Genomic DNA, 223,234 nt, shown 5'->3' with positions numbered 1-223,234 from the left:
GGACCTGGCGCCGGACGAGCTGCTGACCCACCTCGACGACCTCGTCTCGCACCTGGACCCCGAGGACGGCCACGGCCGGGAGGTGTCGCCCGCCGAGACCAGCGGCGAGCTGGGCGCGACCTGCCTGGTCGCCGTGTACGACCCGATCGCGCGCCGCTGCTCCCTCGCCAGCGCCGGGCACCCGCCGCCCGCCGTGCGCTTCCCCGACGGCAAGGTCGAGATGGTCCCGATGTCCGCGGGCCCGCCGCTGGGCGTCGGGGGACTGCCGTTCGAGGCGGTCGAGCTGGAGCTGCCGGCGGGCAGCATGCTCGCGCTCTACACCGACGGCCTGGTCAAGAGCCGGGACTTCGACCTGGACGCCGGCCTGGCGCGGCTGCGCGCCGCGCTGGCCGCCCCGGCCCCGACGATGGAGGCGGCCTGCGACACCGTCCTGAAGACCCTCCCGTCGGACCGTCCGGTCGACGACGTCGCGCTGCTGCTCGTCCGTACCCGGGCGCTCGACGACGGCCAGGTCGCGGTGTGGGACCTGCCCGGCGACCCCGCGCACGTCGCGGACGCCCGGCAGGCGGTGGCGGAGCGGCTGGTCGCCTGGGGCCTGGAGGACGCGGTGTTCGTCACCGAGCTGGTGGTGAGCGAGCTGGTCACCAACGCCATCCGGTACGGCGCGCCGCCGATCCAGCTGCGGCTCATCCGCGACCGCACCCTGATCTGCGAGGTGTCCGACGGCAGCAGCACCGCCCCGCATCTGCGGCGTGCCCTGTCCGACGACGAGGGCGGCCGCGGGCTGCTGCTGGTGGCGCAGTTGAGCCAGGCCTGGGGCACCCGGCAGACCTCCGCCGGCAAGACCATCTGGGCCGAACAGGCGTTTCCCCCGGCCGGGCGATGAGCGGCGGCACGTCCGGGCTCCCCGCGTCGCGCCGACCCTGACGAGCTGTCAGTCTCGGAGGCATGACCGCTCGCTTCCCCGTGTCCGCCCTGCACTGGACGGTCCTCGTCCCGGTGCTCTCGGTGGTCCTGCTGGCCCTGACGTGGGGACGGGCGCTGCCGGTGGCCGTGGTCGTGGTCGTCGCGGTCTTCCTGGCCGTCGCGGTACTCGCCGCCGTCCACCACGCGGAGGTGGTGGCGCACCGGGTGGGGGAACCCTACGGCGCGCTCGTGCTGGCGGTGGCGGTGACCGTCATCGAGGTGGCGCTGATCCTCACCCTGACGGCGGACGGCGGCCCGAAGAGCGCGGGCCTGGCCCGTGACACCGTCTTCGCCGCGGTCATGATCACCTGCAACGGCATCATGGGGCTCTGCCTGCTGGTGGGGGCGCTGCGCCGGCGGGTGGCGGTCTTCAATCCGGAGGGCACGGGCGCCTCCCTGGCGACGGTGGCGACGCTCGCCACCCTCAGCCTCGTGCTGCCGACGTTCACCACCAGCACCCCGGGCCCGCGCTTCTCCACCGCCCAGCTCACCTTCGCCGCGCTGGCGTCGCTGGTGCTGTACGGCCTGTTCGTCGCGACGCAGACGGTACGGCACCGCGCGTACTTCCTGCCGGTGAAGCCGGGCGGCGAGGTGATCGACGTCTCGGAGGACGACTCCGTCCCGCCCACCGTCCGCGCCGCGATGTTCAGCCTGGCGCTGCTGGTGGTGGCGCTGGTCGCGGTCGTGGGGCTGGCCAAGGTGGAGTCGCCGACGATCGAGCAGGGCGTGCAGTACGCCGGCCTGCCGTCCTCCTTCGTCGGCGTCGTCATCGCCCTGCTGGTGCTGCTGCCCGAGACCATCGCCGCGGTGCGCGCGGCCGCCCGCGACCGTGTGCAGACCAGCCTCAACCTGGCGCTCGGCTCGGCGATGGCGAGCATCGGGCTCACCATCCCCGCGGTCGCGGTGGCCTCGGTGTGGATGTCCGGCCCGCTGCTGCTCGGGCTCGGCGCCACGCACATGGTGCTGCTGGCGATCACCGTCGCCGTGGGCACCCTGACGGTGATACCGGGACGCGCCACGCCGCTGCAGGGCGCGGTGCACCTGGCCCTGCTGGCGGCGTACATGGTGCTCGCGATCAGTCCCTGAGCCGGGCGGGGCCTACCGGCAGCCGGCGACGACGCGGCCGGCCAGGACGGCCTCGACGAAGGGCTCGGGCGGGGCGTAGCGGTGGGCCAGGACGTAGTGGACGACCAGGTCGGGTGCGATCAGCCAGGTGCCGCCGCCACCCTCCACCCGTACCTCGCCGTGGCCCACGAGGATCCGCTCGCCGCCGCGGGAGACGCTCACCGGGTGGAAGCGACCGCCCCCGATCAGCCTGCGGCGGCACAGGGTGCAGCCGTACCAGCCGTGGGTGATGGCGCACAGGTGGTCGCGGCACAGGGCGAAGAGGCGGTCGGCGAACTCCTCGGAGGGCTCCGCCTGCGTATAGGGGCGGGCGGGGTCCAGCCAGCCGACGGCCCGGGCGGAGACGTCCGGCGGAATCGTTTCTGTGAAGTAGGCGTACGGGCTCAGGTCCTCGTAGTACGGCATCGCAGCCTCTCCCACCCGCGGACCCCCGCCCGCGCGCACCGTCCGATCGATCGATCGCGGGCAAGCGTCCAGCAGCGGCGCCCGTAGGTCAATCACCCGTACGTGGCGGGCCTGCGCCGGTGCGCCCCCGGCGGCCGTGCGGTCCACCCGAAGGAGACCCGCGCCGGACACCAGTCCCGTGCGCGGCGCGCGTCAGCCGACGACCGGTTGCTCGTCCTTGCCGTCCTCGACCGGGGGCGCCTGCGCCAGGGGCTTGCGGCCGAGCCAGCCGCCCAGCAGCTCGTGCACGGCCCCGGCGCCCACCAGGCGTTCCTGCGGATCGGGACCGTCCAGGTCGAACGGGTGCAGCAGGAAGGCGCGGCTCTGGTCGCCCCCCAGGCCGCCGTGCGAGCCCACCTGCTCTTCGAAGGCGTGCACGGTCCGGGTGACCGGGTCGTACGCCGAGTTGACCATGAGGTCGGCGGCGTGCGGGAAGCGGGCGGTGCGCAGCACGGCGGCCGCCGCGCCCGGCCCGAACGGCGCCAGCGGGTCGCGGCCGGTGACCCGGCCCGTCTCCAGCTCGTGCTCGCCGCCGTCCCCGCCCAGCACCAGCGGCCCGCGCTCCCGGTCCAGGACCAGCACGAAGCCGACCCCCGGGTGCTCTGCCAGCGTCCGCAGCAGGGCCGGGTGGCGGGCCTCGACGCCCTGCCGGTCCGCCCGCCCCGGGAGGTCGGGGAAGGAGATCAGCGCCAGGTTCCCCGAGGCCAGCACCACCGGGTCCGAGGACGGCCCGGCCGTCTCCTGCTCCTCGCCCGCGCGGCCCCCGTGCTCCGGGCGGTGCAGTGCCGCACGGGCCGCCGCGCGCGCCTCGGCACCGCTGGCCGTGCCCCGCACGCGGCGGCGCACCGGCAGCCCGCACCCCGCCCGGACCAGGTCCCGCAGGGTCAGCCCGTACGCGGACTCGAAGGTCTCGCCCTCGCTCTGGCCGTGGTCGGACAGCAGCACGATCCGGTAGGGGCGCGGCGCGTACCGGGAGGCGTCGGCGATCAGGCGGATGGCGCGGTCCAGACGGCGCAGCACCCGCATCGCGTCCCGGCTGCGCGGCCCGGAGTGGTGCGCGACCTCGTCGTACGCGACGAGGTCGGCGTAGACGGCGCCCCGCCCGGCGAGCATGTCGCCGACGACGGCCGCCACCGCCACGTCCCGCTCGACGACGGTGGCGAAGGCCCGGAGGAAGGGGTAGAGGCCGCCGCGCCGCACCCGGGGACGCTCGTGACGCAGCCGCGCCGACGTGGACTCGGTGATCTCGCGGACGACCTCCGCGAAGAAGGACGCGGCGGTGCGCACGGCGTTGGCCGGGTCGGAGAAGTACGCGAAGTAGCCGGTCCGGGAGCGGGTGGCGCCGACCCGGGCGAGGACGGCCGCGGGATCGCCGCCTTCCGGGGCGCCGACCGCCCGGGACCGCAGCCGTGCCATCGCGAGCCGGTCGGCGGAGAAGCGCCGGCGGCGGGTCGACACCGACATCACCAGCGCCAGCTGCTCGGCGCCGCCGCTGAACAGGTTGCCCCGGCTCGCGCCGTCCGGCGCCAGCAGCCCCGGCCGCCCGGTGCGGGCGACCGCGCGGCGCTCCAGCTCGGCCGCGCAGGAGGGCCGGTTGCAGACCATGACCTGCCCGGTCTCCTTCTCGTACCAGCGGAAGGCGGGCACGTCCTCGTTGCTGCCGTGCAGGATGGCCAGCTGGCTTGCGCCGGTCTGGCTGCTCCAGTCGGTGGTCCACGGCACCAGGCGGTGGCTGCCGTCGAGCCAGTCGGCGACGGTCTCCATCGCCGGGGGGCGCAGCCGCCCCTTGCGCGTCACCGGGCGCACGGCCTCGCGCAGCACGTCGTGCCCGACGCCGTCCAGCTGGACGAAGACGAAACCCGGCTCCCTCGTGCCGTCCGCGCCGGCGGTGTCGTGGCCCCCGCCACCGCGACGCCGGCCGGCCAGGCGCGCCAGGCGCCGGCCGTACGCCGCGTCGTCGCGCATGGCGAGCGTCGTGCTCGTCGCGGACGACGCCGCCGACATCACGGCGGCGATCACCACGGCTGTGGCCGGGGCGATGTCGCCCTGCCAGTCGGGGGTGAAGCGGAAGGCGAGCAGCAGCAGCGAGCCGTTGAGGAAGAACACCAGCAGGCCCAGCACCAGCGCGGGCACCAGCAGCACGGCCCGGACCAGCACCGGCCAGACCAGCGCGCTCAGCAGACCGAAGGCACCGGCGGCGGCCGCCGCCGTCACCGCGATGCGGGTGGGGCTGTCACCGCCGGGCGACTGGATGCGGAAGTCGGGCAGGATCCCGGCGAGCACGGCCATCGTCGCCGTCACCACCGCCCACACGACCAGCACGCGGACGATCGCGCCCCCGGCGGCCCGCCACCGACGCAGCACGCCCACCCTCTCCTCGTCCCCTCACGTCTGCGCACGACCCCGCGCGTCCCCGAACACGAATACCCCCAGACTGTCACAGTCCCCCCTGGGCCCCGCGGCGCACCGGGGGCACACGGCGGGCGCGCCGGAGCATAGGCTCGGGGCGAGACGAGGAGGCGCGAGTGGCGGTCGAGATCACCTGGTGGGGACACGCGACGGTGACCGTGCGGGACTCGGGGGTGCGCGTGCTCACCGATCCGCTCTTCGCCCCGCGCCTGGCCCACCTGCGCAGGCGGCGCGGCGCGGTCCCGCCGCCGGGCGCGGCCCTGGCGGACGTCGCCGTCATCTCCCACCTGCACGCCGACCACCTGCACACCGGCTCGCTGGCCCGGCTCTCCCGGGGTACCCGGGTACTGGTGCCGCGCGGGGCCCCCGCCGCGGTGCCCCGGCTGCGGCGGCTCGCCGCGGACCGGCGGCTGGAGCTGACCGAGGTCGCCCCCGGTGACGAGGTGAAGGTGGACGCGCTGACGGTACGCGTGGTGAGCGCCGCGCACGACGGACGGCGCCTGCCGTACGGGCCGCGCCGCTCCCCCGCGCTCGGCTACGTGCTGGTGGGCGAGGAACGGACCTACTTCGCCGGGGACACCGGGCTGTTCGACGGGATGGCGGACGAGGTCGGCCCCTGCGACGCCGCCCTGCTGCCCGTCGGCGGCTGGGGACCGTTCCTCGGTACCGGCCACCTCGACGCCGGGCGCGCCGCCCGGGCCCTGGCGCGGCTCGCCCCGCGCGCCGCCGTCCCCATCCACTACGGGACGTACTGGCCGATCGGCATGGACGCCGTCCGCCCGCACGAATTCCACTCCCCCGGCGAGGAGTTCGTCCGGCTCGCCGGGCAGCTGGCACCGGCGGTGGCGGTGCACCGGCTGGAGCACGGCGAGAGCATGCTGCTGGAGGCCGCCAGGTGAGCGGACTCACCCTGCTCGCGGAGCAGACCACCTCGCAGTCCACCGGCCAGGTGGTCGGCTACCCCTCGCTCTTCCTGCTGGTCGTGCTCGGCTCGCTCGTGCCGGTCGTGCCCACCGGCGCGCTCGTCAGCAGCGCCGCCGTCGTCGCCTTCCACCAGACCGCCCCCTTCTCCCTCGCGCTGGTCTTCGTCGTCGCCGCGGGCGCCGCCTTCCTCGGCGACATGGGCCTCTACCTGCTCGGCCACCGCGGCATACGCTCCCGCAACGGCTCGCGCTGGCTGCGGCAGCTCCAGCAACGCGCCGACCCCGCACGCCTCGCCGACGCGCAACGCCGGCTCGACGACCACGGCGTCGCCGTCCTCGTCCTGTCCCGCCTGATACCCGCCGGGCGCATTCCGGTGATGGTCGCCTGCCTGCTCGCCGAGATGCCCGTCCGCCGCTTCGCCCGCGGCGACGTCCCCGCCTGCCTGGCCTGGGCGGCGGCCTACCAGCTCATCGGCATCCTCGGCGGCACCCTCTTCCCCGAGCCGTGGCAGGGCGTCCTGCTCGCCGTCGCGCTCACCCTCCTCATCGCCTCCGCCCCCCAGCTCTGGCGCCGCCTGCGCGGCCTCACGACCACCTCCGCCACCCCCGACGACACCCCGGCCGAACACCCCGGCCACTGACCGCCTCCCGGCGGGGGTACCCCCGGACCCGCGGCCGCCCCGTCGGCAGGCGGGGTACACGGTGCTCGCGGATCCCCGAACGATCCGGCCCGAACGCCGCTCGTCGTCAGGTCGGACGACACCGCCCCGGCAGCCACGCGCGCCCGCGCCGGCTCCGTGCCGAAGGCGCTCGCGCCACCCCCGACGACACCCGGCCACCGACCGCCTCGCGGCGTCCGCGGATGGAGCCCGCCGTCCAGGCCCGACTTCAGGGCGCTGCTCGCGGCCTACCGGCCGGAGAGCCCGGCAGGGGCCCAGGTACGCGCCGTCGTCAGGGCACCGGGACTGTGGCGGTTGCGCGGGTGCGCAACCGGGGCGCCTGCGAAGGCGGATGGCGCCGACCCGCAGCCGGCGCCTCCACGGCCGCGGGCACGCGGTGTGCCGGGCCCGCCCCGGGAAGCACCGTCGCACCGACGGTCGACGCCCACGGGCCGCATCAGCCCCACATCGGCCTCACCCCGGCCACCCGAGGCCCGCAGCCCGCGCGGGCGCACGGCGCTGCGGGCCCCTGCCGCAGCGGCCACGCGCGCCCTGCGCCGGCGCCTCACCGCGCCCGCAGCGGCTCCGTGCCGAACCCGCCCGCACGCACACCGCGCCCCCCGGGGGACAGCAGCTTCGCGGAACCCGTCCCGGACGGCCCCGCGTTCGTACCCGGCCAGACGACCTCGGCCGTGGCATCGGCGCCGCCACGCCCGGGCATCGGCGCGGAGTGGTCTCCACGCCGTCACCGTCATCAGCGGGGCTCAGCCGGCGCCCCTGGCCAGGCCGGTGATCGCGGACTCGAGGTCGGACAACGCGGCGGCGACGTGGGGGAGTTCGAGGGGGAACGGGGAGGTGAGGGCGGCGTGGCGCTGGGGGTCGTCGGTGCCGTGGAGGGGGCCGGTGTCGATGCGGACGTGGAGGGCGGACGGGTCGTCGCCGAAGCGGTGGCCGCCGGGGACGGGGCGGCCGAGGCGGGCGGACAGGGCGGTCTCCAGGGTGGGCGCGTCCGTGACGCCGGCGGCCGCCAGGGCGTGCCGCAGGGGGCCGAGGTCGGCGTAGAGGTGGAAGCCCGCTTCGGGCGGACGGCACAGGGCGCCCGCGCGGGTGACCGCCACGTACGAGGCGGCGCCGAGGGCGGCGTGCAGGCGGGTGGCGGCGGCGAGATGGGCCCGGACGTCGGCGCCCTCGGCGAGCGCGTGGGCGGCCGTGGCGGCCACCGGCTCCGCAAGCACCGCTCGCAGCCCGGCGCAGCGGTCCGCCACGGCGGCGCGCAGGCGCGCGCCCTCGGCGGTGGCCGGGAAGCGGGCGATCGCCACGGGCCAGGACGGCGGGGCCAGGGCGGCGCACAGGTCCACGACGACGATCGTCCGGCCGGGCAGCATCTCGGCGGGGGTGAGCAGCACGGTCTCGTGCGGATGGTGCACCGTGTCGGCGTACGTCTCGTCGGAGACCAGCAGGAGCCCGCACTGCTCGGCCGCCTCGCACACCTCGTGCAGCAGTTCGGGGGGCGTCACCGTCCCGCTGGGGTCGTCGGCGGCCGACATGAGCAGCACCCGCGGGTCGCTGCCCTCCGCGCGGGCCCGGCGTACCGCTTCCAGCAGGGCGAAGGGGTCGGGTGCGCCGCCGCCCACCGCGGGGGTCTGCACGGTCGTGGCGCGTCGGCCCAGGGTCCGCACCAGCGGCGCCTGCCAGGCGGCGGCGGGCCTGGCGAGCACGACGTCGCCGTCCACCGCGGCGAGCAGCGCCAGCAGCAGGGGCTCCGCGCCCGGCGCGGCGACGGTGTCGGCCGCGGTCGTGGCGAGCCCACGGCGCTCCCAGTGCCCCGCGGCGGCCGCGCGCACCGCCTCACCGCCCCCGGGCGGCTCCGGCACGGCACCGCCCGGCATGCCCGCGGACAGCCGCTCCGCCCAGTACCGCGGCACCGGCAACCCCGGGTCGGGGCGCAGACCGGCCCGCGCGAGGCGCCCGGCAGGGGCCGGCGGTGAGGTCCGCTGCATCCGTACCTCCGGTGGGATCGGGTGACCGGCGGGATCCGGCGACCGGGCCCACAGCCCGGCCCCCGCCGCCACCCTCGCACGCGCTCCGCGCTCCCGCCGCCGGGGCGCGCGAATCCCGCTGCGTGCCACCGGGAATCCAGGGCAACCGGAATCCAGGAGGTGTTCCCATGGTCCCGCTGCTCGTCGTCCTGCTGCTGGCCCTCGTCCTGTTCGGCGCGGCTTTCGCGGTCGACGTCCTGTGGTGGGCCGCCCTGGTCGTCCTGGTGCTGTGGCTGCTCGGATTCGTGGCACGGAGCGGTTCCGGCGGCTCGCGCCGGCACCGGTGGTAGTGGACGCGACCGCGAGCGGCAGGAGAGGCGTGCGGCGGCCGTCGGGGGGCCGCGCGCCCCGGATCCGCGAGGGCTCCTCCCCCGGTCCGCTATTGCTGCGCCTGGACCGGCATGCGCAGGCTCCGGGCCCTCGCCCCGGCCCGCGTACGGCCGGCGGAGACCATCCGCTGGGGATGACGGCGCAGGTACTCGCCCTCCAGGGCCGCCATCCGCGAGTTGTGGGCGTCGAGGGCCGCCCCGGAGCCGTACAGCAGCGTCTCGTGGCGGGTCCGGTGGACCGACTCCAGTTCCTGCACCAGTTGTCGTTCATCCAGGTCTGCGGGGTCGACCCCGCCGGGGTAGCGGCTCATGGGTCGCGCACCTTCCTTTCGCCTCCTGTCACCTCGCCCGTTTGGTACCCCCGGTGCGGGGATTCATCCGCTTCTGTGGGCATTCAACAGGCATCGGATCCCTGGTCCGGGTAGACGATGGAGAGACCTGACCCCTGAGGAAAGGAGCCACCGTGCAACGAGGAAGCGACCGTCTGAGCGTCCACCGTGACGACGAGATGAAGCACGAGCTGCGCGAGCTGCTGCGCTCCGGGCACTCCACCCGCGTCGAGGAGTGGCACGACCCCGAACCCGCCGCCGACGACGACCCCGAGGTCGGCACCGGGCCGGCCTGGGCGGGTGCCCCCGAGGGCACGGCGGTGCGGTTCGAGCTCGGCCGGCATCTGACCCGGGAGCCGTTCCCCGCCCGGCGCGGCGACCTGCTGCGGGCCCTGCGCGACCGGCACGCGCCGGACCCCCTGACCGACCTGGTGGACGGACTCCCCGGCGACAACCGGCGGTACGCCAACGTCCAGGAAGTCGTACGGACGCTGGGCATGCGCCCGGAGGCCTGACGGGCCGCACGACCGCGACGCGGGCCGCGGGGCCGGTCCACCGGCCCCGCGCGCCCCGCGCCCACCGACCGCACCGCCCGGGAATCGATCGATCGTGGAGGTAGCCGTTGTGCGCCGGATCCTGAGCGCATGGGACAAGGAGCTGTTCCTGAACGTGGCGACCCGTTCGTGGCCCGCCGCCGAGCCGGTGCTGCCGCGGCTCAGCAGGGCCGCCAACCACGGGCTGCTGTGGTTCGGGGTCGCGGCCGGCATCGCGGCCGTCGGCGGCCGCACCGGCCGGCGCGCCGCCCTCCGCGGCGCCGCCTCGCTGGCGGTGGCGTCGGCGGTGGTCAACACCGTCGGCAAGGGCGCGGTGCGCCGCAACCGCCCGGTCCTCGACGCCGTGCCGGTGATCCGCCGGCTGTCGCGGCAGCCCGGCACCACGTCCTTCCCGTCCGGCCACGCCGCGTCGGCCGCCGCGTTCGCCGCGGGCGTCGCCCTGGAATCGCCCCGCTGGGGCGCCGTGGTGCTGCCGGTCGCCTGGTCGGTGGCGTTCTCCCGGATCTACACCGGCGTGCACTACCCCAGCGACGTCGCCGCCGGGATGGCCCTCGGCGCGGGCGCGGCCCTGGCCGTACGCGGCCTGGTCCCCACCGGGCGGCAGCTGGCGGTGCCCCCGACCCCCCGGGCCGACGCCCCGGCCCTGCCCGACGGCCGCGGGCTGTACGCGGTGGTCAACGAGGTCTCCGGTCCTCCGCCGCTGCTCGGCCCGCCGGCCGAGCGGCTGCGTGGCGCACTGCCCGAGGCCGTGGTCGAGGAGTGCTCCGAGGACGACGATCTCGCCGAGATGCTGGAGAAGGCCGCCCAGCAGGCCGCGGAGGCCGGCGGCGCGCTCGGCATCCACGGCGGGGACGGCAGCGTCAGCCTCGCCGCGTCGGTCGCGCTGCGGCACGGTGTGCCGTTGCTCGTCTCCCCCGGCGGCACGTACAACCACTTCGCGCTGGACCTGTCGATCGAGAGCATCGAGGACGCCGCACGGGCGGCCCGGGAGGGCACCGCGATCGCCGTCGACGTCGCGCGGGTCTCCCCGACCGGCGACGCCGCGGGCGGGGAGGACGGGTCCGCGCGGTCCACGGTCTTCCTCAACACCTTCAGCATCGGCGTCTACCCCGACCTGGTCCGCTACCGCGAACGCTGGTCGCGGCGCGTGGGCAGCTGGCCCGCGGGGGTGCTGGCCGCGGTGCACGTGCTGCGCACCTCCGCCCCGATCGACCTGGAGATCAACGGACGGCGGCACTCGGTGTGGATGCTCTTCGCCGGCAACGGCGCCTACCGCAGCATCGGCCCGGCGCCGCTGCGCCGCCGTGCCCTGTCCGACGGGCAGCTCGACGTCCGCATCGTCCCCGGCAGCCCCTACGCCCGCACCCGTCTGCTCGCGGCCGCCCTCACCGGCTCCACCACGGCCCTGCTGCGGCGGCTGCGGATCGGCGGCGTGGACCCCGGCGTCCGCCTGGCCTTCGACGGCGAGGTGGCGCCCGCACCGCGCGACCTGGTCATCGACAAGGCCAACGAGGCCCTGACCGTCTACCGGCCGCTCTGACCCGGGCAGCACGACGCGGGCCGCGCTCCCCGGGGGCGCGGCCCGCGTGGCACGCGCGGGTGGCCGGACGGCCGTCGGTCAGCCCGACAGGCCCGCCAGCGCACGGACGCCCTCGCCCTTGATGGTGAGCGTGTCCGGCGACCCCGCGTCTATCGCGAGTGTGAGCTCGTCCGACGGCCAGCCGCTGCTCAGCGCCGCGAGGGGCAGGATGCGGTACCCCCGCGCGTTCGGCAGGGCGTGCGCCAGGCGCACCTCCGAGGTGAAGACCGGGACCAGCTTCGTCCCGTCCTCCTGCTCGAAGACCGGCAGGCTGATCGTCTCCTGCTCCGCCCCGTCCCCCGCGGACTCCTCCGGCGCCCCCGGCACCGGCAGCAGGATGTCGCTGGCGGCCAGGGTGCTGAGCGCGGCCGCGTTGTCACCGCCGGTGGCGATCTCGTGCAGGGCACGCTGTGCCGGGGGCTGCGCACCGTTAGGAGTGGTGAAATCGGTCATGGCCGTTCCCTTTCCGTTGCTTGCGTACGGGGTGGCTCGGGGGCTGCGCGTACCCAGCGGGGGAACGGTCATGCGTGCTCCGCGGGTGTCACTCGTACTCGGTGCCGCCCTTGCGGGTGAGGTAGGCGTCGCTGACCGTCTTGAGGACGGCGCGTCCGCCGAGCTCGGGGCTGTGCCGGTCGGGGGCCGCCCGGACCACGACGCCCTCGCGCAGGTGCAGGGCGCGGCCGGAGACGGTCTCGGCGCCCCGCGCGAGCTCCAGGACGACGTCGAGGTCGTACGGGCCCCGGTAGAGCGTGGGCACCAGCGGCACGCTCCCGGCCGGGAGTACCTCGGCGGGGTCGAACCAGCGGACCGCCCCGTCGATCTCGGCGGCGACGTCGAAGGCCGCGTAGCCGGGCGTGTCGCGGCCCGCGTCGGCGCCGTAGCCGAGGTCCTGGACACCGGCGCCGTAGACCTCGCCGAAGATCGCCACGCGGGTGGCGCCGAGCCGGCCGGCGAGGGCCGCGGCGACCTCGGGCAGGCCGTGTCCGCGGACGGCGCGCCAGTAGAGGTTGCCGTCGGCCTCCTTCAGGGCGAGGCGCTGGGCGCCCAGCCCCTTGGAGGTGACCAGCACGCGTCCCGGGTCGGCGAGGTAGGTCAGGCAGCAGGCCGTTCCGTGGAGCTTCTCGGTGATCGCGACCGGCTCGCCCGCGCCGAACACCCCGGGGTGGCGCTTGACGTTCTCGATGTCGATCCACGGCAGCAGGTCCGGCGCGGACTCCACGTCGCCGCTCATCGACACCGGGACCGGCGGCACCCACTTGGTGATGCCGAGCAGCTCCGCGAAGTCGGTGGCGTCGCCGGCGGCCCGCGCCAGGTCCGTGCCCTCGAGCGCGGCCGGGCGGCAGACGATGCCCTGGGACAGCTCGCCGCGCAGCCGCACCGCCTTGACGCGGTCGGCCGCGGGGCCGGCGAGCCGTCCGGTCAGGCCGAGCTCGTCGATGAGCGCGGAAGGCAGCACGGACTGCTCGGGGATGTACAGCGCGAAGTCGCCGGTCCGGTAGGCGCCCTTGGCCACGACCGCCCGGTAGAGGCCGACCTGGGCGAGTTCCAGGGCGTCCGCGTTCGGGTGGTCGTGGACGGTGAGCCGTTCGGCCGTGACGCGCAGCGTCGACATCGGGTTCCCCCTCGTGGTGGTGCGTGGATCGCACCACTGTGCGGGGTGCCGCGCGTCGCGGGCGAACGGTTTTTCAGGGTGCCGGTGCCATGCGGAAGTCGTACGCCCGGGGCAGCGGTTCGTCGGTGAGGGCCTGCCAGGTGGTGTGCAGCGACTCCTCCCCCTCCCTGAGGTCGTCGACGGTGAAGCCCTCGTCGAAGACGGCCCGCGCGGCCGCGATGTCGCCCGCGGCGAGCAGGACTTGGGCGTGCAGCAGCCGGAAACGGCCCCGGGCGCGGAGGGCGCCGGGCAGGGCTTCCAGCACGGCGGCGGCGTCGCCGGGGCGGCGGGCGGCCAGGAGGGCCGGTACCGCCTCGCGGGCCAGGGCGCCCGCGGCGGCGGCCCAGGCGTCACCCCCGGGGACGGCCCGGAAGGCGTCGAGGTGGCGCTGGGCGGCGCGCTCCGGATTGCCGTCGGTCTGGTCGGCGACGGCCAGGCAGTGCAGCGGCAGGCACGAACCCGACCCCGCGGCGGCCCGCTCCCAGCTGAGCACGGCCTGGGCGCGGTCACCGGCGTGCCACTGGGCGAGGCCCAAGTGGTAGTCCAGGGCCCAGCCGTTGCCCTCGTAGGTGGCCGCGGTCTCCAGCAGTTCCCGCCACTCCGGGGAGACGAGCGCGGGGCCGGGGACCAAGTCCTCGCCGAGCCGTGGAAAGACCCCGGCGAGCAGGAGTTCCAGCCAGGGCTTCTGCCGCGCGCCCATGGTGTCGGCGGCGAAGGGCGTGCCGGGCAGGTCGAAGCGGCCGCGGGTGACCTCCAGCGCACCCCAGCCGGAGCCGGTGGCGAGGACGTCCTTGGGCTCGGTGTCCGCGGCGGGCAGCCACGCCTCGTGGGCGGCGCGCAGGTGTTCGCGCGGCAGGACCGCCTCCAGCCGTTCCGCCACGGCGCGGGAGCCGGCGCCGGGAGCGGTCTCCAGCGGGCCGTAGGCCTCCAGCCAGCTCACGGCGGCACCCGGGGCCAGGGGGAGGTGTTCCAGCTGGGTGGGGGCGAGTCCGGCCTGGATCTCCAGGTAGCCCGGGGCGTCGCCCTCGTCCCCGGCGAGCCAGCGTTGCCAGCGGCGTCCGCCGGGGCCCCGGCCCCAGACGAAGAGCTTGCGGCCGCCGAGGGCGTCGGTGGAGGTCTGCACGAGGCCGCGGCCGTCGGTGTCGAGGGCGGCGATCCAGGGGCGGGTGCCGTCGGGCAGGTCGTAGAACCAGTCCGCGGGGTGCTCGGAGGCGGTGGGCGCCTCGGGGGCGGGCACCCGCTGGAGGGTGCGGGAGGCGCCGAAGTGCCAGGCGTGGGTGGCGGGTGCGACGACGCGGGTGCCAGGTGTCTGGGGTACGGCGGTGTTGGACCACCAGTAGAGGGGAACGGTCCGGTGGTGAGGATTGCGGACGCGTACCCCCGCGTAGAGGAAGTCGGAGCCCTCGGGGAGCCACAGGTCGATCTGGAACGGCAGGTCGCGCAGCCGCTCCCACTCCCAGAGGCGGAGCATCTCGCCGCCGTCGGGGGCGGGGACGCGGGCGGCGTGGAGCGGGGCACAGCTGAGCGTGGTGTGCCCGGTGGCGCCGGGGTTCCATTCGACGCCGCCGGAGAACCAGGCGCCGGCGAGGCCGAAGTCGGCGTACTGCAGGACGGGGTCGGCGTGCAGCAGTTCACGGCCCGTGGGCTTGTGGTGCAGCGCGTACAGGCGGCCGCCGAGACCGGGCAGGACGGTGGCGCGCAGCCGGTCGTTCTCCAGGACGACCGCGTCCAGCGCGGTGGGCACGCGTTCGCGGGTGTAGCCGTCGAGACGCGGTACGGGGAGCAGGGTGCGCAGTTGCCCGTAGGCGATGCGCCGGGCCATGCCGGTCGGGAGCGCGGCGCTCTCGGCGGGGTCGAGGACGTGCGGGTCCCCGGACGCGCGGAGCGCGGGCAGGGGGTTCTCCGGGCCGAGCGGGCTGGCCGGGAGGGTGAGGGTGGTGCGTCGCACGGTGGTGGCCAAGAGGTCCCTCTCTCTGTCACCGGTGGTCGGGTGAGGACATGGAACCCCCTTTCGGCCTGCGCCGTCAGGGGTTTGGACCTCACGGAACGGGCCGCGTGCGGACTTCAATATATGGTGAACGTCATTTTGGCCTTCTTTTGCCGTCGGACAGGTCCGGGAGGGTTTGCCGATCATGCTGTCCACGCTGTGGAGCCCGCCGAACGGCACGCCCTCGCGTGCGCCCCGCGTTCCGCGTCCCGCCCCGGTCGAACGCGCGCACAGTCCGCGGCTGGCGGCGCTCGCCGCCCGCCCCGAGCGCGAGGCCGAGTTCTGGCGGGCCGTGGAGGCCGAGGGGACACCGCTGGTGGAGCGCCTGGACGGCGACCCCGGGCACGCCGCGGTCACCTTCCTGTGGCGCGGCACGGCCGCGACGCGCGCCGTACTGGCCCTGCCCAACCAGGTGCTCGACCCTGACGACCTGGCCGGCAACCTGATGTCGCGCGTGCCGGGCACGGACGTGTGGCACTGGACGATAAGGATGCGGGCCGACTGGCGCGCCACGTACGCGCTCTGCGTGGACGAGGGCGACGGCGCGGGCGTGGCCCCGTCGGGGCCCAAGGGCCAGGCGTACCTGCGCGGGCTGCGGCGGAGCCCGCGGCGCGACCCGCTCAACCGGGCGGACTTCCCCACCCGCTGGGGCACCGAGCCGCTGTCGGTGGTCGCCCTCCCCGCGGCACCGGCACCGCTCGGCGTGGGGCGGAACCGGCCCGGGACGCCGGTGGGCGAGGTCTCCGTCCACACCATGCGCAGCGCGCACCTGCGCAACTGGCGCCGTGTGTGGGCCTACGCCCCGTCCGGCTACGAGGACCTCGCCGGGCTGCCGGTGGTGGTGCTGCTCGACGGGGACGTGTGGCAGCAGCACCTCGACGTCTCGGCGCTGCTCGACGGGCTCGTGGCGGCCGGCGCGCTTCCCCCGCTCGTCGCGCTGATGCCGGACGCGCTGGACAGCGACACCCGGCGCCGCGAACTCACCTGCGACGACCGCTTCGTGGCCTTCCTGACGCGTGAACTGCTGCCCTGGGCCGCGCGTCGGTGGCCGGTCAGCGGCGACCCGGCGCGCACGGTCGTGGCCGGCCAGGGCCTCGGCGGGCTGGCCGCCGCGTACGCGGCGTTGCGCCGGCCCGAGCGGTTCGGGAACGTGCTCGCCCAGTCCGGCGCCTTCTGGTGGCCGGCCGGGCGCCGCGCGGGAGCCCTGCCCGAGGAGTGGCTGACCGGGCGCGTGGCGTCGCTGGCGCGAAGACCGGTGCGGTTCCACCTGTCGGCGGGCCTGCAGGAATGGGGCCTGACGGCCGTGGTCCGGCGGCTGCGGGACACCCTGCTGGCCCAGGGCTACGAGGTGGCACACCACGAGTACAACGGCGGCCACGACTACCTGTGCTGGCGCGAGGAACTCGCCCACGGCCTGGCCTCCTTGCTGCGCGGCCCCTTCCCTGGCACCCTCCCCGGCCCCCGCGTATCGGCCCCGGCCGACACGGAGCCGGTCTGACGCGACGGCGCGGCACGCTCGTGGCGGGGGGCGGTGACGACCCGGGCGCGGCCCGGGCCCGGGAAGTGCCCCATGTCCAGGCCCCGTTGCCGCGCGGCCCCTCCCCCGCACCCGCGTATCCGCCCGGGCCGTCACGGAGCCGGTCGCACGCGGCGGCGCGGCACGGCCGCGCCGGCGGCGGTGACGACCCGGGCGCGGCCCGGCCACTGCGGGACACGTACCGGGCCGGGACGGCAAGGGAAGTGCCACATGGCCACGCCTCGTTGCCGCGCGGCCCCTCCCCCGCAACCGCATATCCGCCCAAGCCGACACGGAGCCGGTCGCACGCGGCGGCGCGGTACGCTCGTGCCGGCGGCGGTGACGATCCGGGCACGGCCCGGCCACTGCGGGACACGTACAGCGGGGCGCGCCCCTGGCCCCATCCGTCGACCGCGGCTGCGCGCCGCCGGGCGCACGTGAGGGCGGCGCGGGCGCGGGGTCCGCCATGACCACGGCGTGAGCCGGACCTCCCACCCGGCGCGGCGGATGCCTGCGCACAGCCGAACCGGCACGACGCCCCGTCCGTTCGCGGCGTCACCGGAGCCGTCGACCACCCAAACCCCTTCGCCACCGCGACACGGTGCACAAGGCCGTCCGCCCCGCGGCCGGGGCATCCCTACCCGAACCGGCGGGCGTCGGCGCGCACATGCGTCAACCCGCCGAGCGGGCGGGCGCGTCGCGTGGCCCGGTCGACGACGACCGCCGCGGCACCCCCCTGACCACGCGGTATGCGCGGCCGCCCGCGCGCCGGGCCGCCGCGAACCGCCCTGGGCACCCCGGAAGGACGGCCAACGGAGTGGCCGCGCTCGAAATGCGCTTGCCGGGCGGGGGCGGGGCGTCCAGACTGCCCGGGTGCTGATTCGACGTGAGACCCCCGACGACGTCCCGGCCGTGCAGGCACTCACCGCGGAGGCGTTCGCCTCGGCGGAGCATCCCGTCCCCGTCGAGGTCACGCTGCTGGCCGAGTTGCGGAAGTGCGACGCCTGGCTGCCGGAGCTGTCCCTGGTCGCCGTGGACGCCGACGGCGAGAGCGTCGTCGGCCATGTCGTCTGCACGCGGGCGCACGCCGGCCGCACGCCCGTGCTCGGTCTGGGCCCGTTGAGCGTCGCGCCGGAGTACCAGCGCAAGGGCGTCGGCCTGGCGCTGGTGCACACCGTGCTGGGCGCGGCGGACGCCCTCGGGGAACCGCTCGTGGCCCTGCTGGGCAGCCCGGACTACTACGGCCGGTACGGCTTCCGGGCGAGCACGGACTACCGGATCACGCCGCCCGAACCGGCCTGGGGACCGTACTTCCAGGTGCGCCCGCTGTCCGCCTACACCCCTTCGGTCAGCGGGGAGTTCCGCTACGCGGAGCCCTTCGACCGGGTCTGAGAGAACCGCGGCAGCCACGCGGGCACGGCCCGCCGGTACGCCTCGTACGCCTCGCCGTGGGCCGCGCGCAGCGTCGGCTCCTCGTACCAGCGGACGAACGCGGCGACCGTCAGCCACACGGCGGCGGCGTAGAGGAACAGGACGGGCCGCAGGAGCAGTAGTCCCTGCCCGGCGACGAGCGCCACGACGGCGAGGTACATGGGGTTGCGGACCCGGGCGTACGCGCCGCCGGTGACGAGGCGTTCGGTGGGGGCCACGGGCGCGGGCGTGCCGAGCCCCTCGCGGACGAAGCGGGCGAAGCCGTGCAGGAGGACCGCCGCGCCGGCGAGGGCGAGCAGGCCGCCGGCGGCCCGTACCGGCCAGGGGCCGTCGCCGGACGCGTACCCGGTCAGCCACCAGGGGACGAGCCCCGCCACGACGCCGGGCGCGGCGAGGAGGAAGACCGCGCTGCCGAGCGCGGCCGTGGACCGTCTCATGTCTTCATGGTGCCCGCGGGCGGCCGACCCGGACCCGTCTTGGCGGCACGGATGTGCCCGTAGACGTGGGCGCGCAGTTCGGCGAAGCGGGGGTCGGAGCGGGTGATGATCTGGTCGCGGTCGTGGGGGAGGTCGACGTGCAGGTCCTCCTGGACGACGGTGGGCGCGGCGGAGAGGACGACGACACGGCGGGCGAGGTAGACGGCCTCGTCGATGTCGTGGGTGACGAGCATCGTGGTGATGCCGAGGCGGTGCCAGAGCCCGAGGAGGAGGTCCTCGAGGTCGGCGCGGGTCTGGGCGTCCACGGCGGCGAAGGGCTCGTCCATGAGCAGGACCTGGGGCTCGTAGGCGACGGCGCGGGCGATGGCGACGCGTTGCTGCATGCCTCCGGACAACTGCCAGGGGTGGGCGGCGCCCGCGTCGGCCAGGCCGACGGCGGCGAGCGCCTGCTGGACGAGGGCGGTGCGGCGCGGGCGGGGCACGCGCTTCTCGCGGAGCGGGAGTTCGACGTTCTGACAGACGGTCAGCCAGGGGAAGAGGCTGCGGCCGTACTCCTGGAAGACCACCGCCATGCCGGGTGGCGGCCCGTCGACGACGCGCCCGGCGAGCCGGACCTGGCCCGCGGTGGGCGTCAGGAGTCCGGCGACGCATTTGAGCAGGGTGGTCTTGCCGCAGCCGGACGGGCCCACGACGCAGACGAGTTCGCCGCGCTCGACGGTGAGGTCGATGCCGCGCAGCGCCTCGACGACGCGGCCGCGGCCGCGGCCCTCGTACACCTTGCGCAGTCCGGTGATCTCAAGCATGTGTCTCCCGTTGGTGCCAGTGCAGGACCCGGCGCTCGAGGGCGCGGAAGGCGAGCGAGAGCAGGAAGCCGACCAGGCCGAGCAGCACGATGCCGCTCCACATCTCGGGGATCTGGAACTGCCGCTGGAACAGCACGACCGAGTGGCCGATGCCCGAGGTGCTGGCGAACATCTCCGCGATGACCATGAGGATGATGGCCAGCGACAGCGCCTGCCGCAGTCCCGCCATGATCTGCGGGCTCGCGGCGGGCAGGACGAGGCGCCGCAGCCGGGCGGGGCCGCGCAGACCGTAGACGCGGGCGGTGTCGGCGAGCACCTCGTCCACGGCGCGGACGCCCTCGATGGTGTTGAGCAGGACGGGCCAGATCGCGCCGGAGACGATGACGAGGACCTTCATGGTGGTGTCGAGCCCGGCGACGAGCATGATCAGGGGCACGAGCACAGGTGGCGGGATCGCCCGGAAGAACTCCAGCGCGGGTTCGGTGGCGGCGCGCAGCCGGGCCGAGAGGCCGACGGCGGTGCCGAGGGCGACGCCGAGCAGCGCGGCGAGCGCGTACCCGGCGAGGAGCCGGGCAAGGCTGGGCAGGACGTCGTCGGTCAGGCGCGCGGTGAGCCACACGTCGCCGAAGACGGCGGCGATGCGCTGCGGCGAGGGCACGTAGAAGCTGGGCCGCCACACGCTCCACGCCCACCAGCCGAGGACGAGGAGGGCGGGCAGTCCCAGCACCCGCAGGGCCCCGAGCAGGAGGCGTGCGAGGCGGCTCATGCGGCGGCCTCCCCGCGCACGGAGGGGTGCCAGGCCAGCAGCCACCGCTCCAGGCGGCGTACGGCGAGGTTGACGACGACACCGATGATCCCGGCGAGGGTGATCAGGGCGTACACGGTGGCGACGGCGCCGCCGGACTGGGCGAGCTGGATGCGCAGTCCGAGCCCGGGGCTGCCGATGACCAGTTCGGCGGTGACGGCGAGGATGAAGGCGACCGAGGCGGCGAGCCGCAACCCGGTCATGACGTACGGGAGCGCGGTGGGCCAGACGAGGCGGCGCAGCGTCGTCCAGTGGCCGAGGCGGTAGGAGCGGGCGGTCTCGCGGGCGACCGGGTCGACGTCGGCGACGCCGTACAGCACTTGGATGAGCGCCTGCCAGAAGGCGGCGTACACGACCAGCAGGAGACTGGAGCCGAGGTCGGCGCCGAAGAGCAGGGTGGCGAGCGGGATGAGCGCCACGGAGGGGATGGGGCGGAGGAACTCGACGGTGGAGGCGGTGGCGGCGCGGGCGCCCGGGACGGCGTCGATGAGGGTGCCGAGCGCGACGGCGAGGACGAACGCGATGGCCAGACCCAGGGCCCAGGCGCTCATGGTGTCGCCGAGCGCCGACCAGAGTTGGCGGGTGGTCAGTTCGTGGCCGAGGGTGCGCAGGATCTCGCTCGCCGGGGGCAGGAAGTCCCGGGAGACCAAGCCGAGCCGCGGTACGGCCTCGGCGGTGCCGAACAGCACCGCGAGGCCGGCCGCTCCGTACGCGGCGTCGCGTCCCCTCATGGCAGGAGGGCCGCCAGGTCGGCGTCCTTGGTGAGCGTGCCGTCCTGGCGGGCGTCGTCGGCGACGGTCTGCACGGACTCCCGGTTGATCTCCGTCGGCCACTGGGGGAGCTTGATCTTCGCGATCGCCTCGGCGGGGATCGAGGTGTACGACTTGAGGATCTCGCGCACGGCGTCGGGGTGGGCGTCGGCGTAGGCGAGGGCCTCGTTCATGGCGGCGGTGAAGTCCTTCGCCAGCTCGGGGTCCTTCTGGAGCGTCTGCTGGGTGGTGAAGTACATGGCCACGGTGAGGTCCGGCGCGGCGTCGGCGTAGGGCCAGGCGACGGCGCGGGCCCCCTGCCCGGTGGCCTGGGTGACGAAGGGCTCGACCTCCCAGACCGCGTCGACCCGGCCCTTGGACAGGGCGGCCGGCATGTCGGGGAAGGGGATCTCGACGAACTCCACCTTGGAGGCGTCACCGCCGTCCTTGCGCACGGCGGCGCGCACGGTCGTGTCGCCGATGTTCTTCAACTGGTTGACGGCGACGGTCTTGCCCGCGAGGTCCTTGGCGGACTTGACCGGGCTGCCGGCCGGGACGAGGACGGCGCTGTAGTCGGTGTCCCGCTCCCCGGTGGAGGCGACGCCGTTGGCGACGACCTTGAGCGGCAGGCCCTGCTGCTGGGCCGTGAGCAGGGAGGTGGTGTTGGCGAAGCCGAAGGCGAACTGGCCGCCCATCACGCCGGTGATGCTGGCGGCGCCGCCCTGCACCGAGGTGATCTTCGCGTCGATGCCGTGCTTCTTGAAGAAGCCCTGGCTCTGGGCGAGGTACACCGGTGCGGTGTCGACGATGGCGATGGCGCCGACCGTGACGCTCCGTGCGCCTCCGCCGGAACCGGAGGGACCGCCCTTGCCGGCGGAGTCGTCGGAGTCGCCGCAGGCGGTGAGTCCGGCGGCGAGGAGCGCTGCCGCCGACAGGAGCAGGGGAAAGGTGCGACGCATGGGCACTCCCTGATCTGATCAGTTCCGTTCGCACAGTGAACTGTCGTTCATTGGGTGGTGCGCCAAGTGACGGTAGGGGCGCCGCGCGGCCGCGTCAACGGATCGCACAACGGCTCCTCGATGACAGTCGTGTCGCGGACGGGAGAGCAGGGGCACAGGAGGCGCGAGAGGCGGAATTACATGGAGAAAATCATGAATTGGAGGTATTTGCCCCTGGTGGTCCGCTTTCGCTCTGAGTACAGTGGAAGTGGCCTACGGGGCGAGCGAGGGAGTCCGGTAGCACCGGAGCCGGAGCAGGAAGCAGCGGCTTCCACCGGAACCGGGTACAACGGCCGGGCTGAGAGGCTCGAAGGTCCGGGAAGAGGTTTTGAGACCGGAGAGCGACCCCTAGCACCTGATCCGGACCATGCCGGCGAAGGGAGTCCCACCTCGTAGGTCGTGGAACTGTAGCCGACGAGCCCGCGCGGTGAGCGCGGGCTCACTTGTGCGCGCCGCATCGTGTCGCGCGGGGTCACGCCGGTTACTTGGCCGCCCCACCGTTCGCTGGGATGATCGCCTGACGCGGACGAGGCCGACGGGGTGGGGGACATGGACGACCGGATGCTGGTGGGCGCGGTCAACGCACTGACCGCGCGATGGGCCCGGGAGACCCTGGGCGCCGGCCCGGCCGGGGCGACGGTCCTTTCCGCAGCGGGAGTCTGGCCGCTGCTGGCCCTGCTCGCCGCGGGTGCCGCGGGCCCCGCCCGCACCGAACTGGAACAGGCCGTCGGCACGGACGCCACGACGGCGGCCGCCGCCTCGGGACGGCTGCTCGCGCGGCTGGACGCGATGGACGGCGTCGACACCGCCGTGGGCCTGTGGACCCGCTCCTCCCTGCCGCTCGCGCCCGGCTGGCTCCCGCTGCTCCCGGCCGGCGCCCACGGGCACTTCAGCGGCGACACCGAGACCGACCGCAAGACCCTGGACACCTGGGCGGCGGAGCGCACCCACGGCATGGTCCCCAGGATGCCGGTCTCCGTCGACCGGAACACCCTCCTGCTGCTCGCGAACGCCCTGGCCCTGCGCACCGACTGGGCCGAGCCCTTCCAGGACCACCACACGGGGACGCTCTTCCGCAGCTCGCCGCACCTGGACATGGCCGGCGTCGCGACCACCCCCTTCGGTCCGCTGACCATGGCGAAGGTGAACGGCACCAACGGGATCGAGGTCCACCTCCTGCTCGGCCCCGACCACGTCGCCCCCGGCGAGGTGATCGCCGCCGGCGTGGCCGCCCTCGGCGGGACGTACCCGGTGCTGCCCGGCAACCTGCTGCCGTACGGGCACCCCGGGCCGGGGGTCGTGGTCGAGGACGTCACGAGCTTCGACCCGGCGCCCGCACTCGACCTGACCACGGTGCCGTTCACCGTCGCCGCCGAGCACGACCTCCTCGACCGCGCCGCGCTGTTCGGGCTCGCCACGGCCCGGGACAGCGGCACCGGGCACTTCCCCGGCATCAGCGCGCAGCCCCTGGCCGTCGGCGCGGCGAAGCAGGCGGCCACGGCGACCTTCAGCGCCAAGGGCTTCCGCGCCGCCGCCGTCACGGCCGTCTCCCTGATCGCCGGCAGCGCTCCCGGGCAGGCCCAGCAGGCCAGGCGCGTACGCGTCGGCTTCCTGCGCCCGTTCGGCTTCCTCGCCGTCCACCGGCTCTTCCCGGCGGTCCTCGTGGCGGGGTGGGTGACGCCCTGACCTCAGCGGGCGGCGGTCACAGGGCGCTCCCCGCCCGCCAGTCCGCCCAGTTCGCGTTCCAGGCGCCGTAGCCGTTGTTGACCTGGACGGTGTCGGTGGAGTGGACGACGGTCACCGGATCGCCCGGTGACACGTGCTCGTAGAACCACTTGGCGTCGGTCGTGCTCAGCCCTATGCAGCCGTGACTGCCGTTGACGCGGCCGAACTTGCCCTCGTTCCAGGGCGCGGCGTGCGCGAAGGTGCCCGACGTGGTGAGCCGGACGTCCCACTTCACGTCCTTCAGGTTGTACGCCTCGGGACCGAAGATGCGCACGGTACGGGAGTTCATGGTGATGCTCGGCGTCTTCTCCAGGACGACCATGGTGCCGTTCCACGTCTCGAAGCCTGACTTGCCGGTGGAGACGGGGAGGGTGCGCAGGACCGCGCCGTCGCGTCGCAGGGTGAGGGTCTTGCGGGCGGTGTCGACCGTGGTGACGACCGAGTGCCCTATCCGGAAGCGGACGACCCGGTTCTGCGTGCCGTAGAGGCCGCCGCCCGCGTCGACTCCGTCGAGGTCCATGCGGAGCGTGACCTCGGTGCCGGGCTTCCAGTAGGTGCGCGGGCGGTAGTCGACGCGGTCGCGGCCGCTCCAGTCCTTCATCCAGCTCCAGGCCCCGTCCACGGCCGGGCTCGCGGTGACGCCGAGCTTGCGCTCGACGGCCGCGCGGTCGCGTATCGGCTTGTTGAACACGATCGACACGGGCATGGCGACGCCGACCGTGGTGCCCTTGTCCGGGTGGTACTCCCCCACGAAGGTGCGCGCGGGCTCGGCGGTGGTGAAGGTGGTGTGCTCCGTCAGCCGCTTGCCGTCGGAGGCGGTGGCACGGACGAGCACGTCGTACGTCACGCCGGGCGCCAGCCGGCCTGCCGAGGTCCAGCTCTCCTTGGAGGACGCGAGCGTGCCGCGCAGCGGCCCGGGGCCGGCGGCGGTGACGCGTACGGAGTCGATCCGCGCGGCGGTGGTCCGCACGGTGACCCTGCGGTCGACGGGCACGGCACGCCCGCCGGAGGCGGGGGCGACGGCGATCGCCGGCCGCGGCTCCGCGGCGTGGGGCCCACCGCCGGAGCCGCTGCACGCCGACAGCGACGCGGCAACGGCCAGGGCGAGCGTCGCGGCTCGCGCGCGCAGGGTCGTCCTCCGGTTCCGGGTCCGGTCGTTGGTCATCTGACGGCTCTCCTCCCCTGTCGAGTCGTACCTCTGCTCCTGCCCGGACTCGGGGCGGTCCACCGCATTCCGGCGACCGGAACTCCGCGGCCCGGACGACTCCGTGGCGTCACCGTTCCGTACCAGGCGTGTACGCACGGAACCCGGGCGCGGCACGGCCTCGTGTTCCGCGGCGAACGCCGGTCGTGGGCCGGGGTGCAACAACGGGACGGCCGAACAGCGGGACAGCGGAACGACCAGGGGGACGTCATGGAGCGCAGGAACACGAGGCGGGCCACGATCGCGGTGGCTCTGGCAGCAACGGCGGCGGTGCTGCTGACGGGGTGCCGGGGAGATGACGACGTCGCGGGCGGCGCGCCCTCGCCGACCGCTCCGTCGACCGCCCGGTCGACCGCCCGGTCGACCGCCGCACCGTCAGGGACCGCGGGCGACACCCTCCCGGTCTCCAGCACGTCCCCGGAGCCCGGGGGCACCGGATCCTCCGCCCCCTCGTCAGGTTCCACGGTGGGCCCCGCGGACCGCTGCGGCGCGGAGGACCTGGAGGCGACCGCGGCGCACCAGGCCGCCGTACGCCCCCAGGGCACGGGCACCGGGGCGGCGGTGGTCGGCTTCACCAACACCTCCGGCGCGCCCTGCGTCGTCGAGGGCTTCCCGACGGTGGCCGGGGCGGCCAACGGCTCCCCGGAGATGAACGTGCCGCTGACGGTGCGGCACACCGGTGCGGCCGCACCCGTCAGGCTGGCGCCGGGCGGCCGCGCGTGGGTGAAGCTGATGTTCCACCAGGTCCAGGGCGAGGGCGACGGCTCCTGCGTCTCGGGGGAGGCGCCGGTGCAGTACCCGACGATGGTGCTGGGGCTGCCCGGCGGGGCGGGCAGGCACCAGGTCGCCCTGGACGACGGGGTGTTCGCCGAGTGCGACGGTGTCGTAGCCGTCACCGCGCTGTCGGCAGACCAGCCGTCCTGAGGACGTAGGCCCCCAGGTCAGCTCGCCGGTGCGGGCCCCTCCACCGTGAGGGTGCCCGCGTCCGCGTCCAGGACGGCGGGGACGCCGAGCGGCACGGCCAGGCTGGTCTCGCAGTGGCCGAAGCCCAGTTCCTCGACGACCGGGACGCCGAGTCCGCCCAGCCGGTCCAGCAGCACCGCCCGCACCTCCTCGTAGGGGCCGCAGTCCCGCCAGGAGCCGAGGGCGATGCCCGCCACGCCGTCCAGCCAGCCGGCCCGCAGCAACTGGGTCAGCATCCGGTCGATCCGGTACGGCTCCTCCCCGATGTCCTCCAGCAGGAGGATGCCGCCGGGCACCCCGGGCCGCCCGTCAGGCGTGCCGAGGCCGGAGGCGAGCAGGGCCAGGCAGCCGCCGACGGTGACACCGCTTGCCGTGCCGGGGACGAGAGGGCGGGCGGTCGGTGCGCCGAGCACCCGCGTCCGCTCGGGCGCGAAAAGGGTGTCCTTCAACTGTGCGCGCGTGGGCTCGTCCTTGAGGAAGCCCTCCGCCGCGATCATGGTGCCGTGCAGGGTGGCCAGGCCCAGCCGGACCGCGAAGGCCTCGTGCAGCGCGGTGATGTCGCTGAAGCCGAGGAGGGTCTTGGGCCCGGCCGTCCGCAGCGCCTCCCAGTCCAGGAGGTCGGTCATGCGCTGGGCGCCGTAGCCGCCGCGCGCGCAGAGCACGGCGGCCACCGACGGGTCGCACCACGCCTCCTGGAAGTCGCGGGCGCGCGCCGCGTCCTGTCCGGCCAGGTAGTCGAACGTGGGGTGCCGGTCCAGGACGTGCGGCGCCACCACCGGGTCGAGGTCCCAGCCGCGGAGGATGTCGAGCCCCGCGTCGAGCCGCTCCCGGGGGACGGGTCCGCTGGGGGCGACGACGGAGACCCGGTCCCCGGGGACGAGACGACGGGGGCGGGTGAGCGGGACGAGCGGTGTCACTTGGTGAGCTCCAGAGGGGGTACGGAGGGCGGGGTGAAGCCGAAGACCTGGCCGTAGAGGGCGAGTTCGGACTCGAGGCAGGTGATCATCGTGTCGTCGCGGCGGAAGCCGTGCCCCTCGCCCTCGAAGGTGAGGTAGGCGTGGGGGACACCGCGTCCCGTGATCCGCTCCAGGAACCGCTCGCACTGCACAGGCCGGCAGATCACGTCCTCCAGCCCCTGCAGCAGCAGGAACGGGACGGTGAGCCGGTCGGCCCGGGTGACCGGCGAACGGTCGCGGTAGCGCTCGGGGACGTCGGCGTAGGGCCCGATGAGCGAGTCGAGGTAGCGGGACTCGAAGTCATGGGTCTCACCGCCCTCGGCCCAGCCGGTGAGGTCGAGGAGCGGGTACTTGATCACGCCGCAGGCGTAGACGTCGGTGCCGGTGAGGGAGGCCGCGCTCGTCCAGCCGCCGGCGCTGCCGCCGCGGATCGCGAGCCGCTGCCCGTCCGCGGTGCCCTCCTCCGCCAGCGCCCTCGCTACGGCGGCGCAGTCCTCGACGTCGACGACGCCCCATTGCTCGCGCAGGCGCTCGCGGTAGGCGCGCCCGTAGCCGGTGGAGCCGCCGTGGTTGACCTCGACGACACCGATCCCCCGTGAGGTGAAGTAGGCGATCTCCAGGTCGAGCACGAGCGGGGCCCGGCTGGTGGGGCCGCCGTGCACCCAGACGACGTAGGGCGGCAGCTCTCCCTCAGGCGCGGCGAAGTAGGGGTTCGCCGGCGGGTAGAGCTGGGCGTGGATCTCCCGTCCGCCGGGCCCGGTGAAGGTGCGTTCCACGGGCTCGGGCAGGAACTCCGCTGGCACGGTGTCGTGGTGGGCGGCACCGATGACGCGGGTACGGCCGGTGCAGGTGTCGAGTTCGAGGACCTCGAACGAGCTGCGGGCCGAGGCGGCCACGGCGACCACCCGGGTGCCCTGGTTGGACAGCGCGGCGGTCCACTCGGTCCACGGCCCCGGCGCGTCGACCAGCTCGCCGGTCGCCGGGTCGAATATCCCCAGGCGCTGCGCCCCCTTGCCGTGCAGCACCGCCAGCGTCCCGGCGGCGAGCGGGGCGAACCAGCGGGCGCCCATCTGCCAGCCGGGCCCGGCGAACTCCTCCCGCGCCGGCCGCAGGTTGACCGCGTCCCCGGTGGCCGGGTCGACACGGTGCAGGTTCCACCAGCCGTCGCGGTCGGTGGCCGCGATCAGGGTGCCGTCCGGTGTCCACTCCGCCTGGGCCACCGACTCGGTGGGGCCGCCGAGGATCGTCCGGGCGGCGCCGAAGGTGCCGTCCGCGCCGACGGCGGCGTGCTTGAGCTCCGTGCCGTCCCACGGCATCCGGGGGTGGTCCCAGGCGGTCCACACGGCCTGCCGGCCGTCCGGGGAGATCCGGGGCGCGGTCACGAAGTGGTGTGCGTCGTCGGAGAGTTCACGCACGGCGGAGCGGTCCTCGGCGGCCGAGCCGTCGAGCGGAACGGCGGCGAGGACCCGTCGTACGTCGCTCGGGCCCGCCCCGGTGAACTCCTCCAGTACGCACCACACCTCACCGCGGTCCGGATGGATCTGCGGATCTGCCCAGCGCAGCCCGTCGCCGATGGGGGAGAGCGGGGTCAGCGGCCGCGGCACGGCGCCCGGCGCGTCGGGCTCGTACGCGTAGAGCCGCTGGTCCGGGAAGTGGGAGAAGACGATCAGCGGTCCTCCCCCGGGCCGTGCCGTACCCGTCCAGGCCCGGCCGCCGTACTCGATGACGCGGGTGCGGACGTTCCACGGCGCGGGCAGCGGGCCGTCGACCGTGCCGTCGGCGCGGCGGCGGACGAGGGCGCGGCGGCCGCCCTCCGCCGGCCGTGGTTCGGTCCACCACACCTCGTCACCGACGAACCCGGGGAACTCGGGACGCCCGTCGTGGGAGGCGGCGGTGCGGGCGTCGACCGGCGACTCCCAGGCACCGTAGGGGGCGATGATCGGGGCACGCGTCATCGGGCAACTCCGTCGGTCGTGTCCTGCCGGCCCAGCATGAACCGGTCGAGTACGCGGACGCCGAAGTGCAGCCCCTCCACCGGGACCCGCTCGTCGACGCCGTGGTACATCCCCGCGTAGTCGTAACCCTCGGGGAGCTTCAGCGGGGAGAAGCCGTACCCCGTGATGCCGAGCCGCGAGAACTGCTTGGCGTCGGTGCCGCCGCCCATCACGTAGGGCACGACGTGGGCATCCGGGTCGAAGTGGATCAGGGCCTCCCGCATCGCGGCGTAGACCGGCGCGTCCAGGGGGGCCTCCAGCGGGATCTCTCGGTGGTGGAACTCCCACTCGACGTCCGGGCCGGTGAGCTCGTCCATGGTGGTCGTGAACTCCTCGTCGCCGCCCGGCAGGACCCGGCCGTCGACGTAGGCGACCGCGCTGCCCGGGATGACGTTGACCTTGTAGCCGGCCTCGAGCACGGTCGGGTTGGCGCTGTTGCGGATCACCGGTTCCACCAGGGCGGCGGCGGTGCCCAGCTTGGTGAGCAGGGTGTCCACGTCGTCGAAGTCGGGCTCGACCTCGTGCAGCGCGGCCAGTTCGGTCAGCGCCGCCCGCACCGTGGGGACGATCCGCACCGGCCAGCGGTGCTCGCCGATGCGGGAGACGGCCGCGGCGAGCCGGGTCACCGCGTTGGCCGGGTTGACCTTGGAGCCGTGCCCCGCCCTGCCGTGCGCCGTGAGCTTCAGCCATGCGGTGCCGCGTTCCCCGGCCGCCACGGGGTACAGCCGCAGTCCGGGCCCGGCGTGGAAGGTGAAGCCCCCGGACTCGCTGATGCCCTCGGTGCAGTCGCGGAACAGTTCGGCGTACTGCTCGACGAGGTAGGTCGCCCCGTAGGTGGCGCTGTCCTCCTCGTCGGCCGTCAGCGCGAGCACGATGTCCCGCTCGGGGCGCAGACCCCTGCGGGCCCAGGAGCGCACGGTGGCGAGCACCATCGCCACCGTGCCCTTCATGTCGACCGCGCCGCGGCCCCAGACCACTCCGTCCCGTACCTCGCCGGAGAAGGGGTGCACGCTCCAGTCCTCCGCCTGGGCGGGCACGACGTCCAGGTGGCCGTGGACCAGCAGCGCGCCCTGTCCGTTCCCGGCGCGTGGGGCACCCTCGATCCGCGCCACGACGTTGGCCCGTCCCGGTGCGGACTCCAGGACGCGGGCCTCGATCCCGGCCTCGTCGAGCAGCCGCGCGGCGTGCTCCGCCGCCGGACGCTCGTTGCCGTCACCGCCGCCGCGGTTGGTGGTGTCGATCCGGATCAGCTCCGAGGTGAAGCGGACCGCCTCGTCCAGTGCCAGGGTGTCAGCCATACTGCTCCTCCACAGCTGCCGAGACGAGGGTGGTCACAGCCTTGTAGCAGCGGATCCCCTCGTACATGGTCGGTGACGTGTACGTGACGCGACGCTCGCCCGTGCGCTCCACACCGGGCACGATCGCGGCGGCCCCCGCCAGATGCTCCGCGTCGAACTCGACCTCGACCGTGAACGGCCCGCCCCGCGCCGGCTCGTGGCGCACGGCGAGCGAGGTCGCGTCCTTCGCGGCGGAGCGGATGTCCGCCGCCGTGCGGGCCGGCGGCCGGCACACGGCCGCGTACCGCGACACGTAGTCCTTGACGGCGACCGTCCGCGCCGCCGGCGCGTAGTCGCGGGCGTCGAGGCCGGTCCGGTCGTCCCCCGTGACCAGCACGACGGGCACCCCGTACTCGGCGGCCACCAGCGCGTTCAGCCGGCCCTCACTCGCCGGCGGACCGCCGTTGACCCACACGCCGGTGATCGAGTTGGGGAGGTAGGTGTGGGCGAGCACCCCTTCCGTCCCCGCACCCGTGTGGAAGCCGACGAAGGCGATGCCGTCCACGTCGCCGTGCTGCACGCCCTCGACCATGGACAGGTCCTTGTGCCGCCCGGTGACCATCCGGGCCCGCTCGTCCAACTGCTCCAGCAGCAGGTTCCGCATGGACCAGTGGGCCTCGTTGACCAGGACCTCGTCGGCGCCGCCGTCGAAGAAGCCGGCGATCGCGGCGTTCACGTCCGAGGTGAACAGATGCCGGAACCGCTGCCAGCCCTCCGTGCCGGGCAGGACGTCACCGGGCCAGGTCACCCCGGTGGCGCCCTCCATGTCCGCGCTGATCAGGATCTTCATGGCATGGAACGTTACGCAAAGTCACCGCGGCACACCAGGCCCCCGCCCCGCCTGTGGAAAACTTCAGTGGCCCAGACCGATGGCGGTCAGCCTGCACCCCCTGCCACCAGCCAGTTCGTCGGTACCTCGAGCCGCGTGCCGTCCGCCCGCCGCTCCGTCGTCACGAGAGCGGCCTCACCGCGTGCGAGCACCTCCATCCCCGCCGCGCGGAAGAGCTCCGGGACGGTCTCGTCGGGCATCGCGGCCGGCGCGATCCCGTGCGAGAAGACCGCCGCGAGCTTGGCGGGCGGCCCGCCCGGCCCCTGGGCGAAACCCGCCAGCACGTCCTTCGCCGACGCCGCGAGTTCGTCCGCGAACGCCCGGCCGCGCCCGCCGGTCAGCACGGCGATGCCCTGCACCAGCGGTGCGCGCTCCTCCGGCAGGCACTGGTGGAGCACTCCGCGCATGTACACGTTCGCCTCGCCCAGCTCCTCGCTCAACCGCCGGACCGCCTTGGGGTCGGCCGCGTCGAGCTGCCGGTACTCGGCGACACCGCCCGGGTCCTGGTGCCGCGCGTGGCCGATCGCGGCCGCCGCGAGGTCCACCCCGACGGCCCGGCCGTAGTGCTTGGCGAGGAAGCGGGTCTGGGTGCCGTTGCCGCAGCCGAGGTCGACGACCGGCAGCGACGGGTCGAAGTACGCCTCGAAGAACGGCAGATGGGCCGCCGCGGTGACCTCCGCCTCCGCGTCCCAGAACACCGCCCCCGGCTCTCCGGGGGCGTCGCGCCAGAAGCCCTCCCACGCCTGCAGGTTCGTGCCGGTGACGTCCATGCGATCTCCCCAGGTCCACGTGTCCGTCGCCGCGGACCGTGCCCGGCCGCGCGGCCGAAGCCCCGTCAGCGTCCGTGCTACCGGCGGCCGTCGGCGAGGGCAAGTGTCCGGGGGAAGTCGTGACCTCGTGTTCGCTACGTCCGAGGCCCGGCCGGGGCCCCGCCGCCGCGTCCGCCGGTCCGCCGCCACGGCAGCGCCTGCTCGAACCAGACCGTCTTGCCCTGCGCCGTACGGCTCGCGCCCCACTCCCGCGCCAGCCGGCTCACGATCCGCAGCCCCCGCCCCGACTCGTCCTCGGGTCCGGCGCCGAGCAGGACGGGCACGGCGTGGTCGTCGTCCGAGACCTCGCACAGCAGCGCGTCCGTACGCACCAGGCGCAGCTCCACGTGCCGGGAGTGCGCGTGCCGGACGGCGTTGGTGACCACCTCGCCGACCATCAGCTCGGCCGCCTCCGCCGCCTCCTCCAGCCCCCAGCCCTCCAGGGCGCCCCGGGTCAGGATCCGGGCCCTGCCCACTTCGCGGGGGTCGAGGGCGAGCTGCCAGGTGACGACGTCCTCTCGGGCGATGCCGTTGAGCCGGGCCATCAGCAGGGCGACGTCGTCCTTGCGGCCGCCCGGCGGGTTGAGGGCGCGGATGATCGTGTCGCAGGCGTCGTCCATCGAGGCCGCGGGATGCGCGGCGCTCTCGCACAGCGCGGCGAGACCGGCCCCGATGTCCTGGCCGCGTACCTCGACCAGCCCGTCCGTGCACAGCACGAGCCGGTCGCCCGGGCCGACGGCGACCTTGACCGTCTCGAAGGGCACCCCTCCGATGCCGATCGGGGCACCCGTCGGGACGTCGAGCAGCACGCTGCGGCCGTCCTCGGCGCGCACCAGCACGGGCGGGATGTGTCCCGCGTTGGCGATGAGCAGCTCGGACCGGATCGGGTCGTACACGGCGTACAGGCAGGTGGCGAGGTAGTGCTCGCCGAGGCGCTGCGCCAGGTCGTCGAGGTTGCGCAGCAGTTGCGCCGGCGGCATGTCCAGCGCGGCCATGGTCTGCACGGCGGTGCGCAACTGGCCCATCATCGCGGCGGCGTTGAGCCCGTGCCCCATGACGTCGCCCACGACGAGGGCGAGCCGGGAGCCGGGCAGCTTGATGGTGTCGAACCAGTCGCCGCCGACCCGGCCCCGCCGGGTGCCGGGCAGGTAGCGGGTCGCCACGTCGCACCCCGGCATGCGCGGGGTGATCTGCGGCAGCATGCTGTCCTGCAGCGTGTCGGCGACGTTCTCCTGGTACGTGTACATGCGGGCGTTGTCCAGGACGAGCCCGGCGCGGGCGGCCAGTTCGGCGCCCGTCACACGGTCCATGTCGTTGAACGGCGGACGCTCGCCGTGCCGCAGCAGGATCATGAACCCGAGGACGACGTTGCGCGCCTTCAGCGGCACGACCAGCATCGACCGCCCGGTGATCAACGGCCGGATGTCGCGCTTCTCGAACTGCGAGGCGATCGCCTCGCCCATGGGTTCGGTGATCCTGGGCACCAGCACCGGCTGACCGCTCGTCATGCACTGGAAGAACGGGGTGTGCTCGGGGAACGGCATGGACTCGCCGACCGGTACGACGTCGTCCCAGCGGCCTGGCTCGTCGGTGTGCTCCAGGGCGACCCGGTACCACATGGTGGTGACGTCGGGCGGGCCGTCGGGGAAGCCCTCGCCCGCCGGCACCTGTTCGCGCAGGTAGGTACCCGCGACATCGGTGAAGCGCGGTACGACGGCGGCGCTGACCTCCCTGATCGTGCGGGTCAGGTCCAGGGAGCTGCCGATGCGCCCGCTGACCTCGTTGAGGAACTCCAGGCGCTCGCGGACGGCGGCGTACTCCAGGTCGGGTTCGGGCTCCTCGGACACGATGGCGCGAGGGTCGGCGGCGGACTCACCGACGGCACGCCGCCTGCGGGCCCTGCGCTCGTCCCGTCGGGGCACGCCCCAGTCGGGGGTGACGGGCACCCGGTCGTGCCGGCTGATCTCCAGGACGGGGTAGCCGAGTTCCAGCACCTGGGAGACGATGCGGCCGCTCTCGGCGACGCTCATGCTGGGCAGGATCTCGGGGAGCCGCTTGGCGAGCCCGTCCGCGCCGGGGAACTCGGTGTGCAGGGCGAAGCCGGGCGCGACCCGCTCGGACTCCCCGGGAGGGGAGTCGTCCTCGCCGTGCACCAGGGCGGTGTCGGCGGCCAGCACGAGCAGGCGCTCGGGACCCGGGCCGACCAGCGGGTAGGCCCACCACAGGACGTCGCCGGGGAGGCCGAGGGGGTCGGGGTCGGGCCCCTGGTTGAGCCGCGCGAGGCCGGCGGTCGGGTACGAGGTCCCGCCGCTGAGCGTGGCGTCGAGGTCGGCCCCGGGCGGCGCCTCGGGTCCGTCCGGGCCGGGCTCCTCGCCGAGCGCGCCGGAGACCGGCAGCAGGTCGACGGCCGGGCGGCCGACGGCCTCCTCCCGGGTGGGCCCGAAGAGCTTGCGGGCGCCCGTGCTCCAGTGCGAGACGAGCCCGTCGCCGTCGACCACGACCACGGCGAGCGGGACGCGTCCGGAGAGTCCGGTCCGCTGCTCCGGCAGCGCGGCGCGGCTCCCCTCCCCCGGCGGAGTGCGACGTTGCATGACGCGGGCGGCTCCTTCCCCTGCGGCGCCCGGATCCCGACCGAGGCGCGGAGGTGGTCGGCCCCCGGCGCAAGATCTGCGGCTCCGCAACCACGGTACGACCGACACCGGGTGCCGCGTAGGGCATTGGACGAATCCGGTGTGCGCCCCGCGGAGGGCCGTGGATGCGCCGGGACATGCGCGGGCGCACGCCCCGGCACTGAGGGGCCGTCAGGGGCAGGTCAGTCCTCGTGGCCCAGGTGCACGTCGCGCTCGGTGCGCTCACCGCCGCTGAGCCGCAGCACGGTGGCCACCGGCGGATACCCCGAGGCCACGACGGTGTACTCGCCCGCGGCCAGGTCGACGAAGCGGAAGACGCCGTCGGGGCCGGTCGTCACGGTGTCCAGGACGTTGCCCGCCGCGTCCAGCAGGGTGACCCGCGCGTCCTCGACGGGGCTGCCGCCCGGGCCGCGCACGGTGCCGCGCAGCATCGCGCCGCCCGCGAGTTCGACGTCCTGCCGGGTCTCCCGGGCCGCGTGCACCGACACGGGGAGCGCCGCGGGCCGGTAGGCGGGGGCGTTCGCGGCGAGCGTGTACTCCCCCGCGACGAGGTCACTCAAGACGTAGTCGCCCTCCCTGCCGGTACGGGTGGTCGCCACCACGTCGCCGCGGGAGTCGGTGAGGGTGACGGTGGCCTCCCGTACGGCCGTGCCGTCGGCGGTGCGCACCGTGCCGGCGAGCCGCCCGGCGCCGCCGAGCACCACGTCGAGCTCGACGGGGCGTTCCCCGACGGTCACGCTGACGGCCTGCGGCTGGTGCCCCCCGGCGGCGGCGATCAGGACGTAACTGCCGCTGCCCGGGGTGCTCAGCGCGTAACGTCCGTCCTCACCTGTGGCGCCACGCCCGATCTGGCGGCCGGTCACATCGATGAGGGTGAGGGCCGCCCGGCCTACGGTGCTGCCGTCGGCGTGCTGGACGGTGCCGCACACCGGGACGCCGACGCCGACGGTGTCGGCCTTGCGGGCGGTGGGGACGTGCTGGGTCACCAGGGGTTTCTCCTTGAGCAGGAAGGCGAGCAGGAAGCCGAGGGCGAGTACCGGCACCAGGTAGAGGAAGATGCGCGGCATGGCCTCGGCGTACGCCCGCACATAGGCCTCGCGCAGCGGTGCCGGCATCGCGTGCACCATCTGCGGCGTGATCGACTGGGGGTCCGGCAGGTCGACGCCGCGCGGCAGCCGGTCGGCGAGCCCGTCGGCGAGCCGGTTGGCGAACAGGGTGCCGAAGACGGCCGCCCCCACCGAGCCGCCGATCTGCCGGAAGTAGTTGTTGGCGCTGGTGGCGGCGCCGAGGTCGGCGGGCCGCACGGAGTTCTGCACGGCGAGGATCAGCACCGGCAGGACGAGGCCGATGCCCAGCCCCAGCACACCCATGTAGACGCTGTACTCCACGCGCGGGGTGTCGGTCTCCAGCAGCGACAGCAGCCACATGCCGGCCACCGAGAGCGCCCCGCCGGCGAGCGGGAACACCCTGTAGCGTCCGGTACGGCTGATCAACTGGCCGGAGACCACGGAGGCCAGGACGACGCCCAGCATCATGGGCAGCATCAGCAGCCCGGACTCGGTGGCGCTGACGCCGTTCACCATCTGCAGGAACGTGGGCAGGTAGCTGGCGGCGCCGAAGAGGCCGACGCCGACGACGGCCCCGATGAGGGCCGAGACGGTGAAGATGCCGTCCCGGAAGAGGCGCAGCGGGATGATGGGTTCGACGGCGAACCGTTCCACCACGACGAACAGCACGGCGCAGCCGAGCGATGCCGCGCCCAGCCCGATGATCACCTCCGAGCGCCAGGCGTACGTCGTGCCGCCCCAACTGGTCAGCAGCACCAGGCAGGTGGAGCCGGCTGCCAGCAGCAGTGCGCCCAGCACGTCCAGCCGGGGGCGAACGGCCGGCCGCGGCAGCTTCAGGACGACGGCGATGACGGCCAGGGTCAGCAGCCCGAAGGGCACGTTGATGTAGAAGCACCAGCGCCAGGAGGCGTGGTCGGTGAAGAATCCGCCGAGCAGCGGCCCCGCAACGGAGGCCAGGCCGAAGGATGCGCCGATCAGTCCCATGTACCGGCCGCGTTCCCGGGGCGGGACGATGTCCGCGATGATCGCCTGGACGCCGATCATCAGCCCCCCGCCGCCGACACCCTGGATGGTGCGGAAGGCGATCAGCTCGTTCATGGAGCGCGACCAGCCGGCGAGCGCCGAGCCGATGACGAAGACGACGATGGCGAACTGGAAGACGCTCTTGCGCCCGAAGAGGTCGCCGAGCTTGCCGTAGATGGGCAGCCCGACGGTGGAGGCGAGCAGGTAGGCGGTGACGGCCCAGGACATCTTGTCCAGGCCGTGCAGCTCGCCGACGATCTTGGGGAGCGCGGTCGCCACGATCATCTGGTCGAGCGCGGCCAGCAGCAGGGTCAGCATGAGCCCGAGGAAGACCAGACGCACCCGGCGCGGGCTCAGTCCGCCGACGGGCGCACCCTGCTCCTGCGGCACGGCTGCGGGTCGGTCCTCGGGGCCCGTGCCGGCGCCGGTCACGTCCGTGAGGGTGCCGGTCTCCTCGGACAGGGTCGTCCCGGTGGTGCCGCCCATCTGCGTACCGCTCCCCTCGTCGCGCCTGCCCTGCGACAACGATCTGGGGCGCCGGGGATGCGCCGGAGTGCGGCAGATCCACCCTTTCAAGTGACGTGCCCACCGGCGTGCGCCCGCCGGGCGCCGGCCCGGCGCATGGGGCGCGTACCCGTGCGGCGCGTCAAGGGAGGTGACCGGGCGTCACCCGGTGCCGGCCGCCTCCCTTGTGCCGCCTGCTACTTCTCGGTCTCCGCGGCGAGGCGCGCGAGCACCGCGTCGTGGATGCGGTTCAGGCCCTTGGGGGCGAAGGTGCGCTCGAAGAAGCCGCCGATGCCGCCGGCGCCGGTCCACGTGCTGGTGACGACCGCCTTGGCGCGGCCCTCGCCGGCCGGGGTGACCGTCCAGGTGGTGACCATGGTGGAGTTGCGGTCGCTCTCGACCAGCTGCCCCGGGGTCGGCTCGGTCACCGCGAGGAGGCAGTCCCGCACGCGCTTCTCGGTCGCCTGCAGCTTCCAGTGCACCAGGGTGCCCGCGCCGCTGCCCCCCTCGCGCACCTCGTACTCGCTGTACTGCTCGGGAAGCAGTCGCTGCCGGGTGCCCGCGTAGTCGGCGAGCGCCGCGAAGACGCTCTCCGGGCTCGCCGCGATCTCGCGCTGAGTGGTGGCCTCGACCTGTGCCATGCGCCGTCCTCCGTCGATCCGTGTGCCGTCGCCGACAAGCCAATCACCATGGCCGCGTGCCCGCGAAATCGGGCCGCCCTCCCGGAGGGGCACCTCCGTACGACGGCCCCACGGGGCCCTGCCGCCGCCCGGCGGGAAATCACGTGCCCCGCCGGTCGTGGCGCGTTATCGTCGGCTCCATGAACGTCACCGGCCACAGCATCACCGCGACCGCGCGAGCGACCAGCTCGCCGGTTGCCGCCGCCTGACGTACCCCCTTCCTCACCACCGGCGACCGGGAACGGCCCGCCGGTGGTCTCGTGGCGCACCGCCGCGATTCCGGTGATCGAGCGGACCCGTTCTCCGGTGCCTCCCCGCCCTCCACGCGAAGGAGCCACCCACCATGAACACCGAAGAGATCGTCCGCACGTTCGTCGAGTACTACGAGGACCGCGGCCACCGCAGGATCACCGGATCGACGCTGCTGCCGCCGCCCGGTGACCCGGTGCTGTTCACGACCTCGGGCATGCATCCGCTGACCCCGTACCTGGAGGGGCGCCCGCACCCGCTCGGCAGCCGGCTGGTCAACGTGCAGCGCTGTCTGCGCACCACCGACCTGGAAGAGGTCGGCGATCCCACCCATCTGACGGTCTTCGAGATGCTCGGCACCTGGTCGCTCGGCGGCTACGAGGGCCCGCAGAGCCTCGACTGGGGCTACGGACTGCTCACCGAGGGCTTCGGCATCGACCCGGGGCGGCTGCACGTCACGGTGTTCGGCGGCGACGACCGCACGGGTCCGGACACCGACTCCCTGGAGCTGTGGGAGAAGCACGGGGTCCCGGTGGAGCTCACCGTCGAGGACAACTGGTGGTCCAACGGGCCGACCGGCCCGTGCGGCCCCGACTCGGAGATCTTCCTGTGGACCGGCGACACCCCTCCGCGGTCCACGCCCACCCGCGACGACCGCTGGGTCGAGGTCTGGAACCACGTGATGATGCGCCACCGCCGGCTCGAGGACGGCTCGCTCGTGCCGCTCCCCCAGCGCAACGTCGACACCGGACTCGGCCTGGAACGCCTGGCCTCGCTGCTGCAGGGCCGCACGTCGGTGTTCGAGTGCGACGTCTTCACCCCCTGGCGCCGTCTCGTACCGTCCCTGTGGCCACTGGACGAACCATCGCTGCGCCTGGTCTGCGACCACCTGCGCTCGGCCGTGGTGGTGATCGGGGACGGGGTGCGCCCGTCCAACACCGGCCGCGGGTACGTGCTGCGCCGGCTGGTGCGGCGGGTCCTCACCGCCTTGTGGCGGGACGACCCGTCCCGTGGCCTCGGCGATCTGCCGCAGGAACTGGTCCTGCACACCCTGGACCACTTCCGGCAGGACGTGGACCCGGACGAGCCGCGCCGGGTGCTGCTGGAGGAGGAGCGCCGGTTCGGGCGGCTCCTGGAGCGCGGCCGTCAGGTGCTGGCCCGTCCCCGCTTCCGGGGCCCGCTGGACGAGGAGGACTTCCACTACCTCCACGACACCCACGGCCTGCCGCGCGACCTCGTCCTGAGCCTGCGGCCGCAATGACGGTGGACGGCCCCGTCAGGGCCCCGGGCGGTGCCTACGGCACGCCCGGGGCCCTGCGTCACACACGGTCACGCACAGTGGTCCCGGGAATCCCATGGATCCCCCTCGACGCTATTCGCTCAGATGTTCTATTCTCGGGAGGAGAGCAACGAAGGAGGCGGCATGAGGTGGGACAACCTGAGCCGCGACACGGCGGCGACCACACCCGCGCTCTTCGGCGTGGACGCCGTGACCCGTACGTTCGACACCCCCGAGTTCCGCGGGATCACCTTCCACGAGGTGCGCGCCCGCACGATCGTCAACCGCGTGCCCGGCGCGTCCCGGATGCCGTTCGAGTGGACGATCAACCCCTACCGCGGCTGCAGTCACGCCTGTGTGTACTGCTTCGCACGCAAGACGCACACCTACCTGGACCTCGACAGCGGCCTGGACTTCGACTCGCAGATCATCGTGAAGGTCAACGCGCCCGAGCTGCTGCGCCGCGAGCTCGCCTCGCCCCGCTGGCAGGGCGAGCACATCGCGATGGGCACCAACGTCGACTGCTACCAGCGCGCGGAGGGCCGCTACCGGCTCATGCCCGGCATCCTGGCCGCGCTGCGCGACCACGCCAATCCCTTCTCGATCCTCACCAAGGGGTCGCTGATCCTGCGCGACCTGGACCTCCTGGTGCAGGCCTCCCAGGTCACCGACGTCTCGACCGCGGTCTCCGTCGGCTTCACCGACCGGGACCTGTGGCGCACCGTGGAACCGGGCACGCCGTCGCCGGCGAAGCGTCTGGAGGTCTGCCGCACGCTCAATGAGCACGGCATCCCCTCGGGCGTCCTGATGGCGCCGGTGCTGCCGTACCTCAGCGACTCCCCGGAACAGTTGCGCGAGACCGTCCGTGCGATCGCCGGGACCGGCGCCACGTCCGTCACCCCGCTGGTGCTGCACCTGCGTCCCGGGGCGAGGGAGTGGTTCATGGCCTGGCTCTCGGTGCACCACCCGCGGCTGATCTCCCGCTACAAGGCGCTCTACGCGGACGGCGCCTACGCGCCCACCTGGTACCAGCGGCGCATCACCCGCCAAGTGCACGAGTTCGCCGCCGAGTTCGGGATCGGGCCCAGCCGTTCCGGGACCGCGCGCCGGATGACCGCACCCGAGGAGGACACCCCCGGGCCGCCCGCCGCACCCGAGCCCGCCACGCCCGCCCAGCCCGCCCCGCCGACGCAACTGACCCTGATCTGAGCTCACGAAAAGCGGGTGCCCAGCGGGCTCCGCCCCCCTTAACGTCGCGGCATGACGGTTGTGAGGGTGATGACCCGCGACGACATCGACGCCGTGGCGGCGATCCGCGTAAGGGGATGGCAGGCGGCCTACGCGGGGATCGTGCCGCAGGCGTACCTCAAAGCGATGGACGTCGGGGCGGACGCGGAGCGTCGCAGGGAGTGGTTCGACGCGGGCGGCAGCCGGGTGGACAACCTGGTCGCCGCGGACGGCGGCGAGGTGACGGGCTGGGCCGCGCTCGGCCCCTACCGGGGTGAGCCCGACGACGCGGAGGTCGGCGAGCTGTACGCGATCTACGTACGGCCCGACCGGATCGGCCGCGGCGCCGGCCGAGCACTCATGGACGCCGTACGGGCCCGCGCCGATGAACGCGGCTTCCGGAGCCTGCGCCTGTGGGTGCTCGCGGACAACGCGCGGGCGCTGCGCTTCTACGAACGGTCCGGTCTCGCACCGGACGGCACCGACCAGATCGAGATGTACGACGGCGTCCCGCTCAAGGAGCTGCGGTACGCGACGGATCTGGTCTGAAGCGCCCGGCGAGTCGGCGCGTCGTGGCACTCGGTGCCTCCTCCCGCGCCGCGGCCAGCACCGCCACGGCCGCCGGGTCGCCCGACCGCACCAGGGCGCGCACGATCCGCCTGGGGTACGGCGGCGCGCACAGCCCGACGAGGGCGGCGGTCGCGCGGGGCTCGTCCTCGTAGCGGGCCAGTCCGCGCGCCGCGGCCGCCCGCACCTCCGCGTCCTCGTCGGTGGCGACGCCGAGCAGCGTCTCCAGCGCATGAGGGCCGCCGATCCGGCCGAGGGAGTCCACCGCCGCGACGCGCAGGCGGGAATCCGCGACGGCCCGGTTCAGGACGGGCACCGCCCGCGCGTCCCCGAGCCGTCCCAGTTCCTCGACGCAGCCGGCGGCCGCCTGATAGACCGTCCGCCCCTCGTCCATGAGCCATGTGAGGGTGGACATCAGCGCGGGCAGCGACTCCGGCGCCCGCAAGCGCCCGAGCAAATGCACGGCGGCCAGGGCGTAGCCGATCCGCAGCCGATTGGTGGCGAGCGCGGCGGCGGCACGCGCGGTCCGCGGGTCGCCGAGCCGGATCAGGGCCTCGGCCGCCGCAAGGGTGTTCCAGGCGTCGCGGTGGTTGAGGAACAGCACGAGGGTCTCGAAGGCCCGCCGGTCACCGGCCCGCCCCAGCAGGACGGAGGCGACGAGACGCTCCTGCACGGAGCGCGACGGCTCGGTCAGCACGGTGGCGAGGCGGTCCCGGGCCTCGGGGACGTCCCGCCGCCAAAGGGCGACGAGCGCCTCCTCGGCCACCGACTCGTCCGGGTCGCCGGCGGCCGCGAGGAACAGGTCCAGATGCGCCGGGTCGCGGTCGCAGCCGAGCAGAGTCAGGGCGAGCCGCCGGGACCGGGGCGCCTGCTGGCAGGCCTGACGCAGCAGCAGGGGCACGCAGACGGCGGGCGGCACGGGGCCGTTCCTGGCTGCCCAGCGCCAGAAGGGCAGGTGACGACCGATGACGATGCGGCTGATGGTGTCCTCGATCAACCCGGGGTACCAGGAGGGCTCCTCCTGCCCGGATGCGCCGAGCAGGTCGAAGAGCGATGCCGTCGCCTCCATGGGCCGCTTCACCGCCAACGCCTCCAGGGCATAGCGGCGCTCCTCCTCCGTGCCACGGGGAAGCATCGCCAGCAGCGCCGGGACGGCGGGGGCCCGCCCGCCGGCGACGTCGAGGCGCGCGCGTTCGGCGGGCCCCAGCCAGGGCCGCACCATGGCGGCGGCGTCCGGTGAGGCGGCGAGCCGCCGCAGATAGGCACCGCGCTCCTCGCACCGCCCCTGACCGGCGAACGCCAGCAGCCCCAGGACGCGGCGTGGTTCCCCGCGCCCGCGCAGCCACGCGACGTCCGTCTCCCCCGCCCGCACGGCCCCGTACAGCTCGGCCGCGCGCCGCGCCGAGTGACCGGCGCCCCCGTGCTCCCGTTCCACGGTCCCCCCTCTCCCCCGTGCGCTCACCCTAGTGGCGCGCTCATCTGTAGGAGGTGTAAATCACATGGGCGGGAGGGCTGGCGCCGAGGTTACTCACCGGTTACCCTCTAACCAACGCACGCATCGGCCTGGTGACGCAGCCACCGCGTGCAGCCGTTGTCGGTTCGGCACCATCGCGGCGCAGCCCCGGGACAGGGCTCGCCGGTTCTCACGCGGGTACGCCCACACACGCGTACGCACCCCGCGGCTCCTCGACTCTCCCGCCCCCGCGCCTGCGCAGCAGAGACGCACGGCGCGGACCCTCAGCATTCGGAGTTCCGCGATGGACCGTCCACGACCCTTCCCCACCGTCGCCGTCATCGGTCTCGGCACCATGGGCACCGGCATCGCCGAGGTCGTCGCCCGGGCCGGCCACGAAGTGATCGGCATCGAGATCGACGACGCGGCCGCCCACCGCGCCGTCGCCGCCCTGGAGGCCTCCACCGCCCGCGCCGTGCAGCGCGAGCGGATCACGGAGGCCGAGCGCGGCGACGTCCTGGCCCGTTTCCGCACCTTCTCCGACCTCCAGGCGGCGTCCGACGCCGACCTGGTCATCGAGGTCGTCACCGAGCACTTCGAGATCAAGCGCGAGGTCCTCACCGCCCTGGACGCCCTCCTGAAGCCGGGCGCCGTCCTGGCGACCGGCACCAACGCGCTGTCGGTGACCCAGCTGGCCTCGCACACCTCGCGCCCCGACCGCGTCCTCGGTCTGCACTTCTTCGCCCCCGCACCGGCCATGAAGCTGGTCGAGGTGGTCTCCACCGTGCTCACCTCCCCCGAGACCACGGACTCCGTGACCGAGCTGGTCCGCTCGCTCGGCAAGGAGCCGGTGGCGGTCGGCGACCGCCCGGGCTTCATCGCCGACGGGCTGCTCTTCGGCTACCTCAACCAGGCCGCGGCCATGTACGAGGCCCGGTACGCCACCCGCGAGGACATCGACGCCGCCATGCGGCTCGGCTGCGGCCTGCCCATGGGCCCGCTCGCCCTGCTGGACCTGATCGGCATCGACACCGCGCAGACCGTCCTGGAGGCGATGTACGAGGCCTCGCGCGACCGGCTGCACGCCCCCGCGCCCATCCTGAAGCAGCTCTCCGCCGCCGGCCTCAAGGGCCGCAAGGCCGGACGCGGCTTCTACACCTACGAGGCCCCCGGCAGCGCGAGCGTCGTCCCGGACGCCGAGACGCCGGCCGAGGCCGCCGGAGCCACCGGCGGGCGCCCCGTGCGCAGCGTGGGGGTCGCGGGCTCGGGCACCATGGCCACCGGCATCGCGGAGGTCTTCGCCAAGGCCGGGTACGAGGTCGTGCTGGCCGCCCGCGGCCAGGAGAAGGCCGACAAGGCGGTCGCGGCGCTGGCCAAGTCGCTGGACCGGTCGGTGGCCAAGGGCCGGCTCAGCCAGGAGCAGCGCGACGCCGCCGTGGCGCGGGTGACCGCGGCCGGATCGCTGGACGCCTTCGCGGACGTGGACCTGGCCGTCGAGGCGGTCGCCGAGGACCTGCCGGTCAAGCAGCAGCTCTTCGCGACCCTGGACAAGATCTGCAAGCCGGGCGCGGTGCTGGCCACGACGACGTCCTCGCTGCCCGTGGTGGCCGTCGCCACCGCGACGTCGCGTCCGCGGGACGTGATCGGCATGCACTTCTTCAACCCGGCCCCCGCCATGAAGCTGGTCGAGGTGGTCCGCACCGTGCTGACCGCCGAGGACGTGCACGCCACCGTCCACGAGGTCTGCGGCCGGATCAGGAAGCACGCCGTGGACTGCGGCGACCGTGCCGGCTTCATCGTCAACGCGCTGCTGTTCCCCTACCTCAACAACGCCGTGAAGATGGTCCAGGAGCACTACGCGACGGTCGAGGACATCGACTCGGCGATGAAGCTCGGCGGGGGCTACCCGATGGGGCCCTTCGAACTGCTCGACGTCGTCGGGCTGGACGTCTCGCTCGCGATCGAGCAGGTGCTGCACAAGGAGTTCCGCGACCCGGGCCTGGCGCCGGCGCCGCTGCTCGAGCACCTGGTGTCCGCGGGCTGCCTCGGCCGCAAGACCGGCCGCGGCTTCCGCGAGTATGCCCGCCGCTGATTACGCGGGCAGCGGCTGGGACGGCCGGGACGATCCCGGTGGCTGGGGCGGTCTCCTGGGGCCGCCCCACCGCCTCCGGAAACCGGGCCCGGCCCACGGTGCAGCGGGAATGCAGTACGTTCGCGGTATGCCCCAGCCCGTTAAGCCCGCCCGTGCGTCCTCCACCACCGCCCAGCGCCATCGTGTCCGCCAGGAACTGGCCGCCGCGGCGATGCACCTGTTCGCGAGCCAGGGCTACGAGGCGACCACGGTCGACGAGATCGCCGCGGCCGCGGGGGTCGCGCGCAGGACGTTCTTCCGGCACTTCCGCTCCAAGGAAGAGGCGATCTTCCCCGACCACGACGACACCCTCGTGCGCGTCGGGCAGGTGCTGGACTCCGCCGAACCGCACGAGCACCCGCTCGACACGGTGTGCCGTGGCATCACCGAGGTGCTGCGCATGTACGCCGAGGCCCCCGAGGTCTCGGTGGAGCGCTACCGCCTGACCCGTGAGATCCCGATCCTGCGGGAGCGCGAGATCGCCTCGGTGGCCCGCTACGAGCGGCTGTTCACCCGCTACCTGCTGGGCCACTTCGACGAGGGCGCCCACCACGACGGGGACGACGACCCGCTGCTGGCGGAGGTCGCCGCGTCCGCCGTCGTCGCCGCCCACAACCACGTGCTGCGGCGCTGGCTGCGCGCCGGCGGCAAGGGCGACGTCGAGGCCCAGCTCGACCACGCCTTCGAGGTGATCAAGCAGACCTTCGGCACCGGCATCGGCCGGCGCCCCACCCCCGCCCCCGCCCCGGTCCTCACCTCCGAGCAGGGCGAGGTCATCGTCGCGGTGGCCCGTACGGACGCGTCGCCCGCCGAGGTCATGCGGACGATCGAAAAAGCCCTGAAGGGCGCGTAGCCGCCCGTTCGCGCCCCCGGCGTCCTCCCGCGCCTCCGGCATCCCACCAGCGCCCCCAGGCCCTCGCGCCGGGGGCGCCTTCGTGTGTTGCTCAAACGTGAAGCCGTGGTGCCATCTGAGAAAAATTGTTGGCACGCAGTGTCTTGCAGGGTGGCACGCGGTGCCATAACGTGAGAACTGTCCGGGCGGGCGGCGTGCTGGGATCCGTCGCACGCCGTCTGTCCCCAAAGGCCCGGACGCCTGCGTCACAGGCATTCACCGCGCCACCACGCGCCCCCGCTCCATCCGTGCGACCGCCACGGACAGCAGCACCACCGCCGAACCGACGGCACCACCCACAGCAACCCCCGACGTTCCCTCAAGCGTCCCTACGTCGCGCTTCGCCGGAGGCATCACCGTGAAGGACATCCTCGACGCAATCATGGCGTCCGAAAGCACGGCCGCGGACTTCGCCGCGCTGCCGCTGCCCGAGTCGTACCGCGCCATCACCGTCCACAAGGACGAGGCCGGCATGTTCGAGGGCGTGGACAGCCGCGCGAAGGACCCGCGCAAGTCGCTGCACCTGGACGAGGTGCCGGTGCCCGAGCTCGGCCCGGGCGAGGCCCTGGTGGCCGTCATGGCCAGCTCGGTCAACTACAACTCGGTGTGGACGTCGATCTTCGAGCCGGTGTCGACGTTCGGTTTCCTCGAGCGGTACGGCAGGCTCTCCCCGCTCACCAAGCGCCACGACCTGCCCTACCACGTCATCGGCTCCGACCTGGCGGGCGTCGTGCTGCGCACCGGCCCCGGCGTGAACCTCTGGAAGCCGGGCGACGAGGTCGTCGCGCACTGCCTGTCCGTCGAACTGGAGTCCGCGGACGGCCACAACGACACGATGCTCGACCCCGAGCAGCGCATCTGGGGCTTCGAGACCAACTTCGGCGGCCTCGCCGAGATCGCGCTGGTCAAGTCCAACCAGCTGATGCCCAAGCCCAGGCACCTCAGCTGGGAGGAGGCCGCGGCCCCCGGCCTGGTGAACTCCACCGCCTACCGCCAGCTGGTCTCGCGCAACGGCGCCGGCATGAAGCAGGGCGACAACGTCCTGATCTGGGGCGCCAGCGGCGGCCTGGGCAGCTACGCCACCCAGTTCGCGCTGGCCGGCGGCGCCAACCCGATCTGCGTGGTCTCCTCGCCGCAGAAGGCGGAGATCTGCCGCCGCATGGGCGCCGAGGCCATCATCGACCGCACCGCCGAGGACTACCGGTTCTGGAAGGACGAGCACACCCAGGACCCGAAGGAGTGGAAGCGCCTCGGCAAGCGCATCCGTGAGCTGACCGACGGCGAGGACGTCGACATCGTCTTCGAGCACCCGGGCCGCGAGACCTTCGGCGCCTCGGTCTACGTCACCCGCAAGGGCGGCACGATCGTCACCTGCGCGTCGACCTCGGGCTACAACCACGAGTACGACAACCGCTACCTGTGGATGTCGCTCAAGCGCATCGTCGGCTCCCACTTCGCGAACTACCGCGAGGCGTGGGAGGCCAACCGCCTCATCGCCAAGGGCAAGATCCACCCCACCCTGTCGAAGACGTACCGCCTGGAGGAGACCGGCCAGGCAGCGCACGACGTGCACCGCAACGTGCACCAGGGCAAGGTCGGCGTGCTCGCGCTCGCCCCCGAGGAGGGCCTCGGCGTCCGCGACGCGGAACTGCGCGCCGAGCACCTCGACGCCATCAACCGCTTCCGGAACGTCTGAGAACGGGAACGAGCATGAGCGAGCGTCAGAAGGATCGTCCGTGGCTGATGCGGACGTACGCGGGGCACTCCACCGCCGAGGCGTCCAACGCCCTGTACCGGGGCAACCTCGCCAAGGGCCAGACCGGGCTGTCGGTCGCGTTCGACCTCCCGACGCAGACCGGGTACGACCCCGACCACATCCTGGCCCGCGGCGAGGTGGGCCGGGTCGGGGTCCCGGTCGCCCACCTCGGCGACATGCGCCGGCTCTTCCAGGACATCCCCCTGGAGGAGATGAACACCTCGATGACCATCAACGCCAGCGCCATGTGGCTGCTCGCGCTCTACCAGGTGGTCGCCGAGGAGCAGGGCGCCGACGTCACCAGGCTCCAGGGGACGACGCAGAACGACATCGTCAAGGAGTACCTGTCGCGCGGTACGTACGTCTTCCCGCCCGGCCCGTCGCTCCGGCTGACGACGGACATGATCGCGTACACGGTCAACCACCTCCCCAAGTGGAACCCCATCAACATCTGCAGCTACCACCTGCAGGAGGCCGGGGCCACGCCGGTGCAGGAGATCGCGTACTCCATGTCCACCGCGATCGCCGTCCTCGACGCGGTCCGCGACTCGGGCCAGGTGCCGCAGGAGCGGATGGGCGACGTCGTCGCGCGCATCTCCTTCTTCGTGAACGCGGGCGTGCGCTTCGTCGAGGAGATGTGCAAGATGCGGGCCTTCACCCGCATCTGGGACAAGATCACCCGCGAGCGCTACGGCATCGAGGAGCCCAAGCAGCGCCGCTTCCGGTACGGGGTCCAGGTCAACTCGCTCGGCCTGACCGAGGCCCAGCCGGAGAACAACGTCCAGCGCATCGTGCTGGAGATGCTGGCGGTGACGCTCTCCAAGGACGCCCGTGCCCGAGCCGTGCAGCTGCCGGCCTGGAACGAGGCGCTCGGCCTGCCGCGCCCCTGGGACCAGCAGTGGTCCCTGCGCATCCAGCAGGTGCTCGCCCACGAGAGCGACCTGCTGGAGTACGGCGACATCTTCGACGGCAGCCACGTCGTCGAGGCGAAGGTCGCCGAGCTCGTCGACCGGTCCCTGGCCGAGATCGAGCACATCCAGGAGATGGGCGGTGCCATGGCGGCCGTGGAGTCCGGCTACCTGAAGTCGCAGCTGGTCTCCTCGCACGCCGAGCGCCGGGCGCGGATCGAGTCCGGCCAGGAGAAGATCATCGGCGTCAACTGCTACGAGGGCACCGAGCCCAGCCCCCTCACCTCCGACCTGGACGGCGCCATCATGACCGTCGACCCGGAGAACGAGGCACGGGTCGTCACCGCCCTCCACGACTGGCGCGACAACCGCGACGAAGTACGGGCGCAACGGTCGCTGGAGGCCCTCAAGGCCGCGGCCGCCGGGACCGGCAACCTGATGGATGCCACCTTGGAGTGCGCCCGGGCGGGTGTCACCACCGGCGAGTGGTCCTGGGCGCTGCGCGACGTATTCGGCGAGTTCCGCGCGCCGACGGGCGTGAGCAGCGCCCCCGTCGCGGTCACCGCCGAGCCGGGCACGCCGCTGGCCGCGGTGCGCCGCAAGGTGGCGCTGACCGCCGAGGAGCTGGGCACCGGCAAGCTGCGGCTGCTGGTGGGCAAGCCGGGCCTGGACGGTCACTCCAACGGCGCCGAGCAGATAGCCGTACGGGCGCGCGACGCCGGCTTCGAGGTGGTCTACCAGGGCATCCGGCTGACGCCCGAGCAGATCGTGTCGGCGGCGGTCGCCGAGGACGTCCACTGCGTGGGCCTGTCGATCCTCTCCGGCTCGCACGCCGAGCTGGTCCCGGACGTGCTGGACCGGCTCCGCAGGGCCGGGGTGGACGACGTGCCGGTCATCGCCGGTGGCATCATCCCGCCGGCGGACGCGGCCAAGCTGGTCGAGTCCGGCGTCGCGGCCGTGTTCACGCCGAAGGACTTCGGGATCACCGAGATCATCGGCAGGATCGTGGACGAGATCCGCAGGGCCAACAAGCTGGAGCCGCTGGAGGTCGCCGCGTGACCCCGGCAGCGAACACCCGTACGAACACGTTCGACACCCCGGAGGCGTAGGAGAGATGCAGTTCGGCCGTACGTATGAAGAGTTCGAGGTCGGTGCCGTCTACAAGCACTGGCCCGGGAAGACGGTCACCGAGTACGACGACCACCTCTTCTGCCTCCTGACCATGAACCACCACCCGCTCCACATGGACGCGAACTACGCCGAGAGGACCACCGACTTCGGGAAGAACGTGGTCGTGGGGAACTACGTCTACTCCCTGCTGCTCGGCATGTCGGTGCCGGACGTCTCCGGCAAGGCGATCGCCAACCTGGAGGTCGAGTCGCTCAAGCACGTGGCGCCGACCTTCCACGGCGACACCATCTACGGCGAGACGACGGTGCTGGACAAGTGGCCGTCGAAGTCGAAGGACGACCGCGGGATCGTCCACGTGGAGACCAAGGGCTACAAGCAGGACGGCACCCTGGTGTGCGTCTTCCGCCGCAAGGTGATGGTCCCCACCGCCACGTACATCAAGGAACGCGGGGGCGAGCAGCCCGGCCGCCCCGAGCTGAACGCCTAGGAGACAGCAGACATGAGCCGCCTCGCGCAGACCGACGGGCTGACCGACGTCCAGCAGGAGATCCTCTCCACCGTCCGCAGCTTCGTCGACAAGGAGATCATCCCGGTCGCCAACGAGCTGGAGCACAAGGACGAGTACCCCACCGACATCGTTGAGGGCCTCAAGGAACTCGGCATCTTCGGTCTGATGATCCCCGAGGAGTACGGCGGCCTGGGCGAGTCCCTGCTCACCTACGCCCTGACGGTCGAGGAGATCGCCCGCGGCTGGATGAGCGTGTCGGGCATCATCAACACGCACTTCATCGTCGCCTACATGCTCAAGCAGCACGGCACCCAGGAGCAGAAGGACCACTTCCTGCCCCGCATGGCCGCCGGCGACGTGCGCGGCGCCTTCTCGATGTCCGAGCCGGGCCTCGGCTCCGACGTCTCGGCGATCCGCACCAAGGCGGTCCGGGACGGCGACGACTACGTCATCAACGGCCAGAAGATGTGGCTGACCAACGGCGGCACCTCCAACCTCGTCGCGGTGCTGTGCCGGACCGACGAGGGCCAGCCGGAGGACGCGGCCCCGCACAAGTCGATGACGACCTTCCTCATCGAGAAGGAGCCGGGCTTCGGGCCGAACCCGACGGTGAAGGGCCTCACCGTGCCCGGCAAGATCGAGAAGATGGGGTACAAGGGCGTCGACACGACCGAGCTCATCCTCGAGGACGTGAAGATTCCGTCAAATCGCGTCCTGGGCGGTCGGAGCGGCCGCGGTTTTTACCAAATGATGGACGGGGTCGAGGTCGGCCGGGTCAACGTGGCCGCCCGCGGCTGCGGCGTCGCACAGCGCGCCTTCGAACTGGGGATCGCGTACGCCCAGCAGCGGCAGACCTTCGGCAAGCCGATCGCGCAGCACCAGGCGATCCAGTTCAAGCTCTCCGAGATGGCCACCAAGGTCGAGGCGGCCCACGCGCTGATGGTGAACGCGGCCCGCAAGAAGGACTCCGGCCAGCGCAACGACCTCGAGGCCGGCATGGCGAAGTACCTGGCCGCGGAGTACTGCAAGGAGGTCGTGGAGGACGCCTTCCGCATCCACGGCGGCTACGGCTTCTCCAAGGAGTACGAGATCGAGCGCCTCTACCGCGAGGCCCCGATGCTGCTCATCGGTGAGGGCACCGCCGAGATCCAGAAAATGATCATCGGGCGCCGGCTGCTCGAGGAGTACCGAATCCAGGGGTGAATGTCTGGGTTGTGACACTTTGTGCGAGCCAAAGGTCACACCCAGTCATCAAATACCGGCCACTGACTCGACTGCTGGCTTGCCCAGTTGCCGGTCACTCCCGATACCATTCACGGAAAGCCGCCGTCCCCTGCACCATCATTGCGGCACCCTCCGCTACGAAGGTCTTCCATGCCCCACAGCCATTCCTCTGCACAACGCGACAGCCGGGCCGGCGTACGCCTCGCGCGCGGAGCGTCGCCGTGGCTCCTCCCGACCGTGGCCACCGCCGCGATCAGCCTCGTCCGCGCCCGCCGCTCCGGGCGCTGGGCGGCCGTGGCCGTCCCCACCACCGCCCTCGCGGCGGGCATGCTGTGGTTCTTCCGCGACCCCGAGCGCGAGATCACCCAGGGCCGCGTCATCTCGCCGGCCGACGGCGTGGTGCAGAGCATCATGCCGTGGAAGGACGGGCGCACCCGCGTCGCGATCTTCATGAGCCCGCTGAACGTCCACGTGAACCGCGCGCCGCTCGCCGGCACCGTCACGTCCGTCGAGCACATCCCCGGCGGTTTCGTTCCGGCGTTCAACAAGGAGAGCGAGAACAACGAGCGGGTCGTCTGGCACTTCGACACCGAGCTCGGCGACATCGAGATGGTGCAGATCGCCGGAGCCGTGGCGCGCCGCATCGTCCCTTACGTGCCGCAGGGCACCAAGGTGGAGCAGGGCGAGCGCATCGGCCTGATCCGCTTCGGCTCCCGTGTGGACATCTACCTGCCGGAGGGCGTCGAGCCCGACGTCGAGGTCGGCCAGACCACCGTGGCTGGGGTGACGCGCCTTGACCGTGATTGATCCCGACACCCAGGCACCGTGGGTCGCCGCGGTGGACGAGGACGACGACGATGACATGCCGCTGTCGACGCGGCTGTCGATAGCGGACGGCCTCACCCTCGGCAACGCGATCTGCGGATTCATGGCGGTGTACTTCACCACCACCGGGGTGCTCGTCCCGCACCTGATGGGCAACACCGACGGCGGCATGACGCGGCACAGCGCCGCCACCGCCGTCCTGCTGATGCTCATGGCCTCGGTCTTCGACCTCTTCGACGGCCTCGTGGCGCGCAAGCTGCGCAGCTCGGCGATGGGCGCGGAGCTGGACAACCTGTCCGACCTGATCAGCTTCGGCCTGGCCCCCGCCTACTTCGTGGTCGTCTGGGGCCTGATCTCGGACGACGCCTACGGCAAGCTGTCGGCGGTGGCGGCGGTCGTGGTGCTGCTCGCGGTCGTCCTGCGCCTGGCCCGCTTCTCCTGCACGACGGTGCGGGAAGGGATCTTCCAGGGCATGCCGAGCCCCTTCGGGGCGATGACGGTCATCTCGGTCGTGCTGCTGGAGCTGCCCTTCATCCCGACGGTGCTGGCCATCGTCGGTGTGGCGTGGCTGATGGTCAGCCGGGTCGAGTACCCCAAGCCCCGCGGCCGGCTCGCCACGATCACGCTGGCCTGGATCGTGCTGAGCATGGGCTGCCTGGTCTGCTGGGCGTTCGCCGTCCCCGGCGGTGACGTGCTCCTCCAGACGGGCGCGGCCCTGCAGATCTGCGCGGCTGCGGTGATCCCGCTCTTCGCGACGACCCGCCGGGTCAACACGATGCGCAACAACCGCCGCGAGGCGCGTACGGCGCAGCTTCCGTAGCCGTACGACGTACGACGTGCGTGCCAGGGGCCCCGAGCCGGGAAGGCTCGGGGCCCCTGGCGTTCCCGGGTCAGGCCGGCAGGTCGCGCGCGATGTCCTCGGCGAGACGCTCCAGGAGCGGCCCGGCCTCGGCCATGCAGCGCGCCGGGTCCGGCTCGAGGTCGGTCAGGGCGTACGCCCGCCGGATGCCGGCCGCGCCCAGGGCGGCGCCGGACAGCGCGAGGCGGCCGCAGACGGCGACCACGTCCACGTCCCGGGCACGGGCGGCGGCCGCGACACCGGCCGGGGCCTTGCCGTGCAGGGTCTGTTCGTCCAGCGAGCCCTCGCCCGTGATCACCAGGTCCGCCCGCTCCAGGGCCGCCGCGAAGCCGAGCATGTCCAGGAGCACCTGGACGCCGGGCCGGAAGGAGGCGCGCAGGCCCACCAGCGCCCCGAACCCGACCCCGCCGGCCGCACCCGCCCCCGGGGCCTCGGCGGCCGCACCGGCCTCCAGCACCTCCGCGTAGTGGGCGAGCGCCGCGTCCAGCGTGGCGACGTCCTCCTGCGTGGCACCCTTCTGGGGGCCGTAGACGGCGGCGGCGCCCTTCGGGCCGAGCAGCGGGTTGTCGACGTCGCTGGCGAGGACGACCTCGGTCGCAGCGAGCCGCGGGTCGAGGCCGGACAGGTCCGCCGAGGCCAGCCCGGCGAGCGCCGCGCCGCCCGGGCCCACCGGCTCGCCCCGGCCGTCCAGCAGGCGGGCGCCGAGCGCGACGAGCATGCCCGCGCCCCCGTCGTTGGTCGCGCTGCCGCCGACGCCGAGCACGACGGACCGCGCGCCCGCGTCGAGTACGGCCAGCAGCAGCTCACCGGTGCCGCAGGTGGTCGCCGTAAGCGGCGCGAAGACGCCGGGCGGCAGGTGCCGCAGCCCCGAGGCCTCGGCCATCTCCACGACGGCGGTGCCGTCGCGCAGTGCGTACGCGGCGGTGACCGGCTCCCCCAGCGGCCCGGTGACCTCCACCAGGCGCCGCTCGAATCCGGCGGCGACGGCGGCGTCCACCGTTCCGTCCCCGCCGTCGGCCACCGGTACGGACTCGACGACGAGGTCGGGGGCGGCGCTCCGCAGCCCCGCCCCGAGCCGCTCCGCCACCTCGACGGCGGTGAGCGAGCCCTTGAACTTGTCCGCGGCGATGAGCACCCGCGCGGGCCGTGCGTCCGTCACATTGATCTCCCTTACGGCAGGTCGCGCCGCTTGGACCCTATCCCGGGGTGTCCTGGCGGTACACCGGAGGCATGGCCCTCTCTCTCCACGACCGCATCCTGGGCGGCTGGCTCGGCCGGATCGCCGGCAACATGCTCGGCAAGCCCGTCGAGCGCGGCGACCACTGGACCCGCGAGCGCATCGACCGCTACCTGCGCCGGGCCGGGGCGCTGCCGCTGACCGACTACATCCCCGCGCTGGACCCGCCTGCGGACCCGGCGGAGTTCGAGCTGCGCCCGGAGTGGCCGCAGTGCACCCGCGGCAACATCCACGGCAGCGCGCGGGACGACGACGTCGACTACGCGATCCTCGGGCTCGACCTGCTGGAGACGTACGGCCCGGACTTCACCACCGAGCAGGTCGGCGAGCTGTGGCTGCTGCGCCTTCCCTACCTGCAGACCTTCACCGCCGAGCGCGCGGCGTACCGCAACCTCGCGGGCGGGATGAAGCCGCCGCTGACGGCCACGGCCGACAACCCGTACCAGGAGTGGATCGGGGCGTTGATCCGCGCCGACGTCCACGGCTGGACCTCCCCCGGCGACCCCCGGCGGGCCGCGTCGCTCGCCCGCCGGGACGCGGTGCTGTCGCACACGGGCAACGGGGTGTACGGCGCGATGTGGGCCGCGGCGCTGATCGCGGCGGCGTTCACCGCGCCCGACGCCCGGGCCGCGCTGGAGTCGGCGCTGCAGCACGTCCCGCCGGGCTGCCGGCTGGCCCGCACGGTGCGCCGGACCATGGCGCTGCACGCGGCGGGGCTGGACTGGGCCGGGACGATGGCGGAGCTGGACGAGGAGAACCGTGGGCTGCACTGGATCCACACCGTCCCCAACGCCGCGCTCGTCACCGCCGGGCTGCTGTACGGCGCGGGCGACTTCACCGCCACGATCGCGCTGACCGTGCGCGGCGGCCTGGACACCGACTCCGGCGGTGCGACGGCGGGTTCGGTGGCCGGGGTGTTCTGCGGCGCGGCGGCGATCCCGCCGCAGTGGACCGAGCCGCTGGAGGACCGGGTGCGCAGCGCGGTGTTCGGCTTCGACGGCGTGGCGATCAGCGAACTCGCCCGTCGCACGGCGCTGCTCGTGCCGTAGGGTCCGCGTGTGCGATACATCGTTGTGGGAGCGGGCGCGGTCGGCGCGACGATCGGCGGCCGGCTGTACGAGAGCGGTCACGAGGTCGTCCTGGTCGCGCGGGGAGCGCACCTGGAGGCGCTGCGCGAGCGCGGGCTGACGCTGCGGACGCCGGACGGGACGCTGTCGCTGCCCGTCCCGGTGGCCGGCGGCCCGGAGGGGCTGAGGCTGCGCGAGGACGACGTGCTGGTGCTGGCCGTGAAGACGCAGGACACGGAGGCCGCGCTCGCCGCCTGGGCCCCGGTCGCGGACCACCTGCCGCTGGTCTGCGCCCAGAACGGCGTCGCCAACGAACGCATGGCACTGCGCCGCTTCCGCGACGTGTACGGCATGTGCGTGTGGCTGCCGTCGACCCACCTGGAGCCCGGCGAGGTGGTCGCCCCCTGCGGTCCGCTGACCGGCATCCTCCACCTGGGCCGCTACCCGCACGGAACGGACGAGCTCGCACGGGCCGTCTCCGCGGACCTGGAGAAGTCCTCCTTCGCCGCCCCGGTCGTGGCCGACGTGATGCGCTGGAAGTACGCCAAGCTGCTGTCGAACCTCGGCAACGCCGTCGAGGCGCTCTGCGGCGGCTGGGACGACACGGCCGCCGGCCTCGTCGAGCGGGCGCGCGCCGAGGGCGCCGCGGTGCTCGACGCCGCCGGCATCCCGTACGCGGGCGAGGAGGAGCAGGCGGCGGTCCGCGGCGACCGGGTGAGCCTGCGGCCGGTCGACGGCTTCGCCCGGGGCGGCGGCTCGTCCTGGCAGAGCCTGACCCGCGGCACCGGGAGCGTCGAGGCGGACTGGCTCAACGGCGAGATCGTGCTGCTGGGACGGCTCCACGGGATACCCGTCCCGGTCAACGAGACGCTGCGCCGGCTCGCGAACCGTGCGGCACGCGACCGCCGCGCCCCCGGAAGCCTGGACCCGGCGCAGGTGGCCGCCGCCGTCGAGGGTCGCGAACCCGTAGGTTGGGGCGCGTGACGACCACCGATTTCGACGCCTACATCGACAGCCTGCCGAAGATCCTCGCCGGGGCCAGCACGCTCTTCCGCGACGCCGACGGCCGGATCCTGATCGCCGAGACCACCTACCGCCAGGACGGCAAGTGGGTGCTGCCCGGCGGCACCATCGAGTCGGCCGACGGGGAGACCCCCCGCGAGGCGGCCCGCCGGGAGACCCTGGAGGAGGTCGGTCTGGACATCGAGCCGGGCGCCCTGCTCGCCGTCGACTGGGTGCAGTGGCCGGGCCGCCCGCCGCTGACCTCCTACCTGTACGACGGCGGCGTGCTCGACGAGGCCGCGCTCGGCGCGATCGTGCTGCAGGAGGAGGAGCTGTCCGCCTGGCGGATGGCGACGCCCGAGGAGGCCGAGGAGTACCTCTCCCCCGGCCTCTACCGCCGCGTCCGCGCCGCCCTGGCCGCACAGGCGGACGGCGCCTGCCCCGTCGAACTGGTCAACGGCCGCCCCCCGGTGGTCGGTCAGCGGCCCACCGCGTAACCCGGCATCCCGCGGGGGTTGGCCGCACCGGTCTCCGGTCGCGGGCCACGGGCTCTCCGCCCGGCGCATGGCAACGTCCCATGAGGGACCCCAGGTCCGCGCCGCGCCGCGCCGCCCTGCCGTGCCGACGGGCGGCGCCTGCCCGGGCGCCGGGTCAGCGGCCCACCGCGTAACCCTGCATGCCGCGGGGGTTGGCCGCGGAGGACAGGACGCCGGTCTCCGGGTCGCGGGCCACCGCGCACAGGCGGCCCTCGGACCAGGGGGCGGCAACGGTGACGTCGTGGCCGCGGCTGCGGAGTCCGGCGATGACGGACTCCTCGAAGCGGCTCTCCACGGTGAGGCTGCCGGGCCGCATCTCCCGGGGGTGGAAGGAGCTCGGGAAGCTGTCGTTGTGCCAGTTGGGCGCGTCGATGGCGCCCTGGAGGTCGAGGCCGCCGCGGACGGGGGCGCGCAGGGCGACGCCCAGGAAGAAGTGCAGCGACCACTGGTCCTGCTGGTCGCCGCCGGGGGTGCCGAAGGCCATCACCGGCACGCCGTCGCGCAGCGCGAGCGACGGGGTGAGCGTGGTGCGCGGACGGCGGCCCGGGGTGAGGGAGTTCGGCAGCCCGGGCTCCAGCCAGGTCATCTGCAGGCGGGTGCCGAGCGGGAAGCCGAGCCCGGGGACCACCGGGTTGGACTGGAGCCAGCCGCCGCTGGGGGTGGCGGCGACCATGTTGCCCCAGCGGTCGACGACGTCGAGGTGGCACGTGTCGCCGCGGGTCGCGCCGTTGTGGGCGACCGTCGGCTCGCCGACGCCCATGGCGTCGAATCCCGTTGCCGCGGCGGCGTCGTGGAGCGGGAAGTGCGGCAGCCGCGGCGTGCGGCCGCCCGGGCTGCCGGGGCGCAGCTCGTGGGAGGCCTTCGCCTGGTCGACCAGGGCGCGCCGTGCGTCGTTGTAGGCGGGTGACAGCAGTTCGGCGAGCGGGACGTCGTCCTGGGCGTCGCCGTACCAGGCCTCGCGGTCGGCCATGGCGAGCTTGGTGCCCTCGACCAGGGTGTGCACGTAGTCGGCGGAGCCGTACTCCAGGTCCGCGGGATCCGGCGGCAGCAGGGCCAGTTGCTGCAGGAAGGCCGGGCCCTGGCTCCACGGTCCGGCCTTGCAGACCGTCCAGCCGTTCCAGTCGAAGGACACCGGGTCCTCGTGGTGCGCCTCGTACGCGACGAGGTCGTCCCCGGTCAGGGTGGAGGCGTGGCGCTCGCCCGTGGTGTCCATCGCGGGACGGGCGGCGAAGGCGGCCAGCGCCTCGCCGATGAAGCCCTCGCGCCACACCCGCCGGGCCGCCTCGATCTGTGCCTCCCGGTCGCTGCCGGCGGCCTCCGCCTCCCGCAGCAACCGCCGCCAGGTGGCGGCGAGATCGGGGTTGCGCAGCAGGTCTCCCGGCCGGGGCGGGCGGCCGCCGGCCAGGTACAGCTCGGCCGAGGTCGTCCACTCCGACTCGAACAGCGCCTGGACGGAGCCGACCGTGGCGCCGACCGCCTCCACCGCGGGGTGGCCGTGCTCGGCGTAGCCGATGGCGTAGGAGAGCACGTCCGCGAGCGGCTTCGTGCCGTGGTCGCGCAACAGCACCATCCAGGCGTCGAAGGCACCGGGCACGGCGGCAGCGAGCGGACCGGTGCCGGGGACGAAGTCCAGGCCCAGCGCGCGGTAGTGGTCGACGCTCGCCCCGGCCGGGGCGGGGCCCTGGCCGCAGAGCACGCGCACGGGACCGCCCGCGGGCGCGACGATGATCGGCACCTCGCCCGCGGGTCCGTTGAGGTGCGGCTCCACCACGTGCAGGACGAACCCGGCGGCCACCGCCGCGTCATAGGCGTTGCCGCCGCTCTCCAGCACGGCCATCGCCGACTGCGAGGCGAGCCAGTGCGTGGAGGAGGCCATGCCGAAGGTGCCTTGGAGGGTGGGCCGGGTCGTGAACAATTCCGTACTCCTCGCGCCGGGGGTGCACCTACACTCGCACGGTGCCCCACGAGCCCGAACACGTACCCCCTGTCTCCTCCATGGCACGGTCGCTCGCCCGGGTCCCCGGTGTGGTCGCGGTGATGCTGGGCGGCAGCCGGGCGCGCGGAACGCACCGCCCCGACTCCGACTGGGACCTCGGCGTGTACTACCGCGGCGAACCGGACCTGGCGGCGCTCGCCGCGCTCGCCGCCGAGGCGACGGGCGCGCCGGTGGAGATCGCCGGCCCCGGCGGCTGGGGTCCCTGGGTGAACGGCGGGGCGTGGCTGCGCGTCGGCGGCGTCCAGGTCGACTGGATCCTGCGGGACCTGGATCGGGTGGGGCGGGTGTGGGACGACTGCCTCGTCGGCCGCTACGAGGTCGGTGTCCAGGCCGGCCATCCGCTGGGCTTCTGGTCCCCCGTGTACGCCGGCGAGGTCGCCCTCGGCCGCGTCCTGGCCGACCCGGCGGGTGAGCTGACCGCGCTGCGCGAGCGGACGCTGGTCTACCCGGAGCCGCTGCGCGAGGCCCTCGTCGGGGCCTCCTGGGAGGCGGACTTCCTGGTCGTGAACGCCCGCAAGTCCGCGGGCGGCGGGGACGTCCTGCACGCCGCCCTGTGCCTTTCACGGGCAGTCGGGGTGCTGACGCAGTCGCTCCACGCCCACCACCGCGTGTGGTGCCTCAACGAGAAGGGCGCCCTCGCCGCCGCGGGCGCCCTCCCCGACGCCCCGCCCGGCTTCCGGTCCCGCGCCGAAGCGGTGCTGTCCGGCCTCGGCGACCCGGTCACGGCGGTGGAGGACGCCGCCGCCCTCGTCGCGGACGTCCGCGCGGCGCTGGGCTGACCCCGGGCGGAAACGCGCGGGCCCCGGTGCCGGACGAGCGGATCAACCGATGTTGGTGTGCTGCGCCCAGTCGTTGTGGAAGGTGAATCCGCCGCTCGCCGGCGGCATCGGCGACTGCACCTCGATCCAGCACAGCGGCTCCGTGCCGAGGGCCGCGAATCCGTGCGACGCGCCGACCGGCGCGAAGACGAGGTCGCCGACACCGGCCAGGTCCTGCTCACCGTCGCAGAAGGACCGCGTCTGCCCGGAGATCAGGTAGTAGATCTCCTCGAACGGATGGAAGTGCTCCTTCGCGGTCTTGAGCGGGGCGTTGTCCACCACGCCCGGGGTGAACTGCACGATGAACATCGCGTGGTGGCGCGCCCCGAGGAGGTCGTCCACCATCATGCGGATCTGGACGTTCTGCACGTTCGCCCCGTGGTAGCCGGGCATGGAGATCGACCCGGGCGGCGCCATGTCCGTCTGGTCGAAGTGACCGACGTACGGCTTGGCCGGGTCGAGTTCGTCGACGGCCACGCCCTGCGTCGGCACCCGGGTCTCAGGCGCTTCGAACACCCCCCACGTCCCCCTGCCGTCGATGGGGCGCGGCTGGGGAGCGTGCACACGCAACATGCGCACGCGCTGGTCCGTGGGGTTGCTCCACGCGTGACCGACGGCGTAGGGCACGAGGCCGAAGTCATGGGGGCGCAGGGCGTACTGGTGGTCGGCCACCGCGAGCAGCGGGTTGCCCTCCAGGACGAAGAACGACTCCTCGAACGGGTGCCGGTGACCGATGACATGGCCGCCGGGCTCGAGTTCGACGATCGCGATCGACAAGTGGCTGGCGCCGCTGTCCGGGCCGAGGAAATGCGCCACCCTGGCGCCCTTGCCCGGCTCACTGGGATGCGACTCGACGAACTCAAGGGAGTCCCCCCGGCGGATGCTCAAGGATCGGGGGGCTCGCGAGACCTCTGCTGACTGCTTCATGGTCACCTTTCCCTGCTTGGTCCAGTGGTACGAGACTGTTCACAACCGCTGTTAGTCGAGACAAAATCGCAGGTGAACGGGGGTGTGTCCGGTGAGCGAGGGGCACCCCCCGATATCCGTTCGCGCCGGGCCGCCAGCCGCCCTACCCTCGGCGCATGGCCAGGCCTCTCGTAGCCGTCCTCAGTGGCGCAGGTATCTCCACCGACTCCGGCATCCCGGACTACCGCGGTCCGAACGGGCTGTGGCGGCGCGATCCGGAGGCCGAGAAGCTCGTGACATACGAGCACTACATGGCCGATCCCGATGTGCGCCGCAGGTCGTGGCGGATGCGCATGGAGAGCCCGACGCTGGAGGCGCGGCCCAACGCGGCGCATGACGCGATCGTCCGGCTGGAGCGGTCGGGCGTGGCGGTGCGCGTGATCACGCAGAACGTCGACGGGCTGCACCAGATGGCGGGGCTGCCCGAGCGCAAGGTGCTGGAGCTGCACGGCACGGCCCGCGCCGTCGTGTGCACGCGGTGCCACGACCGGGCGCCGATGGACGACGCGCTGGCGCGGGTCCGGGCGGGCGAGCCGGACCCGGCGTGCGGGAAGTGCGGCGGGATCCTGAAGTCGGCGACCGTCATGTTCGGGCAGCGGCTGGATCCGGTGGTGCTGGGCAACGCGATGGCCATCGCCAAGGGCTGCACGGTCTTCATCGCGGTCGGCACCAGCCTCCAGGTGCAGCCGGCGGCGTCGCTCGCCGGGATCGCGGCGGAGCACGGGGCGCGGCTGGTGATCGTCAACGCCGAGCCGACGCCGTACGACGAGATCGCGGACGAGCTGGTGCGCGAGCCGATCGGGAGCTCGCTGCCCGCGCTCCTGGACGGGATCGCCCGGGAGGCCGCCGCGGGCTGACGCGCGTGCCCCCGGACGGATCGTCCGGGGGCACGGCTCAGGGCAGGTTCGCCGCGGCGGTCACCAGCGGTGGTGGACCTGGGCGCGGATGCGCCGGTCGTACAGGTCCCGCACGGCGTCCAGCGTGCTCTGCGGCAGCGGCGGCAGGGCGGCGGCCTCGGCGTTGGCGCGGGCCTGCTCGACGGAGCGGGCGCCGGGGATCACGGTGGTGACGCCGGGCTGCTGGATGATCCAGCGGAGCGCCGTCTGGGCCGGGGTCGCGCCCTGCGGGGAGAGGGCGGTGAACTCGGCGGCGGCCTCCAGGCCGGTCGCGTAGTCGACGCCGGAGAAGGTCTCGCCCTGGTCGAAGGACTCGCCGTGCCGGTTGTAGGTGCGGTGGTCGTCGGCCGGGAAGACCGTGTCCTTGGTGTAGCGGCCGGACAGCAGGCCGGAGGCGAGGGGCACCCGGGCGATGATGCCCACCCCGGCCTCGGCGGCGGCCGGCAGGACCTGCTCCAGCGGCTTGAGGCGGAAGGCGTTGAGGATGATCTGCACGCTGGCGACGCCCGGCCGGGCGATCGCGGTCAGCGCCTCCTCGCAGGTCTCGACGCTGACGGCGTAGGCCGCGATGCGCTCCTCCGCGACGAGGGTGTCGAGGGCGTCGAAGACCGCGTCCGAGGAGTAGACGGCGGTCGGCGGGCAGTGCAGCTGCACCAGGTCGAGGGTGTCGACGCCGAGGTTGGCCCGGGACCGGTCGTTCCAGGCGCGGAAGTTGTCCAGGACGTAGTTCTCGGGGACCTGGGCGACCCGGCGGCCCATCTTCGTGGCGACGAAGATCCCGGCGTCCGGGCGCTCCCGGAGGTAGCGCCCGATCAGCTGCTCGCTGCGCCCGTCGCCGTAGACGTCCGCCGTGTCGAAGAGGGTCACGCCCTCCGCCACGGCCGCGTCCAGGACGGCGAGTGCGTCCTCCTCGCGGACCTCGCCCCAGTCGGCGCCCAGCTGCCAGGTGCCGAGACCCACGACGGACACCTTGCGGCCCGTCCTGCCCAATACGCGCTGCTCCATGCCTTCGATGCTAGTCGCTGCCCCGCCGGCCGCGGCCGACGGGGCGGGCGCTACCGGACTACCGGCGGGCGGTCCCCTCCAGGTGGCGGCGCACGGCGCGGGCCGCGTGGTGGCCGGACATGCCGTGCACACCTGGGCCGGGCGGGCTGGCGGAGGAGCAGAGGAAGACCCCGGGGCGCGAGGTGGTGTACGGGTTCCACTGCAGCTTGGGGCGGAAGGCCGTCTGCAGGCCGGCGAAGGCCCCGCTGGCGATGTCACCGCCGACGTAGTTCGCGTTGCGGGCGGCGAGTTCGGCCGGTCCGCTGACCGCCCGGGCGAGGACGAGGTCCCGGAAGCCGGGGGCGAAGCGCTCGATCTGCCGCTCGACGGCCTCGGTGGCGTCGCCGCGGAAGCCGTTGGGCACGTGCCCGTACACCCAGAAGACGTGCTTGCCCTCGGGGGCCCGCTCGGGGTCGACGACGGTGGGCTGGGCGGTGATGAGGAACGGGGTCCGGGGCGGGCGGCCGCGCACCGCCCGGTTCAGCGCGTCGCCGATCTCGCCGAAGGTCGGCCCGATGTGCACGGTGCCGGCCCGGCGGGCCTCGGCGGCGGTCCAGGGCACGGGGCCGTCCAGGGCGTAGTCGATCTTCCAGACCGCGGGTCCGTAGCGGTAGTTCCGGTACGCGTCGCCGAGCCCGGCGATGCGCGCCAGTGCGGTCGGCGAGGTGTCGAAGACGTACGCGCGCGCCGGCGGCAGTTCGTCGAGCTTGCGGACCATGACGCCGGTGTGGACGGTGCCGCCGAGCAGCCGCAGGTAGGAGGCGAGGGCGTCGGCGAGCGACTGCGAGCCGCCGCGCGGGACCGGCCAGCCGACCTCGTGGCCGGAGACGGCGAACATCAGCGCCGTCGCGCCGGTGAGCGGGCTGGTCAGCGGGGCGATCGCGTGGGCGGCGAGGCCGGCCAGCAGCCCGCGGGCCTTCTCCTCGCGAAACAGCCGGGCGAGCACGGCCACCGGCGGCAGCCCGGTCAGCCCGAAGCTCGCGAAGCGCAGCGGGTCGCGGGGCAGTCCCCGCCACTGGGGGCGCAGGAAGTCGTGGGCGAGGGTCTTCCAGCGGCCGGTGTACGGGGCCAGGAGCCTGCGGTAGGTGCCCGCGTCGCGCGGTCCGAGCGAGGCGGCGGTCGCGCCGACGGTGCGGTCCAGCACCGCCGCGGTGCCGTCGTCGAAGGGGTGCGCGAGCGGCAGCTCGGGGTGGAGCCACCGCAGGCCGTGGTCGGCGAGCGGCATCGCGTTGAACGCGGGCGAGCCGGCGCCGAGCGGGTGGACGGCCGAGCACGGGTCGTGGCGGAAGCCCGGCAGGGTCAGTTCCTCGGTGCGCGCGCCGCCGCCGACCTGGTCGCCGGCCTCGAAGAGCTCCACGGAGTGCCCGGCGCGGGCGAGTTCGACCGCGGCGGTCAGGCCGTTGGGCCCGGCTCCGACGACGATGACGTCCGTGACGTGTGCCCTGCTCATCGGTCACCTGCCATGAGGTCGACGACCCGTCGCGCGGTCGCCTCGTCGCGCGCCACGGAGAAGGGGAAGGCGTTGCCGCCGCCGATGCGGAAGGGCACGCCCGCCGCGGTGATGCTGGCACCGCCGGCCTCGGTGACCAGCAGCAGTCCGGCCGCGTGGTCCCAGGGCGACTCCCAGGTGAAGGCGACGGCGTCGATGGCGCCCCGGGCGACCTCCAGGTAGTCCAGCCCTGCGCAGGTGCACTGACGGGACTCGACGCCGTCGGTGCCGAGGCCCTCGAACCGGCGCCGCTCCTGTTCGTCGAGGAAGGCGAACTGCGAGGTGGCGACGGTGAGCGCGGACCCGCCGGAGTCGCGGGCGGTGCGGATCGGCTCGCCGTTGAGCAGGGCGCCCCCGCCGCGCCGGGCCGTGGCCATGAGGGCCAGCCTCGGCACGTACGTCCAGGAGGCGTGGACCTCGCCGCCGCGGGCGAGCGCGACGAGCGTGGCGAACTCGGGCCTGCCGGCGACGAAGTTGGCGGTGCCGTCGACGGGGTCGACGATCCACACCGGGTCGTCCCCGCCGATGCGGCGCAGGATGCCCGGGTCGGCGTGCACGGCCTCCTCCCCCACCACGACGGAACCGGGCAGCAACGCCGGCAGTTCCTCGGCGAGCCGCAGCTCCGCCTCGCGGTCGGCGACGGTGACCAGGTCCCCCGGTCCGGTCTTGTGGCTGATGTCGGTTGCGCTCAGCCGGCGCCAGCGCGGCACGACCTCCGCCTCGGCGGTCGCGCGCACCGTGTCCTCGACCGCCTTGAAGAGTGCGTCATCGATCACTCCTCCATCAGACCAGATCGTCCGCGGCGCCGCGCACCCGTGGTGGCTTTGGCGGGTTCACGCCGTCCGTGCGGCGGGGCCCGCCTTCCGCATCAGGGCGCTGTACAGCACGAACGAGCTGACCAGGCCGACCGCCCAGCCGTAGTCCGCGAGCGGCTTCAGCAGCGGGATCAGGCCGTCGACGGGGAACGGGCCCTGCTTGCGGCCCTCCGCGTCGACGGTGGAGTACGAACCGCCGACCGCCAGCAGGCCGCCCACGACGAGGGCGAGCACCGCCCGCCAGTTCCAGCCGCGGTGGTACCAGTAACGTCCGCCACCTGCCTCGTACAGCTCGGGCAGCGCCAAGTGGGTGCGCCGGACGACCCAGTAGTCGGCGATGAGGACGCCGGCCACGGTGCCGAGGACACCGCCGACCACGCCCAGCCAGGTGAAGATGTACAGCTCGGGGGTGGAGGTCAGTTTCCAGGGGAAGATCAGCACCCCGACGACGCCGGTGATCAGCGCGCCGGTGCGGAAGTCGACGTGCCGGGGCGCGAGGTTGGACAGGTCGTACGCCGGGGAGACCACGTTGGCCGCGATGTTGACGCTGATGGTGGCGACCAGCACCGTGACCAGGGCGTACAGCAGGCCGATGACGTTGTCGGTCTTGCCGGCCAGCTCGACCGGGTCCCAGATGGCCTCGCCGTAGACCGCCTGGGAGCCGGAGGTGACCAGCACCGACAGGACGGCGAAGAAGGTCATCGTGGTCGGCAACCCGAGCGACTGGCCCCAGACCTGGGCGCGCTGCCCGGCCCCGAAGCGGGTGAAGTCGGGGATGTTGAGGGAGAGGGTCGACCAGAAGCCGATCATGCCCATGAGGGCGGGGAAGAAGACCTTCCAGAAGTCCCCGCCCCAGCCGAGGGCGGAGGGCTGGTCCAGCAGGTGGCCCAGGCCGCCCGCCTTGTCGGTGATCCAGACCAGCAGGACGACGGCGCCGACGAGGACGAAGGGCGCGGCCCAGTTCTCGAAGCGGCGGAGCGTCTCCATGCCCCGGTAGATGATCGCGAGTTCCAGCGCCCAGAAGGCGAGGAAGCAGACCCACAGCGTCCACGGGTAGCCCGCCACGTGCGCGGCGCCCGCCCAGCCGCCCCAGATCTTGCCGAGGAGGACGAAGATGCCCTGGCCACCGATCCAGGTCTGGATGCCGAACCAGGCGCAGGCCACGGCGGCGCGCAGCATCGCCGGGAGGTTGGCCCCGCGCACCCCGAAGGAGGAACGGGCCAGCACCGGGAAGGGGATGCCGTACTTGGGGCCCGCGTGGCCGGTGAGCAGCATCGGCGCGAGCACGATGACGTTGGCCAGGGCGATGGTGAACACCGCCTGCTTCCAGTCCATGCCGAGGGCGACCAGGCCGGAGGCGAGCGTCCACGACGGGATGTTGTGCGCCATCCCGATCCACAGCGCGGTGAAGTTGTAGGTGGTCCAGTGCCGTTTGGCGATGGGGATCGGCAGCAGGTCCTCGTTGGCGTACGGACCGTGCGGCACGGCCGCGTCGAGCCGGAGCTCGACGCGGCCGTCGGGGTGCGTGATCTGGGCGGGCGGCGTGGGGGCCGGCATGGGTGCGGTGCTCCCCCTCAGCCGCGGAGCGCGGGGATGACGGTGGAGCCGTAGGCGTCGATGGTGGACTCCTTGGCGTCGTGCATGTCGTAGACCGCGAACTGGTCGACGCCGAGGGCCTTCAGGGCGCGCAGCTTCTCGATGTGCTGATCGGCGGTGCCCAGGAGGCAGAAGCGGTCGACGATCTCGTCGGGGACGAACGTGGTGTCGGGGTTCCCCGAACGGCCGTGGTGGGAGTAGTCGTACCCCTGACGGGCCTTGATGTAGTCGGTGAGTTCGTCCGGCACGGAGGCGGAGTGCTCGCCGTACCGGGCGACCAGGTCGGCGACGTGGTTGCCGACCATGCCGCCGAACCAGCGGCACTGCTCGCGGGCGTGGGCCAGCGCCTGCGGGGAGTCGTCCCCGGTGACGTACGCGGGGGCCGCCACGCAGACCTTGACCTGCGAGGGGTCCCGGCCGGCGGCGGCCGCGGCGTCCCTGACCGACTTGACCATCCACTCGGTCAGGTAGACGTCGGCGAGCTGCAGGATGAACCCGTCCGCCTTCGCCCCGGCGATCGCCAGCGCCTTCGGCCCGTACGCCGCCATCCACACCGGCAGTTGCGCCCCCTCCTTGATCCAGGGGATGCGGATGACGGTGCCGCCGAGGTCGGCCTCGCGGCCCTCGGCGAGCTCGCGGATGACGTGCATCGCCTCCTCGATGCGGGCGAGGGTGTTGGGCTTGCGGCCCGCCACACGCATCGCCGAGTCGCCCCGGCCGATGCCGCAGATCGTCCGGTTGCCGAACATCTCGTTCAGCGTGGCGAAGGTGGACGCGGTCACCTCCCAGGTACGGGTGCCCGGATTGGTGACCATGGAGCCGACGACCATCCGCTCCGTCCGCGCGAGGATCTGGCTGTAGATGACGAACGGTTCCTGCCACAGCACCGTGGAGTCGAAGGTCCAGCCGTGGGTGAAGCCGTTGCGCTCGGCGCGCCGCATCAGCTCCACGACCCCCGACGCGGGCGGGTCCGTCTGCAGGACGAGTCCGAAGTCCATGGGTCCACGCGCCTTTCTCAGATGAGGTACTGGCAGGTTCCGCGCGGGGTGTACTGGCCGTGGCCCGCCCTTCCGACGTACTCCCGGCCGTCGATGACGGGCTCGCCGCGGGAGAGCACGGTCTCGACCCGGCCGGTGGTCCGCCGGCCCTCGTAGGCCGAGTAGTCGACGTTCATGTGGTGGGTGGAGGCGGACATGACCTGCTCCGCGCCCGGGTCGTAGATGACGATGTCGGCGTCCGCGCCCGGAGCGATGGTGCCCTTGCGCGGGTACAGCCCGAACATCCGCGCCGGGGTCGCGCAGGCGATCTCGATCCACCGGCGCCGGCTGATGTGCCCGTCCACCACCGCCTGATGAAGCAGGTCCATCCGGTTCTCCACCCCCGGCAGACCGTTGGGGATCTTCGAGAAGTCACCCCGGCCCAGCTCCTTCTGCCCCACGAAGCAGAACGGGCAGTGGTCCGTGGACACCACCTGCAGGTCGTTGGTCCGCAGGGCCCGCCAGAGCACCGCCTGGTGCTCCTTCGGGCGCAATGGCGTCGAGCAGACGTACTTGGCGCCCTCGACGTCCGGCTCGGCCAGGTTGTCCGTGGACAGGAACAGGTACTGCGGGCAGGTCTCCCCGAACACGTTCAGCCCCTCGTCCCTGGCGAGTGCGATCTGTTCGACGGCCTGCTGCGCCGAGACGTGCACGACGTAGAGCGGGGAGCCCGCGACCTGGGCGAGCCGGATGGCGCGGTGCGTCGCCTCGGCCTCGAGGAGGGCGTGGCGCACCTCGCCGTGGTAGCGGGGGTCGGTCTTGCCCGCGGCCAGCGCCTGTTCGACGAGCACGTCGATGGCGATGCCGTTCTCCGCGTGCATCATGATCAGGCCGCCGTTGTCGGCACCGCGCTGCATGGCGCGCAGGATGCGGCCGTCGTCGCTGTAGAAGACGCCGGGGTAGGCCATGAACAGCTTGAAGCTGGTGACGCCCTCCTCGACGAGGATGTCCATCTCCTTGAGGGTGTCCTCGTTCACGTCGGAGAGGATCATGTGGAAGCCGTAGTCGACGGCGCACTGGGCGTCGGCCTTGGCGTGCCAGGTGTCGAGTCCGGCACGCAGCGACTCGCCCACCGACTGGACGGCGAAGTCCACGATCGTCGTCGTGCCGCCCCAGGCGGCGGCCCGGGTGCCGGTCTCGAAGGTGTCCGAGGCATGGGTGCCGCCGAAGGGCAGCTCCATGTGGGTGTGCGCGTCGACACCGCCCGGGATGACGTACTTCCCGGTCGCGTCGATGACGCGGTCGGCGGACGCGGTCCAGCCCTGCGCGGCGTCGGAGTCGTGCGACGCGAGGGCGGCGACCCTGCCCCCCTCGACGAGGACGTCGGCGTGGACCTCCTCCGCGGCGGTGACGACCAGTCCGCCCCGGATGACGATGCGGCTCATGCTCCCACTCCTTCCACTGGCTGAGGGCGGGGTCCCCGGAAACCTCGATGCCATGTCGGAAAGGCTCTACGCACGTAGACCCCGCCATGGTGGAAAACGTATGACCGGTCACCCACGGTGGCAATACCGCTGCTCCCCATCGGCGGGGCACTCGCTCCTCCTCCGCACCCCCGTACGGCGAACGCTCACAATATGCCATGAACCGGGCGTTCGGGTCTGTAGGTGACGAGGTGCGAAATCGCGTTGCCCCGGCCGCGGCGGCACGGCGACGATGGGCGGATGGAGGATCCCGCATGCGACTGATGCTGCGTCACTTCCGCCCGTGTACCGGCCCGGTGCAGCACCGCGTCGTGCAGCCCTGGCATCCCCCGCGCCACACGGCGCTCACCGACCCCGCCGCGTACGGCTTCCTGGTCGGCGACCACGCGGGGCTCTCGACGCTGGCCGGACTGTTCTCCTTCGCCGCCACGGCACTGGCGCGGGCGGCCGGCCAGCGGCCACGTCAGAAGGGCCTGGTGAAGGGGCACATGGCCCGGGTCGAGCAGCTCACCCCGCTGCTGGAGCCCGGAGACCGGCGGCGCGGGCAACTCGACGTCGCCTTCACGGCGTACCCGCCGTACACCCACTTCCGCGGACCGGGCCGTCCGCGACGCCGGGCCGACGCCCCGTCACCCCCGCCCGCCGCCGCACCGCGGGTGGCGCTCCCATGAGGCTCGCGACGTTCAACGTGCTGCACGGCCTGCCGATCAGGGACGGCGGACCGGCCCCCTTCCCCGGCGGCGCTGCCGCCGGGGAGCCGCTCGCCCGCGCCGTCGCGTCCCTGGACGCCGACGTCCTCGCGCTGCAGGAACTCGACCGCTTCCAGGAGCGGTCCGGCCGGGTCGACCAGGCCGCGGCCGCCGCCGCGGCGTCGGGCGCCCGGGACTGGCGCTACGCGTCGGCGGTCCACGGCCGCTCGGTGCCCGGCACCGGGTGGGTGCCCGATCCGGCCGTGCCCGGCATGCGGGTGTCCGGGCCCAAGGACGCGGACCGGGGCGAGGGCCCGCCGTCGCACGGGATCGCCCTGGTCACCCGGCTCCCCGTACGGGAATGGCGGGCCCGGCGGCTGTCCCCCTCGCCCGTGGGCATGCCCCTGCGGGTGCCCGGGCTCGCCGGGCTCCGGATGATGGCCGACCAGCCGCGCTGCGCGCTGGCCGCCGTCCTGGAGGGCGCGCGCGGCCCGTTCACGGTGGTCGCCGTGCACCTGTCGTTCGTCCCCGGCTGGAACGTGGGCCAGTTGACCGCGGTCCGCCGCTGGATCGCCGGCCTGCCCCGGCCCCATCTGCTGCTCGGCGACCTCAACCTGGTGGGCCCGGTACCGTCCCTGACGCTGGGCGGGGCCTGGCGGACGCTGGCCCGTACGCGCACCTACCCCTCGCACCGACCCGTGGTGCAGTTCGACCATGTGCTGGCGGCGGGGGTCGGGCGGGCCGCCGTGCGCTCCGCGTGGGCGCCGGCCGTGCCGGTCTCCGACCACCGGCCGCTCGTCGTCGACCTGTGGCTCTGACCGCGGCGGCGCGGGCCGGGGCCCGTGGCCCCGGCCCTGTGGCGTACCGTCAGGCCGGACCCTCGCCCAGCTCGCTCTGCGCCTGCTTGAGCGCGGACTCCAGGATCGAGGCGCCTTCCTCCGCCTCGGCGACGGTCAGCGAGAGCGGCGGCGCGATGCGCAGCGCGTCACCGGCCCGCCCGCCCTTGCCGATCAGCAGGCCCCCCTCGCGGGCCGCTTCGAGAACCACGCCCGCCGCGGCCGGCGAGGCCAGCTCGACGCCGAGCATCAGCCCGCGGCCGCGCACCTCCCGGACCACCGGGAGCCCGGCGGAGATGGCCTCCAGCCGCGACTTGAGCAGGCCGCCCACGCGCCGGGCGTTGCCCTGCAGGTCGTGGTCGAGGAGGTACTGGAGGTTGGCCAGCGCGCCGGCCGTGGTGATGGGGCTGCCGCCGAACGTCGAGATGGAGTTGGCGGTGAGGCAGTTCATCACCTCGGCGCGGGCGACGACGCCTCCCATGGACAGGCCGTTGCCGACGCCCTTGGCGAAGGTCAGGACGTCCGGCGGGCCGGAGCCCTCGTGCGCCTGCCAGCCCCAGAAGTGCTCACCAGTGCGGCCCCAGCCGGTCTGCACCTCGTCGGTGATCCAGAGGATGCCGTGCCGGTCGAGGACCTCCTTGAAGGCCGCCAGCAGCCCGTCCGGGCCCGAGGTGAAGCCCCCGACGCCCTGGATCGGCTCGGCGATCAGGGCGGCGACCTGGCCGTTGGCCTGGCCGAGCATGTCCTCCAGGTCCGCCACGCACGCGGCCGTGAACTCGGCGTCGGACAGGTGCGCGTACGGGCCGCGGTGCCGGACGCCGCCGTGCACGTACAGCGTCTGCAGCGGCGACAGGCTCGTCGGCGACCAGGAGGTGTTGCCGGTGATGCCGATCGCCGAGAAGGAGCGGCCGTGGTAGCTGTTGCGCAGCGCCAGGATCTGGTTGGACCTGCGGTACGTGGTGGCGAGCAGCAGCGCGGTGTCGTTCGCCTCCGTGCCGGAGGTGGTGAAGAAGACCCGGGCGTCCGGGATGCCCGACAGACGGGCGATGCGCTCGGCGAGGTCGACCGCCTGGGAGCTCAGGTAGAGCGTGGAGGAGTGCAGGATCCTCCCGGCCTGCTCGCGGATCGCGGCGGTGACCTCGGGCAGGGCGTGCGCGGTCATGGTGGTGAGGATGCCGCCGAAGAAGTCCAGGTACTGCCGGCCCTCGGCGTCCCAGACGTGGCGGCCCTCGCCGTGGGTGATCTCGATCGGCTCCCGGTAGTACGTCGCCAGCCACTGCGGCATCACGGCCTGGTGGCGGGAGTGGAGCGCGGCGTGCGGGTTCTCGGTGATGGTCATGGACGTGTTCACGCCTCCGTCAGGGTGCCGTAGGCGTCAGGGCGGCGGTCCCGGTAGAAGGCCCACTGCTGGCGCACCGCGGGGATCAGGTCGAGGTCCAGGTCGCGCACGATCAGTTGCTCCTCCTTGTCGGAGGCGACGTCGCCCACGAACTGGCCTCGCGGGTCGACGAAGTAGGACGTGCCGTAGAAGTCGTTGTCGCCGTAGTCCGGTTCCTGGCCGACCCGGTTGATGGCGGCGACGAAGTACTCGTTGGCGACGGCCGCGGCCGGCTGCTCCAGCTGCCACAGGTACGAGGAGAGCCCGCGGTGCGTCGCCGAGGGGTTGTAGACCAGTTGTGCGCCGGCGAGGCCGAGCGCCCGCCAGCCCTCGGGGAAGTGGCGGTCGTAGCAGATGTAGACGCCGACCTTGCCGACGGCCGTGTCGAAGACGGGCCAGCCCAGGTTCCCGGGCTTGAAGTAGTACTTCTCCCAGAAGCCCTTGACCTGCGGGATGTGGTGCTTTCGGTACTTGCCGAGGTAGCTGCCGTCGGCGTCGATCACGGCGGCGGTGTTGTAGTAGAAGCCGTCCTGCTCGATCTCGTAGACCGGCACCACCATCACCATGCCCGTCTCCCGGGCGAGCGCCTGCATGCGCTGCACGGTCGGGCCGTCCGGCACCCGCTCGGCCCACCGGTAGTTCTCGGCCTCCTGCACCTGGCAGAAGTACGGGGAGTTGAACACCTCCTGGAAGCCGATCACCTGGGCGCCCCGCGCGGCCGCCTCGCGGGCGTGCTCCTCGTGCTTCGCGATCATCGACTCGGTGTCACCGGTCCACGTCGCCTGGACGAGCGCGGCGCGTACGACATTGGGCATGACAGCTCCTTTGACGCGAGGTCACGCCGGAACGGCGGGCAGGTCTACGCACGTAGATCCGGCGCTGGGACGAACGTAAGAGCCCACAGCCCACTGTGGCAATACCGGCGCCGTTACTCAACGAAGCCGATCAGATTTCGCGGCCGGGCAGACCCGCTCGGCGCAGTGCGGCGGCCACGTCGCGGCGCTTGGACACCGACACCAGACCCGCCGCGTCCAGGAGCGGGCCGACGAGCCCGGCGCCCTCATGGGCGATGCCGGCCGCCGTCTCCGGGCTGCGGGCGCGCACGAGGGCGACCAGCAGGCTCAGCGCCGCGTCCCGGTGGCCGACGTCGAGGAGGGCCCCGGCGGTCGCGGCGATCTCGGCGGCGGGCCGGGCGGCCGCCTGGCGCAGCAGGGTCCTGCAGTCGTCACCGCGGCCGGCCGAGTCCAGGGCGGTCGCGGCGGCCGCCAGACGGTGCGGGGGCTGCGCGGCCAGCTCCCACAGCAGGGTGGCCACGTCGGCGGCCAGTCCCGAGCGCTCCAGCGCGGCCGCGAGCTCGGGGGCGTCCTCGGGCGGGCCCGCGACGGCCTCGCTCATCAGCACGTACGCCTCGCCGGTGCGGCCGGTGCGGCGCAGTTCCGCCATGCGCGCCGCGGTCGCCCGCGCGGCCTCCCTGCGGACGTGCGCCTCCCGGACGTCGGTGTGCCCGTGCGCGGCCTCGCGGGCGTGGGGGGTGTCATGGCCCGCCGCGCCGGCGAAGCGCGCCCCGCGGGGACCGGGGGCGGCATCGTCCTGCGGTGCCGCCCCGACGGGCGGCACGACGGTTGGCACGACCACCTCGGCCTCGGGCGCCCCGGCGAAGCGGGCCCCGCCGTACCGTGCTCCGCCGCGCGGGCGTTCCTTGCGCCCACGCCCGGAGGGCCGGTGGTCCGTCCGGGCCTGCGCGGGGGCCCCGTCGCCGGGTGCGGGTGCGGCGGCCGGGCCGGTGTCGGGCAGGGACGGGGGCGCGGCCGGGGTGCGGGGCGTCGGTACCCGGGGCGTCCGGTCCGCCTCCGGGCGGAACCACCCGTCGGGCGCGGCGGGGCGGGAGCGGAGCGCGTCGAGACGCGCCTGCACCTCCGCGCAGCGCGCGACGGCCCGTTCGCGGTCGTCGCGGGCCCAGGCGAGCTCGTTGCCCAGGCGTTCCGCCTCGGCGGGGGTGGGGGCGCCGCGCAGCGCGGCGGCGACGTCACGCTCGTGCAGCACCGCGTACTGGCGTTCCCGGAGTAAGACGTCCAGCCGTGAACTCAGCGCCGCCTCGCCGCCCGGTACGGCGTCGTGGGCGGCGACGGCGGCGGCATGCAGCCTGCGGGCGCGCTGGGCCGCCTCCTGCGCCGGGTGGGTGCCACGGGCGGTGGCGACGTCCTGGAGGAGGGCGAGGACGACGTCCCACGGCGGGACGTCGGTGCCGTCGAGCCAGGCCCGTACGCCGTCGGGATCACGTTCGGCGAAGACCGCGTACCAGCCGGGCGTGTCGCCCGCCGCGCCGACGAGCCCCCGGAGGTACCCGGCGAACTCGCCGACCTGCTCGATGACCTGGCTGTGCGCCCCGCGCTCCACTGTCGCTCCTCCCTGTCCGCCGCCCGGCGGCGGAAGCGTGTGGTCCGCACGGCATTCGACACCCGCTGTGTTACGGGGGTGCTACGGAGAGTTTTCACGGAAGGGGCAGAGGCTGCACGGGCGCCCGCGCCCCGCGCGGAGGCACGGCGGCGCGCCCCCGGCCGGGGCCGCCGCCAAGGCGTCCCCGGCCCTCAGGACCCGGCCGCCTCCGGGTGGTGACGGCGGTAATGCCGGGCGACGCGGGCCCGGTTGCCGCAGGACGGCTTGCACCACTCCTGACGGCCGTGGGACTTGACGAAGTACCGGACGCACCGGGGCGCGGTGCAGGCACGCAGCCGTTCCCGCTCGGGTCCGGCCAGGAAGTCGACGGCCGCGCGGGCCAGTTCGGCGACGATCCGGGCGGCGGGGTCGTCGCGCTCCGCCCCGGGCACGAGGCGGGCCACGGGAACCTGCTCCGCCTCCCACACGAGCCGGGGGACGACGGGGACCCGCGCCGCGGCGGCGTTGAGGTGCGCGAGGGCCTCCTCCGCGGGCATCGGACGCCGGGCGTCGGCGGAGCTGGACGGCCCGGGCGCCACGGCGCGGGCGAACAGGGCCCGGACGGCACGGCGGAGTGCGAGGACGTCGGCGAGGGCGGCGTCGTCCGCGGTGAAGCCGCCGGGCCCGGGAAGGTGTTCGCGGACCCACGCCGTCAGCGCGGACGGGTCGCCGAGGTCGTCGGCGACCCCTCCGTCGCCGTCGTGCCGGATGGTGCTCACCAGTTCCAGGGCCAGGTAGCGCTCCACTGCGCCTCTCCTCTTGATCGTCCGCCCGCCGTACCCTACCGTTCTAATGTTAGGACTCAGATTAAGCATTAAGCCTGGAGGGGAGCGGCCCATGCTGCTGCTGGCTCACATCAGCGACCTGCATCTCGACGGCACCGAACGCTCGACGGAGCGCGCCACCCGCGTCATGGCGTACCTGCGCGGGCTTCCCCGGCCGCCGGACGCGCTGCTGGTCACCGGGGACATCGCCGACCACGGCGCCCCCGGCGAGTACGAGGAGGCGGCCCGGATCCTGGAAGCGCCCTTCCCTGTGCTCCCCTGCCCGGGCAACCACGACCGGCGGGCCGCCTACCGCAAGGCGCTGCTGGGCGAGGCCGAGGCGGCGGGACCGGTGAACCGGGCGCACCTCGTCGCCGGGACCGCGGTGCTGATGTGCGACTCGACGATCCCGGAGGAGGACGACGGCCTCCTGGACGAGGAGACCCTGCGGTGGCTGTCCTCGACGCTGGACGGGCTGGTCCCCGGCACGCCCGCGCTGGTGGCCTTCCACCACCCGCCCGTCGCGCTCCACCATCCGCTGCCCGACGGCTACCGGCTGGGCGGGCCCGGGGCCCTGGAGGAACTGCTGGCCGCGCACCCCGAAGTGATCGCCGTCCTGACCGGGCACGCGCACACGCCCGCCGCCACCACCTTCGCCGGGCGGCCGCTGATCGCCGCGCCCGGGGTGACGTGGACGCTGCGCATGCCGTGGGAGGGCGAACGGGACGGCTCGGTCGCCGACCGCTCGGCGCCGCCCGGCGTCGCCTTCCACGTGCTGGACGACGAGCGGCGCCTGACGACCCACTACCGCGTGGTGCTCTGAACCACCATCGCCGAACCGCCGCCGCGGCGCACCGTCTCGGCGGCGGCGAGCCAGCGGCCGTCCGGCAGCCGCTGGACGCCCGTCGTCGCACCGATCTCACCCGCGTCGGCGAAGCTGTGCCCGATGTCCTTCAGCTCCGCGGCCACGTCGCTCGCGAGGAAGGCCGGCTCGACCTGCGTGGTCGCGGCGTTGCGCTGGCTGGCGCGCGGCGCGGCGATCGCGTCCACCAGCGGCATCCCGCGGTCGACGTGCTCGGTCAGCACCTGCAGCACGGTGGTGATGATCGTGGCGCCGCCGGGCGAGCCGAGCGCGAAGTCGACGCGGCCGTCCTTCAGCACGATCGTCGGCGACATCGAGGAGCGCGGCCGCTTCCCGGGGCCCGGCAGGTTGGGGTCGTGCACCGAGGCGCTCGCCGGGACGAACGAGAAGTCGGTCAGCTCGTTGTTGAGCAGGAAACCGCGCCCGGGGACGGTGATGGCGCTGCCACCGGTCTGCTCGATGGTCAGCGTGTACGCGACCACGTTGCCCCACTTGTCGGCGACCGTGAGGTGCGTGGTGCTGTCGCCCTCGTACGTCGTCGGTGCGGCCTTGCCGCCACTGCCGCAGCGCGCCGGGTGGTACGGGTCGCCCGGGGCGACCGGACTGGTCAGCACCGCGTCGTCCTTGATCAGGCAGGCCCGGGAGTCCGCGAACGACTGCGACAGCAGCCCCGCGGTCGGGACCTTCTCGAAGGCCGGGTCGCCGACCCAGCGGCCGCGGTCGGCGAAGGAGATCCGGCTCGCCTCGAGGAAGCGGTGCAGGTACTGGGCGTCGGAGAGCCGGGAGAGCCTGCCGGTCCGCTCCAGGATGTTCAGCGCCTCGCCGACGGTGGTGCCGCCGGAGGAGGAGGGCGCCATGCCGTAGACGTCCAGGCCGCGGTAGGAGACCCGGGTCGGGTCCTGCGGCTTGGCCTTGTAGGCCTTCAGGTCCGCCGTCGTGAGGTCGCCGGGGCGGACGACCCGCGTCGCGGCCGGGTCCACCGGCGGCTTGCGCACGGTGTTCACGATGTCGGCGCCTATGCCGCCGCCGTAGACGGCGGAGACGCCCTTGCGGCCCAGCTCGTCATAGGTACGGGCGAGGTCGGGGTTCTTGAGCGTGGAACCCACCACGGGCAGCTGCCCGCCGGGCAGGAAGAGCGCGGCGGTGGCCGGGAAGTCCTTGAAGCGCGCCTGGTTGGCTTCCGTCTGGCTGCGGAAGGTGGCGTCCACGGTGAACCCGTCGTGCGCGAGGCGCTCGGCGGGTCGCAGCACGTCACCCAGGCTGCGGCTGCCCCAGGATCGCAGGGCGGTGTCCCAGGTCGCGGGGGTCCCGGGGACGCCGACGCTCAGACCGCTGGTGACGGCGTCGTTGAAGGGCAGCGGCTGGCCGTTCTCGACGAAGAGCTTGTCGGTGGCGCTCTTGGGGGCCGTCTCGCGGCCGTCGATGGTGTGGACCTTGCGCTGCCTCGCGTCGTAGTAGACGAAGTAACCGCCGCCTCCGATGCCCGAGGAGTACGGCTCGGTGACGCCCAGGGCGGCCGCGGTGGCGACCGCGGCGTCCACGGCGTTCCCTCCGCGCCGCAGCACCTCGATGCCGGCGGCGGAGGCGTCGGCGTCGACGCTGGAGACCGCGCCCCCGTAGCCGACGGCGAGCGGGACCTTGGCGGGCGTGGCGTCCCGGGCCCGGGCGTCCGCCCCCGGCGGGGCCGCGGCCACCGACAGCGCGGCGGTGGCGGTTACGGCGAGCAGCGACAGACTCCGTACAGCGTGACGACGCATACGTGGACCTCCACTGGGGCGACCGTCCGGGCAGCCTAACCCCACCCTGCCTTCCTCGTCAGGAACGCCTCAACTACGATCCCGGCCCATGAGCGACGACGTGCGCAACTTCGTCCTGGGACTGGCCGCGAGCGGTATCAGCGCCGCGCTGGGCTGGTTCGTCCGCACGTACCTGTGGCGGCGCAAGCTGCGGCGCAAACAGCGCTTCTTCGGGCTGCCCACCGGCTCGGAGTGCCTGCTGGTGATCAACCGCGATCCGGGCTCGACACGGGGATGGAGCGTGGCGCGCCATGACGTCTTCGCGCTGATCGAACTGTCCGCGCTGATCAAGGAGTGCGGGGCGCACGCCGAGATCCTGCCCCACGACACCGCCTGGCAGGGCTTCGGCGCGCGCACCGAGTTCTGCGTCGGCGGTCCGATATCCAATCACCGCATGGCGGCGCACCTGCGCTCGATGCTGCCCGGTTTCCAGGTCAACGACTTCACCGGGCCCGTCGAGGACCAGGGCGCGCTGACCGTGGGCGGCGAGACCTACCGCATGGAGAAGGGCAAGGTGGAGTACGTCTTCCTGGCCCGGCTGGCCGCCAACGAGAACACCGGGAACAACCGCCCGGTCTTCCTCGCCTCCGGCCAGCGCGGAGTGACCAACCAGGCCGCCGTGCGCTACCTCGCCCGCCACTACCAGCGGCTGTCCCGCAAGTACGGGGTGGACGGCACCTTCTGCCTGCTCCTGAAGGTCGTCAACTCCGACGCCTACGGACCCGACGTGGTGGAGGTCGTCGCCGACGTCACCCGCGAGGCCAAGACCCCCGCCAGCCCGCCGGTGGCCGTCACCGCGGAGTGACGGCCCAGGACCGGGCGGACGGCCGCGGGGGCACGGGCCCCCGCGGCCCCGTCATATGCGGCCGCGCACGCAGAGCCGGTCCAGAACGGCAGCGGCCATGGCCTTCTCGCCCAGCGCGTTGGGGTGGGCGGGCGCGGCCGGAGCGGCGGGCGTGAGCGGCTCGATCCAGCGGACGTCGGGGGACATGCACATGTCGTGGCCGACGGTCGGGGTGTAGGTGTCGACGTAGGTCGCGTGGGCGGCCTTGGCACGACGGGCCAGCATGGCGTTGAGCCGCTTCTCGGTGTCCCGGAGGTAGGCGAAGTCCTTGTCGGCGAAGGGCACGGCCGGGCGGCAGCCGACCCCGCTGTCGGGGAGCAGCGCCGGGTAGCCGACGACCACGACGCGCGCCCGCGGCGCGCGGTGGTGGATGGCGTCCAGCACGGCGTCGATCTTCGGTGCCGTCTGCTCCACGGCGGTCCGCAACTGGTCCGTTCCGCCGGCCGTGTAGTACTTCTCGCAGGGATTGCCGGTCGGGTCGGAGACCGCGGCGCCGGCGCAGGTGCGGATGATGCTGCCGAAGCCGACGTCATTGCCGCCGATCTGCAGGGTGACCAGGGAGGTCCGCCGGCTCAGGGCGTCCAGCTGCGGCGGGTTGCCGCCCTGCGCCTTCCACATCTCGGCGGTGGTGGCCCCGCCGCAGCTCACGTCGGTCAGGGTGGTGCCTCTCAGCCGCCCGGCCACCAGCGAGGGGTAGTTCCGGTTCGACCGGGCGCAATTGGCGTCCACCTGGTCGGGGATGAGCGGTCCCGACGTGTACGAGTCCCCGAGCGCGACGTACGCGTCCCGGTGGCCGTTGCCTTGATGGTGGCCGTCCCGCGAGTGCGCGGTGGCCGGAACCGCGCTCACCGCGGTGAGCACGAGCGCGGCCGCCGCCGCGGCCGCTCCCAGGATCGATGCACGTCCGACACCCATCGGGCCCTCCCCCTGTCGACGCTGACGGGTTCAGATTCGGCGTCCCGCGTGGCCGAAGTCAATGGATGCGTCGCAAGTTCGCTCGATGGACTGACGTTCCCTCAGCTCAAGGCAATCGTTACTGGCGCGTAACATGCAGAGGTATTACCAACGGTAAGCGGCTCTGGTTACTCTCCAGTCACTTTGTCACGGGGACATCTGGAGCCGCCATGAGAGCGCCTCGTACCACCGCGGGAACGTTTTCCGCCGTCCTGCTCGCCACCGCGGCACTGGGCATCGCGACCCCCGCCGCGCACGCGACCCCGGTCGCAGGTCCAGGCCTCACGGCCGGCACGGTCCACGCGGCGGGCACCGCCGCCCCTTCCGTCCGCTTCGTCGACATCCCCGGAGCCGGCGGGATCACCCTCAAGGGGAACGTCTTCACCCCTTCGGGTAACGGCGGTCGCGACGCAAGTGCGCGCTATCCCGCCGTCGTCCTCCCCAGCAGCTGGGGCCTGAACGACCTGCAGTACCTGGCCCAGGCACAGAAGCTCGCCGACTCCGGCTACGTCGTGGTGAGTTACACCGCGCGCGGCTTCTACCTCTCCGGCGGGACGATCGACGTCGCCGGGCCGCTGGACGTCGCGGACATATCGAAGGTCATCGACTGGACGCTCGCCAACACCCGCGCAGACCCCGGCCGGATCGGCATGGCCGGCGTCTCCTACGGTGCCGGGCTGACCCTCATGGGCGCCGCGCACGACCCCCGCGTCAAGGCGGTGGCGGCACTCAGCGGCTGGGCGGACCTGACCGAGTCCATCTACGGCGGCCGCACCCAGCACCTGCAGTCCTCCCTGCTGCTCGGCGCCGCCGGATACCTCACGGGCCGGCCCAGCGCCGAGTTCCAGCGGGTGCTCACCGACTTCCTGGCCTCCGACTACGACCAGGAGGACGAGCTGATCGCCTGGAGCCGCCTGCGCTCCCCCGGCACCTACCTCGACCGGATCAACGCCAACGGCACCGCCGTGATGCTCGCCAACGCCTGGGGCGACACGATCTTCTCGCCCAACCAGCTCGCCTCGTTCTACGACCGGCTGACCGTCCCCAAGCGCCTGGAGTTCCGCCCCGGCGACCACGCGACACCGGAGATCACGGGGCTGTTCGGGCTGCCCAACGACGTCTGGTCCGACACGCGGCGCTGGCTGGACCACCACCTCAAGGGCGTGGACAACGGCATCGACAAGGAGCAGCCGGTCCGCCTGGCCTCCCGCAGCGGTGGCGGCTACGAGGGGTACGGCAGCTGGGCGGCCGTGCCGTCGGCCACCCGTGAGCTGCCGCTGGACGGCACCCGCCGCATCGCCGCGAACGTCGACTCGGGCGCGGACGGCGGCATCATCTTCCTCTCCTCGCTCGCCGACCAGCTCGCGCAGGCGCCGCCCGTCGTCTCCGTACCGCTGTTGCCGCGCGCCTTCGCGGCGGTCTGGCAGAGTCCCCGCGACCAGACCGTGCAGCAGGTCCGCGGCACCCCCGTGCTGCACACGACGGTGACGCCCTCGGCCTCCCGGGGCACCTTCGTGGCCTACCTGTACGACGTGAACCCCCTCGGCATCGGCAAGCTGATCACGCACGCCCCCTACACCTTCACCGACCGCACCCCGGGGACCCCCTTCGCGGTGGACCTGGAGCTGTACTCCACCGCCTACGACGTCCCGGCCGGCCACCGCCTGGCCGTGGTCGTGGACACCGTCGACCCCCTCTACATCGAGCACAACCCGGCCTTCTCCGCGCTGGCCCTCTCCTCCCCGGCGGCGGACCCGTCACGGCTCTCCCTGCCGCTTCGCCGGCCGTCACTCCCGTAGCGTGCGTACCTCGGTACGCAGCTGTGGCCTGCGTACCTAACGTCGTGCCAGGAACGGGAGAGAGGACAGCGGGGATGGCCGAGCCGGCGCCGGTGTACCAGTGGATCGCCGACGACCTCATGCGGCGGATCGACGAGGGACTCCTCAAGCCCGAGTCCCGCATCCCCTCCCGTTCCCGGCTCAAGGAGGCCTACCGGGCGAGCGACCAGACCGTCGACCGGGCGGTGCGCGTGCTGAAGGCCGCGGGCTACGTCGAAGGGCAGTTCGGGCGCGGGGTGTTCGTGATCGACCGTTCGGCCCGCGGGACGCTCGACCGCGGCACCGGCGCCGTCGACTCGCCCTTCGCCACACGGGTCGCCGGTGACGCGGCAGCGGTGGACTGGGAGTCCTCGACGGTCACCACGACCGCCCCGCCGGCCATCGCCGAGCGGCTCCGCATCGCCACCGGCGACCCGGTGGTGATGACCCGTTACGAGTACCTGGCGAACCGCCGGCCCGTGCAGCTCGCGACCAGTTGGGAACCGCTGGCCATCACCGACGGCACGGACGTCGCGCACCCCGAACGCGGCCCCTACGCCCGCCGCGGCGTGCGGGGACGGCTGGCCGCGATCGGGGTCCGCGTGGTGCGGGCCCGCGAGGTCCTGGAGTCGCGGCCCGCCACCGGCTGGGAGGCGCAGACCCTCGGCTGTGCGCACGGCCAGTGCGTGACGGCGGTCCAGCGGACGTACTTCGACGCCGACGACCGCGCCGTGGAGACCTCGGACACGGTGATCCGCGCCGACCGCTGGCGGGTGGCGTACAGCATCGACTTCTCGTCCTGACCGGCTGCCGGGCGGGCGCACGGCCGGGTCCGGCGGGGCCGCGCCCCTCGGCCCGGTGGTGGCGCGCGATCGCTAACGGCCTCCGGCTGCGGCGCCCGCGTGGCCCTCGCCGAGTACCCGGCCGACCAGCGCGTCGCGGTCGGCCTTGGGGATGGCGGTCCAGCGGGTACCGCGGATCGCGCCCTCGAGGGCGAGCAGGGTGTGGGTGCAGGCGTCCTCGGGAAGCCCTTCGCGGATCATCGCGAAGGCCCCTCCGGATCCGAGGCGGCGCAGCTCGTCGGCGTCCGGCACACCGGCGCTGCGGAGGCGCTCGGCCAGGACCGCGCCGATGTTGGGCATCTGCTGCAGGGAGTCCATGACCCCATCATGCACCTCCCGACGCCCCGTCAGACGGCGATCTCGGCCCAGACACGCTTGCCGCCCGGCAGGAGGTCTGTCCCCCAGCGGTAGGTGAGGGCGGAAACCACCTGAAGACCGCGGGCGCTCCCCGTCGTGTCGGGGACCCGCCCGGTCAGCACCAGGCAGGGCGGAGTGCGGGAGCCGTCGCGGACCGACATGTGCACCAGCGTCAGCCGCCGCGACAGCGTGACACCCACACGCCGGCCCCCGGCGTGCCGCACGGCGTTGGAGACGAGCTCGGCGAGGACGATGCTCGCGGGGTCCATCAGGTACCCGAGGTCCCACGCGTCCAGGGTCGCCGCCAGGATGCGGCGCGCCTGGGCGGGCGCCAGGTCGTCGGCGGGCAGGAAGACCTCGCCCAGCAGGACGGTGGCGGGTGGGGCCGGGACGGGTTCGGCCGCCGGACCCTGGGTATGGAGGGTATCCGGAGGGGACTCGTCTCCGGCACCTCGGTCGGCGCCGGGGGCGACGCGCCGGAACGGGGGCTGTGCGGCCAGGTTGTCCCCCATGTGACCACCTCACAGGTGTCGTAGGTGGCGCCGAGCATTCCGTGAAGCACACGTGCACGCGATACCCCCGCGCTATTCTCACCACGACATACCCGCTGGTAACGCCGGTGGAAGGAACCGGCGCCGGTACGGACGGGAGTCGTGGATGTCGGGACCGGTTTCTGGCGATGCCGTCGAGATCCCCGCGTGGGCCTGGGAGCGCGAGGAGATACGGGAGGCCCTGCGGGCCCGCGACGCCGGGGCGATCCTGCGGTTCGCGCAGCAGTACGGCGGCGCGAGCCAGTCACGCATCGCCGCCGCGACGGGGCTGCTGCAGGGCCGGGTCAACGAGATCGTGCGGGGGCGCCGCTCGGTGGTGCGGTTCGACGTGTTCGAGCGCATCGCGCAGGGCCTGCGCATGCCGGACCACGCACGGATGCTCATGGGGCTCGCGCCGCGCCGCCTGCGCTCGTACGGCGTCCGCGACCTGATGGACCATCCGCAGGTCGCGGCGGTCGCGCTGACCAAGCCCGAGGCGGCCGCGGAGATCCGCGAGGTGGCCGCGAGCGCCGACGCGGTGGACGTGGTGGGCGTGCGCGCCCTGGGCCTGGTGGCGCTCGGCGACTCGCTGCTGCGCGGGCCGCTGACCCGCGACGGCCGGACCGGGGCCCCCCGCATGCGGCTGCTGTTGCTGCACCCGGAGAGCCCCGCGGTCGCCCGGATCGCGGAGGAGGTCGGCGAGACACCGCGCTTCTTCGCGTCGAGCCTGCGCTTCGCGGAGGACATGCTCGCCGCCCTCGCCGATGAAGGAACGATTCAGCTGGAGGTCTACCGCTACCGCACCGCGCCGGTGTGGCGGTTGGTGCGCCTCGACGGTGCCGCCTTCGTCTCCGTCATCGGACCGCCGGCGGACCCGCGGGGCTCGCTGGTCTACCGGCTCTCCGCCACACCGCCCGGCTCGGTGCTCTACGGCTTCGACCGCTGGTTCGAGGCCATGCTCGGCGAGGCCGAGCGCGTCATCTAGGAACGCCGGGCGGCGCTCAGGCCTCGGACGCCTCGGCGTGGACCTGGGACAGCTCCGGTGTGCCGCTCTCCGCCCACTCGTGGCCGGCCTCGACGACGTCGAGTTCACGGCCGGAGGCCAGCAGGATGACGGGCCGGCCGTTGGGCCAGATCTGCCAGCTCGCGCCCGGCACGGTGCGCACGATGACCGTGCCGAGGTAGAGCCCGGCGTCGTTGCCGAGCCAGGACAGCTCGTCCGGGTCGTCGCGCCAGCGCGGCACCAGTTGGTCCAGGCGCTCCAAAGAGACGGCCGTGTCGTCGAGTTCCACGCCCTCGGCCTCGGCCCTGGCGCGCAGCAGTTCGCACTCGGAGAGCAGTTCCGCGACTCCTTCCGGGTCCTCGGCGAGGGACTCCGGTACGGCCGCGCCGCGGACCTCGCCGTACCGTTTGCGCCACCTGTCCAGGAAGGAGATGTCCATGGGCATCAGCCTATGGCGTAGGCCTTGCGGAGTGTCTCGTGGACGGTCCATGTCGTGCGGTCTCCTTCGCGGAGGACGCAGACGTCGCCCGGGCCGAGCTCCAGGGTCGGTCCGCCCTCCACCTCGACGGTGGCCCGCCCGCTGACGACCACGAACATTTCGTCCGCCTCGGTGTCGGTCACCACACCGGGGGTGATCTGCCAGATCCCCCTCGAACGGGTGCCGTCGGGCGACTGCCACAGCACCGTTCCGGTGACCTCCGGGGAGCCGGAGACGATCTGCTCCGGGTCCAGGGGGTCGGGTTCGAGCACGGCGGCGGCGATGTCGACGGAGAAGCTCTTCATGGCCGGGAGCGTACGCGCGGGCGTATGCCAACGGTAACGACACGTTGTATACGTTCCGTTGCCGCACAATACGTAACGTAAGGCTGCCCCGCGCGAGAAGGGCCATGCAATGCGGGATGAACGGGAAGCCGCGGCACGGGCGGCGGACCGCGCCTGGCGGCTGCTGGAGGAACTGGCGGCACGGGCACCGGGGACGGTACGGCTGGCACCCGGCGCGGACGACGCCGAGATCGCGGCGTGGGACGTGCCGCTGCCCGACGAGGTGCGGCACCTGGTCGCCAGGGTGCGGTCGATCCGCATCGGGGGCCTGGAGGAGTACCGGCTGGCCCCGGAGCGCGGGCTGCACCCCGGTGGCTGGGCGGTGGGGCCGCCCGGCTCCGCGCACCTGCTGCACGAGTCGGGCGGGGACACGCTCTTCGTCGACGTGGACGAGGGCACCGGCGCCTGGGGCCGGGTGTTCGCAGCGACCGGGGTCTTCCTCGACACCTGGGCGTACGTCGCGCCGTCACTGGTCGACTGGGTCACCCTGCTGGCCCGGGCCGGGCTCACGGCCCTGGAGCGCACGGCGCCGGAGCCGGATCCGGATCCCGAACGGGCGGACGGCACGGCTCCGGACCACACGGCCGTGCTGGAGCGGCTCGCCGAGACCTCACACGTCTTCTCCTACCGGCCCGACCTGCGGGGCACGCCCGTGGGGCAGGCCCGGCCGGACGCCGACCCGGAGCTGGCCGGCGCGCTGGCCGGGCTGCCGGACGACGCCCTGGTGGTGGACCTGCGCGAGGTGGCGCACCCGGCCACCTTGCACCTGCCCTGCCCGCCCGGCCTGCGCGGCTACGTCGAGTTCCAGCGCAGGGCCGGCGGGCGCTTCGCGGTGGGCCTGCCCCGGAGCGGTCAGACGTCGAGGTCGACCACGACGGGGGCGTGGTCGGAGGCGCCCTTGCCCTTGCGCTCCTCACGGTCGACGTAGGCGTCGGAGACCGCCTTGCCGAAGGCCTGGTTCGCGTAGACCAGGTCGATCCGCATGCCGCGGTTCTTGGGGAAGGCCAGCTGGCGGTAGTCCCAGTAGGTGTACGGACGGTCGTACTTCAGCGGGCGGGGCACCACGTCGCTGAGCCCGGCCTCGCGCAGGTGCGCCAGCGCCTCCCGCTCCGCGGGGGTGACGTGGGTCAGCCCCTCGAAGACCGAGGGGTCCCACACGTCCTCGTCGGTGGGCGCCACGTTGTAGTCGCCGAGGACGGCGAAGGGGCGCCCGCCCGCTGCGTCCTGCGCGACCGCCGCGCGCAGCGCCTCGAACCAGCGCAGCTTGTAGGCGTAGTGCTCGTGGCCGACCTCACGGCCGTTGGGCACGTACACCGACCAGACCCGGACCGGGCCGCAGGTCGCCGAGACCGCGCGGGGCTCGTCGACCTCCTCGTACAACGGGCCGCCGGGCAGGCCGACGACGACGTCCCCGAGACCCACCTTGGACAGCAGGGCGACGCCGTTCCACCGGCCGGTGGCGTTGACGGCGGTCTCGTAGCCGAGGGCGCGCAGCTCGTCGAACGGGAACTGCGCCTCGGCGCACTTGGTCTCCTGGATGCACAGCACGTCCGGGCTGTTCTTCTCCAGCCAGGGCAGCAGCCGCGGCAGGCGGGCGGTGATCGAGTTGACGTTCCAGGTGGCGATGCGCATGGACCCGAATCTACCGCCCGCCTCCGACAACCGGCCCCGCGGCGTTCCCCGGGGCCGTCCGCGGCGGGTCGTCAGCCCAGGTCGGCGCTGTCGCCGGGGGCCAGCCTGCCGTGCTCCGCGCCGCCGACACCGGGCCCGTCGGGGCCGAGCAGCCGGTCGTAGACCGTACGCGCGACGTCGCTGAGCAGCCCGTCGTGCACGTCGATGGCACGGGCCGGCTTCACCTCGCGGAGGTAGTCGATGACCTCGGAGACCTTGCTCCAGGGGGCGTGCACCGGCAGCAGCAGCGTCTCGACGGACCGGCCGGGCACGGTGAGCGCGTCGCCGGGGTGGAAGACGGAGCCGTCGAGGAGGAAGCCCACATTGGTGATGCTCGGGATGTCGGGGTGGATCACGGCGTGCATCTGGCCGTGCACCTCGATGTCGAAGCCGGCCGCGCTGAAGGTGTCGCCCTCGCCGACGGTGTGGACCCGGCCCGGGAAGGCGGCCGACACCTGGTCGGCGACGCTCTTCAACGTCCAGATCTCGGCGGCGGGGTCGGCCTCCAGGGCGGCGCGCAGCTGCTGCTCGCTGAAGTGGTCCGCGTGCTCGTGCGTGATGAGCACCGCCTCCGCCCCCGTCGCGGCCCCCGGCTCGGTGAAGGCTCCGGGGTCGATGACGAGCACGCGCCCGTCCTTCTCCAGGCGGACGCAGGCATGGCCCCTCTTCGTCAGCTTCATGGCTCTCCTCCGGAGCGGTGAATCTTTGCATGGCCATCATGGCCGGGCCCGTGCGCACCGCACACGCCGCATCCAGGTGGGGATGGCAATGGGCTGACGGGGCGACCGGGCCGCCGTGCGCGCGGGCTCACTCCCGTGGCCGAGTCTCCTCCCGGATGACACGCCGCGCCACCGCGAAGGCGGAGGTGGCAGCGGGCACCCCGCAGTAGACGGCGGTGTGCAGTAGCACCTCCTCGATCTCGGCCGGGGTGAGGCCGCCGCGCAGCGCGGCCCGGGTGTGCGCGGCCAGTTCCGTGTGGTGGCCGCCGGCGACGAGTGCGGTCAGGGTGACGACGCTGCGGGTGCGCCGGTCCAGCCCGGGCCGGTTCCAGACCTCGCCCCAGGCGTAGCGGGTGACGAACTCCTCGAAGTCCCCGGCGGACTCCTCGGCCTCCTCCGCCGCCCGGTCGACGTGGGCGTCGCCAAGGAGCTCGCGCCGGGTGCGGTCGCCCTCCGCGTACGCGTCCGGGCGTTCGCCCGCGGTGCCGCCCCGGTGCTGCGGCGCGGGCCGTACGGGGGCCGCCGCCGGAACGGGCTCGGGGGCCGCGGGTGCGGGCTGCGCCGGGAGGGCCGCGGCGACGGGCTGCTCGGTCCAGGTGGCCTCGAAGTGGCGCGCGAGGAGTTCGCCCACGGCGGCGGGCTGCTCGACCGGCACCAGGTGCGAGGCCCCGGGGACGACCGCGAGCCGCGCGTCCGGTATCCCGGCGACCAGGGCCCGGGCGTCGGCGGGCGGCGTCACCTGGTCCTCGGCGCCGCCCAGGACCAGCGTCGGCACGGTGATCAGGCCCAGCTCGGCGCGCACGTCATGGGCGGCCAGCGCCTCGCAGGCGGCGATGTAGCACTCGGGGTCGACGGCGCGGGCCATCTGCACGGACCAGTCCACGATGGCGGCCTGGGCGGCACGGAAGGCGGGGGCGAACCAGCGCTCGGGGGTGCTCAGGGCGATCTGCTCCAGGCCGTTCGCACGGACGACGACGCCGAGCTGCCGCCATGCGTCAGGTGTCCCGAAGCGGGCGGCCGAGGAGACCAGCGCGAGCGAGGCGACGCGCTGCGGGGCGCGCAGCGCGAGCTGGGTGCCGATGGCGCCGCCGAAGGCGCAGCCCGCGTAGCCGAAGCGCTCGACGCCGGCCTCGTCCAGGGTGCGCAGCAGGCGGTCGGCGAGGTCTGTGGTGGAGGCCGAGGGGTCGGCGGGGGCACCGCCGTGCCCCGGGAGGTCGTACCGAAGCACCCTCCACTGCCGGGTCAGCTCGGGTATCTGCCGGTCCCACATGTGCCACGTCGTGCCCAGTGAGGGGCCGAGGACCAGGACCGGGGCGTCCTGCGGGCCGTCGATGCGGTGCTGGAGGGTCTTGGGGGTCTGCTCGTCGGTCACTCGCTCCACGCTATCGAGGCGTTCGCGGGCACGGACGTCCGGGCCCCGTGACGGCGCGGGACCCTTGCGGCGCCTGGGCGCCGGTCAGCGGAAGTTTATCGTGGACACGACATAGACCACGGGGTGGTCCGTGTTGGAGAGGTCGACCGTGATGTTGTGGTCCGGCTTGTCGCCGTGCTGCTTGAGCTTGAGACCGGCCCACCGGCGGTCCGTGCCGAAGGTCCAGCGCACCATGCGGGCCTGCTTCGGGCTCACGGTCACGTCGCCGTCCTCGAGGGCGGAGCGGCTCGTGCCGACCTGGGCGAGGAAGGTGTCCAGGCCGCCCTGGTTGGTGCGGAACTGCACGTAGAAGGAGCTGGAGGCCCAGTTGTTGGTCTCCAGGTACGCCACCGGCGTCGACCCGGACGGGATCGGCACCTCGTAGATGCGCCGCTGCACCTTGGTGGGCCACAGGTAGGTGAGCGTGGTGGCGGCCGCCTGCTGCTGCTTCTCCTCGCCGCTGTCCCGGCTCTGCTCGGCGGAGATGATCACGTAGCCGATCGGCACCAGGATCAGCAGCGGGACGACCGTCCACTGCACCCAGCGCGGCGGCTTCCTCGGGGGCATGGCACTCACTTGCCGACGACCTTCGCGTAGCGCTCGTACCGCTCGACCCGCCGCCGGTTGGCCCGCCGGAAGCGGCGCGCGACCAGCCGCGCCAGGTCCGCGGCGCCGACCATCCCGGCCTCGGGGCCGAGTTGCGCCTTGACGATACGCGCCTCCGGCCGGTAGCCGCGGCCGGTCAGATGGCGCCGGAAGGCGTCGCGGGCCGGGGCGATCAGCAGGTCGTCGGCCGCGCTGACACCGCCGCCGATGACGAAGCAGGAAGGATCCAGGGCGGCGGCAAGGTTGGCGATGCCGACGCCCAGCCACTGGCCGATGTCCTGGAAGAGCTCGACGCACATCGGATCACCCTCACGGGCGAGCTCCGTGATGAGCGGTCCGGTGATCTCCCGGACCTGGCCGTCGACCCGGTCGATGATCCCGTACGCCACCGGGGACTCCGCCGCCGCGAGTTCGCGGGCCTCACGCACCAGGGCGTTGCCCGAGCTGTACTGCTCCCAGCAGCCGCGGTTGCCGCAGGCGCAGCGGTGGCCGCCGGGCACGACCTGCATGTGGCCGAACTCGCCCGCGACGCCGTAGCGGCCCCGCTTGACCTGGCCGTCCTCCAGGATGGCGCCGCCGATCCCGGTGCCCAGCGTGATCATGACGAGGTCGTTCTCACCGCGGCCGGCGCCGAAGCGCCACTCCGCCCACGCGGCGGTGTTCGCGTCGTTGTCCACCATGACGGGGACCCGCAGGCGCTCGGTGAGACGGGCCTTCAGCGGCTCGTCGCGCCAGGACAGGTGAGGGGCGAAGAGCACCCGGGAGCGGTCCGCGTCGACCCACCCGGCCGCGCCGATGCCCACGGCGTGCACGTCGTGCCGCTCGGACAGGTCGAGGACGAGCTCGGTGATGGTGTCCTCGACCACCTTCGGGCTCTTGCTCTTGTCCGGGGTCTCGGTGCGCAGCTTCTCCAGGATGGTGCCGTCCGCGTCGACGACGCCGGCCATCACCTTGGTGCCGCCGATGTCGATGCCGACGGTGGGGACCCGGGGCGCGGTGAGGTGCGAGCGTCGCTCGCGGCGGCCCACCGTGCTCAGGAGTGTGGAACTGCTGGAGGAGCGGGCGGCTCCTCGGTACATGCTCATCGGTTCACCCCCGTGGATCCGATCCCGGACTCGGTCCCGAACTGCTGCTCGGTCGTCGCTCGCAAGGCTCGTCTCTCCGGGGTCGGGGGCGTTTCTCCGAGTGATTCTAAGTGCCGGGGCCCGCGGGGGCGTGGCCCGCTGCCCCGGGCGTCGGCGGAGCGGGGGCGCGGGTGGACGGCCGTTGGCCGCCCACCCGCCCTCACGGCGCCGGGCGGCGCAGTTCGTGCGCGAGGGCCTCGAGGTCCGAGCCGCCCGCCATCTCCCGGGTGAGCTCGTCCACCGTGATCCCGTCCCTGGTGTAGGAGCCGGTCATCGTGCCGCGGCGCAGCAGGACGAAGCGGTCGCCGACGAGGTGGGCGTGGTGGGGGTTGTGCGTGATGAGGACCACACCCAGCCCGGCGTCCCGGGCCGCGGCGACGTACTTCAGGACGACGCCGGACTGCCGGACGCCGAGTGCCGCCGTGGGCTCGTCGAGGATGAGCACCTTGGCCCCGAAGTGCACGGCCCGGGCGATGGCGACGCTTTGCCGCTGCCCGCCCGACAAGGTGCCGATGGGCTGGTCCACGTCGCGCAGGTCGATCCCCATGTCGCGCAGTGCCGTGCGCGTGGTCTCCCGCATCATGGCGACGTCGAGGCGCTTGAGGGGGCCGCGGCCCTTCCTCGGCTCGGAGCCGAGGAAGAAGTTCCGCCACACCGGCATCAGCGGGACGACGGCCAGGTCCTGGTAGACCGTGGCGATGCCGCGGTCGAGGGCCTCGCGGGGGGAGGCGTGGCGTACGGGCACGCCCTCGATCTCGTAAGCGCCCCCGTCGTGCTGGTGCAGCCCGGCGATGATCTTGATCAGGGTGGACTTGCCGGCACCGTTGTCGCCGAGGACGCAGGTGATCTCCCCCGCGTGCACCTCCAGGGAGACGCCCTCCAGGGCGCGTACGTGCCCGTACGCCTTGCTGACGTCGGTCAGCTTCACCAGGACCGTCACTTCGCCGCCTCCGCCCGCTTGCGCACCCAGGCGTTGAGCAGCGTCGCCAGCAGCAGCATGGCGCCCAGGAAGAACTTGAACCAGTCCGGGTTCCACTCGGCGTAGACGATGCCCTTGCTGGTCATGCCGAAGATGAACGCGCCGACCGCCGAGCCGATGGCGGAGCCGTAGCCGCCGGTCATCAGACAGCCGCCGATCACGGCGGCGATGATGTACAGGAACTCGTTGCCGATGCCCTCTCCCGACTGCACGACGTCAAAGGAGAAGAGCAGGTGCTGCCCGGAGATCCACGCGCAGAAGGCGACGGCCATGTACAGGCCCGTCTTCGTACGGGTGACGGGGACGCCGACCGCGCGGGCCGCGTCGGGGCCGCCGCCGGAGGCGAAGATCCAGTTGCCGGCGCGGGTGCGCAGCAGGACCCACGTGGCGACGGCGACCAGCGCGATCCACCACAGGATGGTCACCTGGAGGTCGACGTCGCCGATCGTCAGGTGCGAGGCGAACAGCGCCCGCGCCGACGCGAAGCCCTCCATGTCGGAGATGGACTTGGTGCTGACCGTGCCGTCGATGAGCTTGGTGAAGCCCAGGTTGAGGCCGGTGAGCATCAGGAAGGTGCCCAGCGTGATGATGAAGCTCGGCAGCTTCGTGCGGGCCAGCATGATGCCGTTGAAGAAGCCGATGGCGAGGGTGACGAGCAGCGAGACGCCGACGCCCACCCAGACGTTCGCCGTCATCTGGTAGCTGAACATCGACGACACCAGGGCGGAGGACGTGACCAGCACGCCCGCCGACAGGTCGAACTCGCCGCCGATCATCAGCAGTGCCACCGGCACCGCCATGATCCCGATGGTGGACGCTGCGTAGAGGATGGTCCCCAGGCTCGCCGGCCGCAGGAAGGAGTCGGCCGCCACGGAGAAGAAGACGAAGACGGCCACGGCGCCGACGACCGCCCCGAGCTCGGGGCGGCTGAGCAGGCGGTGCCCGAGCCGTCTCGGGGGCGCGAGGCTGTCCGCGGTCATCGGGTGCCCCGCTTCGCGTAGTCCTTCAGCGCGGCCGCGTCGTCCTTGGTGACGATCTGCGGGCCGGTCAGCACGGGCCTGCCACCGCCGAGCACGTCGGCGTTGTACCGGTAGAGCCACAGCAGGTCGACGGCCTCGTAGCCCTGCAGGTACGGCTGCTGGTCGACGGCGAAGCCGATGGTGCCGTCCTCCAGCGCGCCCGCGACCTGGCCGTTGAGGTCGAAGGTGTCGACCTCGGCCTGGCTGCCCGCCTGGTCCTTCGCCTTGGCGGCGGTGGCGGCGTAGGGCGCGCCCAGGGTCACGACGGCGTCGATGGAACGGTCGGCCGCCAGCTTGGCCTGGAGGGCGGACTGGACGTCCGGCATGTTGGTGCCGTTGACGTAGAGGTTCTCCGTCGTGCCCGCGAAGGTGTTCTTCACGCCCGCGCAGCGCTGCTCGTGGCCGACGTTGCCCTGCTCGTGGAGCACGCACAGGACGTGCTTCCTGCCGCGCGCCGTGAGCTCGTCGCCGACGGCCTCGCCGGCGACGGTCTCGTCCTGGCCGATGTGCGCCAGGGCGCCGTACTCCTTGGACTGGGCGGACCCGGAGTTGATGGTGACGACCGGGATGCCGGCCTTCTCCGCCTTCAGGACGACGTCCTTCATGGCCTCGGGCTTGGCGAGCGTGACGACGAGGCCGTCGACCTTCTGGTCGATGGCGGTCTGCACCAGCTGCGCCTGGTCCTTGCCCTGGTCGCTGTTGGAGTACAGGAATTTGATGTTGTCCTTGGCCGCGGCCTGCCGGGCGCCCTTCTGGACGATGTCCCAGAAGCTGTCCCCGGCACCGGCGTGGGTGACCATGGCGACCGTCCACTTCGGTGTGTCGACGGCCGATCCGTTGGCCTGGGCCTCCTTGGCCCGCTGCTCCGCGCGCAGGCCCCCGGTGCTGCTGCAACCCGCCAGCGCCACACCGATGACCACTGTCAGTAGCGCACCGAGCGCACGCTTTCCCCTGTTCGCGCTCTCCACGTCGTGCCTTTCCCTGCAGGTCTTGGAACCGACCAAGTATCCGTCACAGGGTGCGATGCTTGCGGAAGGGGGGGTTCCGCGGTCGTTCAGGCCCGTACGAGGAGCTGGAACTCGAAGGCGTAGCGGGAGGCGCGGTAGATGTGCGTGCCGTACTCGACGGCCCGTCCCGTGTCGTCGTACGTCGTCCGGCTCATGGTGAGCAGCGCGGCCCCGGGGTCCTCGGCGAGCAGCTCGCCCTCCGCCTCGGTGGCGCACCGGGCGCCGACCGACTGACGGGCGCTGTGCAGGGTGATCCCGGCGGCGCGCATCATGCGGTACAGGCCGGTGGACTCCAGCCTGGCGTTGTCCAGGGACAGCAGTCCCGGCGGCAGGTAGTTGCACATGTGGGCCATCGGCTCACCGTGGGTGAAGCGCAGCCGTTGCAGGACGACGACGTCGCTGCCCTCGGCGAGGCCGAGCGCGGCGGCGACCTGGGCGGAGGCCGGTTCGGTCTCGTTGCGCAGCACCTGGGTCGCGGGGCTCTGCCCGGCCGCCTGGAGGTCGTCGAAGAGGCTGCTCAGCTCCAGGGGCCGCTTGACCTGGCTGTGCACGACCTGGGTGCCCACGCCGCGACGGCGCACCAGCAGTCCCTTGTCCACGAGCGACTGGATGGCCTGCCGGACGGTCGGCCGGGAGAGGCCGAGCCGTCCGGCGAGTTCGATCTCGTTGCCCAGGAGGCTGCCCGGGGCGAGCCTGCCGTGCTCGATGGCGCCCTCCAGCTGCTGGGCGAGCTGGTAGTACAGCGGCACCGGGCTGGAGCGGTCCACCTCGAACTCGAGCGGCGCGGACTCTGCTTTGGACACAGGGGGAGCGTATCCGCCGGTCTCGATCTCAGGAAACTCTGACATCACATTGTCCGAACATTTGGGTCCACCCCTTCTCGAAGGGCCCGCGGGCGGGCCGGTGCGGTCGGTGGCGCGGTCGGTGGTGCCGTGTTCCGGGAGCCGCCTCACAGGTGGCGGCGGCGGTCGCCCAGGTGCCGTTCGTAGGACTTGCGGGCCTCGACGGCCGCCTCCCGCGAGGCGGTCTCGGCGACCGGCACGTCCCACCAGGCCTGGGCGGCGGGGGCCGTCGGCGTGGGGTCGGTCTCGACGTACACGCAGGTCGGGCGGTCGGAGGCACGGGCGGCGGCCAGCGCCTCGCGCAGCTCGCGCACCGTCCGGGCGCGCAGCACGTCCATCCCGAGGCTGGCGGCGTTGGCGGCGAGGTCCACCGGGAGCGGGTCGCCGGTGAAGGAGCCGTCGGCGGCCCGGTAGCGGTAGGCGGTGCCGAAGCGCTCGCCGCCGACCTCGGAGGACAGTCCGCCGATGGAGGCGTAGCCGTGGTTCTGGATGAGGAGGAGGTTGACGTTCACGCCCTCCTGGACCGCGGTCACGATCTCCGTCGGCATCATCAGGTAGGTGCCGTCCCCGACGAGCGCCCACACCGGCCGGTCGGGCGCCGCCATGCGCACGCCGATGGAGGCGGGGATCTCGTAGCCCATGCAGGAGTAGCCGTACTCCAGGTGGTACTGCCGCGGTGAGCGGGCGCGCCACAGCTTGTGCAGGTCACCGGGGAGGGAGCCGGCGGCGTTGATGACCACGTCGTCGTCGCCGACCACCGAGTCGAGCGCGCCGAGCACCTGCGTCTGGGTGGGGCGGTCCGTGTCGTCCGCGGCGTACGCGGCGTCGACCACACGCTCCCAGCTCTCCTTGCCCGCGCGGTACTCGGCCTCGTACGCCGGGTCGACGCGGTGTCCCGCCACGGCCCCGGCGAGGGCTTCGAGGCTCGCGCGGGCGTCGCCGACCAGGGTGCGGGCACCGAGCTTGTGGGCGTCGAAGCCGGTGACGTTGAGGTTGAGGAAGCGCACCCCGGGGGCGGCGAAGAGCGTGGAGGAGGCGGTGGTGAAGTCGGTGTAGCGGGTGCCCACGCCGATGACCAGGTCGGCGGTGCGCGCGATGTCGTCGGCCACGGCGGTGCCGGTGTGCCCGACGCCGCCGAGGTCGGCCGGGTGGTCGTGGCGCAGCGAGCCCTTGCCGGCCTGGGTGGACGCCACCGGGATGCCGGTGGCCTCGGCCAGCGCCTGAAGGGCCGGCTCGGCCTCGCTGTGGTGGACGCCGCCGCCCGCGATGATCAGCGGGCGCCGCGCGGCGCGCACCGCCTCGGCGGCCGCCGCGAGTTCGGCGGCCTCGGGGGCCGGGCGGCGTACGTGCCAGACGCGCTCGGCGAAGAACTCCTCCGGCCAGTCGTACGCCTCGGCCTGGACATCCTGCGGGAGGGCGAGCGTGACGGCGCCGGTCTCGGCGGGGTCGGCGAGCACCCGCACCGCCTGGAGCGCGGACGGGATCAGGGCCTCGGGCCGGGTGACCCGGTCGAACCAGCGGGAGACCGGGCGCAGCGCGTCGTTGACGGAGACGTCGCCGTACTGGGTGTGCTCCAGCTGCTGCAGCACCGGGTCGGGGAGGCGGTTGGCGAAGGAGTCGCCGGGGAGCAGGAGCACCGGCAGCCGGTTGACGGTGGCGAGCGCGGCGCCGGTGACGAGGTTGGTGGCGCCGGGGCCGATGGAGGTGGTGACGGCCTGTGCGGACAGCCGGTTGAGCTGGCGGGCGTAGCCGACGGCGGCGTGCACCATGGCCTGCTCGTTGCGGCCCTGGTGGTAGGGCATCTCCTGGCGATACTCCACCAGGGCCTGGCCGATGCCGGCGACGTTGCCGTGGCCGAAGATGCCCCACGTGCCGGCGACGAGCCGGCGGCGGACCCCGTCGCGCTCGGTGTACTGCGCGGACAGGAACCGCACCAGCGCCTGGGCGACCGTGAGGCGTCGTACGGACTGGCTGCTCATCAGGACCTCTCGGGGGCTTCGCCGGTGGCGGCGGGGGCGGTGTACAGGGGCAGGCGCGGGTCGACGGGCTGGTCCGGCCAGGTGGCGCGGACCCAGGCGTGGTCGGGGTGGTCGCAGATCAGCCAGGCGCGCTCCTCCCCCGGGCCCGCCATGACGTTGAGGTAGTACATGTCGTGGCCGGGGACGGCCATCGAGGGGCCGTGCCAGCCGTCGGGGATGAGGACGACGTCGCCGTGCCGGACCTCGGCGAGGACGTCGGTGTTGCGGCCGTTGCCGGAGGGTGACACCCGCTGGTAGCCGATGCCCTCCTTGCCGTGCGCCGGGGCGATCTCGAAGTAGTAGATCTCCTCCAGGCGCGATTCGCCCTCGCGGTCCTCGTCGTGCTTGTGCGGCGGGAAGGACGACCAGTTGCCCGCCGGGGTGAGCACCTCGACCGCGATCAGCCGGTCGCACTCGAAGACCCCGGCGGCGCCGAAGTTGTTGACCTGGCGGCTGCAGCTGCCGCTGCCCCGCAGCTCGACGGGGACGGCGGAGGCCGGTCCGTAGCGGGCGGGCAGCCGCCGGTCGCAGCGGGCACCGGTCAGGGCGAAGCGGCCGCCGGAGGCGGTGGTGACGGTGACCGTCTCGTCGCGCGGCACGTACGCGAAGTCGCTGACGCCGGCGAAGACGCTCTCGCGCCCGGCGAGCCGGAACGTCCCTTCTGCGGTGGAGACCTCGCAGCCACCGGAGAGCGGCAGCACGATCCACTCGCTGTCACCCGTGGCGAACTCGTGCCGCCCGCCGGGCCCGAGTTCCAGGATCCGCAGCGAGGAGTGGTCCCAGCCGGCCCGTCCGGGGTCGACGTCGACGGCGTACGGGCCGGCGGCGGCCTTCCCTGCGGCCAGGTGGTTCTCGGTGCTGGTCATGGCGTGAGCCTCGCACTTCTCGCGGTTCGACCGGGACGTCACAGCAGGCCGACGGCGGTGTCGACGGCGGTCTCCACACCGCCCTCCGCCGGGTAGAGGAGGGTGCGGCCGACGACCAGGCCCTGGACGGTGGGCAGGCGCAGCGCCTTGCGCCACTTCTCGTAGACCGCGTCCTGTTCCCTGCCCACCTCTCCCCCGAGCAGGACGGCGGGGAGGGTGGAGGTCTCCATGACGGTGGCCATGTCGTCGACGTCATCGGTGACGGGCACCTTGAGCCAGGTGTAGGCGGAGGTCCCGGCGAGCCCGGAGGCGATGGCGATGGACTTGGTGACGGCCTCCGCGCTCAGGTCGTTGCGCACCCTGCCGTCGACGCGGCGGGATATGAAGGGCTCGACGAAGACCGGGAGCCGGTGCTCGGCCATGTCGTCGATGGCGCGGGCGGTGGCGACCATGGTGCTCAGCGAGCCGCTGTCCTCGTAGCTGATGCGCAGCAGCAGCTTGCCCGCGTCGAAGCCGAGCCGGGCTATGTCCTGGGCGCGGTGGCCGGTGAAGCGGTCGTCGAGCTCGAAGGATGCGCCGGCGAGGCCCCCGCGGTTCATCGACCCCATGACGACCTTGCCCTCGAGCGCGCCGAGCAGCAGCAGGTCCTCCAGGATGTCCGCGGTGCCGAGGACCCCGTCCACGCCGGGGCGGGAGAGCGCGGTGCACAGCCGCTCCAGCAGGTCGACGCGGTTGGCCATGGCGAACTCCCGGTCGCCCACGGCGAACGCGCCCCGCGCTGGGTGGTCCGCGGCCACGATCATCAGCCGGCCGCTGTCGCCGACGAGCGGGCGGCGGACGCGGCGGGCGGCGGCCTCGGCTATCGCCTCGGGGTGGTGGGTCCGCACCTTCACCAGGTCGGAGATGCTGATGCTCAAGAGGAGCTCACTTTCGGGCAGAGAACGGACCGTCAGCCGCGGTCGAGGAGGTCCTGGACCTCCGACGCGGTGGGCATCGCGGAGGAGCAGGCCAGGCGCGACGCCACGATCGCGCCGGCGGCGTTGGCGTGGCGCATGATCCGCTCCAGGTCCCAGCCGGCGAGCAGCCCGTGGCAGAGGGAGCCGCCGAAGGCGTCGCCCGCGCCGAGCCCGTTGACCACTTCGACGGGCACCGGCGGGACCTCTGCGGTACTGCCGTCGCGGTGGACGGCCAGGACGCCCTTGGGGCCCTGCTTGACGACGGCCAGTTCGACACCGGCGGCGAGCAGCGCCTCGGCCGCGGCGCGTGGTTCGCGCACCCCCGTGGCGATCTCGCACTCGTCGAGGTTGCCGACGGCGACGGTGGCCGAGGCCAGCGCCCGTGCGTAGTAAGGACGGGCCTCGTCCGGGTCCTTCCAGAACATGGGGCGCCAGTCGAGGTCGAAGACGGTGGTGCCGCGCCGCGCCCTGGCCTCGAGGGCGGCGAGGGTGGCGGTGCGGCTGGGCTCCGCGCACAGGCCGGTCCCGGTCATCCAGAAGATGCGGGCGGTCCGGACGGCGTCGAGGTCCAGTTCGGCGGCGTGGATCTCGAGGTCGGGGGCCTTGGGGAGCCGGTAGAAGTAGAGCGGGAAGTCGTCCGGCGGGAAGATCTCGCAGAAGGTGACCGGCGTCGGGTACGCGGCGACGGGGGTGACGTAGCGGTCGTCGACCCCGAACTCCTTGAGGGCCTGGTGGCAGTAGGCGCCGAAGGGGTCGTCGCCGGTGCGGGTGATGACGGCGGTGCTGCGGCCGAGGCGGGCCGCGGCGACCGCGACGTTGGTGGCGGAGCCGCCGAGGAACTTGCCGAACGTCTCGACCTGGGGCAGCGGCACACCGGTCTGCAGGGGGTAGAGGTCCACCCCGATCCGGCCCATCGTGATCAGGTCGTACGGCTCGGTCATGGGCGTGACTCCTCGTCGTGCGTCACCGGGGGGTCGCTCTGCGGCCCTGTCAGGTCTAGCCCGCCCGGTCGCGCGATGTCAACACTATGTCCTTACATACGAACGTACCGCCCGCCGGAAGTCCGGGTCGTTACCTTGTCGTTACGTCGAGATGAATTGATGTCTTGACAAAGTCTTGACAGGGGCCCCGGGGAGGGGTTTGCTCCCGTGCAGCACCCGGCCATGTGAACACGTCCGTCCCCTTCTCCCTCCCACCGCAGTGAGGTGCAGGAACATGGAACGCTCTCGCAGAAACCGTCGGATCTCCGCCGTCGCGGCCCTCTCCGCCGCGGCGGTCCTCCTCGCAGCGGGCTGTTCCAGCAGCTCGGGCGGGAAGAAGGCCGAGGAGTCGGCGGACGCCCCCGCCGCGGGCAAGGCCGGCACCCCGCGGATGAAGATCGCGATGGTCACCCACGCCGCCCCCGGTGACACCTTCTGGGACCTGATCCGCAAGGGCGCCCAGGCCGCCGCCGCCAAGGACAACGTGGAGCTCATCTACTCCAACGACCCCAACGCGGCGACCCAGGCCAACCTGATCCAGAACGCGATCGACCAGAAGGTCGACGGGATAGCCGTCACCCTGGCCAAGCCCGACGCGATGAAGGACGTCGTCGCCAAGGCCGAGGCCGCGGGCATCCCGGTGGTCGGCTTCAACGCGGGTCTGGACGACTGGAAGGACCAGGGACTGCTGGAGTACTTCGGGCAGGACGAGAGCGTCGCCGGCGAGGCGCTGGGCAACAAGCTCAACGACCTCGGCGCCCAGCACAACATCTGCGTGATCCACGAACAGGGCCACGTCGCCCTGGAGGCCCGCTGCGCCGGCGTGAAGAAGACCTTCAAGGGGAAGACCGAGAACCTCTACGTCAACGGCACGGACATGCCGTCGGTGAAGTCCACGATCACGGCGAAGCTCAAGCAGGACTCCGGCATCGACTACGTCGTCACCCTGGGCGCGCCCTTCGCCCTCACGGCCGTCCAGTCGGTCGCGGACGCCGGGAGCAAGGCCAAGGTCGGCACGTTCGACCTCAACAAGGACCTGGTCAAGGCCGTCCAGGACGGTGGTGTGCAGTTCGCCGTCGACCAGCAGCCCTACCTGCAGGGCTACCTCTCCGTCGACTCCCTGTGGCTGTACAAGACCAACGGCAACGTCAGCGGCGGAGGCGTCGCCCCGGTGCTGACCGGCCCGGCCTTCGTCGACAAGGACAACGTCGAGTCCGTGGCCTCGTTCGCCGCGAAGGGCACCCGGTGATCCCTGTGTCCCAGGCAGCCGCCCCAGCGGCGTCCCCCTCACCACCCGCGGCGCCCGCCTCCAAGACGGACGGCCGCACCTCCGAACGCTCGCTGCTGCGCAGGACGCTGGCCCGCCCGGAGATCGGCGCGCTGATCGCCGCCGTCGCGGTCTACCTCTTCTTCTTCGCGGTGGCGCCGTCCTTCCGCGAGGCGGGCTCGCTGGCGACCGTGCTCTACCAGGCGTCGGTGATGGGCATCATGGCGCTGCCCGTGGCCCTGCTGATGATCGGCGGCGAGTTCGACCTCTCGGCCGGCGTCGCGGTCACCGCGTCGGCGCTGACCGCGAGCATGTTCAGCTTCCAGTTGAGCATGAACGTGTGGACCGGGGTGGCCGTCGCCCTGGTGGTGTCCCTGGGCATCGGGGCGCTCAACGGCTACATGCTGGTGAAGACCGGGCTGCCCAGCTTCCTCATCACCCTGGCCACCTTCCTGATGCTGCAGGGCCTCAACCTTGCGGTCACCAAGATCTTCACCGGCAACGTCGCCACCGACTCCATCAGCGACATGGACGGCTTCGACCAGGCGCGCGCACTGTTCGCCTCGGAGATCGGCATCGGCGGGGTCCAGCTCAAGGTGACGGTGCTGTGGTGGCTCGGCTTCGCGGCGCTGGCCACCTGGGTGCTGCTGCGCACCAGGTTCGGCAACTGGACCTTCGCGGTCGGCGGCAACAAGGACAGCGCGCGGGCGGTCGGCGTACCGGTGGCCTTCACCAAGATCGCGCTGTTCATGGCCGTGGGCTTCGGGGCCTGGTTCACCGGCATGCACCTGCTGTTCTCGTTCAACGCGGTGCAGTCGGGCGAAGGCGTCGGCAACGAGTTCCTGTACATCATCGCGGCGGTCATCGGCGGCTGCCTGCTCACCGGCGGCTACGGTTCGGCGATCGGCTCGGTGATCGGCGCCTTCATCTTCGGGATGGTCTCCCAGGGCATCGTGTACGCCAACTGGAACCCCGACTGGTTCAAGTTCTTCCTCGGCGTGATGCTCCTGATCGCGACCCTCGTCAATCTGTGGGTCCGCCGCACGGCGACCCGGAGGTGAGCCCGATGACCACCGCCACCACCACCGACCCCGACGGCACCGCCGCCGTCCCCGGGCCCGTCGTCGAACTGGACCGGGTGGGCAAGAGCTACGGCAACGTCCGCGCCCTGCACGGGGTCGACCTGGCCGTCCGGCCGGGACAGGTCACCTGCGTCCTCGGCGACAACGGCGCGGGCAAGTCCACCCTGATCAAGATCGTCTCCGGGCTGCACCAGCACACCGAGGGCGAGTTCCGCATCGACGGCGCACCCGTACGGCTGAACACCCCGCGCGAGGCCCTGGACCGCGGCATCGCCGCCGTCTACCAGGACCTGGCGACCGTCCCGCTGATGCCGGTCTGGCGGAACTTCTTCCTCGGCTCCGAACTGACCCGCGGCCCCCGGCCCGTACGGCGCCTGGACATCGCCCGGATGAAACGGACCGCGGACGAGGAACTGCGGGCGATGGGCATCGTCCTGGACGACCTGGAACAGCCCATCGGCACCCTCTCCGGCGGCCAGCGGCAGTCCGTGGCCATCGCCCGCGCGGTCCACTTCGGCGCGCGGGTGCTGATCCTGGACGAGCCGACCGCGGCGCTGGGCGTCAAGCAGTCGGGTGTCGTCCTGAAGTACATCGCGGCCGCACGCGACCGGGGTCTGGGCGTCATCTTCATCACCCACAATCCGCACCACGCCTTCATGGTGGGCGACCACTTCTCGGTGCTGCGGCTGGGCACCCTGGAGCTGAGCGCGGACCGCGACGAGGTCTCCCTGGAGGAGCTGACCCACCACATGGCCGGCGGCGCCGAGCTGGCCGCGCTCAAGCACGAACTCGCCCAGGTCCGCGGCGTCGACGTGGAGGAACTGCCCGGACCGGAGGACCTGGGCGAGGGCCGCCCCTCCCCGTGAGGGGCCGCCCAGCCCCCGTTCCACTCTGACATGACGTCCGTATGTCAGGACTAACTCTTGACGGCTGCCCGGCCGGACGGCGAAGCTTCCAGCGGGACCACGGAGCTTCGCGGGCATCCGTACCACCGCCCTGACGGGCCGCCCTACCGAACCACGACCGGTCCGCGGCGACCGGTGAGAGGAGCCCTCCTCATGACTGCCCCCTCCCCCGTTCTGGACCGGATCCGGATCGGCTCCGCGCCCGACTCGTGGGGCGTCTGGTTCCCCGACGACCCGCAGCAGGTGCCCTGGCGGCGCTTCCTGGACGAGGTCTCCGAGTCGGGCTACGAGTGGATCGAGCTCGGCCCGTACGGCTACCTGCCGACCGACCCCGCCCGGCTCACCGAGGAGACCGCGCGCCGCGGCCTGAAGGTCTCCGCGGGCACCGTCTTCACCTCCCTGCACCGCGGGCCCTCGGTGTGGGACGCCACGTGGGAGCACGTCGGCCAGGTCGCCGCCCTCGCCCAGGCCATGGACGCCGGTCACCTGGTGGTCATCCCGTCCTTCTGGCGCGACGACAAGACCGCCGAGGTCATCGAGCCGCGCGAGCTCACCGCCGAGCAGTGGGGACACCTCGCGACCGGCATGGAGCGCCTGGGCCGCCAGGTCCGCGACACGTACGGCCTGGACATCGTGGTCCACCCGCACGCCGACACGCACATCGACACCGAGGAGCACGTCGAGCGCTTCCTCGACGCCACCGACCCCGGTCTGGTCAGCCTCTGCCTGGACACCGGCCACTACGCCTACTGCGGCGGCGACAGCGTCAAGCTCATCGAGACCTACGGGGAGCGGATCGGCTACCTGCACCTCAAGCAGGTCGACCCGGAGATCCTCGCCGACGTCGTCAAGAACGGGATCCCCTTCGGCCCGGCCGTGCAGCGCGGGGTCATGTGCGAGCCGCCGGCCGGGGTGCCCGCCCTGGAGCCCGTGCTGGCCGCCGCGCAGGGCCTGGGCGTGGACCTCTTCGCCATCGTCGAGCAGGACATGTACCCCTGCGAGCCGGAGCGGCCGCTGCCCATCGCGCAGCGCACCCGGAAGTTCCTGCGCTCCTGCGGTGCCTGACGCACCGCCCACGAAAGGGAAGACACGGATCATGACGCAGCACGGACCGCTCGGGGTCGCCGTCATCGGCACCGGCAAGATGGGTGCCGACCACGTACGCCGCATCAACGACGTCGTGAGCGGCGCCCGGGTGACCGCCGTCGTCGACGTCGACGCCGAGCGGGTGAAGGCGGTCGCCGACGGCATCGAGGGCTGCACGGCCTACACCGACCCCGCCGCGGCGATGGCCGCGCCCGACGTGGACGCCGTCCTCATCGCCTCCCCCGGCCCCGCCCACGAGGCGGCGCTGCTCGCCACCTTCGAGCACGACCTGCCCGTGCTGTGCGAGAAGCCGCTCACGCCGGACGCCGCCTCGGCGCTGCGCGTGATGGAGGCCGAGCAGAGGCTGGGACACCGGCGGGTGCAGGTCGGCTTCATGCGGCGCTACGACGCGGAGTACACGAAGCTCAAGGCCCTGCTGGACAGCGGTGAGCTGGGCCGGACACTGATGCTGCACAACCGGCACCGCAACGCGAGCATCCCTGCCGGCTTCACCAACGCCAACCTCGTCAACGACTCGCTCGTGCACGAGATGGACGTGACCCGCTGGTTGCTCGGCCAGGAGATCACCGCCGTGACGGTGCTGCGCCCGCGCCCGTCCTCGAACGCGCCCGAGGGCCTGGACGACCCCCAGTTCGTGGTCTTCGAGACCGACGGCGGGGCCGTCGTCGACGTCGAGGTCTTCCTCAACTGCGGTTTCGGCTACCAGGTGCAGGCCGAGGCGGTCTGCGAGCGCGGCAGCGCCCGCATCGGCGACGCGCACGACCTGCTCGTCAACACCGCGGGCCGCTGGGGCGGCACGATCGCCCAGGACTTCGTGGAGCGCTTCGCCGACGCCTACGACCGCGAGGTCCAGGCGTGGGTCGACGCCACCCGGCGCGGTGAGGTCACCGGCCCGAGCGCGTGGGACGGCTACGCCGCGGCGGCGATCTGCGAGGCCGGTGTCCGCTCGCAGAGCACCGGCGGACGCGTCGAGGTCGAGCTGGTCGACCGGCCGGCGTTCTACCACTGAGGGACGCACGTCCCCGGTCACCCCGGATCCGGCGCGGGTGGGGCGGTTACTCCCTGGCCGCCCTGCCCGCGCCTCCACCGCACCCGTGAGAAAGGCACCCCGTACATGCGCGTCGTCCTCTTCGGTGTCGGGCGCCTCGGTTCCTTCCACGCGGCCACCCTCCACGCACACCCCGAGGTCTCCGAGCTGGTCCTCGCGGACGCCGACGCCGCGCGGGCCGCCGAGGCCGCCGCACGGCTCGGTACCGGTGCGCGGGCGGCGAGTTCGGTCGACGCGGCGTTCGCGGGCGGCGCGGACGCGGTCGTCATCGCCTCGGCGACCTCCGCCCACGCCGGGCTGATCTCCCGCGCCGTGCGGGCCGGGCTCCCGGCGTACTGCGAGAAGCCGGTCGCCCTCGACCTGGAGTCCACGGTCACCGCCCTGCGTGAGGTCGAGGAGGCCGGCTCCGTCCTCCAGATGGGATTCCAGCGCCGCTTCGACCCCGGCTACCGCGCCGCCCGCGAGGCGGTCCGGGCCGGCCGCCTCGGACGGCTGCACACCGTACGGGCCCTGACCTCCGACATGGCGCCCCCGCCGCCGGAGTTCGTGCCGCTGTCCGGCGGGCTCTACCGGGACTGCCTGATCCACGACTTCGACGCGGTGCGGTGGGTGACCGGCCGTGAGGTCGTCGAGGTGTACGCCATGGGCGCCAACGGCGGGGCCGACTTCTTCCGTGAGGCGGGCGACGTGGACACCGCGGCGGCGCTCCTCACCCTCGACGACGGCACCCTCGCGACCGCCACCTCCACCCGCTACAACGGCGCCGGCTACGACATCCGCATGGAACTCGCCGGTTCACTGGACCAGATCGCGGTCGGCGTAGGCCCCCGTACACCGGTCACGTCGGTGGAACCTGGCGCGGCGCCGGGCGTGCCGGATCCGTGGACGGGGTTCGTGGACCGCTTCGGGGACGCGTACCGGGCGGAGATCGACGCCTTCGTGCAGGTGGTGGCGGGCCGGTCGGAGAACCCCTGCGAGGGGCGCGAGGCGCTCGACGCGCTGCTTGTGGCCGAGGCGTGCGAGGTCTCGCGCAAGGAGCGGCGGCCGGTCACGATCGCCGAGATGACCGAGGTCGCGGAGCGCGCCCGCAAGCGCGCGGGGTGACCGCACGGGGCGCCGTGGGCACGTCACCCCCGCGGTCCGCCCCGGGTGGCGTGATCACGTACGCCGGTGCTTCCTGGGATGAGTCGGTCCCGGCTGTCCACGAGGGAAGAACCTTTCATGGCGATGAAGGTCCAAGCGCTGCGCACGCCTCGAGCGGCGGGGCTGGTGGGGATCGCTTTCGCGGTGCTGATCGGCGCCGCCATCGTCCTGGTCCGGGCCTCCATCCCCAGCGGTGAGGGCGTGCTGACCAGCTCGCCCCTCACCCTCTCCTCGCGCAGCGGGGTCCAGACGGCGCTGGCCCTCATACCCTTCGCCGGCATCTTCTTCCTCTGGTTCATGGGCGCGGTGCGCGCGCACGTCGGCCCGGGCGAGGACAAGTTCCTCTCGACGGTGTTCCTCGGCAGCGGCCTGGTGTTCGTCGCGACGCTCTTCGGCGCCGCCGCGGCGGCCGGCAGCCTGCTGGCCACCACGGAGGTCGCCTCGCCCGGCCCCCCGCGGGCCGAGTTGTCGTACTTCGGGCAGCACCTCACCTACAGCCTGCTGACGACGTACTCCATGCGGATGGCCGCGGTGTTCGTGCTGTCGGCCTCCACCGTCGCGCTGCGGCTGGGGACGTTCCCGCGCTGGCTGGTGCTGCTGGGGTACCTCGTCGGCGTCACCCTGCTGTTCGTGGTGCCGAACGTGCCGTTGGCCGAACTGGTCTTCCCCCTGTGGGCGCTGGTCGTCAGCCTCCACATCGTGGTGGCGAGCTTCCGTTCCCGGCCGGCGGAAGCGCAGGCCTTCTGAGCGGTGACGCTCAGGAGGTCGTGCGGCGCAGCAGCAGCGTGACGAAGCCGAGCGTGCCCCGGTAGCCGTGCAGCCACTCGGCGCGGTGGACGGCGGCGGCTTCGAGGGCGGCGCCGCTGTCGGGATCGGCAGGGTGGTCCAGGGCCCACTCGGCGAGGGAGCCGGTCCAGGACCACTCGTAGTCGTCCCACTCGCGGACGGTGCTGACGTGGGCGAGGACCGGGGTCCAGCCGTCCGCGACGATCCGGTCCACGGTGCTCGCCAGGTCCTCGTACTCCCCCAGCATCTCGACGAGTTCCGGGGTGGGTTCGCGCTCCCAGAAGGCGTCGCCGACGATCACGGTGCCCCCCGGGGCGAGGTGGGCGCGGGCCGCGTCGAGGGTCGGCAGGAGGCCGCCGAAGGCGTGTGCGGCGCCGACGCTGAGCACGACGTCGAAGGGGCGCGGCGAGGTGAAGTCGCCCGCGTCCTGTTCTTGGAGGGTCAGCCGGTCGCCGACGTCGAGCGCGGCGGCCTCGCGGACCGCCTTCCGCAGTGCCCCGGTGTCCAGGTCGACGCCCTCCGCGGTGACGCCCGGGCGGCCGTCGAGGGCCCGCAGCAGCCAGGCGCCCTCCCCGCAGCCGAGGTCGAGGACGCGCTCGTCGCCGCGGCGCAGCGCCCTGCCGAGCAGACGGCGCACGGTCGCGTCGTCCAACGGTGCGGCGATGGGGTGGTGGGTGTGCGCGATGCGTGAGATGCGGCGTCGGTCCATCGGCGCAGCTTCGCAGGGCATGCCATTCACCGCATCCGGTTAATTCCGCGTGGCCGTGCAACGCGATCCGCGGCGGCGGCGGTTTCCCGGTTCGAAGGGCCGTCACGGGAGCACGGCCATCGCGGCCGTCAGGGCCGTCACGGGGAGAGGACGACCGAGATGGACAGGAAGACGGGCACGAAGACGGACGGGAAGATCCTCACGGCGGCGGGCCGGTGCGGCCCACGGCTACAGGCCCCACTCCTCGCGCAGCGCGCCGAACACCTCGTGGAACTCGGGGAAGGTCTTCTTCACGCAGCCGGGCTCGTCAAAGGTCACCCCCTCCGTGCGGAGCGCGGCGACGGCGAAGCTCATCGCGATGCGGTGGTCGCCGTGGCAGGCGATCTCGACCGGGGCGGGGGTGCCGGGGTGGATCTCGATCCAGTCGCGGCCGGTCTCCACCCGGACGCCCTGACGGCGCAGGTTGGCCGCGCAGACCTCCAGGCGGTCGCACTCCTTCACCCGGGTGTTGTAGACGTCCTCGATGCGGACCGGGCCGTCGGCGAACGGCGCGATCGCGGCGAGCGTCGGCATCGTGTCGGAGATGTCCCGCATGGTCGTGGTGATCCCGCGCAGGGTGCCGGTGCCGGAGACGGTGGTGGCGTCGGCACCGGTCTCGACGCGGGCCCCCATGCGGCGCAGGACGTCGACGAAGCCCAGGTCGCCCTGGAGCGCTCCGGTGCCCAGGCCGGGAACGGTGACCTCACGGCCGGTCAGGGCGGCCGCGGCGAAGAAGTAGCTCGAGGTGGAGGCGTCGGGCTCGACGGCGTAGTCCGCGGCACGGTAGCCGCCGGGCGGGACGACGAGCACGCTGCCCTCGCGGCCGACCTCGACGCCGAAGGATCGCATCATGGCGATGGTGATCTCGACGTAGGGGACGGAGACCAGCCCGGTGACGTTGACGCGCAGCCCCTTGCGCATGAGCGGGCCGGCGAGGAGCAGTGCGGTGAGGAACTGCGAGGACAGGCTCGCGTCGAGGTCGAGCGCGCCGCCCTCGATGCCGTCGGCGGCGACGGTCAGCGGCAGGTGGCCCTCCGCCTCCTCGTGGCGCAGGTCGACACCGAGCGTCCGCAGGGCGGTGGTGAGCGGGGCGACGGGACGGCGGCGCATCTGGGCGGAGGCGTCGAAGCGGTAGGTGCCGTGCCCGGCCGCGGCGAGCGCCGGCAGGAACCGGGCCGCGGTGGCGGCGTCGCGGCAGTAGACGTCGGCCTCGGGGACCGCGGGTCCGGCGGGGCGTCCTTCGACGCGCCATACGTCCGGGCCGCGGTCCACGCGGTAGCCGAGCCGGAACAACCCCTCCGCGAAGCCGTCGGTGTCGTCGGAGAGCAGCGGCCGCCGCAGTGTGGTCGTCCCCTCGGCCGCCGCCGCCAGGAACAGCGCCCGGGCGGTGACGGACTTCGAACCGGGGACGGCGACGACGGTCACGGTGTTCTCCTGTGCTGCCTGACGTGCGGGGACGCCCTGGTGAGGGGCACCGACATTCTAGGCGCCGGGCGAGCCGGGGACCGTGGGCGTGAAGCGCACGGGGAGCCGGCGCACACCGCGCATGAGCATGCCGGGCAGCCAGTCCAGCTTCTCCGGATCGGCGTCGAGCGCGAGGTCGGGGCAGCGTTCCAGGAGGGCACGGACGGCGATGCGTCCTTCGAGGCGGGCGAGCGGGGCGCCGAGGCAGTAGTGCAGGCCGTGCCCGAAGGCGACGTGGCCCCGGGTGTCCCGGCGGATGTCGAAGCGGTCGGCCTCGGTGAAGCGGTCCGGATCGCGGTCGGCGGAGGCCAGGGCGACGAGGACGGGTTCGCGGGCCGGGATGACGGTGCCGGCGACGTCGACCGGTTCGGTCGTGAAGCGGAAGGTGGCGGTCTCGACCGGGCCGTCGTAGCGGAGCATCTCCTCCACCGCGCCGTCGATCAGGCTCATGTCGGCCCGCAGGAGGGCCAGTTGGTCCGGATGGGTGAGCAGCGCGCGGACGCCGTTGGAGACCAGGTTGACCGTCGTCTCGTGACCGGCGATCAGCAGCAGGAAGGCCATGCCGCCGAGTTCGGAGCGCGAGAGCCGGTCGCCGTCCTCGGAGGTGGTGCGGATGAGCGCGCTCATCAGGTCGTCGCCGGGCGCGCAGCGCTTGTCCTCGATCAGCTCGTGGAGGTAGGCCGCGAGTTCCTCGAAGGCCCTGCGCTCGGCCTCCGGCCCGGTCGGTGCGACGACCTCGTTCGACCAGGCGCGGAAGGCCGCCCGGTCCAGGTCGGGCACCCCGAGCAGCTCGCAGATGACCGTGATGGGCAGCGGGTACGCGAGCGCCTCGACGAGGTCGGCGGTGCCGTCCGGACGGGCCAGCATCGCGTCCAGCAGCGCGGCCGTGATCTCCTCCACGCGCGGCGCCAGCTCCTCGACCCGGCGCCCGGTGAACTCCCGGGCCACCAGCTTGCGCAGCCGGGTGTGCTCCGGCGGGTCGGAGACGAGCATGTGGCGGCCGAGGAGTTCCTCGTCGTAGGAGGTCCACCCGAGTGCGCGGGAGTCCTTGGCGAACCGGGTGTCGGCGAGCGCGGCCCGGGCCTGGTCGTGGCCGACGATCAGCCACAGCTCCCCGACGTCGGCGGTGCGCACGCGGTGCACCGGCCCCTTCTCGCGGAGCCTGGCGTAGACGGGATAGGGATCGGCGGTGAACTCCTCGCCGTAGACCGTGAGATCGACCGTGTCCATGTGCCGCACGGTAACCCGGGGGCCCGCCGCGACACGTCACCCTGCGGGACGAGACACCCCGGACGGTCTCATCCGAAGGGTTCAGCCGATCGTGGCGGTGCGCCAGGTCTCCTCGTCCGCCTCCAGCAGCGCGGCCAGGACGGCGGGGTCCGGCAGCGGCCCGTGGTCGGCCGGGACACGCAGGGCCGAGGCCGCGGTCAGATGGCCGAGCCGCAGGGCCCGCTCCACGGACAGGTCCCGCAGCAGACCGCTGAGGAAGCCCGCGGCGAAGGCGTCCCCGGCGCCGACCGGCTCGGCCACCCGGACGGTGAGGGCGGGCACGCTGTGCGCGTCGGTCCCGGTGAAGGCCGTGGCGGCGCGGGACCCGTCCTTGACGACGAGGACACCGGGCCCGGGCAGCAGCTCGCGGACCGAGCGCGCGTCGGTGATCCCCCCGCCCCACAGGGCCTGGGCCTCGTCGAGACCCACGAGGACGATGTCGGCCCGGTCGGCGAGCGGCCGCAGGACGTCCGCGGCGGAGCGGCCGGTCCACAGCGCGGGGCGGTGGTTGACGTCGAAGCTGACGGGCCACGGGCGGTCGGGGCGCAGCGCCCGTTCGACGAGGGCGTGGCAGCCGGGCGAGAGGGCGGGCGTGATGCCGCTGAGGTGGACGAGCGCGGCTCCGTCCAGGGCCGGGTCGTCGAGCACATCGGGGGTGAGCGCCGAGGCGGCGGACCCCGCGCGGTGGTAGTGGACGCGGGTGCCGTGCGCTCCCGGGTCCTTGAGCAGGAGCCCGGTGGGCCGTGCGGGGTCGGTGCGCACCCCGGTGACGTCGACGCCGCCCGCGGCGATCCGCGCGCGGACCCGCCGGCCGAAGGGGTCGTCGCCGACCGCGGAGACCCATCGGGCGGGGATGCCGTGGTCGGCGAGGTACAGCGCGACGTTGGACTCGGCGCCCGCGATGTCGACGCGCAGCAGGTCCGCGTCGTCGAGCGGCCCGAGGGGGTCTGGGGCGAGGGCGGCCATGGTCTCGCCGACGCAGACCACGGGTCCGGGTCGCAGCGGCCGGGGGGTGCTCATGGGGGCTTCCTAGGGGGTGTCGGCGCGGTCCGCCGGGCGGTACGGGGCGGCCGGTGCGCCGGGGACGTCCACCTGGACGGCGAACACGGCGCCGTCGAGCGGTCCCGGGGCGGCCAGGCCGATGTGCGCGCTGGTGACGAGGAGGGTCCGGCCGTCGGGGCCGCCGAGGCAGAGTCCGGCGGGCTGTCCGGCGGGCAGGTCGACGATCCGGTCGAGGCTGCCGTCCGGGAGGTAGCGGTGGACCTGTCCGGTGCCCCAGACGGCGGTCCACAGCCCGCCCTCGCTGTCGGTCGTCATGCCGTCGGGGCTGCCGTCGGCGAGGGTGACGAAGGTGTCCGGCGTGCCGGGGTCGCCACTGGCGGGGTCGACCGGATAGCGACGGATGACGCCCCGGGCGCTGTCGGCGAGGTACATGACGGTGCCGTCGGCGGTGAAGGCCGGCCCGTTGGGGATCGTGATGTCCCGCAGCACACGCGTGACACGGCCGTCGTGGTCCAGGCGGTAGAGCGAGCCGGCATCCTCGGTGGTGTCGTAGGCCATGCTGCCCGCCCAGAAGCGGCCGTGCGGGTCGGCGACGCCGTCGTTCATCCGCATCGGCACCGGGGCGTCGTCCTCGGGGCGGGCGATCCACTCGGCCCGGCCCGCGGGGTCGATGCGGCAGATGCCGGTGCCCGCGGCCGCGACCCAGTGGCCGGGGCGGCCCTGGACCGGCGCCACCGCGCCCAGCGGGCACGGCAGTCGGGCGATCAACGTGTGCGGAGCGGCGGGGCCGTCGGAAGCGGCCAGCAGCCGGCCGCTGAGGATGTCGGTGAGCACGGCGCGGCCGTCCGTCCAGCGGATGCCCTCGCCGAGTTCGAGGCGGTCGGTCCCGAGGACGGCCGGGGACGCGGTGGCGGTCACGGACGGTCCTCCGCGCGGACGACGTCCAGGAAGGTGCGGGCCCGTTCGCGCAGCGCCGTGACGCTGCCGCCCTCGGCGGCGTCACCGATCAGGGGCGATCCGACGCCGACGGCGACGGCGCCGCCCCGCAGGTACACCGCGGCGGCCTGCGCGTCCACTCCCCCGACGGGCACGAAGGGCAGGTCGGGGAAGGGGCCGCGCAGGTCCTTCAGGTACCCGGGGCCGCCGGCGCTGCCGGCCGGGAAGAGCTTGAGGGCGTCGGCGCCGAGCCGCAGTGCCTGGAGGATGTCGGTGGGGGTCATCACCCCGGCGAGGACCGGGAGTCCGAGCTCCCGGCCGGTGGCGATGCCCTCGCTGACCGCGGGGGTGACGAGGAAGGCGGCGCCGGCCTTGTGGGCGTCCCGTGCGTCGTCGGCGCTGAGCACGGTTCCGGCCCCGAGGGTCGCCTCCGGGCCAAGCGCGGCGCGTGCCCGGGCGATGACGTCGAGCGCGTCACGTCCGCTGAGGGACACCTCGATGAGGGTGATCCCCTCCTCGGCGAGGGTGAGCACGGTGGTCAGCGCGGCGTCCGGGTCGCTGCCGCGGACGATGGCGAGCAGCCGGTGGGCACGCAGCGCGGCGAGCAGGTCCATCCGACATCCCTTCTGGTGATGGGTGTTCAGGGGCGGCGGGTCGCGGTGACGGTGAGCCGCCAGGCGACCTCGCCGGAGGGCGGGACGACGACCGTGTCGCCGTCGTCCGCCCCGGTGCGGTCGAAGACGCGGCCGAGCATCGGCTCGACGCCGATCGAGCGGTACGGCGCGTCCTGCGGGAAGCCGCCGAGGTTGCGCCACAGCGCGACCGCGACGGGCCGGCCGCCGGCCTCGACCGCCAGGTGCAGTGCGTCGGGGCCGTCGTGCACGGTGACCCGCGGGGTGAGGACGACGGCCCCGACGGCGGTCCCGTCGTCCGGGCCGAGCCGGTCGAGGGGGATGCCCTCGACGTGCGGCCACCGGCCGGTGATCCACCCCGCGCCCTCGTCCGGGTAGAGCCGGGTCTCCGCTACCGCGTCGATGCCGATCCACGCGTCCGGGGAGAGTTCCAGCAGGGCGTGGGCGGCCCACACGAAGCGGTAGCCGGGCTCAGCGGTGAGCGTGTAGTCGACGACGGCGGCTCCCGCCTCCGTGCTCAGGCGCCGGGTCAGCCGGAAGTCGGGGCAGTCCACGACCTCCGCCTCCGCCTCCCGGCGCCAGGGCCGTGACCAGGCGTCCCCGTGGTCGGGCAGCCCGCGCACGGTGGGTACGCACTCCTCCAGGCCGCCGGCGTCGGCGAAGGGGTCTCCGGGCCGGACCTCGGGGCGGCGTGGCTCGTCGCGGTGCCAGAGCCATTCACGGCCGCCCGCGGTCAGCGAGGTCCAGCGCCCGCCGTGGTCCGGGTCGGTGACCACGGAGACCGGGACCCGGTTCCCGGTCACCATTCGGCGAAGGAGCCGTCGGCGTGCCGCCAGACCGGGTTGCGCCAGGCGTGGCCGGAACGGTCCGCGGCGCGGACCGCGTCCTCGTCCACGGCGACGCCGAGTCCCGGCAGTTCGGTGCGGCGCGCCTGGCCGTCGACGAACCGGAAGGGCTCGGTGTCGACCAGGTAGGACAGCAGGTCGGCGTCCTTGTTGTAGTGGATGCCCCGGCTCTGCTCCTGGATCAGGAAGTTCGGGGTGGCGAAGGCGACCTGCAGGCTGGCGGCCAGGGCGATCGGTCCGAGCGGGCAGTGCGGTGCCAGGTGCGCGCCGAACGTCTCGGCGAGCGAGGCGATCCGGGTGACCTCCGATATCCCGCCGGCGTGCGACAGGTCCGGCTGGGCCACGGCGATGCCGGCCGTCAGCGCCGGGAGGAAGTCGGCCCGCCCGTAGAGCCGTTCACCGGTGGCGAGCGGCACGGACGAGGCCGCAACCAGGCCCGGGAGCAGGTGCGCCTGCTCGGGCAGGACCGGCTCCTCGACGAACAGCGGGTGCAGCGGGGCTATCTCGTGCAGCACGCGCCGCGCGTTGGCGGCGGTGAAACGGCCGTGGAAGTCGACCGCGACGTCCCGGTACGGGCCGAGGGCCTCCCGGGCGGCGGCGACGCGCTCCACGACGGCGGCGGTCTCGGCGGGGCTGCCGAGCGGCGGGGTGCGCCCGGCGGCGTTCATCTTGACGGCCGTGAAGCCCGCCTCCACCTGGGCGGTGACCTCCTCCTTGAGCCGGTCCGGCTCGTCGCCGCCGACCCAGGCGTACACCCGGACCGAGTCGCGGACGGGGCCGCCGAGCAGGGTGTGCACCGGCACCCCGAGGGCCTTGCCCGCGATGTCCCACAGGGCCTGGTCGATGCCGGCCACGGCGCTGGAGAGCACGGGCCCGCCCCGGTAGAAGCCGCCCTTGGTGAGCACCTGCCAGTGGTCCTGGATCCGCAGGGGGTCCTGGCCCACGAGGTGTTCGGCGAGCACCTCCACGGCGGTCCGCACCACCTCGGCCCGGCCCTCCACCACCGGCTCGCCCCAGCCGACGACGCCGTCGTCGGTCTCGATGCGGCAGAACAGCCAGCGGGGCGGGACGAGGAAGGTCTCGACGCGCGCGATCTTCACTGTGCCTGGCCGTCCTTCTGTTCGTTGGAGCCGTCCGCGCCCTCGGGCGCCTGCGGGCCGCTGACCTTGTCGAGGTCACGCGTCGCCTGGTCGAGCAGGGCGCGCATGGCGTGTTCCGCGGCGTCCGGGTCCCGGTCGCGCACGGCGTCGAGGACGGCACGGTGACTGGGCACCGGGTCCTCGCTGTGCGGGGCGCTGTGCACGAGCTGGTCGCGCTGGGCCAGGCCCGATTCGATGACCATCTCCATGCGTTCCAGCAGTTCGTTGTGGGTGGCCGCGAGCAGCGCCCGGTGGAAGGCGAGGTCGGCCTCGACGGCGTGCGTCGCGCCGCCCTCCTCGCCCATGGCCGTCAGCGCAGCCTCCAGCAGCTCCAGATCCGCGTCGGTGCGGCGGGCCGCGGCCAGCCGTACGGCGGCGGGTTCGATGATGCCGCGGACCTCGCCGAGGTTGCGCAGCAGCGCCAGGTCGGCGCCGGTGTCGCTGCCCTCGGAGAACTGCCAGCGCAGCACGTCGGCGTCGAGCAGGTTCCAGTCCGAGCGGGGCCGCACGAAGGTGCCGCGCTTCTGCCGGGCATCGACCATGCCCTTGGCCGCGAGGACCTTCAGCGATTCGCGCAGGGCCGTCAGACTGACGTCCAACTCGCTCTGCAGGGCCGCCATGTCGAGCGTCGCTCCCTCGGGGATCTCGCCGCTGAGCACTCGGCGGGCGAGGGTCTCCACGGTCTGGCCGTGCACTCCGCGGCGCGCGTATGGCGTCATGTGTATGCCTTTCTTGCTGGTCGGTGGGGCTGGACCGTCGTCTCGGCCGTCTCCGTCAGGGCGCACCCGTCAGGCGGAGGCTTTGACGACGCTCCAGCCACCGTCGACGAGCAGGCTCGATCCGGTGATGTACGAGGCTTCTTCGGCGGTGAGGAAGGCGACGGCGGCGGCGACCTCCTCGGGGGTGCCGAAGCGGCCGGCCGCGGTCTCCGCGACGCTCTGCTCGCGTTCGGCCTGCGGCACCCGGTCCCAGGCTGCGGTCAGGATCGGCCCGGGGATCACCGCGTTGACGCGGACCTCCGGTCCGTACTCGACGGCGAGCTGGCCGCACAGCGACAGCAGCGCGCCCTTGCTGGCCGCGTAGGCCGGGTGGCCGGGGATGCCCCGGTGGGCGTGGACGGAGGAGGTCAGCACCACGGCGCCGCGCTGCTCGCGCAGGTCGGGCAGCAGCGCCTTGAAGCCCAGGAAGGCGCCGGTGAGGTTGACCGACAACTGCCGTTCCCAGGAGGCGAGGCTCGTCTCGTGCGCGGGGGCCACCTGCACCGTGTACGCGTTGCTGACCAGCACACCCACGGGCCCGAAGGCGTGCGCGGCGTCGCTGACCCGCTGCCAGTCGTCCTCGCTCGCGACGTCGGCGGCGACGAAGACGGCGCGCGCGCCGTCCTTGCGCAGCCGCGCGGCGGTCTCCTCGCCGCGCTCGGCGGCGATGTCGACGAGCACGACGGCCGCGCCCTCGGCGGCCAGGCGCGCCGCGGTGGCGGCGCCGATGCCCGAGGCGGCGCCGGTGACGACGGCGACGCGGTTGGTGAAGCGGGCCGCTGGGTTCATGGTGCTGGTCGTCTCCTGTTTCATCGCTGGTGTGCTGATTCTCGCCGTGTCGTCACTGCCGGGCCAGGACGACGAGTTCCGCGTCGTACTCCGCCGTCCACGCGAACGGCAGCCCGGAGTGGGTCAGATGGGCGCCGCTGTAGCGGGTACCGGTGGCGGTGTCGGTGTAGACGGCGTCCGCTCGCAGACCGCGCAGGCGGAGCCGGGCCGCTCGGCCGGGCACCAGGGGCGCCCCGTCGAGCAGGCCGGTGTTCCAGGCCGTCACCACCAGGCGGTCACCGCCCGGTTCCTCGTACTGGATCCCGCACGTCGGGTCGGCGGGGCCGCCCAGCAGGTGGACCTCGCCGTGGTGGACGACGTCGCGGACCTCCTTGTAGCGGGCGATCCACCGCGCGGCCTCGGCCCGCTGTTCCGGCGTCCAGTGGCGGATGTCGGCGCCGATGCCGAGCACGCCCGCCATGGAGTTGACGAAGCGGAAGGCCAGCGAGCGGGGCCGCGGGTCGAAGACGCCGGGGGCGTCGGTGACCCAGGAGCTCATGGTGTGCGGGGCGTGCGCGTGGAGGTAGCCGTACTGGATGCGCAGCCGGTCCATGGGCGCGGTGTTGTCGCTGGGCCACACCACGTCGGTGCGGGCGATGGTGGCGTGCTCGACGCGGCCGCCGCCGCCCGCGCAGCCCTCGACGGTGACGTGCGGGTGCGCGGCGCGCAGGTGGTCCAGGACGCGGAGGTAGCCGGCGACGTGCGCGGCGTCGAGGTCCTGGCGCTCGGGGTCGGCGCCCGCCGGGTGGCCGGGGCGACCGCGCTCGGTGGGCGGACGGTTCATGTCCCACTTGAGATAGCTGATGGCGTGGGAGCCGAGCAACCGGTCCAGGGTGCCGATGACGAATTCCTGGACGTCCTCGCGGCCGAGGTCGAGCAGCAGCTGGTTGCGCACGAGCGTCGCGGGCCGGCCGTCGATCCGGTACACCCACTCGGGGTGCTCGGCGTAGAGCGTGGAGCGGGGGCTGATGCCCTCGGGTTCGACCCACAGGCCGAAGTCCAGGCCGAGGGCGCGCACGTCCTCGACGAACCGGTCGAACCCGCCGGGGAATTCGGCCGGGTCCGGGTCCCAGTCGCCGAGGCCGCCGGTGTCGTCCGGCCGCCCGGTGAACCAGCCGTCGTCGACGACGAAGAGTTCGGCGCCGAGTTCTGCGGCGACCTTGGCGAGCTCCAACTGGTTCCCGGCGTCGACGTCGAAGCCGGTGGCCTCCCAGGAGTTGTAGAGGACCTTGCGGGGCCGCTCGATGCGCTCGCCGGTCAGGTGCCGCTCGTAGCGGTGCCAGACGCGGGCCAGGCCGTCGAGCCCGTCCGGGCTGAACGCGCAGGCCAGCCGCGGCGTGACGAGGGTGGCGCCGGGGGCGAGGCGGACCGCGCCCTCGTGGGGCACCCGGCCGGCCCGGACGCGCACCGCGCCGCCGGGCTCGGCGTCGGCGGTGATCCGCCAGTTGCCGGACCACTCCAGGGCGATGCCGTAGGTGGGGGTGGCGCCCTCGGCGGGGGCGGCGGCGTCCTGGACGGCGAGCCAGGGGTGGTAGGCGTGGCCCGCCGAGCCCTGGGTGCTCTCCATCTCGAAGCGGCCGCGCTCCAGCGTGACGTCCTTGAGCTGGAACTCCTGGGACCACTGGCCGGCCAGGTAGGTCAGCCGTGCGCCGCCCTGGACGGGCACGTTGACGGCGGCGGAGTCGAATCGCTCCAGCCGCACCTCGTCCTCGCCGGTGCAGGTCAGCTCCGTCCAGCGCAGGACGACGTCGGTGCCGGGCACCGTCTCGTAGCACAGCGTGGTCCGCAGCCCCAGGAGGTCGTCGGCGAAGTCCAGGCGCAGGGCCCGGTCGCCGTCCTGCGTGGCGCCGTCGAACCGCCACCAGCTCCCGCGGTCGCCGCCGGGGCGGGAGGCGACCAGGTCCGCGCCGGTGAACGGCCGCAGCCCGTACGGGATGTACTCGGCCGGGGCGGCGTCGGCGGGGGTGATGAAGTGGGTGCGGCGCGACCAGTCCATGGGCGACGGGCCGTCCTCGGCGCCGTGCGGCCCCCAGGCGGCGAGTTCGGCCCAGCGGCCGTCGCCGCCCAGGGTGACGGCGTAGGTGGTGGCGTCGGTGCGCAGCAGCCACCGGTCGTGCGTGGTCACTTGACGGCTCCGAGGTTGAGTCCCGCCACGAAGTGGCGCTGGAAGCGGAGGAAGACGGCCACCGTCGGGGCGGCGGCGATCACCGAGCCGGCCGCGATGACGTTCCACATGGACACGTACTGGCCCTGCAGACCGATGAGGGACGCGGTGATGGGCATCTGGCTGTCGGTGCGCAGCACAGTGATGGCCCACAGCAGGTCGTTGAAGATCCAGGTGAACGACAGGGCGGTCAGTGCGGCCAGGGCCGGCCGGGCCAGCGGCAGGATGATCCGCCAGTAGATCTGCCAGGGGCCCGCGCCGTCGATGACGGCGGCCTGCTGGATCTCGCCGGGGATCGACCGCATGAAGCCGTGCAGCACGAAGACGTAGAAGCCGACGCCGAAGCCGACCTGCACCCCGATCAGGGCGTACAGCTGGTCGTAGATGCCGAGCACTTCGCTCAGCTTGGACACGGGGATCAGCAGGATCTGCGGGGGCAGCAGGTTGCCGCCGAGCATGAGCAGCAGCAGGACGCGCCGGAAGGGCAGGTCGTAGCGGCTGAGCGCGAAGGCCGCCATGGAGGCGAGGCCGAGCGAGAGCGCCACGGTGGGGATGGTGACCAGCATGCTGTTGATGAGCGCGCGCTGCTGGCCGCCGTCCACCCACGCCTGACGGAAGCTGTCGAAGGTGAAGGAGTGCGGCCAGCTGCCGACGCCGTGCGCGGCGATGTCGTCGAAGGTCCGGGTGCTGGTGACCAGGACGAGGGCGATCGGCAGCAGCCACAGCGCGGACAGCAGACCCGCGGTGAGGTGGAAGCCGGTGGTGCGCAGGGCGCGGCCGCGCAGCGCGGGCCGACGGGGCGCCGCGGACGGGACCTTGGCGGTCCCGCCGTCGCGGCCGGCCGGGTCCTTGACGCGCGCGGAGGCTTGGGTGGCGGTCATCAGTCGGCCTCCCGGAAGGCGCGCACGAGGTAGCCCACGATGACGCCGAACGCCAGCACGAAGATGACGACGGCGAGCGCGGAGCCGTATCCCAGGCGCAGGGACTGGAACGCGGTGGAGTACATGTAGGTGCTCAGCAGTTCGGAGGAGTGGTACGGGCCGCCGCGGGTGAGCGCCCACACCACGTCGAACGAGCGCAGCGAGTCGATGACGATCACCGACAGGACGACCGCGTTGACGCTGCGCAGCTGCGGCAGCGTGATGTGCCGGAACTGCTGCCAGCGGGTGGCGCCGTCGACCTTGCCGGCCTCGTAGAGGGCGGGGTCGATGCCCTTGAGGCCGGCCAGGTACAGCACCATCACGTAGCCCACCTGGCGCCACAGCGCGGGCACGATGACCGCATAAAAGGCGGTGTCCTGGTCGGCCAGCCAGGCGTGCTTCAAGCTGCCGAGGCCGACACCGTCCAGCACGTTGTTGATCAGGCCGTCCGGCTGGTACATGGCCTGCCACACCAGGGCAGTGGCGACCAGCGAGAAGACCACCGGCAGGAAGAGCGCCGCCCGGTAGAACCCGATGCCGCGCCGCTCCTGCTGGAGCAGCAGCGCGGCACCGAGGCCCAGGGCGGCGGACAGCCCGCCGAAGAGCAGAAGCCACAGCACCGTGTTGATCGCCGCGGTGCGGAAGACCTCGTCGTGCAGCATCTCGCTGAAGTTGCCGAGGCCCACGAACGTCGGGGCCCCCAGGCCGTCCCATGACGTCAGGGAGAGGTAGAAGCCCTGGAGGGCCGGCCAGAAGACCCAGAAGGCCTCGACGAGCAGCGGGATGAGGACGAAGGCCAGGACCACCGGGGGCACCCGAGTGGCCCTGGACCGTCGTGTGGAGCCGATCAGCGCCATCGTCACTGGCTCCAGATCTTCTGTGCGCTGCGCTGCCACGTGGTGAGGATGGAGCCGATCTCCTTGGGCTTGGCCAGGTAGTGCACCAGCGCCGTGTCGGCGGTCGGCTGGAGCGCGTCGCTGGAGTCCCGGTTGAAGAACTGCGTCACGTCGGCGGCGCTCTCGATGAGCTTGCGGCCCTTGACCACCAGCGGGGTGCCGGCGTCCTTGGCGTCCGGGTGGGTGGGCAGCGCGGTGCCGGAGGAGTTCTTGAGGTAGAGCTCCTGCGCCTCGGCGGTCGCCAGGTAGCTCAGCAGCTCCTTGACACCGTCGGCGCGCTTGCTGCGGGCGCTGGCGAAGTAGCCGTCGGTGGGCGCCTCCTCGGCGACCGGCACCTTGGGGTCGATGATGGGGAACTGGAAGAAGTCGATGTCGCCCAGGGCGTCCTTCGGGGCGGCGTCGGCGAAGAAGGTGCCGATGAGCATCATGCCGGTACGGCCCTGGAGGAGGGCGGTGGTGGCGTCCTGGAACGGTATCGCCGTGCCGTTGGGGTCGAAGAACGGCCGGGCCTGGTCCCACGTGTCGAAGACCTTGCGGACCTCGGGGTCGTCGAAGCGGTGCTGGCCCGCGAGCAGTTCGCGGTGGTACGTGGCACCGTTGACGCGGATGTTGAGGTAGTCGAACCAGGCCGAGGCGACCCACGGGGTGTCGCCGCCGGCGCCGAGGCCGATCGGGGCGACGCCCTTGCTCTTGAGCTTGTCGCACAGGTCGAGGAACTCGTCCCAGTTCTTCGGCTCCTGGACGCCCCACTTGGCGAAGTTGGACTTCCGGTAGAACATGCCCCACCAGTAGTAGCTGGTGGGCACGAAGACCTTCTTGCCGCTGGAGGCCGAGGTGCACAGCTTCTTCAGGGCGTCGGTGTAGCCGGACAGCTCGGGCTTGCCCCAGATGTCGTCCAGGTCGAGGAGCAGGTCCTTCTTGGCGTACGACTCGGCGACGGAGCCCGGGTACCAGGTGTAGATGTCCGGCGGGGTGGCCGAGGTGAGGTACGTCGGCAGCTGCGTGCGGAAGGTCTCCGACGCGACGGTGTTGAGCTCCGCCTCGGCGCCGCCGCGCTTGTTGAAGGCGGCCACGAGCTGCTGCATCGAGGTCTTCGCCTGCGGGGAGGAGAGGTTGGACTGCAGGGTCACCGGGCCGCCGGACTTTCCTCCGGAGGCGGACGGGCTCTGGGTGACGCAGCTGCTGAGCAGCGCGCCGGCGCCGACGGCGCCGGACACGGCGAGGAACCGGCGGCGGCTGGCGTTGAAGGCGGTCATCTGTGAACTCCCTTAGTGCCCACGGAACGGAGCTGAGGCCCCCTGACGGCCCGGCTCTGGGTGCGGCAGGCACAGCCTGTCGCAGGGGTCAGCGTCCCGTCAAGATTAATTAGTAATTTATTTTCGAGAGGGGTGTGACCTCGGCCGAACAAGGCCCGGGGGCACCCCTGTTGGCGCCGGATGGCATCGGTTGACGCAGGTGGAACGGGATGGAACGGGGTGGAGCGATGCGCTGCGAGACGCAGCGGACGGGTCGCGCACAGGGCTCGGAGCGCGGCCTGACGGACGCGGCCGTCCACCCCGCGGAGGGCGACGTGCCGGGCGCCGGTGCCACGGCGGAAACTGTGGCCGGGCCCCCGAAGCCTGTCAATATTAATTGCTAATTAACTTAAAAACGCGATCTTTCGGTGACCTGGACGGCGTCGCGGCACCGCTTTCCGTAGGATGCGGCGATGCCCCGCCCCCGCCTGGTCGCCACCGATCTCGACGGCACGCTCCTGCGGAACGACGGCACGCTTTCCGCCCGCACGCTGGACGCCCTGCGCGCCACGGCCGGCGCGGGCGCGGAGGTCGTCCTCGTGACCGCCCGGCCGCCCCGCTACCTCGACGCGCTCGCCGCCGCCACCGGCCTCACCGGGACCGCGGTGTGCGCCAACGGCGCGATCGTGTACGACATCGGCAGCCGCACCGTCACGGAGTCCACCCCGCTCCCCGTCCCCGTCGCACGTCGGGTGGCCGCCGCCCTGCGGGACGCGGCGCCCGGCGTCGGCTTCGCCGTCGAGACGGGCCACCGGCTGCACTGGGCCCCGGGATACGGGCACCACCTGCCCGAGGACGCGGGCGCCGAGGTCCCCGTGGCCTCGCTCGCGCAACTGTGGGCGAGCCCGGGCCCGGTCGTGAAGCTGCTCGCCTGGTCACCCGCGCTCGACGCGGACGCCCTGCTCGCCGTGGCGGAGCACGCGGCGGGCGGCCGGGCCCAGTTCACCCACTCCGGCGGCCACGGGCTGCTGGAGGTCAGCACCCGGGGCGTCACCAAGGCGGCCGCCCTCGCGGCCCTGTGCGCCTCCCGCGGCATCGCCGCCGAGGAGGTCATCGCCTTCGGCGACATGCCCAACGACCTGCCCGTCCTGACCTGGGCGGGCACGGGCTGCGCCGTCGCCAACGCGCACCCGGCCGTGCTCGCCTCGGTCGCCCACCGCACGGCCTCCAACGAGGACGACGGCGTCGCCCGCGTCCTGGAGCGGCTCTACGGGACGCGGGCACGGGAACGCTGACGGACCGCTGACGCACCGAAGGGCGGCGCCCGGTGGGACCGACCGGGCGCCGCCCCGAGGACGGTGGACGGGGCCGCGTCAGCAGCCGTAGTCGATCAGGTCGAAGGTCACGTAGTGGTCGGCGGTGTAGTAGTCCTCGTCGGCTCCCTGGCCGGTGACGATCCGCCGGGCGCCCCGGGTCGATGAGCCGGGCGTCTTGACCGTGTACTCGTGGTAGTAGCCGTTCGCGTGGGCGGGCAGCACACCCTCGCGGTTCTGGAAGACCGTCCCGTCCTGGGGGTACGGGAACGGGCCGCCCTGGTCGATCAGGCGGAGCGTGGTGTAGGCCTGGGACGGCAGGTCGGAGTAGCAGATGTCGCCGACCGACGCGGCCTGGACGACAGCCGCGGCCGCGGCGCCGGCGGGCGCCGGTGCGGCGGTCGCGACGGCCGGGCCGCCGGCGAGAAGGGCCGAGGCGAGGGCGCCCAGGGCGCCGAGGCGAAGGATCCGTGGGGGGATTCTCATGGCTTCAGGATGACGCGCGTAGAGCCTGTCATGTCAACGACAATCACGGGATGTTCCCCGGGAGTTCACACCTCCCGGTCACCCCACCGGACGGCGCAGCACCCTGACGCGACCTTGGACGTGGGCGCCGTGGGCGATGTCCGAGGCCGCATCCGGAAAGCCGGTGGCAGCCTGCGGATGAATGGGTACCGGCGCATCCGTCCCCCGAACTTCCCGGCCGGAGGGGAATTGCCTCCGCCGTCCTTGCGATCGGCCTCGAGGGTGACTCCGCGAGAGGGTCGGGTGAGCCTCTGACCTGCGCCGGGCTGCGATCCAACTCCCCCGCGGGGCGAGCCCCGGAAATGGCCGAAGAGGCCGAACCCGTGATGGCGGAGAACCCGCAAAGGGCCGAATTCAGGGACCGGCTCTCCAGGGGATTCGGGGAATCAGGACCCGGCGGTGCCGTCGGCGTCGCCCGCGCCCTCGGCCGCGTCGCGCAGGGCGTCGAGGACCGGGCGGAGCAGGGGGTGGTCCTCGGCGCCGCGGCGGACGGCGGCGAAGACGCGGCGGGTGGCGACGACGTCGTCGACCGCGCGGACGGCGACGCCGGACAGGTCCATGTCGCGCAGGGCGCTGCGCGGGACGAGGGCCACGCCGACGCCCGCGGCGGCGAGGGCGACGACGGCGCGGAAGTCGTCGGAGGAGTGCTCGAGGCGGGGCTGGAAACCGGCGTACTCGCAGGCGAGGACGACCACGTCGTGGCAGGGGTTGCCCGGGTAGGGGCCGATCCAGGTCTCGTCGGCGAGGCCGGCGACGCGCACGGTGCCGGTCCCGGCGTCGGCGAGGGCGTGGCCGGCCGGGAGGACCGCGTCGAAGGGCTCGGCGTACAGGGGGACACGGGAGAGCCGCTGGTCGTCGGCGCGGGGGGCGCCGCGGTACTCGACGGCGACGGCGATCTCGGCGCGGCCGTCGAGCACCATGGGCAGCGACTCGTCGCCCTCGGCGTCCCGGACGCGGATGTGGATGCCCGGGGCGGTGCCGCCGAGCGCGGCGATGGCCGGGGCGAGCACGAGCGCGATGCCGGTCGCGAAGGAGGCCACGGTCACCTGGCCGGCGGCGCCGGAGGTGTAGGCGGCCAGCTCGGCCTCGGCGCGTTCGAGCTGGGCGAGGACGGTGTTGGCGTGGGCGAGCAGGATCTCGCCGACGGGGGTGAGCTGGACGCCGCGGCCGCCGCGTTCCAGCAGCCGGTGGCCGGTCTCGTTCTCCAGGGCGGCGAGCTGCTGGGAGACCGCGGAGGGGGTCAGGTACAGCGCGGCGGCCGCGGCGGTCACCGTACGGTGGTCCGCCACGGCCCGCAGGGTCCGCAGCCGTCGTGCGTCAATCACCCATTCATCCTGCCAGGGCCGCGCGCGCGGCGATGAATGCGTCCACCGCCTTGTCGACGTCCGCGGTGGAGTGGGCGGCCGACAGCTGGACCCGGATGCGGGCCTTGCCGTGCGGCACGACGGGGTACGAGAAGCCGATCACGTAGACGCCGCGCTCCAGCAGCAGCTCCGCCATGCGGCCCGCCTCCGAGGCGTCGCCGATCATGACCGGGGCGATGGGGTGCTCGCCGGGCAGGATCTCGAAGCCGGCCTCGGTCATGCGGGAGCGGAAGAGGGCGGTGTTCTCCGCGAGGCGGGTGCGCAGGTCCTCGGAGTCCTCGATCAGGTCCAGGACCTTGAGGGAGGCCGCGGCGATGACCGGCGCGAGGGAGTTGGAGAACAGGTACGGGCGCGAGCGCTGGCGCAGCAGCGCGACGATCTCCGCGCGGGCCGCGACGTAGCCGCCGGAGGCGCCGCCGAGGGCCTTGCCGAGGGTGCCGGTGATGATGTCGACCCGGTCCATCACGCCGTGCAGGGCGTGGGTGCCGCGGCCGCCGGGGCCGGTGAAGCCGACCGCGTGGGAGTCGTCGACCATGACCATCGCGTCGTAGCGGTCGGCGAGGTCGCAGATCTCGTCCAGCGGCGCGATGTAGCCGTCCATCGAAAAGACCCCGTCGGTGACGATGAGGCGGCGGCGGGCGTCGGACGCCTCCTTGAGGCGGGCCTCCAGCTCGGCCATGTCGCGGTTGGCGTAGCGCAGGCGGCGGGCCTTGGACAGCCGGATGCCGTCGATGATGCTGGCGTGGTTGAGCGCGTCGGAGATGACGGCGTCGTTCTCGTCGAGGAGGGTCTCGAAGACGCCGCCGTTGGCGTCGAAGCAGGAGCTGTAGAGGATCGTGTCCTCGGTGCCGAGGAAGGCGGACAGCCGGGCCTCGAGCTCCTTGTGGACCTCCTGGGTGCCGCAGATGAAGCGGACGGACGCCATGCCGTAGCCCCAGCGGTCCAGGGCCTCCTTGGCGGCGGCGGTGACCTCGGGGTGGTCGGCGAGGCCGAGGTAGTTGTTGGCGCAGAAGTTGAGGACGTCGCCGGGGACGCCGCCGGCGGTGACGGAGACGGAGGCGCTCTGCGGTGTGCCGATCACGCGCTCGGGCTTGAAGAGCCCGGCCTCGCGGATCTCGTCGAGGGTGCCGCGCAGGTCGTCGCGGACGGAGTCGAACATCGGGGTTCTCCCTGGGAAGCTGCGGGTGGTGCGGTGGGCCGTGCCTCGGGGGCCGGGAGGGGTCAGGCGGTCCAGTCGAGGACGACCTTGCCGCAGCGGCCGCTCGCGGCGTCGTCGAAGGCGGCGTCGAAGTCGCGGTAGGAGTAGCGGCCGGTGACCACGGGGGCGATGTCGAGGCCGCCCTCCAGCAGCACGGACATGGCGTACCAGGTCTCGAACATCTCGCGGCCGTAGATGCCCTTGATGGTGAGCATCGACGTGACGATCTTGGCGAAGTCGACGGAGAAGTCCTCCGCGGGCAGGCCCAGCATCGCGATGCGGCCGCCGTTCGTCATGTTGGCGATCATGTCGCGCATGGCCTCGGGGCGGCCGGACATCTCCAGGCCGATGTCGAAGCCCTCGCGCAGGCCGAGCTCGCGCTGGCCGTCGGCGATGGTGGTCTCGGCGACGTTGAGGGCGAGGCTGACGCCGACCTTGCGGGCGAGCTCCAGGCGGTACTCGCTGACGTCGGTGATGACGACGTTGCGCGCGCCGGCGTGCTTGGCGACGGCGGCGGCCATGATGCCGATCGGGCCGGCGCCGGTGATCAGCACGTCCTCGCCGACCAGGGGGAAGGACAGCGCGGTGTGGACGGCGTTGCCGAAGGGGTCGAAGATCGCGGCGATGTCGAGGTCGACGGGGACCCGGTGCACCCACACGTTGGAGGCGGGCAGCGCGACGTACTCGGCGAAGGCGCCGTCCCGGCCGACTCCGAGGCCGATCGTGTTGCGGCACAGGTGGCGGCGGCCGGCCAGGCAGTTGCGGCACTTGCCGCAGACGAGGTGGCCCTCGCCGCTGACGCGGTCACCGGGCTTGATCTCCTCGACGTCCGAGCCCACGGCGGCGACCTCGCCGACGAACTCGTGGCCGAGCACCAGGGGGGTGCCCACGGCCTGCTGGGCCCAGCCGTCCCAGGCACGGATGTGCAGGTCGGTGCCGCAGATGCCGGTCCGCAGCACCTTGATGAGGACGTCCCCGGGACCGATCTCCGGCTCCGGGACGTCCCGCAGCCACAGGCCGGGCTCGGCCTTCTCCTTCACCAGTGCCTTCACTCTTGCGACTCCTGCCGGCAGACGATGTGGCCCGGCCCGCGCGGGGGGACGCGGACCGGGCACGAGGGAGCCCGGGCGGAGCGGCGGCGCCCGTCGGCGCCGGCTCGCGCGATGCGCCGGGCACACAGCAATCTGCCCGGCTTCGAGCGTTCAGTCCATCGATCTTTTCTTAAGCTCGGCAACAGCGCAGCTTCACGCTCGGCCGGAAGGGTGGCGCGGGCCACCCCGGCCCGGCCGCGCCGCGGCTCAGCGCGGGGCGAGCGCGGCCAGCTGCGCGGTGATGGTGTCGGTGTCCTGGAAGGTCAGCCCGATGCGGGCGACGTGCTTCCAGCGCACGATGCCCTCCGCGTCCACGATGAAGACCGAGCGCTTCAGGCCGAGGCCGGGCATGGTGATGCCGTAGGCCTTCGCCACCGTGCGCTCGGTGTCGGCGAGCAGCGGGAAGCGCAGGTCGCGCTTGCGGGCGAAGTGCTCGTGGCTGTCGAGGTCGCTGAAGTTGACGCCCCACACCGTCGCCCCGAGGTCGCGGAAGCGGTCCAGGTCGGAGGTGTAGGAGCAGAGCTGCTTGGTGCACACCGCCGTGTCGTCCCCGGGGTAGAAGGCGAGCACGACGGGGGCGCCGCGGTGCGCGGACAGGGAGTACTCACCGCGCTCGGCCTCGCCCGATCCGGTGAGCAGGACTCCGGGGAGGGCGAAGTCGGGGGCGGGGGCGCCGGTCTCGGGCACGGGCATGGCGGGGTCCTCTCACAGGGGGCGGGCTCAGGTCGTCGAGATGACGATACAGAACGTGACGATACAGAACGTTCTTTCTCGCCAGGACGCTACGCGGTGCCGTCCGCTACCGTCAAGGACATGAGTGCCCCTCCCGCCGTTCCCCTCGTCACGTACGCCGCCGCGGACGCGCCGCCGCGTGACCGCATCCTGGCCACCGCGGCCCGGCTGTTCTACGCCGAGGGGATCCACGCGGTGGGCATGGACCGGATCGTCACGGAGGCGTCCACCACCAGGGCGACGCTCTACCGGCACTTCCTGGGCAAGGAGCAGCTCGTCCTGAGCTACGTCCAGGCCACCGACGAGCAGATCCGCGCCTTCACCGAGGCCGCGCTGGAGGGCCTGGGCGCACGGGAGGCGCTGGCGGGGGTGGCCGGAGCGCTCGGCGACCAGCTCTGCTCACCGGGCTTCCGCGGCTGCCCGTTCCTCAACGCGGCCGCAGAGTACCCGGACCCGGCCGACCCCGTCTCGCGCGCGATCGTGGCCCACCGGGTCTGGCTGCGGGGGCTGGTCGCCCGGCTGCTCGCGGAGGCGGGCGCCCCCGAGCCCGCCGAGGACGCGGCGACGCTGATGATGCTGCGCGACGGCGCCGTGATGACCGCCGCGCTCGGCGACCCGGACGCGGTGCGGGCCTCGCTGGACCGGGCGGTGCGGCGCGTGCTGGAGGCTGCCGGGGTGGTGTGAGGGCGGGTCTGCCACGCCCTCACGGCAACCGATGCTCGACCTGCGTCCCGGCCTGCGCCCCGCCGCTGCCGCGCGCACGGCTCGTACGTGAGCCCGCGGGACGGCGTCAGCCGGCGTGGGTGGAGAAGAGGCCGCCGGTGGGACCCTGCTTGTCGCCGCCCTGGGCCTTCTTCAGCGCGTTGGCCAGGCCCTCGATGGTCATGGACTGCAGGATGACGCGCCCGTTGCCCTCCAGGGTCGCCAGCGACAGCCCCTCGCCGCCGAAGACGGCGTTCATGATCCCCTGCCGGTTGAGCCCGCCGATGCGCTGCACGCCGTAACGGACCCCGTCCTCGAAGGCGACGATGCAGCCGGTGTCGACCTCGATGCGGCCGCCGAAGTCGGCGGGGTTGAGGTCGATGAAGTTGCCCGCGCCCGCGATGATCACCGTGCCGCGGCCGGTGAACTTCTCCAGGACGAAGCCCTCGCCGCCGCTGGTGCCGGTGCGGCCGCCCTGGAAGGCGATGCCGAAGTCGACGGTCGATTCGGCGGCCACGAAGGCGTCCTTCTCCGCGTACCAGGCGCGCGACCCGTCCAGTTCCAGGGCGCGCATCTCCCCGGGCAGGACGCCCGCGAAGCCGACGGTGCCCTCGCCGCCGCTCGCGGAGAAGTACTGGAAGGCGATGCTCTCGCCCGCGAGCATCCGCTGGCCGACCTGCATGGCCGTGCCCATCGCCTGGCGGAGCATGCCGCCCATGCCGCCGCCCGCCGCGCCGCCCTGGGCCTCGCGCTGGGCGCCGGGACCCGCCAGGCGGGTGTCCATGCTCACGTTCGCGGTCTTGAACAGGAACTTCCCCGCCTCGCAGTAGACGGTCTGGCCGGGCTGGAGGGTGCACACGGCCATCTGCATGGCGTTGCCGACGATCTGCTGCTTCAGGGTCACTGCGGTGCTCCGGGTGGTCTCGGGACGTCCTCGTTCAGACGGATGTACCCGACAACGAACGACCCGGACGATTCGGTTCCGCTTGCTCCTCCGGGCGTGCGGCGGGGGCGGGCGGGCGGCCGCCGGCGTCGAGGAAGCGGGCGAGCGGCAGGGTGGCGGCGCCGACCGTGACCGCGTCCGTCCCGAGCCGGCCCAGCTCGATGGAGGTCTGGGCGCAGGGGTGGTGCAGCGCGTAGGCGGCGGTGGCCTCGCGGACCGCGTCGAGCAGCCGGGGGCCGATCATCAGGCCGGTCCAGCCGGACAGCACGATGCGCTCGGGGTTGAAGAGGTTGACGAGGTCGGCGATGCCCGCGCCGAGGTACTCGGCGGTCTCGTCGAGCAGCGCGACGGCGGCGGTCTCACCGGCCTCGGCGGCGTCGAGGAGGGCGGCGATCGCGGCCTCCTCGCTCACCCCGGTCGGCGCGTCCCAGCGTTCGATGAGCGCCTCGGCGCCGACGTAGGCCTCCAGGCAGCCGCGGGCGCCGCAGCGGCAGCGCCGCCCGCCGACCTGGAGGGTGGTGTGGCCCCACTCCCCCGCGCTGCTGCTGGCGCCGCGGTACGGCTTGCCGTCGGCGACCACGCAGGCGCCGACCCCGGAGCCGAGCAGCGCGATCACGGCGTTGCGGGCGCCCCGCCCGGCGCCGAACCACATCTCGGCCTGGCCGAGGGTCTTGGCGCCGTTGTCGATGTGGAGCGGCAGGGCGGTGCCCTCGGCGAGCAGCGCGCCGAGGGGGACGGCGTCCCAGTCGATGGTCTGGCCGTGGACGACCGCGCCGGCGCCGCCGGTGCCCTGCTCGACGATGCCGGGCACGCCGATGCCCACGCCGAGCACGAGGGCGGGATCGACGCGGCTGTCCTCCAGGACGACGGAGAGGCCGTCGAGGATGAGCTGGACGACCAGGGCGACGTCGTGACCGCTGTCGGCCAGCGGTCGGTCGGTGGAGGACAGTTCGGTGAGGGCGAGGTCGAAGAGGGTGACGCGGACCCGGGTCTCGCCGACGTCGACCCCGATGAGGAAGCCGTGGCGGGGGGCGACCTTGAGCATGACGCGGGGGCGCCCGCCGTCGGACTCCACGGAGCCGGCCTCCTCGACGACGCCGTCGGCGACGAGCTCGGCCACGACGTTGCTGATGGAACCTGTGCTCAGTCCGGTGTCCCTGGCCAACTCCTGACGGCTGAGGGGTCCTTCGAAGTACAGGTGACGCAAGAGCGCCGAACGGTTGCCCCGCCGCAGGTCGCGTACGGTCCGCTTGCCTCGGTCTGCCATGGTGCTCCCTCCCCGGCTGAATCTATCGCTGCGCCAAGTCTTGACGCCAGGTTTTCTCAGACGTTAAATCACGCCTTGAATTAAGGCGTGACGTTCTTCACTTCCCGAAGGCACCCACCCTGGAGAGGGATCCCCGGTCATGCACATCACCCGTACCACGGCCGCCGTGACGCTCGCGGCCGCGCTCATCGCCTCCGCCACCGCGTGCGGCGGCGGCTCCTCGACCGACGGCAGCGGCAACGGCAGCCCCAAGGAGCTCACCTACTGGGCCAGCAACCAGGGCGCCAGCCTCGAGGCGGACAAGGCCACCCTGACGCCCGAGCTCAAGAAGTTCGAGAAGCAGACCGGGATCAAGGTCAAGCTCGAGGTCATCCCGTGGTCCGACCTGCTCAACCGGATCCTCGCCGCGGCCACCTCCGGCCAGGGCCCCGACGTGCTCAACATCGGCAACACCTGGTCCGCCTCGCTGCAGGCCACCGGCGCGCTGCGCCCCTTCGACGCCAAGGCCTTCGACGCCATCGGCGGCAAGGACCGCTTCGTCTCCTCGGCCCTGGGCGCGACGGGCGCCGAGGGCAAGGACCCGGCCGCGGTCCCGCTGTACTCGCTGGCGTACGGCCTGTACTACAACAAGAAGATGTTCGCCGACGCGGGCATAGCCAACCCGCCCGCCACCTGGGACGAGCTCGTCGCCGACGGCAAGAAGCTCACCAAGGGCGGCAAGTACGGCCTCGCCGTCGAGGGCGGCAACCTCTCCGAGAACGTCCACCACGCCTTCGTCTTCGGCAAGCAGCACGGCGCCGACTTCTTCGACGCCTCGGGCAAGCCGACGTTCACCACCCCCGAGGCGGTCGCGGCCGTCAAGCAGTACATCGACTTCATCGCCAAGGACAAGATCGCGGCCCCCGGCAACGCCGAGTACGCCGCCAACCAGTCCGTCGCCGACTTCGCCACCGGCAAGGCCGCCATGCTGCTGTGGCAGGCCGCCGGCTCCTCGCTGAAGTCCCACGGCATGAAGCCCGAGGACTACGGCGTCGCCCAGGTGCCGTTCCAGGCCGCCGGCGCCTCCGGCGACACCGCCGTGAACTCGATGGTCGCGGGCATCAACCTGGCCGTCTTCAAGAAGACCGACAACGTCGACGGCGCCCTGAAGTTCGTGAAGTTCATGACCAGCGACGACGAGCAGAAACTCCTCAACGGCACCTACGGCTCGCTCCCGCCGGTCAAGGCCGCCCAGTCCGACCCGGCCTTCGCCACCCCGGACCTGAAGGTCCTCGCGGACGCGCTCGCCAACAGCGCGGCGCCGCTGCCGCAGGTCGCCAACGAGAGCCAGTTCGAGACCGCCGTCGGCACCGCGATGAAGGACCTGTTCGCCGACGCCGCCGCCGGCAAGCCGGTCACCACCGACAGCGTCAAGGCCGCCCTCGAAAAGGCCCAGCAGCAGATGCCGGCGTCGTGAGCGTGAAGGAACCGATGACCGCCACCGTGCCGCCCGTCCGGCACAGCTCCAAGACGCCTTCCCCCGGCGGCCGGCGGGCCGCCGGGGGGAGGGCCCCGCTGTCGCGGCTGCGCCTGCCGGCGCGGCTGCGGCGCGCGTCGCTCCCGTACGTCCTGCTGCTGCCGGCCCTCGCGCTGGAACTGCTCATCCACCTGGTGCCGATGGTCGTCGGCGTCGTGATGAGCTTCAAGGAGCTCACGCAGTTCTTCATCAGCGACTGGTCCGCCGCCCCCTGGAAGGGCCTGGACAACTACCGCGTGGCGGTGGACTTCAACGCCCCGGTCGGCGAGGACCTGCTCAAGTCCTTCCTCGTCACCTGTGAGTTCACGGTGCTGGCGGTCGGGCTGTCCTGGCTGTTCGGCACCGCCGCCGCCATCCTCATGCAGGACGCCTTCCGCGGCCGCGGACTGCTGCGCGCGGTCTTCCTGGTGCCGTACGCGCTGCCGGTCTACGCGGCGGTGATCACCTGGTCGTTCATGTTCCAGCGCGACACCGGCATGATCAACCACGTCATCCACGACCAGCTGCACCTCACCGACGGCCGGCCCTTCTGGCTGATCGGCGACAACAGCTTCTACGCGCTGGTGACGGTGTCGGTGTGGCGGCAGTGGCCGTTCGCCTTCCTGTGCCTGATGGCCGGTCTGCAGAACATCCCGCGCGAGCTGTACGAGGCGGCGGCGATGGACGGCGCCGGGATCTGGCAGCAGATCCGCAGGATCACCCTGCCGTCGCTGCGCCCGGTCAACCAGGTGCTGGTGCTGGTGCTGTTCCTGTGGACGTTCAACGACTTCAACACGCCCTACGTGCTGTTCGGGCGGGCGGCGCCGGACGCCGCGGACCTGATCTCGATCCACATCTACCAGTCGTCCTTCGTGACCTGGAACTTCGGCTCCGGCTCGGCGATGTCCGTGCTCCTGCTGCTGTTCCTGCTCGTCGTGACGGTGCTCTACCTGCTCGCGACCTCCCTGAGGAGGAAGGATGCCTGACGTCCGCAGCCCCATGGCCGCGCCGCGCTCCTTCGTGTGGACCCGCCGGATCGTGCTGACCGTGCTGACGGCCTTCGCGCTGGCGCCGGTGTTCGTCATGGTCGTCTCGTCGCTGAAGCCGCTGCAGGACGTGCAGGGCCCGTTCCGCTGGTTCCCCAGCGGCTTCACCCTGCGCCCCTACGCCGACATCTGGCACACCGTGCCGCTCGCCCGGTACTTCGTGAACTCGCTGCTCGTGGCGGGCGGGGCGACGCTGTGCTCGGTCGCGGTGGCGATCTTCGCGGCGTACGCGGTGAGCCGCTACGACTTCAAGGGGCGCCGCTTCTTCTCGGTGACGATCCTGTCCACCCAGATGTTCCCCGGCATCCTCTTCCTGCTGCCGCTCTTCCTGATCTTCGTCAACCTCGGGAACGCGACGGGCATCGCCCTGTACGGCAGCCGCGGCGGCCTGATCCTGACCTACCTGACCTTCTCGCTCCCCTTCTCCATCTGGATGCTGGCGGGCTACTTCGACTCGATCCCCCGGGACCTGGACGAGGCCGCCATGGTCGACGGCTGCGGGCCGTTGGGCGCGCTGTTCCGGGTGGTCGTCCCGGCCGCCGTGCCCGGCATCGTCGCGGTCTGCGTGTACGCCTTCATGACGGCTTGGGGCGAGGTCCTGTTCGCCTCCGTCATGACCAACGACACCACCCGCACGCTCGCCGTCGGCCTTCAGGGCTACGCCACCCAGACCGACGTGTACTGGAACCAGGTCATGGCCGCCTCGCTCGTGGTGAGCGTGCCCGTGGTCGCCGGGTTCCTGCTCCTGCAGCGCTACCTCGTCGCCGGGCTGACCGCCGGCGCCGTCAAGTGAGCGCCACCGCCCCTCAGCGTCCCCCGAACGAAAGGCAGTCCGTGACCCTCGACCTCAGCGCCCTCCCCGACGGATTCGTGTGGGGCGCCGCGACGGCCGCTTACCAGATCGAAGGAGCCGTGGCCGAGGACGGCCGTGCACCATCCATCTGGGACACCTTCTCCCGCACGCCGGGGAAGGTCGCAGGCGGCGACACCGGTGACGTCGCCTGCGACCACTACCACCGCGTGCCGGAGGACATCGGCCTGATGGGCCGGCTCGGTCTGGACGCGTACCGCTTCTCCCTCGCCTGGCCGCGCGTGATGCCGCAGGGCGGCGGGCCGGTCAACCCCGCGGGCCTGGCCTTCTACGACCGCCTGGTCGACGGCCTGCTTGAGGCCGGCATCACCCCCTTCCCCACCCTGTACCACTGGGACCTGCCGCAGGCGCAGCAGGACCGCGGCGGCTGGCCGGAGCGCGAGACCGCGCTGCGCTTCGCCGACTACGCGGCCGTGGTGGCCGAGCGGCTCGGGGACCGGGTCACCCACTGGGCGACGCTCAACGAGCCGCTGTGCTCGGCCTGGATCGGCCACCTGCAGGGCGTGATGGCCCCCGGCCTCACCGACCTGACGGCCGCCGTCCGCGCCTCGTACCACCTGCACCTGGGCCACGGCCTGGCGGTGCAGGCGCTGCGCGCCGCGGTCCCGCACGCGCAGATCGGCATCGTCAACAACCTCAGCCCCTGCGAGCCGGCCTCCGACCGTCCCGAGGACGTCGCCGCGGCGCTGCGCTCCGACGGCCACACCAACCGCTGGTGGCTGGACCCGATCCACGGCCGCGGCTACCCGCAGGACATGCTGGAGCTGTACGGGGTCGAACTGCCCGTGCAGACGGGTGACATGGAGACCATCGCCGCGCCGCTGGACTGGCTGGGCCTCAACTACTACTTCCGTGACATCGTTGCCGACGACCCGTCGGGGCCGGTCCCCCACACCCGTGCCGTACGCGTCCCGGACGTCCGCCGCACCGCGATGGACTGGGAGGTGCACGCCGGCGGTCTGGAGCGGCTGCTGCTGCGGCTGACCGAGGAGTACGGCGCCCGCAAGATCTACGTCACCGAGAACGGCTCGGCGTACGAGGACCACGTCGGCCCCGACGGGCAGGTCCACGACCCCGAGCGCACCGCCTACCTGGAGGAGCACCTGGCGGCCTGCGCCCGTGCCGTGCGCGGCGGTGCCCCGCTCGCCGGCTACTTCGCCTGGTCGCTGCTGGACAACTTCGAGTGGGCGTACGGCTACGCCAAGCGCTTCGGCCTCGTCCACGTCGACTACGCGACCCAGCGCCGGACCGTGAAGGGCAGCGGCCGCCGCTACGCCGACATCATCGCCGCCCACCGGCGCCGCGCCCGCAGCGCGGCCTGACCTCCCTCGCCATCCCGTCTCCACCCCCCACACAGGAGATCCGCGATGCCACACTCCCCCCACGTCAGACGCCTGGTCGCCGTGCTCGCGGCGGTCGCCGCGGCGTTAGCCGGGCTGGTGCTCGCCGGACCGGGAGCGGCCGCCGCCACGGCCGTCCAGGTCACCATGACCACCACCTCCGACGGCAGGACCGTCGTCAAGGGCCTACAGGCGCAGACCCCGGCCGCCTTCGAGGCGGGCAACGGCAGCGGCGGCACGGTCATCACGGTCGACCCCGCCGCCCGCTACCAGCCCTTCGAGGGCGGCGGGGCGTCCTTCACCGACAGCGCCGCCTGGCTGATGAACTCCTCCGGCGCGCTGTCGGCGGCCACCCGTGACGCCACGATGCGCAAGCTGTTCTCCCCCACGGAGGGCATCGGCCTGGGCTTCCTGCGGAACCCCATGGGCGCCTCGGACATCGCGCGCAGTCACTACACGTACGACGACACCTGCTGCGACCTGTCGGACTTCTCCATCTCCCGGGACCTGGCCGACGTCCTGCCGCTGACCCAGCAGGCGCGCCAGCTCAACCCGGCACTGAAGATCATGGCGGTGCCGTGGTCGGCGCCGGCGTGGATGAAGGACAACGGCAAGCTGACCCAGATGGGCAAGCTGAAGCCGGAGTTCTACGACACCTACGCGCAGTACTTCGTGAAGTACCTGCAGGCGTACGAGCAGCGCGGCATCCACGTCGACTACGTCTCGGTGCAGAACGAACCCCAGTGCTGCGGCGCGAACAGCGGCTACCCCACGATGGAGTGGACGGCGGCCACGCTGCTGGACTTCACCAAGAACCACCTCTTCCCCGCGTTCCGTTCGGCCGGGATCACCACCAAGGCGCTGATCCACGACTGGAACCACGGCGACTGGAACAGCACCGGCGCCGGCCAGCTCGCCGACGCCGCCCTGCGCGGCGACCCGCTCTTCGGCGGCGTCGCCTGGCACGGCTACGCGCCCACCCCGCCGAACTACGCGCTGGGCAGCACCGTGCAGAGCCAGTACCCCGGCGTGCCGCAGTACGAGACCGAGCACTCCGGCGGCACCTGGGTCACCGACCAGCAGCTGGAGGACCTGCGCGACATCACCGGCTTCACCCGCAACTGGGCCCGCTCCTACGTGAAGTGGTCGCTGGCGCTGGACCAGGCGATGGGCCCGCACGCGGGCGGCTGCGGCACCTGCACCGGCCTGATCACGGTCCAGAACGGCGACGCGCGCAGCGGGCAGGTCGACTACACCGTCGAGTACTACACGATGGGCCAGCTGACGAAGTTCGTCCGCGCGGGCGCGGTGCGGATCGGCAGCAACGCCACCGACCCGGTGTGGAACACGGCCTTCGTCAACACCGACGGGCAGCGGGTGCTGGTCACCCACAACGCCTCGTCGTCCGCCCAGCAGGTCACGGTCCGCGAGGCCGGGCAGCACTTCTCGTACAGCCTGCCCGCCCGCGCCACGACCACGTTCACCTGGTCCGGTGCGCCGACCGGCGGTGACGGCGGTGGCGGGGACGGCATCAGCACCTCCGCCTGGTACCAGGTGGCCGGCGCCGGCTCCGGCAAGTGCGTGGACGCCAAGGACCGGGGCACCGCCAACGGCACCGCGGTGCAGCAGTGGAGCTGCGTCGCCGGGCAGGCCAACCAGCAGTGGCAGTTCCGCCCGACCGACGGCGGCTACTACCGGGTGGTGAACCGCAACGCAACCGCCACCGAGCAGGTCTGGGACGTCACCGGCGGGGCGTCGGCGACGGGTGACTCCGTGCCGGTGCAGACCTGGCAGTGGTCCTCGGGCGCCAACCAGCAGTGGAAGCCGGTGCTCCAGGCGGACGGGTCGTACGTCCTCACGGCCCGGCACAGCGGCAAGTGCCTGGACGTCACGGCGGCCTCGACGGCCGACGGCGCCCTGCTGCAGCAGTACACCTGCAACGGCACCGCCGCCCAGTCCTTCCGGCTGACGCCGGCGGGCTGACCGACCCCGCGCGGCGCCGGCGTACGAGGGAGACGCCGGCGCCGCGCGGCACCAACCCCCCTCCGGGGCACCGGGGCCCCGGAGGGGACGCACTGTCGGCGCCGCGCGCCATACTCGCGCCGTGGATGCCTTCACGCCCGACGTCTCCGCGGAGCCCCGGCCTGCCCCCGCGTGGGTGGAGTCCATGGGCGGCCCGCTGATCGTCGTTCCCGTCTCCGCCCTGTCCGCCTGGGGCGGCTGCACGGAGCAGGGGATGGTCATCGGCGACGGGGACGTCCCCGACGACTACGACCGGGCCTGCGCCGTGGACGACCTCGCGGGGGTGATCCCCGTCGGCCGCGACGGCGGACAGGGGCTGGTCCTCGGGGACATGCCCGCCAGGACGTGCTACCTCCCGGCGCACCGGGCGTTCCTGCGCTGGGGCGGCGCCGGCTCCGAGGCCGAACTGGTCGCGGCGGCCGAGGCGGTTCTCGCCGATCCCGCCGTCGGGTGGGAGGCGTCCGGGACGTGGCGGAGCGACGGGCCCGCGGTGCTCATGGACTCCGCCGAGGCGGGCGGCCTGCTGGGCGTCGAATACCCCGGCGGCGGCAGGCCCGAACAGGCCCCCGTCCCACTGCCTCCGGGCCGCTGGGCGGTACGCGCCGTCCAGGCGACGGCCGGCGACTGCACCTCGCTCGGTCTGGTGCGGCTCGTGCCCGCCGCCTCTTGAAGCCCGTCAGGCCAGGGCGTCCCACCGCCGGGTGAGGCGGTCGGCGCCCGCGTCGGTCAGCGAGCCCCACAGGCGCAGCCGGGCGATGCCGCCGTCGGGGTAGGTCTCCAGGCGCACGTGGGTGGCGGGCGGGACGTCGACCACGAAGCGGTGGACGGTGTCGGGCTGCAGGGGGGTGCGGGGCAGGATCTCGAACCAGTCGCCGTCCTCGCCGTCGCGGCCGAGCAGGGCGGCCCAGCCGGCGGCGTTGCCCTTGTAGTAGCCGGTGTCGATCTCGGCGGCGCGGACGACGCCCTGCCCGGCGAGGCGGTAGCGCGCCCAGTCGTGGCCCTTGTCGCGGCGGCGGCGGGTCTCCCAGCCGTCGCCCATGCGGCGGGACGTGCCCGGCAGGATCGGGTTGAACGGGGAGGAGTAGAAGCGGTCGGAGACGTCCTCGGCGGTGCCGCCGTTCTCCAGCGCGACCAGGTCGAAGGTGCCGAGCGCGGTCAGCCACGCCGGGTCGGGGACGACCTCGCCGTGGACGCGGAGCCGGGCGATGCCTCCGTCGGGGAACTGCTTGAGCCGCAGGTGGGTGAAGCGGCGCTCCACGGCCGTCTCGAAGCCGTTGGCGGCGTGGCCGCCGACGGCCGTACGGGGCACGAGTTCCGTCCACCGCACGCCGTCGGCGAGCAGGTCCTCGGGCGCGGCGGCCAGGGGCGCGCAGGTGGCCTCGACGGCGATCTGCTGGGGGTGGTTGCCGCGGAAGTGGGCGGTGTCCACGACCAGGCCGCGCACGACCCCGGGGGCGGCCAGGCGGATCAGCGCCCAGTCGTGCTCGGCGTCGGCGGGGTGCGGGTCGGCGGCGTCGGTGCCGCGGCGGCGGCGGGTCTCCCAGCCGTCCATGACCTGGCCCTTGTGGCCGAAGTGCTCGGCGCGGAACTCGGGGCGTCCGGGGACGAGCAGGTTCTCCCGCTCGGCGAAGAACTCGTCGTTGGCGGCGATCACCCCGGCGCCCAGGCGCCGGTCGGCGAGGTCGACGAGGCCCGTGAAGGGCAGGTCGGCGCCGCGGTAGTCGGCGTAGGGGTCCCCTCCGGGGTACGGCTGGGCGGCGCCGGTGTACCGGGGTGTGGCGGTCACGCGTTCTCCCTTGTGATGAGGCGGCCGGAGGGGTGGGCCGGGGTGCCGTGGTCGGCGATCCGCTCGCCGCGCAGCCAGGTGCTCCGTACGACCCCCTGGAGGGTGCGGCCCGCGTAGGCGGTGACCCGGTTGCGGTGGTGGAGCGCCGCCGGGTCCACGGTGAAGCTCTCGTCGGGCGCCAGGACGGCGAAGTCGGCGTCATGGCCCGGCGCGACGGCGCCCTTGGTGGTGAGTCCGGCCAGCCGCGCCGGGCCCCGCGCCATCCAGCGGACCACGTCGGCGAGCGTGGCGCCACGCCGGCGGGCCTCGGTCCAGATCGCGGGCAGGCCGAGCTGGAGGGAGGAGATCCCGCCCCAGGCGGCGCCGAAGTCGCCGGTGTCGAGGTGCTTGAGGTCGACGGTGGAGGGCGAGTGGTCGGAGACGACGCAGTCGAGGGTGCCGTCGAGCAGGCCCTGCCACAGGGCCTCCCGGTTGCCCGCCTCGCGGATCGGCGGGCAGCACTTGAACTCGGTCGCGCCGTCCGGGACCTCCTCGGCGGTGAGCGTGAGGTAGTGCGGGCAGGTCTCGGCCGTCAGGCGTACGCCGTCGCGGCGGGCGGCGGCGATCAGGGGCAGGGCCTCGGCGGAGGACAGGTGCAGGACGTGCACCCGGCAGTCCAGGCGGCGGGCGAGGGCGATCAGCGCCTCGACGGCGGCGTTCTCGGCGGCGCGGGGGCGGGAGGCGAGGAAGCCGGCGTACGCGGGCCCGGAGGGCTGCGGGGCGCCGTCGATGAGCCGGGGGTCCTCGGCGTGGACGATCAGCAGCCCGTCGAAGCGGGCGATCTCGCGCATCGCCTCCTCCAGTTCGGCCGGGGCGAGCTGCGGGAACTCCTCGACGCCCGAGGGCAGCAGGAAGCACTTGAAGCCGAAGACCCCGGCGTCGTGGAGCGGGCGCAGGTCCTTGGTGTTGCCGGGGACGGCGCCGCCCCAGAAGCCGACGTCGGTGTGGATCCGGCCGCGGGCGGTCGCGCGCTTGACCTCCAGGTGGGCGGTGGTGGTGGTCGGGGGGACGCTGTTGAGCGGCATGTCGATCAGCGTCGTGACGCCGCCGGCGGCGGCCGCCCGGGTGGCGGTCTCGAAGCCCTCCCACTCGGTGCGGCCGGGGTCGTTGACGTGCACGTGGGTGTCGACCAGGCCGGGGAGCAGGGCGTCCGCGCCGAGGTCGACCAGGCGGGCGCCGGGAGGGGGCTCGGTCCCGTACGGCAGGACGGCGGCGATCCGGCCGCCGGCGACGGCCACGTCGGCGGGGCGCTCGCCCTGCGGTGTGACCACCCGTGGTGAACGCAGCACCAGTTCGATCCCGTCAGCGGCCTCGGACACGCGTTCCCCTTCCACCGGCGTCCCACAGAAATTCAACGTTCTGTTGAAATGCATCCTCCGCTCGCGCCCGAGCCTGCGTCAACCCCTGCCCGGGCACCACGGAAGGCTCCGGCAGTACAGTTGGAGAATTCCACCCAATGGAATGCGTTTTCCGCGCCCACCGGCCACCGCCGCGCCCACGACCGCCCCGAACGGCGATCGCATGCCTGGTCAGGGTCGGTAGGCTGCACCACTACACCGTCCGCCTGGGGAGGAAACGTGGCGTCAGACCGCGCCGGGGGCGTGCAGTCCCTCGAACGCGCCTTCGACCTGCTGGAGCGGATGGCCGATGCGGGCGGGGAGGTGGGCCTCAGCGAACTGTCCGCGAGCAGCGGACTGCCCCTGCCCACGATCCACCGCCTGATGCGCACCCTGGTCGACTGCGGCTACGTACGCCAGCAGCCCAACCGCCGCTACGCGCTGGGACCCCGGCTGATCCGCCTCGGCGAGAGCTCGGCCCGCCTCCTGGGCACCTGGGCCCGCCCCTACCTGGCGGAACTGGTCGAGGCGACCGGCGAGACCGCCAACATGGCGCTCCTGGACGGGGACGAGGTCGTCTACGTCGCCCAGGTCCCCTCGCGGCACTCGATGCGGATGTTCACCGAGGTCGGACGGCGCGTCCTGCCGCACTCCACGGGAGTCGGCAAGGCCCTGCTGGCGCACGTCCCGCCGGAGGAGGTACGGGCCCTGCTGGCCCGCACCGGGATGCCGGCGGCCACCGAGCGGACCATCGTCGACCCGGACGTCTTCCTCGCGGAACTGGAGCACATCCGCGCCCAGGGCTACGCCGTGGACGACAACGAGCAGGAGGTGGGGGTCCGCTGCCTGGCGGTCACCGTCCCCGACTCCCCCACGGCCGCCGCCATCTCCATCTCCGGACCCGCCGGACGGGTGACCGAGGCGGCCACGGAGAAGATCGTGCCGGTGCTGCAGGGCGTGGCACGGCAACTGTCGTCCGCGCTGGCCAGCAACGGCGCCGCCTGACCCGGGGCGTCACGATTCCGCCCGCCGGGTCCGGTGTCCGTGCGGGCGGCGGGGCCGGCGTCGTGGCCCTCGGGGTCGCACCCATCGCGCTCGTGCTGCGGATGCCGCTCGCCCAGGCCGTCGCACGCGACGTCGAGGCGACGCGAATGCGCCGCGCCGGCCGAGGACCCCGTGCCGGCCGGCGCGGAACCGGTGTGAGGGGCGGCTCAGGGCGGCTCGGGGCACCCCTCGGCGGTCTCACGGTGGCTTGACCTCGAGCGCACTCCAAGGCCTACGGTCGTCACCGTAGCGACCACGACCCCGGACGGGGAGAACCATGCAACTGGGCCTGCACCTCACGAAATTCGACCACCCCCAGGGACCCGCCGGGCTCGCGCCCGCGCTCGCCGCGGCCGGCGAGGCCGCCGAGTCGGCCGGCGCGGGCTGGCTGTCGGTGATGGACCACTACTTCCAGATGGAGAACAACGGGGGCGCCGAGGCGGCGATGCTGGAGGCCTACACGACGCTGGGCTTCCTCGCCGCCCGCACCTCCTCCGTACGGCTGGGCGTCCTCGTCACGGGGATCACCTACCGCCATCCCGGCCTGCTGGCGAAGATCGCGACCACCCTCGACGTGCTGTCCGGCGGCCGGGCGACCCTGGGCGTCGGCGCGGCCTGGTACGAGCGTGAGCACCTGGGCCTGGGCGTGCCCTTCCCGCCGCTCGCGGAGCGCTTCGAGCGGCTGGAGGAGACGCTGCGGATCTGCCTGCAGATGTGGGACCAGGACGACGACGGCCCCTTCAAGGGCGCGCACTACTCGCTGGCGGAGACCCGCTGCACGCCGCCCCCGGTGAGCACGCCCCGCCCCGAGATCATGATCGGGGGCGGCGGCGAGCGGAAGACGCTCCGCCTGGTCGCCCGGTACGCGGACGCCTGCAACCTCTTCGCCTCCTCGACCGCCGACGTCGCGCACAAGCTGGACGTGCTGCGCGCACACTGCGACGAGGCCGGACGCGACTACGCGCGGATCCGCAAGACCATGCTCTTCGTCGGCGACTCCCTCCGCGCCGGCGACACCGACGCCTTCGTCGCCGAGATGGCCGGTTACGCCGAACTCGGCATCGACACGGTCATCGTGGTGCCGCCGGACGCCGAACCGGCCGGCTGGATCGACAGCCACTGCGCGCCGGCCGTCCCCCGGCTGGCCGAGCTCGGCTGACCGGCCCCGCGGGCACCCCGCGTCACTCGGGACGCGGGGTGCCGAACAGCTCGATCGCCCGCCGGACCTCGGTGAGGGCACCGGCCAGGGCGCTGACGGAGCCGAGCGCCCCGGCGATCACGAGCAGGCCGCGACGCAGCCGCAGGACGTCCGGGACGCCGGCGGCCGCGGCGGCGGCCAGCGCGGAGAGCTCGTCCTCGGCGATGTGCCGGTCCGGTAAGTTGGCGCGGTACCCGGCGAGTTCACGGCGACAACGGGCGACCGCGGCCCGCAGGGCGGTCACCCTCGGGTCGAGGGTCCCCTCGTCGTCGACCGCCGCGCGGGCGGCCATGTCCTTCACCACAGATACGTCCCCCACAGGTAGGCCCCCGGTGATTCCCATGGACGGCCGGCCCCATCCGGTCCGCCGTATCGGGGAGGACAGTAAACGCGACGGAGCGCTTCCCCCGCTATACGGAGAGCGAAATCCGCCGTAACTTCCTGCCTCCCGTGACGACTTGCCGACATTAACGTCCGGGGGCCGCGGTTCGGTTCCAGTCCACGAGTTCCCAGTGCCCCGCGCCGTCACGCCGCCAGCGGGCCATCGAGGCGTTGACCACGCGGGCGTCGCCCGGCGGCGGGGGCCCGAGCAGCCGGCGCAGCGCCAGCACCACCGCGTCGTGCGTGACGAGCAGCAGGGGCGGCCCCGGGCGGGCGACGGCGTCCGCCAGGAAGTCCCCGACGCGGGCCTCGACATCCCGCGGCGACTCCCCGCCCGGCGGGCGGTAGGCGGCCTCGCCCTCGCGCTCGCGCCGCCGCACCTCCTCCGGGAAGCGCTCGCCGATCCCCTGCGGGGTGAGCAGTTCCAGCAGGCCCATGCCGCGGTCCCGGAGGCGTTCGTCGTAGGTGACGGGCGGCCGTTCGCGGCCCGCGGCCGTACCGGCCTCCTCGACGGCGCGCAGGGTCTGCCGGGCCCGCTCGAAGGGCGAGCAGCCGACGCGGCCGGGCGCCTCGGCGCCGGGCAGCGCCAGCAGGTCGCCGCCGAGCCGGGCCGACTGCTCCCGCCCGAGCGCGGTCAGCGCCACGTCGGCGTCCCTGACCCCCTCCAGGGACCTGCCGCGGGCGAAGGCCGCGTTCGCCTCGCTCTCGCCGTGACGTACGGCGATGATCCAGCGCGTCATGGCCGGTCCTTTCCCCCGCTCCCCGTCCACGGTATCCAGGGGGCATGGAACGCGACGCGGGCACGGGCGCCGTCGCCGGACTGCTGCTGGCGGCCGGCGGGGGCAGACGGCTGGGCGGCCGCCCGAAGGCGCTGCTGGAGTACGACGGCCGGCCGCTGGTCGAGCACGCGGCGCGGGCGCTGCGCGCCGCCGGCTGCGGCCCGGTGCACATCGTGCTGGGCGCGGCCGCCGCGCAGGTGCGCCGACAGGCCGCCCTGGACGACTACGCCCTCACCGTGAACCCGCACTGGGAGCAGGGCATGGGCTCCTCGCTGCGCGCCGGCCTGGAGGCACTGACGGGAACCGGCGCGCCGGCCGTGGTCGTGGCACTGGTGGACCAGCCCGGGATCGGCGCCACGGCGGTGGCCCGGGTGGTGGCCGCCTACGCCTCGCCGCGCACCCTCGCCTGCGCCACGTACGGCGGCAGGCGGGGCCACCCGATCCTGCTGGGCGCGGCCCACTGGGCGGCGATCGCCGCGAGTGCGGTCGGCGACCAGGGGGCACGCTCCTACCTGAAGCGGCACGAGGAGGCGATCGCACGCGTCGAGTGCGGGGACGTCGCGGTCCCCGCCGACATCGACACCCCGGACGACCTGTGGCTGCTGGCGCACCCGCCGGAGCCCCCTGCACCGGGTGCCACAAAACGTTGAACTTCCACCATGCAAAAACTATGCTCCACCCAGCAGAAGCGCCCGTACGGTCGGCGCGCCTCGCAGCCGAAAACCGCCCCGTCCGGCACCCCGTGCCAGGGCCGGAGCGCGGTGGCCGCCCGGCTCCCCCGGCCGCACGGCACCCCTCATCGGCAAGAGGAGAGTCAGGTTCATGTCCGCACCAGGGACCGCACCGCACGCCGTCGTCGCCGACACCGCACCCCCCGTCGAGCGCGCGGAGGAGGTGCTCACCGACGCGGCGCTCGCCTTCCTCGCCGAACTGCACCGCCGGTTCGCGCCCCGCCGCGCCGAACTCCTCGCCAAGCGCAAGGACCGCCGCGCCGAGATCGCCCGCACCGGCACCCTGGACTTCCTCCCGGAGACCGCCCACATCCGCGAGGGCGACTGGCGCGTCGCCGACGCCCCCGCCGCGCTCGACGACCGCCGGGTGGAGATCACCGGCCCCACCGACCGCAAGATGACCATCAACGCCCTCAACTCCGGCGCCCGGATCTGGCTCGCCGACTTCGAGGACGCCTCCGCCCCCACCTGGGAGAACGTCATCGGGGGCCAGGTCAACCTCATCGACGCCTACGAACGCCGCATCGACTTCACCTCCCCCGAGGGCAAGACCTACGCCCTGAAGGACGAGACGGAACTCGCCACCGTCGTCACCCGCCCCCGCGGCTGGCACCTCGACGAGCGCCACCTGACCGTCGACGGCGAGCCCGTCCCCGGCGCCCTCGTCGACTTCGGCCTGTACTTCTTCCACAACGCGCGACGCCTGCTCGCCAAGGGCAAAGGCCCCTACTTCTACCTCCCCAAGACCGAGTCCCACCTCGAGGCCCGCCTGTGGAACGACGTGTTCGTCTTCGCCCAGGACCACCTGGGCATCGCACAGGGCACCATCCGCGCCACCGTCCTCATCGAGACGATCACCGCGGCCTTCGAGATGGACGAGATCCTCCACGAGCTGCGCGACCACGCCTCCGGCCTCAACGCGGGCCGCTGGGACTACCTGTTCTCCATCGTCAAGAACTTCCGCGACGCCGGCGAGCGCTTCGTCCTGCCCGACCGCAACGCCGTGACGATGACCGCACCCTTCATGCGCGCCTACACCGAACTCCTGGTCCGCACCTGCCACAAGCGCGGCGCCCACGCCATCGGCGGCATGGCCGCCTTCATCCCCTCCCGGCGCGACGCCGAGGTCAACGCGGTCGCCTTCGAGAAGGTCAAGGCCGACAAGGACCGCGAGGCCCACGACGGCTTCGACGGCTCCTGGGTCGCCCACCCCGACCTGGTGCCGATCGCCCGCGCGTCCTTCGACGCCGTCCTCGGCGACCGGCCGAACCAGAAGGACCGGCTCCGCGAGGACGTCCACGTCACCGCCGCCGACCTGCTGGCCGTCGACTCCCTGGAGGCGAAGCCCACCTACGAGGGACTGCGCAACGCCGTCCAGGTCGGCACCCGCTACATCGAGGCATGGCTGCGGGGCCTGGGCGCCGTCGCCATCTTCAACCTCATGGAGGACGCCGCCACCGCCGAGATCTCCCGCTCCCAGATCTGGCAGTGGGTCAACGCGGGCGTCGTCTTCGCCGACAACGGCGAGAAGGCCACCGCCGACCTCGTACGCTCCCTCGCCGACCGGGAACTCGCCGCCATCCGCGAGGACATCGGCGAACAGGCCTTCGCCGCGGGCCGCTGGCAGCAGGCCCACGACCTGCTGCTGAAGACGGCACTCGACGAGACCTACGTCGACTTCCTCACCCTGCCCGCGTACGCACTGCTCGACTGACCCTCCCGCGCGGGACCCCGGCCGCACCCGCCGGGGCCCCGCGCGCCACCCCCGCCGAACCCGCCGGCCGTCACGGGAAAACACACGCACCGGGCCAGGGGGCGCTGGCATGATCGTCGGCATGCCAGCACCACGACCGCGCGCCGTGAGGCCCAGCCTGCACATATCGGTGGACGGCGAGGCGGACGGGCCCATCCCCGGCCCGCACCCCATGCTCGGCCTCGGGGCACCCGAGGACGGCGAACCGGCCGCAGCGACGGCCGACTCCGGCTGCCTCGACATGAAGACGCCGTACGCGGCCAAGGCCGGCGTCCCGCTGCGCGCCGTCGCCAAGGGCACGCCCGGACCCCTCGCCGACCTCATCGCCCGGAAGGGCACGCCACATGCCCTTTGACCACAACGACCACTACCACCGGCTGCTCCTGCGCAAGGTCCCGCCCGGCGCGCTCACCGCCCTGGACGTCGGATGCGGCACCGGCCGCTTCGCCCGGCGCCTGGCCGCCCGCGGACTACGGGTCGACGCGATCGACGCCTCCCCGGAAGCCGTGGCCGCGGCCGGGACCGCGCCCGGGGTCACCTTCCGCGTCGCCGACGTCACCCGCGTGGACCTCCCCACCGCCCACTACGACCTCATCACCTGCCTGGCCAGCCTGCACCACGTGCCGTTCGCCACGGTCACCGCGCTGCGCGCCGCGCTCGCCCCCGGCGGGACCCTGCTCGTCCTGGGCTGCTACCCCGAGCGCACCCCCGCCGACTGGGCGGTGAGCCTGGCCGCCGTCCCCGTCAACGCCGCCGCCCGGCTCGCCGTCGCCGCCGCCGACCGGATCCGCGGCCACGAACCGCATCCGGTCCGGGCCCCCGTACACCCACCGGGCACACCCCTGCCGCAGATCCGTACCGAAGCGGCCCAACTGCTGCCGGGCAGCCGCATCAGGCGCCTGCTGTTCTGGCGCTACCTGCTGGCGTACCGCGAAGGGACGGGCGGCTGAACCACCCGGCCGGCCCGCTCAGGCCTGGCCGGTGTCGAAACGGCTGACCTTGCCGTCGTCCACGGTGAAGCGCCACTTGGTGCGCATCTCGCCCCACGCGTCGTTGCGGTAGTCGGCGATCAGGGTGAGCCCCGCGGAGTCCTGGGACTGCACGTCCATGTGGCCGTGGGACTCGAAGATCTCGCGGTCCGCCCACTCCTTCAGGTTGCGGTCGGAGCCGTCGTCGGACATCGTCGCGTTCTCGGTGAGCGCGGCCTCGAAGGCCTCTCGGTTCCCGGCGTTCACCGCCGAGACGAAGGCGCGGACGGCCGGCTCGTTGAGGGCGTCGGTGCGGATCATCGCTGCTGCTCCCTGTGCTCACGGGTCGTGACCCCAGCCTCGCCCGAGCGGCCGCGGCGCGCTACCCGGAGCCCGGCGACCACCCCGCCGTTCACCCGCGGGGACCGCCACGGCTGGCCCGTCGACGGGACCACGGGGACCCTGGGATCCAGTCCGGCGACCCGAGAGCGACGGCAGGAGCACACGCGTGGCGAGTGGGGGCGAGGACCTCCCCGACGAAGGACGCGACGTACTGAGGTACGTCCGACTGCTCCCCGTCGTGCTGCTCGTCGGCGGCTTCCTGGTCGACTACCTGACCCCCGCCCAGTTCAGCGCCACCGCCTTCTACTCCGTGGCCCCCATGCTCGCGGCCCCCCTGATGTCCCTGACCGGCACCGTGCTGGTCGGGCTGGGCGCCATCGCCGCCGACGCGGGCATCCTCAGCCACTTCGGCTACATCAGCGGCCCCGGCGGCATCAGCGAACTGCTGTCGATCAGCGCGGTCGCCGTCGTCGCCGTGTTCATCAACCGCCTGCTCCACATCCGGGACGTCCGGCTGCGCTCCGCACGCAGCGTCGCCGCCGCCGTGCAACGGGCCGTGCTGCCCGTGCCACCGCGGCGCGTCGGGCCGTACCGCATCGCCGCCCGCTACGAGACCGCGGAGGCCGAGGCGGAGATCGGCGGCGACCTCTACGCCGTCCAGGAAACGCCCTACGGGCTGCGCTGCATCATGGGCGACGTACGCGGCAAGGGCATGGCGGCCGTGGAGGCGGCCACCGTGGTGCTCGGCGCGTTCCGCATGGCCGCCGACGAGGAACCCACCCTCGCGGGGGTGGCGACACGGATGGACCGGGCGCTGTGGCGCGAGGCCGAACGCCGCGAGGGCATGGACCGCCTGGAGTGGTTCGCCACCGCCGTCCTCGCCGAGTTCCCGCCCGGCGGCACCGCACTGCGCCTGGTCAACCGCGGCCACCCGCCCCCGCTGGTGCTGCACCACGGCACCGTGCGCTACGCCGAACCCGCCGGTCACGCCCTGCCCCTGGGCATGGGCCTCGGCGACGTGACCGACGAGGCCGACACGGTCCCCTTCCCGCCCGGCTCGGCCCTGCTGATGCACACCGACGGCGTCACCGAGGCACGCGACGCCGGCGGCACCTTCTACGACCCCGTCACCCGGCTGGCCGGGGTGCCGTTCACCGGCCCCGCCGAACTGCTCGACGCCCTCCTGGACGACGTCCACGCGCACACCGGCGGCCCCCGCAGCGACGACATGGCACTCCTGGCGGTCTGCCGGGACTGAACCGCCCGGCTCCGTGGCGCGAGGTGCTCTCGGCGCGAGGTGCTCTCGACCCTCGCATTACTTTTCTCCGCCCGTCTGTCACCGCCGACCCCTACCCTGCTGCCGTGAACGCGCCCGCCCTCCGCCAGCTCCGCGCCGTCCTGGAACGTGCCCTGACCGACCCGCACATCGCCACGTCCCGTTCCCGGGAGGAACGGCTGAGGAAGGCCACCGCCGTGCTGGAACGGGCGGCCGCCGACGTACCGTCGCAGGCGCTGCACAGCCTCGACGACCTGTTCGACGACGCCGTCCTCGGCCACCCCGGCCGGCCGGAGACCGTGCTCGGCCGCATCGCGGCAGGCCTGTACCGCACCCGGGCCGGGCAAGTGGGCAGGGAGCTCACCCCGGCGAGCCAGCGCGACATCATGGACGGCATCGCCGACCTCAACCGGGCCGCCGGGCGCCCCGCGTTCGGGTGGCAGGCCCGCGGGATGCGCCCGTGGTCCAAGCACACCAAGGAGCCCCTGGACTTCACCGGGCACATCGTGCTGCGCCGGGCGCTGAGCACCCCCGTGGAGCCGCGCCGCGAGCCGTACCGGTTGCGGCTGCTGGCGGCGCTGGAGGTGCTGTGGGCGACGGCGGTGCCCCGCGAGGGCCTGGTGGCCGCCGACGTCACCGACCTGTCCGCGCAGGAGTCCCGCATCCGGCTCACCGTGAACCTGCCCGGCCGGACCGCCGCGACGCGGCAGGAGTTCACGCTCCCCCGGTCGGCCCGGGCCGCGCTGCGGCTGTGGCTGCCGGTGCGCCGGGAGGTCGTCGCCCTGCACCTGGACGCCGGACCCGACCACCCCGCCAACCAGGCTCTGTTCATCACCCTGCGGCACACCGTGGCCGAGCCGGCCTCGGGCGCCGCCCGGATGGTGCCGCCCGGCATCCGCATCACCGGGAACGGTCTGGAGACCGACTACAGCAAGTGGGCCCGCAGGCTCAACGGCGACCACGCCGGGCAGAAGGGCTGGCCGGTCCCGACGGACCTGTACACCGTCGCCCGCGGCGGCGCCGTCCGGCGCGAGGCCCAGGGCCGCTCCCAGGGCCGCGGCCCGGCGGCCCGCTAGACCGGGCCCAAGCGGCCGGGGCGCAGGCGGCAGGGGCGCGCTGAACGCCTGGGCACGCCGAACGCCGAACGCCGGGCCCCGCCCCGGGCAGGGCGGGGCCCGGCACCGGCCGGGGGGCCGTCCCTCCCCCGGCCGGGGTCAGCGGATGACCGCGGCGGTCAGCTCGCCAGGCCCGCGATCCGCGCGAGCCGCCGGGCCTCGTCACGGGTGGCGCGCGCGATGGCCTCCTCGTCGGCGGTGACGAGCCGGCCGTCCTCCACCACCGGCCGGCCGTTCACCAGGGAGAGGGTGACGGGGGCCGCCGCGCCGAGGACCAGCGCGGTGACCGGGTCGGCGATCGAGGAGTGGGCGAGGGTGTCCATCCGCCACAGGACGAGGTCGGCGAGCTTGCCCGGCTCCAGGGAACCGATCTCCGCGGCCCGGCCGAGCACCTGGGCGCCGCCGTACGTGCCCAGCCGCAGGGCCTGACGGGCGGTCAGCGCCGCCTCGCGGTGGGCGCCGAGGCGGTTGATGAGCAGCGCGTTGCGCAACTCGGTGTGCAGCTCGCCCGATTCGTTTGACGCGGTGCCGTCCACGCCGAGCCCGACCGGGACGCCGGCGGCGAGCATGTCGGGGACGCGGGCGATGCCGGCGGCCAGGCGGGCGTTGGAGGACGGGCAGTGGGCGACACCGGTCCGTGTGCGGGCGAAGGCGGCGATGTCGGAGTCGCCCATGTGGACGCAGTGCGCCATCCACACGTCCTCGCCGAGCCAGCCGGTGGACTCGAAGTAGTCCGTCGGTCCCATGCCGAACAGCTCCTTGCAGAACTGCTCCTCCTCCACCGTCTCGCTGCCGTGGGTGTGCAATCGCACGCCCTTGCGCCGGGCGAGTCCGGCTCCCTGGCGCAGCAGTTCGGTGGAGACCGAGAACGGCGAGCACGGCGCGACGGCGATCTGCGTCATGGCGTCGGGGGAGGCGTCGTGGTGCCGGTCGATCGTCTCCTCGGTGGCGGCGAGTGCCTCGTCGAGGGTCTCGACGGCGAAGTCCGGGGGCAGGCCGCCGTCGGACTCGCCGCGGTCCATCGAGCCGCGGGCGAGGGTGAAGCGCACACCCATGTCCGAGGCGGCCCGGATGATGGAGCCGGACAGGTCGCCGGTGCCGCGTGGGAAGACGTAGTGGTGGTCCATGGCGGTGGTGACCCCGCCGCGGGCCATCATCGCCAGGGAGCCCTGGGCGGCCGCGTGGGTCATCCGCTCGTCGATGCGGGCCCAGACGGGGTAGAGGGCGACGAGCCAGTCGAAGAGGTTGTGGTCGGTGGCCAGGCCCCGGGTGAGCCACTGGTAGAAGTGGTGGTGGGTGTTGACCAGGCCGGGGGTGAGCAGGTGGCCGGTGCCGTCCACCCTCCGTACGACGCCGTCGAGTGCGGCGGGGGCGGGGCCCGCGCCGACGGACTCGATGCGGTTGCCGGCGACGACGACGTGGCCGGCCGGGTGCTCGGTGCCGTGCGCGTCGACGGTGGCGACGGCGCAGTTCTCGATGACGATGCGCTCTGCTGGGGCGGTCATGGCGGGGGGCCTCTCAGTCCGTCACCGGGATGCGGGGCTCGGCGCCGTCGCGCAGGACCGTGCCCTCGATGAGGCCGTAGGGGCGGTCGGCCGCGAAGTACACCGCACTGTCGGGGGTGTCGTTCTTCAGGCCGAACGGCTCGAGGTCGACGAGGAAGTGGTGCTTGTTGGGGAGCGAGAGCCGCACCTCGGCGATCTCGGGGCGGTGCTCGACGACCCGCTCGCCCATCGCGTACAGCGTCTGCTGCAGGGAGAGCGAGTAGGTGCCGGCGAAGGCGTCGAGGAGGTGGCGGCGGACCTCGGCCCAGGACTCCTCCCAGGGCGGGGCGGGCTCCTCGTCGCGGGTCCAGCTGAACCGCCAGCGGGCGCTGACCTCGGTGGCGAGGACGCGGTCACGGGTCTCCGGCAGCGTGGTGTAGCGGTCCTTGACGAAGCCCCAGAACTCGGAGTCGGTGGTGTTCATGACCACGAGGTCCTTCAGGCCGGAGACGACCTGCCACCGCCCGCCGTCGAAGGTGACCTCGGTGGTGCGGGTCTCCCGGCCGCCGCGGACGAAGGAGTGCTCCTGCGTGATCCGCTCCCAGGCGTACTCCTCGATGCGGATCCTGGCCCGCTCGATGGACCCCTGGCTCGTGACGAAGTGCCGGGCGAGGTGGATGCCGAACTGCTCGGGGGAGTCGATGCCGTACTGCTTGGCGAAGGCGAAGACGGTGTTCTTGGTGGTGTCGGTGGGCAGTACGGCGGCGTTGCTGCCGGAAGTGTGGACGTCGTCCATGGCGCCGGAGAGGGCGACCGAGACGTTGAGGTCCCTGACGTGGTGGGTCCCGCCGTCGCGGGTGACGCGGACGACGCGGGTCTCCGCCTTGCCGTACTGGTTCTGGCCGAGTCGGGTGGGCGACATGTCGGTGCTAGCTCCCTCGGTATACGGAGTAGCCGAACGGGTTGAGCAGCAGCGGTACGTGGTAGTGCTCGCCCGGCTCGACGGCGAAGACGATCGCCACCTCCGGGAAGAAGGCTCCGCTGTCCCTGGTGCGGGGGGCGTCCTGCTGGTCCTCGGCTCGACTGCGGTGGGCGGCGCTCTGACGGGAGAGGTAGGGCTCGGTGGCGAACTCCAGCCGTACGTGGCTCGTGCCCTCCGGCGGGTCGGGCAGGTCCTTGCAGCGGCCGTCGGCGTCGGTCGCCGAGGCGCCGTGCGGCACCCAGGGGGCCCCGCTCCCGGTGCGCACCGACAGGGCGACGGCGACGCCCCGCGCGGGGCGGCCGGCGCTGGTGTCCAGGACGTGCGTGGAGACGGAGGTCATGAGGGGTCCTCTGCGGCGGTCTCGACGAGCCGGGTGAGCCTGATGCGGTTGATCTTCCCCAGTTCGGTGCGGACGATCTCGCGTTCGGTGCCGCTGTCGTTGCCGGTGCGCTCCTTGAGCGCGGCCAGCATCTGGTCCCCGGTCCTGCCGGTGGCGCAGATGAGGAAGACGTGGCCGTGCCGCTCCTGGTAGGCGAGGTTCAGGGCGAGCAGTTCCTCGCGTTCGGAGTCCCGCACCCCGCCCTGTTCGCGGGCGGAGACCGGGTCGCCCGGCCGGGGGCGGCCGATCGGCGGGTGTCCCGCCATCGCCTCGGCCAGGTCGCCGGCGGTGAGGCCGGCCGTCGCGGTGTCGGAGGCGGCGAGCAGCGCGTCGAGGGTGTCGTACGGGCGGGCCGCCATGACGGCGGCGCCCCAGGAGCGGCTCGCGCAGACCTCGTGCAGCAGCGCGACCGCCTCCGGTCCGCCGGCGGCGTTGAGCCGGGCCAGGCCCGGGGATGGGCTGGAAGTCACAACGGCACGCTAGGAGCCCCCACCACGTGACGTCAACAGTTTGTTGAAAAATGGCGCCGATGACGCCCGGACGGACGCCTCGGGACGGCTAGCGGCCTTCCTTCGCCGCGTTCTCCCTGTTGAGGTAGTTGTAGACGGTGAAGCGGCTCACGCCGAGCGCCGACGCGACCGTCTCCACCCCGTGCCGCACCGAGAAGGCGCCACGCTCCTCCAGGATGCGGACGACCGTCTGCTTCTCCTTGCGCCCGAGCTCGGACAGCGCCTTGCCGTGCCGGCGCTCGAGGTCGGCCAGGATGTGGTCGAGCGAGTCCGCGAGGTGCGGCAGCCGTACGGCGACCACCTCCGCACCCTCCCAGCTGAGCACGACGTCGTCTCCGCGCGCCTCGCCCGGGGGCACCAGTTCTGCGCCCATGGCGTCGGCGAGCGGCTTGATCGCCGCGCTGAACGGATGCTCGACCGGCCCGGTCACCGGTCCGCCTCCCCCACGACATTGACCTGCAGCGACACCCGGGTCGCGCCGGCCTCCAGGGTGCGCCGCAGCAGATCGCCGACCACGGCGACCACCTGCTCGGTGCCACCCTCGGCCGAGTTGCCGAAGGGCCCGACGTCGACGGCGTCCAGCCCGGCCGCCTCCAGGACCTCACGCCCCACCACGGCGTGCCGCGGGGGCTCGTCCAGGTCGAACGGCTCGGTGGTGAATTCGAGTTTCAGGCGCACGCCCACAACCTAGCTGGTCAGGGGCTTTCCGGGACATCCCTCTTGACAGCCGCCCGCCGGCTCATGGAGTCTTCCGGTAAGTAGAAACTAGTTTCCGTAATACGGAAGGGCGCATGTGATGGGCTTCGACTCCACGCGCTTCGATGTGAACCTCTCGATCCTCTTCACCGAACTCCCGCTCCTGGAGCGCCCCGCGGCGGCCGCCGCGGCCGGCTTCTCCGCGGTCGAGCTGTGGTGGCCGTGGACCCGGATGCCGACCCCTCCGCAGGCCGAACTCGACGCCCTGCGCGGCGCGCTGGAGGAGGCCGGCACCCAGTTGGTGGGGCTGAACTTCTACGCGGGCGAACTGCCCGGCCCCGACCGCGGCGCCCTGTCCGTACCGGGCGAGGAGTCCGCGCGCTTCCGCGCCAACATCGACGTCGCCGCCGACTTCGCCCGCTCGGTGGGCTGCACGGCGCTCAACGCGCTGTACGGCAACCGGGTGGACGGCGTGAGTCCCGAGGCGCAGGACGAACTCGCCCTGGAGAACCTGGTGCGGGCCGCGCACGCGGCCGACCGGGTCGGCGCGGTGCTGCTGGTCGAGGCCCTCAACGAGCCCGAGTCGCCGCGCTATCCGCTGGTGAGCGCGGCCGCCGCGGTCGAGGTGGTCGACAAGGTCAACGCCGAGACGGGCCTGGGCAACGCCAGGTTCCTGCTGGACCTGTACCACCTGTCGATGAACGGCGAGGACCTGCCCGCCGTCATCGACGCCTACGCGGACCGCACCGGCCACGTCCAGATCGCCGACGACCCCGGCCGCGGCGCGCCCGGCACGGGCTCCCTGCCGCTGTCCGCCCTCCTGGACCGGCTGCGCGACCGGGGCTACGACGGCTGGGTGGGGCTGGAGTACAAGCCGGGCCCGCAGGGCAGCGCCGCCTCCTTCGACTGGCTCGCCGACGCCGACAAGTAATCCGGAGAGGACATCATGACCACCACACTTCCCGCGGTCGCGTGGATCGGCCTCGGCATCATGGGCTCCCCGATGTCGGAGAACCTCATCAAGGCCGGGTACTCCGTCACCGGCCACACCCTGGAGCAGGACAAGCTCGACCGCCTGGCCGCGGCCGGCGGCACGCCCGCCGCCTCGGTCGCGGAGGCCGTGAAGGACGCCGACGTGGTCGTCACCATGGTCCCCGCCTCCCCCCAGGTGGAGGCCGTCGCCTACGGCGAGGACGGCATCCTGGCGAACGCCCGGCCGGGTGCGCTCCTGATCGACATGTCGTCGATCACCCCGCAGACCTCCGTCGACCTGGCGCAGGCCGCGGCCGAAAGGCACATCCGGGTCCTGGACGCCCCCGTCTCCGGAGGCGAGGCCGGAGCCGTCGAGGCGGTGCTGTCGATCATGGTCGGCGGCGCGCGGGCCGACTTCGACGAGGCGCGGCCCCTCTTCGACGCCCTCGGCAAGACCGTCGTCCTGTGCGGTCCGCACGGCGCCGGCCAGACCGTGAAGGCGGCCAACCAGCTGATCGTCGCGGTGAACATCCAGGCGTGCGCGGAGGCCGTGGTCTTCCTGGAGAAGTCCGGCGTCGACCTCACCGCGGCCCTGGAGGTGCTGGGCGGCGGCCTGGCCGGATCCACGGTGCTGACCCGCAAGAAGCGCAACTTCCTCGACCGCGCGTATGCCCCGGGCTTCCGCATCGACCTGCACCACAAGGACATGGGCATCGTCACCGACGCCGCCCGGAACGTCGGCGCCGCCCTGCCCGTCGGCTCCGTGGTGGCGAACCTCGTCGCCTCACTGCGGGCCCAGGGCGACGGCGGCCTGGACCACTCCGCCCTGCTGCGCGGCGTGGAGCGCCTTTCCGGTCTCCCGGTCACCGGCTGACCCACGACTTCCGGGCGGCGGCGCTCCGACCTGTCCTGTCGCGCCCGATGGGGCGCCGCCGCCCGGAACCACGAACGTCCGCGCCGCCGAGAACTTCTGAGGGGTAGGTCGAGGCGGCGCGGACCGGTCCCCGTCCGGGGACCCGTGCCGCGGCCGGGCCGGACGCGGACCGGGTCTCCGGACGGCTGCGTGCACCGGCGCGACCGGGACGGCAAGACGGGTGCACGAGGGGCTCCCCGTGCGGGACGATGGACGGCAGGACCGTCCCGGCGAGCACCCCTGCGCCGCCGCACCGCCGCACCGCCCAGGAGTCGCGAACCATGGCAGAGAGCGTGCCCGTGCGCTGTCCGGCCTGCCGCCGGGAGCACGCCTACACCGCACCCACCTTCCCCTGCGCCTGCGGCACACCGCTGGCCCTGCCGATCCTGCGCGGCGGCGTCCCGCTGCAGATCCGCCACCGGTCCTGGGACGACTCCTGGGTGGCCATGCGCTGCCCGGACTGCGGCCGCGACGAGCAGTGGCCGCAGCCCGAACTCGGCTGCGACTGCGGGGCGGTGGTCCGGCTGCCGGTGGACACCCGGGCCCTGCGGATGCCCGAGCGGCGCCCCGTCCCGCCGGTGCGGCAGGCCGGCCCCGGGCCCGTGGCGCCCGCGCCGCGGCCGCCGTTCCGGCCGGTGACCATCCGTACCGCGCGGGACGCGGTCACCGCCGCCGCGCAGTACCTGAAGTGGCTCGGTTTCGCGGGCGTACGCACCGCGGAGGACCGCTCGGCCAACGGCATCGACCTGCGCGGCGAGGGTGTCGTGGCCCAGGTCGACCCGACGACGCGGCCGACACCGCTGCGGGAGGTGGAGACCCTCTGGCTCAACTGCCTCAACGAGGACTCCACCGGCGCCTTCTTCTCCCTGGCGGGCTACGCCCATGACGCGCGGCTGCGCGCGGACCGGCTGGGGGTGCCGCTCTTCGTCATGGACCTCACCGGCACGCCGCAGCCGGTCAACGACGCCGCCGACGTCCTGATCAGGACCGGCCCGCACGCCACGCCCTGAGCCGGGACGAGCTCGGCCCCGCCCTTCACCGTCCGTGGTCACTCGGGTCGCGCGACCGCCGCTCCCGGGGGAGTATCGAGAGGTTCCCCCTCCGTACGGCAACCCAGGACTACGTCAAGGACGCAGCGATGTCTACGGCCCTTCTGAAGCGCAAGCTCGACAAATCCTTCCGCCGTCTGGACACGGACGGCAACGGATACGCCGAGCGCGCCGACTTCCAGGACGTCGGCGCGCGGCTGATCCACGGCTTCGGCATGTCCCCCACCTCGCCCAAGGGAAAGGCGGTGGCGGTACGGCTCGACGCCGTCTGGGCGGAGCTGGCGGCGTACGCCGACAGAGACCGCGACGGGCGGCTGTCCTCCGCGGAGTACCACCACGGCATGACCAAGGCCTTCATCGAGGGACCGGCCTTCGACCCGGTCTTCCACCCGGCGGCCGAGGCCGTCGCCCATCTGTGCGACACCGACGGCGACGGCCACGTCGTGCGCGGGGAGTTCGAGGTCCTGCAGCGGGCCTTCAACACGCCCGTCACGGACATCGCCGCCGCCTTCAACCGCATCGACACCGACGGCGACGGGTGCGTGAGCACGGCCGAGCTGGTGGCGGCCATCCGCGCCTACTACATCGGCACCGACCCCGAGGCCCCCGGCAACTGGCTGTTCGGGCCGCTCTAGCGAACCGCCGGGGCCCTCCCCGGGCGGTCGTGGAACCCGGCCGCCGCGCCCGGGAGGTCAGGACGGGGCGGCCGGTGGCGCGGTCGGGCCCGGGCTCAGGTGCTCGCGAGCGGGATGATCTCGGTGGGCGCGTGGCCGGCTTCGGTGGCCAGCTCCTCGAACTCCACGACGTTGCCGATGTCGTTGGTGACGCTCATGGCGATGTTGGTGACCCGTTCCAGGATCGCCTCGACGACGACCGGCACCCGGTACTCGGCCGCGAGCTTCTTGGCCTGCTCGAAGGCCGCGCCGAGCCCGGCCGGGTCGGTGACCCGGATCGCCTTGCAGCCCAGGCCCTCGGCGACCTTGACGTGGTCGACGCCGTAGACGCCCAGCTCGGGCGAGTTGACGTTCTCGAACTCCAGGTTGACCTGGAAGTCGATGTCGAAGGCCCGCTGCGCCTGACGGATCAGGCCCAGGTAGGAGTTGTTCACCAGGACGTGGACGTACGGGATCCGGTGCTGCGCGCCGACCGCGAGCTCCTCGATCATGAACTGGAAGTCGTAGTCGCCCGAGAGGGCCACCACCGGCGTCCCCGGGTCGGCCTTCGCCACGCCCAGGGCGGCCGGCACGGTCCAGCCGAGGGGGCCGGCCTGGCCGCAGTTGATCCAGTGGCGCGGCCGGTAGACGTGCAGCATCTGCGCGCCCGCGATCTGGGAGAGGCCGATCGTGGTGACGTAGCGGGTGTCGGGGCCGAAGGCGCGGTTCATCTCCTCGTACACACGCTGGGGCTTGATGGGGATGTCGTCGAAGTGCGTCCGGCGGTGCAGGGTCGCCTTGCGCTCCCGGGCCGAGGCGGCCCAGGCCGAGCGGTCGGGCAGTTCGCCGGCGGCCTTGAGTTCGGCCGCCACGTCGACGAAGAGCCGCAGCGCGGCGCCGGCGTCGGAGGCGATCCCGTAGTCGGGGGCGAAGATCCTGCCGATCTGGGTGGGTTCGATGTCGACGTGCACGAAGGTGCGGCCCTCGGTGTAGACGTCGATCCGGCCGGTGTGGCGGTTGGCCCAGCGGTTGCCGATGCCCAGGACGAAGTCGGACTCCAGGAAGGTCGCGTTGCCGTAGCGGTGCGAGGTCTGCAGTCCGACCATGCCCGCGTTGAGGTCGTGGTCGTCCGGGATGGCACCCCAGCCCATCAGGGTCGGCACCACCGGGGTGCCGGTCAGCTCGGCGAACTCCACCAGCAGAGCGGCCGCGTCGGCGTTGATCACCCCGCCGCCCGCGACGATCAGCGGCCGCTCGGCGGCGGTCATCATGGCGAGCGCCTTCTCGATCTGACGGCGGGTGGCGGCCGGCTTCCAGACCGGCAGCGGCTCGTACGTCTCGGGGTCGAACTCGATCTCGGTGAGCTGGACGTCGACCGGCAGGTCGATCAGGACCGGGCCGGGACGCCCGGAGCGCATCAGGTGGAAGGCCTTCTGGAAGACGCCCGGAACCTGGGCCGCCTCCAGGACGGTGGTGGCCGCCTTGGTCACGGGCGCGGCGATGGCCGCGATGTCCACGGCCTGGAAGTCCTCCTTGTGGATCACCGCGGTGGGCGCCTGCCCGGTGATGCACAGGATCGGGATCGAGTCGCCGGTCGCGGAGTAGAGACCGGTGATCATGTCGGTGCCGGCGGGCCCCGACGTGCCGATGCACACGCCGATGTTGCCGGGGGCGGTGCGTGTGTAGCCCTCCGCCATGTGCGAGGCGCCCTCCACGTGCCGGGCCAGCGTGTGCTGGATGCCACCGGAGGCCTTGAGGGCGGCGTAGAAGGGGTTGATCGCGGCGCCGGGCACGCCGAACGCGGTGTCCACGCCCTCGCGCTTGAGGATCTCCACTGCCGCTCGGGCGGCGGTCATTCGAGGCATTCGGTCACTCCTGCGTCGTCCTGCGGTCCAGGTTGTCGCGCCCGGTGCTCCATCTTCCGCATTATGGAAGTCGTCTTTTGTTATGCGGAACTACTGTGAACATAGGGCGCCCCCGGCGCGCGGGTCAAGAAGGAGACGCGAAAGCCGTTCGGCAATCGGGTCGATCGATGTCGGTACCACCCACTAGGGTTCCGCTCGCCCTTCACATCGGCTTCACACGGACCCCAGGTGATCTCCTTGACCACGCCGACGCCGTCGCCCGCGCAGTCCCAGCCCCCGTCCCAGCCCCAACCCCAGCCGCAGGCACAGGCGGTGCCGCCGGCCGCTCGGCCGAGGCCGCTGCCGCCCTTCGGGCAGGAGGTGCCCGGCTACGGACGCTCCTGCCTGTTCTGCGGCTCGGTGCCGGCGGTCCAGGCGACCGTCCGGGGCCACCAGGGCATGGTCGTGATGATGCGCTTCCTGAAGGTCCGGGCCCCGTTCTGCCGGCGCTGCGGCATCGCCAAGCACCGCGAGATGGTCTCCAACAGCCTGGTGCAGGGCTGGTGGAGTCCGACCTCGATGCTGTTCAACCCGCTTACCCTGCTGGTCAACCTGTTCCAGCGCTGGAAGATCAACCGCCTGCCCGAGCCGGTCCCCGGCGCCCCCGGCACGCCGGCCGACCCCGGCCGGCCGATCCTGCTCCGCCCCACCGCCCTGGGCCTGCTGATACCCGTCATCCTCATCGGCGGCGGCTGGCTGGTGCTCCACGACGACGCCGAGTACGCCGAGGTCGGCGACTGCGTCCACAGCAGCGGGGACGTCCTCTTCCCGGACGTGTCGGTCGTCGACTGCGGTTCCGCGAAGGCCGAGTTCGAGGTCGTCGGGCGCTTCGACGACACCACCGACACCAGCCGCTGCGAGGCCTACCCCCGCATGGTGGCCACGTTCCGGGCGGAGCACGGCTCGACCAAGTACGTCCTGTGCCTGGCGCGGAACGACAACACCTGACCGCCGCCACCACGGACCACCGGACCGGGCGTCAGCCGCGGCTCCACTTCTGGTCGTCCGCGCCGGTGCAGCTCCACAGCCGCAGCCTGGTGCCGTTGACCCCCGGCGAGTCCTCCGCCTCCACGCACTTGTCGGCCTGGACGTTGACCAGGTCGTGAGCGGCGTTGAGGCGGAACTGCTGGGCGCCGGTGCCGTTGCAGTCCACCAGCTGGACGGCCGCGCCGTCGTCCCGCGAACCGCCCGCGACGTCCATGCACTTGCCCCGGGAGCGGATGCTGCCGTCCGGCTTGACCTGCCAGGACTGCGCCGCGCTGCCCGTGCAGTCCCAGATCTGCAGCGGCGAGCCCCACGGGGGGCTGCCGTCGATGCAGCGGCCCGAGTCGTGGCTCCGGATCGCCGTGCCGGAGCCCGCGGCGGAACGCGACGGGCCGGCGGTGGGCTGCTGCGCCGCGCCCCCGCCCGTGGCGTCGGCCGTGGCCTTGCCCCCGGTCGCGCTCGGGGTGGCGGTCGAGCCGCCTCGGGAACCGGCCTCCGGCGACCGCCGCCCGGTGTCCCCGGGGGACGGTGACCGCCCGTCGGAGGGGCTCGCACCGGCCGGGCCGGCCTCGGGTGCCTCGCCGGCCGGGTCCTCGTCCGCGAGGGTGGCGGCGGCCGGGCCGCGGTCCTCCTCACCCGAACCCCGCACGAGGAACGGCACGCAGACCAGCACGCCGACCGCGAGACCCGCGCCGACCAGCAGGAGCGGGCGGGACCACCCGCGGCGCGCACGGGAAGGCGCGGGCTCCGCCGCGGCGGGTGCCTGCGGGCCTGTCCCCGCAGCCGTCGCCGGCAGGTGCTCCTCGTCGTGCGCGGGCACGGGCGCGGTACGGGACGCGAAGGCGAGCCCGGCCGCGAAGCCGTCCGCGTAGGAGGATTCCGGTTCCGCGGCCCCCTCGGGCCGCTCGGGAAGGGCGGCGGCCTGCCTGGCCCGCAGCGTCGGGGCGTCGCCGCCGGTCCAGTCCGGGGGGTTCCGGCTGGTGGTGGCGGACGCGTCGGCGATCGCGGACGTCCTCCGGGTCCGCCGTGGCAGCGCCGTACCGGCGGGGGACGGCGCTGCCGGGGTCTCGTCGGCCGTCGGCGCCGGCTCGTCGGGAGAAGCCGTCATGAATCCTTCCAAACCCAGATGTGCGTAAAACAGCCCCGCCGCGTGGGCCGGGGCTGCTTTCGGCACACCGTCCCCCAGGGGCATCCGTGCTGCGCGGTCATCCCGAACAGGGCTGACGCGGCAGCGCAGCTCGCACCCTAGCAACCGCTCCCAGCCGGGACGACGCGCCTGGTGACGGCACTGTGGCCGCCCGGTGAACGGAGGTCGTCCTGTGGGCGACGGTGTCCCTCAGGGCCTGCGGCGGTGGGGTTCCCAGGTGCGGCGGACGTCGTTCCACAGGTAGCGGGTGCCGGCGCCCTCGGCGCCGCCGGTCGTGGCCCAGACACCCTGCGGATGGTCGCCGAGGGTGTCGGTCCAGGCGATCTCCAGGCCGGCGACCTCCGGGTGGCCGAGGTCCAGCCGCTGGAACTGGGTGACCGCCTCGACCGGCAGCAACGGGTGCACCTGCACCCGGGTGCGGGAGCCCTCGTCCTCCAGCCGCAGCACCCCGCCGCCCTCGCGCCGGACCGACCCGAGCTTCTGCACCGCCGCAATGAAGGCGGCCGCCGTCCGTTCCTCCTCGGTGGCCCCGCGCCGCCGCCACAAGCCCCGGCCGCCCAAGCGCGCCGCCGTGATCTCGCCGAGCCTGGCCCCCACCGCCTGCATGAACGAGCTCAGCAGGACCACCCCGCCCGCACCGACCAAGGCGGACACCAGCTCCGGGATCGCGGACTGCTCACCGCTCCCCGGCCGGACGTCGTCCCTGTGAGCCATCCCCGTCGCCCCCATCTCCCGTACGTCTCCGCTGTGTTGTCAGGGTAACGGCGGCGGCTACTGTGGCGCGCGTGATCATCTGGCTGAACGGCGCCTTCGGCGCGGGCAAGACCACGACCTGCTCGCACCTGGTGCGGCTCGTCCCCGGCGCCCACGTCTTCGACACCGAACAGGTCGGTTTCATGCTGGGACACGTGCTGCACGAGGCCGTGCCCGTGCGGGACTTCCAGGAGTGGCCCCCCTGGCGGGCGCTCACCGTGGCGTCGCTCACCCAGGTGCACGCCTACCTCGGCGGGACGCTGATCGTGCCGCAGACCGTGCTGGTGGAGGAGTACTGGCGGGAGGTCGAGGCGGGGCTGGAGCGGGCCGGGCTGCCCGTGCGGCACTTCCTGCTGCACACCGACCCGGCCACCCTCACCCGCAGGATCGAGGGGGACACGGTGGAGACCGGCGCCCGGCAGTGGCGGCTGGACCACCTGGAGGAGTACGCGGAGGCCCTGCCCTGGCTGCGGGCGGCGGCGACGGTGCTCGACACGACCGCCGCGCCGCCGGAGGCGGTGGCGCGGCAGGTCGCGGACCTCACGCGGGCCTGAAGGACTCCCGCAGCTCGACCTTGCGGACCTTGCCGCTGACGGTCATCGGGAAGGCGTCCATCAGCCGCAGATGGCGCGGCACCTTGTAGTGGGCGAGCCGGCCGCGGCAGAACTCGCCGAGCTCCTCCACCGTCAGCGCGGCCGCCGGGTCCTTGAGGATGACGCAGGCCAGGATCTCCTCGCCGTACCGCTCGTCGGGGACGCCGACCACCTGGACGTCCGCGATCTTGGGGTGGGCGTAGAGGAACTCCTCGATCTCGCGCGGGTAGACGTTCTCACCGCCGCGGATGATCATGTCCTTGATGCGGCCGACGATCTGCAGGTAGCCGTCCTCCCGCATCACGGCGAGGTCGCCGGTGTGCATCCAGCGGCCGGCGTCGATCGCCTCCGCGGTCTTGTCCGGCTCGTCCCAGTAACCCAGCATCACCGAGTAGCCACGGGTGCACAGTTCGCCCGCCGTGCCGCGCGGCACCGTCACGCCGTCCGGGCCGACGACCTTGACCTCGACGTGCGGCAGCACCCGGCCGACAGTGGCGGTGCGGCGCTCGAGGTCGTCGTCCCGGCGGGTCTGGGTGGAGACCGGCGAGGTCTCGGTCATGCCGTAGCAGATGGACACCTCGGCCATGTGCATCTCGGCGACGACCCGCTTCATCACCTCGACCGGGCAGGGCGAGCCCGCCATGATGCCGGTGCGCAGCGATGAGAGGTCGTACGTCGCGAAGTCCGGCAGGTTGAGCTCGGCGATGAACATCGTCGGCACCCCGTACAGCGAGGTGCAGCGCTCCTGTTCGACCGCGCGCAGCGTCGCCGCCGGGTCGAAGCCGGGCGCCGGGATGACGATGCAGGCGCCGTGCGAGGTGGCGCCCAGGTTTCCCATGACCATGCCGAAGCAGTGGTAGAAGGGCACCGGCAGGCAGACGCGGTCCTGCTCGCTGTAGCCCACCTGCTCGCCCACGAAGTAGCCGTTGTTGAGGATGTTGTGGTGGGAGAGGGTCGCGCCCTTGGGGAAGCCGGTCGTGCCCGAGGTGTACTGGATGTTGACCGGGTCGTCGCAGGACAGTTCCGCCCCGCGCTCGGCGAGCTGCCCGACCGGGACGTGGGCCCCGGCCTCGACGAGGGCGTCCCACGTCGGGTCGCCGATGTACACGACCTCGGTGAGCGAGCGGCACCCGCCACGCACCTGCTCCACCATGGCGCGGTAGTCGCTGGACTTGAACGCGGTGGAGGCGACCAGCACCTCGATGCCGGCCTGGTCGAGCACGAACGCCAGCTCGTGGACGCGGTAGGCCGGGTTGATGTTGACCATGATCGCGCCGATGCGGGCGGTGGCGTACTGGACGAGCACCCACTCAGGGCAGTTGACGGCCCAGATGCCCACCCGGTCGCCCTTGCCGACGCCCTTGGCGAGCAGGCCGCGCGCCACGTCGTCGACGGCGGCGCCGAACGCGGCGTAGGTCCAGCGGCGGCCACTGGGGACGTCGACCAGGGCTTCGCGGTCCGGCCAGGCAGCGACGGCCCGGTCCAGGTTGCGGCCGATGGTGTCGCCGAGCAGCGCGGTGGTGCCGGTGCCGCTCGCGTACGACGGCTCGACGGGACTCGCGGGGGTGCTCACCTGTGGTCCTCCTCGCGGTACTCGGTGCCGACGGCACCCTCGGCGGTACGCCGGCGCAGCTCGATGCGGCGGATCTTGCCGGACACGGTCTTGGGCAGCTCGGCGAACTCGATGCGTCGTACCCGCTTGTACGGGGCGAGCACGGCCCGCGAGTGCGCGAAGAGCGCCGCGGCGGTCTCCGGGCCCGGCTCCCAGCCCTCGGCGAGGACGACGTACGCCTTGGGCACGGCCAGCCGCAGCGGGTCGGGCGCCGGGACGACGGCGGCCTCCGCCACGCACTCGTGCTCCAGCAGGGCGCTCTCCAGCTCGAAGGGGGAGATCTTGTAGTCGGAGGCCTTGAACACGTCGTCGGCGCGCCCGATGTAGGTGATGTAGCCGTCGGCGTCGCGGGAGCCGATGTCGCCGGTGCGGTACCAGCCGCCGGCCATGGCCTCGGCGGTGCGCTCGGGATCGCCCTCGTAGCCGGTCATCAGGCCCACCGGGCGGGCGGACAGGTCGAGGCAGATCTCCCCCTCGTCGCCGGGCTTGCCGGTGACCGGGTCGAGGAGTTCCACCGTGTAACCGGGGCTGGGACGGCCCATGGAGCCCGGCTTGAGCGGCTGCCCGGGCGGGTTGGAGACCTGGACGGCCGTCTCGGTCTGGCCGAAGCCGTCCCGGATGGTGAGGCCCCAGGCGCGTCGCACGTGCTCGATGACCTCCGGGTTGAGCGGCTCGCCGGCGGCGACGACCTCGCGCGGCGGGGTGCGCAGCGCGCCGAGGTCGGCCTGGATGAGCATCCGCCAGACGGTGGGCGGCGCGCAGAAGCTGGTGACGCCGGCCCGGTCCATCTCGGCCATCAGGCGGCCCGCGTCGAAGCGCGTGTAGTTGTGGATGAAGACCGTCGCCTCGGCGTTCCACGGCGCGAAGAGGTTGGACCAGGCGTGCTTGGCCCAGCCGGGCGAGGAGATGTTGAGGTGGACGTCGCCGGGGCGCAGGCCGATCCAGTACATCGTCGCCAGGTGGCCCACGGGGTAGGACAGGTGGGTGTGTTCGACGAGCTTGGGCTTCGCGGTGGTGCCCGAGGTGAAGTACAGCATCAGCGGGTCGTCGCCGCGGGTGTCCCCGTCGGGCGCGAAGTCCGCGGGGGCGTCGTACGCGTCCTCGTAGGCGTGCCAGCCCGCGGGCGCGCCGCCGACGGCGATCCTGGTGTACTCCCCCGGCACCTGGTCGAACTTCGCCGCGTCCGCCGCGCGGACGATCACGTGCCGGGCCCGGCCGCGCTCCACGCGGTCGGTGAGGTCGGCGGGACCGAGCAGCGGGGTGGCCGGGATGACCACGGCCCGCAGCTTCATGGCGGCCAGGGCGGTCTCCCAGAGCTCGGTCTGGTTGCCCAGCATGACCACGATCCGGTCGCCGGGGCCCACCCCGAGGCCGCGGAGCAGGTTCGCGACCCGGGCCGAGCGCTCGGACATCGCGGCGAAGGAGACGGCCGACTCGGTGCCGTCCTCCTCGACGATGTGCAGGGCGGTGCGGTCGTTGTCACGGGCGATGACGTCGAACCAGTCCAGCGCCCAGTTGAAGTGCCCGGGCCGCGGCCAGCGGAAGCCCTCGTACGCCGCCTTGTAGTCCTCGCGGTGGCGCAGCAGGAAGTCCCGGGCCTCCCGGAACTCTTCCGTCCGGCTGGTTGCCGTCATGTGTCCTCCTCGTTGCCGGCCCGCTCAGTAGCATCCTGTTGTCAGTGACGAGGCTCTCACTACCCCCGGACGGGGGTGAAGGAGCGGCGAGGGCGTGACGGGATCGGGCGAGGCGGCGGAGCTGCGGGCGGCGCTGCTGCGGATGAGGCGCACCAGCGGTCTGCCGGTGGCCTTCGGAGGGCTGCTCCCGGAGCCGGGCCGGCTGCGGATCTCCGAGCTGTCCGGCACGGCCACGGCCTCCCTCCAGGGGCTCACCGTCACCGCGGGCAACGGCCTGGGCGGCAAGACGATCGCGCTCTCCCGGCCGCTCGCCGTCACCGACTACAGCACGTCGCGGGTGATCAGCCACGAGTACGACGCGGCGGTGGGCGCCGAGGGCCTGCGCTCGGTCCTGGCGGTGCCGGTGGTCGTACGGCGCCGGGTGCGCGGGGTGCTCTACGGTGCGCTGCGCCATCCGCTGGCGCTCGGCGACCGCCCGGTGAGCGCCGCGGTGGAGGCCGCGCGCGAGCTGGAGCAGCGGCTGGTGGTCCGGGACGAGGCCGACCGCCTGCTGTCGACGTGCCGGCAGCCGACCACGGGCGACCCTGCGGCCTGGGAGGAGGTCCGCGAGGCCCACGGGGAACTGCGGGCGCTGGCCGGCCGGGTCGCCGATCCGCTGCTGCGGCAGGAACTGCTCGCCGCGTGCGGCCGGCTGGCGGCGGCGACCGGCGCCGCCGGTGCCGGCCAACGCTCCCCCACCGGGCGGCCGGTGGCGCTCCCCTCCCGGGAGCTGGACGTACTGGCGTGCGTGGCCACGGGGGCCACCAACGCCGCCGCCGCCGACCGGCTGGGGCTGCGCCCGGAGACCGTCAAGAGCTACCTGCGCTCGGCCATGCGCAGGCTCGGCGCCCACACCCGCCTCGAGGCGGTCGTCGCCGCCCGCCGTGCCGGCCTGCTCCCCTGAGGTGCCGGCCCGCGCGGACCGCTGCGGACCCGCTGCGAACCCGGAGCGGACCCGGAGCGACATTGACGACAAAGCGGCCGCGCCGGCTGCCCCCCGGCGGCACGTTCACCCGCAAAGCGCCGTGAGCGGGGCAGGACCGGAAGTCCGGACAAGCCGCCATGTTCGGTTCACCCGGGGTTATTTTGGGGTTTGACCCCCGGCGGGATCGGACCGATCATTCGGGGTGTGTCCACCGGCACGCGCGGGACGGGGGCCGGCCTGACGAATGGTCCGGTGTTCAACAGGCTGTTGCCCCCGTGCGTTTCCCGATGTGCCGCCCTTTGCACGACATCCATTCGGCGACGGCGGTGAATTTCCCTACACCGGACGGAAGTCGAAGGGCCGCGCCCGTACCGGCGGATTTCCGTGGCTCTTTGCATAACATTGTCCCGGACACGACACGAGGGGAGCGGCGACCGTGGAGCAGGTCTTCGACGTGCCGGCCAGACCCCGACCCGACCAGGTGATCGGGCGAGGTGACGTCCTCGCGCGGGCCCGCGGGCATCTGGCCCAAGGGGGCAGCCTGCTGCTGTACGGACCGGCCGGAATCGGGAAGTCCACCGTATTGCGGACGCTCGCCGAGGAATACGGCGGCGAGCCGACGGTGCTGCGCTGTTCCGCGACGGAGTCCGAATCGCACCTGCCCTTCCTCGCCCTGGTCGATCTGCTCGGCCTGGTCGCCGACCAGGTGTCCGACAGCCTGCCCGCACCGCAGCGGGCCGCGCTGGAGTCGGCGCTCACCGGCCGCGGGGAGTCCTCCCTGCAACGGGACGGGCTCGCGCTGCGGCTGGCCGTGCTGTCGGTGCTGCGGGCACTGGCCGCCGACGGCCCGGTGCTGATCGTCGTGGACGACCTGCAGTGGATGGACCCCGCCAGCGCCGAGCTGCTGGCCTTCGCGGCCCGCCGGGTCGCCGAGCTGCCGGTGCGGGTGCTGGGCGCCGTACGCACCGAGGCCGATCCGCAGGACCAGCACGACCGCTACCTGCGCGCCTTCCCGCAGGACGTGCGCACGCTGCGGGTGACGCCGCTGTCCCGGCCGGAGGTCTCCGAGCTCCTCGACGGGCGCGGTCACACCGGCCTGCCGCGGGCGGTCGTCCGGGACATCCACCGCACCAGCGGCGGCAATCCGCTCTTCGCCCTGGAGCTCGGCCGCGCCCTGGCGGAGAGCCGCACCCCGCCCCGCCCCGGGGAGCCGCTGCCGGTGCCGACCTCGCTGCGCACCCTGGTGCTCAACCGGCTGGAGATGCTCTCCGCGGACACCCGCCGCACCCTGCTCATCGCCAGCGCGGGGGCCCGCCCGACCCTCGCGACGCTGCGCAGCGCCGGCCGCGCCAACGCCGAGAGCGAGACGGGCGTGGCCGCCTCGCTCGGCCTGGTGGAGATGGACCACCACGACGGCACCGGCCTGGTGCGTTTCGCGCACCCGCTGATATCCGCGGCGCTGTACGCGGAGGCGACCCCGGAGGACCGGCGCAGCGCCCACGCCGCGCTGGCGGCGGCGGCCGGCGACCCGATCGAGCGGGCCCGGCACCTGGCGCTGGCGACGAGCGGCAAGGACGAACGGGTCGCGGCGAGCCTGGCCGAGGCCGCGGACGAGGCCCGCGCCCGCGGCGCACCCTCGGTCGCCGCCCAACTCGGCCTGCTGGCCGCCCGGCACACCCCCGAGGGCGCGGTGCCCACCGCGGACGAGCGGCGGCTGCGGGCCGCCGAGGACGCGCTGACCGCCGCCGAGCCCGAACTCGCCAGGGCCACCGCCCGCGAGGTGCTGGCGCAGGCCACGGTCCCGGCGGACCGGGTGCGGGCGTGGAGCGTGGTGATCGACTCGGTCGGGCAGGCCCTGTCCGAGGTCGACGACGTGTTCCCGCAGGCCCTGGCGGACGCGGGCGACGACCCGCGGCTGCAGGGCCTGGTGCGCTACCAGCTCGCCTGGCGGGCCCTGGTGGACGGCCAGATGCACGAGGCGCGTGCCGAGGCCGCCCGCTCGGCGGCGCTCGCCGCGCGGGCCGGCGACCGGCGCACCGAGTTGCTCGCGCTGTCCTTCAAGGCGCTCAACGAGACGTTGGTGGGGCATCCCGACGCCGCCGCGACCCTGGCCCAGGCCTCCGCGGAACCGCAGGACCCGGACGTGGCCATGAACCACAACGGCCCGGTCTACATCCGCTCCCGCTACCTGCTGATGAGCGATCAGCTCGACGAGGCGCGCACCGCGCTGACCTGGCTGGCCGGTGAGGCCCGGCAGCGGGGCGCGGTGGAGAGCGAGGTCTACTCGGTGCGCAGCCTCGCCGAGATCGAGCTGCGTTCCGGCCGCTGCGGCACGGCGCTGGACCTGGCCCGCGAGAGCCTGCGGCTGGCCGAGGACACCGGCATCGGCGAGGGCTTCGCCCTGCAGATCGCGGCCCTGACCGAGGCGGCGGGCGGCACGGTGGAACGCGCCCTGTCCCTGGCCGGGGACGCGGTGCGGCGGGCCGAGGCCGACAGCGACATGCCGTACATGACACGGGCGCTGTACGCGCTCGGGCACGCGCGGCTGGTCGGCGCCGACCCGCAGGGCGCGGTGGACGCGCTGCGCCGGGTGCGCGCGCTGGAACGCGAGATGGGCGTGACGGAGCCCGCGCGCGGCCGCTGGCAGGGCGACCTGGCCGAGGCGCTGGTGCTGACCGGCGCGCTCGGTGAGGCGCGTGAGGTCATCGACGAGACCCGCAGGCACGCCCTGCGGCTCGGCCGGCAGAGCATCCTGGCCGTCCTGGAGCGCGCCGAGGGGATGCTGCTCGCCGCCCGCGGCGACACCGACGGGGCGGTGGCGGTGCTGAACGGGGCCCGGCAGCGGCTGGTCGCGCTCGGGTACGGGCTGGAGGAGGCGCGCGCCGTCTTCGCGCTGGCCCAGGTGGAGGCGGACCGGCGCAACCGCGCGGCGGCCCGGGTGGCGCTGGACGAGGCCGGCCGGTTGTTCCGGCGGTCGAAGGCCCTGCCGTGGCTGGGGCAGGTGGGCCCGGCCCCGGCGGCCCCCTCGGCGGCGGCGCCGCCGGAGCTGGACGGGCTGGCCTCGATGGAACGTCAGGTGGCCGCGCTGGTCCTGGAGGGTGCCACCAACCGGGAGATCGCCGCGACGCTGTTCATCAGCGTCAAGACGGTCGAGGCGACCCTGACCCGGGTCTACCGCAAGCTCGGCATCCGCTCACGGGTGGACATCGTGCGACTGGCCGCGGGCCGCCGGGCCGGCTGAGGCGAGCCCCGGCCCGGCCCCGCGGCACTGTTCGGCGTGCGCCGGACACGTGACGTGACCGAGGGGTTTCCCTACGCAACCGGGCTTAGGGGGTTCCCTCATTGGGGGGCGGGGGCCGCGACCCTAGCCTGAGTCCCGCACGCAGCAAGCAGGTTGACCCGTCCCACGAGTGCACGTGCGCCAACTCGCCCCTCGTTCACGGTCGTCGACGATGACGTCGGCCCAGGCCGTGCCGTACGCGTGGGATGAAGCGCCGCCCCACCGGTGACCCGCGCGTTCCCCCCACCGGCATCCTGAGGAGCTGCACGTCACGGCTCGACCGTACGAGGAAGGCCGCCGCCGCGGTCGCGGCGACCGCGGCCGCCGGGGCGGCGGCCCGAGTGAACTCCTGACCATGGGTCAGGCTGCGCCAGGGGTCGCTGCGAGCTGCCACGAGCCGCCCGCAGCGACCCCTCTCCAAGTCAGCGGGCGCGGTCGGCGGCGTCGACGGCGGCGTAGATGCGGTCGAAGACGGGCCCCAGGCTCTCCAGCTCGCCCGGCTCCAGCGGGTCCAGGACCATCCGGCGCACCGTCTCCACGTGCGCGGGCGCGGAGGCCACGAGCTTCTCGTACCCCTCGGGCGTGAGGATCGCCAGGGTGTAGCGGCCGTCCCCGGGATCCGGCTCGCGGCGGACGAAGCCCTGGTGCTCCAGGCGCCGCACCACGTGCGACAGCCGCGACAGGGACGAGCTCGCCCGGTCCGCGAGCACGCTCATCCTGATGGTGTACCGCTCCTGCTCGGAGAGCATCGCGAGGACGTGGTACTCCATCCAGTTCAGGTCGGCGTCGCGCTCCAGCTCGCGCTCCAGGGCGGGCAGGAGCCGGGCCAGGACCCTGGCCATCGACATCCACGCGGTCAGCTCGCCGCCCTGCAGCCAGCGCGGCTCCATCGCGGCGGGGGCGGGCGGTACCGCTGTGTTCTTCGTCATGCTCCCCAGGCTATCGGACCGCTTGAAGCTTCAAGTCGATCTGTTACAGTGCACTTGAAGCTTCAAGTTGAAGCTTCAATTCGTACCCCCAGCACCGCACAGATCGGGAATCACGCCTCATGACCAGGATCGGCATCATCCTCGGCAGCACCCGCCCCGGCCGCAACGGCGAGAAGGTCGCCCACTGGGTCGTCGAGCAGGCCGCCAAGCACGCCGGCAACGCCACCTTCGAGCTCGTGGACCTCGCCGACTACCCGCTCCCCCACCTCGACGAGCCGATCCCGCCGGCCATGGGCCAGTACCAGAACGCCCACACCAAGGAGTGGGCCGCCAAGATCGCGACCTTCGACGGCTTCATCTTCGTCACCCCGGAGTACAACCACTCCACCTCGGGCGTGCTGAAGAACGCCATCGACTACCTGCACGCCGAGTGGAACCACAAGGCGCTGGGCGTCGTGTCCTACGGCTCCGTGGGCGGCGCCCGCGCCGCCGAGCACCTGCGGCTGATCGCCGGCGAGCTGAAGATGGCCGACGTGCGCAGCCAGGTCGCGCTCTCCCTCTTCACCGACTTCGTCAACTTCAGCGAGTTCGCCCCCGGCGAGCACCAGGCCGCGAGCCTGTCGACCCTCATCGACGAGGTCATCGAGTGGAGCAGCGCCCTGGCGCCGCTGCGCGGCTGACCCCGCACCGGTCCGGCGACCGGGCAGGGCACGCGGGGACCGGGGCCGAGCGGGGTGATCCTCCGCCCGGCCCCGGCGTGCTGCCCGTCCCGGTCAGGTGAAGCGCACGTCGTGGTGGCCGGCCTCCGGGTCGGAGGCGGCGAGCAGCCGCCTGCCCTCGGCCTCCAGCGCGTCGCGGTCGGCGGCCGCGAGCGGCTCGAACGACGCCACCGTGACGACCGCGGAGCCGCGCGACCGGTCGGTGCTCCAGGTGCCGGCCACGAAGCCGTCGACGAGGACCGTGCCGCGGACGATGCCGTTGGCCGTCATCACCCGGCGGACGTGCTCCCGGGCGAGGATCCGCGAGCGGTCGGCGTGGGAGAGCACGAGGTTGTCGAAGTCGGCGACGAAGCGGGCGCCCACCGGCAGGTCCGGGTCGGGCAGGGGCGCGGCGCCGGGGTCGTCGTAGAGCACCCGGCCGTCCTCGTCGCGGTAGCCGCGCAGCTCCATCGAGGCGAAGACCTCCCGCAGCCCGGAGAGCCCCGACCACTTCTGCGCGTCGGCGACCGAGGCGGGGCCGAAGGCCGCCAGGTAGCGGCGCACCAGCGCCCGGGGGTCGCAGGCCGCGGCAGGGGGACGCCCGAGCCAGGATTCGGCCGTGGTGTACGCGGTCCGCCCGGACACCCCCCAGACACCGCGCGGCGGCACCTGCACCAGCGGCAGCCAGTTGCGCAGCGCGTTGACCAGGGAGGCGGGATCGGCGTCCGGCCAGCGCGGGCCCAGCAGGTCGCGCAGCTCGCCCGGGGTGCGCGGCTCTTCCTCGACCAGCGCCCGGCAGGCGGCGACGGCCTCGTCGCGGTCCACGCCGCGCACCCCCCGGCCCCAGGTGCCCTGGGTGATCTGCCGGTCCAGCAGCGGTTGCAGCACCGGTCGCAGCCGCAGGGCGTCGTCCGCGGTCACCAGGTGGACGGTGCCGCGCAACAACGCGATCCGGACGACCCCGCGGTCCAGCAGCAGCCGGGACAGGTCGCCGAAGGCGAAACCGTCGAGCCGGGTCCACAGCGCGGCGTACGCCGCGTGCGGGGCCTGGGACTGAAGGCCCACCAGATGCCCGACCGCCTCCAGCAGGCCCATCGCCGGCCGCTCCAGCAGCAGTTGCCGGTCCAGCAGGGCCCGGTTGAGCGTACGGCGGCCCAGTACGGCCCCCGGTGTCGTCCTGCGCATGCGGACACCGTACGGCCCGGAAGAACTCGGGGGTAACGCTCGCCCCGGCCGTACCCGGGAGTGTAGACATACCTTATGGCCGGGCCGAGCGATCACCGCGCCTCCAGGGAGCGGGGGCTGCGGGCGCTGCTGGCCGGACGCAGCGTGGCGGGACAGGTGTTCCTGCTGCAGGTCGTGGTCGTCGTGCTGCTGGTCGCCGCGGCGGTCGTCGAACTCGTCGTCCAGGCGCGGCACGACAGCCAACAGGAGGCCCGCAACCGGTCGGTGGCGGTGGCCACCACCTTCGCGAGCTCGCCGGGCATCGTGGCGGCGCTGGAGTCCCCCGACCCGACGGCGGTCCTGCAGCCGGAGGCCGAACGGGCCCGGCGGCTGTCCGGGGTGGACTTCATCGTGGTGACGGACCGGCAGGGGATCCGCTACACCCACCCCAAGCCCGACCGCATCGGCAAGAAGTTCGTCGGGGACATCGGACCGGTCCTGCACGGCCGGATGGTCACCGAGAACATCGTCGGCACCATCGGCCCCCTGGTGCAGGCGAACGTGCCGGTCCTCGACGACCGGGGCGAGGTCGTCGGCATGGTGTCCTCGGGCATCACCGTCGCCAAGGTCAGCGGCGCGGTCAACGACCAGCTGCCGGTCATGCTGGGCGTCGCGGCAGCGGTGCTGGCCCTGGCCACCGGCGGCACCTGGCTGATCGCCAGACGGCTCACCCGGCAGACCAGGGGCCTCGGCCCGGTCGAGATGACGCGCATGTACGAGCACCACGCCGCCGTGCTGCACGCCGTGCGCGAGGGCGTCCTCATCCTGGACGGCGACCGGCGGCTGCTGCTCGCCAACGACGAGGCACGACGTCTGCTGGACCTGCCCGCCGACGCGGAGGGCCGGCCCGTCACCGGGCTCGGGCTCGACGAGCGGGCCTGCGAACTGCTGGCCTCCGGCCGCGACGCCACCGACGAGGTGCTGCCGGCCGGCGACCGGCTGCTGGTCCTCAACAACCGCCACACCGACCGCAACGGCGGCCCGCCGGGCAGCGTGGCGACCCTGCGCGACGCGACCGAACTGCGGGCGCTGTCCGGCCGCGCCGAGACCGCCAGGACCCGGCTGCGGCTGCTGTACGACGCGAGCATGGGCATCGGTACCACGCTGGACATCACCAGGACCGCCGAGGAACTGGCGCAGGTCTCGGTACCGCGCTTCGCCGACTACGTCACCGTGGACCTCGCGGTACGGGTGCTGCGCGGCGACGAGCCGCTGACGGGCCCCTCGGTGGAGATGCGCCGCGTCGCGGTGAACGGCGTCCGCGACGACCACCCGCTGTACCCCGCGGGGCACCCGCTGCTCTTCGTGCCGTCCAGCCCGCAGGCGGCCGGCATCGCCGGCGGCCGGGCCGTGCTGGAGCCCCGGCTCGCGGACTCCCCCGGCTGGCAGGCGCAGGACCCGCAGCGCAGCGCCCGGGTCGTCGGCTTCGGCATCCACTCGCTGATCTGCGCCCCGCTGAGCGCCCGCGGCGTGCTCCTGGGGATGGCCAACTTCTGGCGCTCGCAGGCCCCGGAGCCCTTCGACGAGGAGGACCTCACACTCGCCGAGGAACTGGCGGCGCGGGCCGCGGTGTGCATCGACAACGCCCGCCGGTACACCCGCGAGCACACGATGGCGGTCACCCTGCAGCACAGCCTGCTGCCGCGGGAACTGCCCCGGCTGACCGCCCTGGACGCGGCCTACCGCTACCTGCCCGCGCAGGCGGGGGTGGGCGGCGACTGGTTCGACGTGCTGCCGCTGCCTGGGGCGCGGGTCGCCCTGGTGGTGGGCGACGTCGTGGGCCACGGGCTGCACGCGGCCGCCACGATGGGCCGGCTGCGCACCGCGGTGCACAACTTCAGCACCCTGGACCTGCCGCCCGACGAACTGCTCGGGCACCTCGACGAGTTGGTCGGCCGGATCGACCAGAACGACTCCGGGCCCGCCGGCGACGGCGCCGCCCCCGCCGGCACCACCGTCGCGGGCGCGACCTGCCTGTACGCCGTCTACGACCCGGTGACGGGCACCTGCACGATGGCCCGCGCCGGGCACCTGCTCCCCGCGGTCGTGCACCCCGACGGGACCGTGGAGTTCCCCGACGTACCGGCCGGGCCGCCACTGGGCCTGGGCGGACTGCCCTTCGAGGCCGTGGAACTGACGCTGCCCGAGGGCAGCAGCCTGGTGCTGTACACCGACGGCCTGGTCGAGGACCGCGACCGGGACATCGACGAGGGCCTGGAACTCCTGCGCCGTTCCCTGTCCCGGGCCGGCCGCGACCCCGAGCAGACCTGCCGGGACGTCTTCGAGACCATGCTGCCCGCCCGGCCCGGCGACGACATCGCGCTCCTCGTCGCCCGCACGCGGGTCCTGCCCGCCGACCGCGTCGCGGACTGGGACGTGCCCAGCGACCCCGCCGCGGTCTCCGGGGTGCGCGCGGCGGTCCAGCGGCAGCTGGCGGCGTGGGGGCTGGAGGAGTTGTCCTTCACGACGGAACTGCTGCTGAGCGAGCTCATCACCAACGCCATCCGGTACGGGGCCGAACCCATCCGGGTGCGCCTGATCCTCGACCAGGCGCTGATCTGCGAGGTCTCCGACGCCGGCAGCACCTCCCCACACCTGCGCTACGCGGCCGCGACGGACGAGGGCGGGCGGGGGCTGTTCCTCGTCTCGCAGTTCGCCGAGCGCTGGGGCACGCGCTACACGGCCGAGGGCAAAGTGATCTGGGCCGAGCAGCTGCTGCGGTAGCCGTCCGGGGTGCGTTCTGTGGGGCCCGGTTGTCGTGTGCGGGTTGTTTGCGCCTGCGGCGGGCATCCCCCGCCCTCCCGATTGCCCGGCGCGGTCAGTGCGGGCCTGCGCTCCGTTGGGTTGGGGTCGGGGCCGCGCCGGCGCACTCCCCCAGCCTTCGGCCGGGGGGACCCCCACAGCGCTCGCGGTTTACCCCTGCAGTATTCGGCGCCGGGTTCGCCGCTCGTCTCCCCCAGCCTTCGGCCAGGGGGAGCACCCCGCCACACCCCCTCCTGCTGTGTGGGCGCATGACGGCCGGTGGGGGGTCAGTAGGGCACTTGCGGCAACCCCGGACCGCCTTCTCACCCCCTCCGGCCATCAGCCGCCCATATGACCGAAGGGGGTGTGGCGGGGTGCCCCCACAGGCGACGAGCGGAGCACGCGGCGCCGAATGACGTGAGGCAGCGCCGCGAGCGCCGAGGTGGGGGTCCCCCCGGCCGAAGGCTGGGGGCGTACCCCGGCGCGGCACCGACCCCGCAACGACCGCGCGAGGCGGTCACTGACCGCGCCGGGCAATCGGGAGGGCGGCGGGGAAACCCCCAACAGCAACCACAACGCACCCGCACCCTCATACCCCACACAGCCCCGCAGGGCGCGCACCGTGGATCGGGGCGTCCAGGCCCCGAAGGGGACGCCCCGTCCCCCCGTGGCGGTGGGCCACGATCTCCGCGGCGATGGACAGCGCGGTCTCCTCGGGCGTGCGGGCGCCGAGGTCGAGCCCGATCGGGCTGTGCAGCCGGGCCAGTTCGGACGCGCCGAGGCCCGCCTCGCGCAGCCGGGCCAGGCGCTGCTCGTGGGTGCGCCGCGAGCCCATCGCGCCGACGTAGGCGACGGGCATGCGCAGGGCCCGCTCCAACAGCGGTACGTCGAACTTGGCGTCGTGGGTGAGGACGCAGACGACGGTGCGGCCGTCGACCGGGGTGCGCTCCAGATAGCGGTGCGGCCACTCGACGACGACCTCGTCGGCCTCCGGGAAGCGCCGGGCGGTCGCGAAGACCGGGCGCGCGTCGCAGACCGTCACCCGGTAGCCGAGGAACGTGCCGACCCGCACCAGGGCGGCGGCGAAGTCGATCGCCCCGAACACCAGCAGGCGCGGCGGCGGGGTGCCGGCCTCGACGAGCAGGGTGAGCGGCTCGCCGCAGCGGCTGCCGTCCGCGCCGATGCCGACGGTGGCGGTGCGGCCCGCGTCCAGCAGGGCGTGGGCCTCGGCCGCGGCGGTGCGGTCCAGTTCCGGGTCGCCGAGGGTGCCCTCGTACGATCCGCCGGGGCGCACCAGGAGGGTGCGGCCGGGTAGGCCGGCGGGGCCCGCCACGACCCTGGCCACGGCCGCCGCCTCCCCGCGGGAGGCGGCGGCCAGTGCCGCGGCGAGCTGCGGCTGCGCCCCGGGCACGATCCGCTGGACGAAGATGTCGATGACGCCGCCGCAGGTCAGCCCCACGGCGAAGGCGTCGTCGTCGGAGTACCCGAAGCGCTGGAGGACCGGCTCGCCGGTCTCCAGCACCTCCTGGCAGAGCTCGTAGACGGCGCCTTCCACGCACCCGCCGGACACGCTGCCGACCGCGGTGCCCTCGGCGTCGACGGCGAGCGCGGCGCCGGGCTGCCGGGGGGCGCTGCCGCCGACCGTGACGACGGTCGCGACGGCGAACGGCCTGCCCTGGGCGGACCAGCGGTCGAGCTCGTCGGCGATGTCCAGCATGGCGGGGACTCCTTCTAGCTGACGCCGAGCCAGCCCTCGAGGGGGTGCAGGGCGAAGTAGACGACGAAGACGGCCGTGAGCACCCACATGAAGACCCCGGGCTCACGGAACCTGCCCTGGGCCGACTTGATCGCGGTGTACGCGATGACTCCGGCGCCGACCCCGGCGGTGATGGAGTAGGTGAAGGGCATCAGGGCCACGGTGAGGAAGACGGGCACGGCCACCGAGCGGTCGCCCCAGTCCACGTGCCGGGCGTTGCCCATCATCATGGCGCCGATCACCACCAGGGCCGCCGCGGCGACCTGGCCGGGGACGATCTGCGCCAGCGGGGTGAAGAACAGCCCGGCGGCGAAGAGCACGCCGGTGACCACGGAGGACAGGCCCGTACGGGCGCCCTCGCCGACGCCGGTCGCGGACTCGATGAAGACGGTCTGACCGGAGGCCCCGGCGAAACCGCCGATCGCGCCGCCCGCGCCGTCGATGAACAGGGCCCTGCCGAGCCCCGGCATGCGTCCCTGGTCGTCGGCGAGCTTCGCCTCCGTGCCGACGCCGATGATGGTGGCCATCGCGTCGAAGAAGCCGGCCAGCACCAGCGTGAAGACGATCATGCCGACGCTCAGGGCCCCGATGTGCTGCCACCCGCCGAACTCGACCTGCCCGAACAGCCCGAAGTCGGGCGCGGAGACCACGTGGCCGGGCAGTTCGGGGACGGTCAGTCCCCACACCTTCGCGTCGGTGCCGCCGGCCGTGTGGACGGCCACGGCGAGGACGGTGCCGGTGACGATGCCGATGAGGATGGCACCGGGGGTCCCGCGCGCCTGGAGCATGAAGATCAGCAGCAGGGTGACGCAGAAGACCAGCACCGGCCAGCCGGCCAGCTGCCCGCCGGCGCCCAGGGTGAGCGGGCTGCCCTCGCCCCGGCCCACGAACCCGGCGTTGACCAGCCCGATGAGGGCGATGAACAGGCCGATGCCGATGGTGATCCCGTGCTTGAGCGGCAGCGGGATCGCGTTCATGATGACCTCCCGCAGACCGGAGACCACCAGAGCCACGATCACCACGCCGTACAGCACGCACATCCCCATCGCCTGGGGCCAGGTCATGTGCGGGGCGACCTGCGTGGCGAGCACCCCGGAGACGGACAGCCCCGCGGCGAGGGCGAGCGGCACCTTGCCGACGAGGCCCATGAGGAGGGTGGAGACGGCTGCGGCCAGCGCGGTCGCCGTGATCAGCCCGGTCTGGCCGAGCCGGTGCCCGTCCACGTCGGGCCCGGACAGCAGCAGCGGGTTGAGCAGCAGGATGTACGCCATCGCCATGAAGGTCGTCAGACCTCCGCGGAGCTCGCGGGCGACGGTCGAGCCGCGTTCGGATATGTGGAAGTACCGGTCGAGCCGGCCGCGTCCGGCCGGCGGGCGCGGCTGCGCGCCGTGGCCGTCCGGGTCGGTTGCGTGCAGGGCTGACGGGGTCGACTGGGTCATGCGGTGCCACTCCCAAGGTTCACAGGGACACCCGGACGGCCTGCGCCGCGCGGGATTTGGGATGGTCCGCAGCACGACCCGGGGGACGGCCCGAGAGTGGTGCGGTGACCGCCCGGCGCCGGACGGCGCCGGGCGGAGCTGTCTCACGTACCGGCCAGGTGCTCCGGCCGTACCGGTACGCGGGCCAGGGCGAGACCGGTCGCCGCGCGGATGGCGGCGACGACGGCCGGGGTGGAGGACAGGGTCGGGGCCTCGCCGGCGCCGCGCAGCCCGTACGGGGCGTGGTCGTCGGCGAGTTCGAGGACGTCGACCGGGATGGGCGGCGTGTCGAGGATGGTGGGGATCAGGTAGTCGGTGAAGGACGGGTTGCGCACCGTGGCCTTGTCGGAGACGAGGATCTCCTCCATGACGGCCAGGCCCAGGCCCTGGGTCGTGCCGCCCTGGATCTGGCCGACGACCGACAGCGGGTTGAGCGCCTTGCCGACGTCCTGGGCGCAGGCGAGTTCGACGACCTTGACCAGGCCGAGTTCGGTGTCCACCTCCACAACGGCGCGGTGCGCGGCGAAGGAGTACTGGACGTGCCCGCGGCCCTGGCCGGTGCGCAGGTCGAAGGGTTCGGTGGGGCGGTGCCGCCACTCGCGTTCGACGTCGATCGCCTCGTCGCCCAGCACCTCGGCGAGCTCCGCCAGCACCTCCCCGCCGTCGGTGACGACCTTGCCGCCCTCCAGCAGGAGTTCGGCGGTGGCCCAGGCGGGGTGGTGGGTGCCGAGCTTGGCACGGCCCATCTCCAGGACGCGTTCGCGCACCGCCTCGCAGGTGTGCTTCACCGCGCCGCCGGTGACGTACGTCTGCCGGGAGGCGGAGGTGGAGCCGGCCGAACCGACCTGGGTGTCGGCGGGGTTGATGGTGACCTGGGTGACGCCGAGTTCGGTGCGGGCGATCTGGGCGTGGACGGTGACGCCGCCCTGGCCGACCTCGGCCATCGCGGTGTGCACGGTGGCCACCGGCTCGCCGGCGATCACCTCCAGGCGGACGCGGGCGGTGGAGTAGTCGTCGAAGCCCTCGGAGAAGCCGACGTTCTTGATGCCCACGGCATAGCCGACACCTCGGACGACGCCCTCACCGTGGGTGGTGTTGGACAGCCCGCCGGGCAGCGCGCGGACGTCCACGGCGCCGCCGGCGCTCTCCCACTCCCGCTCGGGCGGCATCGGCATCGCCTTGACGCGGCGCAGCAGTTCGGCGACGGGCGCCGGGGAGTCGACGACCTGCCCGGTGGGCAGCGTGCTGCCCTGGGACATGGCGTTGAGCCGCCGGAACTCCACCGGGTCCATGTCGAGCGCGGCGGCGAGCTTGTCCATCTGCGCCTCGTAGGCGAAGCAGGCCTGCACCGCCCCGAAGCCGCGCATGGCGCCGCAGGGCGGGTTGTTGGTGTAGAGCGCGAGCGCCTCGATGTCGACGTCGTCGATGACGTACGGGCCGGCGCTGAGGGAGGAGGCGTTGCCGACGACGGCCGGGGAGGAGGAGGCGTAGGCGCCGCCGTCCAGCACGATGCGGCACCGCATGTGGGTGATCTTCCCGTCGCGGGTGGCGCCGTGCTCGTAGTGCAGCTTCGCCGGGTGCCGGTGCACGTGCCCGAAGAAGGACTCGAAGCGGTTGTAGACCATCTTGACGGGCCTGCCGGTGCGCAGCGCCAGCAGGCAGGCGTGGATCTGCATCGACAGGTCCTCGCGGCCGCCGAAGGCGCCGCCGACGCCGGAGAGCGTCATGCGGACCTTCTCCTCGGGCAGGCCCAGGACGGGGGCGATCTGGCGGAGGTCGGCGTGCAGCCACTGGGTGGCGATGTAGAGGTCGACGCCGCCGTCCTCGGCGGGGACGGCGAGGCCCGACTCGGGGCCGAGGAAGGCCTGGTCCTGCATGCCGACCTCGTAGTCGCCGGTGACGACCACGTCGGCGCGCCGGGCGGCCGCGTCGGCGTCGCCGCGGACGATCGGCTGGCGGTGCACGATGTTGGGGTGCGGGACGTGGCCGCTGTGGTGGTCGGTGCGGCCCTCGTGGAGCAGCGGCGCGTCCGGGGCGGTGGCGGTCGCCTCGTCGACGACGACGGGCAGCTGCCGGTACTCGACCCTGATCTTGGCGGCGGCGCGCCGGGCGGTCTCGGGGTGGTCGGCGGCGACCAGCGCGACCGGTTCGCCGTGGTGGCGGACCCGGCCGTGGGCGAGGACGGGGGTGTCCTGGATCTCCAGCCCGTAGTGCCGCACGTCGGTCGGCAGGTCCTGGTAGGTGAGCACGGCGTGCACACCGGGCTGCGCCAGCGCCTGCGAGACGTCGAGGGAGACGATCTCGGCGTGCGCGTGCGGGCTGCGCAGCGTGTGGCCCCAGAGCATGTCCTCGTGCCACAGGTCGGAGGCGTAGGCGAACTCCCCGGTGGTCTTGAGGACGCCGTCGGGGCGCAGGGTGGACTCGCCGACGCCGCCGCGGGTCTCACTGCCCTGGGTGGTGGGGGTGGGGGTACGGGTCACGCCCATGGCGTCAGGCCTCCGTCCCCGTGCGGGCGGCCGCGAGGCGGACCGCGTCGAGGATCTTCTCGTAGCCGGTGCAGCGGCACAGGTTGCCCGAGAGCGCCTCGCGGATGTCGCCGTCGGTGGGCTGGGCGTTGCGCTCCAGCAGTTCGTCGGCGGCGACCAGCAGCCCCGGGGTGCAGAAGCCGCACTGGACAGCGCCGGCGTCGATGAAGGCCTGCTGGACCGGCGACAGCTGCGTGGCCGGGCCGGCGGGACGCGCCTGCCACTGCTGTGCGGCGCCCGGGTCGGTGCCGGGGCCCGCCTCGCCCGTGTCGCGCTCCTTGGCGAAGTCCGCCAGGCCCTCGACGGTCACGACCTCGCGGCCCTGCACCTGGCCGGCGGCGACCAGGCACGCGCACACCGGCACTCCGTCCAGCCGGACCGTGCAGGAGCCGCATTCGCCCTGCTCGCAGGCGTTCTTGGAGCCGGGCAGGCCCATGCGCTCACGCAGGACGTACAGCAGGCTCTCGCCCTCCCACACGTCGTCGGCTTCCTGGCGCCGTCCGTTGACGGTGAAGGTCACGCGCATCGGGCGCTCCTCTCGTTGCCGCGGTACTCGTCCCAGGTCCAGCCGAGGGTGCGGCGGGCCATGACCTGCAGTGCGTGGCGGCGGTAGGCGGCGCTGCCGCGTACGTCGTCGATGGGGCTGGCGCAGGCGGCGACCAGCTCCGCGAACTGGCGGGCCACGGACGGCGGGACGGTCCCCGCGCTGTCCCACAGGCCCTCCTCCTCCAGCGCCGCGGTGAGGAACTCCTCGGCGGTGGTGGCGCGGACCGGGGTGGGCGCGGCCGAGCCGATGCCCGTGCGCACCGTGCGGGTGGCCGGGTGCAGTGCCAGGCCGAAGGCGCAGACCGCGATGACCATGGCGTTGCGGGTGCCGACCTTGGAGAACTGCTGGGGGCCGTCGGCCTTGGCGATGTGCACGGCGCGGATCAGCTCGTCCGGGGCGAGGGCGTTGCGCTTCACCCCGGTGTAGAACTCCTCGACCGGGATGAGCCGGGTGCCGCGTACGGACACCGCCTCCACCTCGGCGCCGGCGGCGAGCAGCGGAGGGTGCGAGTCCCCGGCAGGCGATGCCGCGCCGAGGTTGCCGCCGACGCTGCCGCGGTTGCGGATCTGCGGCGAGCCCACGGTGCGGGCGGCGAGCGCGAGGCCGGGCAGTTCCCTGCCCAGGGCCTCGATGACGCGGGTGTAGGGGACCGCGGCGCCCAGCCGTACGGTCTCCTCCCCCACCTCCCACTCGTACAGGTCGCGGACGCGGTTCAGGTCCAGCAGGACATCGGGACGGCGGTGGTCGAAGTTGATCTCGACCATCACGTCGGTGCCACCCGCGATGGGTACGGCCGTGGGATGCTCCGCCTTGGCGGCGAGGGCCTCCTCCCAGGTCGCGGGACGCAGGAAGTCCATGAGCGCTCTCTTCTTCCTCGGGGGACGGGATGGCTTTTCGTGTCCTGTTCACGCTGTGTGACCCAGTACACGTCCGGGCACCGCGCCGGGTGCAGTCACCGAACGCATGAAGCACTTCGCTGGTCGGTAAGCTGGTCTTGTAGATTCCTCCGAAAGACGCGGACCTGAAACCTGTCGGCATCGACACGGCAACACCGGTGCGATCGAGTGGGCGCCACCCTGGTACCGCCTCAGAGACGGAAGCGTTCGAGACAAGGCGACGACGATGCGGCTGCGCGCACTGCTGGACACCGATGCCCTCGGCCTGCGGCTGCTCGGCGGCGAGGAGGAGCTGGACCGTACGGTCCGTGGCGTGATGACCACCGACCTGAAGGACCCCAGCCGCTACCTCTCCGGCGGCGAGCTGGTGCTGACCGGCCTGGCGTGGCGCCGCGCGCCGGACGACTCCGAGCGCTTCGTGCGGATCCTCGCCGCGGCCGGTGTCGCCGGTCTCGCGGCCGGCGAGGCCGAGCTGGGCTCGGTCCCGGACGACCTGGTGCTGGCCTGCGCCCGGCACCGGCTGCCGCTGTTCGCGGTCGACGAGGACGTCGCCTTCGCCTCCATCACCGAGCACGTGGTGCGCCAGGTGTCCACCGAGCGGGCCGGGGACCTGGCCGCCGTGGTGGAACGGCACCGCCGGCTGATGACCTCCGGGCCCGAGGGCGGCGGGCCCGACGCCGTCCTGGACCTGCTCGGCAGCGACCTCGACCTGCGCGCCTGGGTGCTGTCCACGACCGGCCGCCGGATCGCCGGCTCCGACCACCCGCTGCCCGCCGGCGTACGGGCCGAACTCGCCGGCGAACACCTGGCCGCCGCCCGGACGGACCGCCCCTCGCCCCACCGCGCCTACACCGCGGGCCGCCACTACTCGCTCTTCCCCATCCGCAGCGGCGACCCGGCCGACGACGTCCGCGGCACCCTGCTCTCGGACTGGTTCCTGGCGGTCGACGCCGACACGGGCGACTGGCCGGCCGAACGCCTGGACCTGCTGGACGGCGTCACCCAGCTCATCGCCGTCGAGCGCGACCGGCGGGACGCCTCGCGCACCGTGCGCCGCCGCCTCGCCGCGGAGGTGATGGACCTGGTGCAGACCGGCGCGCCGCCGGGCGAGATCGCCGCGCGGCTGCGCGTGGCCGCGCCCGTACTGGTGCCGGGGCTCGGCACCGCGCCACACTGGCAGGTCGTCGTCGCCCGCGTCGACTGGGCGGGTGGCGGGCCGGCCGCCGGTCCGGTCGCCCAGGCCCTGCTGGAGGAGGCCCTGGTCGACCCGGGCGCGGTGGGCCCCGATCCGGCCGACCGCATCGCCGTCGCCCACACGGGCGAGGAGGCGATGGCCCTGGTCCCCCTGTCGTCGCTCGAGTCCGACGGCGCCGCCCCCGAACTGTCCGCCCAGGGGCTGCTCTCCGTCCTGCGCGGGCCCCTCACCCGGGGCCTGGACGGCGACGGACGGCTCACCATCGGCGTCAGCGCCACCGTCCACTCCGCCGACGGGCTGCGCGGCGCCCTGGAGGAGGCCCGCCACGCCCGCCGCGTCGCCGCGGCCCGCCCGGGCCGGGTCTGCGTCGCCGGCCACGAGGAACTGGCCTCGCACGTCCTGCTGCTGCCCTTCGTCCCCGACGACGTCCGCCGTGCCTTCACCGCCCGGCTCCTCGACCCGCTGCGCGCCTACGACCGGCGGCACCGCGCGGAGCTCATCCCCACGCTCGAGGCCTTCCTCGAGTGCGACGGCTCCTGGACGCGCTGTGCGAACCGGCTGCATCTGCACGTCAACACTCTGCGCTACCGCATCGGCAGGATCGAGCAACTGACGGGGCGCGACCTGTCGCGTCTGGAGGACAAGCTCGACTTCTTCCTGGCCCTGCGGATGAGCTGACGGCGGGACGCCCGGTCGGCGCAGGCCGGCACGCCGGGTGGGCCGCGGCGCGCTGGACCTGGATGCCGCGATCTCCTTCGCCCTGGGCGGCCGCCCGGGGGCCCCGTGGCCCCCAGGGCCTGCGGTGCGGTGAAGGCCGTGCGCAGTGGTGCCGGGGTCACCTCTCGATCTCGCACCGGGGGCTCGGGATGTGGAGATCGAGCCAGGTGTAGCGCCCGGCCTCGCCGTCCACACCTCCGGTCGTGTCGTTGCAGTCCTGCACCCAGCGGACCGCCGCGTCGGTCTTCGCGCCGAACTCGCCGTCCTCCGACAACAGGTACGGGTAGTCGCTGCCCTTGTTGATCAGACACTGCACCTGCTTGAACCCCGGGCGGTGCCAGTCGTCCACGTAGTTGCACACGTCGTAGTAGTAGTCCGCGTGCGCCGCGGTCGGTGCCACCAGCCCTCCCAGGCACAGCGCGGCGACGCCGGCACCCACGGCGCCGATGCGGGCACGGTTCATGCGCATGATCCGTCCCCTCCACAACCTGCCGGATACGCGGCCCCCTTCGAGGGCCGGTGAACAGCGTCCGCCCCGCCGGATGCGGTACGGATGCGCCGTGGTCGCGCCACGGTTGCGATCGGGACCGGCCAACCGGGAGGCAGGAAATCGATCACACGCCGTCCGCCCTCTTGGCGTGGCACCCGGTGTCGTGCTGGACTTCGGCCCAACCGGCTCGATGACGCGCTTCGGGGAGGGCAAGTGGCGGACACCGCCATGTCGGACGCAGAGGTGGGACCGACGGTGCCGGGCGGTGGTGCGCCGCCCGACGTGTCGCGGCTGCGGGGCCGCGGGTGCTGGGCGGAGGCCGCACAGTTGCTGGCGCCCCACGCGGAGCGGTTGCCTGCGGCGGCGACACAGCGGGCGGCGCTGCTGATCGAGCGCTGCATGTTCACCCTGGACGGCTGGGCGGAGGCCGAGGACGCCCTGCGCTCGGCGGAGGCCCTGGCCCGTACGGACGACGAGCGCGGCGAGGCCGCCTGCGAACGCGGCAACCTCGCGTACGTGGCGACGCTCTTCGGGATCCGCGACCGGGCCGACGAGGCGCGCGCCGCCTTGATGCGCAGCGCCGCGCTGCTGGCACCCGGTGCTGCGGGGCGGCCGCTGCTGGACTTCCGGCGCGGCCTGATCGCGGAGAACCTGGGCGACGACCCGGACGCGGCGAAGGCCGCGTACCGCCGGGCGCACGCGGGGGCGGTGGCCCACGACGACGTGCTGCTGACGTCCTACACCTGGCGGCACCTGGCCGGGCTGGCGGCCCGCGACGGCGACCTCGCCGAAGCGCGCCACGGCTTCACCGAGTCGCTGCGGATCCGTGTGGAGCTCGGCCACGCCGTCGGGGTCGCGCCGGCGCTGACCGCGCTGGCCGGGGTCGAGCCGGACCCCGAGGCGCGGCGGCTGCGCGCCGAGGCGGCGCGGCTGTTCCGGATGCTGGGCGGGGTGCCCGTGTGGCTGGCCGGGGAGCTGGAGGTGGACGCCGGCTGAGCGTCACGCCCCGGAGAAGTGGTCGCGCACCAGTGACTCGACGGTGGTGAGGTCACCGGAGACCAGCGCCTCCAGCAGCGCCGCGTGCTGCGTGGCGTCGGCGATCAAGCGGGCGCTGATGCCGCGCACCGGGGCGGCCCCGGGGCGGGCGTGGCCGTGGTCATCGGTGACCGGCCACTGCGACCTGCGGTGCAGCTCGTCGGCGACGGCGACGAGCTGCCGATTGCCGGAGAGCTCCAGCAGGGCGCGGTGGAAGGCGCGGTCCGCCTCGGCGTAGGCGGCGCGGTCGCCCAGGGCCGCGGCGGCCACCGTGGCCTCGGCGAGCGGGCGCAGCTGCTCCCAGCGGGACGCGGGCAGCGTGCGGGCCAGCCGCAGCACGACGGGGACCTCCAGGAGCGCGCGCACCTCGGCGAGGTCGGCGAGGTCCCGGCTGCTGCGCTCGGCGACCCGGAAGCCCTTGTTCGGCATGGCCTCCACCGCGCCCTCGCGGGCCAGCAGCTGCATCGCCTCGCGCACCGGGGTGGCGGAGACCCCGAAGCGCTCGGCGAGCGCGGGCGCGGAGTACACGGCCCCCGGGCGCAGCTCGCCGGTGAGCAGGGCGCCGCGCAGGGCACGCAGGACCTGGTCCCGCACGGTGTGCCGCTCGGGCAGCCGGCGCGGCCGGGGGAGCCCTTCGGCACGGTCCGGGACGGCCTCGGTGCCGGGCTCGGCGTGCGGGTGGGCCCCCCGGACACGTTCGTCGTGGCCGGGCGGCAGCCCGGGCGCCGCCGCGGCGGGCGCCGCGGGGCGCCGCGCGGCGCGGGGGGCGTACTCCACAGGGGCTCCTTAGGACAGTCGTGTGCGCTGGCGCACTCCCGTGGGGAACGTGCGCCGCCATCTATTGCAACACGCTCCGCGACCGGCTTCGAGCCCCCCGGGCGACGGCTCTCCCCCGGCAAGATCGTCCGAGGCTTGCCACATCTCATGTGGATCTATCGCCCATGTCATCCGATCACCCGTCAGGTCACAGGTTTCAACTCGATCAACTGAACCAAACCCGCTCCCCAGTTCGAGTATTCTGACGATCTCGTCCCACGCCACCCCTCCGTTGGCGTTCTCTTGCCCTGAAACCGCATCGCGCGCCCGAGGCGTTCGCCAGGATGGCGCGCGGACGCCGTCTCGCGGCCCGAGCGCGACGGTACTGCGACGCAAGGAATCGCTCGATGAGACTTACGGACACAACGCTGGACTGGGCGCTCCCGTGCGCCGTGGGTCTGGCGGTCCTCGCCGCCGCGGCGGTGTTCCTGCGCAACCGCAAGGCCCGCAAGGAGGAGACGGGTCAGGCCGATTCCTGGGAGCGCTCGGAGGAGCGGCGCCGCAAGAAGGAGGCCCTGTACGGCACGGCCTCCTACGTCCTGCTCTTCGGGTGCGCCTCGGTCGCAGCGGCGCTGTCCTTCCACGGCCTGGTCGGCTTCGGCCAGCAGAACCTCGGCCTCTCCGGAGGCTGGGAGTACCTGGTGCCCTTCGGGCTCGACGGCGCGGCCATGTTCTGCTCGGTGCTCGCCGTACGGGAGGCGAGCCACGGTGACGCGGCGCTGGGCTCGCGCCTGCTGGTGTGGCTGTTCGCGGGCGCGGCGGCCTGGTTCAACTGGGTGCACGCGCCCCGCGGCGGCGGCCACGCCGGCGCCCCGGAGTTCTTCGCGGGCATGTCGCTCTCCGCGGCCGTGCTCTTCGACCGCGCCCTCAAGCAGACCCGGCGGGCCGCCCTGCGCGAGCAGGGGCTGATCCCGCGGCCGCTGCCGCAGATCCGCATGGTCCGCTGGCTGCGCGCGCCCCGCGAGACGTACGGCGCCTGGTCGCTGATGCTGCTCGAGAACGTCCGCACGCTGGACGAGGCCGTCGAGGAGGTCCGCGAGGACCGCGCCCGCAAGGAGCAGGAGGGCCTGCGCCGCCGCGAGCACGAGCGTCTGGAGCGCGCCCGCATCAAGGCGATCAACCGGCAGCACCGGATCTGGAACCGCGGCGGCAGCAAGTACGAACTGCCCTCCTCGGCCGCGGCGGGTGCCCAGGCCGGCGCGGAGCCTGCCATAGGACCGGAGAAGGCCGAACTGCCCTCGCTCTCCCGGCCCGCCCTCTCGCCCGTCCGTGAGGAGGTCGCCCGTGCGACGATCGACCTCACCGCCGAGGACGACACCATGGCGCTCCCCAAGCTGGACTCGCTGGAGCGCAAGCTCGCCGACCTGGAGCGCCAGTACGGCTGATCCCGCACTTCTGTGACGTCTCGTCACATTCGCTGCCCCGGCCCGGACCTCCGGCCGGGGCAGCGGCGCGTCCGGGGGCGGCGGCGCGGCCGGCTGCGGGTCAGCAGGCCCCGGCGTCGAGTTCGAACCAGACGATCTTCCCGGTGCCGTCCCCGTCGGGGCACACCCCCCAGGCGTCGGCGAGCGACTGGACGAGCAGCAGTCCGCGGCCGGAGGTGCGACGGTCGGAGGGGGCGCGCAGCCGCGGGTGACGGGTCGTGAAGTCACGGACCTCGACGCGCAGGCGGTGGTCGCCCCCGGGCAGCAGCGTCACGGTGAGGACGGCGCCGCGGTCGGTGTGGCGGAGGGCGTTCGTGACGAGTTCGGTGGTGAGGAGTTCGGCGGTGTCGGCGAGGTCGGGCACGCCCCAGCTCCGTAACGCCTCGCGCAGCAGCCTGCGGACGTCGGCGACGGCCGGCAGGTCGGCGTGCTGGACAGGCCGGTGCAGCCGGCGCGCCTCGACGGGCCCCCCGGCCTCCCTGCCGCCCGGCTGGACAGGCTGACGTTCCATCGGCTCCGCTCCGGCCGCTGACGCCCTTTCGGGTTCGAACATCTACGCGCAATGCATGCCCCACTGCGACCACGTCCAGTCATGGACCGGGAACGGAGCGCTCCTGTATCCACTGTATGCATTGCATGCAATGCATACAGTGGATACAGTGGTGGGGTGCAGCAGACGGACGCCGCGCGCACGCGGCTGCGGGAACTGATCCTGGACGGGGTGTACGCGCCCGGCCAGCGCCTGACCGAGCTCGAGGCCGCGGCGGTACTGGCCATGAGCCGAACGCCGGTGCGGGAGGCGTTCCGGGCGCTGGTCGCCGACGGGCTGGTGCGCTCGGCGGGGCGCGGGGTGAGCGTGGTCGACATGGGGCCGGAGGCGCTGCGTCACGCGTACCAGGTGCGGGGCGTGCTGGAGGGCCTGACGGCGGAGCTGGCCGCGGAGCGGCAGCGGCGCGGGGAGATAGCGCCCGCCGAACTGACCGCGCTGGAGCGGCTCGCGGCGGACGCGGAGGAGGCCACGGCCGCGGGCCGGCTGGTCGAGGCCGTCCGGCACAACCGGCGCTTCCACGCCCGGATCGCCACCCTGTCGGCGAACCCGGTGGCCGCCGGGTCGCTGGAGCGGCTGTGGGACCAGATCCAGGTCTCCACACGGCGGTCGCTGGCCGCACCTCTGCGCCCCGGTCAGGTCGCCGCGCAGCACCGCCGGCTGCTCGCCGCGATCGCCGCCGGCCACGCCGGGGAGGCCCACGCGGCCGCCCGTGAGCACGTCATGGACACCTGTGCCGCCTATGAGCGGGACGGGGCGGAGGAGGAACGTTAGCCGTGCCCGACATCAGCAAGCGCCACACGTACACCACCGAGGTCGTCTGGACGGGGAACCGGGGCACGGGCACCGGCACGTACCGCGGGTACGGCCGGGAGCACGAGATCACCGCTCCCGGTCTGCCCGTACCGCCGATACCCGGCAGCTCCGACCCCGCCTTCCGCGGCGACCCGGCGCGCTGGAACCCCGAACAGCTGCTGCTGGCCGCGCTGTCGCAGTGCCACATGCTGTCGTACCTGCACGTGTGCACCGTCGCCGGAGTGGTGGTCACCTCCTACACCGACCGGGCGCAGGGCACGATGGAGGAGACCGCCGACGGCGGCGGCCACTTCACGCGGGCCCTGTTGCGGCCCCGGGTGGAAGTGGCCTCCGCCGCCATGGTGGACGCCGCCGTCACACTCCACGCGGACGCCCACCGGCTGTGCTTCATCGCCAACTCCGTGGCCTTCCCCGTGGACCACGAGGCGCAGGTGGCGGTCGCGGCGGGCGGCTGACCGCCCGCCGTGACCGTCCGGCGCCCGGGTCAGCGCAGTCCGCGCAGGACGTTGCCCTCGGTGGTGAGGTAGTGGGAGCGGTAGTCGAAGCGGCGCGCCCGGGCGAACAGCAGGTAGTAGTACTTGGCGTTCTCGCTGAACCAGTAGGCCGGGGTCAGGTCGCCCAGCTTCATGGGGCGGGCGGTCACGTCACGTACCACGGTGTACCCGTTGGCCACCTTGCAGTACTGCCTCTGCCGCCGGAACATCTCGGCGGCCCGCTGCCGGTAGAGCTCCTTGCCGGTGGCGAGCCACAGGAAGAGGCAGGAGTCCACGTACTCCGGACGCAGCGGGTAGGAGGCGTCCAGGGCACTCATGCCGTGGTAGTCCAGGCTCTCGGGCGGCAGGCGGAAGGAGCGCAGGGTGGCGGCCCAGCTGTCGTGGTAGGCCTCGCCCTCGGCGACGCGGCCGCTCTGGGCGAGCAGTCCGGCGTAGAAGGCGGTCAGTTCGGACTGCGCGTGACCGGTGCCGGCGCCCGTGCGCATGTCGGCCTGGCGGAACCAGAGCCGTCCCGAGCGGCGCTCGGTCAGGTGCTCGAGGACGGCCGCGGTGAGGGTGGTGTACCAGGTGCGCAGTTCCTCGTCGCGGTACAGCTCCCAGCCGTCCCAGAGGTACTCGTAGAAGGAGTCGACGGGCGGGTCGAGGGTGGCGGTGGTGCCCGTCCACGCGCCGGTCTCGACGTTCATGCCGGTGCCGAGCAGGTTCAGCCGTGAGCGGCGGTCGTAGACGGCGCGCAGGGCCTTCTTCGCGGCGTCGTAGTACTTCCGGTCGCCGGTGAGCCGGGACAGCTCGCCGAACTCGGTGATGCAGGTGCCGATCTCGGCGAGGTAGTTCTCCTTGCCGGAGACCGCGCCGGTGACCAGGTTCACGTAGCGGTAGGGGGCCCCGGTGGGCGACCGGGTGAAGGCGGGCAGCAACCGGTCCGCCAGTTCGCGGGCGCGGTCGAGCAGGACCGGTTCCTTGGTGGCCAGGTGCCCCGAGAGCAGTCCGCCCACCAGGCGGATGATCGTCTCGAAGACCTGCACGGGGGCGTCCTGGCCGAGCACGAGGTCGTCGCGCACCCACTGGAAGCCGGCGTCCAGCTCCTCGTCCAGCTCCATCAGGTAGAGGGTGTCCAGCGCCTCGACGATCGTCAGGCCGAGGGTGCTGCCCGGGATGAAGAAGTCCGAGCCTGCTCCGGCGAGCGGCCGCAACTCGTCGCGTCCCCAGGCGAGTCTGCGGTAGGCGTCCCAGGCGCTGCGGAACTCGGTCACGGACGCGCGGGCGAGCGCCGCGTACGGGTCGGTGGCGGCCGCCGCCGTCCCGGGCAGGGACACGGAGGGGACGGCGGCGATGGGGGCGAGCCGTGCGGCGGCACCGAGCAATCTGCGCCGGGAGAGCCCGCCGGGACGCGCGATTTTTCTCATGCCCCGAAAACCCCGTCCGCCTTCCGGGCGTTACGGGACACCACCGCATTGACGGGGAATCCATCCGGTGAGCCGACCCGAGGAGCTGAGATGCACGACGACCGTCTGCTGGTCGAGGGCCGTCTGACCAGGGCCATGAACCAGTTCGTCCGGCCCGCCCGCTACGCCGACCGGGTGCCGCTGGGCATGTCGGTGTGGCATGTGGAGGACGGGAAAGGGGGGCCCGTGCCGGTCGGTGAGGCGCTGAAGGCCTCGTCGGACGGAGCGTTCGAACCGTTCTCCGTGGGCACGCCCTGGGGGCCGCCGTGGTCGACCAGCTGGTTCCGGCTGGAGGGCACGGTGCCGGCGGCCTGGGCGGGCCGCCGGGTCGAGGCCGTGATCGACCCGGGGTTCGGGAACGACGGCCCGGGCTTCGTGGCCGAGGGGATGGTGTACGACGCCGAGGGGGTGCCGATCAAGGGTGTCCACCCGCTCAACCGCCATGTCCCGGTGGCCGCTCCGGCCGCCGGGGGCGAACGGGTGAGCCTGCTGCTGGAGGCCGCGGCCAACCCCGCCGTGCTCCGTGACTGGCGTCCGACCCCGCTCGGCGACGTGCTGACCGCGGGGTCCGAGCCGCTCTACCGCTTCGACACCGCCGAACTGGCCGTCCTGGACGAGGACGTCTGGCACCTCGTGCTGGACGTCGAGGTCCTCGAGGCACTGATGCACGAGCTGGACTTCCACGATCCGCGCCGCCACGAGATCCTGCGCTCGCTGGAGGACGCCCTGGACGCGCTCGATCTGCACGACGTGCACGGCACCGCCGCGGACGCCCGGCGCGAACTGGCCGGGGCACTGTCGCGGCCCGCGCACGCCAGCGCGCACCGCGTCTCGGCGACCGGCCACGCCCACATCGACTCGGCGTGGCTGTGGCCGCTGCGGGAGACCGTCCGCAAGGCCTCCCGCACCTTCGCCAACGTCACCGCGCTCGCCCGCGACTACCCCGAGCTGGTCTTCTCCTGCTCGCAGGCCCAGCAGTACGCCTGGGTGAAGGAGCACCAGCCGGTGGTGTGGCAGCGCATCCAGCAGGCCGTCAGGAACGGCAACTGGGTGCCCGTCGGCTCCATGTGGGTCGAGTCCGACGCCAACATGCCCGGCGGCGAGGCGCTGGCCCGGCAGCTCGTGCACGGCAAGCGCTTCTTCCTGGACGAACTGGGCGTGGAGACCGAGGAGGTCTGGCTGCCGGACACCTTCGGCTACACCGCCGCCTTCCCGCAGCTCGCGAAGCTCGCGGGGGTCCGCTGGTTCCTCACCCAGAAACTGTCCTGGAACCAGTCCAACAAGATGCCGCACCACACCTTCTGGTGGGAGGGCATCGACGGCACGCGCGTGTTCACCCACTTCCCGCCCGTCGACACCTACAACTCGCAGCTCTCGGGCCGCGAACTGGCGCACGCGGTGCGCAACTTCGCCGAGAAGGGGCGCGCCACCCGCTCCCTGGTGCCGTTCGGCTGGGGCGACGGCGGCGGCGGACCCACCCGGGAGATGCTGGAGAAGGCGCGCCGGCTGCGTTCCCTGGAGGGGGCGCCCCGGGTCGAGATCGAGAAGCCCGCCGCCTTCTTCACGGCGGCCGAGGCCGAGTACGGCGACCGGGCCCCGGTGTGGTCCGGGGAGCTCTACCTGGAGCTGCACCGCGCGACGTACACCACGCAGGCCAAGACCAAGCAGGGCAACCGGAGCAGCGAACACCTGCTGCGGGAGGCCGAGTTGTGGTGCACGGCGGCCGCGCTGGGCGCCCCGTCCTCGTACGCCTACCCGTACGAGGAGCTGGACCGGATCTGGAAGACGGTGCTGCTCCACCAGTTCCACGACATCCTGCCGGGCAGCTCCATCGCCTGGGTGCACCGAGAGGCGCGCGACACCTACGCGGCGGTGCGCGAGGAGCTGGAGGGCCTGATCGCGGGGGCGGTGCGGGCGCTGGGCGGCGACGGCTCCCAGGGCTCCCCCGCCCTGCTCAACGCCTCGCCGTACGCGCGGGAGGAGGTCGTCGAGCTGGACGCCGCGGCGGCGGCCGCCCTGCCGGAGGGCAGCCGCGCACAGCCGCTGGCGGACGGCCGGGCGATGGTGGCCGCGAGCGTCCCGGCGCTGGGCACGGCGGCCGCCCTGGACCGCGCGGGCGCCGCTGCCGCGGACCCGGTGCGCGCGGTGCGGGAGGACGGGCTGATCGTGCTCGGCAACGGCCTGCTGCGGGTCGCCGTCGACGCGGACGGGCTGCTGGCCTCCGTCCGCGACCTGACCGCCGGCCGGGAGGTGCTGGCGCCGGGGGCGCGCGGGAACCTGCTGCAGCTGCACCCCGACCACCCCACCAAGTGGGACGCCTGGGACATCGACCGCCACTACCGGCGCAAGCACGCCGACCTGACGTCGGCGGAGTCCGTCGAACTCGTCGAGGAGGGCCCGCTGCGGGCCGCCGTCCGGGTCGTACGGGCCTTCGGCGGCAGCCGGGTCGTCCAGGAGCTGCGGCTGACCGCCGGCAGCCGCCGGCTGGACGTGCTCACGGAGGCCGACTGGCACGAGTCGGAGAAGGTGCTGAAGGCGTCCTTCCCGCTCGACGTGCTCGCCGAGCGCTCCACCGCCGAGATCCAGTTCGGGCACGTGCACCGCCCCACCCACGCCAACACCGGCTGGGACGCGGCCCGGTTCGAGATCTGCGCCCACCGCTGGCTGCACGTCGGCGAGCCCGGTTACGGGGTGGCGGTGCTCAACGACTCCACCTACGGCCACGACGCGAGCCGTTCCGGCACCGACACCACCGTGCGGCTCACCCTGCTGCGCGCCCCGCACAGCCCTGATCCGCACACCGACCAGGGCACGCACCGCTTCGTCTACGCCCTGCTGCCGGGAGCGGCGGTGGGCGACGCGGTCGCGGCGGGGCTCGCGCTCAACCTGCCGCTGCGGTGCGCGGATTCACTGCCGCCTCTGCAGCCGCTGCTGCGGGTCGGTCACCCCGGCATCACCGTGGAATCGGTCAAGCTCGCCGACGACCGCTCCGGCGACGTGGTGGTGCGCCTGTACGAGTCGCGGGGCGACCGCGCCTCGGGCGCGCTCACCACGGGCTTCCCGCTCGCCCGCGCCCGGGTCACCGACCTGCTGGAGCGGCCGCTGGAGGACGCCGAACGCGAGGGCGACGCGGTCGCCGTCGCGCTCCGCCCGTTCCAGATCCTGACGCTGCGGCTCACCCCGGGGCCGCGTCAGGCGTCCCAGACGGCGACCGCCGTACGGTCGTCCGCGTAGCCCTTGACCCGGGTCTGGGTGTCGCCGAGGAAGGCCGGCAGGCCGGGGGGCTCGGCGGCACCCCACCGCTGTGTCAGGCGGGCGACGAGGGCGGGCTCGCCGCGCAGCGGCCCGGCCAGTCCGCCACTGCACAGCAGCAGGGTGTCACCGGAACGGGCCACGGAGGCGCGGAAGCGGAAGCGTACGGCCGGGCTGTCCTCGGTCTCGGCGCGTTCGTCGGGCCGCCAGGGGTCGAGGTCCTGCCACTCCCCGCCGCGGATGCGGTAGAGCCCGCCGTCCCCGACGCCGAAGAAGAGGCGGATGCGGCAGTCGGGGTCGGCGGGCAGCAGCAGGCAGCGCAGGGTGGCGCTGTACTCGGCCGGGTCCAGGCCCAGGTCCTCGCCGCGGGCACGCAGCCGTCCGTAGCAGCGGTCGGTGAGCCGGTGCAGGCCGGACTTGAGGGAGCCACGGCGGGAGGCGCGGATGTCCTCGCTGAGCCGGACCTGGCTGCGGCCCACCGCGGCCGCCATCCAGGTGCAGGCGTCACGGGCCGCGCGGTGGGCGGTGTCCGAGGTGCGCGGGCCGCTGGCGGCGGCGATCAGCAGCAGGGCGTCGTCGCCGCTGCCGAAGCGGGCGGTCAGGACCGCGTCGCGGCGCGGCTCGCCCCGGTAGCGGGCGGAGTCGCCGCGCACCGAGGCCGTGCGGATCGTCAGCAGGCCGTACCGGGCGCCGTCGAGCTCCGTGTCCGGGACGAGGTCGTCGAGGTCGTCCGGGTCGGCGGCAGGCCAGGCGGTCGGCTCGGGGTCGTACGTGGGCGGGCCGTCGCCGACGTACGGCCCCTCGGCGAGGGCGGGCTCCGGCAGGCCGGCCGGTGCGGACCGGACGGCCGGGGCGGGAGGTGCCGGGGGCGCCGCGGACCGCGCGGGGTCCGGGGCGGGTTCGGCGGGGGCCCATCCCGGGGGCAGGCCGGGCGGCTGCGAGGCCGGTTCGGGCAGCGCCTGGGGGTGGGGCGGGCCCTGGTACTGCCAGGGGCGCGGGGCGGCAGCCGGGGGCGGGGCGGGGCGGCGCAGCCGCAGGGTGTCGGGGGGGCCCGCGTCGTCCGCGGCGGAGCCGCCGGCCTCTCCTGCGGCATCGCTGCCCGGGGCCGTGCCCGCATCGCCGCCGATGTACCAGGTGTCACCGGGCGCGGCCGGCGCGGCCGTGTCGTGCGGGACGGTCCGCCACGGCGCCTCGCCGCCGCCGTCCCGCTCCTCGCCCTCCGGCTCCTCGCCCTCCGGCTCCTCGCCCTCCGCTTCCTCGCCGAGCGCGGAGAGCGCCGAGCTGTAGCGGTCGTCGAGCGTGTCGCCGGGCTCCCGGCCCGCGGGGTCGGGCTGCCCGTACAACTGCCGCCACCACTCGTCCTCTTGGCGGCGGTCCGTCTCCCCCTGCTGACTCATGCCCCTATTGTCCACCGGCGGGCCCGCGGCGAAACAGGGTTCGGACACGCGAATGGTCCGACGGGCGGCCGGCTCCCTCCTCGGGCCGCACGTCGGACGATCCAGTAGGGACACCTTGCCAGGACAGGGGTTCGAACAGGGATGATGGCGGGCGGCGGGATTACGCCATGGCTCATTCCCGCCATGCCCGCGTCTTGCGTTCCTCGGATCCGGAAGGGGTGCCCGTGCTCGGTGCCATAGGGCTGGACGATGCCCAGGAGGCGGCGTACCGCGCCCTCGTGGGGCTGGGAGCCGCCGAGGTCGTCGACCTCTCGCACCGGCTCGGCATGCCCGAGGACGAGGCGGCCAGGATACTGCGCCTGCTGGAGCGGCAGGGGCTGGTCGCGCAGTCCTCCGCCCGGCCCGGCCGCTGGGTGGCCGCCCCGCCCACGGTGGCGCTCGGCGCCCTGCTCACCCAGCAGCGGCACCATCTGGAACAGGCGGAACTCACGGCCGCCGTGCTGGCGCAGGAGTACCGGGGCGAGGCCGCGGAGCCGTCGGCGCACGACCTGGTGGAGGTGGTGACCGGTGCGAGCGCGGTGGCGCACCGCTTCAACCAGCTTCAATTGGGGGCGGAGAAGGAGGTCTGCGCCCTGGTGACGGGCACCCCGATGGTGGTGTCGGGGATGGAGAACACCGCCGAGGAACGGGCCGTGGAACGCGGGGTGACCTTCCGCGTGGTCATCGAGCGCGAGGTCATCAGCGGACCCAACGGCATCGCGGAACTCACGGCGGCGCTCGGCCGCGAGGAGCAGGTGCGGGTGGTGGACCGGGTCCCCACCAAGCTGGTGCTGGCCGACCGTTCGCTGGCGATGGTGCCCATGGCCCGGGACGCGGGCGGCCCCGCGGCGCTGGTCGTCCACGGCAGCGGGCTGCTGGACTCGCTGATGGCGCTCTTCGAGAACGTCTGGCGCGAGGCCCTGCCGATCCGCCTGGAGACCGGGGGCGCCCTGCGGGAGGAGTCCCCGGACGCGCCCGACGCCGTCGACCTGCAGATCCTGTCGCTGCTGCTGGCCGGGCTCACCGACGCCAGCGTCGCCAAGCAGCTCGAACTGGGGCTGCGGACGGTGCAGCGCCGGGTGAAGCGGCTGATGGAGCTCGCCGAGGTGTCGACCCGGCTGCAGTTGGGCTGGCACGCGTACGAGCGGGGCTGGGTGGAGCGCACCCCCGGCTGAGGCGCGGGGACTTGGGGCGCCGCAGGCGAGGCCGGAAAACCAGGGGGCGCCGGGGCCCGGCTTCGGGCACGCTGGGCCCATGGGGACCGGACAGCTGTGCCTGATCGGTGCCGTCATGCTGTCCGGACTGTGGGGCGTGCTCGTACCGGGCGCGCCGGGCCCGCTGATGTGCTGGGCCGCGGTCCTGTGGTGGGCGACCCATCTGCACACCACGGTGTCCTGGGGCGTCCTGGCGGCGGCCACCGGTGTGCTGTTGCTCAACCAGGCCGTCCAACTGCTGCTGCCCACCCGGTCGGTGCGGGACGCGGGGGTCCCCCGGCGGGCCTTCCTCGTCGCCGGGCTGTGGGCCGTCGCGGGCTTCTTCCTGCTGCCGGTGGTGGGGGCGCCGGCCGGTTTCACGCTGTCCCTCTACGGCGGCGAGCGGATGCGGCTCGGCAGCCACGGCGCGGCCTGGTCCTCCACCCGTACGGCCATGCGGGCCGCAGGAACGGCGCTGCTGGTCGAGCTCTTCGCCTGCCTGCTGGTCGCCGGGGCGTGGCTGGGGGCCGTCGTCACCTCGTAGGTCCCACGGTGCCCGCCGGTGCCCGGCCGCGCGCAAGCGGGCGGTGCGCGGCGGCCGTTCGGGCCGCTCTGTCGCCGTCCTCCGGCGGAATTGTCAGGGCTCCGTAACAGCCGGATCCCCCGGTGTCCCTCCCCCGTCCTCCCGTGTGCAGGTACGGAACACAGGTACGGGACACCGGACACGAGGAGCGGGGCGGACATGGGGTGGAGCGGGATGCGCGGGACGAACGGCCGGGTGCTGGCGGCGGCGCTGGGCGTGGCGGGGGTGGCCGCGCTGGCGTCGGTGTGGACCGCCCAGGCCGGCACCCCCGACGGGCCGCAGGCGGCGGTACGTCCGGCGAAGCCCTCCGCCTCCGCCAAGCCCCGGCCCATACCCGGGCAGACCTCCGTGCCGGACGCCGAACTGCCCGCCCCCGTGGTGAACATGGACATCGCCCACGCCTCCGACAAGGGCCCCCGGGGCGTCAACATCACCATCGACGACGGGCCCGACCCGCGGTGGACCCCGCAGATCCTCCAGGTGCTGCAGGACAACGGCGTGAAGGCGACCTTCTGCATGGTCGGCCCGCAGGCCCGGGCCCACCCCGACCTGGTGAAGGCGGTGGTGGCCGCCGGGCACCGGCTGTGCGACCACTCCGTCACCCACGACACGACGATGAACGGCAAGCCGCGCGCGTACCAGGCGAAGGAGATCCTGGACGCCGAGCGCATGATCACCCAGGCCTCGGGGGGCGTCAGGCCGCTGTACTACCGGGCTCCGGGCGGTGCCTTCACCCCGTACAGCCGCCAGCTGGCGGCCTCCCGCGGCATGCGCCCGCTGGGCTGGAACGTCGACTCCGAGGACTTCAAGCAGCCGGGCACCGGCGTGCTGGTGTCCACCGTCAGGAACGAGATCTCCAACGGGCCGACGCTGCTGTTCCACGACGCGGGCGGGGACCGCGGCCAGACCGTCGAAGCGCTGCGGGAGATCCTGCCCTGGCTGAAGCAGCAGGGCCACACCTTCGGCTTCCCGGTGCGCTGACCGCCGGGCGGGCGGCCGGGCACAGGCGAGAGAGAGCGCTCTCAGAAACGGCCCGCGAGCTGCGGGGAGAGCGCTCTCTCCCCGCTTCCCGGAGGGACTACGCTGTTCCCGTCCCGAGAGGAGCACCCCTTGTCCGACCAGATCTCCGGAGCGCGCCCGACGCTCGAAGCCGTCGCCGAACGGGCCGGGGTCTCCCGGGCCACCGTCTCCCGGGTCGTGAACGGCGGGACGGGGGTGCGCGAGGCACTGGTGGACAAGGTCCGCAAGGCCGTCGAGGAGCTGGGCTACGTACCCAACCAGGCCGCCCGCTCGCTGGTCACCCGGCGCACCGGGGCGGTCGCCGTCATCGTCGCGGAGCCGGAGAGCCGGGTCTTCGCGGACCCCTTCTTCGCACAGCAGTTGCTCGGCATCAGCCGTGAGCTGGCGGTGCACGACTCGCAGCTCGTCCTGCTGCTGGTGGAGGGCACGGCCGACTACGACCGGGTGGGCCGCTACCTGGCCGGCGGGCACGTGGACGGCGCGCTGGTCTTCTCGCTGCACGCCGAGGACCCGCTGCCCGGCATCATCCGCCGGATCGCGCTGCCCACCGTCTTCGGCGGGCGCCCCGGCTGGCCGGGGGCGGAGGGGGACCGCAGCGTGCTCTACGTGGACTCGGACAACCGCGGCGGCGCCCGCGAGGCGGTGCGCCACCTGGTCTCGCTGGGGCGGGAACGCATCGCGACCGTCACCGGGCCGCTGGACCAGACCGCGTCGGTGGACCGGCTCGACGGCTACCACGACATCCTGATGGACGCGGACCCGCGGCTGATCGTCGAGGGCGACTTCTCCGAGGCGGGCGGGGCGCGTGCCATGGCCGTGCTGCTGGACCGGGCGCCGGACGTCGACGCCGTCTTCGTCGCCTCCGACCTGATGGCCTGCGGTGCGCTGCGGGTGCTGCGCGAGCGGGGCCGGCGGGTGCCGGAGGACGTCGCGGTGGTCGGCTTCGACGACATGGTCTCGGTGGCGGAGCTGGCCGACCCCCCGCTGACGACGGTCCGTCAGGAGATCGAGGAGATGGGCCGGTTGATGGTCAGGCTGCTCGTGCGGGGCCTGGAGCGGCGGTCGGAGGAGGACAGCGGCGGCCGTCCGCTGTCCTCGCTCGTCACCCCGACCCGGCTGGTGCGGCGCGCCAGCGCCTGACCGGCCGGGGCTCAGAGCGTGCTGTGCTCCTTGACCACACGGCGGGCCTGGGCGAAGAGCATGCCCACGTTGACCGAGCGGCGGCAGACGACGACGGCGACGACGTCCTCGTTGATGTTGTTGCGCATGAACAGATGGGTCAGGTTGTCGCTGTTGACGAGGATCTCCTGGAAGTAGTGCGCGTCACTGGTGACCCCGCGGCGCTCCTTGAAGACGTCCTCGATCATCACCACCGTGCGCCCCTGGAAGAGGTCGAGGGTCGCCGCGGCGAGCAGGTCCAGGACCTCCGGCGGATGGCTGTCGACGGTGTCGACGGAGAGCAGCATGCCGGTCGACATGTCGACCACACCGGCGGCGAGGCAGTCGGGGACCTCCTGGCGCAGGTTCTTCACCAGGCCCATGACCTGGTCGGACAGGTTGCCGTGCGGGCGTTTTCCGGTGGTGCTCACAGCACTCCTTCTGCGGTCTTCACTGGGGCTTGGGTCGTCATCCGAGGACTCCCTCGGGGTCGTGCGCGGACTCCGGCGCGGGCACGGCGCCCGGTCCGGGACCGGGTGCCAGCAGGATCGCGCCGATGCGCTCGACGGCGGACCTGGCCTCCACGTGGAGCTGGGGGACGTTCATGCCCTCGTCGCCCACGACGACCAGGAGCGCGGTCTCGCCGACCGCGTAGACGGCGGTGTAACCGCCGCTGCTGCAGGTCACGGTCCTGCGGAGCGGGCCGCGCAGGGCCGCCATGGCGATCCGCCGGGCGAGCCCGAGGCCGGCGGCGGCCAGGGCGGCGAGCCCGTTGGGGTCGATGGCGTCCTCGGTGTCGGCGGCGATCAGCAGGCCGTCGACGGCCGCCACGGCCGTGTCGGTGACGCCGACCACCTGGTCCCGCAAAGCGCGCATCTCGGCGACCAGGGCGTCATGATTCATGCACGTGCACCTCCTTGAATTCCCTTCGGTCGGTGTTCCGTTGGTCCCCGCGGATTTCGGTCACGGGGAATCGGTCCGGCTCCGTCCTCGCGGCCGGAGAAATCCTTTCCAGCCCGATTGCGGGCGGCTCGCGTCGAGCGCCTCGCGAATACCGCTGGCGCCCGGTTCACGGCGGGGCAGCCCCTCGGCGCCGGGGGCCGTGACGGGGACGTCCCCCGGCTCCCACTCCGGCACCGGCGGGTAGGGGCCCAAGTACGGGTCCGGGTCGCCCTCCGGGAGGGCGAGGGGAGGACTCGGCACGGCAGGGCCCGCCGGCTCCGCCGCTGTCGTGAGATACGGGTCGGGGAGCTGCGGCGCCGGGGCGGGCGGCGGCAACGGGTGGGCCGGCGGGGCCGGGACGGTCTCGACGAGGCCCTCGGCGCACATCCGGGCGACCTCCACGGTGATCGTGTAGACCCCGCGGCCGATGAGGAACGCGATGTCCCGGGGGCTGCGCCGTCCGTTGGCGCAGCCGAGGATCTCGCGGCGCACCGGCGCCAGGGGCTCGTCCGCCCACGCGGGCGGCCCCACGGCGGCGACCCGGTCGCGGTCGGGCGAGACCGATCGCGGCAGGGAGGCCAGCGCGGTGAGCCGGCGCCCCGCCTCCACCAGCAGTTCCTCCGGCTCCACCCCGTTGCCCAGGCCCGGCGGCGGCACGGTGCGCGGCGCTCCCGGCGGGGCGGGGTCGAAGGCGCAGTTGTCCAGGCGTCCGGCCAGCACGGCGAAGACCGCGTCCTGGACGGCCATCATGTGCAGCACCTGGAACTCGGCCGTGCCCAGCCGTCCTCCGGCGGCGATCGGCGCGCCCGGCCACAGCCCCGTCCCGGCTGCGTCGTGGGCGGCGTTCCACTCGTCGGCGTCGATGCGCCCGGAGCGCACCAGCAAGGTGCCCACCCCCGGCGCCCCGGGGCTCTCCACGGCCACGACCGCGCCGTCGAGCAGATGGAAGGCCCCGCCGGGGCTGCCCTGCACGCGCAGGACCCCGGTCGCCCGTTCGTCGCGGCACCTGGACAGCGCGCGGCCGAGCAGACCGTGAGCGGCATTCCGGGCGGGCACGGAACCCGATGGTGCCGAGGTCATCGCTCCCCTTGCTGCGGTTATTCGGGCATACGGGCGGGCGGGCTCGCGGACAGAGGGACGGGAGGCGCGGAAATGCCGTACTCATGCACGAACAATCACGCCGGCGGGTAATTTCTAGCAGCCCTCCGACACCCTCCTCCGGGCATCGCACGACATGGCCGAGGACGAGTATTCGAGCCCTACAGATGTCAATTCCGTGCCGTTCCACGACCGTTTCCGCGCCACCGGGCGGAGGCACCCGGAGAGGTTCGCGAAGGGTCACGACGCCGGCGATGCCGTCAGGACGTGGAGCCGCGCAGGGTCCGGGGCCACCCCACCGGCCTTTATCCATTCGACTCTTGACGAAGCACCGGGTGCGGCGGCACTCTCCTGGGCATCGCTTGAGAGCGCTCTCAAGAACCGCGAACAAGGGCCCTCTCACCCGTCCCGAAGCCATGGGAGGCTTCCATGCCCATCGCCCGAGCCGCCAGACGCGCCACCCTCCGACTCGGGGCGGTCGCGCTCGCCGGGGCGCTCCTCGCCGCCTGCGGATCCGGCTCCACCGGTACGTCCGCGGACAAGGACGGCAAGGTCACGATCACCGTCGACCTGTTCGGCACCTTCGGCTACAAGGAAGCCGGCCTGTACGACGAGTACGAGAAGCTCCACCCCGGCGTCACCGTCAAGGAGAGCAGCACCGAGAACGAGGCCGACTACTGGAAGGCCCTGCAGACCCGGCTCGCGGGCGGCGGCGGTCTCGCCGACGTCCAGGGCATCGAGGTGGGCCGCATCGCGTCGGTCACCCAGCAGCAGGCCGACAAGTTCGAGGACCTGGGCGCCCTGGGCGCCAAGGACCTCAAGGACGACTTCTCCGCCGCCAAGTGGGCCGCCGCCACCACCTCCGACGGCCGCACCCTGGGGCTCGGCACCGACGTCGGCCCCGAGGCGATCTGCTACCGCACCGACCTGTTCCGGCAGGCCGGCCTGCCCACCGACCGGACGGAGCTGGCGCAGAAGTGGTCCACGTGGGACGGCTACCTGGAGCTCGGCAAGCAGTACAAGGCGAAGGCGGGGGCCAAGAGCGCCTGGGTCGACAGCGTCGGCAGCCTCTACTCCGTCATCGTCGGCCAGGAGAAGGAACGTTACTACGACGCCTCCGGCAAGCTGGTCTACGACGACAACGCCGCCATCACCTCGGCCTGGGACCTGTCCGTGAAGGCCGCAAAGGACGGGCTGAGCGCCAAACTCGCCCAGTGGACCCCCGCCTGGAACCAGGCCTTCAGCAGCGGCTCCTTCGCCAGCATCGGCTGCCCCGCCTGGATGCTGGGCTACATCAAGGGCCAGGCCGGGGACGCCGGCAAGGGCAAGTGGGACGTCGCCCCGCTCCCGGGCGGCGCCGCGGGCAACTGGGGCGGTTCCTACCTGGCCATCCCCAAGGGCTCCGCGCACGCCAAGGAAGCCTTCGCGCTGGTCAAGTGGCTGACGGCCGCGGAACAGCAGGCCAAGCTCTTCAAGAAGCAGGGCAGCTTCCCCTCCAACGTCGGGGCGATCGAGTCCGTCAAGGACGTCACCGACCCGTACTTCAGCGACGCGCCCATCGGGCAGATCTTCGGCGCCGCCGCCGAGGCCTCCCCGGTGCAGGTGCTCGGCGTGCACGACGGCGACGTCAACCAGCAGATCACCAACGCGCTCGGCGAGGTCGAACGCAAGGGCACGGACTCCGCGACGGCGTGGAGCCACGCCAGGAAGGGCGTCGAGAACGCCGTCGGCTGACGGCCCCCGCCCCGCCGGCGCCGGGCGCGGCGGACCCCTCCCCGGTCCTCCGCGCCCGGCCGCCCCGCCCCGGTACGCCCCCGACCCGAAGGTCCCGCCCCATGACCCTGACCGCCACCGCGCCGGTGCCCACCGCCCGGCCCCCGGCAGCCCAGGCGCCCCCGCGGCGACTGCTCGCCCGGCTGTCGCCGTACGCCTACATCGCGCCGTTCTTCGCGCTCTTCGCCGCGTTCGGGCTGTTCCCGCTGCTCTACACCGCGTACGTCTCCCTCTACCGCGTCGAGCTCCAGACCCCGGGCACGATGGAATGGCGGGGCCTGGACAACTACACCGCGCTCCTGCGCGACGACTTCTTCTGGACCGCGCTGCGCAACACCTTCACCATCGGGGTCGTCTCCACCGTGCCGCAGCTGCTCATGGCGCTCGGCCTCGCCCACCTGCTCAACTACAAGCTGCGGGGCCGGACCTTCTTCCGGGTCACGATGCTCCTGCCGTACGCCACGTCCGTGGCCGCCGCGACCCTGGTCTTCGCCCAGCTCTTCGGCCGCGACTTCGGCCTGGTCAACTGGCTGCTCGGACTGGCCGGCATCGGACCCGTCGACTGGCAGTCCGGGACCGTCGCCTCGCAGATCGCGGTGTCCACGATCGTCACCTGGCGGTGGACCGGGTACAACGCGCTCATCTACCTCGCCGGGATGCAGTCCATCCCCGGGGACCTGTACGAGGCCGCCGAACTCGACGGCGCCTCGCGGTGGCGGCAGTTCCTCCACGTCACCCTGCCCGGCCTGCGGCCCACGATCCTCTTCACGATCGTGGTCTCCACGATCGGCGCCACCCAGCTCTTCGGCGAGCCGCTGCTGTTCGAGGGGAGCATCTCGGGCGGCATCTCCCACCAGTACCAGACCCTCGGGCTCTACATGTACGAGCAGGGCTGGGGCTACTTCCACCTGGGCCGAGCCGCCGCCATCGCCTGGGTGATGTTCGTCCTCATCGTCCTGCTCGTGCTGCTCAACACCACACTGGCACGGCGCCGTTCACGGAAGGGGACCCGTCGATGAGCGCGCTCCTCACACGGCCGCGGCCCGGCCGCGACGCCGGGACCGCACGCCCCCTGCCCCGCCTGCGGTCCGCCCGGGCGGGCCGGCAGCACCACGGCGGCCGTCTCGCCTACGCCCTCCTGATCGTCGCGGCGGCGATCTCCGCCTTCCCCTTCTACTGGACGATCGTCGCCGCGACCCGGTCCAACGCGGAGCTGGCCGCGAGCCCGCCGTCGCTGCTGCCCGGCGGCAACCTCGTGCACAACTTCCGGCAGGTGCTGGAGCAGGCCGACATCGGCAAGGCCCTGCTCAACTCCCTGATCGTCTCCGGGTCGGTGACGGTCGGCACCGTACTGTGCTCCACGCTCGCCGGGTTCGCCTTCGCGAAACTGCGCTTCCGGGGCCGCAACGCGCTGCTCACCCTGACGGTCGGGACGATGATGATCCCGCCCCAGCTGGGCGTCATCCCGCTCTTCATGCTCATCGCGGAGCTGCACTGGGTGAACCAGCTCCAGTCCGTCATCCTCCCGGGGCTCGTCTCGGCCTTCGGGGTCTTCTTCATGCGGCAGTACCTCGCGCAGTCGCTGCCGGACGAGCTGATCGAGGCCGGCCGCGTCGACGGCGCCTCGACGGCGCGGATTTTCTGGAGCATCGTCGTGCCCATCGCCCGGCCGGGGATGGCGGTGCTGGGGATGCTCACCTTCATGGCGTCCTGGAACGACTTCTTCTGGCCGATCATCGCGCTCACGTCGCAGGAGCCCACGGTGCAGGTCGCCTTGCGGCAGCTGGGCGGGGGGTACGTGCACGACCAGTCGGTGATCATGGCGGGCACGCTGCTGGGGACGGTGCCGGTGCTGGTGGTTTTCGGGGTGCTGGGGCGGCAGATCGTGAGCGGGATCATGCAGGGGGCGGTGAAGGGTTAACGCGTCCTCGTCTGCGGCGCCGTTGTGGTTGCGGTTGGGGGTTTCCCCGCCGCCCTCCCGGTTGCTCGGCGCGGTCAGTGACCGCCCCGCTGCGTTCGTTGTGGGTCGGTGCCGCGCCGGGGTACGCCCCCAGCCTTCGGCCGGGGGGACCCCCACCTCGGCGCTCGCGGCGCTGCCCCACATCATCCGGCGCCGCGCGCACCGCTCGTCGCCTGTGGGGGCACCCCGCCACACCCCCTTCGGTCGTGTGGGCGACTAACGGCCGGATGGGATGAGAAGGCGGTCCGGGGTTGCCGCAGGTGCCCTACTCACCCCCGACCGGCCGTCAGTCGCCCCGACAACCGGAGGGGGTGTGGCGGGGTGCTCCCCCTGGCCGAAGGCTGGGGGAGACGAGCGGCGAACCCGGGCGCCGAACGATGTGGACGTAAACCGCGAGCGCTGTGGGGGTCCCCCCGGCCGAAGGCTGGGGGCGTGCGCCGGCGCGGCACCGACCCAGGCACACGTTGCGCAGGCCCGCACTGACCCCGCGGGCAATCGGGAGGGAGGGCGGGGGATGCCCGCCGCAGGCGCAAACAAAGCCGCACACGACAACGGATCGCACACAAGGAGCCCCGATGACCACGACCGCAGCCCGACGGACGAGCAACGCGCCGCACACGACACCGGCCTTCCCCGAAGGGTTCCGGTGGGGCGCCGCCACCGCGGCCTACCAGATCGAGGGCGCCGCCGCCGAGGACGGCCGCACCCCCTCGATCTGGGACACCTTCTGCCGCACGCCCGGCAAGGTGCGCAACGGCAACACCGGGGACATCGCCGCAGACCACTACCACCGCATGCGCGAGGACGTCGCGCTGATGGCGGAGCTGGGCCTCACGGACTACCGCTTCTCCGTGTCGTGGCCGCGCGTGCAGCCGACGGGCCGGGGCCCGGCCGTGCAGAAGGGGCTCGACTTCTACCGCGCCCTGGTCGACGAGCTGCTGGACCACCGCATCCGCCCCGTCCTGACGCTGTACCACTGGGACCTCCCGCAGGAGCTGGAGGACGCCGGCGGCTGGCCCGTGCGCGGCACCGCGGAGCGCTTCGCGGAGTACGCGGGGCTCGTCGCGGACGCGCTCGGCGACCGGGTGCCGTTGTGGACGACGCTGAACGAGCCGTGGTGCTCGGCGTTCCTGGGGTACGCGCAGGGCGTGCACGCGCCGGGCCGGACGGAACCGGAGGCGGCGCTGCGGGCGGCCCACCACCTGCTGCTGGGGCACGGCCTCGCGGTGGGCGTGCTGCGTGAACGGCTCCCGGTGCCGGCCCAGGTGTCGCTGACGCTGAACCTCGCGGCGGTGCGCCCGCACACCGGGAGCACCGCCGACCGGGACGCCGCCCGGCGGGTCGACGCGCTGGCCAACCGGATCTGGCTGGACCCGGTGTTCCGCGGCTCCTACCCGCGGGACCTGCTGCGGGACACGGCCGCGCTGACAGACTGGTCCTTCGTGGCGGACGGTGACCTGGCGGTGATCTCCCGTCCGGTGGACGCGCTGGGCCTCAACTACTACGCCCCGACCGTGGTGGCCGCGGGCGGCCATGCGGGGCCGTCGCCGTGGCCGGGGGCCGAGGGTCACGTGCGGTTCGTGCCGGCGCCGGGGCCGCGGACGGCGATGGACTGGCCGGTGGACGCCGACGGGCTGCACGAACTCCTGCTCCGCCTGCGGGACGAACTGCCGGACACGCCGCTGCTGGTCACCGAGAACGGCGCCGCGTACGACGACTACGCCGATCCCGAGGGCGAGGTCCACGACCCGGAGCGGATCGCGTACCTGCGCGCGCACCTGGCCGCGGTGCACCGGGCGATCGCGGACGGCGCCGACGTCCAGGGCTACTTCCTGTGGTCCCTGCTGGACAACTTCGAATGGGCCTACGGCTACGGCAAGCGGTTCGGCGTGGTGCACGTGGACTTCGCGAGCCAGCGCCGTACGCCGAAGGACAGCGCCCGCTGGTACGCCGGGGTCGTCGCCCGGGGCTGCCTGCCGTCGACATGAGCCGCACATGCGGACAACTGGGGCCGGGTAAGGGTGAGTTGGGCCGCACCGCGTGTGAGACGGTACGGCCACGGGAAGGTCACGTTCGGACATCGAAGGTGAAGGTGCGGTAAAACGCACCCCGAACGGGCTGGAGGAGCCATGGTCTACTCGATCGTCCTCGGCATCGTCATCGTCACACTCGGCCTCGGCAGCATCGTCTACACCTTCTGGCACGAGGGCAGTCCGCTGACCTTGCGCCGCGGCGGCGAGCGCCACAACGGCGCCGGATGACCGCCGGCCCGGCTCCCCGACGGGGAGCCGGGCCGGGTCCGGTCAGTACACCTTGCGGTGGCCGCCGCCGCGCTTGCGCTCGTACATCTCGCGCCCCGCGGCGGAGCGCAGCTTCCACTCGCGGCGCATCTCGGAGCGGAGCCGGGCGTCGGTGCGGGAGGCGATCCACGCGTTCTCACGGAGCAGCTTGCGGTAGCTGTCCAGCCGGCGGTGGGTCAGTACGCCGTCCTCCAGGGCGGCGAGGACCGCACAGCCGGGCTCGGAGTCGTGAGAGCAGTCGGGGAAGCGGCACTCCCCGGCCAGCACCTCGATGTCGGAGAACGTCCGGGTGAGACCGGAGTCGGCGTCCCACAGCCCGACGCCGCGCAGCCCCGGGGTGTCGATGACCACCCCGCCGCCGGGCAGCGGCAGCATGTCGCGGGTGGTCGTGGTGTGCCGGCCCTTGCCGTCGCTGTCGCGGTTGGCCTGCACTTCCTGGACCTCGCGGCCCAGCAGGGCGTTGGTGAGCGTGGACTTGCCCGCGCCCGACTGCCCGAGCAGCACGGACGTGGTGCCGGCCAGCGCGTTCGCCACCTCCGGCACGCCCTGGCCGGTGGCGGCGCTGACGACCAGGACCTCCACGCCGGGCGCCGCGCCGCGGGCGTCGTCCAGCAGGTGGCCGGGGTCGTCGACGAGGTCGGCCTTGGTGAGGACGACCAGCGGCTGCGCGCCGCTGGTCCACGCCAGGGACACGAAGCGTTCGAGCCGTCCGAGGTCGAGTTCGGCGGCGATCGACACGGCGATGACCGCCAGGTCGACGTTGGCCGCCAGGACCTGTCCCTCGGAGCGCTTGGAGGAGGTCGAACGGACGAAGGTGGTGCGGCGCGGCAGCAGGGCGCGTACCGCGGGACCGGTCGCCGGCGTCTCGTCGACGGCGGCCCAGTCGCCGGTGCAGGCGATCCCCATGGGGTCGCGGGTGAAGACGTCCTCGGTGTCGGCGCGGACGGCCTTGAGGCCGCCGGAGCCGTCGGGGAGGACGAGGTCGCACAGCCCGCGGTCGACGCGGACGATACGGCCGGGTGTGAGTCCCCGCTCCGCGTGGACGGCGAAGTCGGAGTCGAGTGAGGAGTCCCAGCCGTAGGCGGTGAGCGCGGTGGACGGCTGCGGGACGGATCCGTTGGTCAACGGAGGAGAGCCCTTCGGGAGGGCGGTCGCGCGCGGTTGTGCCGTCGGGTGCTTCGCGACGGGCAGGGTCAGCCGGCGACCGCTGAGGTGGGGGTGATGATCTTCTGGATGCGGGCAGCGCCCAGCTCGACGGCAGTCATCGTTCCAACACCTCCCGGTTTGCTCTCGGTCCGACGGCGACACCTTAGCCGGTGTGCCGGGAGACCCCGCAACCGGTTTTCCGCGGACGGCTCACGCCGTCTCGGCGTAACGCTCCCCCGCGTACTCCCGCACCACCGGGACGACGGCCTCCGCGCCGCCGGGCAGCCGGTCGAGGCGCACCAGGGCGAAGGCCTGGTGACCGTCGACCAGGTAGGAGGGGTTGCTGTGCGGACGGCTGCCCGGCAGCGGCCACACCACCAGCCAGGGGCGGGTGTCGGTGGTGGTCGGCGGGCGGCCGACCGTGACGGCCGCGATGTCCTTCCAGGAGAAGAACGACTCCTCGCCGGTGACCTCGCGCATGCCGATCCCGGCCGGCCCGACGCGCAGCCGCAGCGGCTTGCGCCAGCGCCGGTACGAGCGGCCCGTGAGGACCCAGCAGCCGATCGCGCCGAGCGGACCGAAGGCGCCGAAGGGCTCGGGGCCGGTGAAGCCGCCGTGGACGAGTTCCCAGAACGAGTAGGTGAAGACGACGCCGAGCGCCGCCCAGACCAGGGTCCAGGCGCCGGCCTGCCGGGCGTCGACGAACTGCCGCTCCCCGCCGGGCACGCGCAGTTCCGGTCCCGACACGGTCACCGGGATCGGCGGGCGTACGGCCCGTGGCGCGGTCTCGAAGGCGGCGCCGCCGTGCTCGGCGAGCGCGGCCGTCAGCTCCGGGACGCTCTGGTCGAGGTCCTCGCAGTCGACGAGCGTGTACCGCAGCCGGCTGTCCCAGGTGCGGTCGGGCTTGCGGGGGAACGTGACGCCGGGCGCCGTCCAGAGCGTGAGCCGCGGCTTGGGCGGTGTGGTGGTCTCGCTGTCCTCACCGGTGTGGGGAAGGTGCCACAGGGAGACCGCCTCGATCTGCTCCCAGGCGAGTTCCGCGTCGTGCAGCGTGATGCCGAACGCGTCGACCCGCAGCCGGAACGGCTTCCGCGCCCTTCGCAGGTCCCTCGCCCCGTTCCAGGCCCCCAGGGCCCCCAGGAACCCCAGGAACAGGGGGCCCGTCGCGCTCCGCGAGGCGACCAGCCAGACCAGCGCCAGCGCGACCGTGGTCAGGCCTCCGATCACCCACCGCCGGCCCCGTCTCCTGAGCGTCCGCTCTACCGTGAACTCCACCGTTCCCCGCCCCCTTTGACGTCCCCCACCGGAACTCATGATGCGCTCGCCAGGGTCTGCGGCTGCTGCCGTGAGCTGGGTGTTGCCCAACCGTGACGCCCGGCCGGACAGCGGCTCCGGCCGGTCGCCGCCGCGTCGCCCGCCGTTCACCGAGGGCCCCGCGAGGAGCTCCCGAGGACGACTTTGCCTGTTCTTTACAACCCGCCTCCGGGCCGCCTCGTCTCTCCGCGCGATCAGTTGCCACCACCCGCCCGTGCCCCACCGGGGGCTGGGCGGGGTGACGAAGGAGAGCGATACATGCGCAGCAGTGTTCTCACCGCCGCGGCCGTCGCGTGCGCCGCGGTGCTGGCGGGGACGGCGCCCGCGTTCGCCGACGGGCCGAGCGCGCAGCCCGCGCCGGCGCGCAGCGCCGCGCCGAGCGAAGCGCCGTCCGCGGTGCCGTCCCCGCGTCAGGTCGACCGGGTGCCGGCGGGTGCGCCCGACACCGGCGTGCAGTCCCCGGCCGGCGCGAGCGGGCCGGACGGCACGGTGGTGGCGGCGGCCGGGGGCGGCCTGCTGCTCCTGGCCGGCGGCACGTTCGTGGTGACGCGGCGCAGGCGCACCACCGCCGGATGACCCCGGGCGCGAGGTGGGCCGCGGTCCTGGCGGTCCTGGCCGCGCTGCCCTGGGCGGGCGGGTGCGCGGGCGGCTCCGGTGACGGTCCCGTCGCCGCGCCGCCCGTCGTCTCCGCGCCGCCCGCGGCCGCACCGTCGCGCCCGTCCCCGCCGGCCCCGCTCGCCCGCTCGGTCCCGGTACGGCTGCGGATCCCGGCGATCGGGGTCGACACCCCGGTCATGGAACTGGGGCTGGCCCCGGACGGCACGGTGGAGGTCCCGCCCGTGGCGCGTCACTCGCCCGCCGGCTGGTACCGCCACTCCCCCACGCCGGGGCAGCTCGGCCCGTCCGTGCTCCTGGCCCACGTCACCGTCGGCCGGTTCGGCGACGGGGTCTTCCGGGACCTGGCACGGCTGCGCCCGGGCGACCGGGTCGTGGCGGGGCTGCGGGACGGCGCGTCGGCGGAGTTCACCGTGGACCGGGTGCGGACGGTGGCCAAGGCGGACTTCCCGGCCCAGGAGGTCTACGGCGACGTGGACCGTCCCGAGCTGCGCCTGATCACCTGCGGCGGCCCCCGCACCGCCGACGGGAGCGGATACCGCGACAACGTCGTGGTGTTCGCCTCCCTGACCTCAGGGGACCGCGGCTAGCGGCGGCCGGGCCGGATGGCGGTGCGCCATCCGGCCCGGCCGTCCGGTGGCACGTCTGCGGCATGATGAACGACGGAATGTGGAGAGTGTTGAAACGGTCTTCCCGGGACGAAGCGGCGTCCGAGCTCTTCGCCGCCCTCTACCCCCGCCTGGCCGGCTGGTGCCGGCGGCTGGTCGACGACGACGAGACGGCCCACGAGATCGCCTCGGAGGCCTTCACCCGGCTGTGGGCGCGCTGGACGAGCGTGGACGAACCGCGCGGCTTCCTCTACGTCACGGCCGCCAACATCGTGCGCGACCACTGGCGGAAGGTGGAGCGCGAACGCCGGGCCATGCGGCGCGCCACCGCGGAGGTCCTCGTCGACGGGCAGGGCGAGGGACGCGACGGGCAGACCGATCCTTCGGTGCGGATGCTCGTCCAGTCGCTGCCCGAGCGGCTGCGGGTGCCCATCCTGCTGTACTACTACGCCGACATGCCGGTCCGGGAGGTGGCGGCCGCGACGGGGCGGAAGGAAGGAACCGTGAAGGCCGACCTCCACGCGGCCAGGGAAATGCTGCGAGCCGGACTGAGGAGAAGCCTTGATCACACCCATTGAGGGCCCGGACGAGGAGCGGGACCCGGAGCTGAGCGCCCTGCTGCGGCCCGGCACGGTCCTGCTCGGGCCGCCGCCCGGCCGGTTCCGGGAGGTCCGCCGCGTGGCGGCGCGGCGCAAGCTGCTGCGGGCGGCCGCGGGAGCCGGGGTGTCCCTGGCGGTGGCGGCGGTCGTCGCCGTGCCTCTGCACCTGCTGTCCGCCCCGGGGCAGGGGCCTGGGGTCGGGCCGGCCGTGCCCGCGGTGTCCGTCCCCCCGGCGGCCGACCCGCCGCCCTCGCCGCCACGCCCGACCACGTCACCCGTCCCGGAGCCGTCCGAGACCCCCGGCCCGGACCGCCGCACCGGCTCGCCCGTCGCCCCCGATCCGCGCCGCGCCGCCTCCTCCGCCCGCCAGACCGACTCCGTCTCGGCCACACCGCTCTCCCGTGCCACCGACGACCCCCCGGCCCGCCCCCGGGGCTGACCGGCTCCGCCGCGGCAGACGTGTGGGGCGGGGGGCGGTGCGTGTCCGATTCGTTCAAGACGGGCCGGGGGGCGCGACCCTACGGTTGCGGCATGACTCTTCGTTTCGATGTCGTCGAGATCGTCGTGGCCGACATGGCCGCCTCGCTGGCCTTCTACCGCAGGCTGGGGCTGGAGGTCCCCGCCGGGGCGGAGGCCGAGCCCCACGTGGAGGTGGCGCTGCCCGGAGGGCTGCGCATGGCGTGGGACACCGTGGAGACCGTCCGGTCGTTCGACTCCTCCTGGACGCCCCCGCAGGGTGGCCACCGGATGGCGCTGGCCTTCACCTGTGACGGGCCGAAGGAGGTGGACGCGACGTTCGCCGAGCTGACCGGGGCTGGGTACGCGGGGCACCTGAAGCCCTTCGACGCGCCCTGGGGGATGCGGTACGCCGTGGTCCTGGACCCGGACGGGAACCCGGTCGACCTCTTCGCGACGCTCCCGCAGGAGTAGCCGGGGTCAGGCGAGCAGGTCGCCGAGCGGGACCCCGGCGAGCGCGCGGACGTCGCGGGCCAGGTGGGCCTGGTCCGCGTAGCCGGCGCGGGCGGCGACGTCGGCGAAGGGATGGCCGCGGCGGGCCAGTCCCAGTGCGCGCTGGAGGCGCAGGATGCGGGCGAGGGTCTTGGGCCCGTAGCCGAAGGCCGCCAGGCAGCGGCGGTGGAGCTGGCGCTCGCTCAGCCCGGTGTCCTCGGCGACGGTGCCGACGCGGGAGCCGGCCGCCAGGCTCGCGGCGACCTGCGGGCCCCACGGGGGCGCCGCGCGCCGCACGTCCCGTGCGAGCACCAGGGACTCCAGGACGGCGCCGGGGTCGGCGGCCGCGGCGACGCGCTCGGTGGCCCGGCGCGCCTGCGCGCCGGGCCACAGCGCGTCCAGCGGAACACGGCGGTCACGCAGCTCGTGCGCGGGCAGCCCGAACACGGCGGGCCCGACGCCGGGGGCGAAGCGCAGGCCCGCGTACCGCGTGCCGGGCGGGCTGCCGGAGAGGTGGGCGGCGGTGTCGGGGCCCGCCGCGAACAGTCCGGTGTCCTCGCCCCAGATCAGGTCGATGCAGCCGTCGGGCAGCACGCGGGCCGCCCCGGCACCCGCTGTCCTCGTCCACAGCACGGCGCCGGGCACCGTCGAGGTCTGTTCCCGGTACACCGCTCCAGCATGGCACCGGCCACCGACAGCGCGCCGGGTGCGCCTCAGTGCGGGGGCTTGCCGCCGTTCTTGCCCGGGGGCCGGCGCCCGCGCAGCCGGGACCGCACGTCCTCCGGCGGCAGGAAGCCCGCCCAGCGCTCGGGGAATTCGGCGGGCGGGTCCTCCGGACCGACCTCGTCGTCCGGGCCGGACTCGAACGCGGCGCGACGGGCGGCGGCCTCCGCGACGAGGTCGGCGGCGGCGCGTTCCCTGGCCCGGGCGTTCTCCTCGCGGGCGGCCGCGGTCTCGATCGACGGCCACACCCGGTCGATGGCGGCGTTGACGGCCGCTCCGACGAGCACCGCGAAGGCCGACACGAAGATCCACAGCAGGACGGCGACGGGCGCGGCCAGCGATCCGTAGATGGTCGGGCCCTCGACGGTGTGGGTGAGGTAGATGCGCAGCACGAAGCTGCCGAGGACCCACATCAGCAGGGCGACGGCCGCCCCGGGCATGTCCTCGTACCAGGGCGACCGCACCGGTACGGAGACGTGGTACAGCGTGGTGAGGAAGGCGATCGACAACACGCTGACGACCGGCCAGTACAGTATCCGGATCACGGCCTCGCTCCACGGCAGGAACGACACCACCGCGTCCGGCCCGACGACCATCAGCGGCATGACGACCGCACCGATCACCAGGGCGACGATGTAGAGCAGCAGCGCCAGCAGCCGCGTCCTGACGATGCCGCGCCTGCCCTCCAGCCCGTACATGATCGTGATCGTGTCGACGAAGACGTTGAGGGCCCGCGATCCGGACCACAGGGCGATGACGAAGCCGATGGAGATCACGTCGGGCCGTCCGCCGCCGAAGACGTCGTCGACGAGCGGCCGCATCAGCTGGTCGACGCCCTTGTCCGACAGGACCGTCGCGGCGGCCGTGAGGATGTTGCCGCGGATGTTGTCGATCGTGTCGGTGCCGATGATCTCGTCGACGTAGCCGATGGCGCCGACGAGGCTCAGCAGCAGCGGCGGCAGGGAGAGCAGCACGAAGAAGGCGGCCTCGGCGGCGAGTCCGGTGACGCGGTACTCCATGCAGGAGTCGACCGTGTCCTTGAGCAGCAGCCAGCCCACCTTGCGCTTGGATACGTTCCTGTAGAGGGCCCGCGCCCGGTGGAGTCGGCCTCGCCTGGGCCGCTCGGGTGTTTCGTCTGCTGCCTGCACGCGCCTACCGTAACCGTCATGAGTCCCCCCACACACACCGTGACCAACCAGGCTCCGCCCCTGGTCGGGTATGACGTGTACGCCGCCGACACCGCCCTGGTGGAGGGGGTGGCACGACACGTGGCGCCCGGGCTCCGGGAGGAGGTCCACCGGGAGCTCGGCGAGATCGGCCGGGCCGCCGGTTCCGCTCAGGCGCAGGGGTGGGCGGAGGCCGCCGACACCCATCCGCCGGTGCTGCGCACCCACGACCGGTACGGGCACCGGATCGACGAGGTGGAGTTCCACCCGGCCTGGCACCGGCTGCTGGGGCGCGCGGTCTCCTCGGGGCTCACCGACGCCTGGTCGCGCCCCGGCGGACACCTGCGGCGCGCGGCAGGTTTCCTGGTGTGGTCCCAGGCGGAGGCCGGGCACGGCTGCCCGGTGTCGATGACGCACGCGGCGGTGCCGGCGCTGCGGGCCGACCCGGCGCTGGCCGCCGAGTGGGAGCCCCGGCTGGGGTCGCGGGTGTACGACCCGCAGCTGGTGGCGCCGGGGGGCAAGCCCGGGGCGCTGTTCGGCATGGGGATGACCGAGAAGCAGGGCGGCTCGGACGTGCGGGCCACCACCACGCGGGCGGAGCCGCTGGCGGAGGAGGGCACGTACCTGCTCACCGGCCACAAGTGGTTCTGCTCGGCGCCGATGTCGGACGCCTTCCTCGTGCTGGCGCAGGCGTCCCCCTCCTCGGGGAAGGGGGGCCTGACCTGCTTCCTGCTGCCCCGGGTGCTGCCGGACGGCTCACGCAACGTCTTCCTGATCCAGCGGCTCAAGGACAAGCTGGGCAACCGCTCCAACGCCTCGGCCGAGGTGGAGTTCGACGGCACGTGGGCGCGCCGGGTCGGCGAGGAGGGGCGCGGGGTGGCGACCATCATCGAGATGGTGGCGGCCACCCGGCTGGACTGCGCGACCGGTTCCGCCGCGCTGATGCGGCAGGCGGTGGCGCAGGCGGTGCACCACGCGACGCACCGCAGCGCGTTCGGCGGGCCGCTGGTCGACAAGCCGCTGATGCGGAACGTCCTGGCGGACCTCGCCCTGGAGTCGGAGGCGGCCACCACGACCGTGCTGCGGCTGGCGGCGGCGTACGACGCGGATGGCGCGGACGACGAGCAGGAGCGGCACTTCCGGCGGCTGGCGGTGGCGGTCTCCAAGTACTGGGTCACCAAGCGCTGCCCGCCGCTGGTGGCCGAGGCGCTGGAGTGCCTGGGCGGCAACGGCTACGTGGAGGAGTCGGGGCTGCCGCGGCTGTTCCGGGAGTCGCCGCTGAACTCGGTGTGGGAGGGCTCGGGCAACGTGCAGGCCCTGGACGTGCTGCGGGTGCTGCAGAGGGAGCCGCGCGCGCTGAACGCCTTCCTCGGCGAGATCGGCCTGGCGCGCGGCGCGGACCACCGGCTGGACGGCGCGATCAAGTCGCTGCTGACCGAACTGGCCGACCTGGAGGGCGTCGAGGCCCGGGCGCGCCGGCTGGTGGAGCGCATGGCGCTGGTGCTGCAGGGCTCGTTGCTGGTGCGGTTCGCCCCGGTCGAGGTCTCGGACGCGTTCTGCGCCTCGCGGCTCGGCGGCGACTGGGGGGCGACCTTCGGCACGCTGCCGCGCGGGCTGGACCTGGCGGCGATCGTGGAGCGGGCGCAACCTCAGGTGTGAGGGGCGGATGCGGCGGCGGTCCGCCCGAGGTCCCGACGGAAGGACCGGGATCTTCGGGGAAACGTTCCGCCGCCGCGCCGCACTGAGGGTGGTGCCGCGCCGACTCGGCACCACCCCCGGTCTCGCCTCACCGTCGCACGGAATCAGGGTTCCGTACGAATAGCGTGATGCGCCGTCACTGTCCGTCGAATGCGCGCATATTCGCAACCGTTGCAGACAGTTGCAAGGTATTGGCCGGATATCCCACCGGAGGGACCGGCCCGGCGGCACCATATGCACATGGTGTGGCAGCGGAGAACCGGCGCGGCCACTGCCCGAGCGCAGAAAGCGCTGCGCACACGGACGCGGGGAGCACCATGAACCAGGATCCGATCGACGCACGGTCGTTGTCGGTCCAGTCCGTCCAGGAACCGCGCCGTTCCGCACGGCTGCTGGGCGGCATGCGGGACGCCGCGCTGGGCGGCGGATCGGGTGGCACGGTGCCCAGACCGGTCATCCAGGACTCCTGGCGGCGCGCCCTGGACCTCGGTGTCGACCCGGACAACGGCAGCCATGCCGGCATGCTGACCGCCGACGAGATCGAGGTGCGCAGGCGCCACACCCCGCTGAACGACGTGATGTCCGCGCTGCGCGACGGCCTGGTCTCGGTCGCCGACGAGGCCCGGCACATCATGGTGGTCACCGACCCCGAGGGCCGGGTGCTGTGGCGGGACGGCAGTCTGGCCGTCCGCAGGAGCGCGGACCGGCTGGGCTTCGCCGAGGGCGCCTCGTGGTCGGAGGAGGCCGTCGGCACCAACGCGATCGGCACCGCCCTGGTCACCGGGCGGCCGGTGCAGGTGCACTCCTCGGAGCACTTCGTCCGGGTGCACCACCAGTGGACCTGTGCCGCGGCCCCGCTCATCGACCCGCGGGACGGCCGGCTGCTGGGCGCGGTGGACGTCAGCGGGCCCGCGGCCGGGATGCACCCCGCGATGCTGTCGCTGGTGACCGCGGTGACCAAGGTCGCCGAGGCCGAACTGCGCAGCCTGCACTGGGCGGCCGTGGACCGGCTGCGCTCGGTCTCCGCCCCGCTGCTCGCCCGGATGCCGGGCCGGGCGGCGGTCGTCGACCCCAACGGCTGGACGGCGGCGGTGACCGGGATGCCGCCGGTGGAGCGGATCACGCTGCCCGCCGCGCCGAGCGCCGGACGTACGTGGGTGCCCGCGCTGGGCACCTGCACCCTGGAGCCGCTGCCGGGCGGCTGGCTGGTGCGGGTCGCCACGCCGGAGGAGGAGGTGCCCGGGGCCGGGCACGTGGTGCTGGACCTCGGCCGTCCCCGCACGTGGACGGTGAACGTCTCCGGTGCGGCCGGCGGCTGGTCGCAGGAGCTCAGCCCGCGCCACGCCGAACTGCTCTTCGTGCTGGCCCTGCACCGGGACGGCCGCACCGCCGCGGAACTGGCCGGCGACCTGTTCGGCGACCCCTCCCGCACGGTGACCGTGCGCGCCGAGATGTCCCGCCTGCGCCGCACCCTGGCCGGGGTGCTCGACCACCGTCCCTACCGCTTCGCGGACGGCGTCGAGGTCGAGGTGGTCCGCCCCGCCCACCCCGCGGACCTGCTGCCGCACTCGACGGCGCCGGCGGTGCGCGGGGCGCGCTTCGGGGAGTGAGGGGGCGACCCGGACTGGCCGCGGCAGCGAGCCGGGAACCCGCCGGGTCCGCGAGGCCGCAGAATGTGGCGCATGAGCACTAGCGTCACGGTGACCACGTGGTCACTGGAGCAGACCTCCCACGCCGATCTGCGGCCCTCCCTGGAGCCGGACCCCGCGACGTCGGGCATCCGCATCGCGCGGGCCGAGGTGCCGTCCCCGGAGTTCAGCCGCTTCCTCTACACGTCGGTGGGCGCGGACTGCGCCTGGACGGACCGCCTGCCGTGGTCGTACGAGCAGTGGCGGGCCTTCCTGGAGCGCCCGGGCGTGGAGACCTGGGTGGCGTACGACCGGGACACCCCGGCCGGCTACATCGAACTGGACCCGCAGGACGACGGCCAGGTCGAGATCGCGTACTTCGGGCTGCTGCCCGCCTTCCGGGGGCGGCGGATCGGCGGGCACCTGCTGTCCGTCGGCATCGCCCGCGCCTGGGACCTGGCGGAGCGCCGGCCGGACCGCACCCCGACGAAGCGGGTGTGGGTGCACACCTGCAGCCTGGACGGGCCGCACGCGCTGGCCAACTACGAGAACCGCGGCTTCCGCATCTTCCGCACCGAGACGGGGGAGGAGGAGGAGAGGCCCGTCACTGGGCCCTGGTCCGGAGCCCGGTAGGGACCGGCGGACGGGAAGGGGCGGGCATGGACGTCGTCGGGGTCGGGGCGCTCAACCTGGACCTCATCACGGGCGCGTCCGCCCTGAACGGCGGCCCGGTGCTGGCCCGGCTCGGCGCGCACATGCGGCTGCGCCCGCCGCCGGAGAGCGGCGGCGAACGCATGGTCGACGAGCCCGCCGTCCGCGCGGGCCTGGAGTGGCTGCGGGCCGAGGGGGTGCCGCTCACGCCGGAACCGGGCGGCTCGGCCTTCAACACCCTCCATGCGCTGGGCCGTCTGGGCCGCGGGCTGCGGCTCGGGTACGTGGGCGTGGCGGGCCGCGACCCGCTGGGCGCGGCCGGCCCCCTCGCCGTCCTGGACGGGCTCGGCATCGACCGGCGGCTGGTGGCCCGGGACCCGGACCGGCTGTGCGGGATCTGCCTGTCCGTGCACGACGGCGGGGAGCGCACGCTGCTGACCCACACCGGGGCGAACACGCGGATCGCCGCCCATGTGCGGGAGCGGTTCGAGGAGATCGCCGGCTACCTGGCGGCGGCGCGGGCGGTGCACGTCACCTCGTTCCTGGATCCGGACGGCGGCGCGGTGCTGCACCGGCTGCTGGTGGAGGTGCGGCGGCGTTCGCCGGGGACGCTGATCAGCTTCGACCCGGGGCACGTCTGGTCGGCGGAGCCGACCGCCGATGTGCTGGCCATGGCGGCGATGAGCGACTACCTGCTGGTCAACGGGCGGGAGTTCGAGCGGCTGGTCCGGGTGCGGACCCGTGCGGAGGGCGCGGCCGTGGTGAAGTACCCGGACCGGGTGGAGGTGCACCGGCCGGGCACCGTGGAGCGCTACGCGCACCGGCCGCTCCCCGGCGGCGAGGTGGAGGACGCGACGGGGGCGGGCGACGTCTTCGCGGCGGGGCTGCTGGCGGCGCTGGTCGCGGACCACGCCCCGCTCGGTGCGGGGGTGCGGCTGGGTTCGGCGCTGGCGGGCCACAAGCTGCGTCACGTGGGGACCCGCGGGCACGGTGGGTTCCGGGCCATCGCGGCCGATTTCCTGCGCCCGGCGAGTCATGTCAGGTGACGGACAATCGACGCATCTCGCCATGCGGGATGAACTCGTCCACATTTTGGATAACGGTGGACTGGCCCGAGATCCCCGTGACACGCTTTCGACATGTCTCGCACTGGAATCGCCTTGGTAGGTCGGCTGCACGTCGACCTCGGACGCATGTCCAGCGCCATCTGTCAGGCGTGCTGAGCACTCGCCGCCGTCCCGTCCAGGACTGACCCGGCCGTCCCCGGCCCCGCGGGCGCAACGAGGCGCCCACGCCTCGCGCTGTTCCCAGCGCAGCGGCGTATCCGCAGGCCAAGGGGACTCTTCGCGCTACGACCGACTCTGTCCAGCCTGCCAGAAGGACTGCATCGCCATGGCCTCCACCCCTGACCAGCCGAACGCCGCCGCGCCGCGCCGCAAGGTGAGCCGCCACCGCGGCGAGGGCCAGTGGGCGGTCGGCCACATGACACCGCTCAACGCCAACGAGCAGTTCAAGCGGGACGACGACGGTCTCAACGTGCGGACACGCATTGAGACGATCTACCGGTACCGCGGCTTCGACGCGATCGACGGAGCCGACCTGCGCGGCCGCATGCGCTGGTGGGGTCTGTACACCCAGCGCAAGCCCGGGATCGACGGCGGCAAGACCGCGATCCTGGAGCCGGAGGAGCTGGACGACAAGTACTTCATGCTCCGGGTCCGCATCGACGGCGGCCGGCTCACCACGGAGCAGCTGCGCGTCATCGGCGAGGTCTCCCAGGAGTTCGCCCGCGGCACCGCCGACATCACCGACCGGCAGAACATCCAGCTGCACTGGATCCGCATCGAGGACGTCGCCGAGATCTGGCAGCGCCTGGAGGCCGTGGGCCTGTCCACCACCGAGGCGTGCGGCGACACCCCGCGGGTCATCCTCGGCTCGCCCGTCGCCGGGATCGCCGAGGACGAGATCCTCGACGGCACCTGGGCCGTGGACGAGGCCCACCGCCGCATCGTCGGCAACAAGGAGTTCTCCAACCTCCCCCGCAAGTTCAAGTCGGCGATCTCCGGCTCCCCGCTGCTGGACGTGGCCCACGAGATCAACGACGTCGCCTTCGTCGGCGTCCGCCACCCCGAGCACGGGCCGGGCTTCGACGTGTGGGTCGGCGGCGGTCTGTCCACCAACCCCAAGATCGGCGTCCGGCTGGGCGCGTGGGTGCCGCTGGAGGCGGTCCCGGACGTCTTCGAAGGCGTCATCTCGATCTTCCGCGACTACGGCTACCGGCGGCTGCGCACCCGCGCCCGGCTGAAGTTCCTGGTCGCCGACTGGGGCGCGGAGAAGTTCCGCCAGGTGCTGGAGGACGAGTACCTGGGGCGCAAGCTGGCCGACGGCCCCGCCCCCGACCAGCCGGTCCAGCAGTGGCGGGACCACGTGGGCGTGCACCGCCAGAAGGACGGCCGCTACTACGTCGGCTTCGCGCCGCGCGTCGGCCGGGTGGACGGCACCACGCTCAGCAAGATCGCCGAGCTGGCGGAGGCGCACGGCTCCGGCCGGCTGCGGACCACCGTCGAGCAGAAGATGATCGTGCTGGACGTCGAGCAGGACCGGGTCGACTCCCTCGTCTCGGGTCTGGAGGCGCTGGACCTGCAGGTGAAGCCCTCCCCGTTCCGGCGCGGCACGATGGCCTGCACCGGCATCGAGTTCTGCAAGCTGGCCATCGTCGAGACCAAGGCGCGCGGCTCCTCACTGATCGACGAACTGGAGCGCCGGCTGCCGGAGTTCGAGGAGCCGATCACGATCAACATCAACGGCTGCCCGAACGCCTGCGCCCGGATCCAGGTCGCCGACATCGGCCTCAAGGGCCAGCTCGTGCTGGACGACGAGGGCAACCAGGTGGAGGGCTACCAGGTGCACCTGGGCGGCGCGCTGGGCCTGGAGGCCGGTTTCGGCCGCAAGGTCCGCGGGCTGAAGGTCACCGCGGACGAGCTGCCCGACTACGTCGAGCGCGTCCTGAAGCGTTTCCAGGCCGAGCGTACGGACGGCGAGCGCTTCGCGCAGTGGGTGACGCGGGCGAGCGAGGAGGCGCTGTCGTGAGCGAACGCGCCGCACCGTTCTACTGCCCCTACTGCGGGGACGAGGACCTGCACCCCGCGGAGCAGGGCCACGGCGCCTGGGAGTGCCGGTCGTGCAACCGCGCGTTCCAGCTGAAGTTCCTGGGCCTGCTGGCCCGGGGGCTGCGGACCGAGCACCGTGAGGGAGGCCCTTCGTGACCACCGCGCAGCAGCACACCGCCGACGAACTGCGGGCGCTGGCCGAGCAGGCGGGCCGCGACCTGGAGGACGCCACCGCGCTCGACGTCCTGCGCTGGGCCACCGGCACCTTCGGGTCCCGGTTCTGCGTCACCTCCTCGATGGAGGACGCGGTCGTGGCGCACCTGGCCTCGCGCGTCGCCCCGGGCGTCGACGTCGTCTTCCTCGACACCGGCTACCACTTCCCGGAGACCATCGGCACCCGTGACGCGGTCGCCGCCGTCATGGACGTGCAGCTCATCACGCTGACGCCGCGTCAGAGCGTGGCCGAGCAGGACGCGGAGTACGGGCCGAGGCTGCACGACCGCGACCCCGACCTGTGCTGCGCGCTGCGCAAGGTCACGCCGCTGGAGGAGGGCCTGACCGGCTACGACGCCTGGGCGACCGGCCTGCGCCGCGACGAGTCCCCCACCCGCGCGAACACCCCGGTCGTGGGCTGGGACGCGCGGCGCGGGAAGGTCAAGGTCTCCCCCATCGCCCGCTGGACGCA

General features: G+C 73.5%; 206 protein-coding genes (2 of these 206 running past the window's edge). 96 read left to right on the top strand and 110 right to left on the bottom strand.

Annotation, left to right across the window (positions count from 1 at the left end; all coding sequences use genetic code 11):
* Positions 1-886, top strand: partial view of a SpoIIE family protein phosphatase gene (locus AC1VWI_RS34055; protein ID WP_499514853.1) — the end only. Its footprint begins 1,499 nt before the window's first position; only the last 886 of its 2,385 coding nucleotides appear in the window; its start codon lies off the left edge, out of view; its stop codon occupies positions 884-886.
* A gap of 62 nt (positions 887-948) precedes the next feature.
* The gene (locus AC1VWI_RS34050; RefSeq protein WP_499514852.1) at positions 949-2,052 is read left to right on the top strand and encodes a calcium:cation antiporter; all 1,104 of its coding nucleotides are present in this window, start codon (positions 949-951) and stop codon (positions 2,050-2,052) included.
* Positions 2,053-2,064: 12 nt separating this feature from the next.
* Here the strand turns inward: AC1VWI_RS34050 and AC1VWI_RS34045 are convergent, their stop codons facing one another.
* On the bottom strand, positions 2,065-2,496 hold the full coding sequence (locus tag AC1VWI_RS34045; protein WP_499514851.1) for a DUF7919 family protein: 432 nt from the start codon (positions 2,494-2,496) through the stop codon (positions 2,065-2,067).
* Positions 2,497-2,688: 192 nt separating this feature from the next.
* Complete coding sequence (locus AC1VWI_RS34040) at positions 2,689-4,905, bottom strand: phage holin family protein (protein WP_499514850.1); 2,217 nt, start codon at positions 4,903-4,905, stop codon at positions 2,689-2,691.
* 155 nt (positions 4,906-5,060) lie between these two features.
* On the opposite strand from AC1VWI_RS34040, the gene AC1VWI_RS34035 reads away from it, so the two are divergent.
* The gene (locus tag AC1VWI_RS34035) at positions 5,061-5,843 is read left to right on the top strand and encodes an MBL fold metallo-hydrolase (RefSeq protein ID WP_499514849.1); all 783 of its coding nucleotides are present in this window, start codon (positions 5,061-5,063) and stop codon (positions 5,841-5,843) included.
* Complete coding sequence (locus AC1VWI_RS34030) at positions 5,840-6,508, top strand: DedA family protein (protein WP_499514848.1); 669 nt, start codon at positions 5,840-5,842, stop codon at positions 6,506-6,508. The genes AC1VWI_RS34035 and AC1VWI_RS34030 overlap by 4 nt, the downstream gene beginning before the upstream one ends.
* 782 nt (positions 6,509-7,290) lie before the next feature.
* On the opposite strand, the gene AC1VWI_RS34025 is transcribed toward AC1VWI_RS34030, so the two are convergent.
* Positions 7,291-8,526: an aminotransferase class I/II-fold pyridoxal phosphate-dependent enzyme gene (locus tag AC1VWI_RS34025; protein ID WP_499514847.1), complete on the bottom strand. Its 1,236-nt coding sequence runs from the start codon at positions 8,524-8,526 to the stop codon at positions 7,291-7,293.
* 167 nt (positions 8,527-8,693) lie between these two features.
* On the opposite strand from AC1VWI_RS34025, the gene AC1VWI_RS34020 reads away from it, so the two are divergent.
* Positions 8,694-8,855, top strand: coding sequence for a hydrophobic protein (locus tag AC1VWI_RS34020; protein ID WP_499514846.1), 162 nt, complete (start codon positions 8,694-8,696; stop codon positions 8,853-8,855).
* A gap of 89 nt (positions 8,856-8,944) precedes the next feature.
* On the opposite strand, the gene AC1VWI_RS34015 is transcribed toward AC1VWI_RS34020, so the two are convergent.
* Positions 8,945-9,205 (bottom strand): DUF6158 family protein, encoded by a 261-nt coding sequence (locus tag AC1VWI_RS34015; protein ID WP_499514845.1) that lies wholly within the window; start codon positions 9,203-9,205, stop codon positions 8,945-8,947.
* Between the two features lie 152 nt (positions 9,206-9,357).
* On the opposite strand from AC1VWI_RS34015, the gene AC1VWI_RS34010 reads away from it, so the two are divergent.
* Together AC1VWI_RS34010 and AC1VWI_RS34005 are read left to right on the top strand one after the other, a co-directional pair.
* A complete protein-coding gene (locus tag AC1VWI_RS34010; RefSeq protein WP_499514844.1) occupies positions 9,358-9,738 on the top strand; it encodes a DUF2795 domain-containing protein in 381 nt (126 codons plus the stop codon).
* A 109-nt stretch (positions 9,739-9,847) separates the two neighbouring features.
* A complete protein-coding gene (locus AC1VWI_RS34005) occupies positions 9,848-11,317 on the top strand; it encodes a bifunctional phosphatase PAP2/diacylglycerol kinase family protein (RefSeq protein WP_499516981.1) in 1,470 nt (489 codons plus the stop codon).
* Positions 11,318-11,395: 78 nt separating this feature from the next.
* Here AC1VWI_RS34005 and AC1VWI_RS34000 read toward each other — a convergent pair whose 3' ends face one another.
* The 3 genes from AC1VWI_RS34000 to AC1VWI_RS33990 all read right to left on the bottom strand — a co-directional run bounded on the left by AC1VWI_RS34000 (position 11,396) and on the right by AC1VWI_RS33990 (position 14,967).
* Positions 11,396-11,809, bottom strand: a complete 414-nt coding sequence (locus tag AC1VWI_RS34000) for an SseB family protein (protein ID WP_499514843.1) — start codon at positions 11,807-11,809, stop codon at positions 11,396-11,398.
* Positions 11,810-11,897: 88 nt separating this feature from the next.
* Positions 11,898-12,968 carry an RNA ligase (ATP) gene (locus AC1VWI_RS33995; protein WP_499514842.1) on the bottom strand — a complete coding sequence of 357 codons (1,071 nt, stop codon included), beginning with the start codon at positions 12,966-12,968 and terminating at the stop codon, positions 11,898-11,900.
* Between the two features lie 73 nt (positions 12,969-13,041).
* A complete protein-coding gene (locus tag AC1VWI_RS33990) occupies positions 13,042-14,967 on the bottom strand; it encodes a DUF5107 domain-containing protein (protein ID WP_499514841.1) in 1,926 nt (641 codons plus the stop codon).
* A gap of 172 nt (positions 14,968-15,139) precedes the next feature.
* Here AC1VWI_RS33990 and fes point away from each other — a divergent pair, with 172 nt between their 5' ends.
* Both fes and AC1VWI_RS33980 read left to right on the top strand, forming a co-directional pair.
* Positions 15,140-16,492, top strand: a complete 1,353-nt coding sequence (fes, locus tag AC1VWI_RS33985; RefSeq protein ID WP_499514840.1) for an enterochelin esterase — start codon at positions 15,140-15,142, stop codon at positions 16,490-16,492.
* 891 nt (positions 16,493-17,383) lie between these two features.
* Positions 17,384-17,902 (top strand): GNAT family N-acetyltransferase, encoded by a 519-nt coding sequence (locus tag AC1VWI_RS33980; RefSeq protein WP_499514839.1) that lies wholly within the window; start codon positions 17,384-17,386, stop codon positions 17,900-17,902.
* Here AC1VWI_RS33980 and AC1VWI_RS33975 read toward each other — a convergent pair.
* From AC1VWI_RS33975 to AC1VWI_RS33955, 5 genes are read right to left on the bottom strand one after another with little or no spacing between them, the layout of a single operon-like run.
* Entirely contained in the window at positions 17,875-18,378 is a 504-nt protein-coding gene (locus tag AC1VWI_RS33975) for a methyltransferase family protein (RefSeq protein WP_499514838.1), read from the bottom strand. The genes AC1VWI_RS33980 and AC1VWI_RS33975 overlap by 28 nt on opposite strands.
* Positions 18,375-19,181, bottom strand: a complete 807-nt coding sequence (locus tag AC1VWI_RS33970) for an ABC transporter ATP-binding protein (protein ID WP_499514837.1) — start codon at positions 19,179-19,181, stop codon at positions 18,375-18,377. The genes AC1VWI_RS33975 and AC1VWI_RS33970 overlap by 4 nt, the downstream gene beginning before the upstream one ends.
* The gene (locus AC1VWI_RS33965) at positions 19,174-19,947 is read right to left on the bottom strand and encodes an ABC transporter permease (protein ID WP_499514836.1); all 774 of its coding nucleotides are present in this window, start codon (positions 19,945-19,947) and stop codon (positions 19,174-19,176) included. Before AC1VWI_RS33965 ends, AC1VWI_RS33970 begins: the two co-directional genes overlap by 8 nt.
* On the bottom strand, positions 19,944-20,717 hold the full coding sequence (locus AC1VWI_RS33960) for an ABC transporter permease (protein WP_499514835.1): 774 nt from the start codon (positions 20,715-20,717) through the stop codon (positions 19,944-19,946). The genes AC1VWI_RS33965 and AC1VWI_RS33960 overlap by 4 nt, the downstream gene beginning before the upstream one ends.
* On the bottom strand, positions 20,714-21,694 hold the full coding sequence (locus AC1VWI_RS33955) for an ABC transporter substrate-binding protein (RefSeq protein ID WP_499514834.1): 981 nt from the start codon (positions 21,692-21,694) through the stop codon (positions 20,714-20,716). Before AC1VWI_RS33955 ends, AC1VWI_RS33960 begins: the two co-directional genes overlap by 4 nt.
* A 588-nt stretch (positions 21,695-22,282) precedes the next feature.
* On the opposite strand from AC1VWI_RS33955, the gene AC1VWI_RS33950 reads away from it, so the two are divergent.
* A complete protein-coding gene (locus AC1VWI_RS33950) occupies positions 22,283-23,419 on the top strand; it encodes a serpin family protein (protein ID WP_499514833.1) in 1,137 nt (378 codons plus the stop codon).
* 16 nt (positions 23,420-23,435) lie between these two features.
* Here AC1VWI_RS33950 and AC1VWI_RS33945 read toward each other — a convergent pair whose 3' ends face one another.
* Positions 23,436-24,623 (bottom strand): L,D-transpeptidase, encoded by a 1,188-nt coding sequence (locus tag AC1VWI_RS33945; protein WP_499514832.1) that lies wholly within the window; start codon positions 24,621-24,623, stop codon positions 23,436-23,438.
* 249 nt (positions 24,624-24,872) lie between these two features.
* Between AC1VWI_RS33945 and AC1VWI_RS33940 the strand changes: the two genes are divergently transcribed.
* Positions 24,873-25,586, top strand: coding sequence for a DUF4232 domain-containing protein (locus AC1VWI_RS33940; protein ID WP_499514831.1), 714 nt, complete (start codon positions 24,873-24,875; stop codon positions 25,584-25,586).
* Positions 25,587-25,603: 17 nt separating this feature from the next.
* On the opposite strand, the gene AC1VWI_RS33935 is transcribed toward AC1VWI_RS33940, so the two are convergent.
* The 8 genes from AC1VWI_RS33935 to AC1VWI_RS33900 all read right to left on the bottom strand — a co-directional run bounded on the left by AC1VWI_RS33935 (position 25,604) and on the right by AC1VWI_RS33900 (position 37,415).
* Positions 25,604-26,542, bottom strand: a complete 939-nt coding sequence (locus AC1VWI_RS33935; protein WP_499514830.1) for a S66 peptidase family protein — start codon at positions 26,540-26,542, stop codon at positions 25,604-25,606.
* On the bottom strand, positions 26,539-28,536 hold the full coding sequence (locus AC1VWI_RS33930; protein WP_499514829.1) for a dipeptidyl-peptidase 5: 1,998 nt from the start codon (positions 28,534-28,536) through the stop codon (positions 26,539-26,541). The genes AC1VWI_RS33935 and AC1VWI_RS33930 overlap by 4 nt, the downstream gene beginning before the upstream one ends.
* A complete protein-coding gene (locus AC1VWI_RS33925; RefSeq protein ID WP_499514828.1) occupies positions 28,533-29,873 on the bottom strand; it encodes a M20/M25/M40 family metallo-hydrolase in 1,341 nt (446 codons plus the stop codon). The genes AC1VWI_RS33930 and AC1VWI_RS33925 overlap by 4 nt, the downstream gene beginning before the upstream one ends.
* Positions 29,866-30,702: a M55 family metallopeptidase gene (locus AC1VWI_RS33920; protein ID WP_499514827.1), complete on the bottom strand. Its 837-nt coding sequence runs from the start codon at positions 30,700-30,702 to the stop codon at positions 29,866-29,868. Before AC1VWI_RS33920 ends, AC1VWI_RS33925 begins: the two co-directional genes overlap by 8 nt.
* 86 nt (positions 30,703-30,788) lie before the next feature.
* Positions 30,789-31,511, bottom strand: a complete 723-nt coding sequence (locus AC1VWI_RS33915) for a class I SAM-dependent methyltransferase (protein WP_499514826.1) — start codon at positions 31,509-31,511, stop codon at positions 30,789-30,791.
* A gap of 134 nt (positions 31,512-31,645) precedes the next feature.
* Complete coding sequence (locus AC1VWI_RS33910) at positions 31,646-34,141, bottom strand: SpoIIE family protein phosphatase (RefSeq protein WP_499514825.1); 2,496 nt, start codon at positions 34,139-34,141, stop codon at positions 31,646-31,648.
* Positions 34,142-34,362: 221 nt separating this feature from the next.
* The gene (locus AC1VWI_RS33905; protein ID WP_499514824.1) at positions 34,363-36,756 is read right to left on the bottom strand and encodes an MFS transporter; all 2,394 of its coding nucleotides are present in this window, start codon (positions 36,754-36,756) and stop codon (positions 34,363-34,365) included.
* Positions 36,757-36,971: 215 nt separating this feature from the next.
* Positions 36,972-37,415 carry an SRPBCC family protein gene (locus tag AC1VWI_RS33900; protein ID WP_499514823.1) on the bottom strand — a complete coding sequence of 148 codons (444 nt, stop codon included), beginning with the start codon at positions 37,413-37,415 and terminating at the stop codon, positions 36,972-36,974.
* Between the two features lie 382 nt (positions 37,416-37,797).
* Between AC1VWI_RS33900 and AC1VWI_RS33895 the strand changes: the two genes are divergently transcribed.
* The 3 genes from AC1VWI_RS33895 to AC1VWI_RS33885 all read left to right on the top strand — a co-directional run bounded on the left by AC1VWI_RS33895 (position 37,798) and on the right by AC1VWI_RS33885 (position 40,758).
* A complete protein-coding gene (locus AC1VWI_RS33895) occupies positions 37,798-38,964 on the top strand; it encodes an alanine--tRNA ligase-related protein (protein ID WP_499514822.1) in 1,167 nt (388 codons plus the stop codon).
* Positions 38,965-39,126: 162 nt separating this feature from the next.
* A complete protein-coding gene (locus AC1VWI_RS33890) occupies positions 39,127-40,191 on the top strand; it encodes an Rv2578c family radical SAM protein (RefSeq protein WP_499514821.1) in 1,065 nt (354 codons plus the stop codon).
* A gap of 51 nt (positions 40,192-40,242) precedes the next feature.
* A complete protein-coding gene (locus AC1VWI_RS33885; RefSeq protein ID WP_499514820.1) occupies positions 40,243-40,758 on the top strand; it encodes a GNAT family N-acetyltransferase in 516 nt (171 codons plus the stop codon).
* On the opposite strand, the gene AC1VWI_RS33880 is transcribed toward AC1VWI_RS33885, so the two are convergent.
* Positions 40,724-42,211, bottom strand: coding sequence for a HEAT repeat domain-containing protein (locus tag AC1VWI_RS33880; protein ID WP_499514819.1), 1,488 nt, complete (start codon positions 42,209-42,211; stop codon positions 40,724-40,726). The genes AC1VWI_RS33885 and AC1VWI_RS33880 overlap by 35 nt on opposite strands.
* 322 nt (positions 42,212-42,533) lie before the next feature.
* Here AC1VWI_RS33880 and AC1VWI_RS33875 point away from each other — a divergent pair, with 322 nt between their 5' ends.
* The 8 genes from AC1VWI_RS33875 (at position 42,534) to pssA (ending at position 52,424) form a co-directional block, all read left to right on the top strand.
* Positions 42,534-44,321, top strand: a complete 1,788-nt coding sequence (locus AC1VWI_RS33875) for a 3-hydroxyacyl-CoA dehydrogenase family protein (protein WP_499514818.1) — start codon at positions 42,534-42,536, stop codon at positions 44,319-44,321.
* Positions 44,322-44,430: 109 nt separating this feature from the next.
* Positions 44,431-45,213, top strand: a complete 783-nt coding sequence (locus tag AC1VWI_RS33870) for a TetR/AcrR family transcriptional regulator (protein ID WP_499514817.1) — start codon at positions 44,431-44,433, stop codon at positions 45,211-45,213.
* A gap of 397 nt (positions 45,214-45,610) precedes the next feature.
* Positions 45,611-46,948 (top strand): crotonyl-CoA carboxylase/reductase, encoded by a 1,338-nt coding sequence (gene ccrA, locus AC1VWI_RS33865; protein WP_499514816.1) that lies wholly within the window; start codon positions 45,611-45,613, stop codon positions 46,946-46,948.
* Positions 46,949-46,962: 14 nt separating this feature from the next.
* Positions 46,963-48,975, top strand: coding sequence for a protein meaA (locus AC1VWI_RS33860; RefSeq protein ID WP_499514815.1), 2,013 nt, complete (start codon positions 46,963-46,965; stop codon positions 48,973-48,975).
* A gap of 55 nt (positions 48,976-49,030) precedes the next feature.
* On the top strand, positions 49,031-49,534 hold the full coding sequence (locus AC1VWI_RS33855; RefSeq protein ID WP_396569326.1) for a MaoC family dehydratase: 504 nt from the start codon (positions 49,031-49,033) through the stop codon (positions 49,532-49,534).
* Positions 49,535-49,546: 12 nt separating this feature from the next.
* Positions 49,547-50,758 (top strand): acyl-CoA dehydrogenase family protein, encoded by a 1,212-nt coding sequence (locus tag AC1VWI_RS33850; protein ID WP_499514814.1) that lies wholly within the window; start codon positions 49,547-49,549, stop codon positions 50,756-50,758.
* Positions 50,759-50,929: 171 nt separating this feature from the next.
* Positions 50,930-51,586: a phosphatidylserine decarboxylase gene (locus AC1VWI_RS33845; protein WP_499514813.1), complete on the top strand. Its 657-nt coding sequence runs from the start codon at positions 50,930-50,932 to the stop codon at positions 51,584-51,586.
* Positions 51,573-52,424: a CDP-diacylglycerol--serine O-phosphatidyltransferase gene (gene pssA / locus AC1VWI_RS33840; RefSeq protein ID WP_499514812.1), complete on the top strand. Its 852-nt coding sequence runs from the start codon at positions 51,573-51,575 to the stop codon at positions 52,422-52,424. The genes AC1VWI_RS33845 and pssA overlap by 14 nt, the downstream gene beginning before the upstream one ends.
* A gap of 70 nt (positions 52,425-52,494) precedes the next feature.
* Here the strand turns inward: pssA and AC1VWI_RS33835 are convergent, their stop codons facing one another.
* Complete coding sequence (locus AC1VWI_RS33835; RefSeq protein WP_499516980.1) at positions 52,495-53,598, bottom strand: glycerate kinase; 1,104 nt, start codon at positions 53,596-53,598, stop codon at positions 52,495-52,497.
* Positions 53,599-53,693: 95 nt separating this feature from the next.
* Here AC1VWI_RS33835 and AC1VWI_RS33830 point away from each other — a divergent pair, with 95 nt between their 5' ends.
* The 3 genes from AC1VWI_RS33830 to AC1VWI_RS33820 are packed head-to-tail and all read left to right on the top strand — an operon-like array spanning position 53,694 to position 56,266.
* Complete coding sequence (locus AC1VWI_RS33830) at positions 53,694-54,749, top strand: ADP-ribosylglycohydrolase family protein (RefSeq protein ID WP_499514811.1); 1,056 nt, start codon at positions 53,694-53,696, stop codon at positions 54,747-54,749.
* Between the two features lie 9 nt (positions 54,750-54,758).
* Positions 54,759-55,751 (top strand): ketopantoate reductase family protein, encoded by a 993-nt coding sequence (locus AC1VWI_RS33825; RefSeq protein WP_499514810.1) that lies wholly within the window; start codon positions 54,759-54,761, stop codon positions 55,749-55,751.
* Positions 55,748-56,266: an NUDIX domain-containing protein gene (locus AC1VWI_RS33820; protein WP_499514809.1), complete on the top strand. Its 519-nt coding sequence runs from the start codon at positions 55,748-55,750 to the stop codon at positions 56,264-56,266. The genes AC1VWI_RS33825 and AC1VWI_RS33820 overlap by 4 nt, the downstream gene beginning before the upstream one ends.
* Positions 56,267-56,420: 154 nt before the next feature.
* Here AC1VWI_RS33820 and AC1VWI_RS33815 read toward each other — a convergent pair whose 3' ends face one another.
* Positions 56,421-58,220, bottom strand: a complete 1,800-nt coding sequence (locus AC1VWI_RS33815; protein ID WP_499514808.1) for a gamma-glutamyltransferase family protein — start codon at positions 58,218-58,220, stop codon at positions 56,421-56,423.
* A gap of 80 nt (positions 58,221-58,300) precedes the next feature.
* Between AC1VWI_RS33815 and AC1VWI_RS33810 the strand changes: the two genes are divergently transcribed.
* On the top strand, positions 58,301-59,080 hold the full coding sequence (locus AC1VWI_RS33810) for a nucleotidyltransferase domain-containing protein (RefSeq protein ID WP_499516979.1): 780 nt from the start codon (positions 58,301-58,303) through the stop codon (positions 59,078-59,080).
* Between the two features lie 42 nt (positions 59,081-59,122).
* On the opposite strand, the gene AC1VWI_RS33805 is transcribed toward AC1VWI_RS33810, so the two are convergent.
* Positions 59,123-60,007, bottom strand: a complete 885-nt coding sequence (locus tag AC1VWI_RS33805) for a cupin domain-containing protein (protein WP_499514807.1) — start codon at positions 60,005-60,007, stop codon at positions 59,123-59,125.
* Between the two features lie 194 nt (positions 60,008-60,201).
* Between AC1VWI_RS33805 and AC1VWI_RS33800 the strand changes: the two genes are divergently transcribed.
* Positions 60,202-60,942, top strand: coding sequence for an SIR2 family NAD-dependent protein deacylase (locus AC1VWI_RS33800; RefSeq protein WP_499514806.1), 741 nt, complete (start codon positions 60,202-60,204; stop codon positions 60,940-60,942).
* 60 nt (positions 60,943-61,002) lie between these two features.
* Here AC1VWI_RS33800 and AC1VWI_RS33795 read toward each other — a convergent pair whose 3' ends face one another.
* From AC1VWI_RS33795 to hydA, 6 genes are read right to left on the bottom strand one after another with little or no spacing between them, the layout of a single operon-like run.
* Positions 61,003-61,986, bottom strand: coding sequence for an aldo/keto reductase (locus AC1VWI_RS33795; RefSeq protein ID WP_499514805.1), 984 nt, complete (start codon positions 61,984-61,986; stop codon positions 61,003-61,005).
* Positions 61,987-62,044: 58 nt separating this feature from the next.
* Positions 62,045-63,475, bottom strand: a complete 1,431-nt coding sequence (locus AC1VWI_RS33790) for a phytoene desaturase family protein (RefSeq protein WP_499514804.1) — start codon at positions 63,473-63,475, stop codon at positions 62,045-62,047.
* A complete protein-coding gene (locus AC1VWI_RS33785) occupies positions 63,472-64,290 on the bottom strand; it encodes an inositol monophosphatase family protein (RefSeq protein ID WP_499514803.1) in 819 nt (272 codons plus the stop codon). The genes AC1VWI_RS33790 and AC1VWI_RS33785 overlap by 4 nt, the downstream gene beginning before the upstream one ends.
* A 57-nt stretch (positions 64,291-64,347) precedes the next feature.
* The gene (locus AC1VWI_RS33780; protein WP_499514802.1) at positions 64,348-65,886 is read right to left on the bottom strand and encodes an NCS1 family nucleobase:cation symporter-1; all 1,539 of its coding nucleotides are present in this window, start codon (positions 65,884-65,886) and stop codon (positions 64,348-64,350) included.
* A 17-nt stretch (positions 65,887-65,903) separates the two neighbouring features.
* Complete coding sequence (locus AC1VWI_RS33775) at positions 65,904-66,923, bottom strand: TIGR03842 family LLM class F420-dependent oxidoreductase (RefSeq protein WP_499514801.1); 1,020 nt, start codon at positions 66,921-66,923, stop codon at positions 65,904-65,906.
* 17 nt (positions 66,924-66,940) lie between these two features.
* Complete coding sequence (hydA, locus tag AC1VWI_RS33770; RefSeq protein WP_499514800.1) at positions 66,941-68,347, bottom strand: dihydropyrimidinase; 1,407 nt, start codon at positions 68,345-68,347, stop codon at positions 66,941-66,943.
* Positions 68,348-68,640: 293 nt separating this feature from the next.
* Here hydA and AC1VWI_RS33765 point away from each other — a divergent pair, with 293 nt between their 5' ends.
* Together AC1VWI_RS33765 and AC1VWI_RS33760 are read left to right on the top strand one after the other, a co-directional pair.
* The gene (locus AC1VWI_RS33765) at positions 68,641-69,057 is read left to right on the top strand and encodes a hypothetical protein (RefSeq protein ID WP_499514799.1); all 417 of its coding nucleotides are present in this window, start codon (positions 68,641-68,643) and stop codon (positions 69,055-69,057) included.
* Positions 69,054-69,893, top strand: coding sequence for an endonuclease/exonuclease/phosphatase family protein (locus tag AC1VWI_RS33760; protein WP_499514798.1), 840 nt, complete (start codon positions 69,054-69,056; stop codon positions 69,891-69,893). The genes AC1VWI_RS33765 and AC1VWI_RS33760 overlap by 4 nt, the downstream gene beginning before the upstream one ends.
* Before the next feature lie 49 nt (positions 69,894-69,942).
* Here AC1VWI_RS33760 and AC1VWI_RS33755 read toward each other — a convergent pair whose 3' ends face one another.
* From AC1VWI_RS33755 to AC1VWI_RS33740, 4 genes are all read right to left on the bottom strand, one after another.
* Positions 69,943-71,250 carry an aspartate aminotransferase family protein gene (locus AC1VWI_RS33755; protein ID WP_499514797.1) on the bottom strand — a complete coding sequence of 436 codons (1,308 nt, stop codon included), beginning with the start codon at positions 71,248-71,250 and terminating at the stop codon, positions 69,943-69,945.
* Between the two features lie 8 nt (positions 71,251-71,258).
* Positions 71,259-72,104 (bottom strand): nitrilase-related carbon-nitrogen hydrolase, encoded by an 846-nt coding sequence (locus tag AC1VWI_RS33750; protein ID WP_499514796.1) that lies wholly within the window; start codon positions 72,102-72,104, stop codon positions 71,259-71,261.
* A gap of 130 nt (positions 72,105-72,234) precedes the next feature.
* Complete coding sequence (locus AC1VWI_RS33745) at positions 72,235-73,686, bottom strand: hypothetical protein (protein WP_499514795.1); 1,452 nt, start codon at positions 73,684-73,686, stop codon at positions 72,235-72,237.
* Positions 73,687-73,877: 191 nt separating this feature from the next.
* Entirely contained in the window at positions 73,878-74,471 is a 594-nt protein-coding gene (locus AC1VWI_RS33740) for a CGNR zinc finger domain-containing protein (RefSeq protein ID WP_499514794.1), read from the bottom strand.
* A gap of 91 nt (positions 74,472-74,562) precedes the next feature.
* Here AC1VWI_RS33740 and AC1VWI_RS33735 point away from each other — a divergent pair, with 91 nt between their 5' ends.
* Positions 74,563-75,312 carry a metallophosphoesterase gene (locus AC1VWI_RS33735; RefSeq protein ID WP_499514793.1) on the top strand — a complete coding sequence of 250 codons (750 nt, stop codon included), beginning with the start codon at positions 74,563-74,565 and terminating at the stop codon, positions 75,310-75,312.
* Here AC1VWI_RS33735 and ggt read toward each other — a convergent pair.
* Positions 75,294-77,108, bottom strand: a complete 1,815-nt coding sequence (gene ggt / locus AC1VWI_RS33730) for a gamma-glutamyltransferase (RefSeq protein WP_499514792.1) — start codon at positions 77,106-77,108, stop codon at positions 75,294-75,296. The two genes, AC1VWI_RS33735 and ggt, sit on opposite strands and share 19 nt — an antisense overlap.
* An 88-nt stretch (positions 77,109-77,196) precedes the next feature.
* Here ggt and AC1VWI_RS33725 point away from each other — a divergent pair, with 88 nt between their 5' ends.
* The gene (locus tag AC1VWI_RS33725) at positions 77,197-77,952 is read left to right on the top strand and encodes a hypothetical protein (protein WP_499514791.1); all 756 of its coding nucleotides are present in this window, start codon (positions 77,197-77,199) and stop codon (positions 77,950-77,952) included.
* Positions 77,953-78,003: 51 nt separating this feature from the next.
* Here AC1VWI_RS33725 and AC1VWI_RS33720 read toward each other — a convergent pair whose 3' ends face one another.
* Positions 78,004-78,906, bottom strand: coding sequence for an SGNH/GDSL hydrolase family protein (locus AC1VWI_RS33720; protein ID WP_499514790.1), 903 nt, complete (start codon positions 78,904-78,906; stop codon positions 78,004-78,006).
* A gap of 209 nt (positions 78,907-79,115) precedes the next feature.
* Between AC1VWI_RS33720 and AC1VWI_RS33715 the strand changes: the two genes are divergently transcribed.
* Together AC1VWI_RS33715 and AC1VWI_RS33710 are read left to right on the top strand one after the other, a co-directional pair.
* On the top strand, positions 79,116-80,744 hold the full coding sequence (locus AC1VWI_RS33715) for a CocE/NonD family hydrolase (RefSeq protein ID WP_499514789.1): 1,629 nt from the start codon (positions 79,116-79,118) through the stop codon (positions 80,742-80,744).
* Positions 80,745-80,818: 74 nt separating this feature from the next.
* Positions 80,819-81,565 (top strand): GntR family transcriptional regulator, encoded by a 747-nt coding sequence (locus AC1VWI_RS33710; RefSeq protein ID WP_499514788.1) that lies wholly within the window; start codon positions 80,819-80,821, stop codon positions 81,563-81,565.
* Between the two features lie 72 nt (positions 81,566-81,637).
* On the opposite strand, the gene AC1VWI_RS33705 is transcribed toward AC1VWI_RS33710, so the two are convergent.
* Together AC1VWI_RS33705 and AC1VWI_RS33700 are read right to left on the bottom strand one after the other, a co-directional pair.
* Positions 81,638-81,922 (bottom strand): TfoX/Sxy family DNA transformation protein, encoded by a 285-nt coding sequence (locus tag AC1VWI_RS33705; RefSeq protein WP_326571765.1) that lies wholly within the window; start codon positions 81,920-81,922, stop codon positions 81,638-81,640.
* A gap of 29 nt (positions 81,923-81,951) precedes the next feature.
* Complete coding sequence (locus AC1VWI_RS33700) at positions 81,952-82,473, bottom strand: ATP-binding protein (RefSeq protein ID WP_499514787.1); 522 nt, start codon at positions 82,471-82,473, stop codon at positions 81,952-81,954.
* 145 nt (positions 82,474-82,618) lie between these two features.
* Between AC1VWI_RS33700 and AC1VWI_RS33695 the strand changes: the two genes are divergently transcribed.
* Positions 82,619-83,476: a helix-turn-helix domain-containing protein gene (locus AC1VWI_RS33695; protein WP_499514786.1), complete on the top strand. Its 858-nt coding sequence runs from the start codon at positions 82,619-82,621 to the stop codon at positions 83,474-83,476.
* Between the two features lie 16 nt (positions 83,477-83,492).
* Here the strand turns inward: AC1VWI_RS33695 and AC1VWI_RS33690 are convergent, their stop codons facing one another.
* A complete protein-coding gene (locus AC1VWI_RS33690) occupies positions 83,493-83,933 on the bottom strand; it encodes a DUF6278 family protein (RefSeq protein ID WP_499514785.1) in 441 nt (146 codons plus the stop codon).
* A 5-nt stretch (positions 83,934-83,938) separates the two neighbouring features.
* The gene (locus AC1VWI_RS33685; protein WP_499514784.1) at positions 83,939-84,277 is read right to left on the bottom strand and encodes a cupin domain-containing protein; all 339 of its coding nucleotides are present in this window, start codon (positions 84,275-84,277) and stop codon (positions 83,939-83,941) included.
* Positions 84,278-84,386: 109 nt separating this feature from the next.
* Here AC1VWI_RS33685 and AC1VWI_RS33680 point away from each other — a divergent pair, with 109 nt between their 5' ends.
* Positions 84,387-85,244 carry a hypothetical protein gene (locus tag AC1VWI_RS33680; RefSeq protein WP_499514783.1) on the top strand — a complete coding sequence of 286 codons (858 nt, stop codon included), beginning with the start codon at positions 84,387-84,389 and terminating at the stop codon, positions 85,242-85,244.
* On the opposite strand, the gene AC1VWI_RS33675 is transcribed toward AC1VWI_RS33680, so the two are convergent.
* The 13 genes from AC1VWI_RS33675 to iolC all read right to left on the bottom strand — a co-directional run bounded on the left by AC1VWI_RS33675 (position 85,169) and on the right by iolC (position 98,475).
* The gene (locus AC1VWI_RS33675) at positions 85,169-85,948 is read right to left on the bottom strand and encodes an exodeoxyribonuclease III (RefSeq protein ID WP_499514782.1); all 780 of its coding nucleotides are present in this window, start codon (positions 85,946-85,948) and stop codon (positions 85,169-85,171) included. The two genes, AC1VWI_RS33680 and AC1VWI_RS33675, sit on opposite strands and share 76 nt — an antisense overlap.
* A 71-nt stretch (positions 85,949-86,019) precedes the next feature.
* Positions 86,020-86,667, bottom strand: a complete 648-nt coding sequence (locus AC1VWI_RS33670) for an MBL fold metallo-hydrolase (protein WP_499514781.1) — start codon at positions 86,665-86,667, stop codon at positions 86,020-86,022.
* A gap of 127 nt (positions 86,668-86,794) precedes the next feature.
* Positions 86,795-88,078, bottom strand: coding sequence for a bifunctional 3-oxoadipate enol-lactonase/4-carboxymuconolactone decarboxylase PcaDC (gene pcaDC / locus AC1VWI_RS33665; protein WP_499514780.1), 1,284 nt, complete (start codon positions 88,076-88,078; stop codon positions 86,795-86,797).
* A gap of 84 nt (positions 88,079-88,162) precedes the next feature.
* A complete protein-coding gene (locus tag AC1VWI_RS33660; protein ID WP_499514779.1) occupies positions 88,163-88,684 on the bottom strand; it encodes a hypothetical protein in 522 nt (173 codons plus the stop codon).
* Between the two features lie 5 nt (positions 88,685-88,689).
* Complete coding sequence (locus AC1VWI_RS33655) at positions 88,690-89,808, bottom strand: ROK family glucokinase (RefSeq protein ID WP_499514778.1); 1,119 nt, start codon at positions 89,806-89,808, stop codon at positions 88,690-88,692.
* Positions 89,809-90,007: 199 nt separating this feature from the next.
* A complete protein-coding gene (locus AC1VWI_RS33650; RefSeq protein WP_499516978.1) occupies positions 90,008-90,817 on the bottom strand; it encodes an ATP-binding cassette domain-containing protein in 810 nt (269 codons plus the stop codon).
* Positions 90,784-91,806: an ABC transporter permease gene (locus tag AC1VWI_RS33645; protein ID WP_499514777.1), complete on the bottom strand. Its 1,023-nt coding sequence runs from the start codon at positions 91,804-91,806 to the stop codon at positions 90,784-90,786. Before AC1VWI_RS33645 ends, AC1VWI_RS33650 begins: the two co-directional genes overlap by 34 nt.
* A complete protein-coding gene (locus tag AC1VWI_RS33640) occupies positions 91,803-92,813 on the bottom strand; it encodes a sugar ABC transporter substrate-binding protein (protein ID WP_499514776.1) in 1,011 nt (336 codons plus the stop codon). Before AC1VWI_RS33640 ends, AC1VWI_RS33645 begins: the two co-directional genes overlap by 4 nt.
* A gap of 86 nt (positions 92,814-92,899) precedes the next feature.
* On the bottom strand, positions 92,900-93,700 hold the full coding sequence (locus AC1VWI_RS33635; protein ID WP_499514775.1) for a GntR family transcriptional regulator: 801 nt from the start codon (positions 93,698-93,700) through the stop codon (positions 92,900-92,902).
* A gap of 101 nt (positions 93,701-93,801) precedes the next feature.
* Entirely contained in the window at positions 93,802-95,673 is a 1,872-nt protein-coding gene (gene iolD / locus AC1VWI_RS33630; RefSeq protein ID WP_499514774.1) for a 3D-(3,5/4)-trihydroxycyclohexane-1,2-dione acylhydrolase (decyclizing), read from the bottom strand.
* Positions 95,673-96,578 (bottom strand): 5-deoxy-glucuronate isomerase, encoded by a 906-nt coding sequence (iolB, locus tag AC1VWI_RS33625; RefSeq protein WP_499514773.1) that lies wholly within the window; start codon positions 96,576-96,578, stop codon positions 95,673-95,675. Before iolB ends, iolD begins: the two co-directional genes overlap by 1 nt.
* 38 nt (positions 96,579-96,616) lie before the next feature.
* The gene (locus AC1VWI_RS33620) at positions 96,617-97,495 is read right to left on the bottom strand and encodes a Cgl0159 family (beta/alpha)8-fold protein (RefSeq protein ID WP_499514772.1); all 879 of its coding nucleotides are present in this window, start codon (positions 97,493-97,495) and stop codon (positions 96,617-96,619) included.
* A 32-nt stretch (positions 97,496-97,527) separates the two neighbouring features.
* A complete protein-coding gene (iolC, locus tag AC1VWI_RS33615; protein WP_499514771.1) occupies positions 97,528-98,475 on the bottom strand; it encodes a 5-dehydro-2-deoxygluconokinase in 948 nt (315 codons plus the stop codon).
* Positions 98,476-98,749: 274 nt separating this feature from the next.
* Between iolC and AC1VWI_RS33610 the strand changes: the two genes are divergently transcribed.
* The 7 genes from AC1VWI_RS33610 (at position 98,750) to AC1VWI_RS33580 (ending at position 105,813) form a co-directional block, all read left to right on the top strand.
* The gene (locus AC1VWI_RS33610) at positions 98,750-99,763 is read left to right on the top strand and encodes a sugar ABC transporter substrate-binding protein (protein WP_499514770.1); all 1,014 of its coding nucleotides are present in this window, start codon (positions 98,750-98,752) and stop codon (positions 99,761-99,763) included.
* The gene (locus AC1VWI_RS33605) at positions 99,760-100,842 is read left to right on the top strand and encodes an ABC transporter permease (RefSeq protein ID WP_499514769.1); all 1,083 of its coding nucleotides are present in this window, start codon (positions 99,760-99,762) and stop codon (positions 100,840-100,842) included. The genes AC1VWI_RS33610 and AC1VWI_RS33605 overlap by 4 nt, the downstream gene beginning before the upstream one ends.
* Positions 100,843-100,847: 5 nt before the next feature.
* Positions 100,848-101,729 carry an ATP-binding cassette domain-containing protein gene (locus AC1VWI_RS33600; protein ID WP_499514768.1) on the top strand — a complete coding sequence of 294 codons (882 nt, stop codon included), beginning with the start codon at positions 100,848-100,850 and terminating at the stop codon, positions 101,727-101,729.
* A gap of 192 nt (positions 101,730-101,921) precedes the next feature.
* Positions 101,922-102,833, top strand: coding sequence for a sugar phosphate isomerase/epimerase family protein (locus AC1VWI_RS33595; protein ID WP_499514767.1), 912 nt, complete (start codon positions 101,922-101,924; stop codon positions 102,831-102,833).
* A 31-nt stretch (positions 102,834-102,864) separates the two neighbouring features.
* A complete protein-coding gene (locus tag AC1VWI_RS33590; protein WP_499514766.1) occupies positions 102,865-103,884 on the top strand; it encodes a Gfo/Idh/MocA family protein in 1,020 nt (339 codons plus the stop codon).
* Positions 103,885-103,989: 105 nt separating this feature from the next.
* The gene (locus AC1VWI_RS33585) at positions 103,990-105,027 is read left to right on the top strand and encodes a Gfo/Idh/MocA family protein (RefSeq protein WP_499514765.1); all 1,038 of its coding nucleotides are present in this window, start codon (positions 103,990-103,992) and stop codon (positions 105,025-105,027) included.
* 117 nt (positions 105,028-105,144) lie between these two features.
* Positions 105,145-105,813, top strand: a complete 669-nt coding sequence (locus AC1VWI_RS33580; protein ID WP_499514764.1) for a hypothetical protein — start codon at positions 105,145-105,147, stop codon at positions 105,811-105,813.
* A gap of 10 nt (positions 105,814-105,823) precedes the next feature.
* Here the strand turns inward: AC1VWI_RS33580 and AC1VWI_RS33575 are convergent, their stop codons facing one another.
* The 14 genes from AC1VWI_RS33575 to AC1VWI_RS33510 all read right to left on the bottom strand — a co-directional run bounded on the left by AC1VWI_RS33575 (position 105,824) and on the right by AC1VWI_RS33510 (position 120,709).
* Positions 105,824-106,561, bottom strand: coding sequence for an SAM-dependent methyltransferase (locus tag AC1VWI_RS33575; RefSeq protein ID WP_499514763.1), 738 nt, complete (start codon positions 106,559-106,561; stop codon positions 105,824-105,826).
* 228 nt (positions 106,562-106,789) lie between these two features.
* Positions 106,790-108,025, bottom strand: coding sequence for a 3-phosphoshikimate 1-carboxyvinyltransferase (gene aroA, locus AC1VWI_RS33570; RefSeq protein ID WP_499514762.1), 1,236 nt, complete (start codon positions 108,023-108,025; stop codon positions 106,790-106,792).
* Positions 108,026-108,082: 57 nt separating this feature from the next.
* Positions 108,083-109,294 (bottom strand): cytochrome P450 family protein, encoded by a 1,212-nt coding sequence (locus AC1VWI_RS33565; protein WP_499514761.1) that lies wholly within the window; start codon positions 109,292-109,294, stop codon positions 108,083-108,085.
* An 81-nt stretch (positions 109,295-109,375) separates the two neighbouring features.
* Positions 109,376-110,353, bottom strand: a complete 978-nt coding sequence (locus AC1VWI_RS33560; protein ID WP_499514760.1) for a sugar kinase — start codon at positions 110,351-110,353, stop codon at positions 109,376-109,378.
* Between the two features lie 9 nt (positions 110,354-110,362).
* The gene (locus AC1VWI_RS33555) at positions 110,363-111,253 is read right to left on the bottom strand and encodes an SMP-30/gluconolactonase/LRE family protein (RefSeq protein ID WP_499514759.1); all 891 of its coding nucleotides are present in this window, start codon (positions 111,251-111,253) and stop codon (positions 110,363-110,365) included.
* A complete protein-coding gene (locus AC1VWI_RS33550; RefSeq protein ID WP_499514758.1) occupies positions 111,250-111,885 on the bottom strand; it encodes a bifunctional 4-hydroxy-2-oxoglutarate aldolase/2-dehydro-3-deoxy-phosphogluconate aldolase in 636 nt (211 codons plus the stop codon). Before AC1VWI_RS33550 ends, AC1VWI_RS33555 begins: the two co-directional genes overlap by 4 nt.
* 26 nt (positions 111,886-111,911) lie before the next feature.
* Complete coding sequence (locus tag AC1VWI_RS33545; protein ID WP_499514757.1) at positions 111,912-112,709, bottom strand: hypothetical protein; 798 nt, start codon at positions 112,707-112,709, stop codon at positions 111,912-111,914.
* Entirely contained in the window at positions 112,703-113,848 is a 1,146-nt protein-coding gene (gene dgoD / locus AC1VWI_RS33540) for a galactonate dehydratase (RefSeq protein WP_499514756.1), read from the bottom strand. Before dgoD ends, AC1VWI_RS33545 begins: the two co-directional genes overlap by 7 nt.
* Positions 113,845-114,606, bottom strand: a complete 762-nt coding sequence (locus tag AC1VWI_RS33535) for a FadR/GntR family transcriptional regulator (RefSeq protein ID WP_499514755.1) — start codon at positions 114,604-114,606, stop codon at positions 113,845-113,847. Before AC1VWI_RS33535 ends, dgoD begins: the two co-directional genes overlap by 4 nt.
* 69 nt (positions 114,607-114,675) lie before the next feature.
* Complete coding sequence (locus tag AC1VWI_RS33530; protein ID WP_499516977.1) at positions 114,676-115,434, bottom strand: SDR family NAD(P)-dependent oxidoreductase; 759 nt, start codon at positions 115,432-115,434, stop codon at positions 114,676-114,678.
* 52 nt (positions 115,435-115,486) lie between these two features.
* Positions 115,487-117,598 (bottom strand): alpha-galactosidase, encoded by a 2,112-nt coding sequence (locus AC1VWI_RS33525; RefSeq protein ID WP_499514754.1) that lies wholly within the window; start codon positions 117,596-117,598, stop codon positions 115,487-115,489.
* The gene (locus tag AC1VWI_RS33520) at positions 117,595-118,518 is read right to left on the bottom strand and encodes a carbohydrate ABC transporter permease (RefSeq protein WP_499514753.1); all 924 of its coding nucleotides are present in this window, start codon (positions 118,516-118,518) and stop codon (positions 117,595-117,597) included. The genes AC1VWI_RS33525 and AC1VWI_RS33520 overlap by 4 nt, the downstream gene beginning before the upstream one ends.
* Complete coding sequence (locus AC1VWI_RS33515) at positions 118,518-119,414, bottom strand: carbohydrate ABC transporter permease (protein WP_499516976.1); 897 nt, start codon at positions 119,412-119,414, stop codon at positions 118,518-118,520. The genes AC1VWI_RS33520 and AC1VWI_RS33515 overlap by 1 nt, the downstream gene beginning before the upstream one ends.
* A 2-nt stretch (positions 119,415-119,416) precedes the next feature.
* Positions 119,417-120,709: an ABC transporter substrate-binding protein gene (locus AC1VWI_RS33510; protein ID WP_499514752.1), complete on the bottom strand. Its 1,293-nt coding sequence runs from the start codon at positions 120,707-120,709 to the stop codon at positions 119,417-119,419.
* A 452-nt stretch (positions 120,710-121,161) separates the two neighbouring features.
* Between AC1VWI_RS33510 and AC1VWI_RS33505 the strand changes: the two genes are divergently transcribed.
* Entirely contained in the window at positions 121,162-121,983 is an 822-nt protein-coding gene (locus AC1VWI_RS33505) for an HAD family hydrolase (protein ID WP_499514751.1), read from the top strand.
* Between the two features lie 78 nt (positions 121,984-122,061).
* On the opposite strand, the gene AC1VWI_RS33500 is transcribed toward AC1VWI_RS33505, so the two are convergent.
* The 5 genes from AC1VWI_RS33500 to AC1VWI_RS33480 all read right to left on the bottom strand — a co-directional run bounded on the left by AC1VWI_RS33500 (position 122,062) and on the right by AC1VWI_RS33480 (position 126,872).
* Positions 122,062-122,487: a guanyl-specific ribonuclease gene (locus AC1VWI_RS33500; RefSeq protein ID WP_499514750.1), complete on the bottom strand. Its 426-nt coding sequence runs from the start codon at positions 122,485-122,487 to the stop codon at positions 122,062-122,064.
* A gap of 425 nt (positions 122,488-122,912) precedes the next feature.
* A complete protein-coding gene (locus tag AC1VWI_RS33495) occupies positions 122,913-123,851 on the bottom strand; it encodes a LysR family transcriptional regulator (RefSeq protein WP_499514749.1) in 939 nt (312 codons plus the stop codon).
* A gap of 4 nt (positions 123,852-123,855) precedes the next feature.
* On the bottom strand, positions 123,856-125,049 hold the full coding sequence (locus tag AC1VWI_RS33490; protein WP_499514748.1) for a glycine C-acetyltransferase: 1,194 nt from the start codon (positions 125,047-125,049) through the stop codon (positions 123,856-123,858).
* A 62-nt stretch (positions 125,050-125,111) separates the two neighbouring features.
* The gene (gene tdh / locus AC1VWI_RS33485; protein ID WP_499514747.1) at positions 125,112-126,140 is read right to left on the bottom strand and encodes an L-threonine 3-dehydrogenase; all 1,029 of its coding nucleotides are present in this window, start codon (positions 126,138-126,140) and stop codon (positions 125,112-125,114) included.
* A 246-nt stretch (positions 126,141-126,386) separates the two neighbouring features.
* The gene (locus tag AC1VWI_RS33480) at positions 126,387-126,872 is read right to left on the bottom strand and encodes a peroxiredoxin (RefSeq protein WP_499514746.1); all 486 of its coding nucleotides are present in this window, start codon (positions 126,870-126,872) and stop codon (positions 126,387-126,389) included.
* 120 nt (positions 126,873-126,992) lie between these two features.
* Between AC1VWI_RS33480 and AC1VWI_RS33475 the strand changes: the two genes are divergently transcribed.
* Positions 126,993-127,595 carry a TetR/AcrR family transcriptional regulator gene (locus AC1VWI_RS33475; RefSeq protein WP_499514745.1) on the top strand — a complete coding sequence of 201 codons (603 nt, stop codon included), beginning with the start codon at positions 126,993-126,995 and terminating at the stop codon, positions 127,593-127,595.
* A gap of 106 nt (positions 127,596-127,701) precedes the next feature.
* Here AC1VWI_RS33475 and AC1VWI_RS33470 read toward each other — a convergent pair whose 3' ends face one another.
* Together AC1VWI_RS33470 and AC1VWI_RS33465 are read right to left on the bottom strand one after the other, a co-directional pair.
* Positions 127,702-128,517 carry an AIM24 family protein gene (locus tag AC1VWI_RS33470; RefSeq protein WP_499514744.1) on the bottom strand — a complete coding sequence of 272 codons (816 nt, stop codon included), beginning with the start codon at positions 128,515-128,517 and terminating at the stop codon, positions 127,702-127,704.
* 34 nt (positions 128,518-128,551) lie between these two features.
* On the bottom strand, positions 128,552-129,823 hold the full coding sequence (locus AC1VWI_RS33465) for an ROK family transcriptional regulator (RefSeq protein ID WP_499514743.1): 1,272 nt from the start codon (positions 129,821-129,823) through the stop codon (positions 128,552-128,554).
* Positions 129,824-129,962: 139 nt separating this feature from the next.
* Here AC1VWI_RS33465 and AC1VWI_RS33460 point away from each other — a divergent pair, with 139 nt between their 5' ends.
* From AC1VWI_RS33460 to AC1VWI_RS33435, 6 genes are all read left to right on the top strand, one after another.
* Positions 129,963-131,279: an ABC transporter substrate-binding protein gene (locus tag AC1VWI_RS33460; RefSeq protein ID WP_499514742.1), complete on the top strand. Its 1,317-nt coding sequence runs from the start codon at positions 129,963-129,965 to the stop codon at positions 131,277-131,279.
* A gap of 14 nt (positions 131,280-131,293) precedes the next feature.
* Positions 131,294-132,304, top strand: a complete 1,011-nt coding sequence (locus AC1VWI_RS33455) for a carbohydrate ABC transporter permease (RefSeq protein WP_499516975.1) — start codon at positions 131,294-131,296, stop codon at positions 132,302-132,304.
* A complete protein-coding gene (locus AC1VWI_RS33450) occupies positions 132,297-133,157 on the top strand; it encodes a carbohydrate ABC transporter permease (protein ID WP_499514741.1) in 861 nt (286 codons plus the stop codon). Before AC1VWI_RS33455 ends, AC1VWI_RS33450 begins: the two co-directional genes overlap by 8 nt.
* Before the next feature lie 41 nt (positions 133,158-133,198).
* Positions 133,199-134,557, top strand: a complete 1,359-nt coding sequence (locus AC1VWI_RS33445) for a GH1 family beta-glucosidase (RefSeq protein WP_499514740.1) — start codon at positions 133,199-133,201, stop codon at positions 134,555-134,557.
* 45 nt (positions 134,558-134,602) lie between these two features.
* The gene (locus AC1VWI_RS33440) at positions 134,603-136,558 is read left to right on the top strand and encodes an RICIN domain-containing protein (protein ID WP_499514739.1); all 1,956 of its coding nucleotides are present in this window, start codon (positions 134,603-134,605) and stop codon (positions 136,556-136,558) included.
* 121 nt (positions 136,559-136,679) lie between these two features.
* Positions 136,680-137,267, top strand: a complete 588-nt coding sequence (locus AC1VWI_RS33435; protein ID WP_499514738.1) for an Imm21 family immunity protein — start codon at positions 136,680-136,682, stop codon at positions 137,265-137,267.
* Between the two features lie 6 nt (positions 137,268-137,273).
* Here the strand turns inward: AC1VWI_RS33435 and alc are convergent, their stop codons facing one another.
* Positions 137,274-138,383, bottom strand: coding sequence for an allantoicase (alc, locus tag AC1VWI_RS33430; RefSeq protein ID WP_499514737.1), 1,110 nt, complete (start codon positions 138,381-138,383; stop codon positions 137,274-137,276).
* On the bottom strand, positions 138,380-139,741 hold the full coding sequence (allB, locus tag AC1VWI_RS33425; protein ID WP_499514736.1) for an allantoinase AllB: 1,362 nt from the start codon (positions 139,739-139,741) through the stop codon (positions 138,380-138,382). The genes alc and allB overlap by 4 nt, the downstream gene beginning before the upstream one ends.
* A 258-nt stretch (positions 139,742-139,999) precedes the next feature.
* Between allB and AC1VWI_RS33420 the strand changes: the two genes are divergently transcribed.
* Both AC1VWI_RS33420 and AC1VWI_RS33415 read left to right on the top strand, forming a co-directional pair.
* Entirely contained in the window at positions 140,000-140,764 is a 765-nt protein-coding gene (locus AC1VWI_RS33420; protein WP_499514735.1) for an IclR family transcriptional regulator, read from the top strand.
* Between the two features lie 316 nt (positions 140,765-141,080).
* Positions 141,081-141,962 (top strand): LLM class F420-dependent oxidoreductase, encoded by an 882-nt coding sequence (locus tag AC1VWI_RS33415; protein WP_499514734.1) that lies wholly within the window; start codon positions 141,081-141,083, stop codon positions 141,960-141,962.
* A 22-nt stretch (positions 141,963-141,984) separates the two neighbouring features.
* Here the strand turns inward: AC1VWI_RS33415 and AC1VWI_RS33410 are convergent, their stop codons facing one another.
* Positions 141,985-142,293, bottom strand: coding sequence for a DUF5955 family protein (locus AC1VWI_RS33410; RefSeq protein WP_499514733.1), 309 nt, complete (start codon positions 142,291-142,293; stop codon positions 141,985-141,987).
* 175 nt (positions 142,294-142,468) lie between these two features.
* Positions 142,469-143,122, bottom strand: a complete 654-nt coding sequence (locus AC1VWI_RS33405) for a histidine phosphatase family protein (RefSeq protein WP_499514732.1) — start codon at positions 143,120-143,122, stop codon at positions 142,469-142,471.
* 44 nt (positions 143,123-143,166) lie between these two features.
* On the opposite strand from AC1VWI_RS33405, the gene AC1VWI_RS33400 reads away from it, so the two are divergent.
* The 4 genes from AC1VWI_RS33400 to AC1VWI_RS33385 all read left to right on the top strand — a co-directional run bounded on the left by AC1VWI_RS33400 (position 143,167) and on the right by AC1VWI_RS33385 (position 146,595).
* Positions 143,167-143,811 carry a nucleotidyltransferase family protein gene (locus AC1VWI_RS33400; RefSeq protein ID WP_499514731.1) on the top strand — a complete coding sequence of 215 codons (645 nt, stop codon included), beginning with the start codon at positions 143,167-143,169 and terminating at the stop codon, positions 143,809-143,811.
* Positions 143,812-143,983: 172 nt separating this feature from the next.
* A complete protein-coding gene (gene aceB / locus AC1VWI_RS33395; RefSeq protein ID WP_499514730.1) occupies positions 143,984-145,606 on the top strand; it encodes a malate synthase A in 1,623 nt (540 codons plus the stop codon).
* 121 nt (positions 145,607-145,727) lie between these two features.
* A complete protein-coding gene (locus AC1VWI_RS33390) occupies positions 145,728-146,000 on the top strand; it encodes a hypothetical protein (protein ID WP_499514729.1) in 273 nt (90 codons plus the stop codon).
* Complete coding sequence (locus AC1VWI_RS33385; RefSeq protein ID WP_499514728.1) at positions 145,990-146,595, top strand: class I SAM-dependent methyltransferase; 606 nt, start codon at positions 145,990-145,992, stop codon at positions 146,593-146,595. The genes AC1VWI_RS33390 and AC1VWI_RS33385 overlap by 11 nt, the downstream gene beginning before the upstream one ends.
* An 18-nt stretch (positions 146,596-146,613) precedes the next feature.
* Here AC1VWI_RS33385 and AC1VWI_RS33380 read toward each other — a convergent pair whose 3' ends face one another.
* On the bottom strand, positions 146,614-146,934 hold the full coding sequence (locus AC1VWI_RS33380) for a nuclear transport factor 2 family protein (protein ID WP_499514727.1): 321 nt from the start codon (positions 146,932-146,934) through the stop codon (positions 146,614-146,616).
* Between the two features lie 187 nt (positions 146,935-147,121).
* Between AC1VWI_RS33380 and AC1VWI_RS33375 the strand changes: the two genes are divergently transcribed.
* Both AC1VWI_RS33375 and AC1VWI_RS33370 read left to right on the top strand, forming a co-directional pair.
* Positions 147,122-148,213: a PP2C family protein-serine/threonine phosphatase gene (locus tag AC1VWI_RS33375; RefSeq protein ID WP_499514726.1), complete on the top strand. Its 1,092-nt coding sequence runs from the start codon at positions 147,122-147,124 to the stop codon at positions 148,211-148,213.
* Positions 148,214-148,317: 104 nt separating this feature from the next.
* Positions 148,318-149,307, top strand: coding sequence for a hypothetical protein (locus tag AC1VWI_RS33370; protein ID WP_499514725.1), 990 nt, complete (start codon positions 148,318-148,320; stop codon positions 149,305-149,307).
* 158 nt (positions 149,308-149,465) lie between these two features.
* On the opposite strand, the gene AC1VWI_RS33365 is transcribed toward AC1VWI_RS33370, so the two are convergent.
* The 6 genes from AC1VWI_RS33365 to AC1VWI_RS33340 all read right to left on the bottom strand — a co-directional run bounded on the left by AC1VWI_RS33365 (position 149,466) and on the right by AC1VWI_RS33340 (position 153,378).
* A complete protein-coding gene (locus AC1VWI_RS33365; RefSeq protein WP_499514724.1) occupies positions 149,466-150,851 on the bottom strand; it encodes an 8-oxoguanine deaminase in 1,386 nt (461 codons plus the stop codon).
* 13 nt (positions 150,852-150,864) lie between these two features.
* Entirely contained in the window at positions 150,865-151,752 is an 888-nt protein-coding gene (gene pucL / locus AC1VWI_RS33360; protein WP_499514723.1) for a factor-independent urate hydroxylase, read from the bottom strand.
* Positions 151,753-151,759: 7 nt separating this feature from the next.
* Positions 151,760-152,152 carry a hydroxyisourate hydrolase gene (gene uraH, locus AC1VWI_RS33355; RefSeq protein WP_499514722.1) on the bottom strand — a complete coding sequence of 131 codons (393 nt, stop codon included), beginning with the start codon at positions 152,150-152,152 and terminating at the stop codon, positions 151,760-151,762.
* Entirely contained in the window at positions 152,149-152,661 is a 513-nt protein-coding gene (uraD, locus tag AC1VWI_RS33350; protein ID WP_499514721.1) for a 2-oxo-4-hydroxy-4-carboxy-5-ureidoimidazoline decarboxylase, read from the bottom strand. Before uraD ends, uraH begins: the two co-directional genes overlap by 4 nt.
* Before the next feature lie 88 nt (positions 152,662-152,749).
* Positions 152,750-153,130 carry a helix-turn-helix domain-containing protein gene (locus AC1VWI_RS33345; RefSeq protein WP_499514720.1) on the bottom strand — a complete coding sequence of 127 codons (381 nt, stop codon included), beginning with the start codon at positions 153,128-153,130 and terminating at the stop codon, positions 152,750-152,752.
* A complete protein-coding gene (locus AC1VWI_RS33340) occupies positions 153,127-153,378 on the bottom strand; it encodes a YkoF family thiamine-binding protein (RefSeq protein WP_499514719.1) in 252 nt (83 codons plus the stop codon). The genes AC1VWI_RS33345 and AC1VWI_RS33340 overlap by 4 nt, the downstream gene beginning before the upstream one ends.
* A gap of 118 nt (positions 153,379-153,496) precedes the next feature.
* On the opposite strand from AC1VWI_RS33340, the gene AC1VWI_RS33335 reads away from it, so the two are divergent.
* From AC1VWI_RS33335 to AC1VWI_RS33320, 4 genes are all read left to right on the top strand, one after another.
* Entirely contained in the window at positions 153,497-154,327 is an 831-nt protein-coding gene (locus AC1VWI_RS33335) for a TIM barrel protein (protein ID WP_499514718.1), read from the top strand.
* 15 nt (positions 154,328-154,342) lie between these two features.
* The gene (locus tag AC1VWI_RS33330; RefSeq protein WP_499514717.1) at positions 154,343-155,242 is read left to right on the top strand and encodes a 2-hydroxy-3-oxopropionate reductase; all 900 of its coding nucleotides are present in this window, start codon (positions 154,343-154,345) and stop codon (positions 155,240-155,242) included.
* A 320-nt stretch (positions 155,243-155,562) separates the two neighbouring features.
* Complete coding sequence (locus AC1VWI_RS33325) at positions 155,563-156,291, top strand: hypothetical protein (RefSeq protein ID WP_499514716.1); 729 nt, start codon at positions 155,563-155,565, stop codon at positions 156,289-156,291.
* A 128-nt stretch (positions 156,292-156,419) separates the two neighbouring features.
* Positions 156,420-156,965, top strand: a complete 546-nt coding sequence (locus AC1VWI_RS33320; protein WP_499514715.1) for an EF-hand domain-containing protein — start codon at positions 156,420-156,422, stop codon at positions 156,963-156,965.
* Between the two features lie 95 nt (positions 156,966-157,060).
* Here AC1VWI_RS33320 and gcl read toward each other — a convergent pair whose 3' ends face one another.
* Entirely contained in the window at positions 157,061-158,848 is a 1,788-nt protein-coding gene (gene gcl / locus AC1VWI_RS33315; protein ID WP_499514714.1) for a glyoxylate carboligase, read from the bottom strand.
* Positions 158,849-159,085: 237 nt separating this feature from the next.
* On the opposite strand from gcl, the gene AC1VWI_RS33310 reads away from it, so the two are divergent.
* Positions 159,086-159,835, top strand: a complete 750-nt coding sequence (locus AC1VWI_RS33310; protein WP_499514713.1) for an LppU/SCO3897 family protein — start codon at positions 159,086-159,088, stop codon at positions 159,833-159,835.
* A 31-nt stretch (positions 159,836-159,866) separates the two neighbouring features.
* On the opposite strand, the gene AC1VWI_RS33305 is transcribed toward AC1VWI_RS33310, so the two are convergent.
* Positions 159,867-160,979 (bottom strand): ricin-type beta-trefoil lectin domain protein, encoded by a 1,113-nt coding sequence (locus AC1VWI_RS33305; protein WP_499514712.1) that lies wholly within the window; start codon positions 160,977-160,979, stop codon positions 159,867-159,869.
* A 228-nt stretch (positions 160,980-161,207) separates the two neighbouring features.
* Positions 161,208-161,732, bottom strand: a complete 525-nt coding sequence (locus AC1VWI_RS33300; protein ID WP_499514711.1) for a hypothetical protein — start codon at positions 161,730-161,732, stop codon at positions 161,208-161,210.
* Between the two features lie 71 nt (positions 161,733-161,803).
* On the opposite strand from AC1VWI_RS33300, the gene AC1VWI_RS33295 reads away from it, so the two are divergent.
* The gene (locus tag AC1VWI_RS33295) at positions 161,804-162,325 is read left to right on the top strand and encodes an AAA family ATPase (protein ID WP_499514710.1); all 522 of its coding nucleotides are present in this window, start codon (positions 161,804-161,806) and stop codon (positions 162,323-162,325) included.
* On the opposite strand, the gene AC1VWI_RS33290 is transcribed toward AC1VWI_RS33295, so the two are convergent.
* Both AC1VWI_RS33290 and AC1VWI_RS33285 read right to left on the bottom strand, forming a co-directional pair.
* On the bottom strand, positions 162,312-163,937 hold the full coding sequence (locus tag AC1VWI_RS33290) for an AMP-binding protein (protein ID WP_499514709.1): 1,626 nt from the start codon (positions 163,935-163,937) through the stop codon (positions 162,312-162,314). The genes AC1VWI_RS33295 and AC1VWI_RS33290 overlap by 14 nt on opposite strands.
* Complete coding sequence (locus AC1VWI_RS33285; protein ID WP_499514708.1) at positions 163,934-165,610, bottom strand: AMP-binding protein; 1,677 nt, start codon at positions 165,608-165,610, stop codon at positions 163,934-163,936. The genes AC1VWI_RS33290 and AC1VWI_RS33285 overlap by 4 nt, the downstream gene beginning before the upstream one ends.
* A 94-nt stretch (positions 165,611-165,704) precedes the next feature.
* Here AC1VWI_RS33285 and AC1VWI_RS33280 point away from each other — a divergent pair, with 94 nt between their 5' ends.
* Together AC1VWI_RS33280 and AC1VWI_RS33275 are read left to right on the top strand one after the other, a co-directional pair.
* Complete coding sequence (locus AC1VWI_RS33280) at positions 165,705-166,553, top strand: helix-turn-helix transcriptional regulator (protein WP_499514707.1); 849 nt, start codon at positions 165,705-165,707, stop codon at positions 166,551-166,553.
* A 457-nt stretch (positions 166,554-167,010) separates the two neighbouring features.
* On the top strand, positions 167,011-169,815 hold the full coding sequence (locus AC1VWI_RS33275) for a helix-turn-helix transcriptional regulator (protein WP_499514706.1): 2,805 nt from the start codon (positions 167,011-167,013) through the stop codon (positions 169,813-169,815).
* Between the two features lie 461 nt (positions 169,816-170,276).
* On the opposite strand, the gene AC1VWI_RS33270 is transcribed toward AC1VWI_RS33275, so the two are convergent.
* Positions 170,277-170,783: a MarR family winged helix-turn-helix transcriptional regulator gene (locus AC1VWI_RS33270; protein WP_499514705.1), complete on the bottom strand. Its 507-nt coding sequence runs from the start codon at positions 170,781-170,783 to the stop codon at positions 170,277-170,279.
* A gap of 119 nt (positions 170,784-170,902) precedes the next feature.
* Between AC1VWI_RS33270 and AC1VWI_RS33265 the strand changes: the two genes are divergently transcribed.
* Positions 170,903-171,463, top strand: a complete 561-nt coding sequence (locus AC1VWI_RS33265; protein WP_499514704.1) for an NADPH-dependent FMN reductase — start codon at positions 170,903-170,905, stop codon at positions 171,461-171,463.
* A gap of 93 nt (positions 171,464-171,556) precedes the next feature.
* On the opposite strand, the gene AC1VWI_RS33260 is transcribed toward AC1VWI_RS33265, so the two are convergent.
* Positions 171,557-172,666 carry a winged helix DNA-binding domain-containing protein gene (locus AC1VWI_RS33260; RefSeq protein WP_499514703.1) on the bottom strand — a complete coding sequence of 370 codons (1,110 nt, stop codon included), beginning with the start codon at positions 172,664-172,666 and terminating at the stop codon, positions 171,557-171,559.
* 75 nt (positions 172,667-172,741) lie between these two features.
* On the opposite strand from AC1VWI_RS33260, the gene AC1VWI_RS33255 reads away from it, so the two are divergent.
* Positions 172,742-175,429, top strand: coding sequence for a SpoIIE family protein phosphatase (locus AC1VWI_RS33255; RefSeq protein WP_499514702.1), 2,688 nt, complete (start codon positions 172,742-172,744; stop codon positions 175,427-175,429).
* A 607-nt stretch (positions 175,430-176,036) separates the two neighbouring features.
* Here AC1VWI_RS33255 and AC1VWI_RS33250 read toward each other — a convergent pair.
* From AC1VWI_RS33250 to AC1VWI_RS33230, 5 genes are all read right to left on the bottom strand, one after another.
* Positions 176,037-177,164 carry an XdhC family protein gene (locus tag AC1VWI_RS33250; protein ID WP_499514701.1) on the bottom strand — a complete coding sequence of 376 codons (1,128 nt, stop codon included), beginning with the start codon at positions 177,162-177,164 and terminating at the stop codon, positions 176,037-176,039.
* Between the two features lie 14 nt (positions 177,165-177,178).
* On the bottom strand, positions 177,179-178,642 hold the full coding sequence (locus AC1VWI_RS33245; RefSeq protein ID WP_499514700.1) for an NCS2 family permease: 1,464 nt from the start codon (positions 178,640-178,642) through the stop codon (positions 177,179-177,181).
* Positions 178,643-178,785: 143 nt separating this feature from the next.
* Entirely contained in the window at positions 178,786-181,167 is a 2,382-nt protein-coding gene (gene pucD, locus AC1VWI_RS33240) for a xanthine dehydrogenase subunit D (RefSeq protein ID WP_499514699.1), read from the bottom strand.
* A gap of 4 nt (positions 181,168-181,171) precedes the next feature.
* Complete coding sequence (locus AC1VWI_RS33235) at positions 181,172-181,732, bottom strand: (2Fe-2S)-binding protein (protein ID WP_499514698.1); 561 nt, start codon at positions 181,730-181,732, stop codon at positions 181,172-181,174.
* The gene (locus AC1VWI_RS33230) at positions 181,723-182,610 is read right to left on the bottom strand and encodes an FAD binding domain-containing protein (protein ID WP_499514697.1); all 888 of its coding nucleotides are present in this window, start codon (positions 182,608-182,610) and stop codon (positions 181,723-181,725) included. The genes AC1VWI_RS33235 and AC1VWI_RS33230 overlap by 10 nt, the downstream gene beginning before the upstream one ends.
* A gap of 265 nt (positions 182,611-182,875) precedes the next feature.
* Here AC1VWI_RS33230 and AC1VWI_RS33225 point away from each other — a divergent pair, with 265 nt between their 5' ends.
* Positions 182,876-184,522, top strand: coding sequence for a PucR family transcriptional regulator (locus tag AC1VWI_RS33225; RefSeq protein WP_499514696.1), 1,647 nt, complete (start codon positions 182,876-182,878; stop codon positions 184,520-184,522).
* 157 nt (positions 184,523-184,679) lie between these two features.
* Here AC1VWI_RS33225 and AC1VWI_RS33220 read toward each other — a convergent pair whose 3' ends face one another.
* Positions 184,680-185,030, bottom strand: a complete 351-nt coding sequence (locus tag AC1VWI_RS33220) for a peptidoglycan-binding domain-containing protein (RefSeq protein WP_499514695.1) — start codon at positions 185,028-185,030, stop codon at positions 184,680-184,682.
* A 249-nt stretch (positions 185,031-185,279) separates the two neighbouring features.
* On the opposite strand from AC1VWI_RS33220, the gene AC1VWI_RS33215 reads away from it, so the two are divergent.
* On the top strand, positions 185,280-186,047 hold the full coding sequence (locus AC1VWI_RS33215) for a hypothetical protein (RefSeq protein ID WP_499514694.1): 768 nt from the start codon (positions 185,280-185,282) through the stop codon (positions 186,045-186,047).
* Positions 186,048-186,050: 3 nt separating this feature from the next.
* Here the strand turns inward: AC1VWI_RS33215 and AC1VWI_RS33210 are convergent, their stop codons facing one another.
* On the bottom strand, positions 186,051-186,863 hold the full coding sequence (locus AC1VWI_RS33210; protein ID WP_499514693.1) for a GntR family transcriptional regulator: 813 nt from the start codon (positions 186,861-186,863) through the stop codon (positions 186,051-186,053).
* A 386-nt stretch (positions 186,864-187,249) separates the two neighbouring features.
* Here AC1VWI_RS33210 and AC1VWI_RS33205 point away from each other — a divergent pair, with 386 nt between their 5' ends.
* The gene (locus AC1VWI_RS33205) at positions 187,250-188,287 is read left to right on the top strand and encodes a DUF2637 domain-containing protein (protein ID WP_499514692.1); all 1,038 of its coding nucleotides are present in this window, start codon (positions 187,250-187,252) and stop codon (positions 188,285-188,287) included.
* A gap of 100 nt (positions 188,288-188,387) precedes the next feature.
* Here AC1VWI_RS33205 and AC1VWI_RS33200 read toward each other — a convergent pair whose 3' ends face one another.
* On the bottom strand, positions 188,388-188,837 hold the full coding sequence (locus AC1VWI_RS33200) for an ATP-binding protein (protein ID WP_499514691.1): 450 nt from the start codon (positions 188,835-188,837) through the stop codon (positions 188,388-188,390).
* 156 nt (positions 188,838-188,993) lie between these two features.
* On the opposite strand from AC1VWI_RS33200, the gene AC1VWI_RS33195 reads away from it, so the two are divergent.
* On the top strand, positions 188,994-189,647 hold the full coding sequence (locus AC1VWI_RS33195) for a GntR family transcriptional regulator (protein ID WP_499514690.1): 654 nt from the start codon (positions 188,994-188,996) through the stop codon (positions 189,645-189,647).
* Between the two features lie 2 nt (positions 189,648-189,649).
* Positions 189,650-190,144 (top strand): OsmC family protein, encoded by a 495-nt coding sequence (locus AC1VWI_RS33190; RefSeq protein ID WP_499514689.1) that lies wholly within the window; start codon positions 189,650-189,652, stop codon positions 190,142-190,144.
* 29 nt (positions 190,145-190,173) lie between these two features.
* Here AC1VWI_RS33190 and AC1VWI_RS33185 read toward each other — a convergent pair whose 3' ends face one another.
* A complete protein-coding gene (locus tag AC1VWI_RS33185) occupies positions 190,174-191,589 on the bottom strand; it encodes a glycoside hydrolase family 47 protein (RefSeq protein ID WP_499514688.1) in 1,416 nt (471 codons plus the stop codon).
* 90 nt (positions 191,590-191,679) lie between these two features.
* Between AC1VWI_RS33185 and AC1VWI_RS33180 the strand changes: the two genes are divergently transcribed.
* Positions 191,680-194,862, top strand: a complete 3,183-nt coding sequence (locus AC1VWI_RS33180) for an alpha-mannosidase (RefSeq protein WP_499514687.1) — start codon at positions 191,680-191,682, stop codon at positions 194,860-194,862.
* On the opposite strand, the gene AC1VWI_RS33175 is transcribed toward AC1VWI_RS33180, so the two are convergent.
* On the bottom strand, positions 194,820-196,277 hold the full coding sequence (locus AC1VWI_RS33175; RefSeq protein WP_499514686.1) for a protein phosphatase 2C domain-containing protein: 1,458 nt from the start codon (positions 196,275-196,277) through the stop codon (positions 194,820-194,822). The two genes, AC1VWI_RS33180 and AC1VWI_RS33175, sit on opposite strands and share 43 nt — an antisense overlap.
* A 224-nt stretch (positions 196,278-196,501) precedes the next feature.
* Here AC1VWI_RS33175 and AC1VWI_RS33170 point away from each other — a divergent pair, with 224 nt between their 5' ends.
* The 4 genes from AC1VWI_RS33170 to AC1VWI_RS33155 all read left to right on the top strand — a co-directional run bounded on the left by AC1VWI_RS33170 (position 196,502) and on the right by AC1VWI_RS33155 (position 200,252).
* Positions 196,502-197,491, top strand: a complete 990-nt coding sequence (locus AC1VWI_RS33170; protein ID WP_499514685.1) for a helix-turn-helix domain-containing protein — start codon at positions 196,502-196,504, stop codon at positions 197,489-197,491.
* A 79-nt stretch (positions 197,492-197,570) separates the two neighbouring features.
* Complete coding sequence (locus AC1VWI_RS33165) at positions 197,571-198,053, top strand: DUF456 domain-containing protein (protein ID WP_499514684.1); 483 nt, start codon at positions 197,571-197,573, stop codon at positions 198,051-198,053.
* 198 nt (positions 198,054-198,251) lie between these two features.
* Positions 198,252-199,073: a polysaccharide deacetylase family protein gene (locus AC1VWI_RS33160; RefSeq protein WP_499514683.1), complete on the top strand. Its 822-nt coding sequence runs from the start codon at positions 198,252-198,254 to the stop codon at positions 199,071-199,073.
* Positions 199,074-199,202: 129 nt separating this feature from the next.
* Positions 199,203-200,252, top strand: coding sequence for a LacI family DNA-binding transcriptional regulator (locus AC1VWI_RS33155; protein ID WP_499514682.1), 1,050 nt, complete (start codon positions 199,203-199,205; stop codon positions 200,250-200,252).
* A gap of 11 nt (positions 200,253-200,263) precedes the next feature.
* Here AC1VWI_RS33155 and AC1VWI_RS33150 read toward each other — a convergent pair whose 3' ends face one another.
* From AC1VWI_RS33150 to AC1VWI_RS33140, 3 genes are all read right to left on the bottom strand, one after another.
* Positions 200,264-200,653 (bottom strand): hypothetical protein, encoded by a 390-nt coding sequence (locus AC1VWI_RS33150; protein WP_499516974.1) that lies wholly within the window; start codon positions 200,651-200,653, stop codon positions 200,264-200,266.
* 85 nt (positions 200,654-200,738) lie between these two features.
* Positions 200,739-201,173: a roadblock/LC7 domain-containing protein gene (locus tag AC1VWI_RS33145; protein ID WP_499514681.1), complete on the bottom strand. Its 435-nt coding sequence runs from the start codon at positions 201,171-201,173 to the stop codon at positions 200,739-200,741.
* A gap of 60 nt (positions 201,174-201,233) precedes the next feature.
* On the bottom strand, positions 201,234-202,268 hold the full coding sequence (locus tag AC1VWI_RS33140) for a MarR family transcriptional regulator (protein ID WP_499514680.1): 1,035 nt from the start codon (positions 202,266-202,268) through the stop codon (positions 201,234-201,236).
* A 471-nt stretch (positions 202,269-202,739) separates the two neighbouring features.
* Here AC1VWI_RS33140 and AC1VWI_RS33135 point away from each other — a divergent pair, with 471 nt between their 5' ends.
* The 5 genes from AC1VWI_RS33135 to AC1VWI_RS33115 all read left to right on the top strand — a co-directional run bounded on the left by AC1VWI_RS33135 (position 202,740) and on the right by AC1VWI_RS33115 (position 208,304).
* Positions 202,740-204,044 carry an ABC transporter substrate-binding protein gene (locus AC1VWI_RS33135; protein WP_499514679.1) on the top strand — a complete coding sequence of 435 codons (1,305 nt, stop codon included), beginning with the start codon at positions 202,740-202,742 and terminating at the stop codon, positions 204,042-204,044.
* Between the two features lie 101 nt (positions 204,045-204,145).
* On the top strand, positions 204,146-205,102 hold the full coding sequence (locus AC1VWI_RS33130) for a carbohydrate ABC transporter permease (RefSeq protein WP_499514678.1): 957 nt from the start codon (positions 204,146-204,148) through the stop codon (positions 205,100-205,102).
* Positions 205,099-206,004: a carbohydrate ABC transporter permease gene (locus tag AC1VWI_RS33125; protein ID WP_499514677.1), complete on the top strand. Its 906-nt coding sequence runs from the start codon at positions 205,099-205,101 to the stop codon at positions 206,002-206,004. The genes AC1VWI_RS33130 and AC1VWI_RS33125 overlap by 4 nt, the downstream gene beginning before the upstream one ends.
* Positions 206,005-206,618: 614 nt before the next feature.
* Positions 206,619-208,031: a GH1 family beta-glucosidase gene (locus AC1VWI_RS33120; RefSeq protein WP_499514676.1), complete on the top strand. Its 1,413-nt coding sequence runs from the start codon at positions 206,619-206,621 to the stop codon at positions 208,029-208,031.
* 141 nt (positions 208,032-208,172) lie between these two features.
* Positions 208,173-208,304, top strand: a complete 132-nt coding sequence (locus AC1VWI_RS33115; protein WP_499514675.1) for a hypothetical protein — start codon at positions 208,173-208,175, stop codon at positions 208,302-208,304.
* Between the two features lie 42 nt (positions 208,305-208,346).
* Here the strand turns inward: AC1VWI_RS33115 and rsgA are convergent, their stop codons facing one another.
* Together rsgA and AC1VWI_RS33105 are read right to left on the bottom strand one after the other, a co-directional pair.
* A complete protein-coding gene (rsgA, locus tag AC1VWI_RS33110) occupies positions 208,347-209,468 on the bottom strand; it encodes a ribosome small subunit-dependent GTPase A (RefSeq protein WP_499514674.1) in 1,122 nt (373 codons plus the stop codon).
* Between the two features lie 231 nt (positions 209,469-209,699).
* Positions 209,700-210,764, bottom strand: a complete 1,065-nt coding sequence (locus AC1VWI_RS33105) for a hypothetical protein (RefSeq protein WP_499514673.1) — start codon at positions 210,762-210,764, stop codon at positions 209,700-209,702.
* A 297-nt stretch (positions 210,765-211,061) separates the two neighbouring features.
* Here AC1VWI_RS33105 and AC1VWI_RS33100 point away from each other — a divergent pair, with 297 nt between their 5' ends.
* The 5 genes from AC1VWI_RS33100 (at position 211,062) to AC1VWI_RS33080 (ending at position 213,555) form a co-directional block, all read left to right on the top strand.
* Positions 211,062-211,379 carry an LPXTG cell wall anchor domain-containing protein gene (locus tag AC1VWI_RS33100; RefSeq protein ID WP_499514672.1) on the top strand — a complete coding sequence of 106 codons (318 nt, stop codon included), beginning with the start codon at positions 211,062-211,064 and terminating at the stop codon, positions 211,377-211,379.
* Entirely contained in the window at positions 211,376-212,008 is a 633-nt protein-coding gene (locus AC1VWI_RS33095; RefSeq protein WP_499514671.1) for a class F sortase, read from the top strand. The genes AC1VWI_RS33100 and AC1VWI_RS33095 overlap by 4 nt, the downstream gene beginning before the upstream one ends.
* Before the next feature lie 77 nt (positions 212,009-212,085).
* Entirely contained in the window at positions 212,086-212,604 is a 519-nt protein-coding gene (locus AC1VWI_RS33090; RefSeq protein ID WP_499514670.1) for an RNA polymerase sigma factor, read from the top strand.
* Complete coding sequence (locus tag AC1VWI_RS33085; protein ID WP_499514669.1) at positions 212,588-213,064, top strand: hypothetical protein; 477 nt, start codon at positions 212,588-212,590, stop codon at positions 213,062-213,064. The genes AC1VWI_RS33090 and AC1VWI_RS33085 overlap by 17 nt, the downstream gene beginning before the upstream one ends.
* 92 nt (positions 213,065-213,156) lie before the next feature.
* Positions 213,157-213,555 carry a VOC family protein gene (locus AC1VWI_RS33080; protein ID WP_499514668.1) on the top strand — a complete coding sequence of 133 codons (399 nt, stop codon included), beginning with the start codon at positions 213,157-213,159 and terminating at the stop codon, positions 213,553-213,555.
* 6 nt (positions 213,556-213,561) lie between these two features.
* Here AC1VWI_RS33080 and AC1VWI_RS33075 read toward each other — a convergent pair whose 3' ends face one another.
* Both AC1VWI_RS33075 and AC1VWI_RS33070 read right to left on the bottom strand, forming a co-directional pair.
* On the bottom strand, positions 213,562-214,242 hold the full coding sequence (locus AC1VWI_RS33075; RefSeq protein WP_499514667.1) for a helix-turn-helix transcriptional regulator: 681 nt from the start codon (positions 214,240-214,242) through the stop codon (positions 213,562-213,564).
* Between the two features lie 44 nt (positions 214,243-214,286).
* Positions 214,287-215,444, bottom strand: coding sequence for a YihY/virulence factor BrkB family protein (locus AC1VWI_RS33070; protein ID WP_499514666.1), 1,158 nt, complete (start codon positions 215,442-215,444; stop codon positions 214,287-214,289).
* 18 nt (positions 215,445-215,462) lie between these two features.
* On the opposite strand from AC1VWI_RS33070, the gene AC1VWI_RS33065 reads away from it, so the two are divergent.
* The 8 genes from AC1VWI_RS33065 to AC1VWI_RS33030 all read left to right on the top strand — a co-directional run.
* A complete protein-coding gene (locus tag AC1VWI_RS33065) occupies positions 215,463-217,121 on the top strand; it encodes an acyl-CoA dehydrogenase family protein (RefSeq protein ID WP_499514665.1) in 1,659 nt (552 codons plus the stop codon).
* Positions 217,122-217,477: 356 nt separating this feature from the next.
* Positions 217,478-218,770 carry a helix-turn-helix domain-containing protein gene (locus AC1VWI_RS33060; RefSeq protein WP_499514664.1) on the top strand — a complete coding sequence of 431 codons (1,293 nt, stop codon included), beginning with the start codon at positions 217,478-217,480 and terminating at the stop codon, positions 218,768-218,770.
* Between the two features lie 72 nt (positions 218,771-218,842).
* Positions 218,843-219,421, top strand: a complete 579-nt coding sequence (locus AC1VWI_RS33055) for a GNAT family N-acetyltransferase (RefSeq protein WP_499514663.1) — start codon at positions 218,843-218,845, stop codon at positions 219,419-219,421.
* A gap of 26 nt (positions 219,422-219,447) precedes the next feature.
* On the top strand, positions 219,448-220,485 hold the full coding sequence (locus AC1VWI_RS33050) for a carbohydrate kinase family protein (protein ID WP_499514662.1): 1,038 nt from the start codon (positions 219,448-219,450) through the stop codon (positions 220,483-220,485).
* A 93-nt stretch (positions 220,486-220,578) separates the two neighbouring features.
* Positions 220,579-220,662 carry a putative leader peptide gene (locus AC1VWI_RS33045; RefSeq protein ID WP_322975673.1) on the top strand — a complete coding sequence of 28 codons (84 nt, stop codon included), beginning with the start codon at positions 220,579-220,581 and terminating at the stop codon, positions 220,660-220,662.
* Positions 220,663-220,831: 169 nt separating this feature from the next.
* On the top strand, positions 220,832-222,529 hold the full coding sequence (locus AC1VWI_RS33040; RefSeq protein ID WP_499514661.1) for a nitrite/sulfite reductase: 1,698 nt from the start codon (positions 220,832-220,834) through the stop codon (positions 222,527-222,529).
* Positions 222,526-222,705 (top strand): hypothetical protein, encoded by a 180-nt coding sequence (locus AC1VWI_RS33035; protein WP_499514660.1) that lies wholly within the window; start codon positions 222,526-222,528, stop codon positions 222,703-222,705. The genes AC1VWI_RS33040 and AC1VWI_RS33035 overlap by 4 nt, the downstream gene beginning before the upstream one ends.
* Positions 222,702-223,234: the 5' portion of a phosphoadenylyl-sulfate reductase gene (locus tag AC1VWI_RS33030; protein ID WP_499514659.1), read on the top strand. It continues 175 nt past the right edge of the window; only the first 533 of its 708 coding nucleotides appear in the window; the start codon lies at positions 222,702-222,704; its stop codon lies beyond the right edge, outside the window. The genes AC1VWI_RS33035 and AC1VWI_RS33030 overlap by 4 nt, the downstream gene beginning before the upstream one ends.

It is taken from the genome of Streptomyces sp. TOM-9, assembly GCF_056858595.1.
Note: the sequence above shows the minus strand (reverse complement) of the source record. Positions and strands in the feature narration are given on the sequence as shown.

What these genes read in the sequence shown, in the direction of transcription:
- AC1VWI_RS33565 (WP_499514761.1), bottom strand. Translation starts at nt 109,294, where the DNA reads ATGGACACGGTCGATCTCACGGTCTACGGCGAGGAGTTCACCGCCGAT.
- AC1VWI_RS33830 (WP_499514811.1), top strand. Translation starts at nt 53,694, where the DNA reads ATGGCCCTCTCTCTCCACGACCGCATCCTGGGCGGCTGGCTCGGCCGG.
- AC1VWI_RS33780 (WP_499514802.1), bottom strand. Translation starts at nt 65,886, where the DNA reads ATGCCGGCCCCCACGCCGCCCGCCCAGATCACGCACCCCGACGGCCGC.
- AC1VWI_RS33335 (WP_499514718.1), top strand. Translation starts at nt 153,497, where the DNA reads ATGGGCTTCGACTCCACGCGCTTCGATGTGAACCTCTCGATCCTCTTC.
- AC1VWI_RS33580 (WP_499514764.1), top strand. Translation starts at nt 105,145, where the DNA reads ATGGCGATGAAGGTCCAAGCGCTGCGCACGCCTCGAGCGGCGGGGCTG.
- AC1VWI_RS33415 (WP_499514734.1), top strand. Translation starts at nt 141,081, where the DNA reads ATGCAACTGGGCCTGCACCTCACGAAATTCGACCACCCCCAGGGACCC.
- AC1VWI_RS33910 (WP_499514825.1), bottom strand. Translation starts at nt 34,141, where the DNA reads ATGCAACGTCGCACTCCGCCGGGGGAGGGGAGCCGCGCCGCGCTGCCG.
- AC1VWI_RS33850 (WP_499514814.1), top strand. Translation starts at nt 49,547, where the DNA reads ATGAGCCGCCTCGCGCAGACCGACGGGCTGACCGACGTCCAGCAGGAG.
- AC1VWI_RS33410 (WP_499514733.1), bottom strand. Translation starts at nt 142,293, where the DNA reads ATGGCCGCCCGCGCGGCGGTCGACGACGAGGGGACCCTCGACCCGAGG.
- fes (WP_499514840.1), top strand. Translation starts at nt 15,140, where the DNA reads ATGCTGTCCACGCTGTGGAGCCCGCCGAACGGCACGCCCTCGCGTGCG.
- AC1VWI_RS33885 (WP_499514820.1), top strand. Translation starts at nt 40,243, where the DNA reads ATGACGGTTGTGAGGGTGATGACCCGCGACGACATCGACGCCGTGGCG.
- AC1VWI_RS33400 (WP_499514731.1), top strand. Translation starts at nt 143,167, where the DNA reads ATGGAACGCGACGCGGGCACGGGCGCCGTCGCCGGACTGCTGCTGGCG.
- AC1VWI_RS33695 (WP_499514786.1), top strand. Translation starts at nt 82,619, where the DNA reads ATGTCGGGACCGGTTTCTGGCGATGCCGTCGAGATCCCCGCGTGGGCC.
- AC1VWI_RS33860 (WP_499514815.1), top strand. Translation starts at nt 46,963, where the DNA reads ATGAGCGAGCGTCAGAAGGATCGTCCGTGGCTGATGCGGACGTACGCG.
- AC1VWI_RS33130 (WP_499514678.1), top strand. Translation starts at nt 204,146, where the DNA reads ATGACCCTGACCGCCACCGCGCCGGTGCCCACCGCCCGGCCCCCGGCA.
- iolB (WP_499514773.1), bottom strand. Translation starts at nt 96,578, where the DNA reads ATGACCAGCACCGAGAACCACCTGGCCGCAGGGAAGGCCGCCGCCGGC.
- AC1VWI_RS33175 (WP_499514686.1), bottom strand. Translation starts at nt 196,277, where the DNA reads ATGAGTCAGCAGGGGGAGACGGACCGCCGCCAAGAGGACGAGTGGTGG.
- AC1VWI_RS33090 (WP_499514670.1), top strand. Translation starts at nt 212,086, where the DNA reads ATGTGGAGAGTGTTGAAACGGTCTTCCCGGGACGAAGCGGCGTCCGAG.
- AC1VWI_RS33215 (WP_499514694.1), top strand. Translation starts at nt 185,280, where the DNA reads ATGTCGGACGCAGAGGTGGGACCGACGGTGCCGGGCGGTGGTGCGCCG.
- AC1VWI_RS34020 (WP_499514846.1), top strand. Translation starts at nt 8,694, where the DNA reads ATGGTCCCGCTGCTCGTCGTCCTGCTGCTGGCCCTCGTCCTGTTCGGC.
- AC1VWI_RS33515 (WP_499516976.1), bottom strand. Translation starts at nt 119,414, where the DNA reads ATGGCGCTGATCGGCTCCACACGACGGTCCAGGGCCACTCGGGTGCCC.
- AC1VWI_RS33955 (WP_499514834.1), bottom strand. Translation starts at nt 21,694, where the DNA reads ATGCGTCGCACCTTTCCCCTGCTCCTGTCGGCGGCAGCGCTCCTCGCC.
- AC1VWI_RS33100 (WP_499514672.1), top strand. Translation starts at nt 211,062, where the DNA reads ATGCGCAGCAGTGTTCTCACCGCCGCGGCCGTCGCGTGCGCCGCGGTG.
- AC1VWI_RS33475 (WP_499514745.1), top strand. Translation starts at nt 126,993, where the DNA reads ATGAGTGCCCCTCCCGCCGTTCCCCTCGTCACGTACGCCGCCGCGGAC.
- AC1VWI_RS33530 (WP_499516977.1), bottom strand. Translation starts at nt 115,434, where the DNA reads ATGAACCCAGCGGCCCGCTTCACCAACCGCGTCGCCGTCGTCACCGGC.
- AC1VWI_RS33790 (WP_499514804.1), bottom strand. Translation starts at nt 63,475, where the DNA reads ATGAGCAGGGCACACGTCACGGACGTCATCGTCGTCGGAGCCGGGCCC.
- AC1VWI_RS33245 (WP_499514700.1), bottom strand. Translation starts at nt 178,642, where the DNA reads ATGACCCAGTCGACCCCGTCAGCCCTGCACGCAACCGACCCGGACGGC.
- AC1VWI_RS33560 (WP_499514760.1), bottom strand. Translation starts at nt 110,353, where the DNA reads ATGAGCACCCCCCGGCCGCTGCGACCCGGACCCGTGGTCTGCGTCGGC.
- AC1VWI_RS34015 (WP_499514845.1), bottom strand. Translation starts at nt 9,205, where the DNA reads ATGAGCCGCTACCCCGGCGGGGTCGACCCCGCAGACCTGGATGAACGA.
- iolC (WP_499514771.1), bottom strand. Translation starts at nt 98,475, where the DNA reads ATGACCGAGCCGTACGACCTGATCACGATGGGCCGGATCGGGGTGGAC.
- AC1VWI_RS33670 (WP_499514781.1), bottom strand. Translation starts at nt 86,667, where the DNA reads ATGAAGCTGACGAAGAGGGGCCATGCCTGCGTCCGCCTGGAGAAGGAC.
- AC1VWI_RS33405 (WP_499514732.1), bottom strand. Translation starts at nt 143,122, where the DNA reads ATGACGCGCTGGATCATCGCCGTACGTCACGGCGAGAGCGAGGCGAAC.
- pucD (WP_499514699.1), bottom strand. Translation starts at nt 181,167, where the DNA reads ATGGGCGTGACCCGTACCCCCACCCCCACCACCCAGGGCAGTGAGACC.
- AC1VWI_RS33380 (WP_499514727.1), bottom strand. Translation starts at nt 146,934, where the DNA reads ATGATCCGCACCGACGCCCTCAACGAGCCGGCCGTCCGCGCCTTCGTC.
- AC1VWI_RS33925 (WP_499514828.1), bottom strand. Translation starts at nt 29,873, where the DNA reads ATGGCTGACACCCTGGCACTGGACGAGGCGGTCCGCTTCACCTCGGAG.
- AC1VWI_RS33690 (WP_499514785.1), bottom strand. Translation starts at nt 83,933, where the DNA reads ATGGACATCTCCTTCCTGGACAGGTGGCGCAAACGGTACGGCGAGGTC.
- AC1VWI_RS33180 (WP_499514687.1), top strand. Translation starts at nt 191,680, where the DNA reads ATGCACGACGACCGTCTGCTGGTCGAGGGCCGTCTGACCAGGGCCATG.
- AC1VWI_RS33575 (WP_499514763.1), bottom strand. Translation starts at nt 106,561, where the DNA reads ATGGACCGACGCCGCATCTCACGCATCGCGCACACCCACCACCCCATC.
- AC1VWI_RS33510 (WP_499514752.1), bottom strand. Translation starts at nt 120,709, where the DNA reads ATGACCGCCTTCAACGCCAGCCGCCGCCGGTTCCTCGCCGTGTCCGGC.
- AC1VWI_RS33220 (WP_499514695.1), bottom strand. Translation starts at nt 185,030, where the DNA reads ATGCGCATGAACCGTGCCCGCATCGGCGCCGTGGGTGCCGGCGTCGCC.
- AC1VWI_RS34045 (WP_499514851.1), bottom strand. Translation starts at nt 2,496, where the DNA reads ATGCCGTACTACGAGGACCTGAGCCCGTACGCCTACTTCACAGAAACG.
- AC1VWI_RS33635 (WP_499514775.1), bottom strand. Translation starts at nt 93,700, where the DNA reads ATGTCAGAGTTTCCTGAGATCGAGACCGGCGGATACGCTCCCCCTGTG.
- AC1VWI_RS33705 (WP_326571765.1), bottom strand. Translation starts at nt 81,922, where the DNA reads ATGGACTCCCTGCAGCAGATGCCCAACATCGGCGCGGTCCTGGCCGAG.
- AC1VWI_RS33875 (WP_499514818.1), top strand. Translation starts at nt 42,534, where the DNA reads ATGGACCGTCCACGACCCTTCCCCACCGTCGCCGTCATCGGTCTCGGC.
- AC1VWI_RS33225 (WP_499514696.1), top strand. Translation starts at nt 182,876, where the DNA reads ATGCGGCTGCGCGCACTGCTGGACACCGATGCCCTCGGCCTGCGGCTG.
- AC1VWI_RS33095 (WP_499514671.1), top strand. Translation starts at nt 211,376, where the DNA reads ATGACCCCGGGCGCGAGGTGGGCCGCGGTCCTGGCGGTCCTGGCCGCG.
- AC1VWI_RS33870 (WP_499514817.1), top strand. Translation starts at nt 44,431, where the DNA reads ATGCAGTACGTTCGCGGTATGCCCCAGCCCGTTAAGCCCGCCCGTGCG.
- AC1VWI_RS33365 (WP_499514724.1), bottom strand. Translation starts at nt 150,851, where the DNA reads ATGACCGCCCCAGCAGAGCGCATCGTCATCGAGAACTGCGCCGTCGCC.
- AC1VWI_RS33710 (WP_499514788.1), top strand. Translation starts at nt 80,819, where the DNA reads ATGGCCGAGCCGGCGCCGGTGTACCAGTGGATCGCCGACGACCTCATG.
- AC1VWI_RS33610 (WP_499514770.1), top strand. Translation starts at nt 98,750, where the DNA reads ATGGAACGCTCTCGCAGAAACCGTCGGATCTCCGCCGTCGCGGCCCTC.
- AC1VWI_RS33735 (WP_499514793.1), top strand. Translation starts at nt 74,563, where the DNA reads ATGCTGCTGCTGGCTCACATCAGCGACCTGCATCTCGACGGCACCGAA.
- gcl (WP_499514714.1), bottom strand. Translation starts at nt 158,848, where the DNA reads ATGCCTCGAATGACCGCCGCCCGAGCGGCAGTGGAGATCCTCAAGCGC.
- AC1VWI_RS33050 (WP_499514662.1), top strand. Translation starts at nt 219,448, where the DNA reads ATGGACGTCGTCGGGGTCGGGGCGCTCAACCTGGACCTCATCACGGGC.
- AC1VWI_RS33250 (WP_499514701.1), bottom strand. Translation starts at nt 177,164, where the DNA reads ATGCTGGACATCGCCGACGAGCTCGACCGCTGGTCCGCCCAGGGCAGG.
- AC1VWI_RS33600 (WP_499514768.1), top strand. Translation starts at nt 100,848, where the DNA reads ATGACCACCGCCACCACCACCGACCCCGACGGCACCGCCGCCGTCCCC.
- AC1VWI_RS33490 (WP_499514748.1), bottom strand. Translation starts at nt 125,049, where the DNA reads ATGTTCGACTCCGTCCGCGACGACCTGCGCGGCACCCTCGACGAGATC.
- AC1VWI_RS33890 (WP_499514821.1), top strand. Translation starts at nt 39,127, where the DNA reads ATGAGGTGGGACAACCTGAGCCGCGACACGGCGGCGACCACACCCGCG.
- aceB (WP_499514730.1), top strand. Translation starts at nt 143,984, where the DNA reads ATGTCCGCACCAGGGACCGCACCGCACGCCGTCGTCGCCGACACCGCA.
- AC1VWI_RS33300 (WP_499514711.1), bottom strand. Translation starts at nt 161,732, where the DNA reads ATGGCTCACAGGGACGACGTCCGGCCGGGGAGCGGTGAGCAGTCCGCG.
- AC1VWI_RS33505 (WP_499514751.1), top strand. Translation starts at nt 121,162, where the DNA reads ATGCCCCGCCCCCGCCTGGTCGCCACCGATCTCGACGGCACGCTCCTG.
- AC1VWI_RS33895 (WP_499514822.1), top strand. Translation starts at nt 37,798, where the DNA reads ATGAACACCGAAGAGATCGTCCGCACGTTCGTCGAGTACTACGAGGAC.
- AC1VWI_RS33960 (WP_499514835.1), bottom strand. Translation starts at nt 20,717, where the DNA reads ATGAGGGGACGCGACGCCGCGTACGGAGCGGCCGGCCTCGCGGTGCTG.
- AC1VWI_RS33535 (WP_499514755.1), bottom strand. Translation starts at nt 114,606, where the DNA reads ATGACGCCATACGCGCGCCGCGGAGTGCACGGCCAGACCGTGGAGACC.
- hydA (WP_499514800.1), bottom strand. Translation starts at nt 68,347, where the DNA reads ATGAGCCGCATCGTCATCCGGGGCGGACTGGTCGTCACCGCCGCGGAG.
- AC1VWI_RS33795 (WP_499514805.1), bottom strand. Translation starts at nt 61,986, where the DNA reads ATGGAGCAGCGCGTATTGGGCAGGACGGGCCGCAAGGTGTCCGTCGTG.
- AC1VWI_RS33965 (WP_499514836.1), bottom strand. Translation starts at nt 19,947, where the DNA reads ATGAGCCGCCTCGCACGCCTCCTGCTCGGGGCCCTGCGGGTGCTGGGA.
- AC1VWI_RS33645 (WP_499514777.1), bottom strand. Translation starts at nt 91,806, where the DNA reads ATGACCGCGGACAGCCTCGCGCCCCCGAGACGGCTCGGGCACCGCCTG.
- AC1VWI_RS33260 (WP_499514703.1), bottom strand. Translation starts at nt 172,666, where the DNA reads ATGCGCAGGACGACACCGGGGGCCGTACTGGGCCGCCGTACGCTCAAC.
- AC1VWI_RS33755 (WP_499514797.1), bottom strand. Translation starts at nt 71,250, where the DNA reads ATGACCATCACCGAGAACCCGCACGCCGCGCTCCACTCCCGCCACCAG.
- AC1VWI_RS34025 (WP_499514847.1), bottom strand. Translation starts at nt 8,526, where the DNA reads ATGCAGCGGACCTCACCGCCGGCCCCTGCCGGGCGCCTCGCGCGGGCC.
- AC1VWI_RS33330 (WP_499514717.1), top strand. Translation starts at nt 154,343, where the DNA reads ATGACCACCACACTTCCCGCGGTCGCGTGGATCGGCCTCGGCATCATG.
- AC1VWI_RS33950 (WP_499514833.1), top strand. Translation starts at nt 22,283, where the DNA reads ATGGACGACCGGATGCTGGTGGGCGCGGTCAACGCACTGACCGCGCGA.
- AC1VWI_RS33465 (WP_499514743.1), bottom strand. Translation starts at nt 129,823, where the DNA reads ATGGCAGACCGAGGCAAGCGGACCGTACGCGACCTGCGGCGGGGCAAC.
- AC1VWI_RS33655 (WP_499514778.1), bottom strand. Translation starts at nt 89,808, where the DNA reads ATGAGCATGTACCGAGGAGCCGCCCGCTCCTCCAGCAGTTCCACACTC.
- AC1VWI_RS33145 (WP_499514681.1), bottom strand. Translation starts at nt 201,173, where the DNA reads ATGAATCATGACGCCCTGGTCGCCGAGATGCGCGCTTTGCGGGACCAG.
- AC1VWI_RS33450 (WP_499514741.1), top strand. Translation starts at nt 132,297, where the DNA reads ATGCCTGACGTCCGCAGCCCCATGGCCGCGCCGCGCTCCTTCGTGTGG.
- AC1VWI_RS33700 (WP_499514787.1), bottom strand. Translation starts at nt 82,473, where the DNA reads ATGGGGGACAACCTGGCCGCACAGCCCCCGTTCCGGCGCGTCGCCCCC.
- AC1VWI_RS33520 (WP_499514753.1), bottom strand. Translation starts at nt 118,518, where the DNA reads ATGACCGCCACCCAAGCCTCCGCGCGCGTCAAGGACCCGGCCGGCCGC.
- AC1VWI_RS33060 (WP_499514664.1), top strand. Translation starts at nt 217,478, where the DNA reads ATGAACCAGGATCCGATCGACGCACGGTCGTTGTCGGTCCAGTCCGTC.
- AC1VWI_RS33235 (WP_499514698.1), bottom strand. Translation starts at nt 181,732, where the DNA reads ATGCGCGTGACCTTCACCGTCAACGGACGGCGCCAGGAAGCCGACGAC.
- AC1VWI_RS33595 (WP_499514767.1), top strand. Translation starts at nt 101,922, where the DNA reads ATGACTGCCCCCTCCCCCGTTCTGGACCGGATCCGGATCGGCTCCGCG.
- AC1VWI_RS33185 (WP_499514688.1), bottom strand. Translation starts at nt 191,589, where the DNA reads ATGAGAAAAATCGCGCGTCCCGGCGGGCTCTCCCGGCGCAGATTGCTC.
- iolD (WP_499514774.1), bottom strand. Translation starts at nt 95,673, where the DNA reads ATGAGCAGCCAGTCCGTACGACGCCTCACGGTCGCCCAGGCGCTGGTG.
- AC1VWI_RS33160 (WP_499514683.1), top strand. Translation starts at nt 198,252, where the DNA reads ATGGGGTGGAGCGGGATGCGCGGGACGAACGGCCGGGTGCTGGCGGCG.
- AC1VWI_RS33995 (WP_499514842.1), bottom strand. Translation starts at nt 12,968, where the DNA reads ATGTCGACGCTGCGCGTCACGGCCGAACGGCTCACCGTCCACGACCAC.
- AC1VWI_RS33675 (WP_499514782.1), bottom strand. Translation starts at nt 85,948, where the DNA reads ATGCGCATCGCCACCTGGAACGTCAACTCGATCACCGCCCGCCTGCCG.
- AC1VWI_RS33920 (WP_499514827.1), bottom strand. Translation starts at nt 30,702, where the DNA reads ATGAAGATCCTGATCAGCGCGGACATGGAGGGCGCCACCGGGGTGACC.
- AC1VWI_RS33270 (WP_499514705.1), bottom strand. Translation starts at nt 170,783, where the DNA reads ATGACGAAGAACACAGCGGTACCGCCCGCCCCCGCCGCGATGGAGCCG.
- AC1VWI_RS33040 (WP_499514661.1), top strand. Translation starts at nt 220,832, where the DNA reads ATGGCCTCCACCCCTGACCAGCCGAACGCCGCCGCGCCGCGCCGCAAG.
- AC1VWI_RS33150 (WP_499516974.1), bottom strand. Translation starts at nt 200,653, where the DNA reads ATGGGCCTGGTGAAGAACCTGCGCCAGGAGGTCCCCGACTGCCTCGCC.
- AC1VWI_RS33750 (WP_499514796.1), bottom strand. Translation starts at nt 72,104, where the DNA reads ATGCCCAATGTCGTACGCGCCGCGCTCGTCCAGGCGACGTGGACCGGT.
- AC1VWI_RS33205 (WP_499514692.1), top strand. Translation starts at nt 187,250, where the DNA reads ATGAGACTTACGGACACAACGCTGGACTGGGCGCTCCCGTGCGCCGTG.
- AC1VWI_RS33715 (WP_499514789.1), top strand. Translation starts at nt 79,116, where the DNA reads ATGAGAGCGCCTCGTACCACCGCGGGAACGTTTTCCGCCGTCCTGCTC.
- AC1VWI_RS33200 (WP_499514691.1), bottom strand. Translation starts at nt 188,837, where the DNA reads ATGGAACGTCAGCCTGTCCAGCCGGGCGGCAGGGAGGCCGGGGGGCCC.
- AC1VWI_RS33915 (WP_499514826.1), bottom strand. Translation starts at nt 31,511, where the DNA reads ATGGACGTCACCGGCACGAACCTGCAGGCGTGGGAGGGCTTCTGGCGC.
- AC1VWI_RS33165 (WP_499514684.1), top strand. Translation starts at nt 197,571, where the DNA reads ATGGGGACCGGACAGCTGTGCCTGATCGGTGCCGTCATGCTGTCCGGA.
- AC1VWI_RS33975 (WP_499514838.1), bottom strand. Translation starts at nt 18,378, where the DNA reads ATGAGACGGTCCACGGCCGCGCTCGGCAGCGCGGTCTTCCTCCTCGCC.
- AC1VWI_RS33810 (WP_499516979.1), top strand. Translation starts at nt 58,301, where the DNA reads ATGGCACGGTCGCTCGCCCGGGTCCCCGGTGTGGTCGCGGTGATGCTG.
- pucL (WP_499514723.1), bottom strand. Translation starts at nt 151,752, where the DNA reads ATGTCGCCCACCCGACTCGGCCAGAACCAGTACGGCAAGGCGGAGACC.
- AC1VWI_RS33065 (WP_499514665.1), top strand. Translation starts at nt 215,463, where the DNA reads ATGAGTCCCCCCACACACACCGTGACCAACCAGGCTCCGCCCCTGGTC.
- AC1VWI_RS33390 (WP_499514729.1), top strand. Translation starts at nt 145,728, where the DNA reads ATGCCAGCACCACGACCGCGCGCCGTGAGGCCCAGCCTGCACATATCG.
- AC1VWI_RS33120 (WP_499514676.1), top strand. Translation starts at nt 206,619, where the DNA reads ATGACCACGACCGCAGCCCGACGGACGAGCAACGCGCCGCACACGACA.
- AC1VWI_RS33720 (WP_499514790.1), bottom strand. Translation starts at nt 78,906, where the DNA reads ATGGGTGTCGGACGTGCATCGATCCTGGGAGCGGCCGCGGCGGCGGCC.
- AC1VWI_RS33660 (WP_499514779.1), bottom strand. Translation starts at nt 88,684, where the DNA reads ATGCCCCCGAGGAAGCCGCCGCGCTGGGTGCAGTGGACGGTCGTCCCG.
- AC1VWI_RS33440 (WP_499514739.1), top strand. Translation starts at nt 134,603, where the DNA reads ATGCCACACTCCCCCCACGTCAGACGCCTGGTCGCCGTGCTCGCGGCG.
- AC1VWI_RS33045 (WP_322975673.1), top strand. Translation starts at nt 220,579, where the DNA reads ATGTCTCGCACTGGAATCGCCTTGGTAGGTCGGCTGCACGTCGACCTC.
- AC1VWI_RS33125 (WP_499514677.1), top strand. Translation starts at nt 205,099, where the DNA reads ATGAGCGCGCTCCTCACACGGCCGCGGCCCGGCCGCGACGCCGGGACC.
- AC1VWI_RS33680 (WP_499514783.1), top strand. Translation starts at nt 84,387, where the DNA reads ATGCGGGATGAACGGGAAGCCGCGGCACGGGCGGCGGACCGCGCCTGG.
- AC1VWI_RS33055 (WP_499514663.1), top strand. Translation starts at nt 218,843, where the DNA reads ATGAGCACTAGCGTCACGGTGACCACGTGGTCACTGGAGCAGACCTCC.
- AC1VWI_RS33285 (WP_499514708.1), bottom strand. Translation starts at nt 165,610, where the DNA reads ATGACGGCAACCAGCCGGACGGAAGAGTTCCGGGAGGCCCGGGACTTC.
- AC1VWI_RS33970 (WP_499514837.1), bottom strand. Translation starts at nt 19,181, where the DNA reads ATGCTTGAGATCACCGGACTGCGCAAGGTGTACGAGGGCCGCGGCCGC.
- AC1VWI_RS33930 (WP_499514829.1), bottom strand. Translation starts at nt 28,536, where the DNA reads ATGACGCGTGCCCCGATCATCGCCCCCTACGGTGCCTGGGAGTCGCCG.
- AC1VWI_RS33900 (WP_499514823.1), bottom strand. Translation starts at nt 37,415, where the DNA reads ATGGCACAGGTCGAGGCCACCACTCAGCGCGAGATCGCGGCGAGCCCG.
- uraH (WP_499514722.1), bottom strand. Translation starts at nt 152,152, where the DNA reads ATGACCTCCGTCTCCACGCACGTCCTGGACACCAGCGCCGGCCGCCCC.
- AC1VWI_RS33590 (WP_499514766.1), top strand. Translation starts at nt 102,865, where the DNA reads ATGACGCAGCACGGACCGCTCGGGGTCGCCGTCATCGGCACCGGCAAG.
- AC1VWI_RS33320 (WP_499514715.1), top strand. Translation starts at nt 156,420, where the DNA reads ATGTCTACGGCCCTTCTGAAGCGCAAGCTCGACAAATCCTTCCGCCGT.
- AC1VWI_RS33945 (WP_499514832.1), bottom strand. Translation starts at nt 24,623, where the DNA reads ATGACCAACGACCGGACCCGGAACCGGAGGACGACCCTGCGCGCGCGA.
- AC1VWI_RS34050 (WP_499514852.1), top strand. Translation starts at nt 949, where the DNA reads ATGACCGCTCGCTTCCCCGTGTCCGCCCTGCACTGGACGGTCCTCGTC.
- AC1VWI_RS33760 (WP_499514798.1), top strand. Translation starts at nt 69,054, where the DNA reads ATGAGGCTCGCGACGTTCAACGTGCTGCACGGCCTGCCGATCAGGGAC.
- AC1VWI_RS33905 (WP_499514824.1), bottom strand. Translation starts at nt 36,756, where the DNA reads ATGGGCGGCACCACCGGGACGACCCTGTCCGAGGAGACCGGCACCCTC.
- AC1VWI_RS33385 (WP_499514728.1), top strand. Translation starts at nt 145,990, where the DNA reads ATGCCCTTTGACCACAACGACCACTACCACCGGCTGCTCCTGCGCAAG.
- ggt (WP_499514792.1), bottom strand. Translation starts at nt 77,108, where the DNA reads ATGCGTCGTCACGCTGTACGGAGTCTGTCGCTGCTCGCCGTAACCGCC.
- AC1VWI_RS33135 (WP_499514679.1), top strand. Translation starts at nt 202,740, where the DNA reads ATGCCCATCGCCCGAGCCGCCAGACGCGCCACCCTCCGACTCGGGGCG.
- AC1VWI_RS33800 (WP_499514806.1), top strand. Translation starts at nt 60,202, where the DNA reads ATGGCCAGGCCTCTCGTAGCCGTCCTCAGTGGCGCAGGTATCTCCACC.
- AC1VWI_RS33230 (WP_499514697.1), bottom strand. Translation starts at nt 182,610, where the DNA reads ATGGACTTCCTGCGTCCCGCGACCTGGGAGGAGGCCCTCGCCGCCAAG.
- AC1VWI_RS33305 (WP_499514712.1), bottom strand. Translation starts at nt 160,979, where the DNA reads ATGACGGCTTCTCCCGACGAGCCGGCGCCGACGGCCGACGAGACCCCG.
- AC1VWI_RS33265 (WP_499514704.1), top strand. Translation starts at nt 170,903, where the DNA reads ATGACCAGGATCGGCATCATCCTCGGCAGCACCCGCCCCGGCCGCAAC.
- AC1VWI_RS33080 (WP_499514668.1), top strand. Translation starts at nt 213,157, where the DNA reads ATGACTCTTCGTTTCGATGTCGTCGAGATCGTCGTGGCCGACATGGCC.
- AC1VWI_RS33545 (WP_499514757.1), bottom strand. Translation starts at nt 112,709, where the DNA reads ATGGTGACCGGGAACCGGGTCCCGGTCTCCGTGGTCACCGACCCGGAC.
- AC1VWI_RS34000 (WP_499514843.1), bottom strand. Translation starts at nt 11,809, where the DNA reads ATGACCGATTTCACCACTCCTAACGGTGCGCAGCCCCCGGCACAGCGT.
- AC1VWI_RS33255 (WP_499514702.1), top strand. Translation starts at nt 172,742, where the DNA reads ATGGCCGGGCCGAGCGATCACCGCGCCTCCAGGGAGCGGGGGCTGCGG.
- AC1VWI_RS33500 (WP_499514750.1), bottom strand. Translation starts at nt 122,487, where the DNA reads ATGAGAATCCCCCCACGGATCCTTCGCCTCGGCGCCCTGGGCGCCCTC.
- AC1VWI_RS33550 (WP_499514758.1), bottom strand. Translation starts at nt 111,885, where the DNA reads ATGGACCTGCTCGCCGCGCTGCGTGCCCACCGGCTGCTCGCCATCGTC.
- AC1VWI_RS33855 (WP_396569326.1), top strand. Translation starts at nt 49,031, where the DNA reads ATGCAGTTCGGCCGTACGTATGAAGAGTTCGAGGTCGGTGCCGTCTAC.
- AC1VWI_RS33115 (WP_499514675.1), top strand. Translation starts at nt 208,173, where the DNA reads ATGGTCTACTCGATCGTCCTCGGCATCGTCATCGTCACACTCGGCCTC.
- AC1VWI_RS33455 (WP_499516975.1), top strand. Translation starts at nt 131,294, where the DNA reads ATGACCGCCACCGTGCCGCCCGTCCGGCACAGCTCCAAGACGCCTTCC.
- AC1VWI_RS33845 (WP_499514813.1), top strand. Translation starts at nt 50,930, where the DNA reads ATGCCCCACAGCCATTCCTCTGCACAACGCGACAGCCGGGCCGGCGTA.
- AC1VWI_RS33325 (WP_499514716.1), top strand. Translation starts at nt 155,563, where the DNA reads ATGGCAGAGAGCGTGCCCGTGCGCTGTCCGGCCTGCCGCCGGGAGCAC.
- AC1VWI_RS33725 (WP_499514791.1), top strand. Translation starts at nt 77,197, where the DNA reads ATGAGCGACGACGTGCGCAACTTCGTCCTGGGACTGGCCGCGAGCGGT.
- AC1VWI_RS33940 (WP_499514831.1), top strand. Translation starts at nt 24,873, where the DNA reads ATGGAGCGCAGGAACACGAGGCGGGCCACGATCGCGGTGGCTCTGGCA.
- AC1VWI_RS33685 (WP_499514784.1), bottom strand. Translation starts at nt 84,277, where the DNA reads ATGAAGAGCTTCTCCGTCGACATCGCCGCCGCCGTGCTCGAACCCGAC.
- AC1VWI_RS33585 (WP_499514765.1), top strand. Translation starts at nt 103,990, where the DNA reads ATGCGCGTCGTCCTCTTCGGTGTCGGGCGCCTCGGTTCCTTCCACGCG.
- AC1VWI_RS33775 (WP_499514801.1), bottom strand. Translation starts at nt 66,923, where the DNA reads ATGGACTTCGGACTCGTCCTGCAGACGGACCCGCCCGCGTCGGGGGTC.
- AC1VWI_RS33765 (WP_499514799.1), top strand. Translation starts at nt 68,641, where the DNA reads ATGCGACTGATGCTGCGTCACTTCCGCCCGTGTACCGGCCCGGTGCAG.
- AC1VWI_RS33480 (WP_499514746.1), bottom strand. Translation starts at nt 126,872, where the DNA reads ATGCCCGTGCCCGAGACCGGCGCCCCCGCCCCCGACTTCGCCCTCCCC.
- AC1VWI_RS33460 (WP_499514742.1), top strand. Translation starts at nt 129,963, where the DNA reads ATGCACATCACCCGTACCACGGCCGCCGTGACGCTCGCGGCCGCGCTC.